The sequence below is a fragment of the Devosia sediminis genome, from assembly GCF_016411825.1.
GTDB lineage: Bacteria > Pseudomonadota > Alphaproteobacteria > Rhizobiales > Devosiaceae > Devosia > Devosia sediminis.
Map to the genome: position 1 here is coordinate 1 of NZ_JAEKMH010000001.1, position 225072 is coordinate 225072.

Below are 225072 nucleotides of genomic sequence, written 5' to 3' on the forward strand. Positions count from 1 at the left end.
GAGGTGACTTGAGAAAGAAGTGCCCGGTGCAACCCATCGGGCGCTTTGCTGTTTGAATTTAGATTCACGCCAAAGCGGCCGTGTCGGAACTGGCAAGCGAAGCTCGCACTTGCCTCCGGCTTGGAAAGGGCGGCTATCGGCGGGAACATGTCCGCGCCTTCGCCCAACACGCCGAGTTCGCGGACGACGCGATCTACATCAAGGTCAGCAAAAAACACCCTATTGAGGACGTCGGTAGCCACCAAAGGAGGGAAGTCGGCTGGAATCGGCGTTCCCGGTTTTTACCAAAGTGGCGGACCGGGTGGGATTCGAACATACGCCGAAGTAATCGGCTTGCGCTTGGCTACGCCGTGAGCAATGTCGGCTTTCGGGACGCCGCAAGCGGAAGTCGAACGGTCAGAAAGGGGGCGCATTGCGGTCGAAGTACAGTAGCCTGCTGAACGGCCGCTTTCCCGGCTTGGGCGCCCAGAAGCGGTCGGGCAGCTTGCCACCCCCCCTTCGACATTGCGACGGCCAAAGCGGAACGGCAGGTTTTGGGAAATCAGAATCCGGGCCTAAATGGCAGAAATGGGGCGCAGTGAGGACGTGCAGGGCAGGGGCATGTAGCGGCTCTGTCGGACTGGGCAAAGCCGCGTTGCTTAGATCTCTGTTGCCTCCGATAGCGAGAGTGCATCGTCTACGTCGACACCCAGATACCGCACCGTGTTCTCGATCTTGCTATGCCCGAGCAGTATCTGAATAGCCCTCAGGTTGCCGGTGGCCTTGTAGATGATCGATGCCTTGGTTCGGCGCAGGGAATGGGTGCCATATTCGTGGGGTGTCAGACCTATTGCGGTGACCCACTCGTCGACCAGCCGCGCATACTGACGCGTGCTCAGGTGTCGATCAGCACTAACGCGGCTCGGAAAAGCGAAGTTATCTACCGTGCCGCCTCGTCGGCCAAGCCAGGCAAGCAGGCTAGCTCTTGTGTCTGAGGTGATCTCAAACTGAACGGGTCTGCCCGTCTTTTGCTGGATCACCATCGATCTGGAACGGATTGTTGGTCCAGCCACGAGTGTGCCGATCTTGATCTTCACCAGATCGCAGCCTCGCAGCTTGCTGTCGATCGCCAGATCAAAGAGCGCCCGATCTCTCATTCGTCCTTCCCGATCGAGGAAGAAGCGTATCGACCAGATCTGTTTTACCGTGAGCGCCCGCTTGGCACCAACTTGCCTGCCGGCATTCCAAGCAGGCCTTCCTGCAGCGGCAGGATCATACTGTGAGATACCCATTACATTTCTCCTGTGGCCGAAGCGGCCAGTGGAAGAACGATTATGGCATGGCCCCAGATGAAGACTGTTCGCTCCAATGTAACAGGGCAGGGGCAGCCCTCGACCCATTTCAGTCGTTCGCACGTGAAGCTCACGTTCCCGAAAGCTGCCATTCGTTTCGAACAAGCGGGTGGGCCACAGTCAACGGTCACGGAGATATCTACCGCGACTTGCCGGCGCAGCAGGTGGAGATCGCGGAGATGCAGGCCTGGCTGGCGAGGGAAGCAGCCGACCTTACAACCAATGACTGAGCGCCCTGCGAAAAGGAGCTCGAGATGTTTGCACACCTTCTGATTGCCTATGACGGATCCGAACTGGCTGAGAAAGCTCTAGATCTTAGTCTCCAGCTAGCCGGAAAACATGGTTCCGCGGTGACGATCCTCGCCTCGACCGAGCCAATCGAAACCGGTCTGGGCACAGGCAGCTTCGGAGCGTTCGAGACAAAGTCGATCAACGAAAAGTTGGAAATCGGCTATTCCGCCGCGGCAACCGGTACCCTTGAAGCCGCTGAAAACAAGGCTGCGACGACCGGCATTACCGCGGAGAGCCTATAAGTCGGCAACAAGCGCGCTTCAAATGCGATTTTCGATGCCATCGATAAGTTAGGTATCGACCTTGTAATTATGGGGTCTCATGGAAGACGCGGCTTGCAGCGGCTCCTGTTAGGTAGCCAAGCCTCGGCAGTGTTAGCGACTTCGAAAGTGCCCGTGCCAATCGTCAAGTAACGCGACAGGTAGATGCTCTGTCAAATAGAGAGTCCGGTCAACTGACGACCGGACTCAAGCTCGATGGCGATGATCAGACGGCCCTCTTTGCCACGATAGGTAGAATATTTTTCATAGTCTTGACTGGTTGCGACATCGAGGCTGAAGACGAGGCCGACATTTCGATTCCAAGCCTAGCAGAGGTTTAAACACCCAGCAGCATCGGCCCCAATGGTAGATTAGATTAATCAGATCGGCGCCTTTCTAGAGCGCCGATCTCTTTAGTAAAGCTAGATACGATTCCGCGTATGGTCGCTGCCAGCCGTGCGGTCATCCTCGATCTCCACCTCAGTCTTGCGCACTGTGTCGCTGACTGTTTCGGTGCGATCGGTCCCTTCCTTGCGCAAGGAGATCTCCTCCACGACGCGTGCTTCCTTACCGACGACCGCTTCCTCGGCATGCTCTTCGGCTTCGATCACACGATCAGTGAAGGCGATGTCGGCATCGCCCAAGGGGCGGTCAACCGAACGGCGCTCGATGGTAACATTCTCATTGTGCAGATTGATGTCGGCGCTGACGGGCTCTTCGCGGACATAGGAGCGTACTCGGACACGGCCAAGATTGACGTCCCGCTTTCCGACGACCAAGCGTTCATCTACCACGGGGATGCTTTCACTCGAGCCTTCTTCCAGGGTACGGGAGGTCGCCTCGCTGGACGTAGCCGATCCTGCCTGGCCCAGCGAGCTAGACCGAGTGCTTGAAGAGCCGTAGCCGGAAACGCTCTCGCTGGAATAGCCAGCCCAGCCCTCCGAACGCCAGCTTTCCTCGCGCTGATCGAGATCGATTGAACCCTCGTCATCGAGGATATCTACGGCGACATCGTGCTGACTGGCGGCCAGGTTGTCTACCACGACCAGGTAGCCGCCGCGGGAGAGACCTTCGGCATAGCTGTAGCGGTCTTCGTCTGGAAAGAAGAAGTCCGAAAGGGCAGCGAAGAAGCCCTGATGCTGCTCGGCACGGTTCTCCACTGCTGCGTCGCTCTCGTTTCCGGGTACGATGCGAACACTGTCCCGGTGAATTCCCGCATCGACCAACCGGTCGACGGCGCGATTGGCTTCTGACTGGCTGTCGAACAAGGCGGAAAGTGTCCGGGGGTCGGCACTCGAGATCTGGCTCATTTTTTCAGACTTCCTCTTCGGTTGCATGATCGAGATCGTCGACCCGGTGTATCGTGGCGCTTTGCTTCCGCAGCGGCACGGAGGTCTCAATGATCTCAGAAGAAACGGTCCGTCGTATGTGGAGCTCTTCCCGAACAATAAGACGCTTTTCGACGACGATTACCTCTTCCACTACCGGGACGATGGTGACATCGCCTTCCGTGCGTATTGTTGGCACAACATCGACTTCGCGATTCACTGACACCCTTTCGACAGTGACATTCTCGCTCCGGACCGCAGCACTGACGAATTCGTCGTGGATTTCGGTGCGGGTCTCAACCCGCACCTTTCCAGTGACGACGTCACGTGTGCTCACGGTCGCGGTCTCGGCAACCACCTGAAGGGTTTTTGGGTGAGCTTGCATGACCATTCCGTTTCGGGAAAGGTGAAACGGCGATGCAGGTTATAAGTTCCGGACCCAACTGCCGGCGATCACACTTAGTGGCCGGTACTCTAGTCCCGGAGCTACGAGGCTGTCCGGACTTTGGGGGTGTCAGTCAAGCCATCCGGGGATGCGTACTGTTCCGTCCGTTTGCCTTTGCAGTGTAGAGGGCACGGTCGGCCACAAGCAGCAGATCGGTAGCGTCACTCATGTCCGCCGACGACGCCGTATATGTAGCCACACCCACACTGGCCGTTACGATCCCGAAAGGACTCGACTCATGTGGAATGGCTATCGTTGAAATTTCATGCCGAATGCGGTCCGCTGTCTCCCGCGCGGCCCGAGCGGAAGTATTGGGCAAAATCACCGCAAATTCCTCGCCGCCATACCTAGCCACAAGATCACGCCCGCGGACCGCTCCGAGCAAACAGGCCGCGATCTGCTTAAGGCATTCGTCTCCTCGAATATGACCGTATGTGTCGTTGTAGAGCTTGAAGTTATCGACGTCGATCATGAGGAGGCTAAGTTCTGAACTGCCTTCACGGCTATCCTCGAATGCAAGTTCGAGTTGCGCGTCGAAACTACGACGGTTGAGCAGGCCCGTGAGACTATCGGTTGCGGCAAGCTTCTTAAGCTCGCCAGCCATCGAGATGGCCTGCTCCTCTGACCTTTTGATCTCGGTAAAGTCAGAAACAAGAACCATCGCGGCGCCGGATGGCGTTGCCCTTGTCCGTAGATGCAGCCATCTTCCGTCAAAGAGGCTGACCTGCTCATCGCCGCCCGTGGCAAGCGAGGACGCGACCAATTCGATCCATTCTTCCGCCGCCAACCCTGAGGCGTTTGCCTGTTCTCCAGTTCGAACGACCTCACGCATGATGTCGCGAATATGTACCCCGGGCTGTCGAAGGTGAGCAGTCCTCGGGAACAGGGTGCGGTACCGTTCGTTGCAAAAGGTAAGATTTCCGTGGCCGTCGAACATGGCGAGGCCATCTGCCATTTCGGACACCGCGAAGTTCAGCAGATCCCGGCTGTCCAGCAGATCCTGCTCCAACTTTCGGCGCTGGGTAATGTCACGAGTGACGCCTGCGATGCCGATCATCCGGCCATCCTCATTCCGGACTGGAACCTTCGAGGTGGAAAACCAGCGCTCCCCTGCGCGCTCGTTCAGTCGTTCCTCGAAATCTAGAAGAGCCTGACCCGTAGTAACAATGCGCTGCTCTGCCTCGAAGAGCTGCACTGCTCTATCGGCGGACGTGAGGTCGAAATCTGTCAGACCGATCATGTGCTCTGGTCGATCGAAGCCATTGTACGCTGCGACTTCCCGGTTCACGGCTACGAATTCACTGCGTTCGTTCTTGACGAACTGGAAGTCGGGAGTTTGGGCGATCGCGGCCCTCAGGAGCACACGCTCGTCCGCAGCCCTTTTGGTCTGCAGGACCGTAAGGCCAGCCATGATCGTAGCGATAACCGTCAACACGATCACAGGAACCACAAGCGGCACCAGGGAAGGGCTGAGGTAGGAAGACGGCAGTGCCACAAGGCTCAGGAACCATACGGCACCGGTGCCGATAGAAAGCATGACGATGTGACGTGCTCGAATGTTTTTTCCCACGGCTAAGTAGCCGAGTGTTCCCAGGCAGCCCGCAAGCACGATGTTGGAGAGGCCGACCAGCATTCCCGGTCCGCCGGCCCAGCCTCGGAATGCTGCGCTAATGACTGTCGCCAGAAGTCCGGAGGCAGGACCGCCGAAAAAACTGGCGATCGCTATAAGGGCAGCCCTCAGGTCGAACATGACACCCGGATAAAGCTGGATAGACAGCAACATCGAGGTGATAGCGCCTAGCCCCATAACCAGGCCGAAAAGCAAGTGACGAACAGGTCGGATTGCGGCGGCAAACCAGAACTGCAGATTAGCCCACAGAGATATGAAAAAGGCTACCGAAAGAAGGTTGATGGTCAGCTGCGCCCATAAGCTCCAAGGCTGGTCGGTCATGTAACCCTCCGGTCGGCTCGGAGTACACCAAAAATGTTAATCACCGATGCAATGTTTCCCGCTCACCCATGTCTGTGGCCGGACGCGATCCGTGAAGGCATGTGCGCCTGGTCAAATGCGCTGCGATCGGAAACTAGCCAAAGGAGTTCGACGGGAGCACGTAGCCTTCCCGACGTGAGAGGACGTTGCAACTTAAGTTAAACGCCGGCATTTAATGCCGAAAGGGAGTTCCGCAGATGCCTTCCTATGAGCGTTTTCGAAAGGGAATGCGCACGCCGTGGGACGCCGTCATCGTTACCGTTCGACAAGGTAGTGGACGAACCGTGGCTGACGTTGGGGCCGTTGACTACATCGCGGACTTCCCCGAACCGGTGCCATCGGCACTGCAGAGAGCCGAGGAGGTAAAGCGGCAGCTCAAGCTTAAGCGGGTAGTGGTTCTCCTCGAAGAGGACGTGATTTGGCGGGACGACTGGGGCCTGCTTTCGGACACGTGCGACGACGCGTAGGGGGTCCAAAGCTGCTTTTCATCCAGTGTAGAAATAACCTCAAACCGAAAGAGGCTGCGCATCGTTGATGGCCCGCCTGCCCACTGGACGAGTGTGCGGCTCCCAATATACCACTAATTTCAGGCGGCAGTTTTTACCGCTTCTGCGGGGCAAATCATGTCAGAAGTTACGCCGGTGCGCGACCCGACCTTCATGTTAGGGGGCGGGGAGATGGGCGAACGCATACGGCGTTTCGATTGGGCGAAGTCGCCGCTTGGCTTACCTGCACAGTGGCCGGGCAGCTTGCGAACTCTCATACAGGTTATGCTGAGTTCCACGCAGCCGATGTTCATCGCCTGGGGTCCCGAGCGGACGATGCTCTATAACGATGCGTACACGCCGATGCTGGCGCAGCGTCACCCTGAGGCACTGGGGAGCCGGTTCACCGAAGTCTGGGCAGATATCATCTTCGATATTGGTCCCATCATAAATGCGGCCTTTGCTGGCATCTCAACGCACATGGATGACATCCAACTCTCCATGGTGCGGGATGACCGTGTCGTGGAGACTCATTTCTCCTTTGGCTACACGCCCGTCCTGGATGCAAAGGACCGGGCAGTTGGTATGTTCTGCACCGCAGTGGAGATAACCGAGGAGGTGCGGCAATCAAGGATGAGAGGCGCCGAGTTGGACCGCCTGCGTGAGATGCTGGCGCAGGCACCTAGCTTCATGGCCATGCTGAACGGTCCGGACCACGTCTTCGAGATCACCAATGACGCCTACTTGCAATTGATCGGCCATCGGGATGTGCTGGGCATACCGGCTCGCGAAGCCCTTCCTGAAGTGGAAGGACAAGGGTTTTTCGAACTGCTCGACAGTGTCTTCACGACTGGGCAGCCATATGTCGGTCGGGGGCTGCCGATAATGCTGCAGAGACGACCAGGCGGAAAACCTGAACAGCGCTTTCTCGATTTTATCTATCAGCCAATTCGCTCGGCTGATGGTTCGATCACTGGCATCTTCGCGCAAGGGCATGACATAACCGACCAAAAACTGGCAGAGTTGGCTGCCGCAGCGAGCGAAGCAAAGTTTCGGCGACTGGCACAATTGCTCCCCAACCACGTCTGGACAGCGCAGCCGGATGGAAATCTCGACTGGTTTAACGATCAGGTTTACGCCTACAGCGGCGCCCATGCTGGGGAATTGGACGGAAACCAGTGGGTGCACATCGTTCATCCGGAGGATGTTCCCTCGGCTGCGGAGTCATGGGAGCGGTCCCTTTCTACGGGTGCTCCCTATTCCACTGAGTTCCGGCTGAGGCAACACGACGGCACTTATAGGTGGCACCTGGCTCGAGCCAATCCTGCAGTCGCAGCCGATCGGCACGTGGAGTATTGGGTCGGGACCAATACTGACATCGAAGACCAGAAGGAGGCGGCGCTCGCGCTCCGTGAAAGTGAGCTACGCGTAAAGCTTGCCTTGGCAGCTGCACAGATGGGCGTCTGGGAGTGCGACTTCATCGACGGGCGATTTGCTAATCTTCGCGGCGACGATCATGCCATCCACCTTTTCGGCGGGACAATAGACCAGCACGAGAGTTTCGACGACTTCGCAGCGCGGGTTCATCCCGAAGACCGAAGTCGGATGGCGCCAGCCGCGTTGGCAGCGCTCGATCCCAGCGGGGACGGTATTCTGGATATCGAATATCGTGTGATGCTTGACGACGGCAGCACGGCTCGATGGGTCCACGCCCGTGCTCAGGTTCTTGACGAGATTTTTGGCCAGCGGTTGGTGGGCACTGTCCGCGATATAACCCAGCGAAGAGACAACGAAGCCCGGCAGAATGTCCTTGGACGGGAGTTGGAGCACAGGATCAAGAACACGCTTGCGATGGTAAGTGCGATAGCCAGCCAAACGTTGAAAGGCGACGATATTGCCGAACGCCGTAAGACCTTCGACGCTCGTTTGAACGCGTTAGCCCACGCGCATGATCTCTTAACCGCCAAGACGTGGCAGAGTGCCCCGATACAGAGCGTCATTGAAAGTGCGCTGACCCCGCATATGTCGGCTCCCGACCGTTTCATTATTGAGGGAGAGCATATCTCTCTCTCAGCGAAGCAGTCCCTTTCCATGGCTTTGACTATTCATGAGCTTGCTACAAACGCAGCGAAGTATGGAGCACTCTCCACATCCGAAGGCTTGGTCCGCATTAGTTGGACACTCGACGGCTTAAACGAGACAGCAGAGCGGCAGTTTGTATTCAAGTGGCAAGAGTCGGGTGGTCCCAATGTGGTCGAGCCGGAACGGAAAGGCTTTGGTTCCAGGCTCATCACCCGGGTGCTGCTGCCGACTTCGATGGAGATGTCCGGATCGAATATCGTCCTGAAGGCGTTATGTGCATCTTAGCGTCGCCGGCGGCCATGGTTGAAAACGATGCTGAATAGTTCTGCTTCCGAGGTGATGTAGCGTGGCGCGTTCAAGGCTCGTTGTTCTGGTCGTCGAGGACGAAGCGATCGTCCGAATGGCTATCTCGGACCATCTCACTGATGAAGGTTTCGAAGTTCTCGAAGCTGCCGATGCCAAGCAGGCGATCAGCCTGTTGAGTCGCTATCGCGAGATCCGCCTCCTCTTTACCGATATCGACATGCCCGGTGGAATGGATGGACTGAAACTTGCCGCTGCCGTGCGGGAGCGCTGGCCCCCCATAAAGATCGTTGTGACGTCCGGCCACCGCCGTGTATCGGTTGAAGAATTGCCGGTCGATGCCCAATTCGTGCCCAAGCCTTACAGCCCCGATGCTGTTGCTGACGCTTTCAGGAAAGTGTTGCACTGATCGTTGTCCGCTCTACAGTCTGGTAAGACGCCGTTAGCAACGAAGAGGCCCCATCATCCGAGCGGCTGATCATGGAGCTCACCGGACCAGTTTTGCAAAGCCATAACCGACAGAACTACAGGTTACCGCCTGTGCAGCTCGCACGTTGCTTCGAAGGTTGTGCGACCCACAGATGTGTAGGGCCATGCCGAAAAACTGTAGGCGAAGGCACGTTGGTCACATAGACAGGGAGCAAGATCTGCTGGCTCTTCGTTTCCGACCCTGGAGCAACCGCTCGGCGACGACATCGTTGTTAGTTCAAAATGGGAGATTGGCCTGTGGCAGAGCAAGCACGAACTTCGGGCAGCGGTCGGGGCAGGGATGCTGATAGACCTCAAGAAATTCCGGTCGTTGGCTGGAAAGACGTGCTTATTCGCACATACCGAGAAATAAATGACGACCGCGTTACGCTGATCGCCGCAGCGGTCACCTACTATCTTCTTCTTTCCCTGTTTCCCACCATTACAGCTTTTGTTTCGATTTACGGACTGTTTGTTGATCCTGCGACCGTCGCTGAGCATATCAACTTGCTCGCCGCAATTGTGCCGGAAGGCGGCATGTCAATCGTCAATGAGCAACTTACCAAGTTGACCAGCACTGGGGGGACCACACTTGGCGTCGCTTTACTGACCTCCGTTGCCATTGCCCTGTGGAGTGCAAGCTCAGGCGTGAAGACCATGTTTGAGGCGATGAATGTGGCCTATGACGAACGGGAACAACGGAATTTCTTTGTCCTCAACGGCACCGCCCTGATGTTCACCTTTGCCGGGATCGTGGGTGCCATGTTGATGATCGTGGCTGCCGTTGTGGTACCCGCTGCGCTCGCCTTTATCGGCCTTGGCGAGGGCTTTGAGTGGTTGCTGCGCATTGGCTCTTATCTGCTGCTGGCCCTTGTGCTGATGCTGGGTCTTGCTGCGCTTTACCGCTTTGGTCCGAGCCGTCAGCAAGCCAAGTGGCGCTGGGTTTCGCCTGGTGCGGGACTCGCCACCGTGATTATCCTCGTGGTTTCGCTGCTGTTCTCCTGGTACGCCGCCAATTTTGGCAATTACGATGCCACCTATGGGTCGCTCGGGGGGCTGATTGCCCTGCTGACCTGGATGTGGATCAGCGTCACCGCAGTCATAATCGGGGCAGAACTTAATTCGGAAGCGGAGCGTCAGACAACGCGCGACTCCACTGCCGGTGCTGACTCGCCACTAGGTCACCGTGACGCGGTGGCAGCCGATACGGTGGGTGAGCCAGCTGGAGAAGCCCACGACAGAGACGAAGGTATGGTTGGCAGAAGCGCGGACTGGGTTGCTGGCTTCAACGCTGCCAAGACCAAGTTTAAATCGCAGCGCCGCCATTCCCTGGGTGCCATGACCGCGGCGCTTCCTCTTTCGCTGGCCCTTAGTGCTCTCAGGCGGGAGAAGCGCCGATAGTTTCCAGCCACTTCTTGGCACCAGCGCGCCTGGCGATGCTGGATCATCCGGTGTGTTTCGGCGTGCAAAATTGACCCCGTTATGGGGGTAATCGGCTTCTAATTTTGACCCCCTGGATTTGTTGATCAGACTGCCTGTTTTGGATTTGACGGGCGGTTAGGGGATGAAGGGCGTGGATACGATTGCACGGGTTCGTCGGGCATATTTCGTGCAAGGCAAGTCCATCAAGCAGATCGAGCGGGAGCTGCATGTTGCGCGCAACACGGTGCGCAAGATCACCCGGTCGGGCGAGACGCACTTTTCCTATGAACGAGAGAAGCAGCCGTTGCCGCGGATCGGTCCGTGGCCGGCTGAGTTGAACCGACTGCTGCTAGCCAACGAGGGGAAGGCCGCACGCGAGCGGCTTACGCTGATCCGGGTGTTCGAGGAACTGGCGGGCCTCGGCTACGAGGGTAGCTATGATGCGGTCCGGCGTTATGCCCGGAGCTGGAGCCAGGATCGCTCGGCCAATGTGGCTTCGGCGTTCGTGCCGCTGAGCTTTGCGCCGGGAGAAGCCTATCAGTTCGACTGGAGCCACGAGATCGTGCTGCTCAATGGCACGACGGTGACGATCAAGGTCGCCCATGTGCGGCTGTGCCATAGCCGGATGATGTTCGTTAGGGCCTATCCGCGCGAGACCCAGGAGATGGTGTTCGACGCTCATGATCGGGCGTTTGCCTTCTTCAAGGGTGCCTGCACGCGCGGCATCTACGACAACATGAAGACGGCGGTCGAGACCATCTTCGTGGGCAAGGAGCGGGCCTACAATCGGCGCTTCCTGCAGATGTGCGGCCATCATCTGGTTGACCCCGTCGCCTGCACGCCAGCCTCGGGTTGGGAGAAGGGTCAGGTCGAGAACCAGGTCGGCCTGGTGCGGGAGCGCTTCTTTACGCCGCGTCTTCGGTTCCGGAGCTATGACGAGCTCAATGCCTGGCTGCTGGACAAGACCATTGCCTATGCCCGGGCACACCGGCATCCCGAGTTCCGCGACCGAACCATCTGGGAGGTGTTCGAAGCCGAGCGGCCCAGCCTGGTGACCTATGCCGGTGCCTTCGACGGCTTCCATGCTGTGACTGCCTCGGTCAGCAAGACCTGCCTGGTGCGGTTCGACAACAACAGATACTCGGTGGCAGCTCATGCTGTTGGCCGGCCGGTCGAGATCCGGGCCTATGCCGACTGCATCGAGTTGCGCCAGGATGGCCTCGTGGTGGGCGAGCATGCTCGCTCCTTCGGGCGCGACCAGACCATCTACGATCCCTGGCATTACGTGCCGGTACTGGCGCGCAAGCCGGGTGCCTGGCGCAATGGCGCTCCCTTCAAGGACTGGGTGATGCCGGCCAGTATCGAGAAGATCCGGCGCCGGCTGCGCTCTGCAGACGATGGCGACCGGCAGATGGTGAGCATCCTCACCGCCGTGCTCAGCGATGGCCTGCCGGCGGTCGAGACCGCTTGTGCCGAAGCGGTGCGCGAGGGGGTCTGTTCCGCCGATATCGTGCTCAACATCCTGGCCCGGCAACGCGAACCCCGCAGCCCGGCCACCATCCTGAACACCCCACAGGCCCTTATGCGTCTTTGACTCACCTCAGCAAGTTCCCGGTCAGCTGGCTCAAGATAGATCAGTCGTTCATTCGTGAACTGGGGGACAGTCCGGACGCTACTGCGATCGTCAAGGCTGTGATCGGTCTGTCGCGTAGCCTTGGTATTCAGGTAGTCGCGGAGGGCGTTGAGACGCTCGACCAGTGGCGCGAGCTAAAGAGACGAGGTTGCGACCTCGCGCAAGGCTACCTCATCGCCAAGCCGATGAGCGCAGATCGCGTTCCGCATTTCATGAGGACCTGGCAGGGGGTAAATACGCGCTCCAAGGGAAAGCAAGCCGCTTGCTAGTGAATTCTTCCCTGCCGAAGAAATCCGACATGGAGTAACGGGCATGCATCAGTGGGTTTACGTCAGCAAGTGCATCGTTCCTGACGCTGACATCCAGAACGCGATCGACAGTATCATCAAAGTCAGCCAGTCCAGAAACATGGACCTTCAGGTAACGGGGGCATTGTTCTTCACCGGCACCCACTTCGCTCAACTACTTGAGGGACCGCCAGGCGGTATGATGACCCTGAGGTCATCCATCCTCGCTGACCCACGGCACAAGGACGCCCTTACTATGCTGGAAGGAAGAATCGAACAGCGCCGCTTCCATGGTTGGGCACTGGCCTATTCCGGACCTTCGCTGGTCCTCTCTTGAGCGGTGCATCGCTGCATTCGTGAAAGGGGCCCGGAAAAACATCGGAGCGCTGTAGCTCTTGTGGACCTTATGATAGAGATAGCCGCGTGAAGCGGAGGCGGGTAACTTGGTTCGCCGCGGAATGACTGCTTCGGCAGCCTCTTGTCTGAAAGCGGACTGACTGGTTTCCACCCCATTTCAGCCAGGAGCCACTTCCGATGCGGATGCCGAAATCTTAGTGTTCGCAGCCACACTTGGGATCAAGATTTCCCAATCATTACAGTGCCCATCTATATCGCAGCGGGTGCGCCATTCCATCTTATTGATGGAGTTTAGCAATCTGGGTTTGTTGGACTTTCGCCTGCCGCTGTTGATACACAGAGGTGGTCCACATGGTCCTTTCTATGCCGTCTCCTTTCAAGCACCCTGCCACTGGCGTCTACTGGTACCGCCAACGCGTTCCGGCGCGGTTGGCATCCTCTGCAAAGGGGAAAATGGTCACCGTGACCGTCGATGGTCACCCCGGCCACCGGACAGAACAGTGCGGTAAAGGTCTCGCGGATGGTCACCTCCATCGCGGCCCGTCGCGGCGGCGGCCATGCGGTGATGACGCAGAACGGCCTGGAACTGCTCGACATGGAGACCGGCGCGCTCACGCCCGTGGTCGACCCCGAAGAGAGCATCGAATCCAATCGCTTCAACGACGCCAAATGCGACCGTCGCGGTCGCTTCTGGGCGGGCAGCATGGCACTCGACGCCTCGGCGCCATCGGGCAGCCTCTATTGCATCGAACCCGACGGCACCTATCGCCGGGTGGATACCGGCTTCACCGTGTCGAACGGCATGGACTGGAGCCCCGACGACAAAAGCATGTATTTTGCCGACTCGGCTCAGGGCTGCGTCTTTGTTTATGATTTCGATCTCGAACGCGCCACGGTGAGCAATCGCCGCCCGCTCATCACCATACCGGCCGTGGAAGGCAAGCCAGACGGGCTGACTGTCGATGCCGAAGGCGTCATCTGGGTCGCGGTCTGGGATGGGTGGTCGGTGCGGCGCTACGCCCCCGACGGGCGGCTCGACCGAATTGTCGTTGTTCCCGTGCCCAGACCGTCGAGTTGCTGTTTCGGTGGCCCAATCTCGACCGGCTCTATATTACCTCGGGCCGAATTCGCCTTGCCGAGCGTATGCTGGTCGAAGCGCCGCTGTCGGGTGGGCTGTTTGTCTTTGAGCCGGGCGTGCGCGGCCAGCCGGGCGGGCAGTTTGCGGGATGAGTACCAACCTCTATCCGAGCCTGAAGGACAGGTCGGTTCTGGTGACGGGCGGGGCGTCCGGCATCGGCCGGGCCATGGCCTTCGCCTTTGCCCGGCAGGGTGCGCCTGTTGGGATTGTCGACCGTGATACCGAGGGTGCGGCGAAGACGGCCACAGCTATTAGTGCCGATGGGGGCAGGGCCTTTGCGGCCCCCGCCGACGTTACCGATATCCAGGCGCTGCGCGCGGCCATTGCCAGTGTCGCTGCGGCCATGGGGCCGATCCGCGTCCTCATCAACAATGCCGGCAACGACCAGCGCCACGACTTTGCGACCCTGACGTCCGACTATTGGGACGAACGCATGGCGGTCAATCTGCGTCACCTGGCCTTTGCGGCGCAGGCGGTGACGCCGGGCATGGAAGCGGCAGGCGGCGGCGTCATCATCAATCTCGGCTCGACATCCTGGATGCAAGGTGCTGCGGGCCTCATCGCTTATGGCACCGCCAAGGCCGCCATTGGCGGGTTCACGCAATGTTTCGCGCGCGATCTCGGTCCATCGGGCATTCGCGTCATGTGCATTGCGCCCGGCCGGACCATGACCGAGCGGGCGACAGCCGGCGGGCTGGATCCGGACTACGAGGCCCAGACATTGGCGCGGCAGGCGGTGAAAACCTTGGTCCTGCCGGAGGACATCGCCAATCTTGCCTTGTGGCTGGCCAGCGACGACGCCCGCATCATGTCGGGCCAGACCATCATCGCCGATGGCGGCCACATGATGCGCTAGGCGCTGCCCAGTCGCCTGATGCGCAAGAGCACGTCCGCGATGATCAGGGCGTGCACCACGACTGCAAGGCCCAGGGCGACGAGATGGAAGCCGGCGTCCACCGGTCCGATGGCAAGGATCGTCCAGAGACTGAGCGGCAGGAAGATCACCAGCGAGGTCATGAGGCCCGGATTGTAGCTGCGGAACCGTACTGCCGCGCCGATATGGGTGACCCCATTGAGGAGCATGGCATAGGGTGCCACGAGTCCGAAGCCGCCACCCCAGAGATAGGCCGCGTAAAGGGCCGCCAGATTCAGCCCCCAGACCACGGGAAGGTTGATGACGAGGACGGCCGTGGTGCTAAGGGCTTCCTTGCCCCCAAAGATCCGCTGGTTGACAAAGGTCCGGAACCGGTCGCCCGTATGCTCCTCGACCTGGTGCAGCATATAGCCGGGGCTGTGGAGGAAGAGCAGCACCAGGGGCAGGGCATAGGCGGCGTGCAGCAGGGGCACGATGGCTCGTGGTGATCTGGGTGCAGGACAGCACGGGCTCTGCATTGTCGCCAAGCGTCGTGTCGTGGAGGCTGCCGTCATTGCCGGTGCTCCACCACTGCCACTTGCCGGCCGCATGGCGCGTGCCGGAACCCGAGAGGATCGAGGCAAAGACCAGGTGCTGTGACACGCCGGTCACCGGCATGGTGGCGAGATAGTTGGGGTCGGCGTTGACATAGGTCACCTCAGGCGGACATTCAGCGCCGCAGTTGTAGGTCACGGTTCTGCGCTGGAACTCGCCATCGGTGGTCAGCTCCACCTGGCCCGTGGCCGCATTGGCAGCAGCGGGGATCGACAGTACGGCAAGCAAGGAAAACACGGCGACCAGGCGTTTCATGGGACAGGGCTCCATCTGGGGATGTCACCTCAATAGCCAGTGGTCCAGGGTGCCGGCATCCTCAGTTCTGAGGATAGTGGCGGCGCCCGTGCCAGCGTAGATCTGGGACAAGCCTCCACTCCCGAGCCCTGCAATGTCGAACCCAATTACCGCGGCCAAGTCAGCAACGCCCTTCGTCACGTCCGAGGCTATGGTACCGGTCGCGGCACTCTTCGTCGGAATTGCCCTGCCGCTCGGCCACGATCAGCTAGACCACTTGCCGGTCCCGTTCGAACTCGTCGCGTCGCTCGTCATCATCGGGTTTGTCTTCTGGACCGTATTCGTGGTGCTGCACCACGCCGAGGCGATTGCCCACCGCGTCGGCGAGCCGTTCGGCACCCTGGTCCTCACCACTGCAGTCACCGCCATCGAGGCCTCGGTCATTGTCTCGGTCATGCTGCATGGCACGCCAAACCCGACCATTGCGCGGGAATCGGTATTTTCCACTGTGATGATCGTCTGCGCCGGCGTCATAGGCCTCGCGCTGTTGCTGGGCGGATGGCGGCATCATCATCGGGAGCACAAGCGCCAGGGGACCAGTGCCCTTCTCGCTGTCATCATGGCCCTGTCGGTTCTGGTTCTGGTCCTGCCCAACTATACGCTGAGGACAGGGCCGGGCGAGTTTTCGCCTTTGCAACTGATGTTCATCAGCGGCCTTTGCCTCCTCCTCTATATCGGCTTCGTCATTGGCCAGACCCAGCGCTACCGGGAGGACTTCCTGGATGCAGAGGCCGGTTCAATAGGTCGCCACGAAGCGTCCGGCAGCCCGGTTCGCAGCTTCGTCCTCCTGGGCATTGGCCTCGTGGGCATTGTGCTGATGGCCGAGTATGTCGCTGCCACACTTGAGACGGCGCTCGAGGCGGCGCATGTGGAGCAGGTCGGCGCCATTGTCGGCGCGTTCGTCGCCACGCTGGTGCTCCTGCCCGAAACTGTCGCGGCAATCCGCGCAGCGATGCACAATCAGCTACAGCGCAGTCTCAACATCGCCTTGGGTTCAGCCTGCGCCACGATCGGCATGGCCGTTCCTATTGTGGCCCTGATCAGCCTTTTCACCGGCCATCCGCTTATCCTCGGCCTTGGACCGGGAGACACCGTGCTTTTGCTTCTGGCGCTGGGGGTCAGCATCGTCAGTTTCGGCAGCGGACGCACGACCGTGCTGACCGGCGTCGTCCACCTCGTGATCTTCGTGGCCTATGTCCTGCTCATCGCCGTGCCGTAGGCCTCCCACAACCAACTACCTGACACGTAGCTGTCACTGCTGCCCCGCCGCTCTACAACGGTGCCGCACATGATGGCAGCGTGATGGAGGGGCTGATGAAAGGGGTCGTGATCTTCGAGGTGCCGGGGGCAAGACCCGACCGAGATCGGATTTTGCGGAAGCGTCCTGAAGGCGATTGCCTGATTGTCGCCGTCGACAACGTGTCCGAAGTCTCGCCCATTGCCGTTTCGCTCGTCGAGGCGGGTTTCGAATTGGTGGAACTGTGCGGAGGCATCTCGCCGAAGGTGCGCCATGACGTGCGCGCCGCGACTGGCGATCGCGCCCGCGTCAGCTCGGTGACCTTCGGCATCGAATCCCTTGCTTCGGCGGCGCGCTTCAATGACGCTTTCAACCGAGGCGAGATTCCCAAACAGGCTTTCGTGGTTCTTGATACAGCGGCGCGCCCGGGCGAAACGCCCGAGGTGATGACGCCACACAGCATTCCGACGCCCATCCATTTCGTGAAGGACGCCGAAGCCGCAGCAGACGTCGTCCGGCGACTGGTCGCGGAGGATGTGTTATTGGTCGAACTTTATGGAGGGTTTTCAACCGGGGACATCGCCATGGTCATCAACGCGGCCGAGGGCAGGGCTGCCATCGGCAGCGGCGGCTTTGCCATCGACGCTCTGACTTCCTGAAAAAAAACGGCTCTGCGACGAAAATTTCTGCGTCGCTGTCACAAGTCTCATTCCGCCGGCGTCAAGGAGGCAGCGAGCCAATGATGGCACCGCAAACCAGGAGAGACCAGAATGACCCAGCGCATGCAGAACCCCGCCTTCGCCATTGCCAATGTCGGCCCCGCCTTGATCTCGTTGGGCCAGGCGCTCGGCGCCGCGCGCACCGGCAATATCCAGCCCAAGCTCGTGCTGCTCACCCATGTGCGCACCAGCCAGCTCAATGGTTGCAGCTACTGCGTCAGCTTCCATTCCCGTGAAGCGCGCAAGGCCGGAGAAACCGAAGACCGCCTCTATGCTGTCGCCGCCTTCCGCCATTCGAGCCTCTTTTCGCCGGCCGAGAAGGTGGCGCTCGAACTGACCGAGGCGGTGACCGTGGTCGGCAGTGGCGAGATGGTTTCCGACGCGCTCTGGGCCGAAGCAGGCCGCTATTTCACCCAGGAAGAGCTGGCGGCGCTGCTTCTCGAGATCGCGACGACCAATCTCTGGAACCGCCTCAATGCCGCTACCCGGCAGCAATTCCACCTCAAGGCGGCTGCCGCCGCTGCCTGAAGCCAAACCATGGGGGCCGGCGTCGCGGCCGGCCCCTGCGAAGGAGCAAGATGATCTCTGCCGCCATGCTCGGTGAATTTGAAACCAACCGTCCGCGCCTTCTCAGCATTGCTAGGCGCCTGCTCGGATCTTCCGGCGACGCCGAGGATGCCGTGCAGGATGCCTGGATGCGCTTTTCCGGCAATGACGGCGCCATCGACAATCCCGGCGCTTGGCTGACGACCGTGGTCAGCCGTCTTTGCCTGGACCGGCTGCGCAGCCGCAGGCGGCGTGGCGAGGAGGCGCTCGAACCCATCGAGGGAACCATCGTGTCCATCACCGATCTGCCTGATGCGGCGCGCGATCTCGCCGATGCCGTGGGCGATGCAATGGCGCAGGTGATCGACCGGCTGCATCCGGCGGAGCGCGTGGCCTTCATCCTCCATGATATGTTCGACGTGCCCTTCGATACCATCGGAACCATACTCGGTCACAGCTCCGCTTCGGCGCGACAACTGGCGAGCCGGGCCCGCCGCCGCGTCCAGTCGGGGCCGCTGGCGACGCCGGATCGCGACGCGCGCGCGGCTGTCGTCTCTGCCTTCCTGCGGGCGTCGCAAGAGGGGGATCTGCCCGGCCTCATTGCGCTTCTTGCGCCCGATGTGAGCTTCAACTTCGACGATGTCGCAGCGCGGCTCGGGGCCGAACAGGGACTTCACGGTGCCGAAGCCGTCGCTCACTTTTTCAGCGGTCGCGCCCGGACCGCGGAACTGGCCATGGTCGATGGGGATCCGGGGATCATCATCGCCCCGACCGGCACTGTGGCTCTGGCGCTCCGCGTCACCTTCTCGGGCGACCGTATCGCCGCCATCGAAGCCATTGCCGATCCCCAGTTCATCGCCGAAATGACCATTCGTGCGCTGCGCTGAGGTTTAGGCAATGGCTGCGGCATCTGCTGGTCTGGGGGAAAACCCCCAGAGACATGCCATGGCCAGCCCGGTTCTGCGCTCCGGCGGGATGATCCATCCTGCCGGTGCCTGAAACGAGGTTTTGCCATGCGACAACCCTTTGCGATCGCCGCCATGTTGGTAGTTCTGCCCGGCCCTGAAGAGGTCCGTTTCCACGGTCAGCCCCTTGCGATCAACGTTCGCCCGAGCCGCGTCCTGATAGTGGTTGTGCTCCGGCTCTGTGAGCTGCGCAGGGTAGACGGGACCTATACTGTCCACACAAGCTGGCAGGGATGGTGTGCTTGTCCGGTATTCTGGCCGACAAAACAGGCCGCCAGCGGCTTTGCCGCGTGTTGCGTCGCATTGCTGCCCCGCTGGCAGCGTGCATGGTCGCAGCGTTGAGGAAAGTGTGATGGACTCGAAGTATCATAGCACTCACTCTTCGCCTCAGGGACCCGCTGTGCCGGCCAATCCGCTGTTCAATCGCCAACGCTGGCTCATGGTGCCGCGGCAAAGCCTTTTCCTCCTGGCTGCGCTGCCCTTGGCGGTGACCGTGCCGACCCTTGTCATCACCCTGATCTCGCTGGGCGCGGGCCTTCTCGTCCTGGGCATCGGCTTTGTCATTCTTGTCGTCGCCGCAACCCTGTCACGCTGGTTCGGCCTGCTCGAACTGGAACGCCTGGCGTGGACTGGGGCCGTGCCGATCGAGCCACCCGATTGGCCCCGGTCGGCAAAACCCGGGCTCATCGCCAGTATCATGGCGGTGCTGACCGATCGCCATCAGTGGAGCTACATCGCCTATTCGGTGCTCTATCTCTTTCTCGGCACGATCACCGGCAGCCTGGCACTCACCTGGCTTTCGGCAATTGCCGTCGGTGCCACCCGCTGGCTCTGGGTTCAGTGGGTGCCGACGACGATAGCCGATATCTCGCTCCTGGCACTGGTTTTTCCGGCCGTCCGCACGCTGCCGACCTTCCTGCACGAAGTGGTCGTCAACACCTACTATGCCCTGATCTGCGCTGGGGCTCTCGTCACCCTGCCATGGGTCGTGGATGCCTTGGTCTCGGTACACGATCGTCTGGCCCGTCTGTTCCTGGCCCGCTACAGCCCCGAGGAAATCGACGAGCAGATGGCCGGGCTCCGCCGGTCCCGGCAGGCAAGTGTCGCCGCCGAAGGCCGCGCCCTGCGCAGGCTGGAGCGCGACCTGCATGACGGACCCCAGCAGCAATTGCTGCGCCTGCAGCTCGACCTGGCCTCGGCCCGCCGCAGGATCGCCAGCGACCCGGAGGCAGCGACACGCCTGATCGACGACGCTGCGCGCCGCTCGGCAGAAACACTGACCGAGCTGCGCCATCTGGTGCGGGGCATCGCACCGCCGATTTTGCAGGACCGCGGCCTGGCCGCTGCCTTGCAGGCGCTGGCGGAGCGCAATCCCATTCCCGCGACGGTGACAACGGCAATCGACCCCGCAGCACAGATCGAGCCAGCCGTGCAGCAGGGGGTCTATTTCGTCGTGGCTGAACTCATGGCCAATGCCGTCAAGCACAGCAAGGCAAAGCGGGTTACCATCGATTGCCGAACCGACACGTCAACCAGGAGCCTGGCATTGACCATCCTCGATGATGGCAAGGGCGGGGCAAAGCAGGTGCCGGGGCATGGACTGGCCGGTATTGCCGAGCGTATCGAGGGTCTCGGGGGAGCCTGGTCGCTCGATAGCCCGGTGGGCGGACCGACCCGCGTCACTGTCCAGGTGCCGATCTGAAGGAGAACCGCGTGCCCGCGCCCATGCATCGCATCGCCATTGTCGACGATTCCGTTTTGCTGCGCGAAGGGCTGGGCCGGCTCATCGAGGAGGCCGGCTTCACCCTTGCCGCCGCCTTCGGCAGTGGAGCGGAGCTTCTGGCGGCCATGCCGGGGCTCGAGGTCGACCTCCTCATCATGGATGTCCGCATGCCGCCCACTTTCACGGATGAAGGGCTGCGCCTTGCTATCCAGTTGCGCAGCAATACCCCGCGCTTGCCCGTGCTCATCCTCAGCCAGTTCGTCGAAAGCCTCTACGCCCAGGAGCTGTTTGCCAATGGCCAGGGCTTTGTCGGCTACCTGCTCAAGGACCGGCTGGTTTCCATCGATGCCCTCTACGATGCCATCGAGCGCATCATCGCCGGTGGAACCGTGCTCGATCCCGAAGTGGTCAGCACGCTGATCAACGCAAGACAGGACCCGCTGGTCTGGCTGACCTCCCGCGAAAAGGACGTTTTGGGCGCCATGGCGGAGGGCCTCACAAACCAGGGCATCGCCAACCGCCTCAACATCGGCCTGGGTACCGTCGAAAAGCATGCGACGGAAATTTTCTCCAAACTCGAACTGAACAGCGACACACACGACCACCGCCGCGTCCTCGCCGTGCTGACATGGCTGAGAAAGTCTGCCCATGTTGACCGCTTCGGTCAGCCCGGCTGAGGAATTGATCGGCAGAAGATAGCTGCAATTTCATCGGGAAGATTTAGGCCGGCAGACGCTCGTCCGCGTTCCAGGCCAGGTCGCTGCCGCCTTGCTTCAGCCGCTCCTGCAATTCGCTGGTCCTGGCTTTCGAGGCCCAGACATCCCGCGCCGCCAATCCCATGTCGAGGCAGTAGCTTGCCAGCGTTCCTGCGGCCTCGCCGATCGACCATTCGGAGGGATGGACGCGATAGCATCCATTGGTAATGTGGGTGGTGCCGATGGTCTTGCCGGCTGCGACGACATTGGTCACATCCTCGGGAATCAGCGCGCCCAGCGGGATTTCAAACGGGAGCGCCGCCACATCGAGATAGTTGGCGCCGCCCGTCGTTGGATGCAGGTCAATGCGATAGGCGCCGGTGCCGACACTGTTGTCGTAGTGCAGGGCGCCGCCGGTGCGCTGCGCCACGGCAATGTCCTGCTCGCGAATGGTGGTGAGGGCCCGGATGCGGCGGCCTTCGCGGATATAGGGCGCCTGGGCGAGCCCGGTCGAGGTACCGGTTATGTCCGGCCGGAGGCGAAGCCCGGGATAACCCTTGCCGCCATCGGGACGCGGCGCTTCGGTCTGGAGCCAGTAAAGCAGGCTGAGGCTGAGCTGGCCGGCGCGGCGGATATGCTCATCGGCGTCAGGCACGCCGTAGACCGGGCCTTCGAGATAGTCGTTCATCGGCCAGTTCACCAGCGTCACGTCGCTGGCGAGAAAGCCGGGCTCGAACGTGTCGCGCGCCAGAATGCGGCGATAGCTCCAGAGGTCAGGCACGCGCAGCGCGTCCTCGTGGCTTTCGTGATGGGCGGCGAAGTTCGGCCGGAAGCGGGGCGTGACCGGCGCCAGCGTGCGCGGATTGGGATAGCGCCAGTCGAGCAGCGGATTGGGCCAGGAGGGAGGCCGGACGCTGCGCCAGTGATCGTAATCCGCAGGCCGGTCGATGGTGTGGTCGCCTTCGACGTGGTCGAGCGCCATGACCATGGTCGCGGCCTGCATGTCGGTGGGGTCGCCGATTTCCGGGGCACTCGGCTCGCCGGTTTCCGAGCGCGATTCCGTGCCGCTGCGATGGGCAATGCCGGCGAGGTCGATGAGGTCGCCGGTTTCGCTGGCCTCGAGGAAAACGGGCGCGGACAGCGACCACGTTTCGCCGGATTTGGACGTGAGCGTCACCGCCACGACGCGGCGATTTTCGACCACGGCGGCGGTAGCGCGCGTCTCGCGCAGCATGACGAGGCGCTGTTGGGCCACAAAAGGTTCGAGCATGGCGGTGAGCACGTCATGGGCCACGCGGGGCTCATGACAGAGCGGGGAAACCCAGCCACCGCCGGGGTTGAGGTAGGTCTCGGCGCGTGCGGATACGCTCAGGGGGTAGAACTGGCGATAGTGGGCGCGGACCAGTTCGCGATAACGGCGATAGCGGCGAGTCGAGCCATGAGTCTCGATCCAGGGGTGCTCGTCCGGCGGGACGGCCTGCGAAGTCAACTGCCCGCCGATCCAGGCATAGGGGTCGGTCATGACCACGCGCTTGCCCGCCTCGCAGGCCGCCAGCGCCGCGGCCACGCCGCCGACGCCACCGCCAATGATGGCGATGTCCGCATTCAACTCGCGCATGGGGATGTCTCAGTTCTGATGGTTGGTATTGAAGGTGAAGTCGTAGCGGTCGCCACGATAGATACTAACGCCACGCTCGATCGGGCGATGGCGCGCGTCGAAGTTAATGCGCGTAACCTCAAGCAGCGCTGCCGTTCGCGGCGTGCCCAGCAATCGCCGCTGCTCGGCGCTGGCGACGATGGCGCGGATGGTCTGGCGCGTGAAGGCGATCTCGATGCCGTAGCGGCTCTGCAGGATATTGTAGAGCGAGGTATCGAGGTCCTCCCGAAGCAGATCGGGAAACAGCTCGGCCGGAAGCTGGACATTTTCGATGCACATCGGCTCGCTATCCGCCAGGCGCAGGCGCTGGAGGCTGTAGATCAGCGTGCCATCGGGCACATCGAGGTCACGGGCCACGTCGCCTACCGCCAGCGCCTGGGCACGACTGAGCACGCGCGTCCCGGCAACCAGGCCGCGATCGATCATGTCGCGGGTAAAGCTGGTGATGAAGGTGTGCTTGGAGATCTGCTTGTCCGACACATAGGTGCCCTTGCCGCGAACACGGTAGATGACGCGCTCGTTTTCTAGCTCGCTCAGGGCCTGCCGGAGGCCCGAGCGGCTGATGTCCAGTTCGAGCGCCAGGTCGCGTTCGCGCGGCAGCAATTCGTTGGCCTTCATCGACTTGATCCGTTCGAGCAGGTGCTCGCGGGCCTTGCGGGTCTTGGTCATGCGGGAAGACTTTCTACCGGTTGCGGACAGGCCGCCACGAATCGTCTGGTAATCTGCAGGGGATCGGTGATCGCGCCACCTACAACGACACAGAATGCACCGGCCGCGAAAGCCCGTTCAACCTGTTCCGGGGTGCGATAACGGCCCTCGGCGAAAACCGGCACCGGCAGCGAGCGGGCAAGGGTGTTGACCAGGGCGATGTCAGGCTCGTCGGACTGGACGCGCCCGGTGTAGCCGGAGAGCGTGGAGGACACCATGTCGGCCCCTGCCGCCACGGCTTCTCCCGCTGCAGCGAGGCTATCGACGTCGGCCATGAACAGCGCGCCGCCCCGGTGAGCGGCCTCGACCAGGGCCAGGGTCGCCTCCCCGCTGCGACGCGGCCGCATTGTGACGTCTGCCGCAACGATGCTTGCGCCGGCGGCACAGAGGTCCCGCACATCGGCAACGCTGGGGGTGATGTAGACCGGGCTGCCATCCTCCTCGCGCTTGACGAGGCCGATCACGGGTCTGCCCAGCCGGGAGAGGGCGCGCACGTCGTCGAGCCCCTCGGCGCGGAGACCGGCGGCATTGCCCAGAAGGGCGGCGCGCGCCATGGCCATCATGTAGTCCGTGCCACGCAGGGGGCTCTCCGCCGGGGCCTGGCAGGAGACGACCAGCCGGTGGCGCAGCGTATCGAGGTTCAGCATGGTGTCAGTCTCCAAAAGTCTCGTAGAGCGGCTGCATCACCGGATCGGGCCTGATTTCGGCAAGGGTGATGCAGCCTGTGAGCGGATCGGCCTCCGGCGGCCGGTAGTGTGCAGCGGGCATGAGCGTCTGCATGGCCTCGACAAAGGGCGTGGTGATCGCGGCGCCGGCCGCGAAGATGCCGCCAAGGCCGGTGTAGGGAACCGCCCGCTCGGAAAGACCGGCGCGCTGAATGGTCATCGCCAGGCTCTCGGCGAGGTGCCGCGCCGCCCGCGAGGCTATGTCGGTGGCGGTGGCATTGCCCTCCCCGGCCAGGGTGATGACCGGACGGGCGAAAGCGGCGATCGCCTCGATATCGGGGCGATCGCGACGCCAGGTCGACGCGATGGTCGCGAGTGGGCCCCAATGATCGACGAGGCTGTCCACCAGCGCGTCTTCGAGGCCGGCGTCATGCAGGCGAAGCCCCTGGCGGATGGCTTCGCGGCCGATCCAGTAGCCGCTGCCGTGATCGCCCAGTTCGCTGCCCCAGCCATCGGCCCGGGCCATGGCATGGCCCGGATCGAGCGCCAGGGCGACACTGCCGGTGCCGGCAATCACCATGCCGCCGGGCTCGCAGTCGAGGGCACCGAGATATGCGGTGAGGCAGTCATCGGCGATGACCACGCTGGCGCGGAAGCCGGCTTCGGACAGGGCCTGGCCGATGGCGCTTGCCTGGTTCGATTGCGGTTCGTAGCCGGTGAGCCCCACGCCCAGGCGAAGGGGTTCATCGACGGGAGCAATGGCCTGCACAAGGTCGCGCACCAGTACGGGAATGGGGGCCGACCAATAGCCTGGGCCGGTCATGTCCTCGCTCGAGCCCGAACGGCGCGCACGGCTGCCGGACTGACCAATGTCGATGCCGATGACGGTCACGCGTCTGCTCCCGGGGCGCTGCGGGTCAACGCTTCCTCGGCGAAGTGACAGGCGACATTGCGCCCGGCCACCGGCCGCAGGCTGGGGCTTTCGGAGCGGCAAACGTCGCGGGCCATGAAGCAGCGGGTGTGGAAACGGCAGCCGCTGGGCGGGGCGAGGGGCGTGGGCACGTCCCCTTCGAGCACGATGCGGGGCGGGCGTTCCTCGGCCCAGGGCCGCGGCACCGGAATGGCCGAGAGCAGGGCGATCGAATAGGGATGCGCTGGCTGCTGGTAGATCGTCTCGACCGGTCCGGTTTCGACGATGCGGCCCAGATACATGACCGCCAGTTCGTCGCTGATGTGACGCACCACGGAAAGGTCATGGGCGATGAACAGGTAGGCGAGGCCAAATTCCTGCTGCAGCTCGGCGAGCAGATTGAGCGTCTGAGCCTGCACGGATACGTCGAGGGCGCTGACCGGTTCATCGCAGACGATGAGCCGAGGGCGCAGGGCGATGGCCCGGGCAATGCCAATGCGCTGGCGCTGGCCGCCGGAAAACTGATGCGGAAAGCGGCTCGCCATTTCCGGGCTGAGGCCAACACGCTCCATGAGGCGGATGATTTCGCGCTCACGGCCGTGTTCGGGGGTGAGGTCGGGATGGACATCCCAGACCTCGCCGATGATCTGAGCCACCGTCTTGCGCGGATTGAGCGACGCAAAAGGGTCCTGGAAGATCATCTGGATGTCGCGGGCGAGGCGCCGCCGGGCATTGGCATCGGCATCCTCGATGGCTTCTCCGGCAAAACGGATCGAGCCGCCCGTCGGCCGCTCCAGCCCGACGATGGCGCGGGCCATGGTGGATTTGCCGCAGCCGGACTCGCCGACCACGCCCATGGTCTTGCCGGGTGCGACGGCGAGGTCGACCCCGGCGACGGCGTCTACCTGCATCTTGATGCGCCGCAGGATGGGCGAGCGGATGGCAAAGCTGACGCGAAGATTATCGAGCGCCAGAAGCGGCGCGAGCGGATCAGGCGAAGAGGCGATCATCGGCTACCATTTCCCGGGCAAAGTGACAGGTGGCCCCATGGCCGTTTCCAAGATCGACCATGGGCGGGCGCTCCGTCCGGCAGATGTCCTGGGCAAAGGGGCAGCGCGGGTGGAACGTGCATCCCTGTGGCCGACGCTGCGGATTGGGCGGCAGGCCGCCAATAGTGGCGAGCGGCTGATGCTTGCCGCCGCCGGCTGTGGCCGGCACCGAAGCCAGCAAGCCCCTGGTGTAGGGATGGCCAGGACGGTCGTAGACGCGGCGGACATCGCCGGTCTCCACGATGCGGCCCGAATACATGACGGCCACCCGATCGGTGACGTCGGCGACGACCCCGAGATCGTGGGTGATCAGCAGCATGGCCATGTTGTGCTCGCGCTGAAGCCGCCCGAGCAAATCCATGATCTGGGCCTGCACGGTAACGTCGAGCGCGGTCGTCGGCTCATCGGCGATCAACAGGCGTGGCTTGAGAGCGATGGCCATGGCGATGACGAGCCGCTGGCGCATGCCGCCCGAAAACTGGTGGGGATAGTTGCCGAGGCGCCGGCGCGCGTCGGGAATGCCGACCGTATCGATCACGTCGGCCGCAGCTTCGCGCGCGGCGCGGCGGCCAAGGCCCTGGCGCACACGGAACAGTTCGGCGATCTGGTCGCCGACGGTGAAAACGGGGTTGAGGGCGGTCAGCGGATCCTGAAACACCATGCCCATTTCGGTGCCGCAGAGGCGACGGGTCTCGCGGCGCGGCAAGGCGAGAAGGTCCTTGCCATCGAACCGGACGGTGCCGCTGGAGACGACGGCCGTATCGGGCAGCAGCGCCATGATGGCCTGCGCGGAAACGGACTTGCCCGAACCCGATTCACCCAGCAGCGACAGTGTTTCGCCGGCATCGACGTGAAAGGAAATATCTTCGAGCGCCAGGATCGTGCCACCGCGGGCGGCAAAGCCGACGGCTAGGTCGCTGACCGTAAGGCATCTCTCTGATGGGGTGGCAGGGGGCACGGCGAACTCCGGGAATGTCGGCGCAGGCAGGAGGCCTGCGCCGGGTAGGCTTACTGCTTGCTGACGGTGTCGAAGCGCGGCATGCCGGTCGGGGTGGGGACGAAGCCGGTGACCTCGTTGCGGTAGACGGCGTGCATCATCATATCGAGCGGGAAGATGCCGACGGCGTCGTCCCAGATGATCTTGCCGGCCTCGGCATAAAGCTCGGCCCGCTTGTCCTGGTCGATCTCGGCGCGGGCGGCGAGCAGCAGCTCGTCGAGTTCGGGATTGGCGTAGCCCATGCGATTGGCCGTCGAGAGATAGAGCCGGGCCAGGGTGAAATCGGCGTCACCGGTAATGGTGTTGCCTTCGGCCAGGGTCGAGTCCCAATTGAGGGCCAGCAGATTTTCGAGCCAGGTGGCGCGTTCCAGTTCCTGCGGGGTGACCTGGATGCCGACGGCCGCCCAGTAGCTGATCAGTGTCTCGGCAAACTCGCGGATATTGGTGCAGCACATGCTGCTCCACATCATGGTCGTGGTGAAGCCGTTGGGATAGCCGGCCTCGGCAAGGAGCTGGCGCGCCTTTTCCGGGTCATAGGCATAGGGCGTCTGCTCCGCGGCGCCGAAAATGTCCTGCGGAATGGGACCCTTGGCGACTTCGGCCGTGCCGTCGAAGAGGAAGGTCTTGATCTCTTCCATGTCGATGGCGTGCCACATGGCCTGGCGAACGCGCACATCGGTAAACGGCTCGCGGGAGCTGTTATACCACATGTAGTAATTGCCGAAGGTAGGGAAGGATTCCACCGTCAGAGACTGGCTGTCGCGCACCTGTGCGACCTGGTCGGGCGGCAGGCCCCAGGTCACGTCGATCTCGTTGTTTTCGAGCGCGGTGATGCGGCCCGACACTTCCGGGATGTAGCGATATTCAAGGCGGGCTGTCGGTGCGGGCTCGCCGCGATATTCGGGATTGCGTTCGAGCGCCACGAACTGGCTGGGCGTGAATTCGGCGACGCGATAGGGGCCGGTGCCGAAGGGCGCGTTGAAGAAGTTCGGGTCTTCCAGCGCAGCAGCCGGCGCGATGCCGAGCATCGATAGGTTGCTGAGAACCGTGCCGAGGCGGGTATTGGTCTTGATGTCGACGGTCAGGTCGTCGGGAGTCTCGATGGCCTCGACGGCGCCCCACAGGCCGGACAGGGGGCCCTTGCCGTCGATCAGACGCTGCAGCGATGCCTTGACGTCGGCGCTGGTCAGCGGGCTGCCATCGGCAAAGGTGATGCCTTCGTTGAGGTGGAAGCGCCAGGTCAGCTCGTCCGGGTTCTCCCAGCTTGCGGCCAAGAGCGGCTGCAACTGTCCGTCCTTGCGGATGACCAGGGGCTCGAGCACCTGCTGCATCACCGAAATGGTGGGCTGATCGGCCGACTGGGCGCCAAAGCTGTCGAGCGAGGTCACGGCGACCGGATTGGCGATGCGCAGCACGTCGGCGGACTGGGCCAGCGCCACCGATGGCATGGCCAGCGCTGCCGCGAGGGCGAGCCCCCGGATCGTTCGTCTGAATATATCCCTGGACACATGGTTCATTGTTTTCTCCTTCTCCTTGGATTGCGGCAGGTCAGCGCGTCACAAGATTGGGGTCGAGGCGATCGCGGAGCGTGTCGCCCAGGATGCCGACGCAGATGACCAGAATGGAAAGCGCGATGCCTGGCATGGTGGAAATCCACCAGGCATTGGCCAGATAGCTGCGCCCTGCCGAAATGGTGCCGCCCCAGGTGGGAATACCCACCGGCAGGCCGAGGCCGAGAAAGCTCAGAGACGCCTCGGCGACGATGACGAGACCGAACTGGACGGTGGCCACGACCAGGATGGGTGCGACGAGAGCGGGCAGGATGCAGTTGATGATGATGTGGGCGTCGGTGGCGCCCAGGGTGCGGGAAGCATCGACGAACGTGCGCGACTTGATGGTCAGCGTCTGCGCGCGGGCGACGCGGGCGAACACCACCCAACGGGTGACGGCGAGCACCAGAATAACATTGGTCAGGCTCGGCCCGATTACCGCGGCGACCAGAACGGCCAGCAGGATAGAGGGAAAACCAAGCTGAATGTCGGCGATACGCATGACCACGGTATCGACCGCGCCGCCCCAATAGCCGGCGACGACGCCGAGGGCGACGCCGATCAGGCTGGCCAGAACCAGCGTGGCGGCGCCGACGGCGAGCGAAATGCGCGCGCCGGCCAACATCTGGGCGAGCAGGTCGCGTCCCACCGCATCGGTGCCCAGAAGGCTCAGCGAGCCATTGGCAAGGGCGGTCATGGGCGGCTTCAGGCGGTCTGCGAGACTGGTGGCGACCGGGTCGAAACCGAGGAGGATCGGGCCGATCACTGCGGCCAGGACATAGAAGCCGACCACAATGGCGGGCAGGACGATGCCGAGGGGCAGGGCGCGGCCAGACGCGAGGGTGGTGGTTGCGGAGAGGTCAGCCATCGACGCGTACCCTGGGGTCGAGGACGCCGTAGAGCAGGTCGACGACGATATTGATGGAAACAAAGAAGAGGACGAGCATGACCACACTGGCCTGGACGACGGCGTAGTCGCGAGCGGCGATGGAATCGATCAGCAGACGCCCGAGACCCGGCCAGGCGAAGACGGTTTCGACGATCACGGCGCCGCCCAGCAGCGTTCCGAGCTCAAGACCAACCACGGTCACCACGGGGATCAGCATGTTGCGCACGCCGTGGACACCGACCACGCGGGTCTCGCCCAGGCCCTTGGCGCGGGCGGTCTGGATATAGGGTTCGCCCATGGATTCGAGGAGGCCCGAGCGCACCAGGCGCACGATGACGCTGAGGAGGGGCAGGGCCAGGGTCACCGCAGGCAGCAGCACGGCTTCGGGCGAGCCGGCGCCACCGCTGGGCAGGATATGCAAGGTGCGCGACAGCAGCAGCACGAGCATGATGCCGACCCAGAAACTGGGCAGGGACTGGCCCGCCAGGGAAAAGAGCGAAATCAGTTTGTCGGCCGCCTTGCCCCGCTGGAGCGCCGAGAAAACTCCCAGCGGAAAGCCGACCAGCAGCGCCAGGGCAAAGGCGACCAGCGCCAGGTATATTGTGTATGGCAGGGTCTGCGATACGGCCTGCATGGCGGGCATGCCGAGCCGGATCGACTGGCCGAAGTCGAGCACCACCATGCGGGTCAGAAAATTCAGGTACTGCACCGGCAAGGGGGCATCGAGCCCCCAGTCGGCGCGCAGAGCAGCGACCTGCTCGGGCGTGGCACTGACGCCCAGCATCACCACGGCGGGATCGCCAGGTATGGCACGCATGGCGAGGAAGACGATGGTGGCGGCTCCAAGAACCACCAGCAGCGCGGATCCCAGCCGGCCGAGCAGGTAGGCTGGCATCAGGCCTTTCCTCCAGCGGCAAGTGCCTGCTCGATGGCTTCAACGATGGCGATGGCGGCCTTGCCCTCTTGTCCGGAAATCGGGGTCGGAGTCTTGGCCAGCGCGGCGCCCACAAAGGCGTCGAGTTCGGTGCGCAGGTTGTAGGCGCCCTGGCCGGTGCGGCTGGGCCAGAAATAGGTGTCCATGTTGACGGCGCTGCCGCCTTCGCGCGGCACCATCAGCAGGTCGTTGTGGCTGAGGCTGACTTCGATCGCGGCCTTGGAGCCGATCAGCCGGAAGCCGGCATCGGCGCGGGACGGCCGGCTATGCGGCAGCGTCCAGCCGTTTTCCATGGTGCCGACGGCGCCGCCATCGAGCCGGATCAGGGCGTGCACGATGTCGGCTTCCGCCGGCGACAGCACATTGCGCCCGATGGCGCCGACGACCTCCACTTCCTGCCCGGTGACGAAGCGGATGAGGTCGGCGTCGTGTACGCCCAGGAACCATGCCACCGAGGTGCGATCCCAGATGCCCACGCCGACGGCCTGGGAAGTGGAGCGCCAGACCTTGACGTGCCAAAGGTCGCCCAGTTCGCCGGCGGCCACGAGCTCGCGGGCACGGATGACGCGCGGGTCGAAGCGCAGGATATGGCCGATCATCAGCGCATCGGGGTCGGCGCAGCGGGCCATGATGGCATCGCAGCTGGCGGTCGAAATGGACATCGGTTTTTCGAGGAGGACGCGCTTGCCCGCTTCCAGGGCCTCGATGGCCGGCGCCTCATGCAGATGGTCGGGCATGCAGATGCTGACGGCGTCGACATGCGGCAGCATGGCGCTCAGCGTGTCGAAGCCGCGCACGCCGAATTCGCCGGCCACTTTCTCGCGGCGTTCGGCATTGGCCTCGGCCACCCCGACGAAGTCCACATTGGGCATTGTCGCCAGAGTGCGCGAATGCAGATGACCCTGCACACCAACTCCGAGAACACCGACACGCAACCGATCCATGTATGCACCATATCTAAGCTAGGTATATACCTACAACATCACAGGACCAGACCAGAGTCAAGGTGGCAGGGGAAGAAACGGCCGGCGCACGGGAGCGCCGGTCGGCGGCCGCTTGATGCCGGTGTCCTGAAGTGGGTGACCTGACTGTCCGTCAACCGCCGGATGGCGTGCGGCGCAGCGCCGAATTACTTAAAGGTTAAAGCAAACCGCACCGGTTATCTCAACGGCTCGGTCGGGTCCGGCTCGTATGACACCAGCGCAGCTCCCGCCCGAAATGGGAGCAATTGAATAAAATTGTACCGAATTTTCGAGTTCGGCGGCAATTTGTTGCGGGCATCTTGTTGTCATCAACCTCATCAGGGATGGCACAAATGAACACCAAATTCTCGCCCAAGGCCGCAGGTCTGGCTCTCGCAATCACCTTGGCTTCCATCGGCGGCGCTGCAGCGCACTCCAACCAGGCCGGTATCGAACGGTTCTCGACGGTCACTCAGGTGGCCGCGGTCACTCCGCTCTCCATGCAGTATTTCTGCGCCCAGAACCGCAACGAATGCCGCGGTGGCGGCGCCGGCAAGGTCACGATGACCCCGAATGTCATGGCCGTGCTCAAGCAGGTCAACGTCCACGTCAACAATTCCATCCGGCCGCAGGCCGACACGTCGGACTCCTGGGACCTCAACCCCACGGCCGGCGATTGCGAGGACTACGTGCTGAGCAAGCGCAGCATGCTGATCCGTCACGGCGTCTCTGCAGGATCGCTGCGCATCGCCTACACCCACACCCGTCGCGGCGAACCCCATGCGGTCCTCGTGGTGCGCACCTCGGAAGGCGACTACGTGCTCGACAACCTCAACAACTCGGTCAAGAGCCTGCGCGCCTCGGGCTATAATATCCGCTCGATGTCCTCGTCCGATCCCACCCGCTGGACCGCCGGCTAAGCGACACTGTCAGCGCAAAAAATGGAATGGGGCCGAAAGGCCCCATTTGCATTTCGAGTACTGCTACGCGTTTACTGCATAGGTGCCTTTCGATCACGATATGAGATCGTCTGGCGCAGACAACATACATTTGTCTAAATTCTTTTAGAATCAGGTAGTAGCTGCAGGGACCACTGCTGATCCTTGTCTCTACGCATTTACCATTGCGCGGTGTCCAGCATTGCGTGGTCGGTAAACAAAGTGTAAAGAAATCTCGACTTAAGAAGTAACTCGTCGTATGCTTCGGCGCGGCAAGAATGGTGAGGACGTTTGAATGAGTAAGTTTTTTGCCACTGTGGGCGCTGTAGCGACCTTCAGCCTGGCTGCCATTTCCATGCCCAACGCGGCTCCGGTACCGGGCTTCGAGGCCCTCTATGCCGCTGCATTCGCGGCTTGCACCCCGCCCGCCGGTACTCCGGAAGCCTGCGAAGCTGCGATCAATGATCTCTCCGCTGCGATGATCGCCGCTGGCATCCCGCAGGACGTCGCGCTGGCTTCGTTCACCGAACTGCGCGCTGAAGTCGTGGCCGAAGGCGGCTTCGAAGACATCTTCGAAGAACTGCTTCCGGATTCGGGCGCCATCTCCGGCACCCCGGCAGACGCCAGCCCGGTCTGATGGCTTAGTTACGGTTCATCCACTCGGGGCAGTGTCCCCGAGTCGGGTGGTCGTGCTCTGAACCCAGCCAGGCGTTCATACTGACTACGACAATGCTGGATCTGCACCCCTCTCTTGGTGCGGAGCCTATTGTTGCGTCTGTGTCGTACATGCCGTCCATGATGGCATGCACTGTACTCCTGGACTGCTGGAAATCCTGGTCACTGCCGGCTGAAGTTGGCTTGCGACCGTCCAGACGGGACCGGGATGTGAGGCGCGACACGAAGACAGGTGGTTTGAGACCTGTCTGATTTTGCCAGTTGTGTTGTCTCTGAATGTTTGTGACTGCGAGATCTTGCATGAACAACTTGATTGCAGTGAAAGACGGCAGTGTCGGGTTCGAGCACATCGTGGGCGATGACTCGCCGGCGGTCGTCTCCTGGCGTCCGGAATTTGGCTCAGGTTGGGTCGAAACGCAGAGTGGCCTGAAGTATTCCTGGAGCGACGGCGTGCCGGAACGCGCTGTGGACAGTGACGCCCGCCGCACCAAGCTGGCCGCCAAGCGTGCCTTTGATCTCGTCGTCGGCACATTGGCCATTCTTGGCCTGCTGCCGCTTCTGGTTCTTGTCGCTGTGGGCATCAAGCTCACGAGCAAGGGTCCGGTGTTTTTCCGGCAGGCGCGCGAAGGCATCAACGGTTCGACGTTCAATGCCCTCAAGTTTCGCAGCATGAGGATCGATGACTGCGACAACAGCGGCATCGCCCAGACCACCAAAGACGATCCTCGGGTCACCGCCATCGGGCGTTTCCTGCGTCGCACCAGCATTGACGAACTGCCGCAGCTCATCAATGTGCTGCGTGGCGAGATGTCGATTGTCGGCCCGCGTCCGCATGTGAGCGGGATGCGTGCCGGTGGCATGGCCTATCGCGACCTCGTTCCCTATTATGACCGCCGCCTGGACATGCTTCCGGGTATCACCGGTTGGGCGCAGGCCAACGGGCTCCGTGGCTCGACACACGATGCGACCGTTGCTCGTCGCCGCATCGACCACGATATCGCCTATATCCAGAACTTCAGCCTGCTGCTCGATCTCAAGATCATCTGGCTGACGCTGCGCAACGAATTCCTCAGCGGCAGCGGCCACTGATCAGCCGGTCGCCGGCTTGAGCGCATGCTCGCTGGCGATCCTGGCCGCCTCAGAGGCACGAGCGACTTCGCTTACCTCCTGAGATTTCTTCCCATAGCGCTTTTCGATCAGCCTGCCGGCCCATGCTGTCGGCGGGCCGCGAACGTTTGATAGGGATAAACTGCAAGCAGGCGCACGCATTGGCGATCAGGTCGGCGACGATGAAGGCACAGCAGCAAGTCTGCGCTAGACATTGTCCGCCTGTGCCTAGTTGCTGGGCCCTGGATCAAACGTCCCGCTATCGAGCTGAAGCATAAAGTGCCTCCCACCCATCCAGCGGCATGCCGTAAGTGGCCATGTGGGCAGTGTCGGTACCTGGCGCCGACCGGCATCGCGCAGAAGGCCAGCACAGAAAGCCAAGCCGAAAACAAGAACCCTCCGCGCGGCTGCGCGGAGGGTTTGTTCTGCTTCGTTGGTTGTCAGGGCCCGATACAGCTCGATCAGGAATAGTAGCTGCCGTATTTCCGCGAGTAGTGGCTACGGGTGCCATCCTGCTGATTGAGCACGGCAATGATGGGCGTGCCCTCGGTGGTCGCGGCGCTAAGGCTCGCAACGCTCTTGCGCACGTCGCTTTGCGAGGAACTTGCCCAGCGCACCACATACAGCACCGCGTCTGCGAAGGGAGCGATGTAGAGACCGTCCACCACCGGCCCGATGGGCGGCGTGTCGAGGACGATGACGTCAAAGCTCTTGAACGCTGCTTCGATGAGCCGACGGAAGGCCGGCCCCGAGAGCAACTGGTCGGTCGGCAGGTCGCTGCGGCGCGCGCCAACGACGATGGTCACGGGCGTGAGATGATCCTGCGACAGGATCGAGCCGATCATCACCGCGCTGTCACTGTCCGAGGACAGCAGATCGAGCAGGCCCTGCGACGGCTCGAGATTGAGGTGGCGATGCACGGAAGGCTTGCGCAGATCGCAGTCGATCAGCAGCGTCTTCTGTCCGGACAGGGCGTAGGAACGCGCCAGCGACAGCGCGACAGTGGTCTTGCCCTCATTGGGCGAAGACGAGGTTACCATGATGACCTTGCCATTCGGCCGGTTCGGGGCCGTGGTTCGCTTGCGCAGCGCCTGTTCGATCGCAGCCCGCGCCCTTCGGATGGATTCCGAATAGACCGAGAGGGGTTCCTCCACCATGAGGTTGGCGAGGCTCTCCCTCTCGTTCTTGATGCGCTGGCGCGGGACGGCTGTCGCCACCGGAATCCGCAACACCGATTCAACCTGGGCCTCGCTGGTGAAGCCGCCAATGAGGTTTTCATAGAGGAAAGCCAGCGCCACGCCAAGGCCGAGGGCAGCGACGACGGCAAGCCCCAGGATCAGCGTCTTGTTGGGGAATGATGGCGTGAGCGGCGCTAGGGCAGGGGAGACGATCCGGCTGTCCGCCTGTTGCAGGTTGGCCTGGGCTTCCAGGTCCTGCACGCGGGCCAGCAGCGTCTGGTATTGGCTGCGCGCCAATTCGGAGCCCTGCTGCAGTTCATAGAGCCGGGTCAGGACGTCGGCGGAGAGCGAGCTGTTGAGCACCTCGCTGCGCAGGGTCTGCCGCAGCTCGTCTTCCTGGGTCTGGGACTGCTGCACGCTGCTGCGCAAAGCATTCACCTCGGCATTGGCCGTCGTCAGCATGCGCTCCTCGAGCGCCGCGAGCTCGCTGCGGAGGTCGACCTCCCCGGCAGATCCGGCTGTGGTGCCCTCAAGGCGCGCGCGCAATTCGTCGCGCTGGCGGTCGAGTTCGCCGAGCGCTTCGGACTGCAGGGTAGTGACGATGGTTTCGAGGTCGTTCGCCCCCAGGGCGGTCTGCACGGCGGTGGCGATGCTGCTCGACTGCGCGCGCTGCGCTTCGAGTTGGGCAATCTGCTTCTGCATGGATGCAAGATCGGTCCGGCCGGCGTCCTGGGTGATGCGATTGATATTGGTGGAAATGAAGGTGTCGTAGGAGTTTTCAGAGCTGACGATGGCTTCGCGGGCCTGAGCAATCCGGGCCTGCAGGATATCGCGCGAGGACAGGGCGGCGTTGACCTTGGAGGCCAATTGGTCGGCGATATAGGCCTCGGCCACGGCATTGGCGAGGCGCGCCGCCATGGCTGGATCAACCGACGAGGCCTGCACGGAAATGAGATAGGTGAGGCCGCGCCGCTGCACGAGGATCGCCCTGCGAAGCTGGTTGAGGGCCTGGTTGAGGGCTTCGTCGGCCGTCGGCAATTGCGGTTCGGCCAAGCGGAGGAAGGCCAGGATGCGAGGGACCAGCCCGAGCGATACGCCAACTTCCCGATCGGCCAGCAGGCCTTCATCCTGGATCACCTTGAGCAGGATGTTGTCGGAGCGGACCAGCTCGACCTCTGAATCGATACGCGCGTTGTCTGCGCCGCCGATCACCTGGGCGTCGGGATCGAGCAGGTTCTTGCTGCTCGGATCCACCAGGATCAGAGCCGTCGATGTGTAGCTGGGCGTCAGCGTATAGGCGATGGTGGCGGCAATGGCCACGACGGCAATGACGGTGATGACGATGAGGCGAAACTGTCGGCGCAACAGGCCGAATATGCTGCGCAGGTCAATTTCAGTTTCGTCCATAAACTATTCCTTACTCGTCGCTACGACTGTGTCGCGCAGCCATCAATACGGTCAAACGGTGACAATCGGTACAATCATCGAAGAAAAACGTTACCGAGCGTTGTGCGTCTGCAAAAAAAGCGGTGCTTCGCCCGGGATTAACCGCAAGGCGGTCAGTATTCCAGTGGCGAATGCTCCGGTGTCGATGCAAATCCTCCCAGCGGCCACCACGGGCTCGGGCGCGGGGGTGTGCCCATGCACGACGGTCAGCCCGGGCTGCGGCGCCGCCTCGAAGAACTCGTCGCGGATCCAGAGGAGGTCGCTTTCGCGTTGCTGTTCGAGGCTTATTCCCGACCGCAGTCCGGCATGCACGAAGGTGTAACCCGGCACGGTGAGGCTCAGCGGCAGCGATTTGAGGAAGCTGATGTGTTCGGAGGGAATGTGGCTTTCGATGACGGCGAGGCGCGATCGCGCTGATCCGCCCACCAGCGCCGCAGTTGAGAGCTGGTAGGAGTGGAGAAATTCCAATCCACCGAACTTGAGCCAGTCGGCATCGGCCTGAGGATTGCGCAGAAAGGCCAGAGCCATAACCTCGTGATTGCCCACCAGGCAGATGCGTCGAAATCCGGCCGGCGGCGTCGACAGCAGTTTGTCGAGCACACCTGCTGAATCGGGGCCACGGTCGATATAGTCGCCCAAGTAGACCATCCACTTTTCGCCCGGGATGCTCTTGGCATCCTCGGCAATGAGGCGTTCCAACTCCCGCACCTGCGCGAGGCAGCCATGGACGTCGCCAATGGCGTAAATAGCCGCAGGCCAGGAGTCCGCGGCCATGTGGGAGCGGGCCTCCGTGCCGGCGCCAGGCCGCGGCGTGCCGAAAAGGCGGCGAAGCGCTTGCAGCATCAACGATCCCGGCGCTTTGTGCCAGTGGTCGTCGCGACCCCGGCAGCAACGATGGCGAGGAAGAGGATCACGTTGGCCTGGATCTCGAGGCTGAAATCGACCAGCGAATGCACGCCGGCGAGAATGATCACGCCGAGGGCGGCCGTTTGGGCTGTCCACGAGCCTTCCCCGCGCACCAGCGAGCGGACCAGGCGGAACGCCAGGTAGGCAATGGCCAGGATGGGGATCGAGCCGGCGATGAGGCCAAGCTCTGCCCACAATGTCAGATAGGTATTGTGACCCTTGGTAAAGGTCAGGTCGGGCGGCAGCGGTAGCCGGTGGACCAGCGGAAAGGCCAGCTCGAATGTGCCGCCGCCAAAGCCGGCCCAGGGCCGCATGGCGATGAGGTCGGCGATCTGCTGGTAGATCGTGCCGCGATCATCGGTGGCGAGGCGCATGTTCTCGATACGCTCGAGGAGACCGCCGCCGGCGAGATAGACCGCGCCGGCCAGCGCCGCGAGGCCCACTGGCGCCGCAAAAAGCAGCGCCCGCAAGCTGCGCATCGTGAGCAGGGCGATCAGCACGACGACACCGGACGCGACAAAGGTTGCAAAGAGCCCCATTCGCGATTGCGTCGCCACCAGCACAACCAGCAGGAAGGCATAGGCGATGCCGAAGAGTACGAGGCTGCTGGTGAAATTGACGATCTGCCCGTCATTGGCGTGGCGCTGCGACTGGCGGACGAGAACGGCGCAGCCCTGCGCAAGCGCCAGAACGGCGCCGAAACCGACAAAGGTGGCGAAGCTGTTACGGTTGACGAAGGTGCCGGTGGCCGAGCCGCGATAAGCCCATTTTTCAAGGCCGAGAATGGTGTCGGCGGTCTGCAGGTTGACCAGCGCGTAAAGGCCATAAGCCACGACCACGAGCAGCATGGCCCAAAGCGCCATGGCGCGCCGGCCGTCATGCACCATGACCTGCATGATCAGCAGGAAAAACAGCCCATAGGACAATTGCCGCACCAGCATGAGCACGGTGAGCGAAGGGGCGATGCTGATCTGGCCGGCGCCTATGCTCGTCGAGCCTGAGCTGATGATCGGCACATTGCCGAGCGGCAGAAGCTGGAAAACCAGGAAAGCGCAATAGGCCGCAAACAGCAGCAGCGTGACGCCGCCGACACTGACGCGCAGCCGCTCTCCGGTGGTTCCATAGGCGACGAAGTAGCAAAGGCCGACGACGCCGATATAGCAGGCCCAGACACCCCAGACGATGGCACGGTGGCTGCCAAAGGGCAGCGGCGCCAGCGCCAGCACGACGAACAGGGCCCAGAACAGAATGGTATTGAGGCGCGAGCGCTTCTCGCTCGCCCGCGACGAGGAGGCAGATTGCGTTGAGCGCTGCGCGTATAGGCCGGGCGTCGCCTGGGTCAGTTCAGTCATGACGTCGTCCGCTTCCGCACTTCATTGATGAAACGCCGCTGAATCTGCGCGGGCTGGGTCTCCACCTGCGCTTCGACGCGTGCACGGAAGTCCGGCTCGTCCACATAGCGCTGGGCGAGCGTGCCGATCCCCGATTCGCTGGCGAGCAGCAGGCGCAGATCCGCATCGGCCGCCTCCAGCGCCTCTGCCTCGAGCTGGGCGAAATTATCCTGCGCGACGGCGACGCGCAGTTCGGCAATCCAGCCCTCATGCGGTCCGGTCAGTTGCGAGCGAATGAGCGCGTCGTTCATGCCCGGCCAGTCCTGCATATGCGCGGCTGCCAGGGCGCTGACCGACCAGGCATAGGAATCGGTGGGGAAGCGCGCGGCTGCCGTCTCCGCCGTCTGGCGGCAATGCGGCACCAGGGCTTCCTGGGTCTGGGTGGGCAGGTAGCGCACTTCGAGCGACCTGGTCGCCAGCAGCGCCCGCTCGCAGTTCTTCAATACGCTCTGCTGGGTGCGCGTCCAGAGGCCGCCGACCTGGTCGTCGCCGATGGTCCGGACCACCTGGCCCACACTGGTCAGGCCGAAATCGAATACGGCTCCGGCATTTTCCTCGGCAACGGTCCAGGCGCCGAGCAGCGCCACGCCCAATGCAAGTGGCGCCAGAACCGCCGTTATTGCGTGCCCTTTAAATTCCATCGCTCAATTCAACCAAGACGTCCTGCCGACGGCGAAGGAAACCGGGGGCACCTTGATGGTGCCCAGCCGGTATGGTGCCGCAGGCAAATGCTTACTGCACGGCACGCAATGCGTCCATCAGCGCCATAAATCTTGATTAAGAGCACCAGATCGCGGGGGTTCGGAGCACTGCGCACTGCTTGTGGAGACTGCTGACCAAAGGGCAGTCGAAGGGACTTCATGCTGTCATGAACACTCTATTCTTTACAGCTTTGCTCTAGTAACGCTGCCCGAGCGAAAACAATAAAGGTGCGCGCCCTCGATGCGGAAACTGCAAAAGCTGCGCTGGATGGTCAATCGCCTGGGCTCGATGTCGGCCCCCGAGATCGTCCATCGGGTTCGGGAGCGCCGGCTGCGCAAGGCCGGCCGCGCGGCTGGCGGATGGTCGCGCTATGCCGTGGCCGAGTTCGAGCTTGTGTGCTTTCCGGTCGATGACGCGCAGTTGCGGGCGCTGGCCGCCGATTGCGCGCCCGATTGGCGAAGCATCGAGCAGCAGGCACGTACGGGCCGATGGCACTATCTCGGCATGCAATGGCCCGGCGCAGCAGCGGGTGCGGCCTGGCACCTCGATCCCGTTTCCGGGGCCGCATGGCCCTCCGACCGATATTGCTTCGACATCGACTTTCGCCATGGCGCCGGGCGCGGCGACATCAAATATGTCTGGGAAATCAACAGGTTGCAATTTCTCCCGCCCATTGCCGCCCGCGCACGCGCCGAAGGCGACGATGCTGCGGCGCGCTACTGCATCGACACCATCCTTGACTGGGCCGAGGCCAATCCACCGTTTCTGGGCGTGAACTGGGCCTCGGGCATCGAGCTGGCGCTGCGGGCCATCAGCATCCTTCTCACGCTCTCGCTTGTCGGACCCGATCGCCTCGCACCGGACGAACGGCTGCGCATCGGCGCGCTGCTCAATGCCCATGCCGTCTGGCTGATGCGCTATCCGTCGCTGTTTTCCTCGGCCAACAACCATCTCGTGGCCGAGGCCGCGGGGCTTTATATCCTGGGCGCGCTCGTACCCTCGCTGCCGGGTGCTGACCGCTATCGCGCCTATGGCCGTCAGGTGCTCGTCGAGGAGGCCGGCCGGCAGATCCTTGCCGATGGCGTCGGCGCCGAGCAGACGCCGACCTACACCGCCTTTACGCTCGAGCTCTATGCCTTCGCCCTCGTTGCTGCCCGGGCGGCGGGCGAGGATTTTCCCGATCAGGTCCGGACGCAGCTCGGCAAAGCCGTCGACTTCCTGCGCTGGGTGACCGACGGAAAAGGCAACCAGCCGCGCTTCGGCGACGATGACGAGGGCAGGGTGGCGATCTCGCTGGCCGGTCCTGAGCGCCACTATGTGGCTTCGGTGATGAGCGGCGTCGCGGCGCTTTCCGCCCGCCCGGACAGTGCTCCGCCCATGGCCCCGCCGCATCTGCGGGACCTCTTTCTCGGCAAGGCCACGGCCGGATCGCAGCCGCCGCAGGGACTCCGCTCCTTCGACGATGGCGGGTATTCGGTGTTTCGCGCCCAACTGGCCGGCCGCGAGACCATGCTCGCCTTCGACCACGGGCCGCTGGGCTATCTCTCCATCGCCGCGCACGGCCATGCCGACGCCCTGGCGATCTGGCTGCATGTCGATGGCCAGCCCGTCATCGTGGATGCCGGTACCTATCTATATCATTCCGGCGGCGCGGAGCGTGACCGCTTCCGCGGCACGGCGGCGCACAATACGCTCGAGATCAACGGCACCAACCAGAGCACCATCGTCGGCGCCTTCAACTGGTCCCACAAGGCCCGCGCCTGGCGCCTGCCGGAGGCCGGCGAAGAGCTTGCCGTCGCGGCCCGTCACGACGGCTACAGCAGGCCCTTCGGCGTCGTTCACGAACGCCGGGTGGCCCAGGCGCCCGGCGGCTTTACCGTGACGGACAGTCTTGCTGGACCGCTGACAGCGGTCGCCGATACAGTCCTCCGACTTTATCTCGACCCCTCCATCACGGCGCAGCGCGACGCCGAAGGCAGGGTAGCCCTCTCCCGCGACGGAAAAGCGCTGATGCACCTGACCTTCGAAACCTCAACCGGCAGCGCGCTCGCCGCCGAGCTCCTGCCCACGGAGGTATCCCCCAGCTTCGGTGCGAAAGAACCCAGCACGGTTATCACACTCGCTGTACCCAAGAGCGCATGGTCCGAGGGTGGCGGGGTGGTGACTGGGTTTCAGGTTTTTTCACCCGCCTTCAGGCTGTAATCAGAACGAAATTCTGGGCCCGTTGCCGTAATAGGATGCACTGGTTTGGTCCGCGCCCGCGTAAAAATGCCAGTCAAGAAGATGGTTGCGCAGACGAAACTCACACTCTCGGGTCGGAATGGCGCAACCTCCGTGATGGCGAAAATGCACCATGCAACAAGCACAGACATCATCGCTACCCGCTCTTTAGTCTGTAGGTGTCCTTGAACGGCTAGCCAGATTATTCGCCAAAGTATCGCCGCCACAGCGACAAATCCGAAGATGCCCAACCCCAAGGCTGCATCAAGATATCCGCTATGCGCATCCATGAAGGCGGCAGAAAAATGAGCGGTGAAACTGTCTGTGAGCAAGCTTTGGTTCCCAAAGCCAACCCCAAGAGGCCAATAAGCTTTCACCGCTTCTAACACAAAGTTCCATGCCTCTGTTCGTCCCGTGAGTGTTACATCTCGGCCCAAAGTACTTGCTACCATTTGAAGTGGATCGAATCCGGCAATCGCGGCGCTGATTGCAACAATAGCCGCACCTCCGATGAACGCTAACCTAGCCGGTCGCCGAAGTCTCATTCCTGCCGCTACTGCCAACCCCATTGCCACAGCGACCAGCGCAGATGCAGAGCCAGCCATTAGTAGTCCGAGGGAGGCAGAAGCAATCATCAGGAGGTAATAAATCCTCTTGAGGGCGAACATTTCTCGCATAGACAAAGTCATAATGAAGTGGATTGCGGCAAGTTGTCCAAAAGCATTTTTATGCGCGAACACGCCCCTCCATTTACCCGCATGAACCCACTGGATGGCGTCGCTACTTTGGTGCACTCCTATTCGCGGAATAACCAATGCGACTGCAATAGAGATAAACAGTGTGATAGTAAGAGCATTGTAGGTTATTTTCAGAATATCTTGTTCGTCAAGGCGCGCCCAGAGAGCCAGACTGAGTCCATATACGGCAATCAATGGAAGAAGCGACCTCATCGTCTGATAAACGTCAATTGCCCAGGCGGCTGATAAAATGCTTACTCCGCAAAATAGGGCAACTGGCCATCCTTTCAGGACCAGATGCCACGGTCGGCGCCCCGCGTCGAATCTATGGAAAAGAGTGGGTATCCAGAATATCGAGAGAAAAATCTGTAGCCAGACGTAATTGGATGTGAACGATGCGAAGGGTCTAAAATAAAAAAATACCAATATAGTGAAACCAATGAGAGTCCACTTTTTTACTTGGATGGTTTCTTTGTCAATTGCGGCTTTATTATTATAGATGTTATTGACTGTCATGGAGCTAATTCGATATCGATTGTTCTATTAGTCGATCAAAGCTATCATACTGATGTGCGAGCGACTTATCCACGACGGATTCCCTAGCCTTGTGCCGCATATTGGCCTGCGTACCGTCGACGATAGCTTTTGTAAGTATCTCACAGAGGGCATCGTCGTCGCCCGTGGGGAAGACGAAACCGTTGACTCCCTCTTCGACCAATTCCTTTGCCGCGCCTACGTCGGATAAAATCATAGGAACTCCACTGGCGAGGAACTCCAATGCGGCTAATGAAAGTGTTTCTGACGTTGAACACAGGATGCCGAAGTCCGATGCGTTCAAATACGGTCGAACGTCACTCTTGGCGCCAATAAAAAAGCAGTGTCGCTCAACGGTGAGATGTACGGCGAGATTCTGAACAGTCGAAAAGTCTGGCCCAGTTCCGACGAAAATGGCGGCAACGTCATAACCTTGGTCTCGTAGGCGGCTTACGACGCGAACGAGCTGAGCCTGGTTTTTTTCTGGCCGAAAAGCTCCTACCAGTGTGACAACTATCGTCTGAGGGCTAATTCCCAGTTCATTTCTCACCTTCCCACCAAGGTCAGGGGCGGGCGAGAAGTAGTTAATGTCAACACCGTTGCGAATGACCTTAGTTGGGGTAATGGTCAGTTTTCGCTTGGTCCATTCGGCCTTTTGTGTGTCGCTGACAAATACCAGAGTATCCGATAGCTTCAAAGAAATCCTATACGACCAGTATCTTAATAGGCTAATCGCAGACTTCTTAAAAGATGTATCGTTATGCGCGAAATATATGAGGCCCGGAGAGCTGTGAAGTATATTTATTAATGTTCCTCGCAGTGATCCTGCCAGTTTGGCGGCGGATGCCACTACGTTAGTAGTTTCATTTACCGTAAATACCACGTCCGGTTGGTTATCAACGAAGAACGTCCGCAACTCCTGAAACTCTTTCATCGTGGGAATGCCACGAAACCCAAGAAACACCAGTTTGAGGCGCTCAGCCTCCTTCTCAAGTCCCCCTCCCGCGTGGTTCGAGTAAACCAGGACAGTCAATCGATAACCCCGCTGCTGCAGGTGCTTGGCGAGGTTCAGCGCGTGACGCTCAGCTCCGCCATAGGCCATGGTAGACACAAATATTACAATGTGTTTTTGGGCGAAGGGAGGGGTCATGGGACTTGCCGGGCCGTTGCCCTGAACTTCCCCGTGCGCAGATTCCAATACCAGATGCGACACTGAGACCGTAATTTCGATCGTCCGCTCAGCGTGAGTACAGTTTTGGATATCTCGGATTTTCCAGCAAAGTGTAGTCTGCGGGCGATTTGAAGACCCATCGCCATCTTTGAAGATCTTACTACCTCCTTAGGCAGTGGTGGTACAAACGTCATCAGGTATCTGGAGAATGATTCCATGTACTGCTGGCCGTAAGAAGCGATTCTGTCTACATATCTATTTTGATCTATACTGTAAACCATCATAGGTTCGTTTATCGTCTTGACACGAGTTCTTGAAATAACTTTTGACCAATATATAGTGTCCTCTCCAATGCCTAAATTCGTTGGAAATTCTTCCGTCGCTAGATATTTGCTCCGGCCTATCGCACTCCCAGTTCGGATCAACGGCATGCTGAATGAGATGTACCGATCCCGGTTCTTCAACGGGCTGTCAGTATAGCTACCCGGAGAGTGAATGCTCTCAGTGTGTCCAGCCCTGTCGATGCATGCTCCGATCACAAGGTCAAAGTTCTCGTTCTTTAGCAGCTGTTGATGCGCAACTCGCCACCCCTCTTCGGATAGGAGATCGTCGGCGTCGAGGAAGTAGATAAAGTCTCCCGTGGCGTGGTGGAGTCCCGTATTTCGAGCGGACGAAACGCCAGTTCCCAAATTCTCCAAGACACACAATGGCAATGATAGACGCGTGGCGGTTTGCTTGGCGACATCATTGGTCAAATCGGTTGACCTATCATTCACCAGAATTACTTCTTTGACGAATTCGGCAACCGCGGAAATAGAGACGAGGGTGTCCCCTATCGTCGCTGCTGCATTTTTCGCTGGAATTAGGACTGTGACGTTCTTCTCGTTCAAGTGATTTTCCCTTGTCTCTTTAGCACCAATGGTCGTCCTAAAAGGATGACGACAAAGTAAATCGAGACGAAGGCTGTGCCGGCGATGCAGGTCCAAGCCAACGATGTCTGCGTCAACTCCCTGGTGACGAAAAAGATGGGAAGTCCCAAAGCTGCAGCAACAATCGGCGGCAGCAGCGCATATATCGGTACTGACGATATGCCAATCAGTCTTTTGACGGCTATCCCTCTCATGAAAAGGATAGAAAATGTGGTCGTCAAACTGCTTACAGCCGCGCCGCCAATTCCAAAATGTGGAACCAGCAGCAAGCTAGCGAAAATCTGGATAACCATACCAACCAATAGGATTCGCAGTTCCGGATTTTGATGACCGGTCATGGAGAGCGCGAGACCTCCGAAGCCGAAAATTACGTATGCGAACTGTGTGCTGCAAATCAACGTAAGGGCCACTGCGTCGATCTCAAAAGCGGCGCCCAGCACTAAGCTTGCTCGATTGCCCCAAAGGGCCACGCCGACGTAGACCGGGGCAGCGAAGACGGACGCCAACAGCGCAGTGTTTTTTAGAAGGGTTTCGACATCTGCTGGCTTGTTACTCTTGTAGGCGTTTGCCACTTGCCCAGGCAATGATTGCCCAAGTGCGGCGCCGGCTACAACAATGAGTTGGCCAATTAGTAGTGCAACATTGTAAATACCTACGTCTGTGGTCCCGCTAAAGACGCCAAGCGTTAAGGCGTCGGTCGATCGTGTAATGGTCGTGACAACCATGGAGATGGCGAGGATGGGGGAATATAGCAAAAGTTGTTTTATATCGGCATTGAGCGTGAATGTTTTTCTACCTACCGGAAACGCCCTCGCGGCTATGATCCATACTGTAGCTGCCGACAAAATTGCTGCCATTGAAGTCGCGTAAGCCACGTCCAACGCAGACGCGCCACCTTGGAACAAAATCAAGGCCAGGATAAAGCGTGCTGTTGGCTGAACAGCATAGCTGGCTATGAGGCTAGGAAGCGGGTTCATAATTCCGCGAAAAGCTCCGCCCAAAACAGCTTGATCAACTAGCGGCGGCAGGGCCAACATGGTTATGGTCAGAACTGCCGAGAACCCGGAATTTGGGAACCACGTTGCCTCAGCGTAGGATCCGAATCCAGCGGTGCACGCGAGAATGATCAAGACAGATAGCGGTAATACGGTTAGTCGCAGAAGATTGACTTGATACCTCTGAAGGCTATTTGGCGGTGCAAATGCAAGGTACCTTTGGAGTGAAAGGTCTAGACCTAGTGGAGCTATCGTAGCTAGTATTACTAGTGCAGTACGCGCTAAAGACACCACACCATACTCAGCTGGTCCTAAATGGGATGCAATATAAACTCCAGATAGTGCCGTTACTACTTGATTATATATCAGGCACATCGCCCCTAGGGATGTTGCCCGTTTGCCCGGTTTGACTACGTCAGATTTCAAAATACATCCTCAGCGGGGAGCTCGGCAAACTGTCACGATTTTGGTGTCCCGGGACAGTCAAAGCAGAGCTACGCTCGAGTCTAGAACATCAATGTGTCTTAAAGAACACTAAATAGGTGTGGTTGAGTGAGGCGAGCCGGCCAGAAGACCAGCCTCCTTATCCATCCGTTTAGGCATTCGCTTGTAGAGGCAGCTCCAACTAGAAAGGTTGTCGCCCCCGGTGCCGGGGTGCCGCTGGTGTCGATGCTTGAGCCGACTACGCCGCTTGCCAGGGAGCCGCTCCAGGCGACTTCCATGTTGTTGGGGGCGAGGGCGGCGGCGAGGCGGTGGATGCCTGATGGGGCCGGACCGCCGGGCGAACCGGCGTTGAAGATGAGGTTGGCCGAGGCGTCGTTGACCTGGGCGACGACGAAATTGCCGGAGCGCAGCCTGCCGAAGCTTGCATTCTGCCAGCGGACCAGGGTCTGTGCGCCGGTCGCCGGTGCCACCTGTTCCCACTCCACCAGCAACGTGCAGTTCTGCGGATCGAACCAGCTCACGCTGGAAAAGGTGATCCGGTCGATATCGCGCGTGGCAGCGGTTGCTCCCGTGGCGATGGGGCTGGTGGCAAAGGCGCCGTTTTCGAGCTGCATGAAGGTCACCCCCGCCGAGGGCGTGAGGGTGACGCTGCCGGGGGCGGCCAGCGTGAAACTCACGGAGGCGGCCGAGGTCGCCGTGCCGGTGGCGGCACCGGTGAGCGAGACGGTCCCGGTTCCGAGGCCGGAAACCGTATAGGTGCCGGCGGCGAGGGCCAGGTCGGTCGGCGCCGGAGTGAAGCTGTTGGGCACGAAATTGGTGCGCGTTTCTTCCACCAGCAGGCCGCGGGAGGTGCAGCGCAGGGTGTTGGCCGGAAAGCTGCGCAAGGCGCCGCCCGTGTCCGGGGCCAGCGCGGCGGCGTCTCGATTGCAGGTGAGACGCGCCGCGAGCGGCCCAAACGCACCATTCCAGATGGCGTGGCCGCGGGTAAAATCGAGCACGACACTGGCGCCGGAAAAGCTGCTGGCCAGGACGCGCTGCGCGGCAACCGCGTTGCTGAGGGCAATCTGCATCAGTAAAGGCCCACGAGATTCTGCGCCGTCGTCCCGGTGGCAGCCACGCGCACCGCGCGCAGCGGCAGCATGGTGCCGGCCATGACATTGGTGAGGGTGACGGCTTCGCCGCCCTGCATGATGAGCGCGACATCGCCCGAAAGGCCGACATAAAGCGCGCGGGTAATCGCGGGCAGGTCGGTGGCGTTATTGGGCGTAATGGCGAAGGCGTTGCTGGCCGGGGCTGTCAAGCCGGCAGTAAGTGACTGGAATTTGTCGATCATGCGCGAGGTCCTGTCTCAATAATGAAGGCGCAATCAATTATGGGTTAGCTCATCGCTGCGGGGATAAGTGGCCCGGATTTTGACTGCGGCTAAAGGTCAGCAGTGTTGAAAAGGAGCGTCGATGCGCAGGATTGAATTCATGGTGCCGGTCCCGCCCGTGCCGCTGGGCGCACCGCCGGCCGTCCCGCGCGTCCTCATTCTCGTTCCCGACCAGCAGGGCGGTATCGCCCGGCTCTTTGAGCAGATGCAGAACGGAACGCAGGGTCTGGTGCGGGCCGACCTGATGTTCTTCCCGTCCCATGACGGCCAGGCGCGCGCCATGCTGCGCTTTCCGCAGAAGCTGCTCGCCTTCTGGCGAGTGCTGAAAGCGAACAGGATTGATGCGTGCCACATCAACCTTTCGACAGGGGGGAGCACGATCCGCAAGCTTTGCTATGCGTTTATGTGCCGCGCCGCCCGGGTGCCCTATGTCATTCACCTCCATGGTGGCCGCTACCCGACCTTTCTCGAGCGCGCGCCGACCGTGCTCAAGCGGCTGATAAGGTCGTTCTTCCTCAAGGCCGATCGCGTCATCGTCCTGGGCAGCGTCTGGCGGGAATTCGTGGCGCGGGAACTCGCCGTGCCTCCAGGCAGGATCGTCGTGTTGCCAAACGCCGTTGCGGGTCCACGGACCCTGCCGGCCCGACGCGACGGGGCGCGGTTGTTGCTGCTGGGGCGGATCGGGCCGGACAAGGGTGTGCCTGAATTGCTCGAGGCACTGGCTTCCCCGGCTATGCAAGCCCTGGACTGGACCGCCACCATTGCCGGCGACGGCGAGGTGGAGACCTATCGGCAACGGGCCGCGGAACTGGGTCTGGCGTCACGGGTGACTTTCCCCGGCTGGGTTGATGGCGGAGAGGTGGCCGCGCTGCTCGAGGACTCCAGCATCATTGTGCTGCCCAGCCATGTCGAAAACCTGCCGCTTTCCATGCTCGAGGGCATGGGGTACGGGCTTTGCCCGGTGGTCACGCCGGTTGGCGCGGTGGAAGACGTGATCCGCGACGGGGTCAACGGTCTTCTGGTGCCGGTTGGCGATGCGAAGGCGCTCGCCGAAGGCCTGGCGCGCGTCTGCAGTGACGAGGTCCTGCGGCACCGGCTGGCTGGCCAGGCGCGCACCGACTTCCTCGCCCACTACGACATTCGCGATTATCGCGCGCGGCTCGAAGCTGTTTATCTCGACGTCATCCACGAAAGGTCGGGGCGCCGGTAGCGCCGCGACCTGCCGGCAAAAAGGTTCACGGCGCGCGTGCGGTTACCGCTTCCTTGAGCACCAGCCAGAGGTACTTGCTGTTGGTCACGAGGTAGCGCTTCCACATGCGCCCCGGTTCCTGCATCACCCGGTAAAGCCATTCGAGGCCGGTCTTCTGCATCCAGTCGGGGGCGCGTTTGGTGCTGCCGGACATGACGTCGATGGAGCCGCCGACGCCCATGAGGAAACTGACGCCAAGCTCCTCCTTGTACTGCTCGGTGATCCGCTCTTTGGCGGGGCTGGACATGGCGACGAACAGGCAATCCGCCTTGGACTGGGCGATGGCGTCGACGACCGATCGCTCTTCGTCACGGCCGAAATATCCGTCGCGATAGCCTGCGAAGACCAGGCCGGGATAGCGGGCCTTGATATTGGCCACCGCGCGTTCGAGAACGTCGCGCTTGGCGCCCAGGATATAGGGGCGGTAGCCCTTTTCATGGCAAAGTTTCAGCACGCGGTCCATGAGATCGATACCGGCCACCCGCTCGGGCACCTTATGCCCGGCCAACCTGGCGCCCCAGACGACGCCCATGCCATCGATATTGATGAGGTCGCTGCTCACCACGTCGGCATGCAGGGCGCGATCGGTCTGCATGTTGACCAGCTTGGCGACGTTGACGACGACATGCTTGAGGCGAATGCGTTCGGCCAGCGCTTCGTCGATCACCGCAATGGTCTGGTCCATCGTCAGCGGGTCCATGGGCGAACCCAAAAACTCGAACTGAAGCTTGTCGAGCCCGAGGCGGCGGCGCAGCACCTGCCCGTCGCCGCCGTGGAATTCTGCCGTCACTTGCATTTTCCGCCTCTCGTGCCCGCTCACCACATGCCGACGGTGTCGATGACGAACTTGCCTTTCAGCAGGTCGCGATCGACGTGACCGAAGCTCATGTGATCGACCAGCAGCACGACGACATTGGCCTCGGCCAGTGCTGCGTCGAAATCCATGAGTTCGAGATTGAGGTCGGACAGCGACGACGGCAGCTTCGAAATATGCGGCTCGACGACGAGGACACGCCCCACCTTGTCGCGTGCGAGCGTCTCGACGATCTGAACGGCGGGGCTTTCGCGCAGGTCGTCCACGTCCTTCTTGTAGGAGAGGCCAAGGCAAGCGATCACCGGCTCCTTGAGCTGGCTGGCGCGGTCGGCGACCTTGGCACAGACCACGTCCGGCATGCCGTCATTGACCTTGCGCGCGGCGCTGATCAGCGGGGTCACATCGGGCGCGCTGTCGACGATGAACCAGGGGTCGACGGCGATGCAATGGCCGCCCACGCCGGGGCCGGGGCGCAGAATGTTGACGCGCGGATGCAGGTTGGCGAGCTTGATCAGCTCCCAGATATTGATGTTGAGCGCATCGCAGACCAGCGACATTTCATTGGCGAAGGCGATGTTGACGTCGCGATAGGCGTTCTCGGTCAGCTTGGCCAATTCGGCGGTGCGGGCATTGGTGGCCCAGCAGTCGCCCTTGCAGATGATCTTGTAGACCTGCAGCGCAAGCTGGGCGCATTTCCGGGTGATGCCGCCCACGACGCGGGCATTGTTGACCACTTCCTCGAGGATCTTGCCGGGCAGCACGCGCTCGGGGCAGTGCGCGACGCGGATGTCGGACATTTCGCCGACCTGCGTGGGGAAGCTGAGATCCGGGCGCTCTTCGGCCATCCAGGTACACATGCGCTCCGTCGTGCCGACCGGCGACGTGGATTCGAGAATGACGAGGTCGTCCTTCTTGAGCACCCGTGCGACGGCGCGTGCGGCCTGTTCGACATAGGTTAGGTCGGGCTGGTGCTTGCCTTCGTTCTTGTGGAACGGCGTGGGTACGGCGAGGATGAACACATCGGCCGGCTGGACTTCGGTCGAAGCGCGCAGCTTTCCGGACTCGACCACCTGACGCAGCAGCACGCCAAGGTTCGGCTCGACGATATGAGGCTCACCGGCGTTGATCCGTTCCACGACGGATGCGTTCACGTCCGTGCCGCATACATCGATGCCGCGATCGGCAAACACGCAGGCGGTCGGAAGGCCGATATAGCCCATGCCGACAACGGAAATGCGTTCAATCGACTTCATTGCAGCAGCCTCGAAACAATGCGGTCGCTGGCACGACCGTCTCCATAGGGGTTAGTCGCCGTGCTCATGCGATCGTACGACGCGGGGTCATCGAGCAGCGTACTGGCCTGGGCGACGATTTCTTCCTCGTCACATCCGACGAGTTTGACGGTTCCGGCTTCGATCGCCTCGGGCCGTTCGGTTGTGTCCCTGGTGACGAGAACGGGTTTGCCCAGGGAGGGGGCCTCTTCCTGCACGCCACCGCTATCGGTGATGATGAGGTCGGATTGCGCCATGAGGTGGACGAAAGCGAGATAGTCCTGCGGCGCGATGAGGTGCACGCCGGCATTGTCGCCGAGGATGCTCTGAGCCTCGTTCCTGACGATCGGATTGAGGTGGACCGGCACGACCACGGTCACGTCCGGGCGTTCGGCGAGGCGAGCCAGTGCCGTGAACACTGCGGTCAGGCCACCGTCCAGGTTCTCGCGCCGGTGTCCGGTGGCGAGGACGATGCGCTGTCCGCGCTGTTTGGCGTCGGCAAGGAATGGCAGGGCGGCTGAAAGCCGGCTGCGTATGGCGGCGCTGTTTTCGATCTCGCCGGCGGCAAGAAGCAGAGCATCGATCACGGTATTGCCGGTGACTTCGATTGCCTCGGGCTTGACGCCTTCGCGCAGCAGATTGTCCCGCGAGACGGTGGTGGGCGCGAAGTGGAGGTCGGCGATCGTCCCGGTGATGCGGCGGTTCAACTCTTCCGGCCAGGGGGATTTGATATTGCCGGTCCGCAGGCCCGCCTCGACGTGACCGACAGGCACACCCGCATAGAAGGCGGCCAGCGACGCAGCCATCGTGGTCGTCGTGTCGCCGTGAACCAGGATGCGGTCCGGGCGAAGTTCCTGGATGACCTTGGTCAGTTCGCCGATGACGGTCGAGGTGATGTAGGGCAGGCCCTGACCGGCCTGCATGATGTTGAGGTCTATGTCGGGCTGGATGCCGAATATGTCGAGGACTTGGTCCAGCATCTCGCGATGCTGGGCAGTCACGCAGACCAGGGATTCGATACCGTCCTGCCGACCGAGGGCCTTGAGAAGCGGCGCCATCTTGATGGCTTCAGGCCTGGTCCCGAAGACGGTCAGAATTTTGGTGCTCAATTGGTGTTCCGATATGCTGGGACTATCGACTAGAGGCTCGACTGTGGGCCGCGGTCAGGACATACATGAGCAAGCGACTCTCGGGCGCATCGCCATGCTGCTTGCGTCTGGCGGCGGACCATCATTCCATCGCATTGTGAAATCCTGATATACAGTCGGCGGCAAAAGTAGTCGGCAAGCGTCTCGCGCGCGCCTCTATCTAGGTTGTACTAGTATTCCCACTTACCGCTTAGCACATCGTTCATATTGAACAATTTAGCCAGCGCCAATTCCGGGGATGGTAAACTTCGGCGCGAGATTTGCCCCCTCTGGATTTGCATTGCTGTCAGCCGGCGGACTGGGTTTTGGACGAAGAGGGAACTGGTGTACGTATCACGCTGATTCCTGCCGGGGATCCGGCAGAATGCGTCATTTTATCCGAAACTGTGACCCGGGCGTGGCACGGATCGGCGCCGTCACGTATCGGCCTTGAAGAATATTTCTAGGGGCGTGGTGCCGGCAGCAGGGTTCGAACCCGCGACCCCCTGATTACAAATCAGGTGCTCTACCAACTGAGCTATACCGGCGCGCAGCCGATCTATCATCGCGCGTCGGCTAGGACAACCCAGATTGACCTCCGGTTCGCAGCCGCAGTTCCGACCATCGTGGTGCGGTTTGTCAGGCCCGTCCGAACTCGTCCTCGACGCGCACGACGTCATCTTCGCCAAGATAAGAACCGGTCTGCACCTCGATCACCTCCAGTTCGATTCGGCCCGGATTGGACAGGCGATGCAGGCAGCCGAGCGGCAGGAAGATCGATTGATTCTCGGTCAGGACGGTCACCGCTCCATCTAAGGTAACTTCGGCCGTGCCATGCACCACGATCCAGTGCTCGGCCCGATGGTGATGCTTTTGCAGACTGAGTCTTCTGCCGGGTTTGACGAAGAGGCGCTTCACCTGGAACCGGTCCCCTTTCAGGACCGAGGCATAACCACCCCATGGGCGGTAGGTGGTTTGGTGGGTTTCGGTCAGGGCGGTGGTTTGCGCCTGGGCGCGCAGCTGGTCGACAATGTCGCCCACCCGCTGCGTCAGCGACAGACGTCCGACATAGACAGCGTCATTTGTGGCGATGACGGTCACGTCCTCCAGATCGGAAACAGCGACATGGGCGTGGTCGCTGATGACCAGCGAACTGGAGACGCCCGAAAGCGTCACCGGGCCCCGGGCGACATTGCTGGCCCCGTCATGCGTGCCGCTTTTCCAGACCGCGTCCCAACTGCCCAGATCCGACCAGGAAAAGTCTACCGCGACTACGGCCGCGCGGTCGGTCTTTTCGAAGATCGCGTAGTCGACCGATATGGATGGCGCTGCCATAAAGGCGTTTTCGCCGAGGCGAACGAAATCCACATCCTCGCTGGCGCTGGAGACCGCGCCCAGGGCGGCTTCATGGATGGCTGGTGCCAGCTTTTCGGCTTCGGCGAGGAAACAACCCGCGCCCATCATGAACATGCCGGAATTCCAGAAATATCCGCCGTCGGCGATCAATTTTGCTGCCCGGCTGGCCTCCGGCTTTTCAATGAACTGCGTCACCGCCCGCGCAGCGCCGCCAACCTGGGCGTCGGATTTTATATAGCCAAAGCCGGTTTCGGGGTGGGTAGGCTGAATGCCGAAGGTGACCAACTGCCCCATAGCGGCTGCCAGGATTGCCTCATCCACGGCGCGCCAGTAACTCTCGTCCGCCCTGATCTGATGATCGGATGGCAGCACGTGGAGCACGGCATCGTCGCCAAACCGTCGCGCGACATGGACCGCGGCCGCGGCGATGGCAGCCGCAGTATTGCGGGCGACCGGCTCGAGCAGCACGCTTTCCAGGCGGCAACCAATCTCGGCCGCCTGTTCTCCGGCGACAAAGCGATATTCACTGTTGGTGACGACCACGGGCGGGGTGTAGCGCGCGTCGTCGACCCGGGCGAGGGTGCTCTGAAACAGGCTCAAGGGGCCCGCGAACGTCAAAAACTGCTTTGGCCGTGAGGCGCGGGACAAGGGCCATAGCCGCGTGCCCAGCCCTCCGGCAAGAACGACCGGAACCACAGTGGCGCTCATGTGCCAGCTACCCCCCAGTACCCCAGACCCAGAAGTATACAATATGCCGTTTACAATGTCGCCGTCGCCGCATGTACCTGCGGGCAAGTCAGTGGCGGTACCTGCGGTCGAAGAGCGGCGCGTTGTCTTGCCGCTCTGATACGGAAATTACCGATATCTTGACCGCATTTGGCTGTCCTGCCCATTGGCAGAATTCACATGGACGGGGCCGATGGTTTCTGCTCAATCTGACCGGCGAAGCAATACGAGTATGCCAAGCCCATGAATTTCAAGGACACACCGGAGATCGGGCCGGTTATCCAGAGGGAGCGCAAGGCACGCCGCTTGACGCTCGAGCAGCTTGCCGCGCTCTCGGGCGTCTCCAAATCTATGCTGTCGCAGATCGAACGTCGGCAGGCCAATCCTACTTTCGCCGTTCTGTGGAGTCTGACCCAGGCGCTGCGGATCGACTTCAGCGATCTGGTTGCGGCGAGCACCGTTCCGCATCATCGCGATCCGATCGAAGTCACCCCGAGGGGGCACACGCCCGAAATCACCAGTCAGGATGGCCTGTGCAGGCTGCGGATCCTCAGCCCTCCCGGCATGGCCGGGCGATCGGAATGGTATGACATCGAAATCGCCCCCGGCGGCCGCCTTCAGAGTGCACCCCATGCGCGCGGTGCCGGCGAACATCTGACCGTGCTGGCCGGTCGCCTGGAGATCGCCAGCGCGGGTGCCAGCCGCAGCGTCGCTGAAGGCGAGACGGCCCGATATCGCGCCGATGTGGAGCATGAAATATCCAACACCTCTAGGTCAGCGGCGCGAGCGCTGCTGGTTCTGCTCTACGAATAGGTCAAGCATCAGCAATTCCACTGTTCGTTGACTGCAATTCCGATATGATGGATATTCCACTGAATTGGAATGGAGGATGCGATGGATTCCGGATTTTCCGCGCACGCAAGAACCTTGCTTGATGCGATCGAGGCGGATGGCCTGAGCAAGCGCGAGCAAGTGCTTCAAGGACCGCAAGGCGGCGTCGTCGCACTCTCGGGCCGAGACGCCGGCACTGTCGTCAACCTGTGCGCCAATAACTATCTCGGCCTCGCCAATCATCCCGACATCGTTGCCGCCGCACAGCAGGCGCTGGCGCGGGACGGCTTCGGCATGGCGTCAGTGCGCTTCATTTGCGGCACGCATAGTTTGCACCGGCAACTGGAACAGGCCATTGCCGGCTTCTTGGGCAAGGCCGACGCAATTCTCTTCGGCTCGTGCTTCGACGCCAATGGGGGGCTGTTTGAGACGATCCTGACCGATCAGGACGCGGTGATTTCCGATGCCCTCAACCACGCCTCGATCATCGATGGAGTCCGCCTCTCCAAGGCGCAGCGCTATCGCTATACCAATGGCGACATGGATGAGCTGGAGGCCCGGCTCAAGGCCGCCACCGACTCCGGACTGCGTTTCAAGCTGATCGTCACCGATGGCGTGTTTTCCATGGATGGGCATGTCGCCAAGCTCCCGGAAATCTGCGCCCTGGCCGAGCGCTACGGCGCCATGGTGATGATCGACGATTGCCACGCCACTGGCCATCTCGGCGCGGGTGGTCGCGGCACGCCTGAACTCACCGGCGTCGGCGATCGGATCGACATCATATCGGGCACCCTGGGCAAGACGCTGGGCGGCGCCATGGGCGGCTTCATCGCTGCCAGCCAGCCGATCATCGACCTGCTGCGCCAGCGCGCGCGGCCCTATCTCTTTTCCAATGTCTTGCCCCCGGCCATGGCGGCCGGTGCGCTGAAGGCCATTGAGCTCGCGGCAGCTGCAGATGACCGGCGCGCGCTGCTCCTCCAGCATGTCCAGCATTTCCGCGCGGCGATGAGCAGCGCCGGCTTCGAGCTGGTACCCGGCAATACGCCGATCATCCCAGTCATGGTGCATGATGCGGGCAAGGCGCAGGCCCTGGCGGCCGAGGTTGTCAGGCGCGGTGTGCTGGTCTCGGCGTTTTCCTTCCCGGTCGTGCCCAAGGGGCAAGCGCGCATTCGCACGCAGATGTCTGCCGCGCTGACCCCTGCCGATGTCGACACGGCGATCAGTGCCTTTGTCGACGCCGGCAAGGCCCTTGCCCTGATCTGATTGGAGACCCCGGATGAAAGCCTTGGTCAAAGCCGAAGCGCGGCCTGGTCTGTGGATGCAGGACGTTCCGGTGCCCGAAATCGGCCCGGACGATGTGCTGATCAAGGTCAGCAGGACCGGCATATGCGGCACCGATCTGCACATCTTCAAGTGGGATGAGTGGGCGCAGGGCGCGGTGCCGGTGCCGATCACCACGGGCCACGAATATTGCGGCACCATTGCCGAATTGGGCGCCAATGTCAGGGGGCTCAAGCCGGGACAGCGGGTGTCCGGCGAAGGCCATGTCATCGGCATGAAGAGCCGCGCCGCGCGCGCTGGCAAATTCCACCTCGATCCCGATACCAAGGGCGTGGGGGTCAACCTGCCGGGCGCCTTTGCCGAATATGTGCGCATTCCCGCCTTCAACGTCATCCCGCTGCCCGACACGATCGATGACGAGATCGGCGCCATCCTCGATCCGCTCGGCAATGCCGTCCACACGGCGCTCAGTTACGATCTTGTCGGCGAGGATGTGCTGATCACCGGCGCCGGACCGATCGGCATCATGGCGGCGGCCGTGGCCCGTCATATCGGAGCCCGCCATGTGGTCATCACCGACGTCAATGCCGACCGTCTGGCGCTGGCTCAGAAAGTGGCGGACATCACCACTGTCGATGTTTCGCGCGAGAGCCTCCGCGACACGAGCCGCCTTCGCATGCAGGAAGGCTTCGATGTCGGCCTCGAAATGAGCGGCGCCCCGGTGGCGCTCGAACAGATGATTGATCACATGGTCATGGGCGGCAAGATTGCCGTGCTCGGCCTGCCGTCAAAGCCATTCAATTTCGATCTCGCCAAGCTGGTGCTGCGCATGATCACGCTCAAGGGCATCTATGGGCGCGAGATGTTCGAGACCTGGCACAAGATGATGGCTATGCTCGAAAGCGGGCTGGACGTGCGCCCGGTCATCACCGACCGCTTTGCCGCCGCCGATTTCGAACAGGGTTTTGCGCGGGCCCTTGGCGGCGGAGCCGGCAAGGTCGTGCTGGACTGGTCCGGCGTGAAGGCGCGCTAGGGCTCCGTCGCGGCATCCACCGAGGCGGGCGCCCCGGGCAACACTTCGGCCTGCGCAAGAGCGGCAGGGCAGGCGCCGGGCATGGGGGCGATCATGGCGCCCGATTTCCCATCTGTCGGAGCTCGGTCGCGCCGCGCATGGCGTGTTCGGCAATGTCCTCGAACAGGTGCGCGAATTCCGCAAAGACTCCGCGATCGGTCTCCTGCCAACTGATGTCCTCGAGCTCGGTCAGGAGGTCGACCAGGGCGGCGATGGCGGCGCGGTGATGGCGCGAGGAGAGCAGGTGACGGCGCGTTTCGCGCTGTTGTTCCATCTCGACGAAGCGCCCGAGCGCATCGTTGACCCGCTGCCGGCAATCGCAATCGAGGGCAACCGTACCGATGATCGACCGGATGCGCTCCACCAGGATGTCGGGGTTGGACGTGTCGCGCATGGGCAAGTGCCGGTTCATGCCGCTACCCAGTCCATGCCGGCTACGCCATGGAGGAACCCGTTGGCAAAAGGCGCTGCCGGATAGATTGCCTTGAGCCTGGTGGTTCCCTCGTCGGGATTCATGCGCCCATCGCGGACATCGGCATAGATTGCGGCCACCGCAACCATGTCGCAGTCCTGCGGCGAGAGGCGCAGGTGGGTGACACCCATGTCTGCCAGTGGCGGCAGGTCGTTGAGCAGCACCTGGCAGTGGCGCGACATGGTCTGGACGCCGTTGACGGTGAGGAAAGGCTGGCCGTCGAGCGTGTCGACATCGAGGCCGTCGGGTTCATCGCCGCAGACGAACTGGCAATTGTCCTTGGTATGGCCCTTGGCTCGCGCATGGGCGCAGCGGGCGGAAATGGCGAGCGGCAGGCGGCCAAAGGCGATGATCTCGTAGTCGATGTCGGGCGCCCCGGCGACGATCGAGGCGATGGAGCTCGCCGGCAGTTCCGGCCCGAGACAAATGCGGGTGGCCCCGCGTCTCGCCAGCAACTTTGCCGTGGCGCCATTGTAGACATTGACGAAGGGGCCGACGAGATGCGGTTTGCCGGCAAGCAGGCGGAGCGCCGAAAGGTCATTGGCCTCCGCCAGCGGAGCCTCGGCGGCAAGGCGTCGCGTTTGCGCCACTTCGCGGTCGAGCGTCACGAGGGCGAGCGAAGCAAGGGCCACGGACTTGCCCGAGGCGGTGAGCCGCTCGACGACCTGGGGCAGAAAGGGCCGGGTGAAGTGGTCTCGCTTGGAACAGACCACCTCACCCAGCGTCACCGCATCGACATGCCCCGACTCAGCGATGCGGTAATAGAAGTCGCGCCATTTTTCGCCGGACCACAGATAGGGGATCGGGCCAATGGTAATCTTGAGGGCGGATAGGTCGGCCATCGTCACCGCCACTTCTTGTCGTAGGCGCCAGACGTGGTGCGCTGGCCCTCGCTCAGCCGGTGCAGGTGCGCCAGCTTCTGGGGCCGTTCATCTTTGGGTGCCAGGAGGGCAGCCCGTAAACTGGAGACGACCTGCGCGACATAAGCCTTGCCGCGCTGCCGGCCCTCGATCTTGAGGGCGGTCACGCCCGCGGCCCGCAGCGCATCCAGGTGTTCCATGACGTCAAGACTGACAGGATCTTCAAAGGCATAGCCGTCGTCGTCGGCAATGTGGAAGCGGCCTTTGCAGAGCGTCGGATAGCCCGCGGGTTCACCTTCACCGAAGCGATTGATGGTGAAGCCGCCGAGTTCCGAGACCATGTCCGGCCCATCCTCGCGATACCGCACATGGCTCGCCGGCGAACAAACTCCCTGCATATTCGGTGACTTACCCGTTACATAGGAGGAAAGCGAACACCGCCCCTCGGCCATCACGCAGAGGCCGCCAAAGGCAAAGACCTCCAGCTCGCAATCGACCTGGCGCGCAATGTTGGCGATTTCCGCCACGGTCAGCACGCGCGGCAGCACTAACCGCTTGGCACCAAAACTCTCGACCAGAAGACTCACCGCATCGACATTGGAGGCCGAGGCCTGCACCGAGACATGCAGGCGCTGTTCGGGATATCTGTCGGCGACATAGTCCATCAGCGCCATGTCGGCCAGGATCACCGCATCGGCGCCGGCCGCCACGGCGTCGTCGGTGGCGCGGTACCAGGTGTCTTCGCTGCCGGCGCGCATGAAGGTGTTGAGCGCGACATAGGTCTGGACGCCCCTCGAATGCGCATGCGCAACAGCCTCGCGCAGTTCGTCCCGCGTGAAATTGAGGCCGGGGAAGTTGCGGGCATTGGTCTCGTCACGAAAGCCGCAGTAGACCGCATCGGCGCCGGCCTCGACGGCTTCGCGATAGGCGGCGGGGGTGCCAGCGGGGCAGATCAGCTCCATGGACTAAACCAGTCCAGCAAGGGCGCGCTGCCGCACCAGCTCGGCAAGCTGCCGGAATGGGCCGGCCAAGGGACCGGCCATCCCAGCAAGGTCAGCCGGCAGGTCGAAGCTGCAATCGTCCAGGGCGTTGCGCAGGGCCAGCATGGCCTCCATGTCGCCCGACACAGCCAGGCTGCGCGAAAAGAACACGGCATCGCCATCGATGCGGCCTTCGAGCAATGCCAGCAAGGTCAGCATGGGGCCGGTGACGCCAGCATCGCAGCGCGGCGCTCTGGACTTGCGGGAAACGCGGATGGACCGGCTTACGGGATGGACGATGAAAGCGAGGTCGAGATCGCTCGGGGTGAAGCAGAAGCGCTTGTCCGCTTCGTGGCCAAGCCTGTCGAACAGGTCAGGGTGCTGCTGCAGCGCCCGGTTGAAGACCTGGGAAATGACGCGCTGCACCAAGGCGAGGGGCAAGCGGTCGATAACCAGGGTGAGCGGGCGCGGCAGCAGCATCTGGCGGCTCCTGTTGAGTGGACGCGACATCAGCCTTAGCGGGCGGCGGGCATCGCAACATTGATGCAGCGCAAGGAAAGCCGCGTATCGCTCCCGTAGGGCTAGGCCATGACCCAGCCCCTGCTTCCAAAACCCAGGCATCCCATTGCATCCAGCCTCGGCGACTTCGTCCGGCTGCTGGAGGCACGGAACCTCATCCGGCGCATCGACCGGCCGATCAGCATGGTGCACGAAGTCACCGAAATTCACCGCCGGGTGCTCGAAGCCGAGGGTCCGGCGCTGCTGTTGGAACAGCCGGTCATGGCCGATGGCGCACTGTCCCCGATGCCGGTGCTGGTCAACCTCTTCGGCACCAGCGAGCGGATTGCCCTGGGCATGGGGCTGGACGTTGCGGACCTTCCCGCACTCGGCGAAGGACTGGCACAGTTGCGCGCGCCCAAGCCCCCTCGGGACCTGCGCAGTGCCTGGGCTCAGCGCGACATGCTGCGCGCCGCGCTGAGCCTGCGCACCAGGCCGATCATGCGGCCGGCCTGCCAGCAAGTTGTCCTGCGGGGGGAGGATGTCGATCTCACACGCCTCCCCATCCAGACCTGCTGGCCGGGCGAGCCGGCGCCGCTCATCACCTGGCCGTTGGTGATCACGCGGGCGCCCGACGATCCAGGCGATATCAATGTCGGGGTCTATCGGATGCAGGTCCTGGGCAAGTACAGGGCGATCGTGCGCTGGCTGCCGAGCAGGGGCGGGGCGAGGCACCATCGTCTCTGGCGTGACAAGGGGCAGGACATGCCGATTGCCATCGCCATCGGCGCCGATCCGGCAACGCTCTTGGCTGCGGTCATGCCGCTGCCCGACGGGCTCAACGAGATGGCGTTTGCCGGTGTGCTGCGACGGCGGCAAAGCGGGGTGGCGCGCGCCGTGAGTGTCGGCCTGCCTGTGCCGGCCGAGGCGGAAATCGTGCTCGAAGGCATGGTTAGCGCCGCCGAGACCGCTGCCGAAGGTCCTTATGGCGACCATACCGGCTATTACAATTCGGTCGAACCATTCCCTGTGGTGAGGCTCCAGGCCATCACCATGCGGCACCAAGCCGTCTACCTCTCTACCTATACCGGCCGACCACCCGACGAGCCGTCGCGGCTGGGCGAGGCCATGACCCCGCTCTTCGTACCGCTGGCCCGCCAGCAGTTTCCCGAGATCGTGGACCTGTGGTTGCCGCCGGAGGCGTGCTCCTATCGCGCCATGGTCATGTCCATCGACAAGCGCTATCCGGGCCAGGCGCGGCGGGTGATGATGGGCCTCTGGTCCATGCTCCCGCAGTTCTCCATGACCAAGCTGATCATCGCGGTGGATCCCGATATCGATGTGCGCCAATGGGGCGATGTCATGTGGGCCGTTTCCACGCGTTTCGACGCCATGCGCGACCTGGTGATGATCCCCGATACGCCCATCGACTATCTCGATTTTGCGTCGCCAAAGCCTGGCCTTGGTGGAAAGCTGGGGCTGGACGCGACCAACAAGATCGGGGCCGAAACCGGCCGGGAATGGGGCCGGCCGCTGCTTATGTCCGAGGAGGTCAAGGAGCGGGTGGATGATCTGTGGCAGGAACTGGGATTAGCGCGATGAGCGGGACCTTGCAGGTGGTGCTCGCCCTCACGGGGGCTTCGGGAGCCGCCTTGGGACTGCGCATTGCCGAGCGTCTTGCGAGCCGTGGCGATGTGGCGACACACCTTGTTGTCTCGGATGCAGCGCACCGGACCTTGCGTTATGAAGTCGGTGACGACGCCCCTGATCGCCTACGAGCTGTGGTCCGGCAGGTGCACGAGGCGAGCGATATCGGTGCGACCATTGCCAGCGGCTCGTTCCGTACCGCGGGCATGATCGTCGCGCCCTGTTCGATGCGGACGCTGGCGGCCATTGCGACCGGTATCTCGGACACACTCGTGTCGCGGGCTGCCGACGTGCATCTCAAGGAACGCCGTCGGCTGGTGCTGCTGGCGCGGGAAACGCCGCTGCATCTTGGACATTTGCGGAATATGTCGGCCGTGACCGAAATGGGAGCGATCGTGATGCCGCCGGTGCCGGCCTTCTATCACCGGCCGCAGACGGTGGGCGATATCGTCGACCACCTGGCTGCCCGGGCCATCGACCTACTGGCACTGCCGGGCGAGCCGGAAGCGCTGGCCTGGGCGGGTGACGATTAGGACGCGGCCAGCGCCAGTGGATCGGCGCTGAAGAGAGCGGCATGTCCGCCCATCAGCAACCAGACCGTGATGATGAGGGCCAGGACGAGGCTCAGCAGCATGGTGCGGTCGACGCCAAGGCGCGCGCGACCAGTCGCTATGGCAACAAAGGGCAGGATGGACGTGCCTGCGACGGCTCTATCCCATTCCTCTCCGAGGCGTCTGCGGTTGCGTTTTTCAGTCATCATGATGCCAAGACCCGCGAAGAGGCCGAGCGTGCCGAAAAGCATGAGGCTCCGGAGGTCTCCATTGGCAATGACATGCCCGAAGGCCCAGAGGATGAAGCCCCACAATACGGGATGGCGCGTGATCGAAACTACTGCGCCTGGCGTTGCCTCGCCCCGTCGAAAGCTCACTGAGAGTGGATTGGGGCTCAGCAGCCCGGCAATCAGCAAAAACAAGGCGATAGGCACCAGCGCCAAGGTCAGCCATGCCTGCCACGGAGCCGGTGGCCAGAGCTCGACATAGTCCAGTGCGAAGGCGGCGTGAAAGACCCAGACGAGGCTCAGGATCGAGGCGAGGGAATAAAGTATCAGGTAGAGGCGCCGGCCGAGCCGTTCGACGAGTCGCTGGCGAATGGCGGGAATGGCCGGGACGGAATGGAGCGCCAGGAACAGCGCAACGGCGAGAAGGAACTGGATCAATGGTGGTGCCTTCCCGATGAATTTTCGTTTGATATGAGCAGGATAAGGTCCTGTTCTGCGTGAACATGGCGGCGCACGCTTTCGAAGAAACTGCGCAGCAGGTAGCCGATGGCATCGGCGGAAAGGCTGGGCCGACCGTCGGCCAGTGACCCCAGCGCGTCATCGATTTCCATGGCGGTCAGGCTATCGAATGCATGCTCCTGCCTAAGCCGTTCTGCCACAAGGCGCAATTCCTGCCGGGTCGATGCAGCGAGCGCCGGCAGCAGCACCTGTTCCTCGATTTTGTGGGTCTCGGCGACAATGCCGAGGGTGGCGCTGGCCAGCGCCCGGCAGTGATCGGCGGCAACGGGGCCGGGGAGTGCATCGGCGACCGCCTCAAGCGCATCGCAGGTCGAAAGCAGACGCAAGTAACAGTCGTTCAGCGCCTTGAACGTTGAATCTCCTATCATTTCCGGCAGCTCCGTGGTCTTGCACGATGGTTCTAGCGCACGGGGACGGACGGTACTTTGCGATCGATCAATGGGGGCGGTCGTTGCGGGGGACGTCCTCCTCGTAGAGCAGGCGTTCGGCAGCACCGTCGAGGTCGTCGTATTGGCCATTGCGCAGCGTCCAGAGGAAAACCAGCAGCCCCAGCAAACCCAAAACGATAGAGATTGGAATGAGATAGAAGAAGTCGGTCATGCTGTCCGATCTTTCAGTTGCGCGACAGGCGGACGGCGTAGCGGGTGCCAGCCGAGGCGGAGGGCGTTGACCACGACCACGACCGAAGAGGCGGACATGGCGACGGCGGCGACGAACGGGTTGACCAGCCCGGCAATGGCGACCGGAAGGGCTATCGCATTGTAAAGCATGGCTAAAACCAGGTTCTGGCGCACCAGGACATTGGCCTCGCGGGCGATGGCGATGGCGGCGGGGACGGCAGCTAAGTCGTTGCGGAGAAATACGAAATCGGCGGCGTTGCGACCGATATCGATGGCCGTGCCGGGGGCCATGGAGACATGGGCGCGGGCCATGGCCGGCGTGTCGTTCAGCCCGTCGCCAACCATCAAAACCCGGCGGCCAGATTGTTCCAAGCCATTAACGTGATTGAACTTATCCTGCGGCAGAAGACCGCCCTGGCCGGCAATGCCGAGGCGGGCGGCGAGCTTTTCCACCAGCTTCGGGCGATCACCCGACAGGATCTGCGCATCGAGCGAATTTGCTAGCAGACTGTCAACGCCAGCAGCAGCATTGGGACGCAGATGATCCTCGAAGGTGAAAGTCGCGAGTGGCTCGCCATCGCATGAAAGGGTCGTGCCGGCATTTTCGTCGTCCGGACCCGACCAGCCGCTGCGCCCGAGCCGGTAAAGGTGCCTGTCGAGGCGCGCCTCGATGCCAAGACCGGGATGCTCGATGACGTCGGTCCAGGCGAGATCGCGAGCAGACCGGAAAGCGCGGGCGATGGCGATGGAATAGGGGTGGCGCGAGCGGGCGGCGAGGCTCGACGCCAGCGCCAGGTCTTCGGGCGCACCGGAGAGGGCGATGGGCGTCGCGAGGCCCGAAGTCAGCGTGCCGGTCTTGTCGAAAATGACCATGTCGACCTCGGCCAGACGTTCGAGCGCGGCGCCATCGCGGACCATGATGCCGGCCTCGAACAGACGGCGGGCGGCCATGACCTGAACCATCGGCACGGCGAGGCCGAGGGCGCAGGGACAGGTGATGATGAGGACGGCGATGGCAATGGTCGTGGCATTGTGCAGGTCGCCATTGAACAGCATCCAGAGGACGAAGGCGAGGGCGGCGGCCAGATGCACGACCGGCGAGTACCAGGCGGCGGCGCGGTCGGCGATGCGGCGATAGCGGTTGCGGCTGGCCTCGGCATCCTCGAGCAGGGTGACGAGGCGGTTTAGGGTGGAGCCGCGCTCGTCGGCCGTGGTGCGGACGGTGAGGGGGCCCGACAGGTTGAGAGCGCCGGCGGGCACGGTCTCCCCTGGCCCCACAGGTTCGGCCAGGCTCTCGCCGGTGAGAAGGCTCTTGTCGAGGGTGCTGGCGCCGGTCAGGACCTCGCCATCGAGCGGAATGCGCTCGCCGGTGGCGACCGCGACGGTCGATCCCGGAGCAATGTCGGCGAGTGGCAGGAAGGCGGGACCGTCCTTGCCATCGAGGACCAGGGCCCCTGATGGGGCGAGCCGGGCCAGGCCCTTGACCGCGTTGCGGGCGCGCTCGCGCATGGCATGGTCGAGCGTGCGGCCGATGAGCAGGAAAAAGATCAGCGACGCGACGGCGTCGAAATAGACCTCATGACCCGAGGTCATGGTGTCGTAGAGGCTGAGACCGAAGGCCATGGCGATGCCGATGGTGATCGGCACATCCATATTGGTGCGGCCGGCACGCAGTGCCGTCCAGGCGGACTGGTAGAAGACGCGGCCGGAATAGACGAGCGCGGGGAGGGTGAGGGCGGCACAGATCCAGTGCAGCAGGTCGCGGGTCGGGCCGTCGGCGCCGGCCCAGACCGAGCCCGAAAACATCATGATGTTCATCGAACAAAAGGCGGCGACCGCAAGCGCGCGGATGAGCCCGGTAAAGCTCGCATCCTTGCCGGCCTGTTCGAGCGAGAAGATATTGGGCTCATAGCCCAATTCGACCATGCGGCGCACCATGGGCGGCATGATCTCGCTCTCGCGCCAGCGCACGGTGACCCGCTTGCCCGAGAGATTGACGCGGGTCGAGACAATGCCGGGCAGGGCGTCGAGCGCGGTCTCGATGGTCCGAATGCAGGCGCCGCAATGGACCGATGGCACCGAGAATTCGGACTGACGCAGGCCCTCGCCCAGGTCACGGCTGGCGAGGCGAACCTCGTTTTCCGAGGGGCCACGGTCCGGGCCGCCGGCCAGGGCTTCGGCAAAGACGGGGGTGGGGGCGCAGCAAGTCATGAAGACAGTCCAATCGCCTCGGAGAAAACCCCCACCCTTGATCCCTCGCCACGAGACGGAGGGAGACGATTAACACCGGCGGTGTGGCCTGGCGCCTCCTTCCCCCTTGTGGGGAGGAAATGAGGGTAGGGGTACTGGCGCCGGTTCATTTCACTGCAGTCCTACTCATCCCGCACGGCGAGGTAGGCGTGCCAGGTGGCGTGGCCGAGAAGGGGGAAGATGACGATCAGGGCGAGGAGGCCCGTGGCAAGGCTCACGAGCACCAGCGCCACGACCAGCGCGGCCCAGACCAGGGTCGCCGGCGTGTTGTTGGTGACGTAGGACAGTGAAAGGCCCATGGCCGAGAAAGCATCCCGGTGACGGTCAAGCACGAGCGGTATGGAAAAGGCGCCGATGGCGAAGGAGAAGGTCGCAAAGAGCCCGCCCACGGCCGTGCCGACCAGCAGCATCCAGAGGCCTTCGGGCGTGGTGAACAGCATCGCCGTCACCTGGTCGAAGCCCGGAAACGGCCGCCAGCCGAAAAACAGCGCATAGAGCAGCACCGCAGCCCGAACCCAGACCAGCATCAGCGTCATCAGCACGGCGCCGACGAAGAACAGATGCATGCCGCCGCGCGGGAACAGCATGGCACCGAAAGTGACCTTTTCGCCTGCGGCAAGCTTGCGGCTCTTGACGTAGAGGCCGGTGGCCAGCAGCGGACCGACCACCAGGAAGCCTGAAAGGGCCGGGAACAGGATCTGCGCCCAGCCGAAAGTGAACATGGCGTAGATGATGGCATAGGAGACCAGGGTCACGCCGAGGCCATAGGCCAGGCTCGGGACCGGGCGGGTCCACAGGTCTCGCCAGCCGGCGGAGAGCCAGGCCAGGGGGGCGGCCATGGGCAGGTGGCGGTTGTGATTGACGGCACGCGGCTTGGCCGGTTCGTACGGGGGGAGAATATCGGCAGAGCTGGACATAGAATTGATCTCCCAGGATCAGTTCACCGGGCGTCACCCTCGGGCTTGACCCGAGAGGTCTGCAATTGCGGCAGCGGGGTTAAGTACAGGGCCCTCGGGTCAAGCCCGAGGGTGACGAGCGGTGGCGTGGGGGTACGCGGACGACAAATCCAGCCAGTGAACACTCCCACCTAGCTCTGCTACGGCCCTTTGGGCCGAGCGGCGCTACCTCCCCCGTCAAGGGGGAGGTGAGGGCCGGTGTTGCCGGATAGGTCGTGACCCCCATCATTGATCAGCATCCCGATTTGGCGGCCCGGAAATGGTCCTGGCTGCCATCACTGACTTTCAGGTGGCTCACACAGGCGGGTTGCGAAGTGAAGGCGACGTAGACCAGGTGGGCATTGGCGCCGAGCAGAACGGCCACTAGGCCGAGGCCGATCATCCAGCCGAGGAGAAAGCGCCGCCGGGGCGCGCCGCCGTCGAGCGCGGTCATGGTGTGGCTCCCCGCAGGTCCATGACATAGAGGGCGAGAAGGCGGATCTGGGTGGGGCTGAGGCGCCCTTCCCAGGAGGGCATGGTGCCCTGGCGGCCGTTGTAGATGGAATGGCGGATGCTGGAGCGGTCGCCGCCATAGGTCCAGAAGGCATCGGTGAGATTGGGCGCGCCAGTCTCCACCATTCCAGCGGCGTCCTCGCCATGACAGGCGGCGCAATTGTCGGCGAAGAGCGTCTGGGCGGCAGCCGTCTCCTCCGGGGTCAGGGCCTTTTCGCCTTGCAGCGAAACCAGGTAATCGGCCAGCGCGCTGATCTCCTCGCTGCCCAGCATCTGGTCGCGTCCGAAGGCCAGCATCTGCCCGTAGCGGGTCTCGGGATGGGGGGCGTTGATGCCGACGCGGATGGTCTCGGCCACGGTGTCGACATCGCCGCCCCACATCATCGGGGCGTGGGCAATGTTGGGATAGCCGCTATTGCCGCCGGCATCATAACCATGGCATCCGGCGCAGTTGTCGCCGAAGAGAGCCGGGCCGGTCTGGCGCACCACTGCCATGATGTCTTCATCCTGGCTGAGGGCAGCAAGGTCCCCGGTGGCTAGGCGCTCAGTCCACCCGGCCTTGGCCAGTTCCGCTTCCTGCAGCGACTGGCGCACGGCCTGGTGCTGGTCGGAGCCCAGGAGGCCGCGAAAATAGCCGCTGACACCGGGCCAGGACGGCATGAGCACGGTCCAGCCGATGGCGAACAGGCCCATGGTGCCAAGAAAGGCCCAGAGCAGCTTCGGCACGGGAGTGTTGAGTTCCTTGATGCCGTTCCATTCGTGGCCAGTGGTCATCTGGCCCGAGAATTCGTCGCGTTCCTTCAGCGCCATGGCCGGTCGTCCTCTTCGAGCACAGGCATTTTCGCGGCTTCGTCGAAGCCTTTCTTGTTGGACGGCCAGTAAGTCCAGGCGAGGCAAATGACGCTCAGCACCACGAGGTAGATGAGGCCAAAGCTCTTGGAGAACCCGACGACAGTGTCATGGTCGAATGGCATTACTCGGCCTCCGCCGTTTCGGTTGTGAAGGCAGCGTCGGTGAGCGTCCCGAGCATCTGCAGGTAGGCGACGAGCGCATCCATGTCGGTGAGCGGACCCTGATTGCCGTCGAAGGCGCGGATATTGGTGGCTTCGCCATAGCGCTCGGCCACACCCGGGGCCTCGGCGCTGTCGGGGTTAGCCTGGCCATAGGCGTCCCGCGCGGCATTGGCGATCTGCTCGTCGGTGTAGGGCACGCCCACGGCGCGCAGGGCGGCGAGCTGGTTGCCCAGGTCATCGGTGCGCAATTGGTCGCGCAGCAGCCAGCGATAGGCGGGCATTTTCGACTGCGGCACGAGATCGCGCGGGTTGTAGAGGTGGGCGGTATGCCAGGAGTCGGAATACTTGTTGCCGAGGCGGGCGAGGTCGGGCCCGGTGCGCTTGGAGCCCCAGAGCTGGGGATGGTCGTACTGGCTTTCCACGGCCAGCGAGTAGGGACCGTAGCGATCGACCTCGTCGCGCAGGGTGCGGATCATCTGGCTGTGGCAGGCATAGCACCCTTCGCGGATGTAGATATTGCGGCCGGCCACTTCGAGCGGGGTGAAGACGCGCATGTCCTCCGCCTTCTCGACCGTCTCGTCGATGGTGAAGAGCGGAGCGATCTCGATGAAACCGCCGATCGAGGCCACCAGGATGATGAAGGCGACGAGGCCGATGGCCGAGCGTTCGAGGCGATAGTGGAACTTGAACATGGATCTATTCTCCGGCCTGCAGTGCAGGTTCGGCGGGCAGGTCTTGACCCCTGTCGGGCTCGACCTCAGCCGGCATGCGGATGGTCATGATGGTGTTGTAGAGGGCGGTGGCGGCGCCGAGCACGAAGAGCAGGCCGCCAAAGGCGCGCACGATATAGTAGGGGTGCATGGCCTCGAGGCTGTCGAGGAAGGAGTAGGTGAGGGTGCCGCTCTCGTCATAGGTGCGCCACATCAGGCCCTGGATGACGCCCGAATTCCACATGGCGAAGACGTAAATGACGGTGCCCGAGAGGGCGAGCCAGAAGTGGACTTCGACCAGCTTCTGCGAATAGAGCCGTTCCTTCTTGAACATGCCCGGAATGATGGAATAGAGCGAGCCGAAGGTGATCATGGCGACCCAGCCCAGGGCCCCGGCATGCACATGGCCGATGGTCCAATCGGTATAGTGGCTGAGCGAATTCACGGCGCGGATGGCCATGAACGAGCCTTCGAACGTGGTGATGCCGTAAAAGATCGCCGCCAGCGCCATGAAGCGCAGGACCGCATCGTCGCGCACCTTGTGCCAGGCACCGTTGAGGGTCAGCAGCGCATTGCCGGCAGAAGCCCAGCTCGGCACCAGCAGCACGACCGAGAAGGCCATGCCCAGGGTCTGCACCCAATGAGGCAAGGCGGTGTAATGCAGGTGGTGCGAGCCCGCCCACATATACATGAAGGTGATGCCCCAGAAGCTGATGATCGACATCCGGTAGGAGAAGATCGGCCGGTTGGCGCGCTTGGGCAGGTAGTAATACATCATGCCGAGGAAGCCGGCGGTGAGGAAGAAGGCCACGGCATTGTGGCCGTACCACCACTGGGTCATCGCATCCTGGACGCCGGCGAACAGCGAGAAGGACTTGGCCGAGCCGAGCGAGACCGGGACGGCGAGATTGTTGACGATGTGGAGGATGGCCACGACCAGGATGAAGGCCATGTAGTACCAGTTGGCCACGTAGATATGCGGTTCCTTGCGGCGGGCGAGGGTGCGCATGTAAATGGCGAAATAGGTCACCCAGACCACGACCAGCCAGATGTCGGCATACCATTCGGGCTCGGCATATTCCTTGGACTGGGTGACGCCTATGAGGTAGCCGCTGGCCGCGACGATGCAGAAGAGATTGTAGCCCAGGAGCACGAACCAGGGGCTCAGCGCATCGGGCAGGCGGGCGCGGGTGGTCCGCTGCAGCACATGCAGCGAGGTGGCGATCAGCGCGTTGCCGCCGAAACCGAAGATCACGCCCGATGTGTGGATGGGCCTGAGGCGGCCGAAGCTCAGCCAGGCGACATCGAAGGTGAGATCGGGCCAGGCGAGTAGCGCCGCGACCCAGAAGCCGGCGGCCATGCCGATGACGCCCCAGATGAGGGTCAGGATGATGCCGGCGCGCGTGGGCGCATCGTAATATTCGGAGAGACGGGCCGCCGAGGGTTCGGGCAGGTCGAACTGCCGGATCGCGCCGAAGAAGAAGGCCAGGGACAGGCCGGCGACGAGCCAGCCATGCACGCCCAGAATATCGCCGCGGCCGCCGATGGCCATGGCCAGACCGACCACGACGAGGCCGCCAAGTATGAGGAGCGCCCCGACCCGTTCGGCGCGCGTGAAGTCAGCCAGCATTGCCCTGTCCCCGGTATATTGGTCCCAAGCGGAAGACCCGCAGAAAACAGCCCTAGTCGAAAGCCGAAGGCGATCTTTGACTTGGATCAAAGATATGGCGGGTTGAGCCGGCGAGGCTGGCGGCGAGGCGGGAGTTTGCGCTGCGACAAAGTGTTGCTCGCCGCGCCCGGCTAGCGTGGCCAGCGTCGGAGCGACTGGCCGCCGCCCGGCGCCACATCTCAATCAGCGGCCTGGACAGGACAGATGGCAGAAGAGAAAGCCTTCATCGACGTGCGCACCATCCAGCCGCGGGAGCGGCACCCGAAAATCTTTGCAATGGCCAATGCGCTCGCGGTCGGCGACAGCTTCGTGATCATCAACGACCATGATCCGCGGCCGCTGCACTACCAGTTGCAGGCCGAATATCCCGGCCAGTTCTCCTGGAACTATCTCGAGGCCGGCCCGGCCGTGTGGCGGGTCGAACTGGGCCGCGCGCAAGCCGCCTGAATGCCCATGCGGGGGGGCGCATGCCGGCTCCCCTTGCCCCGGAGGACAGCGATGCAGATGGCGACGATATCGCGCTGGACGCTCACCTATTTCGGCGTCGCCCTGGCGGCGCTGGTGGTGGCGCTGGCCTTGATGGCCGCGGGCTTCGGCTATCCGCATGTGGCACTGTTCGCGCCGGAAACACTGATCGTCGTGCATCTGGTGGTCGTGGGCTGGCTCAGCCTCCTGATGCTCGGCGCGCTGATACAGTTCCTGCCGGTGCTGGTGGGGCGGGAACTGGCGCTGCCGCGCCTCGCGCCGGTGGCGCTGGGGTTGATCGTTGCGGGCCTCCTGCTGCTGCTCGCAGGCTTCGGGGCGTTGGCGGACTGGCCCTGGGTCAGCGCCGATCTCGCGCCGCTGGGTGGGCTCGTCATCATCGCCGGGTTCGCGGTGGCGGCGGTCATGCTGTTCGCGACGTTGCTGCGCGCAAGCTCGCTTGCGCTGCCGGCGGGATTCGTGGCGGTGGCGCTGATGAGTGCGCTGGTGGCGACGCTGCTGGGCGATAACTTGGCGGCGGCGCTGAGCGGGCTGATCGGCGGCGATTTCGCGGTGGCGCTGGTGACCCATGGGGTGGCGCTGCATGCCGGATTCGGCCTGGGCGGCTGGCTGACGCTCGCGGCAATGGGGGTCAGCTACCGCCTGGTATCGATGTTCCTGATTTCGCCCGAGCGGAAGGGTTTCGTGCCACGCCTGGCGTTCGTTGCAGCGGTGGCGGCGCTGGCGATGTTGTGCGCGGTGCTGGGCGTGCTGGTGGCGAGCAATGCCCCTTGGCCGCTGGGTCTAGGGCTTGCAGGGCTACTGGGCCTTGTTTCGCTGGCCGCCTATGCCGGCGATGTGGTGATCCTCTATCGCGGCCGCCGGCGCCCGGCGCTGGAATTGCACATGGCGGCAGCCGTCGGCGCCTTTGTCATGCTGGGTGTCGGGACTGTGGCGGTGGTTGTGGCCGGTTCGATGGGCTCGGAGGCGGGGTTGGCGGCGGCCGTGCAGGTGCTGGCGCTGGGCTGGCTGGGCGGGCTGGGGCTGGCCATGCTCTACAAGATCGTGCCGTTTCTGACCTGGCTCGAATGTTTTGCGCCGCAGATGGGACGCATGCAGACGCCGCGGGTCCAGGACCTCGTGCGTGAGCGCCGTGCCCGGCACTGGTACGCGCTTTATTTCGCCATGGTGGCAGTAGGTGGCTTGGGCATGGCCGCAGGCTGGACTGGCGTGGTGCAGGTGGCGGCGGGCGGACAATTAGCGGCCGTGTTGCTGATCATGCACCAGCTCTGGCGGGCCCGGACGCTGCGCGACCTGCCGGCGCAATGGCAGGACCAACCCGGGCCGCGACTGCTGCGGTCGGCGCTGAGACCAAGGAGCTTGATATGACAGAACCATTCGAACTCGATGTGCGGCCGATCCTGCGCGATGGCGGCGAGCCATTCGGCGCGATCATGGGGGCCGTGAGCGGTCTCGAAGCGGGGCAGGCGCTGATGCTGATCGCCCCGTTCCGACCGGAGCCGTTGTTCCGGGTGATGGAGTCCAAGGGTTTCGGCTTTACGGCGACGGCGCTCGATGGTGGCGACTGGCAGGTGCTGTTCACCCCTGAACCGGTGGGCAGCGACAGTGCGGCCGCGGTAGCGCGGGACAGCAATCCGGACAACTGGCCCGAACCGGTCCACTATCTCGATTGCTCGGAAATGGATCCGCCCGAACCCATGGTGCAGATCCTGGCGACGCTCGAAACCATGCAGGCGGGCGAGGTGCTGTTCGCGCTGCTGCATCGCGAGCCGGTCTTCCTGTTCCCCGAACTCGAGACGCGCGGCCATGCCTGGGCTGGCGACTTCGACGCCGAAGGCACGGCCTACCGGCTGATGGTCCGGGCCGGCGGGAGGGGCTGATGATCTCCCGCCGTATGGAAATCGAAGCCGATATCCGCGCGGCACTGCGGAAGGTGATCGACCCCGAGCTCGGGCACAACATCGTCGACCTGGGCATGATCTACGACGTGGATGTCGGCGAGAATGGGGTGGTCGTGGTGCTGATGACCACGACGGCCCGCTTCTGCCCGGCCAGCGCTTTCCTGCAGAACGCCGTGGCCGATGCGACGCTTGCGGTCGAAGGGGTCGAAAAGGTCAGCGTGGACCTGACCTATGATCCGCCCTGGAGCCCCGACATGATGGTGCCGGAGCTGGCGGTACGGTTCTGACCGGTCAATCCGGACGCGGCTTGCGGCGGATGACGAGGGCGGGTGCATATTCCCAAAGGTAGAGCACGAAGGCCAGCATCCAGCAGAGGCCGCTGAGCGATACCAGCGTCATGTAGTGGTCGGGCAGCAGCATGGCGGCGGGCCTGAAAATCGCGCCCACGACCAGGAAGCCATAGCTGATTGCCGTGAGCGGCGGAGCCGTCAGCGGCATGCCGGTATGCCCACGCGTCGCACGGCTCATGATCGCCAGAGTCATGAGGCCGATGGCGCCGACGGTGAACACATGCAGCGCCCCGGCCGGATCAAGAAGCCCGAAAGGCACCAGCGCCACGGCGACGAACCCCAGGGGCAGGGCGGCATAAGCGAGATGGAGAACGAGGACCAGCCGTTCTTCGCCGGTTTGCCAGCCCTTCCAGCGATGGAGGCGCGCGGCGTGGAGGCCGGCGGCGATGATACAGAAGAGGCTCGTTGCCCAATGTTCGGGGAGGGCGACCCAGAAGGCCAGCGCGACAAGGGCGACAAGGAGTGCGGCCGTATCGAGCCGGTCATAGGAGGCAGGTAGATTGGTGAGGTGGCGTTTGGCCAGCCAGTTGCGGGTGAAGCTCGGGACCACGCGGCCGCCGATGATGCCGATGAGCATGACATAGGCCGAGACGGCGAGGCGGCTGGCAAGGGCTGGATCGCCCTGGGTGAGGACCAAGGCGTGAAAGCCGCCGTTGGCAGCGCCGAGTGCGAGGACGCCGGCCAGGACCTTGAGATCGCGCCACTTCTTTCCGGCCACCACTTCGCGCAAGCAGATGGCGAAGAGCAGCGGCAGGAAGGCGGTGTCGAGGGCGATGGTCCAGACGAGGCCGATGGCGTCGGGCACGATCAGTGCCAGCCGGCCGGCGAGCCAGACGAGAACCAGTGCGGCGAGCGGCGCGCCGGAAACGGGGAGGCGCCCGGTCCAGTTGGGAATGGCGGTGAGGAGGAAACCGGCCAGGGCGGCCGAGGTGTAGCCGAACAGCATTTCATGGGCGTGCCAGGCGGGGCCGCCATAGGGGCCACCGATAGGAAGACCATGGACCAGGGCGCCGATCCAGAGCGCCATGGCGAGCACCGCCCAGATGCCGGCACCGAGAAAGAACGGGCGGAAGCCATAGGCGAGGATGACGGGGCCGGTATGGGCAATGCCGCGCGGCACCGGCTTGCGCTTGATGGGATGGGCATCTGTCTCGTTGGCCATGCGGGCACCTCGGGGTGGCGGGTGCCCTGGCACTAGCGGGTCAAGGCCGGCTTGTCCTTGCGGCAGCGCAAGTTGGGTGGGAGGAAGACCCCTCATCCGCCCCTCGGGCACCTTCTCCCACAAGGAGATAAGGCAAGCACGACGTAGGCCCTCGGGTCGGGCCCGAGGGTGGCACGGTGGGAGAAGGAAAAGGAGCGCGTCAGTCCTTGTCGGCGAGACCTTCCGCGAGAGACTCGAGCCGCTTGCGGTCGCGGACCAGAAGCTTCTGGCGGCCGCCCTTGACGATGCCCTGGCTTTCCCAGGCACTGAAAATGCGCGAGACCGTGTGCAGGGTGGTGGCCGTCATTTCCGCGACATCCTGGCGGCTGAGCGGGAAATCGATGCGCACGCCTTCGGCTTCTCTGCGGCCGGCCTGGTCCATCAGTCGAAGCACGGCATGGGCGACGCGGCGCTCGACCTCTTCGGTGGACATTTCGCGAATGCGGGTATGGGCCTCCTGCAGCCGCTGCCCGATGGTCTTCATGGCGTTGACCGCCAGTTGCGGGTTCTGCTCGACAATGCTGCCCCAGACCTCGTTGGGCCAGCACATGACGACGCTCTCGGCAGCCGCAGTCGGTGTCCCCGGATAGTCGTCGCGCTGCAGGGCGGGGGCAAAGCCGAAAAGGTCGCCGGGATTGACCACGCGGACGATGATCTGCTGGCCTTCCGATGTCACCTGGGTCACCTTGAGCCGGCCATGGAGCAGCAGAAAAAACTGCGTCGCCTTCTGGCCTTGCTCGAACACCGCCTCGCCGGCCGGGACGCGGCGCATGGTGGCGCGGGCAAGTAGCCGATCGAGGTCGGCATCGGCCATGTTGGCAAAAAGCGGCAGGCTGCGGACAAGGCTGCGGTCGATATCGGCCAAAGTGTCGTCCCCGACTTCGGATACATGTCCGATACAGCAAAAGTTTTGGGGACGATACACGCTGTTCGGTCGCAGGGGGCGGCACGTCTGTGCGCTTCGGAGCTGCGGCGGTGCCCTAAGCTCAGAGCCAGTCCATCCAGCCGGCTTTTTCGTCCGGCCGCCGGACCAGGCGGAAACCCAGATTGTCGGGCGGGATGCCGACCGAGCAGCCGCCGCTCTTGGCATCGCGGATAAAGAAGCTGGTGGCGGCGCGATGCTTGCCCTCGAGCACACGAATGGTGCAGGCGGGCTGCTCGCTGAGGATGTCGCCGACGGCGTTCACATGGACGCGGCGGTGGCAGGTATCGGTCCATTCCCAGACATTGCCCGCAATGTCCATGAGGCCGAAGCTGTTGGCGCCGAAGGTGCCAAGCGGCTTGGGATAGGGATCCGCAGTGCGGTTCCGGGCCGCTTCCTGGCGGTAATTGGCAATCCAGCGCAGCGCCGGGTTGCCGGCGTCGTCCGACGTGCCGAGGGCCTCATCGGTGTAGCGTTCGGCGGCGGCATAGGCCCATTCCGGGGCGGTCGGAAGCGTCCAGGTCTGACCGCTGGCGGCGCTGAGCCAGCCGGCATAGGCTGCTGCATCCTGATAGCTGACGCCGGTGACCGGCTGACCATCGAGACCGGCCTGGACGGTGGGGGCGCAGGCGCCATCGGCGACGCAGCGCGCGTAATCCTCGACGCTGACCTGGTACTGCATGATCTCGAGGGGGACTGCCTGCGTCACCGCGCCCACGGGTGGGTCCACCGGGACGTTGTCGCGCAGGAAATGGCCGTCGGCGCGGTAATTAAAGGTTCCCGGAGGCAGCGTGACCGTTGCCGGAAGGGCAACATCCGAAGGAGGCAACAGTGCCGGCAGCGGTGGTGCGAGCTGCACTGCCAGCGCTCCAAGCGCCACGGTCAGGAGAATCGCGGGCAGCAGGAGAAGCGTCACATCCTTGGTACGGACAGCCTGGGCCGCCATTTTCGCCTCCGGGATATGCCGGCGCCAAAGGGATGCGCCGGCAATGGGGTGCCGGGGCCCGGTATTGGGCCCCGGATCGTCGGTCCGGCGTCAGATCGGGCTGGGAGCGAGGACGCCTGTCATCAGGTCGTCGTTCCAATCGCCCTCGACCACGATGTGGCCGGCGGCGCCGAATTCGAAGGCCTCGATGAGGTTGTGGTTCACATAGGCGTAAACGCCTGGCTGGTGGAACGTGTAGATCGCCGCGCCTGCCGTACCGCCGGGGATGAACCAGGTTTCCTGGTCGACATCGGGCGGGGTGTGGAACTTGCCCGTCGGCCAGACGAAGTCACCATGGCCGCCGATGATGTGCGGGCGGGTGTCGCGATTGGCCTGCGAATGCAGGATCAGCACGGTTTCCCCGACATTGGCGGTGAGGGCATTGTCGCCGGTGAGGGCGCCGACCTTGCCGTTGAAGACGATGTGGCTGGGCAGCAGCGTGCGCATCACCTCGATCGTGTCGGCATAGCCATCGCCGATGCTCTCATAGGTCTTGTAGTTGCCGTCCTCGTCCCTGGGGACATAGAAATCCTGCTCACCGACATAGTAGACCTTGTCGTAGGTGATGAGATTGCCCTTGGGGTCCTTGAGGCCTTCGCGCGGCAAGACGGTGATGGCGCCATTCATGCCCGAGGTGACGTGCCAGGGGACCATGCCCTCTGGGGCGCAGTGATAGACGAAGACGCCGGCCTTGATGGCCTTGAAGCGCAGGATCGCCTTTTCGCCCGGATTGACATTGGTGAGCCCGGCGCCGCCCAGGGCACCCGTGGCTGCGTGGAAGTCGATATTGTGCGGCATCAAGTTGGTGTCGGGATTGATCAGCGTCAGCTCGACATAGTCGCCCTCATGCACGACCATCATCGGACCAGGCACCGAGCCGTTGAAGGTCATGGCCCAGATCTCGACGCCGTCTTCGACCTCGTGCAGCTTCTCCTCGATCGTCATGGTGAACTCGACGATCTTCGGTCCGCCCGTGGCCACCTGTTCGTGGGCGTGGACGAATGGTGGAGCAACCAGCTCGACCTTGACGCGCTCCAGCGTGTTGAGATCGACCGGGGCAGTTGCGGCCGCCACGGCTTCCTGCGCGGTGGTCGCCACCACGGTAGCGAGCTGCGTGGTAGCGCCGATGGCGGCGGCACCGGCAAGCAGGGCCCGGCGCGAAAGCCTCGTATTGATCGACATCTTCTTCTCCATGACTTGGAACTTTGGCTGGGGTACTTGCGTCCTCTGCCTTCGATGAAGACCTTATGGTGCCGTCGGCAAGTGTTCCTTGATCAGGCGCAAATATCGGGTCGAGCGTGCTGGACGTTTTGCCGCAGCGGTATTTGACTTGGGTCAAAGACCGGGCAGGCAGGATTTCCTAGGTCAGGGGCAACGGGTCAGCCGACCCAAGTCAAGGAGAACCCCGATGCGTATTTTCACCACGACAATGATCGCCCTGGTTGCCATGGGCGGCCTCGTTGCTCCGGCGCTGGCCGCGGACTACGAAATCCACATGCTCAACAAGGGCGAAGCGGGCACCATGGTGTTCGAGCCCAATTTCCTCGCCATCCAGCCGGGCGACACGGTGACATTCATTCCCACCGACAAGAGCCACAATGTCGAGACCATCAAGGACATGATCCCGGAAGGCGCCGAAGCCTTCAAGAGCAAGGTGAACGAAGAGTTCACGGTGACTTTCGATGTGCCCGGCCTCTACGGCATCAAGTGCACGCCGCACTTCGCCATGGGCATGGCCGGCGCCATCGCCGTGGGCGACGAGTTGCCCAATCTCGATGCCGCCAAGGCGGTCAATGTTCCCAACAAGGCCCAGGAACGCCTGGACGCCGCCTATGCCGGCCTCGGCATCTAAGCGCCCGATATCGAGACCGATGCACCCTCCTGCCATGGCGGGAGGGTTTTTTGTTGGACGAAAGCGGGTAGTCTCGGGGCAAAGACCCGTACGACCGAGCCGCAATTGACCCACTATTTTCCAGAACAGGCCGACCTCGTCGGCCAGGCCCGCAAGCTGCAGGCCATCCTCGAATCGGCGGTGGACGCCATCATCACCATCGATGGGCGCGGCACGATCACCACGGTCAATCCCGCGGCGGCGCGGCTGTTCGACTATCCGCAGGACGCGTTCATCGGCCAGAACGTGCATTTCCTCATGCCCGAACCCTATCACTCAGCCCATGACGGCTATATCGCCAACTATCGCCGGACGGGCGCGGCCAAGATCATCGGCATCGGCCGCGAGGTGACAGGGCGGCGGCGCGACGGATCGCTGTTTCCCATGCACCTGGCAGTGAGCGAATTCGAGATGGACGGGCGGGTGCATTTCACCGGCATCATCCACGACCTCTCGGCGCAGAAGGCCACCGAACAAGCGCTGCGGCAGGCGCAGAAAATGGAAGCGATGGGGCAGTTGACCGGGGGTATCGCCCACGACTTCAACAATCTCCTCACCGTCATCATCGGCAATCTCGAAATGCTGGAAGCCAAGCTGACGACATCCGGGCAGCGCGAGCTGGCCATCGAGGCGCTGGAAGCGGCGGATCTCGGCGCGCGGCTGACGGCGCGGCTGCTGGCCTTCGCGCGGCGTTCGCATCTCGAGCCGGAAGTGGTGAACCTCAACGACTTCGTGTTGGGCCTCACCGACATGCTGCACCGCACCATGGGCTCGACCATTTCGCTCTCCAATGCGCTGACGCCCAGGCTGTGGATGACGCGCATCGACCCCTCGCAGGTGGAAAGCGCTATCGTCAACCTGGCCGTCAATGCGCGCGATGCCATGCCCCAGGGCGGCCGGCTGATCATCGAGACGGGCAATGTGAGCGTCGATGCCGCCATGTCCGAGGATCTGGATGGGCTGGCGCCGGGGGACTATGTGCGCCTTTCCGTCGCCGATACCGGCGAGGGCATGCCTGCCGATGTGCGCGAACGGGCGTTCGAGCCATTTTTCACCACCAAGGAGAAGGGGCGCGGCACGGGGCTGGGGCTTTCCATGATCTATGGCTTTGCCAAGCAGTCGGGCGGCCATGCCACGATCTACAGCGAGATCGGGCGGGGGACGAGCGTCAACATCTACCTGCCGCGCCATGGCACAGCTTCGGCGGTGGAGGCAGAGCCCGAGGAAGCGGCCGTGCCGCCGGCCGGCAAGACGGTGCTGGTGGTGGAAGACGATCCACGGGTCCGCAAGCTGACGGTGACCCGGCTTGAAACGCTGGGCTATGCGACGCTGGTGGCGGCCGATGCGCATGAGGCACTGGCGATTCTCGGGCGCGGCGCCGAGGTGGACCTGGTGTTCACCGACCTCGTCATGCCGGGCGGCATTTCGGGCTATGAGCTGGCGCGGCGGGTGGCCGAGCAGTGGCCGGGCCTCAACGTGCTGTTGACGTCGGGCTATGCCGACGAGCTGGTGCGGCGGGACGAAGACGCGATTGCCCACCTCAAGGTGCTGAGCAAGCCCTATCGCATGGCCGATCTGGCGCAGGCGATCGCCGAGGCGCTGGAAGGCTGATCAGCCCAGATTGCGCGGGGTGAAGCTGTAGCCGGCGCCGCGCACGGTCTTGATGATCTGCGGATTGCGGGTGTCGGCCTCGATCAGCTTGCGCAGCCGCGCCACCTGATTGTCGATGCTGCGGTCATTGGGCGACCAGTCATGGCCCTTGAGCAGGTCCATGATGCGGTCGCGGTCGAGCACGGCATGGGCGTGGCGACAGAACAGAGCCAGCAGGTCGAATTCGCCCGAGGTAAGGGCGATGTCGGCGCCCTCCGGACCCGTAAGGCTGCGGCGGGCGGGATCGAGCACGAAGCCGTCGAAGCGGATGACCGAGTTGGCGGCGGCGGGCGACGCGCTGCCCGTACTGCGGCGCAAGACGCTGCGGATGCGAGCCAGCACCTCGCGCAGGTGGAAGGGCTTAGCGATATAGTCGTCGGCGCCGATTTCGAGCCCGACGATGCGATCGATCATGTCGCCCTTGCCGGTGATCATGATGATCGGGACATCCGACACCTGGCGGATGCGGCGGGCGACGGCCAGACCATCGGCGCGGCCGAGATTGAGGTCGAGGGTGACGAGGTCGGTGCCCGCGCGCAGCGTAGCCTCGATATTGTCGCCATCGCTCGATTCGCTGACCCGATAGCCCTCGTCCTCGAAACAGCGGCGCAACATGCGGCGGATCTGTGCGTCGTCGTCGACGACCAGGATGTGGTGGGTCTGCATGGAGCGGGGCCGCAGTCTCGCCGTTACAATTGGTTACAAGAACCGGATAGGACGATTACGTCCGCATGGTCAATTCCGTTCAGACACAGCCGAACGGAGCCCCCGATGTACCTCTTTCCCCATGCTGAACCGGACACGACCCGTAGCGAACGTCCCGTGGGCGATGGGCAGGGGCGTGTCGTCGGCGCGACCACGGTGCTCTTTCACGAAGGCGATCGCGCCGATGCGCTCTATGAAGTGGTCAGCGGCGTGTTCCGCGCCACCAAGATATTTCAGGACGGCCGCCGCCAGGTGGTGGCCTTCGCCTATCCTGGCGACATTGTCGGTTTCGGCCATGGCGAGGCCTATCGCTTCGATTGCGACGCGCTGACCCCGGCGAGGGTGCAGGTGACGGCGCGCGGCGATATCGGTCAGGCGATGCGGCAGCGTCCGGAGTTGGGCGAGAAGATTCTCGCCATGGCTGCGGGGGAAGTGGCCAGCATGCATGACCTGTCGGTGCTGCTCTGCCGCAAGTCGGCCATGGAGCGGATTGCCGGCTTCCTCGTGTCGCTGGCCGGCCGCACCCATAAGCTGGGCAATGACCAGCGCGTGAGCCTGCCCATGTGCCGCGCGGATATTGCCGATCACCTGGGTCTCACCATCGAGACGGTCAGCCGCAGCATGACCAAGCTCAAGGTGCGCGGTATTGTCGACCTGCCAGACCGCGGCAGCTTCGTCATCCGCGATCTCGAACGGCTGCAGGAACTCGCCGAATGCGAGACCGTGGTGCACTGAGCCCGACATGTCGCGCGCCCGTGTCGCCATAGCCCATTTTTCTGATACCGCCGCTGCCGAGCTGGCTCGCGCCGCCTTGCTGGCAAAGGGCGGCCTGCCGGCCGTTCTGACCGTGGATGCGGCGGCGGATTGTCATTTCGCGGTAGCGCTCAACGCGCCGCTCGAACGGATGCTGCTCGACGTGCTGCTGTCGAGCCAGGCCACGCGCGTCGATGTGCATGACGCCTAGCAGAGCGGCCTTCCCGCTATGGCCGGGAATGCTTTCTCAAACCGCCGCCGAGTGGCGTGCGGTGCCCTGGCCGAAATAGGCATCGAAGCGGGCGGCGATGGCGCGGACGAAGGGGCGACCGCGTACGGTGACGGTGAAGACGCCGTCGAGCATCGCGACCATGCCGTCCCGGTCGGTCAAGGCGATGGCTTCGGCCTCTCCCATCAGCGCCCGACCAGCTGCGCCGAAGCCGGCAAGGTCGCGCGGGGCAAGCTGGAAGGTGCAGAGCAGGGTGGAGATGGCGAGGGCGCGCAGCTTGTCGGCCGGAGCCAGGGCAAAACCGCGCGTCGTGGCGCCCGATCCGGCCAAGACGGTCTTGCTGTAATCGCCGGTAGGCGTGATGTTCTGCACATAGCCCTGCGGCAATTGCCCGATGGCCGACGCTCCGAGCCCGATCAGCGCGTCGGCGGCGTCGTCGGTATAGCCCTGAAAATTGCGCCGCAGCTTTCCTTGGCGTGTGGCCTGCGCCAGCCGATCATCGGGCAGCGCAAAATGGTCGAAACCGATGGGATCGAGACCGGCCCCGGTCAGCAGGCGTGCTGCCAGTTGCGCCTGGGCGAAGCGCATATGCCGGTCGGGCAGGGCGTCCTCGGGGATCATTTTCTGGTGTGGTTTCATCCATGGGACATGGGCATAGCCAAAGAGTGCCACACGGTCGGGCCTGAGGCTCAGCGCCGCTTCGATGGTGCGCGCAAGACCCTCCTCGCTCTGGAAGGGCAGGCCGTAAAGCAGATCGAGATTGACCGAGCGGACGCCGCGCGCCCGCATGGCGTCGACCACGGCGCGGGTTTGATCGAAGCTCTGTATGCGGTTGATGGCCTCTTGCACGCGTGGATCGAAATCCTGCACGCCGATGCTGGCGCGGGTGAGGCCAAATTCGGCCATGGCGTCATAGCGCCCGTCGTCGAGGTCGTTGGGGTCGATTTCGATGCTGATGTCGACCGATGGGTCGATTGTGAAGGCCGTGGCCAGCTTGGTCTTGAGCGCCAGGATATCCTCTGACGTCAGCAGGGTCGGCGAGCCGCCGCCGAGGTGGATGGCAGTGACGCGGCCGCGCCCGGCGAGTTTTGCGGAAACCCAGTCGATCTCGGCATAGAGCGCCTTGAGATAGGCGGCGACCGGCTCGTAGCGCAAAGTGTGCTTGGTGTGGCAACCGCAGAACCAGCACAGCCGATCGCAATAGGGAATGTGCAGATAGAGCGAGAGCGTCGCGTCCGCATGGAGCTCACCCAGCCAGCGCGCATAGGTCTTTGCGTCCACGCCGCCGTGGAAGTGTGGCGCAGTGGGGTAGCTGGTGTAGCGCGGCACCGGCAAGGAATAGCGCTCGACCAGATCGCGTGTGTCCGAACTCATGGCTGGGGGCTCGCCGTTGAGAAAATGTCGGCCGCTCTTAGCAAGCCTGCCGGACAGCCAACTTGTTCGACGTCAATTTGGCGGTGTTTTGCGCCGTCCCCACTGCGGAGCGAGGACGGATGTCAGCCCGGTCGGGAGAGCGACGGGCTGTGGACCAGTTCTTCATCGGCGCAGCCATCGGGCCGGAAGGCCTGGATACGGTGATCCTTGCCGCCGGCGGCTTTGACCTCTTCGGCCAGCATTTTGAGTTCCTCCAGACTGAGAAGGTCGGGATGGACGGTGGTGCGCAAATCGTAGGGGACGCCGCTATCCAGGAGGAGCTTGAGGCTCCGCATTGCCTTGTTGCCGCTGTGTCGGGCCCCAGTGATCCGATCGTAGCTGTTGCGTGGCGCCTTGATGTCGAAGCCCACCCAGTCGAGGAGCGGCAGCACTTCGGCCAGCCGCCCGGGATAGGGTCCGCCGGTATGAAGGCCGATGCGAAAGCCCATGGCTCTGACCGTTTCGATGGCCTGTCGCAGGCCCGGTTGCAGAGTGGGCTCGCCCCCGGAAAAGACCACGCCATCGAGCAGGCCTTTGCGAGAGCCGATAAAATCGAGCACGTCCCGCCACGCGATCTGGCCCTCGCCCTGGGCGGGAATGAGATGCGGGTTGTGGCAATAGCGGCAGGCCCAGGGGCAGCCCTGGCAGAAGATGGTGGCGACCAGTTCGCCCGGCCAGTCGCAGGACGACAGCCGGGCCAGTCCGCCGATGCGGATGTCAGTCAAGCTTGGCACTCGCTTCGCGGAAATAACGGCGCTCGTAGAATTCGCCCTTCTTGCCGCGATTGAACGAGGAAACCGGGCGGTGGTAGCCCATGACGCGGGTCCAGACCTCGCAGGGCTGGCGCTCGGTGTCGAGGAGGACGGGCTGGCTGGTCGTTGTGGCGATGAGGCCGGTGGGATGGATGCTCATGAAAGGTCCTTTCGTAGGGGTCAGTGGGTGAGCTGGTTGCGCTTTTTGGCGATGAGATCCTCATCGCATTTCGGGCAATAGTGGTGTTCGCCCGAGAGATAGCCGTGGGTCGGGCAGATCGAGAAGGTCGGGGTGATGGTGATGTAGGGCAGGCGGAAATTTTTCAGCGCCCGGCGCATCAGCTTGCGGCAGGCATCGCCGCTGGAGAGCGCCTCGGTCATGTAGAGGTGCAGAACCGTGCCGCCGGTATATTTGCACTGCAGCTCATCCTGCATGGTGAGCGCCTCGAAGGGGTCCTCGGTATAGCCGACGGGCAGTTGCGAGGAATTGGTGTAGTAGGGGTTTTCGGCGGTGCCGGCCTGGATGATGCCGGGGAAGCGCTTGCGGTCTTCCTTGGCGAAGCGATAGGTCGTGCCTTCGGCGGGGGTAGCCTCAAGATTGTAGAGGTGCCCCGTTTCTTCCTGGAACGCAGTGATCCGCGACCGGACGTGATCGAGCAGGCGGATGGCAAGGCCTCGCCCCGCCTCGGTGGTGATGTCATCCGCATCGCCCGAGAAATTGCGGATCATCTCGTTGAGGCCATTGACCCCGATGGTCGAGAAGTGGTTCCGCAGGCTCCCCAGATAGCGTTTGGTATAGGGATAAAGGCCGCCGTCGATGTGGCCCTGAATGACCCGGCGTTTGATCTCTAGGCTGTCGCGCGCCATCTCCATCAACGCATCGAGCCGGTTGAGCAGGCTCGCTTCGTCACCAGCAAAGAGGTGGCCCAGCCGGGCGCAGTTGATGGTGACGACGCCCAGCGAGCCGGTCTGCTCGGCGCTGCCGAACAATCCATTGCCGCGCTTGAGGAGTTCGGTGAGATCGAGCTGCAGGCGGCAGCACATCGAGCGGACCATATGCGGCTCGAGGTCGGAATTGACGAAATTCTGGAAGTAGGGGAGGCCGTATTTGGCGGTCATGGCAAAAAGCCGGTCGGCATTTTCGCTGTCCCAGATGAAGTCGGGCGTGATGTTATAGGTGGGAATGGGGAAGGTGAAGACGCGTCCCTTGGCGTCGCCCGTGGTCATGACGTCGATATAGGCCCGGTTGATCATGTCCATCTCGGGCTGGAGCTCACCATAGGTGAAGTCCATCTCTTCCCCGCCGATAGCAGGCACCTGTTCGCGCAGGTCCTCCGGGCATGTCCAGTCGAAGGTGAGATTGGTGAAGGGGGCCTGGGTGCCCCAGCGCGCCGGGACGTTGAGATTGTAGACCAGCTCCTGGATCGACTGGCGCACCTGGTCGTAGGAGAGCCCATCCTTGCGGATGAAGGGCGCCATGTAGGTATCGAAGGAGCTGAAAGCCTGGGCGCCGGCCCATTCGTTCTGCAGCGTGCCCAGAAAATTGACGATCTGCCCCACGGCGCTGGAGAGGTGCTTTGGTGGACCGGATTCCACCTTGCCGGGAATGCCGTTGAGTCCTTCCTCGAGCAACATGCGCAGCGACCAGCCGGCGCAATAGCCCGAGAGCATGTCGAGGTCGTGGATGTGGAGGTCCGCGTCGCGATGCGCCTGGCCGATGGTTTCGGGATAGACATGGGACAGCCAGTAATTGGCAACCACCTTGCCCGCCGTATTGAGGATCAGCCCGCCCAGCGAATAGCCCTGGTTGGCATTGGCGTTCACCCGCCAGTCGGATCGATCGAGATATTCGGCGATGCTGGCGCGAATATCGATCTGTGCGGGTGAGACGGCGGTGGAAGTGGCCATGGCGTGGTGTCCGGTAGACTCTTGAAAACCACATGATGATGTGTTTCGGCGTGCTGATCCGTCAACATATGGTGGGTCAATTGCCGGCCAATTCGGCGCGGTGTTTGCCTTGGCGCAAACAGTGTGGAGAGCTAGTCCGTCCTCACGGGATCGAAGCCGGCGCGTTCGGCCGGGCGATAGGGGAAGACAAGCGAAATGGTCGAGCCCTTGCCCTCGGCGCTGCTGACCTCGATGCGCCCGCCATGGAGGTCCATGATTTGCGAGACGAAATGGAGGCCGATGCCGGTACCGGCAATGCCCTGCGCAGTGCGGGCACGGAAGAAGCGCTCGGTGATGAAGGGAATTTCGTCGGCCGGGATGCCGACGCCATTGTCGACGACGCTGATGATCACGTCATTGGCCTCGCGGCGGCCGCGGACAAGGACCTGCGAATTGGGCGCGGAATATTTGAGCCCGTTGGAAATCAGGTTGTGGATGGCCTGTTCGAGCAGGGCCGTGTCGGCCATGACGAGGCGCGGCAGGTCCTCCAAGGCGAGCACGATGCGGCTTTGATCATCCTCGGGCTGCATGTCCACGACCGTGGCGACGACCTGCTGGAGGTCGCATGGGCGCGGATGAAAGGTGATCTCGCCCTGTTCAAGGCGCGCGGCATTGAGCGTGCTTTCCATGAGCCGCGTCAGCCGCTGGCAGGCCTTTCGGATCTTGGTGGCGCGACTGATGACCTCGTCCTGGGTCATGGCCGCGCCGCGCCGCAACATGCGCTGGGCGCTGGCATCAATGATGGTCAGCGGCGTGCGGAACTGATGCGAGACCACCGAGGTGAAGGCGCGGTGCAGCCGCGATATCTGGCGCTCGTGCTCAAGTGCTGCTTCGGCGCGCATGGTGGTGCGAAAGCCGCGCACAACGATAAAGGCGACCAGCACGCCGGCCGCCAGCGTCGCCAAGAGGTAGCTCAGGACTTCCACGAGGATCCGGCGTCTGGTGTCGCGCACCATGTCATCCTTGTTGCGGCTGTCGAGCATGCCGGCATTGGCGACGTCGCGCATGGTCTCACCCATGGCGCGGGCTGTGCCGTGGAGGCCCAAAAGGGCCTCCGGGTCGCCGTCGCGAACCAGCGGCAATTGCAGGCGCTGCGTCTCGAAGGTGTCGCGCAGCTCCTGGACTTCGTCGCGGTAGCCGAGATCCTCGACGAGGCGGGCGCCGACGCCCTGCTCGAAAAGGCTGAGGCGGCTGTCGAGGAGATCGAAGCGGAGGGCCAGTTCCTCGGGAGCAACGCGTCCGGCTTCAAACAGCAGCGTCGCGTCGGCCAGCCGCATGGCTTCGTACTGGCCCTGGCTCGCAAACCAGATGACGCTGTCGTCGCGCTCGCCGGAGATGCGGTTCTCGTTGACCGCGAGGCGGGTAACGGCGGCGAGCAGCAGGGTGAAGAGGACGGTGAGGGCGAGGACCGCCGCCAGAAAGGGCCGCGATATCCACGGCCGGCGGGTCATTGCACCTGCAGCTCCCGCAACTGCCACACCCAGCGCTCATGCAGCAGGGTGTTCTGCAGCGCCGGCACATCGTCCCGGGGGTAGATGATCCAGATCGGACCCTTGTCGCTGATCTGCATTTCTTCGCCATTCATCTCCATGGCCAGCAGCACGTCGTTGTTCAGAAAATCGGCCATGGGCACGCGCACGGTATAATCGTTGAGCGCTGTGGCCAGCACCGTGTCGCCTTCGGCACCAACATGCTTGAGCACATCGCGGGCCAAGACGCCGGAGAATTCCTGGATGCCATCGGTCCAGGGCGTGGTGGTGGAAATCTGCGTTTCGCCCAGGTCGAGCAGCATCTGCCGGTCAAACTGGGCGCCATCTGGCCCGTTCGTGCGCGCAATGGCGCCAGTCACCGTGAGGATGACGGCGCCTTGGGGCTGAGGCAGCGGGTCTGCGGCCTCAACGGTGGACAGTGGTGCCAACAGCGCGCCAAGCAAGACAGACCGCTGCACAAAGGCATGCAGCGCCGCCCTGCTGGACATCGACTTGTGCACTGACATGCCGTCCACCTCACCCGTGCCGCCCGGGAGCCGCCAATTGTACGATATATGGCAGTTAGTGCACGCAAAAATGTGCAACGCATGAATGCGCCCAGATCAATTGCGGGATTTGGTGGTGGCGTTGGCGACCCTGGCGGATCGACGCCTTCCCACCTGTTTGAGGGGCGATGCCGGCGCCAAAGAGCGGTAAAACACATTCGGTTCGCGGCACTCAGACTTACCTGATCGTCCGGATGGAGGGTCCTGCGATGCGCCGCGCCCTGCTGCTTTCAAGCCTTTACATGTTTGCCCTGACCCTGCTTGCCCTGCCCTATGCGGTGGCGGGTTGAACCTGGGAGTTGTCACCATGCGTCGCCTGCCCCGCGCCAAGGACATCGAGCACCAGAACTTTCCTGAACTTGCCGAGGTGTTTCAGATGATCGATGCCGAGATCGCGACAATTATCGCCGGCGATCCGGCCCTGCATCCCGTCGCTGAAGCCAGCCGCGCAAACCCATCGCGCAAGCCCATCAAACCGTCGCGGCATGGCGGCCGCACCCAGCGCCAGGCGGCCTGACGTCAGTCCTGGTCGAGGGCAACGGGGTTGGAAAGGAACAGACTGATGAGATCGGCCTGGCGGTCGGTCTCGGTCTTGCGGAACAGGTTCTTGAGCGTATAGCTCACCGTGTTGCGCGAGAGGCCGAATTCATCGGCAATCTCATCGATCCTCATGCCCTGAACCAAAGCCAGCGCCAGGCGCGTCTCGGCCGGAGACAGGCCATAGAGCTGGGCAACCGCTTCCGCCGCATCGCTCGGACGCCATTCTGGATCGGTGACGAACAGCCCGACCGCCGGTTCGCCGGCGACGGCAGGGCCACGGCCCAGCGGGCAGGCCACGGCGATCAAGGGTCGCTTGCCGCTGTCGCGGGGCAGGGCGACGGCATCGGTTCCGTGCCGGTTGCCACTGGCCATCCGCGCGATGGCCGTATCGACGATATCCTTGAGGGCCTGAGTCTGGGCCGGTTTTTCGCCGCGCAGCAGCCCCTCGCGCGAAACGCTGAGGCCTTCCGCCGCGGTCAGCAGTTCCTCGGCACGCCGGTTGCGGAACAGCACTTTGCGCTCACTGTCGATGAGAAAGACGCCGACGGCAATGCGATTGAGGGCTTCGTCCGCGCCCATGAGCGCTGCGCGCAGGCTGTGGCTGTCCGCGTCCGCCTGCGGTTTGGCGCCCTTGATGCGGGCGACCTGGTCGAGGCGCGCCGAAATGGTGATCAGCATGAGATCGAAGTCGATGGGCTTGGTGAGGTAGTCATCGACGCCGGCTTGCTTGCCGACAATGACATCCTGCCGGCTGGTCAGGGCGGTGAGGAAAATAAACGGCAGATCGGCTAGCCGCTCCTGACGGCGGACAGTGCGCAGCAACTCGATGCCTGACATGCCGGGCATGGTGATATCGCACAGCACGAGGTCATAGTGTTCGGAAAGCAGCAGATCGAGCGCTTCCCGGCCGTCGCCGGCCTCGTCGACATCGAACCCGGCGGCCGTGAGCTCCTCGCACATGTCGGCTCGCAGGTCGGTTTCGTCTTCGATGCACAGTAGCTTGAAACTCATGGAACTGATCGCACCCGGACACTCACGCCAGCACTTCCATATATTGCGTCCGCCAAGTGCCGAGGTCCAGCAAATGGCTCCGGGCAATCGCCAACTACCTTAACCGCCGGCAGGAAAATGGCTGTCGCCTGGAAAGGCTGCGGAGGGTTTCTCGATCTGCCGAAAACTGTGCGCGAGGTCGAGCAAGATTGTCCGCCGATATGAAAAAAATCCAGGAAAGAGGGCGGTTAGCAAGCTTGGCAGGGCCGTGCGGCGAGCGTCGCTCAACCTTTGCGGGACCACGCAAACGGGTGGGGCGAGCGCTGGCTCTAGTGGTTAATACTGGCCCATCAGCGTCGTCCCAACGGCTCCTGACCTCCTTCTGACCTCCAAGACGCCTGCCGCCCGCGCTTCCCCCAAGCCGGGCGGCCTTTTTTGTGCCATCGGTCGGCCCGCCTTGCCCAAATGCGTGGGGCGGTCTGTCCGGGAATGCGCTAGACCAGATCATCCCGGCCAGCGCGGTGGCCACGCCCAGGACGGAGCTCGCTCATGTATGTCCGGAAAGCCACGAGGCGCCGCCTCAGCCGCGCCAGCTTCATCATTCTCGCGCTCCTGGTGCTTGCGCCCAAAGTCGAGATGGCCGATGTGCCGCAACTGACGGGCTTACTTATTGCGGTTGGGCTGGAGGTGCCGCGCTCTGGATGATCCCTCAGCACATGAAAACGGGAGCGCCAAGGACCCTCCCGCCTGGTCTGCCGTCGACGGATGTCAGCGGGTCGAGGCGATGCCGTAGATGGCTTCCAGTTCGTCCAACATCAGGTGGGCTGCGTAGATGCCGCCTGCCGTATTCCAGATGATCTCGCTGACGCGCTGGGCCTTGCCGGCCTTGACGCCTTCCAGATTGAGCCAGAGTGGATCGTTCAGCCAGTCATTGAGATTGGCCGTAGCCTCCTCGCCATTGAGGTCGCTGGAGAAGTAGAAAATGCGGTCGCCTTCCATTTCGGGAATGCGTTCCTTGGTCACTTCCTCGGCGAAGGCTTCTTTCTGCTGCGCTTCCGGACGGGCAAAGCCGATCTGGCTGAGGGCGATGCCGGCAAAGGTGTCGGTGTAATAGATGCGGGTGCGGTTGGGCGAGAAGCGGACGAGGGAAATCTCGTCATTGACCGCGTCGCCCAGGGCGTCGTGGATCGCCTTGGTGCGGGCCACGAAGCCGTCGACGGCGGCGACACCCTTGTCGGAGATGCCCAGGGCATCGGCATAGACCTGCAGGTTGGTCTGCCAGGAGCCGCCCAGGTCCTCGGAGAAGACGGTGGGGGCAATGGCGGAGAGCTGGGGATAGATTGCTTCCTGGCGCACCTTGTTGCCCAGGATCAGGTCAGGCTCCAGCGTGGCGAGCACTTCGAGATTGACGGCGTTCTCGACGCCCAGCGGGACGGTTTCGGCCAGTGGCTCGGCAATGTGGGCGTACCATGGATCCCCGTCCCAGCTCTGCACGGCACCCACCGGAACCACGCCCAGATAGAGCAGGGCTTCGGTGCCCTCATTGGTGAGGATGACGACACGCTGGGGATTGTCCGGCACTTCGGTGACGCCCATGGCGTGGGTGACTTCTCGGGCGCTGAGCGGCGCAGCGAGGGAGAGGGCAGACACCAGGGCAAGTAAGCCGGCGGAGAAATGTCGCTTGTTCATATGGTCGTTCCAGATAGAGGGACTGGCCGGCCCTGCGGACCGGCCGGGTTCATCAGCGGGTGCTTTCGAGCCCGTAGATTTCTTCGATGTCGTCGAGCAGCAGATTGCCCGCGATGATGCCACCGGCCGTGTTCCAGATGGCGTCGGACACTTCATGCACCTTGCCAGCCTTGACGACTTCCAGGTTCTGCCAGAGCGGATCGGCCAGCCAGTCGGTCTCCTGGGTGTCGGCTTCGCCATTGCCGGTTTCGTAAGTGAAATAGATCAGGCGATCGCCCTCGAATTCTGGAATGCGCTCCTTGGTGATTTCTTCGGCGAACTCGTCCTTGTCCTGGGCAGCTGGACGGTGGAAGCCGAGCTGGGCGAGGATCAGGCCCGAAAAGCTGTCCTTGAACATGATGCGGGTCTGGGCCGCCATGAAGCGGGCGATGGAGATTTCCTCCTCGAGCGAGGCGCCGATGTCTTCGCTCAGCGCCGCGACGCGGGCGTCGAAAGCGTCCAGCGCCGCCAGGCCCTCGGCGCCCTTGCCGATGGCGTCGGTATAGAGCGCCATGTTGATCTTCCAGTCGCCGCGGAGGCGCTCGGAAATCACCGTCGGGGCGATGGCCGACAGCTGCTCATAGATGTCCTCGTGGCGCTGCTTGTTGCCGATGATGAGATCGGGTTCGAGCGAGACCAGGACTTCGAGGTTCACGGCCGATTCGTCGCCCAGCACCGTTACATCGGCCATGTCGGCGGCGATGTGATCGTACCACGGATCGCCCAGCCAGGATTTGACCGCGCCGACCGGGGTGACGCCGATGGCGAGCAGGGCCTCGGTGCCTTCATTGGTCAGCACCACGATGCGCTGCGGATTATCAGGGACATCGGTGACGCCCATGGCGTGGGTGATGTCGCGGGCCATGGCCGTGCTGGACAGCAGCATGGCGAGCGTGGAGGCGGCGATGATCGTGCGGATCATGGGCGTGTCCTTGTTGGATGTTAGCGGGTGGAGACGAGGCCGTAGGCGGCCTCGATATCGTCGAGCAGGGTGTTTGCGGCAAAGACGCCGCCCGCTGCGACCCAGATGGCGTCGTCGACGCGCTGGGCATTGCCAGCTTTGACCGCATCAAGGCCAAGCCAGAGCGGGTCCTGCAGCCATTCGCCCAGATTCGCTTCGGCCTCGGCATCATTGGGATCGGGCGAGAAGTAGAAGATGCGGTCGGCAGCCAGTTCTGGAATGCGTTCCTTGGTCAGGTCCTCGGCAAACTCGTCGCGATCCTGCGTTTCAGGTCGGGCGAGGCCGACGGCGTCGATGACGACACCCGGGAAGGAATCCTTGAAATACATGCGCGTGCGTGCCGGGGAGATGCGGACGAGCGAGATGGTGCCGCTGGCCTTGTCGCCCAAAGCCGCGCTGATGGCGGCGGCGCGCGCGTCGAAAGCGGCGATGGCGGCTTCGCCCTCATCGGCCTTGCCCACCGCATCGGCATAGACGATGAGGTTTTCCTGCCAGACGGCGCCAAGGGTCTCGGTCAGCACGGTGGGGGCGATGGCGGAAAGCTGCTCATAGATCTTTTCCTGGCGCACCTTGCTGCCCAGGATCAGGTCGGGTTCGAGCGTGGCGATCAGTTCGAGATTGGGCTCTCCCTCGGTGCCGAGCAGGGTGACTTCGCCCATCTGCGGCATCAGATAGTCATACCAGGGATTGCCCTTCCAGCTTTCGACGGCGCCGACGGGGGTCACGCCAACCGAGAGCAGAGCCTCGGTGCCTTCATTGGTCAGCACCACGATGCGCTGCGGATTGTCCGGCACATCGGTGACGCCCATAGCATGGGTAATCTCGCGGGCCGTGGCCTGGCCCAGCGAGAGGACAATGGCCGTGGTGGCGAGAAGAGTGCGGATGAGTGTCATTTTCGTCCCCCGAAAAACTTGACAAGCAAGCTCTTAAATCGGATGGCTTCACATCAGAAATTAACTTGACTGTCAATATCAGGAATTTGGGGGCGCCTTGACTGCGATAGCCGCAACATATGATCGCGGAGCCCGCGTAAGCCTCGCTAAGGGCTGGATCTATGCGGGCCTGGTCGTGGCAATGGGCATCACCATGCTGATGAGCCTGACGCTTGGCTACAAGGTTTATTCGCTGGGCGAAGTCTGGGCCGCGCTCACGGCCAATGACGGCTCGGAAACCGCCACTGTTATTGCCGGTCTGCGGCTGCCGCGCGCTCTGATCGCGCCGCTGGCCGGGGCGGCTTTGGGCATGGCGGGGGTGCTGGTGCAGACGCTGTCGCGCAATCGCATCGCCTCCCCCGACACGCTGGGACTCAATGCCGGCGCGTCACTGGCCGTGGTGCTGGCAACCGTCGTCTTCGGCGTGCAGTCGCTGGTCGGCCTGTCGCTCGCGGCAGCCACCGGGGCGCTTCTGACCAGTGTCGTGGTGTTCGGCGTGGCCGCGGGGGCGGGTGGTCTCTCGCCGCTCAAGATCGTGCTGGTCGGCGTCACCTTTGCCAGCCTCGCCCATGCGGTGGTGGAAATCATCCTCACCAGCAACGAGGCGCAGCTCCAGCAATTGTTGTTCTGGCTTTCGGGCGCCTTCGTCGACCGTCCGATCAGTCTCTTCTATAACGGCCTGCCCGTGGTGCTGGTGGGTGCGGCCCTGGCCTTCGTGCTCAGCGTCGCGCTCGACGCCATGCAGGCCGATGACTCGACCGCCGCCAGCCTCGGCGTGCCACTGGTGGCGGTGCGCGGCCTGGCCTTTCTCGCCGTGTCGCTGTTGACCGGCGCCGCCGTTTCCATGGCCGGACCGGTGGCTTTTGTGGGCCTTGTCGTGCCGCATATTGCGCGGCGGCTGGTGGGACTGCGGCATCGGCACCAACTGGCGGCGGCGGCACTGAGCGGGGCGATCTATGCCACGCTGGCCGATGTCGCGGCGCGCTTCGTTATCTATCCGGTGGAGGCCCCTGTCGGCGCCATCACCGCCGTGGTCGGCGCGGTGGCGCTGCTGGTGCTGTTGATGCGGAGGCTCGCATGACCGACATCGCTCTTTCCCCGCGCCGGAGCATCGCGCGGCCATCGGCAACAGTGCTGGCGGTGGCGGCGGTGTTCGTGCTGCTGTTCCTCGCCGGCATTGGTTTTGGTTCGACCTGGATCCCGCTCGAGACCGTGGCCAATGTGCTCTTGGGCGGCGGCGAGAAGACGGAAAAGCTCGTGGTGCTGCAACTGCGCCTGCCGCGCGTCCTGGCTGCGGCTTTGGCCGGAGGCGCCATCGCCTATGCCGGCTACCTCCTGCAGCGCATCACTCGCAATGAGCTGGCCTCGCCGGGCGTGCTGGGCGTGGTCGATGGCGCGGCGCTGGGTGTCGTATTGTTCCTGGCGATCTTTTCGGGCGCCTCCAACTCGCTGACTGTGTCGATCGCCTGGCAGCCGCTGGCCGCCGCCATCGGCGCCGTTGCGGCGATCAGCCTCGTTTTCATCCTCTCGGGGCGGCAGGCATCCTCGGCCATTCGCCTCTTGCTGTTCGGCATTGCCGTCGCCGCCGTGTGCAAGGCACTGACCACGATCTTCATGCTGATCGGGCCGATCTACCAGGCGTCGCAGGCGGCGCGCTGGCTGGCCGGCGCGGTCAATACGATCAACTGGACGGAGATCCAGTTGATGCTGGCCGTGCTGATCCCCGTCGGGATCATTGCCGGCTTTGCGGCGCGGCACCTGCCACCGGCCGATCTCGACGATATCTCGTCGCGCAGCATCGGGCTCAACCTGCCGGTCTATCGGATCTTCATCTTTTTCCTTGCGGCGCTGCTGACGGCGGGTGCGGTGGCTTTTGCAGGCGGGGTCAGCTTTATCGGCCTCATGGCGCCGCATCTGGCGCGGCTGCTTGTCGGGCGGGCGCGGGCGGCGGGGATCGTCGTCTCGATCCTCCTCGGCGCCATCATCCTCGTGGGCGCGGACCTCCTCATCCGCGTGGCCCTTGCGCCGCTCGAAGTGCCTGCGGGCACGGTGACCGCCGTGATCGGCGCCCCCTATTTCCTTTATCTCCTCGTGCGCAAGGACAAGACCAATGGATGACCAGCTTGCAAGCCGCATCGAGGTCAAGGCTCTCACCCTTTCCTATGGCAATGACGTCGTCCTCGACGCCCTCAGCCTGCCCATTCCCAAAGGCCAGATTACCGTGCTGGCCGGGCCCAATGGCTGCGGCAAGTCAACGCTGCTGCGGGCCATCCGGCGGTTGCATGCGCCGCAATCGGGGCAGGTGCTGCTCGATGCCGAGGACATTTCAAAGCTCAACGGCAAGGCCTTGGGCCGCAAGATCGGCCTTCTGGCGCAAAGCCCGAGCGCGCCGCAGGACATGACGGTGGAAGAGCTGGTGCGCCTTGGCCGCTATCCGCACCAGGCCATGCTGCAGCCCTGGAGCCCCGGCGACGATGCCGCCGTAGCGGCGGCCATGGCGGGCACCGGTGTGGACACCATGAAGCACCGCCGCATCGGCTCGCTCTCGGGTGGGCAGTTGCAGCGGGCCTGGATCGCCATGGTGCTGGCGCAGGAAACCGACACGATCTGCCTCGATGAGCCGGTCAACCACCTCGACATGGCCCACCAGCTCGATTGCCTCGAACTGGTGACCAAGCTCAACAAGGAGCAGGGCCGCACCATTGTCCTCGTGCTGCACGACCTCAACCTTGCGGCGCGCTATGCCGACCAACTGGTCTTCGTCGCCGGCGGCAAGGTGCGCGAGCGTGGCGCGCCCGAGGCGATGATGCGGGCTGACCTCATCGCCGAGGTGTTTTCCGTCAATGCCGAGATCATCACCGATCCGGTACACCAGCGGCCGATCTGCATTCCCCATCGCAGGGCTTAGCTACAGCCGGTAAATCCGTCTGGCATTGCCGTTGAGCAGTTTTGCCTGCTCATCTTCACTCGCACCCGAGACGATCTCGCGTGTCGCCCCCACCCAGTCTGTCAGGGTGCCGCCGAGGGTGACGACGGGATGGTCCGAACCCCAGACGACGCGGTCCCAGCCGAAGCAGTCGACGATGTGCTCGACAAAGGGGCGCAGCTTTTCCACCGTCCAGGTCGGGCCGGCATAGGCCATGATGCCCGAAACTTTGGCGTTGAGGTTGGGCAGCTTCGAGAGCGAGCGGATATTGTCGCGCCAGGGACCGGGATTATCGATGTCAATATCCTGGGCGCCGCAATGGTCGAGGATGAAGGTGACGTCGGGACAGCGCCGCACCAGCGCCTCGCCGATGGGCAACTGGTCGTGGCGGACGCAGAGGTCGAAGTTGAGGTGGTATCCCGGCAGGCGGCGGAGGTTCTCGGCAAAGAGTGCCGTCTGGCTCAGCGCGTCGGGAGCCTCGTGGAGAATGCGGCGAAGTCCGCGAACGCCGGGCATTGCGGCAAGCCGTTCGAGCTGAGCGGGGAAATCAGCATGTTCCGGGCGGCAGGCGGCGATGGCGCCGGCGACTCCATCGAGATGGAGCACATAGCGCGTCTCGTCCTCGATATCGCCCTCGGCCACGTCGACTTCCATGTGGAGCGACGCCTCAATGCCCAAGGGACGCGCTTCCCGCAGATAGCTCTCGATGGTCCAGTGGCCACTGAGGGGATGAGCGGCCGAGATCCAGGGATAGGAAAAGCGATCCGGGTAGATCAGGTGCAGGTGGGTATCGACAACGGGGATCATCTGTTGGTCCTTGGAAACGTGGTCAGCGCCGTACGCCGAGACGGGACATCTTCTCGCTGAGGGTGCGACGCGGCACCTGCAGGGCTTCGGCCGCAGCAGCGATAGAATCATCGTGGCGGTCGAGCTCGGCTTCTATCAGATGCCTTTCATAGGCGGCGAGGCGCTCGGCAAGGCTGACGCCCGAGGCGGCAGGCTGGCGCTGGCCGATGATGTCGCCAATCGACCTTCCGGTGGCGCCGAGGCCGAGGGCAAAGCGGTCAGCCGCGGCCTTCAACTCCCGTACATTGCCCGGCCAGCCATGGGAAACCAGGGCGCTGATATCGGCCGGATGGAGAGCCGGGGCAGGGCGGCCGAAGCGGCGCGCCGCGTCGCCGAGGAAATGGTGGAAGAGGATGACACAGTCGTCGCCGCGCTCGCGCAACGGCGGCAGGTCGAGCGTTGCCGTGTTGAGGCGATAGTAGAGATCGGCGCGGAAGCGGCCGGCCTGGCTTTCGGCGGCAAGATCGACCTTGGAAGCGGCGATGATGCGAATGTCGAGCGGTACCTGCCGGTTGGAGCCCAGGCGCTCGACCACGCGCTCCTGGATGACGCGCAGTACCTTGGCCTGGGCGAGCAGCGGCATGGATTCGATCTCGTCGAGCAGGAGGGTGCCGCCATTGGCAAATTCGAACTTGCCGACCCGCTGGCCGGAGGCGCCGGTGAATGAGCCGGCCTCGTGGCCGAAGAGTTCGCTTTCGATCAGTTCGGCGGGAATGGCGGCGCAGTTGACCGCTACGAAGGGGCCTTTGGCGCGCGGGGAGAAGTCGTGGAGGCAGCGTGCCACCACCTCCTTGCCGGTGCCGGTTTCGCCAAAGAGGATGATATCGGCCGGGATGGTCGCCAGCTCCAGCACGGAGCGCCGCAAATCTTCCATGACGCGCGAAGCGCCGACAAGGCGGGTGGAGAGCTCGCTCTCGCCGCCGTCGAGCTTGCGCCTGAGATCGGCCAGTTCGCGCTTCAGACGGGCCTGTTCGGCGGCGCGGGAAATGGAATGGACGAGCTGGTCGGGCACATAGGGCTTCTGCAGGAAATCGAATGCGCCGGCGCGCATGGCTTCCACGGCCATGGGCACGTCGCCATGGCCGGTGATGAGGATGACCTCGGTGGGCAAGCCGCGCTCGGCAATGGACCGGAGAAGGTCGAGCCCCGATAGACCCGGCATGCGGACATCGGTGAGGACGACATGCGGGCGGATCTCGTCGATGGCCGCCAGAGCTTCGCGCGCATCGGCAGCGGTAGCGGTCTCGAAGCCGGAGAGGCGCAGCCACTGCTCAAGCGCGGTGCGGACCATGTCTTCGTCGTCGACGATGAGGATGGTGGGGGTCATTTCAGCCACTTGCAGTTCACTCATGAGTTCGAGGCCTTGCGCCCCCTCCCCCTTGAGGGGAGGGCAGGGGTGGGGGTGGTCTTGTGGGACACTGACGGCCCCCCACCCTCAGTCCCTCTCCTCAAGGGGGAGGGAAGCGAAGGAGCCGCGGCGCCTGCGGTCCCCACGAGTGGCAGGCTCACCACGAACGTGCTGCCCTGGCCCTCTCGTGAGCGCACGGTGATGGTGCCGTCGCTGTCGCGGACCAGCCCATAGGAAATAGCGAGGCCGAGGCCAAGGCCCTTGCCCGAAGGCTTGGTGGTGAAGAAGGGGTCGAACAGGGTTGCCATATCGGTTTCGGCAATGCCGGTGCCGGTATCGGCGATGCTGATTGATACAGTTCCGCCCTCGCTCGTAACGCCGATGGAGAGGACGCGCATCGGCGTGTCCTGCATGGCGTCGGCAGCATTGGCGATGAGGTTGATCAGCACCTGTTCGCAATGGACCGGATTGGCGGCGACCTGGATTGGCGGGTGCGGACGGCGGTATTCGACATCGACGCCTACCTGTCTGAGGCGGTGGTCGGTGAGATCGAGGGCGTTCGATATCACCGTGCCGACATCTGCTTCCATGGCGACGCGGGTCTGCTTGCGCGAGAAAGTCTTCAAATGTCCCGTCAGCGCCGCCAGCCGCTCGACCACCTTATCCATGGCCGAGAGGATCGGGCCCATTTCGGTGCCGCCGCGGCGCTGCTCGATGAGGCGGGCGCTGGCCATGTGGGTGGCAAGCGCGGCGACGGGCTGGCTGACCTCGTGGGCCACGCCGGCCAGGGTCTGGCCCAGGGTCGCGAGCTTGGCAGCCTGCACCAGGCCCTGCTGCGCATCGGCTTCGGCCTTTTCGGCGCGGATGCGGTCGGCGATTTCGGCGCGCAACTGCTCGTTCATGGCGTGCAGGTCCTCGGTGCGCTCGGCCACGCGCAATTCGAGCTGGTCGTGATCGGCAAGACGCTGCGCGACGAGGCGGCGGCGCTGTTCGAAGAGGACAATGATGAGTAGGAGCGCCGCGCAGGCGAGGGCCGCCGCCGTCGCCATGGTCAAGGCGCCGCCATAGAGCGGGGCCAATGGGGAGAAGGATACGAGGCGCCAGCCATGCTTGGGCAGGCGCAGTTCGTTCAGCACGAAATAGCCAGTGGTTTCGGGGTCGGCCCCGGCCAGGAGCGCAAATTCGGCGCCACGTGAAAACCAGCGGTCGGTGATGATGCCGAAATTGTCGACGCCGTTTTCGCCATAGCGCTGCTGGCTGGCGATGGCGGCGAATTGCGAGCGCGGAATGGTCTGGAGCGGGCGGTAGCGCCAGTCGGGTCGCGTGGAGAGGATGACGACCTCGTTGAGATCGACAATGCCGATCAATTCGCCCGAGCGCCACCATGCCGCTTCGATCTCCCCGAGGTTGATCTTGGTGACGGCAACGCCCAGCGGCCCGTCCGGCCCCTCGACGCGCTGCGAGAGAAAAAGGCCAGGCACGCTGGTTGAAATGCCGAAGGCGTAATATTCGGCGCGGCCGCGCGCCATGGCATCCGCGAAATAGGGACGGAAGGAATAGTTGGTGCCCACAAGGCTCGTCAGCGTCCACCAGTTGCTGGCGGCGACAACGCTGCCGGTATCCTCCATGAGGAAGATTTCGCTCGCGCCCGCGGTTTCGTTGAGTTGGCTGAGGAAGCCATTGGCGGCTTCCACCGCGGCGGCATTGGCGGGCTGTTCGAGGGCGGCGCGGGTTTCGGGCGCTTGGGAAATGGCCACCGGCAGGTAGTGGTAGCGTTCGATGATCGCCTCGAGCGTGCGATCGAACAGAGCGAGCCGGCGCTGCGCCTGGGTTTCAACCTCGCGCACGGCGGCGCTCAGCGTCAGCTCGAAGGCCACCCAGAAAACGACGAGAACGAGCACGGCCGCCACTGCGGCACCGACAAGGTGCCGCGGCGCAAACAGCGCTCGCCAGTTGGTCGGCCTTTTCGCCAATGCAGCTCCACAGTTGGCAAGAATTTGCCTGGTATCGCCGGGGGTGTCGGCAAGTTCTTGCCAGATGAGTTAACATGCCCGCCGGCAATTGCATATCTGCCTTGCATTTTTGGCTTGGCACGCGGTTTGCAATGAGACTTGCGAGCCCCGGGGAGGAATTCGGGGACGTGCAATTGGGAGGACGACAAAGATGAAGACCGTATTCAGGACCCTGGCCCTTGGCCTTGCTGCCAGCACGGTACTGGGCACTGCCGTGATGGCGCAGGAATACCCCACCCAGCCGGTGACCATCGTCGTGCCGTTCGCGGCCGGCGGCCCGACCGATACGGTGACGCGCCTCGTCGCTGCGGCCATGAGCGAGGATCTCGGTCAGCAGGTCGTGGTGCAGAATGTGGGTGGCGCCGGCGGCACGCTGGGTGCGGGCCAGGTGGCCGCTGCTCCCAATGACGGATACACGCTTCTGCTGCACCATATCGGCATGTCGACCGCGCCGTCGCTCTATGCCAGCCTGCCGTTCGATCCGCTGACCGACTTTGCCACGATCGGCCTCGTCACCGAAGTGCCGATGACTGTGGTGGCGCGCAAGGATTTCGAGCCAGCAACGCTCGAAGACCTCGTCGCCTATATCAAGGAAAACGGCGAAAACATCACCTATGCCAATGCCGGCATCGGTGCGGCCAGCCAGCTCTGTGGCCTCTTGATCATGGATGCGCTCGAGACCAAGATGACCGAAGTGCCCTATCAGGGTACCGGTCCGGCCATGACCGACCTGCTCGGCGGGCAGATCGACATGATGTGCGACCAGACCACCAATACGACCAACCAGATCCAGGCCGGCGAGATCAAGGCCTATGCCGTGACGACTCCGGAACGCATCGCCGTGCTGCCCGATCTGCCGACCCTCAGCGAGGGTGGGCTCGAAAACTTCAACCTCGCCATCTGGCACGGTCTCTACGCTCCCGCCGGCACCGATCCGGCCATCATCGAGCGCCTGACCGCCTCGCTGCAGAAGGCGCTGGCCGACGAGAATGTGGGCAACAGCTTTGCCGAGCTGGGCACCTATCCCGTCGCCGCCGACCAGGCCACGCCGACGGCGCTGACCGAAAAGCTCGAAGGGCAGATTGCGCTCTGGAGTGAAGTCATCGCCGCTGCGGGCGTCGCCGCGCAGTAATCTGACACGGGCGCCGCGGCTTTGGCTGCGGCGCCTTACAATAAGCCTTCCACGCATGCGATGCGCACCCTCCCCTCGACGGGGAGGGTTGGGGAGGGGTGCAAACGGGGAGGCAGTCCTTGCGCGAGCACCCCCTCCCAACCTCCCCCGTCAAGGGGGAGGTTTCGCGACGGTGGGCGTGAATGGACCTGCGACAGTACGGGACAGGGGGAATCATGGCGCTGAATGTTTCGAAAAATGACCTGGCATCGGGGGCGATGTTCATCGCCTTTGGCGCCTATTTCGTGCTGGAGTCGACGCGCTACGAGTTCGGCACGCCCTTCCGCATGGGGCCGGGCTTCATGCCTGTGGTGCTCGGCGCGGTGCTGGTGGCGCTGGGCCTAGCCGTCGCGGCTAAGGGCTTCGGCAAGCCCGACGACGAGGCGCCGGCGCCCTGGCCCTGGCGCGGCATCGCGCTCGTCCTCGGCACGATCGTCTTCTTTGCCGCAACCATTCGCGGCCTCGGCTTCATCCCGGTCGTGCTGATTTCGGGCTTTGCCACCGCCATGTCGTCGACCCGCAATTCGATATTGCAGGCGCTGGTGATCGCCGTGGGCCTCTGTGTCCTCTGCTACGCCATCTTCGTCTTTGGCCTCGGAATGCTGGTGCCGATGTTCGGCCCCTGGCTCAACTTCGCGGGAGCGTAGAATGGACCTGCTGTCTTCGCTGTCGCTCGGTTTTTCCGTCGCGCTCGACCCATCCAATATCCTTTACTGCTTCCTCGGCGTGCTGCTGGGTACGCTGGTCGGCGTGCTGCCCGGCATCGGACCGACGGCGACCATTGCCATGCTGCTGCCCATCACCTTTTCGCTCAATGCGGAAACGGCGCTGATCATGCTGGCCGGCATTTATTATGGCGCCCAGTATGGCGGCTCGACCACGGCCATCCTGATCAATCTCCCGGGGGAAAGCTCGGCCGCGGTCACGGCCATCGACGGCTACCAAATGGCCCGCAAGGGCCGTGCGGGCCCGGCGCTGGCGGCGGCGGCGCTCGGCTCGTTCTTTGCCGGGACGGTGGCGACCTTCCTCCTCGCCGCCTTTGCCCCGCCGCTGGCGCGGGCGGCGCTCAATTTCGGTGCGCCCGAATACTTTTCGCTGATCGTGCTCGGCCTCCTGGTCTCCATCGCCCTGGCGCATGGTTCGATCTTGAAGGCGCTGGCCATGATCGTGCTGGGGCTGCTGCTGGGCATGGTGGGGCAGGACATCTATACCGGCACGCCGCGCTTCACCTTCGGGCTCAGGGAGCTTTTTGGCGGGCTCAACTTCGTGGCCGTGGCTGTCGGCATCTTCGGCATCGCCGAAATCCTCAGAAATCTCGAGAACGAGCGCGAGCGCGAGGTGGGCGTCAAGGAGGTGAAAAACCTCTGGCTGACGCGCGAGGATTTCCGCCGCATCATCGCGCCGGTGCTGCGCGGCACCGGCATCGGCTCGATCCTCGGCGTATTGCCGGGCGGGGGGCATATCCTCTCGTCCTTTGCCTCCTACTCGGCCGAAAAGCGCCTCTCCAAGCATCCCGAAGAATTCGGCAAGGGGGCCATCGAAGGCGTGGCCGGACCGGAATCGGCGAACAATGCTGCGGCGCAGACCTCGTTCATCCCGCTGATGACCCTGGGCATTCCGGCCCACCCGGTGATGGCGCTGATGATCGGCGCCTTCATCCTCCAGGGCATCACGCCCGGCCCCAATGTGATCAACGAGCAGCCGGCACTGTTCTGGGGCATCATCGCCTCGATGTGGATCGGCAACCTCTTGCTGGTCATCCTCAACCTGCCGCTGGTGGGGCTGTGGGTGAAGATGCTCTCCATCCCCTATCGGATGCTGTTCCCGGCCATCGTGCTGTTCGCCTGCATCGGCACGTTTTCGATCAACCAGAACATCTACGATATCTACGCGATCGCCTTCTTCGGCATCATGGGGTACCTGCTGATCCGCTTCGGCTGCGAGCCGGCGCCGCTGCTCCTGGGCTTCGTGCTCGGTCCGCTGCTCGAAGAGCATCTGCGGCGCGCCATGATCATCTCGCGCGGCGATCCGATGATCTTCATCGAGCGGCCGATCTCGGCAACGCTGCTGGCCCTGGCGCTGGCCGCAGTGATCCTCGCGGTGCTGCCCAGCATCCGCAAGAAACGCGACGAGGTGTTTGTGGAGGAGGATTGAGGTACCCCCACCTAACCTCCCCCTGAAGAAGGGGGAGGGACAGATCCAGTGCATGGATGGTCCGGTCCGAACCGGAGCGGCTCCTCCCCCTTCTCAAGGGGGAGGCTGGATTGGGGGTGAGCCCCTTACCGAAACGCCGGAATGACCTCGCGTCCGTATTTGGCGATGATTTCTTCCTCGTCGCCGCTGTCGAGATAGATATTGAACTGGGTGACGCCGGCGGTCTCGAGGTCGCGGATCTTGGCGATGTGTTCGTCGGCTTCGCCCAGCACACAGAAGCTTTCCACCACTTCGGGCGAGATGAATTCGAGGAAGGGGTTATCGGCCTGGCCGTGCTTGGAATAGTCGTAGCCGCGGCGCTTTTCGATATAGGAGGTGAGGGCGGCGGGGACCTTGTCGCTGTCGGAGCCGTACTTTTCGACGATGTCGGCAACGTGGTTGCCAACCATGGCGGGGAACCACTTCACCTTCTCGATGGCGCGCTTCTTGTCGCCGAAATAGGCGGGCGCCGCGGCCATGGAGCGGAAGCCCGACATGTCCTTGCCGGCGGCCTTGCCGGCATCGATGCACTGATCGGTGAACCACTTGCAAAGGCCCGGATCGGCAATCTGCAGCACAACGCCATCGGCATGTTCGCCGGCGGTTTTCAGGGCCAGCGGGCCATAGGCGGCGATCCAGCTCGGCATGTCGTGGCCGACGGCCCAGGGGAATTTCACGGGCGCGGGGATTTCCCCATAGGACACCTCTTCGCCGCGCACCATGGCCTTGGTCTTGTGGATGAAGTCGGCGACGCGGGCGAGGGTGGCCGGCTTCTTGCCCATGACGCGCATCGAGCTATCGCCACGGCCGACGGCCAGATCGAAGCGGCCGCCCGACTGTTTCGACAACGAGCCGAAAATCGAGGCGGCGACCGACCAGTCGCGCACGTCAGGATTGGTCACCAGGGGGCCGAAGCGCATGTCCGTCGTGTGTTCCATGCACATGGCGATGGCGGCGTAGCAGTCGCGCCAGAGAATGTGGCTGTCGTAGAACCAGCAATAGGAGAAGCCGGCATATTCGGCGGCGCGCACCAGATAGCGGGCCCGCTCATGCTCGATGAATCCCTTGAAGGTGATGCCGAATTCCATTGCCGTCCCCAATGCTCCCTGTGGGTCAATTTTTGACCAGTCGATCAAATTTTTGAGTGGCCGGGAGGCGATTGTCAATCGGGTATTTGCGGGGACGTTCGCGGCACGGCTTCATCGTAGACGATGAGCGGGCGACCAGCCTGCGGATCGGGCACCAGGCGCGCAGTGACGCCATAGACCGCCTGGAGCAAAGCCGGGGTCAGCACTTCGCCAGGCGGGCCCTCGGCGGCGCGTGTCCCGCCCGAAAGCAGCACCAGATGATCGCAGAAGCGGGCGGCGAGGTTAAGGTCATGCAGGGCAATGAGCACGGTCACCCCCGCTGCGGCCTTGGTGCGCAGCAGCGCCATCAGCTGGAGCTGGCCGGCAATGTCGAGATGGCTCGTCGGCTCGTCGAGCAGCAGCAGGCGCGGCTGCTGTGCCAACGCGCGCGCCAGGTGCACGCGCTGCTGCTCGCCGCCGGAGAGGGTGTCGAAGCGGCGGGTGGCGTAGGCGGTCATGCCGGTATCGGCCAGCGCTGCGTCGATGATGGCAGCGTCCGCGGACGAGGGTGCGGACTGCCAGGCGCTCTCGTGCGGAATGCGCCCCAGGGCGACCACGTCGCGAACCGAGAGCCGCTCCTCGGTCGAGGCGGATTGCTCGACCAAAGCCACCATGCGCGCCCGATCGCGCCGCGGCATGGCGGGCAGGTCGTGGCCTTGAAACGAGGCGGCGCCCGTGGCGGGGACGAGGCCGAGCAGTGCGGCGAGCAGGGTGGATTTGCCGGCGCCATTGGGGCCAATGAGACCCGTGACCGCGCCCGACGGCGCCGTAAAGCTGACATCGGCGAGGATGGGCTTTGCCGCTTTCCTAACCGAGATGGCTGAGACCACAAGGCTCATGTCACCCTCCGGTAGCGGAGGAGGATGATGAGGAAGATCGGCGCGCCGATAACGGCGGTGATGATACCCACCGGCAGTTCGCGCGGCTCGAACAGGGTGCGGGCTGCGGTATCGGTCCAGAGCATGAACAGCGCGCCGACCAGCATGGCGTGGGGCAGGAGGATACGGTGCCGGGAGCCAAGCGCCAGTCGTACCGCGTGGGGCACGACAAGGCCGACAAAGCCGATGGCGCCGCCAATGGCCACCATGATGCCGGTCAGCAGGGCCGTGGCACCGAGCAACGTCCAGCGCAGGCGGGGCACATCGATGCCAAGGGCAGCGGCAGCGGTGTCGCCGAAAGCGAAGGCATCGAGTGGTCGTCCGGCCAGGAGGATGATGGGACTGCAGAGGATCAGCGCCAGAGCAGCGAGGCCGGCATCGGCCCAGAGGGACCCGGAAAGCGAGCCCATCAGCCAGGAGAGGATTTCGCGATAACTGTCGCCGGTGGCGTACCAGAAGATGATGAGCGAAGTGAGCGCCGAGGCCAGCGCCGAAATGCAGATTCCGGCGAGGATGGCGCGGCTAGGTGTGGCGCCGCCGAGCAGGCGGGCGATGAGGAGCGCCAGCGCCAGCGCGCCGAGGCTGCCGAAAAAGGCGCCGACGGGCATGAGGAGGGTCAGGCCAATCAGGGCGAAGCTGACCGCGCCGAGGGCGGCGCCGGAGGAAAGGCCGAGGAGGTAGGGGTCGGCCAGGGGATTACGCGTCAGCGCTTGCATCACCGTGCCCGACAGCGCGAGGCCGGCGCCGACGCCGAGGGCGGTGAACACGCGCGGCAGCCGCAATTCCCAGACGATGGCATCGCGCAGGCGCGAGACCGGGCTTTCGGGCAGGAGGCCGAAATGATGCAGGATGACCGACCAGACTTCGCCCGGGGTGATGTCGGCCGGCCCCAAGGTGACGGCGATGACGGCGCTGAGGAAGACGAGGAGGGAGAGGGCGGGGAGGGTGAGGCGGGTCATGGGTGCCGCCGGTGGGCCGTTACCCCCACCCTTGATCCCTCCCCACAAGGGGGAGGGAGACGATGAACACTGGCGACTGATGCCTTCGCCTCCCTCCCCTTGATGGGGCGGGAATGAGGGTGGGGTGACCTGACGTTGAGGCTCACTCGCCGAAATCCAGACCCGCCAGCTGCTCCGCCATATCGGCCGTCGCCGGGACATTGCGCACGCCGGCTTCGGCGGCGGGGAAGGGGATGACGAGGTAGCGCTGCTTCTTCACCGCATCGAGTTCTCTGGTGATCGGGTTCTCTGCCAGCAGCTTTTTCTTCTGTTCGGCCGAATTCCAGGCGGCATCGACCAGCACGATGACATCGGGATTGGCGTCGACGATCGCCTCCCATGAAGCCGAGGTCCAGCCGTCGTCGACATCGGCAAAGATGTTGGAGAGGCCGAGCGCCTCCATGATCATGGCCGGAGCATTGCTGCCGGCGCCGACATAGGGGGTTTTGGTGCCCGAGGAATACCAGACGGCGGTGAGACCGCGCGTGTCGGGCACTATGGCGGCAAGTACCGCCTGCTGCTCGGCGACCACCGTAGCGGCGGCGTCCTCGACATCGAAGATCGTGCCCATTTCGGCGATCTCGGCGAAGAGCTGGTCGAAGCCGAGTTTTTCCGGTTGGATCGTGCGGCAGGCAGCCGGGGCGACATAGGTGGCGACGCCGAGCTGGGCCAAAGTCGGACGCTCGCCGGCACCGTCAGCGGCAAAATTGCTTTCCCACCCGCCATAGATGAAATCGGGCTCGGCCTCGAGCACCACTTCCGGGCTCGGCAGCTTGTCGGAGAGGACCGGAAGATCTGCCGCGAGATGATCGGGCAGGGGGCCATCCTGGAAACCGACGCCGACAATGCGGTCGGCAAGGCCGAGCGAGAGCAGGAGTTCGGTGGCTGTCGACTTGATGGTGACGACCCGCTCCGGCGCGGCGTCGAGGGTGACGGTGTGGCCGCAGTTTTCGAGGGTGAGTGGGTAGGTCGTGGCGGCGAGGGTGGGAGTGGCGAGAACAGTGAGGGCGATTGACGTGAGGACGAGCTGACGCATGCTGCGGTTCCTGCGGTGAGCTGAGGGCTAGCGCCCCCTCTCCCTGGGGGGAGAGGGTGGGGTGAGGGGGCCTTGTTCTGGTTCGGGTGATCCGTGGAAGGCCCCCTCACCTGGTCCTGCGGACCGACCTCTCCCCCCAGGAAGAGGTGAAGAATTGAGTTCCGCGAGGGCGGCTTCGTAGCCGAGGCGGTAGGCTTCGGCCGAGCCGAAGCGGAACATGTCGTCGTCGCCGGTGCGGCTCAAGGTGCGGGCACCGGGGGCGTCGAGGCCCAGCACGAAGCGATCGAGACCGCGCACCACGGCGACGGGAATGCCCGAGGTCTTGCCCTTGACGAGGTCGGCTGCGCCGGCGATTTCGTCGGCGACGACGGCTTGCGTCACATGCAGCGGCCGTCCGTTGGCGTCATTGCTGCCGCGCAGGTCGTCGCTCAATTGCACGCCGGCGGCGCCGATGGCCATGTCGGTCTGGCCGATACGCCAGGCACGGCCGATCGTGTCGGTGATGATGATGCCAATATCCACGCCGAAACGCTCCCGTAGCCCAAAGCAAAGGGCGCGTGCCGAGGCATCGGGATCGGCGGGCAGACGCAGAGCCGTGCCTTCGGGGACATTGGACATGTCGATGCCGGCAGCGGCCATGACCAGGCCCTGTCGTGTCTCGACGATGCGGAAAGTCCCCCCCGGATGCACGCGCTCGGCGACAACACGCACGGTATCGGCGGCAATGGCCTGCTCGCGCTCGGCAGCGGGCACCTGCATGCCTTCGGCCTTGGAGACGATTTTGGAGGTGACGACGAGGATGTCGCCGGGACGAAGCGCGGCACCGGGATCGGTGGCGGTCTGCGCCTCGATTGCGGTTGCGATCAGGGCGACGAGATCGTCACCCTTCTCCACTTCCGGAATGCCCGGAATGCCCCAGACGGAAAAGCGGGGGGTCATGGTTCGGTGTCCTCGACCAACCACGATGCGTCACCCTCGGGCTTGACCCGAGGGGACTGGACTTGCTGGTTTATTCCAAAGTGCAGAGCCCTCGGGTCAAGCCCGAGGGTGACGGCCGGTGGGTGAAAACACATCGGCGACGCGCATAGCTTCCAACCCCTCATCCGCCCTTTGGGCACCTTCTCCCTCAAGGGAAGATGGGAAGTCGTGCAGATGTTGGAAGCGAGGACGGACATCTTCACCCCACCAGCTTCCGTAACCTTGGCAAAATCTCTTTTGCATAAAGCCCGAGGAAGCGGCTCTGGTCGGTGCCCGGGGCGTGGAAGACCAAGTGGTCGAAGCCGTAGTCGATGTAGGTCTTGATCTGCGCGACGTGCTCGTCCGGGTCCGAGGAAACAATCCAGCGCTTGGCGACGCGCTCGATGGGCAGGGCATCGGCGAGGCGCTCCATTTCCTCGGGATCCTTGACCGAGTGCTTTTCCTCGGCGGAGAGCGAGAGCGCGGCCCAGTTGCGGGTGTCGTTGAGCGCCCGGTCGGGGTCGGTATCGAACGAGACCTTCACCTCGATCATGCGCTCGAACGGCTTGTCCTTGAGTGCGCTTTCGGCGCGGCCGATTTCGACATTGGGGAGCAGCTCGTCGACATAGAGCGAAGCGCCCTTGCCGGACGTGCAGATGAAACCGTCGCCGGCGCGGCCGGCATATTTGGCGTTCAAGGGACCACCGGCGGCGATGTAGATCGGCACGGGTTCCGCGGGCTTGTCATAAATGGTGGCGCTGACTGTTTTGTAGTATTCGCCTTCGAAGGTCACACGGTCCTCGCGCCAGAGCTGGCGGATGAGTTTCACCGCTTCGCGGAGGCGGGCAGAACGTTCCTTGAGTTCTGGCCATTCCATGCCGGTCGCCGGCACCTCATTGAGGCCCTCGCCGGTGCCGACGCCAAGGATGACGCGGCCGGGAAACATGGCGCCCATGGTGCCGAAGGCATGGGCAACGACGGTGGGGTGCAGGCGGAAGGTGGGGGTCAGCACCGAGGTGCCGAGGATGACCTTTTCGGTCCGCGCGAGGACAGCAGACATCCAGCCCGGCGCGAAGGGCGCGTGGCCACCGGTATGCTTCCAGGGCTGAAAATGGTCGGAGACGAAGACCGAGTCGAAGCCGGCCTGCTCGGCCTCGACGGCAAAGCGCAGCAGCTCGTTGGGGCCGAACTGTTCGGCGGATGCCTTGTAACCGAAGCGCATGATCCATCCCCTCCTGCGATATTTGATCGTTTGGTCAAAAATCGGATTTCGTCAAGGTCGTTTTCGCAGCTTCAGGCGACCTTAGCATCGTCTGTTGGCACAATATTGAAATTACTGCTGAACACATTGTGCTCGTCATAGCGGCGCTTGAGGCTGCGCAGGCGCGCCAGCGTGGCGGCAGGAAAGGCCTCGCGCAGCCGATCCGGATCCGGGTGGGTCTCGAAGTTGAAATACATGCCATTGAGATGCGGTCGGAGGCGGGCCCAGATGGCGTTGAGGCGCATTTCGGTATCCGGGGTGGCCGCTGCATTGAACGAGAAATTCTGCGTGCGATGAGCATAGGCCGTGGCATCGGCGGAGAGGTCGTTGACGGCGCCACCGACAGCGCGGAACTGCAGCATCGAGCTGGCGCGGGACGACAGCACCTCGGCCACGGCGGCGCCAATTTCGGGCGTGATGTGGTCGACCAGGCCCGATCGGCCGGACAATGAGCCACCACCGCCCTGGGGCCCGCCCTGCCACGGGATCAGCGCCGGATAGGGCGCGATATGGGCCTGCTGCTGCACCAGCGGACCGGCGCTGCCGAGCGGCGTCAGGGCCTCGGCTGCGGCATCGACATCGTCGCCGGCATAGACGGACACCGCCTGGGCCATGGGATTGCGCTGGCCGGGAAAGAGATAAAGGAAGCTGGTGATCTCGCGCGGCGCGGCTTCCACCAGCCGCCCCCAGTTCTGCACCAGGGCGCCGGCATCGCTGGCGTCGAAGACCTGGATGGCGCGGATGACATTGCCCAGTTCGGCGGCTTCGAACTCGAAGGCGGTGACCACGCCAAAGTTTGCTCCGGCGCCCCTGATGGCCCAGAACAGGTCCGGCTCATGCTCGGCGTCCGTGCGGACGATGCGACCATCGGCGAGGACGATCTCAGCCGCCACCAGGTGGTCGATGGTGAGGCCATGCTTGCGCGCTAGAAAGCCGAGGCCGCCCGAGGTGCCAAGGCCTCCCACGCCGACATCGCCATAATCGCCCGAGCTGATGGCGAGACCGTGCGGCGCCAGAGCCTCGGCCACCTGACCCCAGCGGGCACCCGGCCCGATGCGCACCCTCCGGCGGGCGCGGTCCAGCACGGTGATGGTGTCGAGCTTCCTGAGATCGATGACCACGCCGCCGTCATTGGTGGAGCGTCCGGAAATGCCGTGGCCGCCGCTGCGGATGGCCAGCGGCACATTCTGCCGGCGTGTAAAAAGCACGGCCTCCGCAACCTCTTCCGCTGAGCCGGGCCGCAGCACGATGCCGGGGCTGCCCGACCATAGATAGGTGTGGCGCACCGAGCCGTAGAGGCGGTCGCCCGGTTCGATGGCGTCCTTGGCGAGCGTCGCGGGCACGGCGTCATAGTCGATGCCGGGCGCCCGCTGCGCCCTGGCAGCGGCGCGCCGACCGAGCGGCGCCAGCAATGCCGGATTGGCGGCTCGGGCCTTGGCGACGGCAGCGCGGACGGCGGGAGCAATCTCCTGTCCCAGCGTCTTGAAGAGGTCCGGGTCCTCGCTGGCGACGATGAAGGTGGAAAATCCGTGCTCCAGCGCCAGGGCGGTCAGTTCCTCCACCCATTGGCTGGCCGGGCCGTTGAGAAAGCCCCCGTTGGTGGCGGCAAGGCTGACGCGACCGAGATTGAGCAGGCGGCGGATTTCGCGCGGATCACGACCGGCGGCGCGAGCAGCCTCGTCGATCAGCCGGTTGGACTCGGTGATGCCGGGCTCCTTGATATAGTCGTAGCTAGGGAGCCAGCCATCGGCCTTGGCGCCGGTCAAAGCCAGCATGCGCGGCTTGTAGGCGCCCAGCCAGATGCCGATGTCGTGTGTCGGCGCCGGACCGGCCCGGACGCCGGGGATGTCGTATTGCTTGCCCTTGTGCTTGAACATCTGGCCCGACCCGGTCCAGATGCCGCGCATGATGTCGATGGCTTCGCCGAGGGCCGTGACGCGCTCGCCGGTGGTGCGATCCGGTCCTCCCATGGATTTTATGGCATCGCCGAAGCCGCCGGCGCCGAGGCCCATCTCGAAGCGTCCGCCCGACAGGAGATCGATGCTGGCGCCCATCTTGGCGAGCACGGCAGGCGGGCGCAGCGGCAGGTTGGTGACATTGGCGGCGAGCCGGATGCGCTCGGTGCGCGCAGCCACAAAACTCATCAGCGCATAGACGTCGAGGAAGCCCGGATTATAGGGGTGATCCTGATAGGTCACGAGATCCAGCCCCGCCGCTTCGGCGGCTTGTGCCAGCGCCACGACCTGATCCGGGTCCTGGGCCGACGGCATGGCGAAGACGCCGAATTGCAGTTCGTGTCCATAGTCGGTCATTTTTCGTGCCTCTGGTTACAATTAGTAACTGGTATATGGGCGATGCCATATGCGGGCGCAAGCAGGCACCCGGCCTGCGCTGAGGCACATGGCCGTAACTGCGAGGCTTTGACCAAACGGTCAAAGATCGGTAATGCACGCGCAGATACGAGACGAGACCGAACAGAATGAAAGTCATCTTCGACACCGATCCGGGCATCGACGACGCCATGGCGCTGCTCTACCTGAGCAAGCTGCCGGAAATCGAACTGCTGGGCATCACGACAGTGGTTGGCAATGCCGACCTCGAGACGACTACCCGCAACGCCCTGTTCCTGCGCCAACAGTTCGGCATGACTGCGCCGGTGGTGCGTGGCGCGGGCAAGACGCTCGATGGGGTCGACAAGGCCGAGCCAGTGATCGTTCACGGGCTAAACGGTCTGGGTGAAATCGATATTCCCGCCGTGGACGAAACTGGTCTCCTCGCGGGGGAAGCCAGCCAGTTCATCATCGACACGCTCAAGGCCCATCCGGGCGAGGTGACCATTATCGCCGTAGGGCGCATGACCAACCTGGCTTTGGCCCTGCGTGCGGCGCCTGAGGTGGCCAAGCTTGCAAAGCAGGTCATCATCATGGGCGGCGCCTTCGGCTACCAGGGGCGCAGCGGCAACATGACCCCGGCCGCCGAGGCCAATATCCATGGCGACCCGGTTGCAGCGGACGAAATCTTCGCTGCCGAATGGTCGGTCGTGGTGGTGGGGCTGGACGTCACCCACGACATCATCCTCGACACAGACTACCTGGCGACGCTGTCGCGCGAAGTCGGAGAGAACGGCGAATTGCTGCGTCAGATGTGCGACCACTATGCCCGCTTCTACAAGGAAATCATGGGCCTTTCGGGCGTGGTCGGACATGACCTGCTGGCCGTGACCTACGCGCTTTATCCCGAATGGTTCGAGACCCGCCGCGGGCCGATCCTCGTGCAGCGAGACGGCATCGGCGTCGGCCAGACCATCCAGATGCCCGAAACCCGCAAGGGCGGTCACCCCGCATGGGCCGGCAGGCCGTCGCAGACCATCTGCATCGGCGTCGCTGCCGAAAAAGTGCTGGAGCATTTCCGGGCCACTGTCGCGCGCTAGCGCCTCGGTCAAATGTGATGACCGAGATTAACCCAGATCATTGCGTCCCCACGGAAACTACGTAGTGTCTTTTCCGGGAGTGGACGCCTTGATGATCAACCATGACGACAAACCCGGCTTTGGCGAAGCCGGCCAGCGCAGTTTTGCGCTTGATGACGCCATCGCCTTTCAGGATTTGATGCTTGGTATCTACGGGGCCAGTTGCGCCGTGACCGGCAAGAGTGAGCAGGGGGTGGAGCTGTTCCTCTTCCAGCCGCTCAGTCATGGCGGGCAGATGGTTGCCGGCAATGCCGTTGTGGTCGAGCCTGCGGTCGCGAGCCTGCTGAGCCAGGGGCTCTTGCTGATCAGCGACGATTTCAGCGCCTATACGCCGCATCCCGAGCTTGTTGGCGTGGCTATCACTACAGAGACGCAGCGAGGCCGCCATATCCGCCTGCCCGAAGCGACGTCGCACTGGCCGGACAAGGCGATGCTGGCCTATCACCGGAGCCTGTTCCGCGCGCAATAGAGCCGTGCGTAACCGCACCGACGGGATGGAAAATGGAGGCCGGCATGAGCAACAATGCCGCCGCTTCCATTCCAGCCGACGGACCCATAGATGCCCTTTCCCGATCTCGTTCATCCCGCTCTCGGCGCTTATGAAAGCGCCGTCACCATGCCTGCGGATTTTGCCCGCTTCTGGCAGGAGACGCTGAGCGAGGCGCGCGCCGTCGGCGGCGCGGCCAGCATCGTGCCGGTGGAAACGACGCTAAAGACTGTGGAAGCGTTCGATGTGACCTTTCCCGGCTTCGGCGGACATCCGATCAAGGGCTGGCTGGTGCTGCCGCGGATGCGCGAGGGGCGGCTGCCGCTCCTGGTACAATATGTCGGTTATGGCGGCGGGCGCGGCTTTCCGCACGAATTGCTGCATTGGGCTTCCTCGGGCTTTGCCTATTTCCGCATGGACACCCGCGGCCAGGGTTCGGGGTGGAGCACCGGCGCCACGCCCGACCCGGTGGGCTCGACCAGCCAGATTCCCGGCGTCATGACCAAGGGCATCCTCGATCGGAACGACTATTACTACCGGCGTCTGTTCACTGACGGCGTGCGCGCCATTGACGCGCTGATTGGAGAAGATTTCGTCGATGCCGGGCGCGTGGCCGTATGTGGCGGCTCGCAGGGCGGAGGCATTGCTCTGGCCGTTGCCGGCATCGATGCCCGGGTCAAGGCGGTGATGCCCGACGTGCCCTTCCTTTGCGATTTTCCGCGCGCCACTCGCACTGCGGGCCGCGACCCCTATCTCGAAATCGTACGTTTTCTGGCCCAGCACCGGGACAAGAAGAGCCAGGTGTTTGAAACCCTGAGCTATTTTGATGGCGTCAACTTTGCCCGCCAGAGCAAGGCGGCAGCCTTGTTCTCCGTCGCGCTGATGGACGATGTCTGTCCGCCGTCGACCGTTTACGGCGCCTTCCGGGCCTTCGCTGGCAGCGACAAGACCATCGTGGACTACGAGTACAACAACCACGAGGGTGGACAGGCTTTCCAGGACCGGCAGCAGATGGATTGGCTCACGCAGCAGTTCGGCGTGTGAGGGTGGAAAATTGATGGGTGGAGTCGGAACCGCTTTTCTGCCTCCACCGTTGCCCGGCCATCGTCAAAATCCATGACAGGAGCTGGAGACAAATGGCTGAAAAGCAACTGGACGACCTCTTCCTCGACACGCTCAAGGACATCTACTACGCCGAGCGTCAGATCCTGAAGGCCCTGCCCAAGATGGCCAAGGCCGCCACTTCACCCGACCTCAAGGCCGGCTTCGAGCAGCACCTGGCCGAAACCGAAGCGCAGGTCGAGCGCCTGCAGCAGATCTTTGAAATCCTCGGCAAGCCGGCCCGCGGCAAGACCTGCGACGCCATTCTCGGCATTCTCGAGGAAGGCAAGGAAATCATGGAAGAATACAAGGGCACCCAGGCCCTCGACGCAGGCCTCGTATCCGCGGCGCAGGCCGTCGAGCACTATGAGATCGCCCGCTACGGCACGCTGGCGACCTGGGCCAAGCAGCTCGGCCATACCGATGCGCTGAACCTGCTGCTCGAAACGCTCAAGGAAGAAGAAGCCACCGACCAGAAGCTCAGCCAGCTCGCCAAGGTCTCGGCCAATATCAAGGCCGCTGCCTGATCTGGTCGGGGTGCGGCGGTGTTGAAGAATACGGCGCTGGCGGAACGTATGCGCCAGACGGCCTACTTCATGTGGGAGCAGGATGGCCGCCCCGAGGGCACGGCTATGGCCTATTGGCTGCGCGCCAAGGAGGCGCTGCTGCGCGAAGTGGCTTATGACCGCTGGCTGGCCGAAGGCACGCCTGCGGGCCGCTCCGACCAGAACTGGCACGACGCCGAGCGCGAACTGGACGAGAAATGAAAACGGGCCCCATGGGGCCCGTTTTCGTCATTACCCGCAAAGTGCGAGGGATTGGCAGACGCGCTTACTTGGCGCGTTCGACGTAGGAATTGTCGTCGGTCAGGATGACGATGCGGGTGCCGGCGTCGATATGCGGGGGCACCATGACGCGCAGGCCATTGTTGAGCACGGCGGGCTTGTAGGACGAAGAGGCCGTCTGGCCCTTCACGACCGGCTCGGTCTCGACGATCTCGAAGGTCATGCGCTGGGGCAGTTCCATGGAGAGGGCGATGCCCTCATGGGTCATCAGGTGCACCTTCATGCCATCCGAGAGGTAGGCCTTCTGGTCGCCGATGACGTCGTCGGACACCACAAGCTGTTCGTAGGTCGAGGGCTCCATGAAGTGGTGGCCTTCGCCGTCCGAATAGAGATAGTCGTATTCGCGATCATCGACATCGGCCTTTTCGACCATTTCGACGGTGCGCCAGCGGCCGATGACCTTCACGCCATCGGAAATGCGGCGCATGGTGACGTTGGTCACCGAATTGCCCTTGCCGGGATGCACGTTCTCGGCCGTAAGCACGACGTGCAGGTTACCGTCCTGCTCGACCACATGGCCCTTGCGCAGGGACGAGGCGATGACCTTGACCATAATTCTTCCTTGTTCGTTTCGCTGGCGCGGTCTAGAGGCAGGGCCGTCCGGGCGCCGGTATTCGTATCTGTGGTGCGCCCGATACAATATTCCGCGCCCTTTCGCCAGACCGGACGGCAAGAAACCCGACAATGAGCGCTTCTAGCACATCGCCCTGGTGGCACCCCGAGCGGCATGCCGACCGCCGCACGCTGCTGCTGGCGCGGGCGCGCTTCGACGCGGCCGTGCGCCAGTGGCTGGGCGAGCGCGATTTTCTCGTCGTCGATCCCCCCGGCCTGCAGCGCTCGCCGGGCAACGAAACGCATCTGCATGCCTTTTCCGCCGAGATGATCGGCAATGACGGGGCGGGGCAGGCCATGTATCTGCACACCTCTCCCGAATTCACCATGAAGAAGCTGCTGGCCGCCGGAGAAAAGCGGATCGCCAGCCTCCAGCATGTGTGGCGCAACCGTGAGCGGTCGGCACTGCACCACCCTGAATTCACCATGCTCGAATGGTATCGAGCGGGTGAGCCCTATGAGGCGATCATCGCCGATACGCTCGCCATTATCGCGCTGGCCGCCGAGGTGACCGGCATAAAACGGTTCGAATTCCGCGGGCGCATCTGCGACCCACGGGCCGAGGCGGAGCGGCTCAGCGTCGCCGAGGCATTCCAGCGCTTTGCTGACATCGACTTGCTCGTCACCATGGACGCGGAAGGCGTGCCCGACGATGCGGCGCTGGCGGCGCAGATGGAGCGCATCGGCATGGCGTTGCCGGATGACCGGCGTTGGAGCTATCTCTTTACCCATGTCCTCGTCGAGAAGGTCGAGCCGGAACTGGGCAATGGCCGCGTCACCGTGCTCGACCGCTATCCTGCCTGCGAGGCGGCCCTGGCGCGGCGCGTTCCCGGCGATCCCCGGGTGTCCGAGCGCTTCGAGGTCTATGCCTGCGGCGTCGAACTTGCCAACGGCTTTGGCGAACTGACCGACGCGGCCGAGCAGCGGGTCCGCTTCGAGGCCGAGATGGACGAAAAGCACCGTCTCTATGGCGAGCGCTATCCCGTGGACGAGGATTTCCTCGCAGCGCTGGATTACATGCCTGAGGCCAGCGGCGTTGCCCTGGGTTTTGACCGGCTCGTCATGCTGGCGACCGGGGCGCAACGGATCGAAGCAGTGCTTTGGGCACCGGTGGCGGAATGACTCTTCCTCTCACAAAGAAAGCGGTTTCATCGCCTCCCTCCCCCGTGAGGGGAGGGACCGAGGCTGGGGGTGTCGACGCCTTCACAAACTCGGAGCGCTTGTCCACCCCGACACCCCCACCCCCAACCCCTCCCCTCAAGGGGGAGGGGGGCGGCCCCGCGTCCGGCACGCCAATCAAATCCATTGATGCCCTCGTCGCTGCCGGACTGGTCGAACCCGATCCGACATTGCGCGCCGTCGCGGAAAAATACGCCATCGGCATCACGCCGGCCGTGCTCGATCTCATCGATTCCAACGACCCGGCCGACCCCATGGCCCGCCAGTTCGTGCCGACCCTTGCCGAGCTCATCACCACACCGGAAGAGCGCGCCGATCCGATCGGCGATCTGGCGCATTCGCCGATAGAGGGTATCGTGCACCGCTATCCGGACCGGGTGCTGCTCAAGGCCGTACATGTCTGCCCGGTCTATTGCCGCTTCTGCTTCCGCCGCGAAATGGTGGGTCCGCAGGGATTGGGCACGCTGACCAGTGCCGAGCTCGACGCGGCCATCGCCTATATCGCCGAGCGTGAGGAAATCTGGGAGGTCATCCTCACCGGCGGCGACCCGCTGGTGCTGTCGCCGCGCCGGTTGCGCGACCTGATGGAGCGGCTGGCAGAGATCGATCATGTGAAGATCGTGCGCTTCCACACGCGGGTGCCGGTGGTGGAACCCGAACGCATCGACGACGCCATGGTGGCGGCCCTGACGGCCAGCGGCAAGACCACCTACCTCGCCGTCCACGCCAATCATCCGCGGGAATTTTCGCCGGCCGCGAGGGCTGCGTTCCGGCGTCTGTCCGAGGGCGGCATTGTACTCATCAGCCAGTCGGTTTTGCTGAAGGGCGTCAATGACGATGTCGATACCTTGGCGGCGCTGATGCGCGGTTTCGTCGAAAATCGCATCAAGCCATACTACCTGCACCACCCGGACCTGGCGCCGGGCACCGGGCATTTCCGGGTCAGCGTCGAAAGCGGGCAGGCGCTTGTCGCGGCCCTGCGCGGACGCATATCCGGGCTCTGCCAGCCCACCTATGTGCTCGATATACCTGGCGGCCATGGCAAGGCCGACATCGGGGCCGCCTCAATTGTCGGCCGCGATGGATGCTTTACCGTCCGCGACTGGCAGGGCGGCGAACACGCCTACCCGCCAGGTGACGCGTGACTGAGCGTATGCTGCTCGGCGCGGGCCGGATGGCCGAGGTCTTCGCCGATGGCGAGGCCGTGCTCAAACTCTACCTGCCGGGTGTAGGCCCGGACATGGCGCGGCACGAGGCCATGGTGCTCGAAACGCTTCGCCCGCTGCCCATTCATGCGCCCGAGTCGCTCGGCGTCGTCGAGGTGGATGGCCGCTGGGGCCTCCGGATGAGCCGCATGGCCGGACGGCCGCTCGGCAGCCCGGAGCCCGGTGACGACCTCCCGGAGTTGATCCGTCGGTTTGCTGCCCTGCATCGGGACATGCTGGGCTGTCCAGGGGCAGGGCTGCCGCCTCTCTTTCCGCGCCTCGTCGAACGCATCGAGGGCACGGCTCTTCTGACCCGGGACGAACGCGTCCGCATCATCGCGCGATTGCGGGGACTGGCGGTAGGTGATCGGCTTTGCCACGGCGATTTTCATCCGCTCAATGTCATTATCGACGGCGAACACCTGGCGGTCATCGACTGGCTCGATGCCACGAATGGCCCGCCTGAAGCCGACATCGCCCGGTCCTACCTGATGGCGCGGCAATATTTTGCCGACCTGGCCGAAGTCTATCTCGATGGCGTGCTGGAGCAGGGGAGCGTGACCCGGCAGACAGTGCTGGACTGGCTGCCGGTGGTCGCCGCGGCGCGGCTGGCGGAAAACATAGCCCAGGAGCTCGATATGCTCCTCGTGCTTTGCCGGTCCGTCTGAGACCCGCGTTGCGTCAGTCGACGACGCGCGGATCGACATCCTTTGAATAGTCGACGCCGCCGACCGCAAAGCCGAACAGCTTGAGGAACTCGATCCGGTACTTGGGCAGGTCGGCGAGCTCGGCAAGGTTCTCGGTATCGAGCTTTTCCCAGCGGCTCTTCAGTTCCGCCTGCATGGCTTCCGAGAGTTCCCAGTCGTCGACGCGGATGCGCTCGGCTTCGTCGAGCACGATGGTGCCCTGCAGCTTGTCGCGGAACAGGCGATCGATCTGCTGGATCGGGCCTTCGCCCAAGCCCATTTCGTCCTCGACCTTGATCAGCAGCGTGCCATAGAGCGGCACCACCGGAATGGCGGAACTGGCCTGGGTAACAACGGCCTTGAGGGCCACGACATGGGCGGCATTCTCGCCGTGCTGGGCGCGGATGGCGGCCGCGGCGCGGTCGAGATCGCCCTTGGCCTTGCCCAGGGTGCCCTTGTGGTAGATCGGCCAGGTCAGCTCGGACCCAAGATAGGTATAGTTGAGCGAAGCAAAATTCTTGGCCAGCACGCCCGCTTCCGAAAGCGCCGCGATCCAGAGTTCCCAATCCTCGCCGCCCATGACCTTGACGGTGGCGGCGGCCTCTTCTTCGGTGGCCGGCTCGACGGTGACTGTCGAAACCTCGCCCGTGCCGGTATTGAGGGTCTTGGAGGTGACCTGCGACCCATAGGGCTTGATGGCCGAGCGGTAGGTGACGCCGTCCCTGGGATCGGTGCGCACCGGGGAGGCCAGCGAATAGACGATGAGATCGACCTGGCCCAACGTTTCCTTGATGGCTTCGATCGTCTGCGCCTTCACCTCATCGGAAAACGCATCGCCCTCGATGGTCACGGCCTTCGAACCGGCGGCGCGGGCGCGGTTCTCGAAAGCGCGATTGTTGTACCAGCCGGCCGAGGCGGGCTTGGTCTCGCCCGGTTCGCGTTCAAAGGAGACGCCCACCGTATCGGCGCCGCTGCCGAAGGTGGTGACGATGCGCGAGGCCAGGCCATAACCGGTCGAGCAGCCGAGAACGAGGACGCGCTTGCGGTCGGACGGGATCGGCCCCTTGATCACCACATGGTCGATCTGTCGCTGCACATTGGTGGCGCAGCCCGTGGGATGGGCGGTGGTGCAGATAAAGCCGCGGATCTTGGGCTCGATGATCATGGGATTTTCTCCTCGTGTTCTCTGCCAATAGCCCGGATGCACATGCAATTCCAGACATCAGCCGATGTTTTGCCTGCACCCTTGACGGGAACCAATTCGCGCTTATATGGTTCATTAGTCAAGTGATGAACCAGTGAGGTAAACGTGTTCAGCGACCACGTTCCGATATACAGGCAGATCGGGGATCGCATCCGCGCCGATATCGTGACCGGCACGTTGGGTGCGGATCAACAGGTCATGTCCACCAATCAGTATGCAGCCTTCTACGGCATCAATCCGGCCACGGCGGCCAAGGCCTTCCAGGAACTGATCGACGAGGGCCTGCTCTACAAGCGCCGCGGGGTCGGCATGTTCGTCAGCCCCGAGGCACAGGCCAAGCTCCTGGGCGAACGGCGGGCGCAATTCTTCACTGAGCATGTCGCGCCGATGATCGCGGAAGCCAAGGCGCTGGGCATTTCACTCGACGAGGTGGCCGACCAGGTTCGCGCCGCCGCCGCTGAACCGACCAAGAAGGATCCCTCATGACCCTTTCCCTCGATATCCAGAACCTCACCATGCGCTTTGGCGACGTGGTTGCGGTGGACAAGCTCTCGCTGCGCCTCGAAGGCGCCGGTTTTGCGGCCTGCTCGGGCGCAATGGATCGGGCAAGACCACGCTGCTTTCGGCCGTGGCCGGCCTGCGCCGCCCCGATGGAGGAGAGGTGCTGGTCGATGGGGCGCCGGTCTTTGACAACGAGGCAGCCACGAGCCAGATCTGCCTTATCCGGGAGAGTGGCGACATGGTCGACAGCACGGAAACCGTCGGCTACGCGCTCGAATTTGCGGCCGACATGCGCCCGTACTGGTCCGAGGCTGTCGCCGGCAACATGCTGGAAAAGTTCCGGCTCGACCGCAAAAAGAGAGTCAGCGCCCTGTCGCGCGGGCAGCGTTCGGCCCTGGCCTCGACCTTGGGTCTGGCCGCACAGGCGCCGCTGACCATTTTCGACGAAGCCTATCTCGGCATGGATGCGCCTACCCGCTACGCCTTTTACGACGCGCTCCTGGCCGACTACATGGATAATCCGCGGCTCATTGTCCTTTCCACGCACCTCATCGAGGAAGTGGCGCGGCTGTTCTCAGACATCATCATCATCGATGCCGGGCGTCTGGTGCTGCGCGAGGATGCCGAGACCCTGCAGGGGCGCGGGGCTACGCTGGTAGGGCCGCGCGATGCGGTGGACCGTGCGACGGCGGGGCTGCGCGTGCTCTCGACGCGTGACCTGGGCCCGACGCGCTCTGTCGCCGTCTATGGCGAACTGGCTGATGTCGGCCAGCGTGCCCGCGCCGAAAACCTCGAAATGGGGACCATGCCCATCCAGGACATCTTCGTTCACCTCACCAGCGAGGGAGACCAGAAATGACGACCGCACAAAGACTGCCCAAGGGCTTTGCCCTATTTCCCAAACGCCTTCTCGTGGAGCAAGGCCTGTTTGCCGGCATGGTCTGGGCCGGCTTTTCGCTGGTCATGCTGATCATTCCGGTCGTGGTGTCGTTCTTCCGGCCCATCGAGGTCAGCGGCTGGGGGTTCGGTCTGGGCATAGCGCAATGGTATGTGCTGGCAATCGGCTGCTACGTGGGCTGGCAGATGTTCGAATTGCACGTCATGCACGGGCAGAGCCGGCGCGGGTTTCTGAAATCGGCCTTTATCTTCACGCTGCTGTTTTCGGCCCTGGTCGCGGCCCTCTGCGTCGTGACCTTCCTGCCCGAGGCGCTAATCTACGGCACGGCAGGCTGGCCGCAGGTTCTCGACGACAACCGGCTCTACGATGGCCCGTTCGATTTCCCGATGCTGTTCCTGCATGGCTGGCTGACCTTCGCGCTCTATGGCGCCGGCGGCCTGTTCTTCGGCGTGGCCTTTTATCGCAACTCGGCCCTGGCGACGCTCTGCGTTCCGGCTGTGCTGGCTGTGTCCTGGATCGCAGGCCTCGGCATGGCCAGCACCGATGGCCCATTGCAGTTCCTGGTTCGCGAAGGCGTGGTGCCGTCCGAGCCCAATGCCCTGCTCGCTACCGTATTACATGTGCTCTGCGTCGCCGTGCTCTTCGGCGGGGCCTGGATGTTCGGCCGCGATGCCGCGATCCGGAAGAAGGCGGCCTAGCCGCCTTCAATCCACCTTGGCGGGGCCAGCCGGGAATATCCCCGACATCACGGTAAAGCCCGGTATGCGGCGGACGCGGTCGGTCCAGCGGCGGAGGGCGGGATAGTCCTGGCGCGAAATGCCACCTTCCTCGCTCAGCATCACATAGGGGAAGCAGGCAATGTCGGCGGTGGTCGGGTGGGCCGGCGAGCAAAGCCAGTCGCGGCCGGCCTTTTCCCCGAACCACAGATGCTCGTCCATCAGCCGGAAGATGCGGTGGGCACCCCGCTGGCTTTTCTCGATATTGAAATTGTAGTCATAACCGAGGGCGAGACGGGCGGCGGAGCTGGTGGAGGTGATGTCGTCGGCCACGGCATGCCAACGCAACACCTCGGCGGTGATTGCCGGATCGTCCGGGAACCACAGGCCCGAGGTGTCATATTTTTTCGCGAGGTAAGCGAGGATGGCGCCAGAGTCCGAGAGGACCAGGTCGTCATCCTTCAGCACCGGCAATTGCCCGAACGGGTTCAGCCTGAGGAACCAGTCGGCCTTGTGCTGGCGGCCGGGAAAGAAATCCACCGGCACGATGTCATAGGGCAGGTTGAGGATGCTCATCAGCAGTCGCAGCTTGTAGCAATTGCCGGAGAGCTCGAAGTCGTAAAGGGTGATCATGGGGTCACCAGATTGCCGTTTGCCGTCATTGCCCGGCTCGACCGGGCAATCCATGCCGCAAACGCGGAATGCGAGGAGAGATGGATCACCCGGTCAAGCCGGGTGATGACGAAGGAGGGGATGGGAAGGGTGATTGCTCGAAGACCTAGGCTTCTGACCGGCACGGCGTCATCCCCGCGAAAGCGGGGACCTCTGTCTGCGGACCAACAGGGGTTCCCGCTTTCGCGGGAATGACCCGGTGGGTTTGAACGGTCCCGGATGACGGCTGCGCCAAAAATCTGCCGCACCATCATATATCCAGCACCAGTCGATCCGACTTCGCGCGGCTGACGCAGGTCATCATGCAGGTGTTGGAGGCCTTCTCGGTCTTGTTGAGATAGACGTCCTGGTGGTCGACCTCCCCTTCCATGACCGTAGTGAGACAAGTGCCGCAGGCGCCCTGTTCGCAGGATGAGGGGACGGTTAGGCCGGCCTCGCGCATGGTTTCGAGAATGGTCTTTCCGGCCGGCACATGCAGGGTCATGGCCGAGCGCGCCAGTTCCACGTCGAAGGCGCTCGATGAGTCGATGACCTTGTCGTTCTGGAAGTATTCGAAATGCACGGCCTCGTCGGGCCAGCCCAGGTCCGCGGCCACCTGCTGCACCATTTCGAGCATGGCGCCGGGGCCGCAGATATAGACGTGGTTGGCGAACTGATACGGCCCCATCACTGCGGCCACCTTGGCGCGGATGGCGTCGCGGGCTAGGCCGGCATGCCGCTCGACATGGCCATGGAGCACACCCAGTTCGCTCGAAAAGGCGGCGCTTTCATCGTTGCGGGTAAAGTAGTGCAGCTCGTAGGGAAGGCTAGACTTGTCTAGGAAACGCGCCATCGACAGTAGCGGGGTGATGCCGATGCCGCCGGCAATCAGCACGGTGCGGGTGGCGTCGCGCCTGAGCGGGAAATTGTTGCGCGGCTCGGAAATCTGCAGGAGGTCACCCTCCCGCACCGTCTCGACCAATACTTTCGATCCGCCCTTGGATGCGCTCTCGGCCTTGACGCCGATGACGTAGCGCGAGAGGTCGCCGGGGCCATTGGTCAGCGAATATTGCCGCACGAGGCCATTGGGCAGGTGCACGTCGATATGGGCGCCAGGCTGGAAAGTTGGCAGGTGCTTGCCGTCGCGATCGGCCAGTTCGAAGCCGATGACGCCATCTGCCGACTGCCATTTGCGCTTCACCACGACCGTCAGGGTATTGCCGCGCGGCACCGCAATGTCGGGCATGGTGGAAAGGTCCGCCGAGACCTTTTCGAATACCGGCTGCAGCGGTTCGGGCGCCGGCTTCCTGGCCGCGGCGCGTTCGAGCCGGTCCCGCAGCTTGGTCAGCAACTCGTTGTAGTGGCGAAGCGTCGCCAGCTCGTCGGCAGGCTTTTCGGGCAGGAGACCGCGGATGACCGCGCGACCCGCATCGACCGGCTGCACGAACCAGGTGACGCCACCGACGCGCACCACCAAGGCGGGCAGGAGGTCGGCCGGCTCGTCATCGGGCGCAAGCCGGGCGAGTCCGGCCACCACGTCCTCGGGTGTGGCATTGACCGGCATGGGCCGAAGCGCGAACCAGTCGTGTCCGTCCGAACCAGGGAAGGGTGCATAGGCCTGGTCGTCATTGGCGGCCGACCAGATGAGGCCAAAGGCCTCGCGAATGGGATATTTGCGGTTCTCAATACGGCGGGCCGGGGCATCCGCGGGGTGGGCGGGAATATAGGTGCAGCCTGCCGACTGGTTGGCATAGCGCCAGCCATGATACTGGCACTTGAGCTCCTGGCCCTCATTGATGCCTATGGAAAGCCGCACGCCACGGTGGAGGCACCGGTTCTCCCAGACGTTCACATTGCCATCGTCGGCGCGCCAGACGGCGAGCTCGCGGCCAAGAAGCTGGCCCTGGTAGACGTGGCGAAAGGGTAGGTCCTCGCTCGAGGCGATGGGATACCAATTGGGGTCGGAGAGACTGAGGGGCATGGTTCATCCGAGGTTTGATCGCGCCACGATCAGCTTCGGCTCAATCGCAGTCCTGGCGTACGGGACTGGATCTGACTCCCTCCCCTTGACGGGGAGGGTTGGGTGGGGTGTGCAACGGACTCAGTGCCCGCCAATCCCCCACCCAGCTTCGCTACGGCCTAGCGGGCCTAGCTCCGCTACCCTCCCCGCAAGGGGGAGGGAGGGCGCCGGTGGGCGCCAAACTAAGAGGCCTGCGGAATCACCCCATAGGTAATCCCCTTCTGGCTCAGCCAGCGGCGATAGGCGATGGCGCTCTTGTCGGCGCGGATCGGGGTTTCCGAGCGCGGGTCGAGCGGCAGTTTCTTGGGGTACTGGTTTTCGAGGATCGGCTTGTCCTGGCCGAAAATCGTCTGCTGAAAGCGCCGCAGATCGGTGATGGTGGATGTCGAGTCGATCATCGATTGCAGGAGATGGGCGCGGCAGCGTTCCTCGGTCATGGGCTGGAGGAAAATGCCGATGACGTCGCGGCGTGTCTCGTCCTCGGGGCAGGACTTGTAGAGCACCGAGCAGAACGGATGCGGTACGCGGTAGACATATTCCACTTCCATCGCGCCGACGGCCGACTTGGCGGCCATGGGCTGGATGAAGCGGCATTTTGTGGCCAGAACTTCGTCGCGCTCTTCCGAAACCTCGACGTCGTATTCCTTGACCTCGGTATGCGGCTCGGACCCCAGAATGTCAGTATGGACATAGGGGAAATGACCCATGTCGAGGAAGTTTTCCACCGCCCGGGGCGCCGAGACGTGGATGCCGATGGAGCCGCAACTCATGTTGACGCGGTCGGGCTCGGCGAATTCGGGGATCGGGAACAGCTCGGCATCGGGCGTGCCGAGGCAGGTCCAGGTATAGCCATAGGCGGTGCGCACCGGCAGGCGCTCGAGCACGGAATCGGCGTCGATCTCGTCCCCGTTTTCCTCGTCCGTGCGCAGCCACACGACGGGCTCGCCATCGCTGCCACGGGTCAGCGCCAGGCGTGTATCGAGCAGCAGCGTGGTTTCGACGAGGCCGATAGGCAATTCATCGGTGGCAGCGACCACGTGCCAGAGGTTGCGCGTGATCGGATCGGGAGCTTGGGGCATGGGGCAGTCTCAACTTTGTCACATGAGCATAAACCCATGGGCGAGGTGTGCCAGCATAAAGTTGCGGACGGGCCATGCGTTGGGGGCATGGGGCTGTTATACCCTCTGCAACGTCATCCCCGCGAAAGCGGGGACCTCCGTTTGCGGACCCTGCGGCAACAGGGGTTCCCGCTTTCGCGGGAATGACGCCGGGGAGGAAAGAGTTACAAATGGCTATCGATAACGCTGCACGCTTCGACGCAGACCTGTTGCGACAGCGCGTCGACGAGCGCCTCGCCGAGGCCGGCGCCAGTGCCGAGTCCCGGCAGGCGGCCGTCAAGGCGATGCTCCATGCCTCGCTGGTTGGCGTTGACAGCCATGGCGTGCGGCTGGTCGCGCATTATTGCCGCATGCTGGGTGGTGGCCGCCTCAACAAGAATCCGCAACTGACCGTGGAAAAACGCGGCGCCGGTAGCGCCACCGTCCATGGCGACGACGGGCTCGGCCACTATGCGGCCTACAAGGCGGTCGAAGTGGGCATGGAGCTGGCCCGCGAGGCCGGGGTCGGTGCGGTCGGAGTCAAGCATTCCTCGCATCTGGGTGCGGCCGGCGCCTATGCGCTGGCAGGGGCCGAAGAGGGGTTTGTCACCTTTGCCACCACCAATACCGATTCGGTCGTGGCGCTATTCGATGGCGCGCAAAAATTCCACGGCACCAATCCGCTGGCCTTTGCCGCGCCGGTGCCTGGGCAAAGACCGTGGCTGCTCGACATGGCGACGAGCTCCATACCGCTCAACCGGGTGATGCTTCATCGCTCGCTCGACAAAGCCCTGCCCGAAGGCGTGGCGGCGACATCGGCGGGCGAACCCACGACCGATCCGCATGAGGCCGAGATGCTGTTGCCCCTGGGCGGGGTCGACTATGGCTACAAGGGCGCCGCGCTGGCTGGCGTCGCGACGCTGTTTTCGGCGCTGCTCAACGGTACCACGCTGGATGCCGATTTCCTGCCCATGTATGGCGGCGACGATATTTCGACGCCCCGCAATATGGGCCATTTCGTGCTGGTCATCGATCCGGACAAGTTCGCCGGCCGCGCCCTGTTCGGGGCGGCAATGGCGCAGTATCTGGCGAGCCTGCGCGGCTCGGCGGTGCGCGAGGGCGGCACGGTGATGGCGCCGGGCGATCGCGAATGGGCGGAGATGGACGCCCGCCGGGCGCGGGGCATTCCCGTCGATCCGGATACGGTCAGGTTTCTGGGGCTTTGAGCGTGTTGCCGTCGGCGTCGATATCGGGGCCGACATAGGCAATGGTACTGGGGTAGATCGGCCCCTCGACATTGTCGGCACCGAAAACGGCGCGGAGCTCCGCGACGATCTCGTCGCCTTCGCGCCGGTGACGCGCCTCGTCCTCGCGATCCTCGAACACGGCCGTGAACGTGTCGCGCGTGCCGTCGAAGGTCATGGTCCACCAATGGATGCGGTTGGCCAGCTCGTCCGGCACATAAAGGTCGGGCTGGCAGTCCTCGTCGGTGTCGGCGTCGATCAGCCCATAGCAGCCCCAGCGCGGCTCGAGCCGCACACGCGTCACGACGGGGATGGGCCCGGGATCGGGATAGTAGATGTCGTCCTCTTCGTCGTCGGGCGGGAAGGCCATGCCCGGGGACTTTGCCTTCCAGAACAATTGCCGGCCGAAGGCGAAGAGCAGGAAGAGCCCGGCAGCCGGCGCTGCCAGAGCCCAGGGATCGAGCCAGGGCCGCAGGAGACCCGCCGAAGCCGCCGCAACCACACCCAAGGTCGCCACCGCATAGAGAAGCGCGGCATTGATGGTCTGCCGGCGTCCTTTTTCCTCATCCGCATTTTCGGGCGGATAGGCGGTTCGCGCCCAGACCAGGTAGAAGGCCTGGGTGCCGAGGCCCACAAGGAACAGCGGCACGGCCCAGAGGCTCAGCGCCATCAGCGCGCCGCCGCCCATGGCTATGGCCAGCGCCGAGACGGTCCACAGGGCGCGCCGTTGCCCTTCCCGCGCCGGCTGCGGTTCGAGGGTGAGCGCGCTCAGCATCAGGTCCATCATCCGGTCCGAGACGGCGCCATGCATGGCCAGGAACCCGGCCAGCACATAGAAGACGCCGACCATGCGGAGCCCGATTTCGAGCGCGGTGAGCATCATTCCTCGGCGGGCGGAGTGTATTCGGCTTCCTTGCCGACCAGCTTGTCGCCCTGGATTTCGAGGCTGATCACCGCCGAGCCACCGCTGGGGCAGCAATTGCCATCGTCACCCTGCCAGAGCGAAGTGCGGGCGACATAGCCGGACCATGGATTGGAAAAGTCGAACTGGACGCCTTTCCAGATTTCCTTGCCCTCGGGCAGCTCGACGCCGTCGAGCCAGGTGCCCATGTTGATGCTGGTCCAGGTCGTGCCGTCTTCCTCGAGCCGGTAGAGCCGGTCGGTGTTGAACACGCCGGTGCCCTGCGAATAGCCGGGCACATGCAGCACATTGTCCTCGTTGAAAACGGGCACTTGGTAAAAGCCCTCGAAGCCGCTGTCGAGGAGGGTCCAGCCCTCGCCATCGTGCCGGAACAGCACGAAGCCGCCGATGACGCCGTCATCAGGGGTCGAGCCGGCCTGGGTCTGCCAGGCGATCAGCGGCTGGCCCTCGGCATCGCTGTAGTCGGCGCGGTTGAAATAGCCGGCCGTCAGCACCTTGCATTCGTCGAGTGCGGTTTCGAGGCAGGTATCGCCGATGGATTTGAGCGAGACCTGGGCAAAGGCCGGTGTGGCGAAGAGGGCGGCGAGCGGGAGAAGTCGGGCGAGCGTGGGCAGCATGAAGTCCTCCTGATGGGGACGCATACTGCCCAAATGCCCGGCCGCTGTCAGCCCTCGCGATATATGTCGAATGGCCCGATAGCCTGGGTCGTCGCCATCATCTCGATCTTGTTGATGTTGACATGCGCAGGCAGGCTCGTGGCCCAGAAGATGCTCTCGGCAATGTCTTCGGCATTCATCGCCTCGGTCCGCGCATAGGGCGCGGATGCCTTGCCCTCGTCGCCCTTGAAGCGGACCAGCGAGAATTCGGTTTCGGTCAGGCCCGGCTCGATATTGGTGACGCGGACCTTCTTGCCCTGCAGATCCGAGCGCAGGTTGAGCGCGAACTGCTTCACGAAGGCCTTGGTGGCGCCATAGACCGAGCCGCCGGGATAGGCATATTCGCCGGCCACCGAGCCCAAAGTCACCACATGACCGCCGCCGCGGGCAATCAGGCCGGGCAGCAGCAGGCGCACGGTATAGACGAGACCCTTGATGTTGGTGTCGATCATCGTCTCCCAGTCGTTGAGATCGGTTTCGGCGGCGGGCTGCAGGCCGAGCGCCAGACCGGCATTGGCGAGCACCACGTTGATCTGGTCGAAGGGCGCTGGAATGGCGGCAATCGCCGCTTCCATGGCGGCGCGGTCGCGCACGTCGAGAGCGATGATGTGGCAGTGCTCGGCCCCCAGTTCATCGCGCAGGGCTTCGAGCCGGTCCTCGCGGCGGCCCGTCGCGATCACCTTGCCGCCGGCGGCGACATAGCGGCGGGCGGCGGCCTCGCCGAAGCCGGACGTGGCGCCGGTGATGAAGACGGTGAAGCGGCTGGGATCGAGCAGCGGATACATGGCAAATCCATCGGGGAAGGCAGGGACAGCCCGCAGGGTGGACCGGGCCTGCCGGGAGGTCAACCACTCCCAAGCCTTTGATTGGCCACATCAGGCAAAGCTTGCCAACCTTACAAAGTGCTAACGTGTGCCATGGGGCCTTTCGTACTATCCTCATGGCAAATCAGATTTCTTGCGGGACCTCATTGTTTTGAAGACGTTTGCGAAATGGCTGGTCACGCTGGTCGTGCTGGGCGGTGCCGGAGCGGCGGCCTGGTGGTACTTCCTGGCGCCGACCCAGGCCAGCACCGTACCCGATACGGTCAGTGTCGGACGCGGCGACATCGAGACCACCGTCCTTGCCTCGGGCGTGCTCGAAGCCAGCGCGCTGGTCAGCGTCGGCGCGGAAGTCTCGGGCAGCATCAAGGCCGTGCATGTGACCCTGGGCCAGGCAGTCAAGAGAGGCGACCTCATCGCCGAGATCGACAGTCTCAATCAGGAAAACGCGGTCAAATCGGCCGAAGCCGCCTTGGCCGGCATCGAGGCGCAGATCCGCAACCAGGAGGCAAACCTGGTTACCGCCGAAGCCAGTCTCGTGCGCCAGCAGCAATTGAGCGCCAACAGCCTCGTTTCGCAGACGGCGCTGGAAACCGCGCAGGCCGCCGTGGAGCAGGGGAAGGCGCAGATCGACCAGCTCAAGGCGCAATTGGCGCAGGCCGAACTGACGGTCGAGTCGGCGGAGCTCAATCTGTCGCGCACCCAGATCGTCGCGCCGGCGGATGGCACGGTCGTCGCCCTCCTGGTCGAAGCGGGCCAGACCCTCAATGCCAATTCTGCGACTCCCACCATCGCCAAGATCGCCAATCTCGACACCATGGTCATCAAGGCCGAGATTTCCGAAGCCGATGTGGTCAAGGTCCGGCCGGGCCAGAAAGTCTATTTCACCATCCTCGGCGAACCGGATGCACGGATCGAGGCGACCCTGCGGGAGATCGAGCCGGCGCCCACCTCGATTGCCGACGAGACCGCGACCGCGGGCGGCAGCGCCGTCTACTACAATGGCCTTTTCGACGTGCCCAACCCGGACCATCGCCTGCGTATCTCGATGACGGCCTCGGTCACCATCGTTCTCGACGAAGCGCGCGACGTGCTGACGCTGCCCTCGACGCTGGTGTCCCTGCGCGGGCCGGATGGCATCACGGTCATGGTCTACGATCCGGCCAGCGAAGAAACGCGTCCGGCGCAGGTCGAGGTGGGCCTCAACAACAATATCAGTGCCGAGATCGTTTCGGGCCTCAATGAGGGCGACCTCGTGGTCAATGCCACTGGTGCGCGGCTCGGCTCGGGTGCCGGTGGCCCCGGCGGCGGCATGCGCATGGGTGGTGGCGGCATGGGCATTGCCATGCCGCGTGGTGGCGGCTGATGAACCGACCCTTCAGCCCGAAGGAGCGCGCCGGCGCTGAGGCGCAGGTCGACCAGCCGATCATTTCCATTTCCGGACTGGTCCGCCGCTTCCAGGCGGGCGGGGAGGCGGTGGCGGTGCTGAAGGGTGTCGATCTCGATATCCATCGCGGCGAGATGGTCGCCATCATCGGACAGTCCGGCTCTGGCAAGTCGACGCTGATGAACATTCTCGGGTGCCTCGACCGCGCCAGCGAGGGCACCTATCGCTTTGCCGGCCGTGACGTCAGCAAGCTCGATGCGGATGAGCTGGCGGCTTTGCGGCGCGAACATTTCGGCTTCATCTTCCAGCGCTACCAGTTGCTGCCCGATCTCGATGCGGTCGAGAACGTGGAAGTGCCCGCGGTCTATGCCGGCGCCGATGCCAAGGCGCGGCGCGAACGCGCTATTGCGCTTCTCACCCGGCTGGGCTTGGGCGAGCGGCTCGATCACCGGCCCAATGCCCTTTCCGGCGGCCAGCAGCAGCGCGTCAGCGTGGCGCGGGCGCTGATGAATGGTGGCGAGGTGATCCTGGCCGACGAGCCCACCGGCGCGCTCGACTCGCGCTCGGGCAAGGAATTGATGGCGCTGCTGAAGGAGCTTCATGCCGACGGGCACACCATCATCCTTGTGACCCATGACCAGAATATAGCGGCTCAGGCCGAGCGGGTGATCGAGATCGCCGACGGGGAGATCGTCGCCGACCGGCTCAATGTCGAGCCGCGGCGCTTTCCCGCTGCGGAAACCGAGATCAAGCCGGCGGCAAGCTGGCGGCGCGGCCTCGACAGCATGGGCGAGGCGCTACGCATGGCGCTGCGGGCCATGGGCGCGCACAAGCTCAGGACCTTCCTCACCATGCTCGGCATCATCATCGGCATCGCCTCGGTGGTGTCGGTCGTGGCGCTGGGGCAGGGCAGCCAGCAGACGGTGCTCGAAAACATCTCGTCGATCGGCACCAATACGATCAATGTCTATCCCGGCTCCGGCTTCGGCGACATGCGCTCGGGCCGGGTGCGAACCCTGAGGCCATCAGACGCCGAGGCGCTTGCTGGCCAGCCCTTTGCCAATAGCGTCACGCCGCAGGTCAGCTCCAACGCCACGGCGCTCTATCGCAACACTGCCACCAGCGCTTCTGTGACGGGTGTCGGAGCAGACTATTTCCAGGTCAACGGCCGCACCTTCACCGCCGGCTCCGGTTTCGGCCAGGCGAGCATCGATGCCATGGCGCAGGAGGCGGTGATCGACCAGAATGCCGTCACCGCCATGTTCACCAATGGCGAGGACCCGGTCGGGCAGGTGATCATGCTCGGCAAGGTGCCGGTGCGGATCGTGGGCGTGGTGGCGACGGCGACCGGCTTCGGGGGCGGCCGCGACAATGCCAATGTCTACGTGCCCTATACTTCGGCCATGAGCCGCATCCTGGGCCAGAGCTGGCTCAATGCCATAGCCGTGCGGGTTTCGGACGATTACGACACGGCCGATGCCGAGGCCGAGATCACCGCGCTGCTCACGGGCCTCCATGGCGGCACGCAGGACTTCTTCCTCCAGAACACCGACACGATCCGCGAGACCATCCAGTCCACATCGGCGACCCTGACGGTGCTGATCTCGACCATCGCCATCATCTCGCTGGTGGTGGGCGGCATTGGGGTCATGAACATCATGCTGGTCTCGGTTTCCGAGCGCACCAAGGAGATCGGCATCCGCATGGCGGTCGGCGCGCGGCGCGGCGACATCCTGCGGCAGTTCCTGATCGAAGCCATTCTGGTCTGCTTTGCCGGAGGCGCGGCCGGCGTGGCGCTGAGCTTTGCCTTGGGGCAGGGGCTCACCACGATCGTCCAGGGTGCGCGGTTGGCCTATTCCACCGAGTCCATCGTGCTGGCCATTGTCTCTGCCAGCCTCATCGGCATCATCTTCGGCTTCATGCCCGCCCGCTCCGCCTCGCGGCTCGACCCGGTCGAGGCGCTGGCGCGGGAGTAGGGATCAACCGACAGCGTCACCCCACCCTCATTCCCTCCCCATCAAGGCGAGGGAGGCGCAAGACCGCTGCGCGGGTGTTCATCGCCTCCCCTCCCCCTTGTGGGGAGGGACCAAGGGTGGGGGTGTCGGCCAATCCAAGTGCTCAGTGCCCGACCGTGGCCCATTGGCCACGCCTCGCCTCCTAAAACCGAACTCCTTCAACAGAATGGGTGGCCCTTCACCGGGCCCCGCCCTAAACTCGCCACGAAATCTTCGCCCTTTGGGCGGGGGGTGCGAAGGATTAACGGAATCTTTCCGCCATTGCGGCAATATCGCAGGCAGCCCGGTTTGGTTGTCTGCGTAAAAGGGCGGGATAGAGCACTGAAAAGCGCGCGTCTTGGAACGAGTATTGGCGCCTTGTGCATCGGCCTGACCATGCTGGTCGGGGCGACGTCGCCCACTTATGCCTTCGAACTCTTCGGCATGAAATTCTTCGAAGATCAGGCCGAGGAAGACGCCGCGGCCGTGATCGTTGATCCGCAGCCCTATTTTGTGACGTTCACCTCCAGCGAAGGCGGCGCCGTCGAGAACGCGTTGCGCAATGCCTCCGCACTGATCGCCGAGGAGGCCGAACCCGCCTCCGGCGCGGCCGGGCTCATTGCCAGGGCCCGCGGCGATTATCGGCGCCTCCTGGCCGCCCTTTATGCCGAGGGCCATTATGGCGGCACCGTCAGCATCCGAATTGCCGGGGCGGAAGCGGCCACACTGGCGCCCGACACCAATCTGCCGGACCCGGTCGACGTCACCATTGCCGTCACGGCAGGTCCGCTGTTCCGCTTCAACTCCGTGTCCATCGCCAACCAGGCGCCGCTCACCGACGATCCGGATGACCAGGTCGAGCTGCCGGTGCTGCGCGGCTACGGCACAGGCGAAATCGCCAAATCCTCTGTCATCACCGCCGCTGAACTGCTGGCGGTGGAAGCCTGGCGCCAGCAGGGCTATGCCAAGGCCGAGGTGGTGTCGCGCGAAGTCATCGCCGACCATGCCACCAATACGGTCGATGCCGTCATCACGGTCAATCCCGGCCGACTGGCCGCCTTCGGCCCGGTGAGCGTGACCGGCACGGAGCGCATGAACCCCGAATTCGTGGCGCAGCAGACCGGTCTTGCCGTCGGCCAGGAATACGATCCCGACGACATCGATCGCGCTCACAAGCGCCTCGACCGGCTCGAAGTGTTCCGCGCGGCGCGCCTGGAAGCCGCCGAGGATATCGGCAGCGACGGGCTTCTGCCCTACAACCTGATCGTCGAGGAATTGCCAGGCCGCCGCTTCGGCTTTGGCGCCACCTATTCCACCGTCGATGGCCTCGGGGTGGAGGGCTACCATCTCTGGCGCAATCTCTTCGGCCAGGCCGAGCGGCTGCGGCTTGATGCGCGCATCGCCAGCATCGGCTATCCGATCGACACCACCCAGTTCGACTATTTCATCGGCGGAACGTTCACCAAGCCCGGCTTCTTCCACCCGGACGTCGACCTCGTCGCGACGGTTTCGGCCGAACGCACCATCTATCCCAAATATACCGAGACCTCGGCAGGCGGCCGCGTCGGCCTGAGCTGGTTCTTCTCTGACGAGCTGACCTTCGAAGGCGGCGCCAGCTTCGAGGTCGCGCGGTTCGACGACCATTTCGGCATTCGCGATTTCAACACCGCCGGGCTCTATGCCGGGGTGGTCTATGATGGCCGCGACAGCTCGGTGGATCCCACCGAGGGCTGGTATGCCGCGGCCAACCTCGCCCCTTATTTCGACCTCCGCGGCGGCACCCCCGGCGCCCAGTTCGTGGTCGAGGGACGCACCTATTTCGGCTTCGGCGAAGAAGATCCCTTCGTGCTGGCCGGACGCATCAAGGCGGGTGCCCTCTTGGGGCCCGACCTCGTCGACATTCCGCCCGACAAGCTGTTCTTCGCCGGTGGCGGTGGTTCGGTGCGAGGCTATGGCTACAAGTCCATCGGTGTCGACGATGGCGCCGGCAACGTGACCGGCGGGCGCTACCTGCTCGAAGCCTCGCTCGAGGCGCGCGCCAAGGTGACCAATGACATCGGCGTCGTCGCCTTCATCGATGGCGGTTATGTCGCGGCCGATACCTTCCCGGGACTCGAAGACCTTCGGCTCGGCGCAGGCCTGGGCGTGCGCTACTATACCGGCCTGGGGCCGCTGCGCCTCGACGTCGCCGTGCCGCTTAACCGCAAGTCGGACGATCCGCACTACGCCATCTATGCCGGCATCGGGCAGGCATTCTGATGGCCCTGTCGATCACAACCCGTCGCCGCCTCTTCATCGCTGCGCTGCTCCTGGCGCCGGCTGCCGTGCCCGTGGCGCTGGTGGCACAGGACATGAACAATGAAGAGCAGAAGGACTGGCTGACCAATTTCGTCCAGGATCGCCTTTCGACGCCCGAGCGGCAGATTCGCCTTTCCAATATCGAGGGTGTGCTGAGTTCGGACGTGTCGATCCGCGAGATCACCATTTCCGACGCCGAAGGCGTGTGGCTGCGCGTCAACAATGCCAGCCTCAACTGGAACCAGGCAGCGCTGTTCACCGGCCGGCTCGAAGTCAATTCGCTCACTGCCGACTCCATCGACTACCTGCGCAATCCCGTGCCGGTGGAAGGCGCCGTCGACCTGCCACCGCCCGAGGCTGGCGGCCTGGAGATCCCCGAATTCCCGGTCGCCATCCGGATCGGCGAATTGAACGTTCCCAGCGTTACGTTCGGCGAAGGCGTATTCGGCCTCGGCTCGCAAATCTCGCTTGCCGGCTCGATGGCCCTTGAGAGCGGCAATCTCGATACCGTGCTCGACATTGTCCGCCTCGACGGACCCGGTGGCACGCTTGATCTCGATGTCGCCTATCGCCGCGAGGGCAACACGATCGACCTGGGCCTGTCGCTGGTCGAGCCGCCGAACGGCGTCCTGGCGAACCTGCTCAATATCGAAGGGCGTCCGGCCATGGAGCTGACGCTTGAGGGTGCAGGGCCGGTGTCCGACCTGACCGCGCAGATGCAGTTGCTCGCCAACGAACAGGTGGCGCTCGCCGGCACGGCGACCATCGCCCAGTCCGATGCCGGCTTCGAGATCGACGCCAATCTGGGCGGGCCTCTCTCGACCCTCGTCGCTGAGCCCTATCGCGATTTCTTCGGCGCCGATACGCGGCTGACGCTCGATGCTCTGGTCAAGAGCGGCGGCGGGCTCGACATTGCCAATCTGACCCTCAGCGGCGGCCAGCTTGGGCTGACCACGCGAGCCCAGACCACGCCGGACAATTTCCTGTCGCTGCTCGATCTCACCGCCACCGTCGCCGATCCTGCGGGCGGCCAGGTGTTGTTGCCGGTGCCGGGCAACGCGACCCGCGTGCAGGGTGCGCAGGTGCGCATCGCCTATGGTGCCGGTGCCGGAGAAACCTGGCAGGCGCAGATGGATATCGAGGGTTTCGAGACCGACGGCTTCGCCGCCCGTACGCTCACCTTCGGCATGGATGGCGTGGCCCGCAACCTGTCCGATCCGTCCACACGCATGGTCACCTTCAATGGTGATGGGGCGCTTTCGGGCATCACCGCCGATCCGGCCGTCGAAGCGGCCCTGGGCGACAGCGTCGGCCTCGGCCTTGCCGGGCTCTGGAATGCCGGGCAGCCCATCGAGCTGGCCGAGCTGCGGATTGTCGGCGAGGCGCTGGTGGCCGAAGCGACCGGGCAGATCGACGGTACCGAGTTCAATGGGCGTATCGAGATCGATACCGACAGTATCGCGCCTTTCTCCGGCCTCGCCGATCGCGACCTGACCGGAGCGCTCAACCTCGTCGCCAACGGATCGATCATGCCGGTCACCGGCGGCTTCGACCTCACCTTCGACGGCACCGGCACCGACCTCGCGGTGGACGACCCGGCCCTTGATCGGCTGCTGGCCGGCACGGTCGACCTCTCCGGCCGCCTGGCCCGCACCACGGCTGGCATCACCGCCGACGATTTCCGCATTGCCAACCAGCAAGTGCAGTTCACCGCCGATGGTGCGTTTGCCAGCGATGTGTCCGATTTCAACATCGCGCTCGATCTCTCCGATCTGGCGCTGATCTCCGAACAGGCAAGCGGCGCTCTTTCCGTGCGCGGCTCGGCCCGCTCGACCACCCCGGAAGCGCCGCTGGTGCTGGTGCTCGATGGTCGGGTGGGGAGTGGTACACTGGGGCAATACCAGCTCGGCGACGCCCGTGTCGGCATTGCGGCGAGCCTCCTCAACGGCACTGTCACCGGCGATCTCACCGGCAGCGCAATGCTCGACGGGCACCGTGCCCAGCTTGCCGCGCATCTTGAAACCGATGCCGCGCAGCAGAGTATATCCGATATCGGCTTCGAGATTGCCGGCACCCGCATAACCGGCGCGCTGACCCGAATGGTGGAAACCGGTCTCATCGACGGGCGCCTCGATGTTGCCGCCAATGACATTTCGCTGGCCGCCGCGCTGCTCCTGATGGACGCCTCGGGTGCCATCAATGCCGCGGTCGAGCTGACGCCCATGGACGGCAAGCAGGGCGCCGGTATCACCGCCAACGTGTCGGATCTCACCATCAACGACATTTCTGTCGGCCGTGCCGAACTCTCCGCCGGCATTGCCGATCTCTTTGGCGTGCCCATGGTCAATGGCTCGGCCACGGCCAGCAACGTGGCTGCGGCCGGGGTCGAGGTGGAAACGCTCACGGCCCGCGCCAGCCAGAGCGGCGACACGACAAACTTCGATGCCCAGGCGGCGCTCGCCACCGGCACCGATATCGACGTTTCCGGCGCCCTGAGCCCGGTCGAAGGCGGCTATCGCCTGGCGCTTGATCGCGCCAATCTGGAACAGGGCGCGCTTTCCGCCCGTCTCGCCAATCCGGCCACGCTGATGGTGCGCGGCGACAGCGTCGCGCTCGACGCCATCCGCTTCAATGTCGGCTCGGGCAGCATCACTGCGTCGGGCACGGCCGGCACCGCTCTCGACATGGTGGTGGATATCACCGCCCTCCCGCTCTCCATTGCCAATGCGGTGGCTCCCGATCTCGGCCTATCCGGTACGGTCAATGGCCGCGCCACCGTTTCGGGCACCGGCTCCGACCCGCGCGTCAGTTTCGAAGCGCGCGCCAGTGGCGTCGGTGCCACGGCGATCGCACCCTTCGGCATCGCGCCGCTCACCCTTGCCGCCTCCGGCAGTTTCGCGAACCAGGTGGTGACGCTCACCAGTGTCACCGCCAATGGCAATGGCGGTCTCTCCGTTGCCGGTTCGGGTTCGGTGCCGTTGGCAGGCAATGGCCTTTCGCTGGCGCTGACCGGTTCGGCGCCACTGGCGCTGGCCAACCAGTTCCTCGCCGATCGCGGTGCGCGGGTCTCGGGCACGGCCAATATCGACGCGCGCGTGGCGGGAAGCCTCGCCAATCCGCAATTCTCCGGTGCCGTCACCACGGCCGGCGCCGGCTATGTCGATCCGGAGCTCAACCTGCGGCTCACCGACATTGCCGGCCGCGTCTCGCTCAACGGAACGACCGCCACTGTCGAACGCCTGACCGGCAATCTTGCCACTGGCGGCAGCCTCTCCGCTTCCGGTACCGTCGGTCTCTCGAACGGCTTTCCGGCCAATCTCAGCGCGACTATCAATTCGGCCCGCTATGCCGATGGCAATCTCTTCGTCGCGACGCTGTCGGGCGGGTTGACCCTCACCGGTCCCATCGCTGCCGGACCGCTGCTGGCGGGCAATATCCGCATCGAGGAAGCCAATATCACCGTGCCGGAAAACCTCGGCGGCGCGGCCGAGCTCATCGATGTCGAGCATGTCCATACTCCTGCCGATGTCGAGCGCACGCTGGACCGGGCCCGCATCGACGAACGCACCGGCATGGCGGCCGGCAGCAATTCGCAACTCCGGCTCGATATCGCGCTCGAGGCGCCCAACCAGGTCTATATCCGTGGCCGCGGGCTCGATGCGGAAGTCGGCGGCTCGGTGCGGCTGACCGGCCCGGTCAATGCCATCCAGCCGGTCGGTGCCTTCACCCTCATCCGCGGGCGCCTCGACATTCTCGGGCCGCGCCTCGTATTCGAGAGCGGCTCGGTGACGCTGCTTGGCGATCTCGATCCGCAGCTCAATTTCGTTGCGCGCGCCGAGGGCGACGGCATCACCGTTTTCGTGACCCTGACCGGCCGCGCTTCGGCGCCCGATATCGAGTTCAGCTCCAACCCGGTGCTGCCACAGGACGAGGTGCTGAGCCGCCTGGTCTTCAACCGTTCCATGGGCGAGCTTTCACCCATCCAGTTGGCACAGCTCGCGGCCGCTGCGGCTGAACTGGCGGGCGGTGGCGGCGGGAGCCTTGCCGAAAGCCTGCGCGGTCTGGCGGGTCTTGCCGATCTCGACGTGGTCACCGACGACCAGGGCAATGTCGGCGTGACCGCCGGCACCTATATCCAGGACAATGTCTATCTGGGGGTCACGGCCGGGGCCACTGGCCAGTCGAAGGTGACCATCAACCTCGACGTCACCAACGACCTCACTATCAAGGGCGCCGCCGGCCAGGACGGCAATACAAGCCTCGGTGTCTTCTACGAGCGGGACTACTGACCGCTCTACGCCTCACCCTTGATCCCTCCCCACGAGGGGGAGAGGACGGTGCCCGCTAATCTGGCCCAGACCCACAGTGTCATTCCCGCGAAAGCGGGAACCCCTGTTTGCTGCGACATCCCGAAACGGAGGTTCCCGCCTTCGCGGGAATGACACAGTGAAGGCTCTCCGACAGCGCCGTCCTCGGGCTTGACCCGAGGACCTGCTTCCACGTCTGCGCTGTTTTGAGTGGCCCTCGCGTCAGCCCCAGGGTGATGCGTGGGTGTGGCGAAGCCCCCACCCTTGATCCCTCCCCACAAGGGGGAGGGAGACGATGAACACTATCGTCGCAACCTGCGCCTCCCTCCCCTTGATGGGGAGGGAACGAGGGTGGGGTGGGTCGCGCTCTCGATGGTCGAGGCGGGGCCGGGCGCTACTGCACCGCCCCGCCGGTCTTTGCCGCCTTGGCCTCGTCCCACCACCAGAGGCTCGGGAAGCCGGAGGAAAACTCCGGCAATTCTTCGGGCCGACTGAAGCGGTCCCAGCGGGCCGAGCGCGTGGTGCGCAGGGTGTAGCTGGGGATGACGAAATGCTTGTTGAGCAGCACGCGGTCGAGCGCCTTGGTGATGGCTTCCTGGCTCTCGCGGTCATCGGCCACGATCAGCTGTTCGATCAGCGCGTCGACGGCCGGGTCGGCAACGCCGGCATAGTTCTGCGAGCCTTCTTCTTCGGCGGTCGAAGAGCCGAAGAAGAAGCGCTGCTCGTTGCCCGGCGAATAGGACTGGGTCCAACCCGCATAGATCACGTCATAATCGAAGCTGCGCGCGCGGTTGATGAATTGCGGGCTGTCGACGGTGCGGATGGTGGCGGTGACGCCGATTTGCGCCAGGTTGGTCACGAGGTTCTGCGCCACCGGCTCGATGGTGGGGCCATTGAGCAGGATTTCGAAGGTGAAGGGCTGCCCGTCGGGGCCCAGCATCTGGTTGCCTTCGAGCCGGTATCCCGCCTGGGTGAAAAGGTCGAGCGCAGTGCGGAGGTTGGCACGCAGCTTGGCCGGATCACCGCTGACCGGATTGGTGTAGGGCGTGTCGAAGACCTTGGCCGGGATCTGGTCGCGGACGCTTTCGAGCACTTCCAGTTCCTCGCCTTCGGGCAGGCCCGAGGACTTGAAGGGCAGGCCGAAGAAGAAACTGTCGATGCGCTCATATTGCCCATAGAACAGGGTATTGCTCAGCTCCTCGAAGTCGAAGGCATAGTTGAGCGCCTCGCGCACCAGCGGATCGGCGAACTTGTCGCGCCGCAGGTTCATGACGAAGCCCACCAGCACGCCCGAGCCGTTGTAGTCCTGCGGGAAAAGTTCCTGGACGACACGGCCTTCGGTGACAGCGGGGAAGTCGTAGGCGGTGGCCCAGCGGCGTGCCTGGTTCTCGGCCCACCAGTCGAACTGGTCGCCCTTGAAGGCCTCGAACTGCACGGTCAGGTCGAGGAAATATTCGATGTGATATTCGTCGAAATTGTTCTGCCCGACCTGGGTCGGGTGGTCCACGCCCCAATAATCCTCGACGCGCTCGAAAACCAGCGACTGGCCGGCTTCGAAGCTGGCGAGGCGATAGGGGCCGGAGCCCAGTGGCGGCTCCAGGGTCGACTCGCCTATATTGCGCTGGTTGCCTTCGGCATCGGTGCCTTCCCACCAGTGCTGCGGCAGCACCAGCAACTGTCCCAGGATCAGCGGCAGTTCGCGATTGTTGGTCTGGTCGAAGGTGAAGGTCACTTCGCCTGGCGCCGTCACCTCGGCCGAGGTGATGTTGGCATAGTATTGCGCCCGGTCGGGATTGACCTCGATGAGCTTTTCAAAGGTCCAGACCACGTCCTCGGCGGTGACGGGCTTGCCATCGTGCCACCTGGCATCGGGGTCCATGCGAAAGGTCACGGCGCCATAGTCTGGCGCGATCTTCAGCGCCTCCGCGAGGTGGACATAATAGGTATTGTCCTCGTCCAGGGACGGCGTCATCAGCGTCTCGAACAGCAGGCCGATACCGCCCGCCACTTCGCCCTTGGGCAGGATGGGGTTGAAGGTGTCGAAGCCGCCAAGATCACCCAGCCGAACCGTGCCGCCCTTGGGCGCGTCGACATTGACGTAGTCGAAATGTGTGTATTCGAGGCCATACTTGGCCTCGCCGTCGAGGGTGAAGGAATTGGTCCACACATCGGTCGGGGTCTGCGCCGTGGCGGGCAGGGCAAGGCCCAGCGCCATAAGGCCGGAGAGCAGAAGCGAAGTAGGCTTGAAAGCGAGCGTCATGATGCAGCTCCACAGCAGTGTTCGGATGGGAGGTTAGTCGGTTCGGGGGGCTGACGGCAATGCGTCTGCGGCTGGGGGGACGATGTCGAGCGCGGCGGCCAGTAGCTGGCGCGTGTAATCCTGGCGCGGTGCGGCGAAAACATCGGCGGCCAGCCCAGCCTCCACGACCTTGCCATTGCGCATGACGATGAGCCGGTGGGCGAGGGCGCGCACGACGCGCAGGTCGTGGCTGATGAAGAGATAGCTCAGTTGCCGCCGCGCCTGCACGTCGCGCAGCAGATCGATGACCTGCGCCTGGATCGAGACGTCGAGCGCCGAGGTGGGTTCGTCGAGGACCAGCAGTTCGGGCTCCAGCACCAGGGCCCGGGCGATGGCGATGCGCTGGCGCTGGCCGCCCGAGAATTCGTGCGGGTAGCGGTTGACCGTGGCCGGGTCGAGGCCGACTTCGCGCAAAGCTGCGGCAACCTTGTCGGCGCGCTCGGCGCGGGTCAGATGCGGGAAGTGGACGCCCAATCCTTCTTCCACGATCTGCCCGACGGACATGCGCGGGCTCAGCGAACCGAACGGGTCCTGGAAGACGATCTGCATATGCTTGCGCAGCGGCCGCAGGGCGCGCCAGGAGCGCGACTGCACGTCGTTGCCGAGCAGCACGATGCGACCCTGCGAGGGGATGAGTCGGAGCAGGGCATAGCCGAGCGAGCTCTTTCCCGAGCCGCTTTCGCCGACGACGCCCAGCGTCTCGCCCTTCTGGATGGCGAGGTCGACGCCGTCGACGGCCTTGATGTGCCCTACGGTCCGGCGGAAAAGGCCGCGACGGATCGGAAACCAGACCTTGAGTTCCGCCGCCTCGACCACCTTTCGCGCATCGGGCGCCGGCTCCAGCGGCACGCCGCGCGGCGCGGCGGCCAGGAGGTGCTTGGTATAGGCGTGCTGCGGATCGGCAAAGATCGTGCCGACAGGCCCGCTTTCCACGATCTCGCCCTTGGTCATGACGCAGACGCGGTCGGCAATACGCCGGACAATGGACAGATCATGGGTGATGAACAGCATGGCCATGCCGTTCTGCCGCTGCAACGTCTTGAGCAGGTCGAGGATTTGCGCCTGCACGGTGACGTCGAGGGCCGTGGTCGGCTCGTCGGCAATCAGCAGTTTGGGGTCATTGGCCAGCGCCATGGCGATCATCACGCGCTGGCGCTGCCCGCCCGAAAGCTGGTGCGGAAAATCGTCGAGCCGCGAAGCCGGATCGGGAATCCCGACAGCGTCGAGCAGTTCCAGCGTCCGGGCGCGGGCAGCATTGCGGCGCAGCCCCTGATGCACCGCCAGCACTTCGCCGATCTGCTTGCCGACGGTGTGGACCGGGTTGAGCGAGCTCATCGGCTCCTGGAAAATCATGCCGACACGATTGCCGCGCACGGCGCGCAGCGCCGCCTCGGTGGCGGTGGTGAGATTTTCGCCCTCGAAGCGGATGTCGCCATCGATCCGGGCTGTGGGCGGCAGGAGCTTCAGCACGGACAGCGCCGTCACCGATTTGCCCGAACCGCTCTCGCCGACCAGCGCCAGCGTTTCGCCCGGCGCAATGTCGAAGGAGACATTGCGGACGGCCTCGTGGGGGCCAAAGGAAACGGAGAGGTCGCGAACCGAGAGGAGAGGGGCGCTCATCTGAACGTCTTCCGCGGGTCGAACGCGTCGCGCACCGCTTCGCCGATGAAGACCAAGAGGGTCATCATGATGGCGATGGTGAAAAAGCCGGTGAGGCCGAGCCAGGGCGCCTGGAGGTTGTTCTTGCCCTGGGCCAGGAGTTCCCCAAGGGACGGCGAGCCAGGTGGCAGGCCGAAACCGAGAAAGTCGAGCGAGGTCAGCGTCGCCACCGAGCCCGAGAGAATGAAGGGCATGAAGGTCAGCGTCGCGACCATGGCGTTGGGCAAGAGGTGCCGCCACATGATCACGCGATTGGAGACGCCCAAGGCGCGCGCCGCGTTGACATATTCGAAGTTGCGGGCGCGCAGGAATTCGGCGCGCACGATGCCCACCAGGGTCACCCAGGAGAATAGCAGCAATATGCCCAGCAAGACCCAGAAGCTGGGGGCGATGACGCTGGAGATGATCAGCAGCAGGTAGAGCGCGGGGATCGAGGTCCAGATTTCGATGAGGCGCTGGGCGATGAGATCGACCCAGCCGCCGAAATAGCCCTGCATCGCGCCGGCGACGACGCCAATCACCGAGGAAACGACGGTGAGGACGAGACCGAACAGCACCGAGATGCGGAAGCCGTAGATGAGCCGTGCCAGCACGTCGCGACCGCGATCGTCGGTGCCGAGGAAATGGAAATTGCCCGGCACGCAATTGGGGTCCTCGACGCCCAGCGGATAGCGCTGGCACAATTGCTCGCGCGTCAGCAGCCAGCTCGGCGGATTGGCGCCCGAAAAAGCGACGTAGCTGTCCACGGTGTTGTAGCTGAAGCGAACGGGAGGCCAGAGCATCCAGCCATTGGCCGCGATCTCCTCGGCGATAAAGGGGTCGCGGAAATTGGTGGTGGCAAAAAAGCCGCCAAACTTGGATTCCGGGTAATCGACGAGCGCCGGCACCATCAGCTCGCCCTTGTAGGAGACGAGGATTGGCCGGTCATTGGCGATGAATTCGGCGCCAAGGGTGACGACGAAGATCACGAGGAAAATCCAGAGGCTCCACCAACCGCGGCGATTGGCGCGAAAGTTAGCCAGGCGTCGCTGGTTGAGCGGCGAGAGCAGCGCGGGCTTTTCCGGGGCCAGGTCGATCGCCGTGCTCATACGTCGCGGCTTTCGAAATCGAGGCGCGGATCGACCCACATATAGGCGAGGTCGGAGATGAGCCCGATGACAAGGCCGAGCAGCGAGAAGATGTAGAGCGTGGCAAAAACCACCGGATAATCGCGGTTGGCGATGGATTGGAAGCCGAGAAGCCCGAGGCCATCGAGCGAAAAGATGGTTTCGATGAGGATCGAGCCGCCGAAAAAGACGCCGATAAAGGCGCCGGGAAAACCGGCAATGATCAGCATCATGGCATTGCGGAAGACGTGGCCGTAAAGCACCTGATGCTCGGTCAGCCCCTTGGCCCGGGCCGTCACCACATACTGTTTGCCGATCTCGTCGAGGAACGAATTCTTGGTCAGCAGGGTCGCGGTGGCGAAGGCCCCGAGGCCCATGGCGATGATGGGCAGCACGAGGTGCCAGAAGTAATCAAGGATCTGCCGCCACCATGGAAAGGCCGCCCAACCGGGAGAGGTGAGCCCGCGGAGTGGAAAGATCGACCAGAAGCTGCCGCCGGCGAACAGCACCACCAGCGCTATGGCCACGAGAAAGCCGGGCACGGCATAGCCGATGATGACCACGGTCGAGGTCCAGACATCGAAGCGCGAGCCGTCACGCATGGCCTTGGCGATGCCGAGGGGGATGGAGACCGCATAGGCGATCAGCGTCATCCACAGCCCGAGCGAGATCGACACCGGCATCTTTTCGAGGATGAGGTCGATCACCGAGATGTCGCGATAATAGCTCTCGCCGAAATCGAAGCGCAGATAGTTGCCCATCATGGAAAAGAAGCGCTCGAGCGGCGGCTTGTCGAAGCCGAACTGCTTTTCGATCCGCTCCACCAGTTCGGGTGGCAGGCCCTGGCTGCCGCGATAGCCCGATCCATTGCCTTGCTGTCCGGGCTGGGCGGCAAAATCACCCGCCTCGCTGCCGGTGATGCGTTCGGTGAGGTTGACATTCTGGCCCGAGAGATTGGCCAGCGCCTGTTCGACCGGACCGCCGGGAGCGAATTGGGTAATGAGAAAACTCACCGCCATGATACCGAACACGGTCGGGATCATCAGCAAGAGACGGCGGAGAATATAGGCGCCCATCGCTGCTCCGGCGGGTATGTCGCTCTCACGGTGCGCAAATGCGTGCCGGGCGGATTTCTCACAATGCAACACTTCGGTGACGCCTTGGCAAGTTCACCAGGGACCTCCGTGCTGCACAAAGTTTTGCGAGCGTTTCACCTGACCCGCGCTTGCGCCCGTTAATGGTGTGGGTCACGATATCGGGAACATGGAGTTCTCGATGAAATTCGCGCCTATCGTCCAGGTCAGAAGTCGCTCCGCCGCGCAGGTGCTGATGGTGGCTCTGCGGGCTCACGGCTTTCACCCAATGGAGCCGCGCGAAGGCGGATTGCCCGGCGTGCCCAACATTTTCGGGCCGGATGGGTTTGTGGTGGAAGTGCCCGAGGATGAGGTGACGGATGCGACGCTGCTCGCCACGGACCTGCTCAAAGACATGGAAGCGTCGAAAACCTAAATCAGCCACATTGGTGTGAGAGCGGAAGTTATGCGGGACGGGCAATTGAACCACACGGCGGCTTTGGGTATAAGCCGCCACAAGTGTTAACATGCCTTAAGCCTATTTCGGCAGGAGTGATCAATGCAGGATTGGAAGCGCGGCGCTTCATCCATAGCCGGCCTGGTGGCCGTCGCCTTCGTGGTGGCAGCCTGTTCCCCGTCCAGCCGGACCAACACCGCCAATCTCAACGTCGTGGGGCAGTCGCCCCAGCAGTTGCAGCCGGTGCAGAATTCCACCGTGCAGCAGACCACGCTGCCGGCCATCGGCGCCACCGGCACGCCGGCTCCCGGTCTTGCCGGCCAGCCGGTTCTGGGTGGACAGACGACCAGCACCACCACCACTGTCGCCACGGCACCGACGCCGGGTGTTGGTACCAACAGCTCGATTACCTCGGTCGGCGCGCCGCTGACCACGGGTGTGTCGACGGGGCCGGAAGGCGCCTGGAATGTCGTGGCCGCAGGCCAGACCTGCCGCCTCAATCTGCCGCTGACGGCCAAGACCGGCACCAACTACTATCGCGCCTCCGCGCCGGGCTGCACTCTGCCGCAGATTGCTTCGGTGACGGGCTGGCAGCAGGTGGGCTCGCAGCTCCAGCTCTATGATGAAAACGGCAATATCGCCGCTTTCCTCGCTCCCTCAGGCGGCCGCTACATCGGCACCATGGGCGGCGGCCAGGCCGTCTCGATGGCCCGCTAGGGTTTTGGTGAAGCCGGCCTGCAAAGGCCGGCTTTCTGCGCTTCCGGTGCTCACGTACTGATGTACGCTCCGCTCCGGTTCTCGATAGCCAGCCTTTTCGGCTCTGCTTGACCAACCCCGTGCTCCCCACCACCACCGTGCCGCCCTCGGGCTTGACCCGGGGCCACTCTCGACGCATTGCTCACCCACGATGTCACCCCCGCGCAGGCGGGGGCCTCTGTTTGGAACGGCAGAAACAGGGGTTCCCGCTTTCGCGGGAATGACCCGGCAATGGATCACTGCCCGCGAAGATGCGATGGCCACCTCAACCTCTTCCCCCGTTCGCGCCGCCTATGACGAGCTCGTCGCCCGTGGCGCCCTGACGCCCGATCCGGCGCAGGTGGCAGCGACAGGCGAACTCGACCGGGTGCTGGCCGACCTTCTCGCCGCAAAGCCGAAGAAGCTCTTCGGCCTTTTTGAAAGGCCTGCCGAAGCTGTGCGCGGCCTGTACCTCCACGGCGAAGTCGGGCGCGGCAAGACCATGCTGATGGATTTGTTCTATGCGGCCGCGCCCTTCCCCGAGAAGCGCCGCGTGCATTTCCATGAATTCATGGACGAGGTTCATGCCGGCATCGCCGCCTTTCGCAAATCGGTACGGGGCAAGGATGAGGACGCCGATCCGGTCGAAGCGGTGACCAAGCCGATCCTCCGGTCCGGCCTGCGGGTCCTCTGCCTCGACGAATTCCACGTGCATGACATTGCCAATGCCATGCTGCTAGACCGGCTGTTCTCAAAGCTCTTTGCCGGCGGCGTAACGCTGGTGGCGACGTCCAATGTCGTTCCCGACGGGCTCTACAAGGACGGTCTCAACCGCCAGCTCTTCCTCCCCTTCATCGCGCTGCTCAAGGAAAAGACGGTCGTGGCCGACCTCCCCTCCAGCCAGGATTACCGCCGGCTGAAATTCGCGGGGCAGCACGTCTACGCCTTCGGGACCGGTCCGGATGTCAGGGCCGCCATGGACCAGATGTGGCTCAGGATTACCGGCGGCGAAAGGGGCGCGCCGGGTATCGTCGAAAGCATCGGCCGGCAGATTCCAGTGCCCTTGGTGGCCATGGGCGCGGCACGCTTCGGGTTTGCCGATCTCTGCGAGAAGCCGCTCGGCACGCGCGACTTCGTGCGCATCGCCCACCAGTTCGACAGCATTGTGCTCGACAATGTGCCCCAGATGGACCGCACCAAGTCGGATGCCGCCAAGCGCTTCATCCTCCTCATCGACTCGCTTTACGACCGCGGGGTGAAACTGGCCGCCAGCTTTGCCGTGCCGCTCGAGCAACTGGGCGCCGACGACAAAACGGCCTTCGAGTTTCAGCGTACCCTCTCGCGGCTGACCGAGATGCAGTCGGAGGAGTATCTGCAGAAGGGGCTCCGCGACTTCGAGCCATCCGTCGGCTGATCGCTCCAGTGAAGCGATCAGAGGCGAGGAGGCCATGAGCGCTACGCGCGAATGGCGCGCGGAAACGTCTTTGCCCTAGCCACCGGACCACCCCTCACCCCTTGCGGGATAGGGTAGTTTTTCGCGTTCAGCGAAAAACCGGGTGAGGGGTTCTCTCAGCGCACTCGGCGTGTGTTTGAGATCGCAAAACCCCTCATCCATCCTTCGGGCACCTTCTCCCGCAAGGGGAGAAGGGGGTGCCATGGATGTGGCACCATCTGAGATGGTCGAGTTCACCAATGCCCATCCGGCATACCCCCTTCGCTCATCGGCAAGGGCGTTTTGCCGGTTACGACGAAGGGTTCACTTGCCCCCCTGCGCTGCTAGGGTTAAGACGTGCGCCAATTCAACGCAGTCTGGGATGAGGACTTATGGCCCGCAAGAAGATCGCCCTTATCGGTGCTGGACAGATCGGCGGTACGCTGGCGCTGCTGTCGGCACAGAAGGAACTCGGTGACGTCGTGCTGTTCGACGTGGTCGACGGTGTGGGCCCGGGCAAGGCGCTCGACATTGCCCAGTCCGCTGTCACCCAGTCCTTCGACGTCAAGATGAAGGGCACGTCCGAATACAAGGACATTGAAGGCGCCGACGTCGTCATCGTCACCGCCGGCGTGCCGCGCAAGCCGGGCATGAGCCGCGACGACCTCCTCGAAATCAACCTCAAGGTGATGGAGCAGGTGGGCGCAGGCATCGCCAAGTATGCGCCCAAGGCCTTCGTCATCTGCATCACCAATCCGCTCGACGCCATGGTCTGGGCGCTGCAGAAGTTCTCCGGCCTTCCGGCCAAGCAGGTGATCGGCATGGCCGGTGTGCTCGACTCGTCGCGCTTCTGCCACTTCATCGCCGATGAACTCGGCGTCTCGATCGAAGACGTCAATGCCTTCGTGCTCGGCGGCCATGGCGACACCATGGTGCCGCTGGCCCGCTACTCCACCGTTGCCGGCATCCCGCTGACCGACGTGGTCAAGATGGGCTGGATGAGCAAGGAACGCCTCGACGAGATCATCCAGCGCACCCGTGACGGCGGCGCCGAGATCGTGTCGCTTCTGAAGACCGGTTCGGCTTTCTATGCCCCGGCCGCCTCCGCCATTGCCATGGCCGAGAGCTACCTCAAGGACAAGAAGCGCGTGCTGCCCTCCGCGGTGCAGCTCAATGGCGAATATGGCGTCAAGGGCACCTATGTCGGCGTGCCAGTTGTCATCGGCGCCGGTGGCGCGGAGAAGGTGGTCGAGATCGCGCTCAACTCCGCCGAGCAAAAAGCCTTCGACAAGTCGGTCGCGGCCGTTGAGGGCCTGATCGAGGCGTGTAAGAAGATCGCGCCGAAGCTGGCGTAAACACTCGAAGCCGCTGGCACTGCCCAGCGGCTTTTGGCTTTCCGGCTCCAGAAATGCCGGATTTCTGTCTGCCCATCCAAGGGGAATTGAATGAACATCCATGAACACCAGGCCAAGGCGCTGCTGAAAGAATATGGCGCGCCCGTCGCTTCCGGCGTTGCCATCTTCTCGGCTGACGAAGCCGAAGCTGCGGCAAAGTCGCTGCCGGGCCCGCTCTATGTGGTCAAGAGCCAGATCCATGCGGGCGGCCGCGGCAAGGGCAAGTTCAAGGAACTCGGTGCCGACGCCAAGGGCGGCGTGCGCCTCGCCAAGTCCGTCGAGGACGTGGTGAAGAACGCCAAGGAAATGCTGGGCAACACGCTCGTGACCAAGCAGACCGGCGACGCCGGCAAGCAGGTCAACCGCCTCTACATCGAAGACGGCGCCGACATTGCTCGCGAACTCTACTGCTCGCTGCTGGTTGATCGCGCCACCTCGCGCGTGTCCTTCGTGGTGTCCACCGAAGGCGGCATGGATATCGAGGCCGTGGCGGAGCATACGCCCGAGAAGATCATCACCGTCGCCATCGACCCGGTTGCCGGTGTCACTGAGGCCGACGTTGCCAAGATCAATTCGGCGCTGGCCCTCGACGGCGACGCTGCCAATGACGGCAAGATGCTGTTCCCAATCCTCTACAAGGCCTTCACCGAGAAGGACATGAGCCTCCTCGAAGTGAACCCGCTGATCGTCATGACGGACGGCAGGCTGCGCGTCCTCGACGCCAAGGTTTCGTTCGACAACAACGCATCCTTCCGCCACGAAGAGCTCAAGCCGCTGCGCGACCTCACCGAGGAAGACGCCAAGGAAATCGAAGCCTCCAAGTACGACCTCGCCTATGTGGCGCTGGACGGCAATATCGGCTGCATGGTCAATGGCGCGGGACTGGCCATGTCCACCATGGACATCATCAAGCTCTACGGCGCCGAGCCGGCCAACTTCCTCGACGTCGGCGGCGGCGCGAGCAAGGAAAAGGTCACTGCGGCCTTCAAGATCATCACCGCCGATCCGGCCGTGAAGGGCATTCTGGTAAATATCTTCGGCGGCATCATGCGCTGCGACGTCATTGCCGAGGGCGTGATCGCCGCGGTCAAGGAAGTCGGCCTCAAGGTGCCGCTGGTGGTTCGCCTCGAAGGTACCCGCGTCAAGGAAGGCAAGGAAATCCTCGACAATTCGGGCCTCGACGTGATCTCGGCCGATGACCTCGACGACGCGGCCCAGAAGATCGTCAAGGCAGTGCAGGGCTAAGGCGATGCGCTTGGGCCTCGCTCTCGTCACGGGTCTGGCGCTGCTGGCAACGCCGGCATTGGCCCAGACCAAGACCAAGGCTTCCGCGGCCAATGAGGCCGTGGCGGCGCTGGAAGTGTGCGAGACCTTCGCGCGCGGTGGCGAGGGCGCCCTGGATGCAGCCATCGCCGCCGGTTGGGACGCTTATGACGAGCAGGGCGAAAGCCCCTTCATTCGTCAGTTCAGCGCCAGCCGTGACATTCCGGTCATGGGTTGGGGCGACATCTTCGTGCTGGTGGAAAGCTATCCGGATGCGACGCTGGGCTATTGCCGGCTCGATCTGATGGAGCCCGCCGGCAATGGCAAGGCGGTGATCGAGGCGCTGGCCGCACTCGACCGTTACGAAGGTGAAGTCGTCACCGAGAGCGGCGCCCACTATGCTAGCCTCTCGGGCACCGGCGAGGATCAGTCCCTGCTCGCGACCCATTGGGACGGCGAGAGCTTCGTGCTCCAGCTCACCATCATCACGCCCAAATCCGCTTCGAGCGAACAGTAACACCACCCGCTGCGGCGGGCTTGAATACGGGCCTCAGCGCCCAGAGACGGAAGAGAAACACATGTCCATTCTCGTCAACAAAGACACCAAGGTTCTCGTGCAGGGCCTCACCGGCAAGACCGGTACCTTCCATACCGAACAGGCACTGGCCTATTTCGGCACCCAGATGGTGGGCGGCGTGAACCCCAAGAAGGCTGGCGAAGTCTGGACCTCGGGCCTCGACGCCTCGGCCACCCTGCCGGTTTTCGCCACCGTTGCCGAAGGCCGCGAAAAGACCGGCGCCAATGCCTCGGTCATCTATGTGCCGCCTCCGGGTGCCGCTGCCGCCATCGAGGAAGCCATCGACGCGGAAATCCCGCTGATCGTGTGCATCACCGAAGGCGTGCCGGTCATGGACATGGTCCGCGTCAAGGCCAAGCTGGAAAAATCGAAGTCCCGCCTGATCGGGCCGAACTGCCCCGGCGTCCTCACCCCGGAAGAATGCAAGATCGGCATCATGCCGGGCTCGATCTTCTCCAAGGGTTCGGTGGGCATTGTTTCGCGCTCGGGCACGCTTACCTATGAAGCAGTGTTCCAGACCACCAATGAAGGTCTCGGCCAGACCACCGCTGTCGGCATCGGCGGCGACCCGGTCAAGGGCACCGAATTCATCGACGTGCTCGAAATGTTCCTGGCCGATGAAGCCACCAAGTCTATCGTCATGATCGGCGAAATCGGCGGCTCGGCCGAAGAAGAAGCGGCGCAGTTCCTGATCGACGAGGCCAAGCGCGGCCGCAAGAAGCCGATGGCCGGTTTCATCGCCGGTCGTACCGCTCCGGCAGGCCGCACCATGGGCCATGCCGGTGCCGTGATTTCCGGTGGCAAGGGTGGCGCGGAAGAAAAGATCGCGGCCATGGAAGCGGCCGGCATCAAGGTCTCGTCCTCGCCGGCCCGCATCGGCAAGACCCTGGTGGAAGTGCTTAAAGGCTAACGAGAATACCCCCACCTAGCCTCCCCCTGATAGGGGGAGGGATACATCGTGGATGGGGCACTATCGAGCGTCATACGCCACACTGTCCCTTCCCCTCCTTCAGGGGGAGGCTAAGTGGGGGATCAGCCGACTGGCCCTCGGGTCGAGCCCGAGGGCGGCGCGGAGTTCGGGGTGAGATCATGCTCATCCGCACCCCTTTCACCCTCCCCCTCGAGGGGAGGTACCGAAGCTTGGCCGTGAGCCTGAGCGAAGGTAGGGAGGGGGTGTTCAAAAAGACAAGACGGACTGGACGCAAAGGGCCAGAATCGTCCATCTGCGACCAATGTCGGTCGCGCTTCGGTCACGGTTCGGTGTTAATCGGGACCGCGTCGGCCGGACAGGCTAGGCTGCCACGCCGAACGGGTCGGCAACGACTGGAAATCTATACGAGCCGCGGCCCTGCTCAGGGGTCGCTACACTTAACAGGATACTAAGGATAAGCGGTCAGTATCCGCACAAAATTCAGGGACCGCATGAAACCGGCTTGGCCGGTTCGTTGAGAAGGATGGCAGGGCGCAAGGTCCTGCGACACAAAGCGATGACACGACAGGAAAAGAACGACACGTTCTTGCTGACCTCGTTCCTCTATGGGGGGAACGCCGACTACATCGAGCAACTTTACTCCCAGTTCAAGACTGATCCTTCCAGCGTCGATCCGACCTGGTCGAGCTTCTTCTCCCGGCTCGACGACAGCCAGGCCGAGGCCCAGAAGAGCGCCGACGGCCCGAGCTGGGGCCGCAAGGACTGGCCGCGCGCCGAGGGTGGCGATCTGGTCAGCGCCATGGATGGCGACTGGGGCCAGGTGGCCCTGAAGGTCGAAAAGGCTGCGGGCAAGAAGGCCGCTGCCGAGGGCAAGCCGGCGCCCGCCGCTGCCGATGTGCTGCAGGCCACCCGCGATTCGATCCGCGCCATCATGATGATCCGTGCCTATCGCATGCGCGGGCACCTGCATGCCGATCTCGACCCGCTGCGCCTGAAGACCGACGATCCGGCGCCCGAACTCGATCCGGCAAGCTACGGCTTCACCGAGGCCGATTACGGCCGCAAGATCTTCATCGACAACGTGCTGGGCCTCGAATACGCCACCGTCCCCGAGATGCTGGCCATTCTCAAGCGCACCTATTGCGGCACTGTCGGCATCGAGTTCATGCATATCTCGGATCCCGAAGCCAAGCAGTGGATCCAGGAGCGCATCGAGGGGCCGGACAAGGAAATCACCTTCACTGCCGAAGGCAAGAAGGCCATTCTCTCCAAGCTGGTCGAGGCTGAAGGCTTCGAAAAATTCCTCGACGTCAAGTATACCGGCACCAAGCGTTTCGGCCTCGATGGCGGCGAAGCGACCATTCCGGCGCTCGAGCAGATCATCAAGCGCGGCGGCGCCCTGGGCATCAAGGATATCGTGCTGGGCATGGCCCATCGCGGCCGTCTCAACGTCCTGACCCAGGTCATGCAGAAGCCGCATCGGGCCCTGTTTCACGAATTCAAGGGCGGCGCTTTCTACCCCGACGACGTCGAGGGTTCGGGCGACGTGAAGTACCACCTGGGTGCTTCCTCAGACCGCGATTTTGACGGCAACAAGGTGCACCTGTCGCTGACCGCCAACCCGTCCCACCTCGAGATCGTCGATCCGGTGGTGCTGGGCAAGTCGCGCGCCAAGCAGGACCAGCATATTTCGCCCGAGCACAAGCTCATCGACATCGCCACCGAAGGCAAGCCGGACCGCTCCATGGTCCTGCCGCTCCTGATCCATGGCGATGCGGCCTTTGCCGGCCAGGGCGTCATCGCAGAGTGTCTGGGGCTTTCCGGCCTCAAGGGGCACCGCACCGGCGGGTCGATCCACTTCGTCATCAACAACCAGATCGGCTTCACCACGAGCCCGATGTTCTCGCGCTCGTCGCCGTACCCGACCGACGTTGCCAAGATGATCGAGGCACCGGTCTTCCACGTGAACGGCGATGATCCGGAAGCGGTGGTGTTTGCTGCCAAGGTGGCTGTCGAGTACCGCCAGAAGTTCGGCCGCCCCGTCGTCATCGACATGTTCTGCTATCGCCGCTTCGGCCACAATGAAGGCGATGAGCCCAGCTTCACCCAGCCGCTCATGTACTCCAAGATCCGGAGCCACAAGACCACGCTGGAACTCTATTCGGAAAAGCTGATCGGCGAGGGTCTGGTCAACCAGGCCGATGTCGACAAGCTCAAGGCCGATTGGAAGGCCAAGCTCGAGACCGAGTTCGAGGCCGGCCAGGACTATCGGCCGAACAAGGCCGACTGGCTCGACGGCCAGTGGAAGAGCTTCAAGCCGGCGCTGGACGAAGGTCCGCGTCGTGGCGAGACCGGCGTCGATCTCGACAAGCTCGTCGCCATCGGCACCCAGCTCACCAAGGTCCCGCCCGACTTCAACGTCCACAAGACGGTGAAGCGCTTCATGGACAATCGCCTCAACATCATCGAGAGCGGCGAGGGCGTCGATTGGGCGACCGCCGAGGCCCTGGCCTTCGGCACCCTGGTCATGGAAGGCCATCCGGTGCGTCTGTCCGGCCAGGATTGCGAACGCGGCACGTTCAGCCAGCGCCATTCGGTCCTCAATGACCAGCAGGTGGACGGCAAGACCTATACGCCGCTCAACAACCTCTCGCCCGACCAGTCGCGCTACGAGGTCATCAACTCCATGCTCTCGGAAGAGGCGGTGCTGGGCTTTGAATACGGCTACTCGCTGGCCGAGCCCAAGGCGCTGACCTTGTGGGAAGCGCAGTTCGGCGATTTCGTGAATGGTGCGCAGGTCGTCATCGACCAGTTCATCTCCTCGGGCGAGCGCAAGTGGTTCCGCATGTCGGGCCTCGTGATGCTGTTGCCGCATGGCTATGAAGGGCAGGGGCCGGAGCACTCTTCCGCGCGTCCGGAACGCTTCCTGCAGCTTTGCGCTGAAGACAATATGCAGGTCGCCAACTGCACGACGCCGGCCAACTACTTCCACATCCTGCGCCGTCAGTTGAAGCGCGACTTCCGCAAGCCGCTGATCCTGATGACCCCCAAGAGCCTGCTGCGCCACAAGCGTGCCGTCTCTGGCCTCGTGGAACTGGGTCCGGACAGCGTCTTCCATCGTCTCCTCTGGGACGATGCCGAGGCCCCGGGCCTGCCCAAGACCACGATCAAGCTGGCTTCCGACGAGAAGATCCGCCGCGTCGTGCTCTGCACCGGCAAGGTCTATTATGATCTGCTCGAAGACCGCGAGAAGAAGGGCATCGACGATGTCTATCTCCTGCGCATCGAACAGCTCTACCCGTTCCCGGCCAAGGCGCTGCTCGACGAACTCAGCCGCTTCCCCAATGCGGAAGTGGTCTGGTGCCAGGAAGAGCCGCGCAACATGGGTGCATGGGCCTTTATCCAGCCCTATGTTGAATGGGTGTTCGACCAGATGGGTCGTGGCAACCAGCGTGTCCGCTATGTCGGTCGCGCCGCTGCCGCCTCGCCGGCCACCGGCCGCATGAGCGTGCACCTGGAACAGCTCCAGGCGTTCCTCGACGACGCGTTCGCGCAGTAACCCGAACAAGAAGGACAATTTTCAATGTCGACAGAAATCCGCGTCCCGACCCTGGGTGAAAGCGTGACCGAGGCCACCATCGGCCAGTGGTTCAAGAAGGTGGGTGACAGCGTCGCCGCCGACGAGCCCATCGTTGAGCTCGAGACCGACAAGGTCACTATCGAAGTCCCGGCGCCCGCCGCCGGCGTGCTCGAAGCCATCGCTGCTCAGCCGGGCGAAACCGTCGATGTGGGCGCTCTCCTCGGCGCCATCGGCGTTGGCGCCGGCGCAACGGCCACGGCGCCTGCCGCTGCCCCGGCTCCGGCCAAGGCCGAAGTGCCTGCCGCCAATGCCGCCGGTCCCGAACCGGTCAAGCCGGCCGCCCCCACTTTTGGCACCGACCGCGCTCCCGCGCCCTCGGCCCAGAAGCTGATCAACGAGAACAATCTCGATGCCGGCAATATCGCGGGTTCGGGCAAGTCGGGCCAGGTGCTCAAGGAAGACGTGCTCGCCTCGCTGGCTCGGCCGGCCGCTGCCGCTTCGGCTCCTGCCGCTGCACCCGCTGCCGCTCCTGCACCAGCCCCGGCTGCTGCCAAGGCTCCGGCCGCGCCGCGCGCCCCGGTCTCGGCTGACGATGCTGCCCAGGAAGAACGGGTCAAGATGACCCGCCTGCGCCAGACCATTGCCCGCCGCCTCAAGGACGCGCAGAACACCGCCGCCATGCTCACCACCTTCAACGAGGTGGACATGAAGCCGGTGATGGACCTGCGCAACTCCTACAAGGAGCTCTTCGAGAAGAAGCATGGCGTCAAGCTGGGCTTCATGGGCTTCTTCACCAAGGCCGTGGTGCACGCACTCAAGGAAATCCCGGCCGTCAATGCCGAGATCGACGGCGATGACCTGATCTACAAGAAGTACGCCCATATCGGCGTGGCCGTCGGCACCGACAAGGGCCTCGTCGTTCCGGTCGTGCGCAATGCCGACCAGATGTCGATTGCCGAGATCGAAAAGGAAATCGGCAATCTCGGCAAGAAGGCCCGTGATGGTCAGCTTTCCATGGCCGACATGCAGGGCGGCACCTTCACCATCTCCAATGGTGGTGTCTATGGCTCGCTGATGTCGACACCGATCCTCAATGCCCCGCAGTCTGGCATCCTGGGCATGCACAAGATCCAGGAGCGTCCGGTCGTGGTCGGCGGCCAGATCGTCATCCGTCCGATGATGTACCTGGCGCTGAGCTACGATCACCGCATCGTCGATGGCAAGGAAGCCGTGACCTTCCTCGTGCGCGTCAAGGAATCGCTCGAGGCGCCCGAGCGCCTCGTGCTCGACCTCTAAAGTCGCCACAGTTTTGCTGTCTTGAGGGGCCCGCATCGCGGGCCTCTCTCGTATTTGACGTTAAGGTGACCGGCGCGATGGCTGGCGGTAACAATGTGTTAGCGAATTATGCCGCTATGCAGAGCCGAAGTTACGGAGTGATGCGTTGCGCGCACCTAGAATTCTGACCGTGCTGGTCCTCGCCCTGCCGCTCCCCGTCGCGGCACAGGACCAGGCCGACGTCGACCTCATAGGCGAACTCATGGCCTTCCATGGCTCCAAAGCCATTGTCGAGGTGATGAGCACCCATTGCTACGAAACCACGGGGCTCGACGGCGCCTATAAGGACGCGGCAGCCAACTGGTATCTCAGGAATATCGGCTATCTGGACCTGGCCGACCGGGTGATCGCCCGGCTGGGCGGCGGGGTCGAAGGCCAGCAAAAGGCTGCAGAGACCTATGGCGGCACGCAGATCATGACCGCCTATAACCAGGCGCCGGACAAGGACAGCTTCTGCCGCACCTTTCTCGAACAGGTCCAGAGCGAAAGCCTCGACATCGACCAGCAACTGCCCGACATCCTCAAGCGGGCACAGGATATTTCTGCATCCTGACCCGTCCGGGGACTGGTCAGACTTCCCGCAGCCGCGCTAATCTGCAGCGATCTTGGGGAGATTTACATGCGCCTGCCGCTGATTATTGCCCTGTCACTTGCCGTCGTCCTGCCTTCGACTGCCGGTGAGTGCACGCTCTACAATGCTCGCTACAAGCAACCCGATGCACCCTGGTGGCTGACATTCACGCAGGTGCCGCAATTCGGTGCGCCCAACCAGACGGCGGCCTTCTATATCGAACTGCCCAATTCCGGCGTGACCATTGACGGTGGCGTCAGCGTACCCAACGGCTTCGGCGCGCCGCTCTGGTCCATTTCCGGGCCGTGCAGCGGCGAAGAAGGCGCCGAGACCTGCACCTTCCTCACCGAAGACAGCAATCCCTCCATCTACGGCATCTATGACGGCAAGGTAACATTCCTCAGTTCCGAACGCGGCTCGGCAGCGCCCGAACAGGTGATCCTGCCGCAACTATCCGTCAGCCTTTGGTATTCCAGCTACCGCCAGGATGAGTGGGACGGCGACGTTTCGCCCGGCGATGCCTTCGAACTGGTCGGCTGCGACTAACCCTTCTCTTCCCAACACAGCGATTTTGACATGAGCATTGAACTCACGCTCCTCATCTGGAGCGCCGTCCTGGCCTTTGCCTATCTCGGCGTGCAGTCGACCCTCTACCGGATGGATTATGGCGTTGCCCATGCCAATAGCCAGCGCGACAATGAGCGCCCACCCAACAAGTGGACCGTGCGGGCGCAGCGGGCGCTGAGCAATTTTCTCGAGACCTATGCCATCTTCATCGCACTGGCGGTGGCGACCCAAATTTCGGGCCGCTCCGACGGCCTCACCCAATGGGGCGCGATCATCTGGTTCGCGGCGCGCTGGGCTTACCTCCCAGCCTATTTCATCGACATCAAGCAGTTGCGCTCAGGCATCTGGTCGATCTCGCTGATCGGTCTCCTGCTGCTGTTCGTCGGCGTGGCGTTTTAGGGCTGGTCCAAAGCTCGATTGTCACCCCGGCGCAAGAACGGGACGACACAAGGTATTTTGCCCTCCTCACACAGCGTTATTCCCGCGAAAGCGGGAACCCCTGTTTCCCTTGCAGCGTCGCGAACCGAGGTTCCCGCTTTCGCGGGAATGACCCGGCGTTTTTTGCGTTCGCTAGGGCCGGACCGCACCCGGCCATGCCTAACCGGCAGGGGTGCGCCGCCGACCCTGCGTTGCTCCGTGCACGGCTCTGGTGTAACCGTTACCGCGCTTTCTCGTGGTGGTGGCGGGCGATGAATTTTCCCTGGTTCGAGTTTCTGGGCCTGATGCTGGCCTTTGGCATCAACGCGGTCATCCCTGGCGCCGATTTTGCCATGGTGCTGCGGCAGGCGGTGGTGCATGGACGCCGCGAGGCGCTGCTGACCTCGGCCGGCATTGCCACCTCGATCCTCGTCCACGGCACCTATACCCTGCTCGGTGTCGGCGTCATCGTCGGGCAGTCGCTGCTCTTATTCAATATCCTCAAATGGGCCGGCGCGGCCTATCTCGTCTGGCTTGCCATCTCGGCCCTGCGCAGCCCACCGCCGCAGCCGCCCGTGGTGGGCGATGGCGCTCCGGCCCGTAAGGGCGACATGGCGGCCTTTGCGCTCGGCTTCCTCACCAATCTGCTCAATCCCAAGGCCGTGCTGTTCTTCCTCGCGCTGTTCACCTCGCTGGTGTCGGTTCGGACGGCGGGCGAAGTGAAGGTGATTTATGTGGGCAGCATGAGCCTCATGCTTTTTGCCTGGTTCGCATTGGTCTCGGTTTTCTTTACGACCCCTTCGGTGCGGCAGGGCTTTTTCCGTTTCGGCCGGTGGTTTAATCGGGTCACCGGCATTACATTCCTGGCGCTGGCTGTGCGTGTCGCACTCGCGCAGCAGCGCTGACAACTTCGCTGAGGCAAGACAATGGCTGACCAATTCGACCTTACCATCATCGGCTCGGGCCCGGGCGGCTATGTCTGCGCCATCCGCGCAGCGCAGCTTGGCATGAAGGTGGCCGTTGTGGAGAAGTGGCCGACCCTCGGTGGCACCTGCCTCAATATCGGCTGCATTCCCTCCAAGGCGCTGCTGCATGCTTCCGAACTGTTCGAGGAAGCGGGCCATGGCTTCAAGGCTATGGGCATCGACATTCCGGCCCCGGTGCTCAACCTCAAGCAGATGCAGAACCATCGCGCCGAGACCGTCGCCTCCAATGTCGGCGGCGTCGATTACCTGTTCAAGAAAAACAAGATCACCGTCTTCCGCGGCATCGGATCGATCCCGTCGGCCGGCAAGGTGCTGGTGACGCCGCAGAGCGGCGCGCAGCAGGAAATCGCCACCAAGAACATCGTCATCGCCACCGGTTCGGTTTCGGCCAACCTGCCGGGCATCGAGATCGACGAGAAGCAGATCGTCACCTCGACCGGCGGCCTCGTCCTCGACCAGGTCCCGAACAAGCTGGTCGTCATTGGCGCCGGCGTCATCGGCCTCGAGCTTGGCTCGGTCTGGATGCGCCTTGGCGCCCAGGTCACCGTGGTGGAATATCTCGACCGCATCCTGCCCGGTATGGACAGCGAAGTGGCTCGCCAGTTCCAGCGCATGCTGCAAAAGCAGGGAATGGAGTTCAAGCTCTCGAGCAAGGTCGCGGGCATCGACAAGCAGGAAGACGGCTCGCTCAAGCTGCGCGTCGAGCCCGCCAAGGGCGGCGAGGCCGAACTGCTCGACGCCGATGTGGCGCTGGTCGCCATCGGCCGCAAGCCGTTCACCGAGGGCCTTGGCCTCGACCTTGCCGGCGTGGCGCTGGACGAGCGTGGCCGCGTGCGCGTGGATGCGCACTACAAGAGTTCGGTCGATGGCATCTACGCCATTGGCGACGTCATCACCGGTCCGATGCTCGCCCACAAGGCCGAGGACGAAGGCATTGCCGTGGCCGAAATCCTGGCAGGGCAGGCGGGGCACGTGAATTATGCGGCCATCCCGGCGGTGGTCTACACCAATCCGGAAGTCGCTTCGGTCGGCAAGACCGAGGACGAATTGAAGGCCGAGGGCGTGAATTACAAAATCGGGAAATTCCCCTTTACGGCCAATGGTCGCGCCAAGGCGATGCTGGCGACGCAGGGCTTCGTGAAGATCCTCGCCGATGTCGATACCGACCGCGTTCTGGGCGCGCATATCGTGGGCAAGAATGCCGGCGAAATGATCCATGAGCTTGTAACGCTTATGGAATTTTCGGGCGCCTCGGAAGACCTCGCCCGCACGACCCATGCCCATCCGACGCTCAGCGAGGCCATCCGCGAGGCGGCGCTTTCGCTCGGCGATGGGGCCATCCACATCTAACCGGAGGGGGTCCTGGACCCCTTTGATGAACAGCAAAACCCCGGGGTCAGCCCCGGGGTTCTTCGTCAAAAGTCATCATACAACATACCATTTATTGTATGTTGACTTGTCACTTCTTCTTCCATACCAGTTTACGCAAGACCCGTGGATCGGCGAACGAAAACCGGGTCGGGCGGCAAGGGGGTGGGACCCCGGCGCCGCAAGGGACCTTTTGGGAGGACTACCATGTTTCATCTGCCTAAGATGGCGGCTGCCGCCGTCGTCGCAACCAGCCTTATGATGTCTGCCGCCAGCGCCCAGACGGTGCTGCGCTCCTCGGATACCCATCCCGATGGCTATCCGACCGTCGAAGCCGTCAAGAAGTTCGGCGAGCTTCTTTCGGAAAAGACCGATGGCCGCTATTCGGTCGAAGTGTTCCACTCGGCCCAGCTCGGCCAGGAAGCGGACACGATCGAGCAGACCCAGTTCGGCGTGATCGACCTCAATCGTATCTCGATCGGCGCCTTCGGCACCCAGGTTCCGGCCGCGACCGTGACCCAGCTGCCCTATATCTTCCGCTCGGCTGAGCACTTCCACAACGTGCTCGACGGTCCGATCGGCGAAGAAATCCTCGCCGCCTTCGACGCTGTCGATGTTGTTGCACTGGCCTTCTATGACGGCGGCGCCCGTTCGTTCTACAACAGCCAGAAGCCAATCACGTCGCTGGCCGACATGGAAGGCATGAAGTTCCGCGTCATGGGCTCGGACATTTTCGTGGACATGGTTGCGGCCCTTGGCGGCAATGCCACGCCGATGCCCTATGGTGAAGTCTATTCGGGTATCCAGACCGGCGTTATCGACGGCGCCGAGAACAACTATCCGAGCTATGACACTGCCGGCCACGCCGAAGTCGCCAAGTACTATTCGCTCGACGAACACCTGATGGTTCCGGAAGTCCTCGTGGTTTCCAAGGTCATCTGGGATGGCCTTACTCCGGAAGACCAGGCTGCCATGCGCGAAGCCGCCAAGGAGTCGGTGGCCTACCAGCGTGAGCTCTGGACCGCCAAGGAAGTGGAATCCAAGGCCAAGGTCGAAGCGCTCGGCGCCGAGATCAACGAAGTCGACAAGCAGCCCTTCATCGATGCGATGAAGCCGGTCTACGAGAAGTATGTCACCGATCCGGCCCTGCAGGACCTGGTTGCCCGTATCCAGGCGACCGAGGGCTAAGGCTCGCGACTGACCAGCGTCCGGGCCGGCTCGCAGCCGGCCCGGTTCGTCTTGAGGAGACTTCCTATGAGAAATGGCCTTCTGGCGTTCAGCCGTGCCTTGCACGCGCTTTCGACCGCTGCCCTTTGGGTCGCCGGTATCGGGCTGGTCTCCATGACCATCATCGTCGCCTATCAGGTCTTCATGCGCTACGTGGTCAATGCATCTCCGGCCTGGACCGAGTCCGGCTCGATCATGATCATGAGCTGGTTCATTTTCCTGGGCGCCGCAGTGGGCGTGCGTGAAAACTTCCATATGGGCTTTGACGTCCTCCTCTACGTGCTGCCGAGGGGCGGCAAGGCCTGGCTGCGCGCCATCAGCGACATCGCCATCTTCGCCTTCGCTTTCGGCATGGTCTATTACGGCGGCGAGCTCGCCCTGCGTGGCTGGAGCGTGCGCATCCCGGTTCTCGGCCTGCCGCAGACCTTCACCTATCTTCCCATCGTGTTGTCGGGCGTCTTGATGTGCCTGTTCTCGCTCGAGCGCCTGCTGAGACGGGCTGCCGGCGACAATGTCGACGACGTCGAAACCGACGCCACCGTGACGGCGGACTGAGGACGAAATGGAATACTGGATTCTCTTCGGCGTCTTCACGGCGCTCATGCTGGTGGGTACGCCCATCGCCTTCTGTCTCGGCATCGCGAGCTTTGCCACCGTCGTCTATCTGGGTCGCCCGGCCATCGTGGTGTTCCAGCAGCTCAATTCCGGCGTCAGCGCCTTTACGCTGATGGCTATCCCCTTCTTCATCTTCGCCGGCGACCTCATGATGCGCGGCGGCATTGCGGCCCGTATCATCCAGTTCGCGGGATCGCTGATCGGCCATGTGCGCGGCGGCCTTGGTCAGGTCAATGTCGCAGCCTCGACACTGTTCGGCGGCATTTCCGGTTCGGCCGTGGCGGAAGCGGCGGCGGTGGGCGGCATCATGATCCCGCAGATGAAGGCGCGCGGTTATGGCGCCGACTATGCCGTCAACGTCACCTCTATGGCGGCGCTGATCGCCCTCCTGCTGCCGCCCAGCCACAACATGATCATCTACTCGCTCTCGGGTGGTGGACGCATCTCCATCGCCGACCTCTTTACCGCCGGCATCATCCCAGGCCTGCTGCTGGCAGCGGCGCTGAGCGTCACCGCCTATATCGTGGCGGTGAAGCGCGGCTATCCGACCGAGCCTTTCCCCGGCTTCTCGCGCGCGTTCCAGTATTTCCTGATCTCGATCCCCGGCCTGCTGCTGATTGCCATCATCTTTGGCGGCGTGCGTTCGGGCATTTTCACGGCGACCGAGAGTTCGTGCATCGCCGTCATCTACGCCTTCCTCGTGACGCTGCTGGTCTATCGCAGCATGGGCTGGCGGGAATTCGTGCATTGCGTCACCGGCGCGGTGCGGACCACGGCCATGGTGCTGTTCATCATCGGCGCCGCCGCCTCGTTCGGCTGGCTGATGGCCTATATGCGGGTGGCGCCGATCCTGACGGAAGCGATCTCGCAACTCACCAGCGATCCGCTGATGGTGCTGCTGCTCATCAACGTGATGCTGCTTCTGCTCGGCACCTTCATGGACATGGGACCGCTGATCGTCATCACCACGCCGATCTTCCTGCCCATGGTTTCGGCCTTCGGTGTCGATCCGGTGCATTTCGGCGTGATCATGATTCTCAACCTGGGTATCGGCCTCAACACGCCGCCGCTGGGACCGGTGCAGTTCGTGGCCGCTGCCGTGGCCAAGATATCGGTGTGGGACGCCATGAAGAGCGTCTGGCCATTCTACCTGGCTGGGTTGATCGTCCTGGGTCTCGTCACCTACATCCCGGCGCTGTCGCTGTGGCTGCCGAGCCTGTTCAGGTAGTGCCATGTCCCTGATCGACATTTCGCCCCCGGCCCGAAAACCCAAACTCGCTGAAATGGTGGTCGATGCGCTGCGCAAGCGCATCGGTGCCGGCGAGTTCGGGCCGGGAGAGAAACTGCCGACCGAAAGTCAGTTGACCACCCATTTCGGGGTCAGCCGCACAGTGGTGCGCGAGGCCATAGCGGCCCTGGCCGCCGATGGCATGGTGCAGCCGCGCCAGGGGGCGGGCGTCTTCGTGATGGCGCAGGCCACCTCGGCCTTCAGCGCCATTGCCGGGGAGCGTTCCAACAAGATCTCCGTTGCCCTCAACGTGCTCGAAGTGCGCATGGGCATCGAGATCGAGTCGGCGGGCCTTGCCGCCCAGCGCCACAGCACCAGCCAGGTCGCGGCGATCCATGAATCATGGAACGAGTTCGGACGGCTCCTCAAAATCGGCAATCCGACCGGCAAGACCGACTTCTCGTTTCACCGCGCCATTGCGGCGGCCACCAACAATCCATTCTACCTCGAAGTGCTCGACGCGCTGGGGAGCCGCACCATTCCGTGCGACGTGGCTTCGCCCTGGGGCACGGAGAGCGTGCTCACCTACGAATATCAGGTGGGCCTCCACGACGAACATCGCCGCATTCTCAATGCCATATCCGCCCGCGACGCCGATGGCGCCCGCGAGGCGATGCGCGACCACCTGTCGCGCAGCCAGGATCGCTATCGCGCGCGCCTGGCCGAACAAAGTCAGACCAACTAGGACCTTTTCATGAGCACCGAATTCGACATTCGCTTCGCCATCGATCCCAGCACGGCCGCGGCCATGGGCACGGGCGAACTGCGCGAGAATTTCCTGATCGACGACCTGTTCGCCGCAGGTCAGGTGCGCTGGACCTATACCCATTACGACCGCATGGCCGTTGGTGGCGCCGTGCCCCATGGCGGCGCGCTGACCCTCGAGGTGATCAAGCCGACCGGCACGGCCAATTTCCTCGACCGTCGCGAGCTGATCGCCGTCAATATCGGCGAGGCCGGCACGATCTCGGTCGATGGCACCGACCATGCCGTCGGTCCCCGCGACATGCTTTATGTCGGCATGGGCAGCAAGGACGTGCGTTTTGCCGGCGAGGGTGCGAAATATTACCTGCTCAGCGCCCCGGCCCATGCCAGCCATCCGACGACGCTGCTGCAGCAGTCGGGTGCCAAGCGCCTCGACATGGGCAGCGCCGAAACGGCCAATGAGCGCTCGATCTATCAGTACACCAACAGCCTCAAGAGCTGCCAGCTCGTGGTCGGCCTCACCCAGTTCGCGCCCGGTTCGGTGTGGAACACCATGCCGGCCCATGTGCATGACCGCCGCATGGAGGCCTATCTCTATTTCGACCTCAAGCCCGATGCCTTTGTCGTGCACCTGATGGGCGAGCCCGATGAAACGCGGCACATGATCGTGCGCAACGAGCAGGCGATCCTCTCGCCGCCATGGTCGATCCATTGCGGCGCCGGCACCGGCTCCTACACCTTCATCTGGGCCATGGCCGGCGACAATATCGACTATACCGACGCCGAAAAGGTGCCGATGGAAGAGCTGCGCTGATGGACCTGTCTGCATTCGGCCTCAGCGGCAAGACGGTTCTGGTCACCGGGGCCAATACCGGCATCGGGCAGGGCATTGCCCTCTCGATCGGCAGGGCTGGCGGCAAGGTGATCGGCGTCGGACGCTCATCCATGGAAGAAACTGCCTCGCTGATGGCGGGGCAAGGCGCCGATTTCGTCGAAATGCGCGCCGACCTCGGCTCGACAAGCGCGGCGCAGGCCATGTTCGACGCGGCCTGGGAAAGCCACGGCCCCATCGATGGCCTCGTCAACAATGCCGGCATCATCAAACGCGTGGACGCGGTGGATTTCACCGAGGCCGACTGGGACCAGGTGATGGACATCAACCTGAAGTCGATGTTCTTTCTCTGCCAGTCCATCGGCCGCAAGGCCATTGCGGCCGGACGCCCGGCGCGGGTGGTCAACATCGCCTCGATGCTGAGCTTCCAGGGCGGCATTCGCGTCGCCAGCTATACGGCCTCGAAAAGCGGGGTGCTGGGGATCACGCGGCTGCTCGCCAATGAATGGGCGGCCAAGGGCATCAATGTGAATGCGGTGGCGCCCGGCTATATCGAAACCAACAATACCGAGGCGCTGCGCAACGATCCGGACCGTTCGGCCGCGATCCTGGGGCGTATTCCGGCGGGCCGCTGGGGCGTTCCGAGCGATATCGGGGATGCCGCGGTGTTCCTCCTGGCGCCCGCTTCCAACTACATGCACGGCGCCGTCATCCCGGTCGATGGCGGCTGGCTCGCGAGGTAAGACACATGACTGAACAGCAGCTTTTCGCGCAACCCAATGCCACCGAATGGACCACGCTCGGGCCCGGCAATACCCGCCGCGTGCTGATCCACACCCCTGAACTGATGCAGGTGGAATTCGGCTTCGACAAGGGCGCCGTGGGCGCGCCGCACAGCCACCCGCATATCCAGGTGAGCTATGTGGCCGAGGGCAGCTTCGAAGTGACCATCGACGGCAAGGTCGAAGTGGTCGGGCAGGGCGGCAGCTTCATCGTGCCATCCGGGCTCGTCCATAGCGTCGTGGCCTTGGAAAAGGGCCGGCTTGTCGACGTGTTCACGCCGCACCGGGCGGATTTTCTCTAGGAGCCAGACGTGACCACCGGGCCGTCATCCTCGCGAAAGCGGGGACCTCTGTTCACGGTCAAAACAGAGGTTCCCGCCTTCGCGGGAATGACCCTGTGGTCGTCTGCCGACATGTACTCAGCCCACCTCTCGAAGCAGGTCCTCGTAGCTCTCCGCGTGCCGTCCCGCCCAATTCTCCATGCCGGGCTTGGTCAGCCAGCCGCGACGGGGCGGGATCATGCTGTAGACCTGGCGGACCGAGTCCTCGCGCCATTGCAGATTGAAGGCGGCGAACTTGGGGAAGAACTCCATGTGGTGATAGGGCAGGTGATCGTGCACCCACCAGGCCATGGCTTCCCAATCCCCGGTCCGCTCGTAATAGGGAATGAAGCGGTTGATGATCACGCAGGCGGTTGCGCCCATGCGGCCGGATGCGTCGCGCCGGTCCCAGATGTGGTGGGCGAAATTCTTCTCGTTGGTGGCGCAGTTGAAGCCGTTGGCATTGCCGAAGCCATTAACCTCGGGCGAGCGATAGGACGAGCGCACCGAGATGCGGCCGAACTTTTCCTGCAGGGGTTCGAGCAGTTCCTCGCAGAGGCGCCCGCCGGCGGCGATGGCGAGGTCCGGATCGTCGGGCAGGTTGGTGAAGCCATTGATGACGGCGATTTCCGAATAGAGGAAATCGCGCATGAAGAAGCTCTCGGAGAGGCGCACGCGGCTGAGCGTTTCGAGCGCGCGGACGGAGCTGGGCTGGCGCATAGGACTTGCTTCCCTTTGGCACGACGGGCACATGCTGGTGGGACAAAGCCGTCGGGGCAACCCGGTTCCGACGGGGGACTGCAAGGACGCCGCCATGCTCACCATTGCCTTCTATATTGCCGTCACCGCCGAAGCGATGACCGCGGCCCTGGCCGCCGGGCGGCGCAACATGGACTGGTTCGGCGTGTGCCTTCTCGCCTGGGTGACGGCGCTGGGTGGCGGCACGATCCGCGATATCCTGCTCGATCACTATCCGCTGGTCTGGGTGGAAAACCCCTATCTCGTGCTCCTGGTCTGCGGGGCGGCGCTGGCGACGATCGCGCTGGCGCGAGTGGTGGACAAGCTCCGGTGGCCGTTCCTGCTGCTCGACGCGCTGGGGCTCGTGGTCTTCACCATTATCGGCTGCAATATCGGCATCGAGAGCGGCGCGCATCCGATCATCGTCATCGTGGCGGGGATGATCACCGGCGCGGCGGGTGGCATCCTGCGCGACGTGCTCTGCAACGACATTCCGCTGATCTTCAGGGGCGAGCTCTATGCCACGGTTTCGATCCTCACGGGCGTGATCTATTCGCTGGGGCTGATGGCCGGCCTGCCGGTGGACCTGATGGTCATCGTGTCGATCGTCATCGGCTTCACGCTGCGGGTGCTGGCCATCGCCTTCAAATGGGAAATGCCGAAGTTCGTCTACGATCGCGAGATGCGCAAATGAGGCCGGCGCGCATCGTGCTGTCGCGGCGCGCGGGTTTTGACCTGCAGGCGATCTCGCGGGCGCTCAATGGCCTGCCGGCGCAGTCGGTGGCGCGGCCGGGGCCTTGGGGCAATCCGTTTAGCATCGATGCGGTGATGGCCGAGACGGGCCTGGGCAAGGATGCGGCGCAGGCCGAGGCGGTGGCCCGGCATGGACGCTGGCTGCGCGGCGAGATCGAGGCCGAGAGGCCCCGTCCGTCACGGGACGATATTCGCGCGGCGCTCGGGGGTAAGAACCTTGCCTGCTGGTGCCGCGAAGGCACGCCCTGCCACGTGGATACCCTTATTGCCCTGGCCAATGACTGACGTGGCCGGCGCCTGGACTGATTTTTGATACGGAGACGGAAGTTGCGACAGACATGGCGATGGTTCGGCCCCAAGGACCTCACCACCATTGACGATATCACCCAGGCCGGAGCGGTCGGGGTGGTGAGCGCGCTGCATCATGTGCCCAATGGCCAGGTGTGGACGCCCGAGGAAATCGCCAAGCGGCACCGGGAAATCGCCACCCGCAAGGATGGCAGCGATTCTGGCCTCACCTGGGACGTGGTGGAGAGCTTGCCCGTCAGCGAGGACGTCAAGAAGCAGAAGGGTAACTGGCGCGAGCACATTGCCAATTACAAGATCTCGATGCGGCACCTGGCCGAGAGCGGCATCGAGACCATCTGCTATAATTTCATGCCGGTGCTGGACTGGACCCGCACGGACCTCAGGTGGACCGTGCCGCATGGCGGCTCGTGCATGCGATTCGACATCAACGACTTCGCCGCCTTCGACATCCATATCCTCAAGCGTCCCGGCGCGGCGGCGGACTTCACCAATGCCATTGCCGATGAGGCGGCTCGCCGCTTCGAGCAGATGAGCGACGACGACAAGAAGCAGCTCGCGCGCAACGTTACCATGGGTCTGCCGGGCTCGACCGAGTCGATGTCGCTCGAGGACGTGCAGGCGCATCTCGACGAATATGGCGCGATCAGCCGCGAGCAGTTGCGCGCCAATTTCGTCGCCTTCCTCGAAGAAGTCGTGCCGGTCGCCGAGGACCTCGGCATGCGCCTCTGCTGCCATCCCGACGATCCGCCGTTTGCCCTTCTCGGGCTGCCGCGCATCATGTCGACGGCCGAGGACTACCAGCACATCCTCGACGCAGTCGACAGCCCTGCCAACGGCATGACCTTCTGCACCGGCTCGCTCGGCGCCCGGCCGGATAATGACCTGCCGGCGATTTTCGAGCAGTTCGCGTCCAAGGTGCATTTCCTGCATCTGCGCAACGTCAAGCGCGACGGCGCGGAGATTGCCGGCTCCTTCTACGAGGCCGAGCATCTGGGTGGCGACACCGACATGGTGGCTGTCATCGCGGCCGTGCTCACCGAAGAGCGCCGCCGCAAGGCCGAGGGCCGCAAGGATTGGGAAATCCCGATGCGCCCGGACCACGGGCAGGACATCATGGACGATCTCGGGCGGCGCTCGCAGCCGGGCTATCCGACCATCGGGCGGATGAAGGGCCTCGCCGAACTGCGCGGGGTGATGACCGCCCTCGACCACGCCCAATGGGGTCTGCGTCAGGGCTGAGGCGCCAGAGCAATTGCCGGGACCGGATCGACTGGTCCCGGCGCAATCAATCGACATCGAAGCCCAATCGAAATGACCGAATTGACTGCAACCGCATCGGGCTCAATGCGGCATTTCAAAAATACGCAATTTTAAGGCGAATACCGGACAATGCACCTATGTCCGCGCCTGGAGCCATTTTTTCCCGGATCAATGGGTTTGTCGACCGTGCCATAGGCGCGGACGGCCTGTCGCCTGCTGTTCGCGAAAAGCTGCTCGGCCATCAACTGGCCTCGGTGGCGCTGATGGCGCCGGCCCTGATGGCCACCTCTCTGATCGTCTCCGTCGTCTTTATGGTCGTGACCTGGGGCCTGCCGGTCTTCGGCCTGCTGGCGGCGCTGTTGAGCATGATCAACGTCATCCACTTCTCCGCCACCATCGTGGCCTCGCGGATCGAGGCCGGGCGCGCCGACAGCGATGCCGCATCACGGGTCGTGCTAATGGCGCTGGCGACAGGGGTGTTGTGGGCGACTGTCCTCTCCATGCTGCCGGTCGACCAGGACATGGCCATCCGCACCGTCGCGCTGCTGGGGGCGGGAGGCCTGCTCTGCATTTCGCTCATCGCGCTGATCAATTTCCCGCAGGCGCTCGCCGCGCTGACCATTCCCATCGTCGTCGGGTCGCTGCGCGGGCTGACCGGTCTGGGGCAATCGGGCGACATTCTTGTTCAGGGCACGCTGATCGGCGGCTTCACCTTCATTCTCGTGACCGTGGTGTTCAATCACGCCTCGTCCTTCGTGGCGCTGCGGGCCTCGGAAATGCTGGTCGAGGAAAAGGGGCAGATCATCGGCCTCTTGCTGCGCGAATTCGAACAGGCTGCCTCGGACTGGATCTGGGGCATCGACCAGACCGGCGCCGTCAACCGGCTGTCGGGCGGCTTCACCCGGGCGACCGGGGCCACGGAGGCCGACCTGACAGGGGCCGATTTCCTCGATTTCATGCAGCAGGTCACGGCGCCGTCCGATCCGCTGCTGCGGGAGATCGAGCGTGCCATCGCCACGCGCGAAACCTTCCAGGACGTGGAAGTGCGGATCACAGCCGGCGCCCAGGAATGCTGGTGGCGGCTGACTGGCAAACCGATTTTCGACGAGGCGGGGCAGTATCTGGGCTATCTCGGGACCGGCTCCGACATCAGCGACCGCAAGATCGCCGAGCGCCGCATCACCATGCTGGCGCATCATGACTCACTGACCGGCCTGCTCAACCGCACCCGGTTCACCGAACAGCTTGCGCTCAACGTGGCGCGGCTCGAGCGCTATGGCACGCCCTTCGCCGCCATGTTCCTGGACCTCGATCAGTTCAAGGGTGTCAACGACACCAAGGGCCATATGATCGGCGACCGGCTGCTCGTGGAAGTGGCCGCGCGCATCCAGGCGCAATTGAAGGAAACCGATGTCGCGGCGCGCTTCGGCGGCGACGAATTCGCCATTCTCCTGCCCGATACCGGCGACAAGGCCGATGTCGATGCCGTGGCGGCGCGGCTTGTCGCCCGCATGCGCGAGCCGTTCTTCATCGAAGACGACATGTTCCTGATCGGCGCCAGCGTCGGCATTGCCATGGCGCCCGACGACGGCATCCGTCCGGATCACCTGTTACGCAATGCCGATCTGGCGCTTTACCGCGCCAAGGCGGACGGACGCTCGACCCACCGCTTCTTTGAAAGCCAGATGGATTCCGAGCAGCGCGAGCGCCGGTTGATCGAGGCCGACCTGCGCGGCGCCATTGCCCGCAACGAGCTGGTGCTGCACTACCAGCCGCTGGTCAGTGCCATCGACGGACTGCCGACGGGCTTTGAAGCGCTGATCCGCTGGAACCACCCCACGCGCGGCCTCGTGCCTCCGGCCGAATTCATCGCCATTGCCGAACAGTCCGACCTGATCGTCGATATCGGCGACTGGACCATCAACCAGGCCTGCATGGCCGCAGCCGAATGGCCGGATCACCTGACCGTGGCGGTCAACCTCTCGGCCCGGCATTTCCGGCGTTCCGATATCGGCCGGGTGGTGCAGCAGGCGCTGCGGCATTCAGGTCTTGCGTCCCACCGGCTCGAAATCGAGATCACCGAGGGCCTGCTGATCGAAAACCCGGAAGAAGTGATCGAAAAGCTCGGGGAAATCCGGGCGCTGGGCGTCACCATCGCCATGGACGATTTCGGCACCGGTTATTCGTCGCTGAGCTATCTGCTGAAGTTTCCCTTCGACAAGATCAAGATCGACCGGTCCTTTGTCGAGGCGTCCACCAATGACCCGATCGCGCGCGATATTCTGCGTGCCATCGCCACCATGGCCAAGACGCTCAAGCTGCGGATCACCGCCGAGGGGGTGGAAACCGCGGAGCAGGCGGCATTCCTGTCGGAAATCGCCTGCCACCAGTTGCAGGGCTTCTACTTCGCCCGACCCCTGGCGCGCGCGGATCTGCCCGCTTACCTGCTGACAACCTTTGTCGGACCAAAGCAGGCGCTGATCGAGCCTTCTCAGGCGCTGGCCAGCTAGTCTTCCAGGAGATAGCCGCCGGCGCGCGCCGGGAGAATTTCGCTGCCCACGATCTTGGCTACCGAAGCGTTGATTGCGACAAACTTGGCGCTGGCGCGCGAGAGAATGATGCCATCGGTACCGGCACGGAGCGGCGTGCGGGCAAGGAAGGCGTCCGGCCCGTCCATGGCGATGATGTCGGCGACGACGTCGCCTTTTTTGACCCTGTCCCCGAGCTCGACGCGATAGGCCAGGAGGCCCGGCCTATCGGCGCGCAGCACTTCGGTCGCCTCGAACGGCGTCGGCCCGGGAGCCGGTTGGGCCGGGGCGGGCGAGGCGGCGATAATGCCGCGACCGGCGAAGAAATCGAACAGTCCCTGTGCATCCTCGGCGCCGACGGCATCGTGCGTATCGGCCTGGCCGCGATATTCAAGCGTCGCCGTTTCCGCGCCCATTGGGATGGGGAAGCCCGGATGGGCACGCTGGGCCTTGCGATAGAGATTGGGCAGGACCTCGTCGAAGGAGCCGCCGCCGCTGTCTTCGGCGGTGAGGGTGGCCGCCACCTGCATGCGATCGGCCAGGTCCTGCAGGCCGGGCATAAGGTCCGGCGAGGTGAAGATGTGCTTGAGGCTCTCGTCGTCGCAATGGAGATCGAGCACGATATCGGCGTCATAGGCGGATTTGAGGATGTGGAGCCGCAGGCGCTGGGCCGCAGTCACCGGCCGTTGTTCGTCGAGCCAGGCGCCGACAGCCTCACGGATAAGGGCGAGGTTGGCGCCGGTGTCGCTAGTCAGCTTGCCCGCTATGGCTTGGGCAATTTGCGGATAGAGATCGGGCCAGCGGCGGTTGAAATTGACGCCGGTTTCGAGGTCGTAGCGGCCGATATGGCGGCGCTGCACGCGGGTGGCAAGCCCCAGCGGGTTGACCGAGGGATAGATGACGAAGCGGGCGTTGAGCTTGCCCGCCGCATCGGCATCGCGGAGCATGGGCAGGAGGTGATGGAGGGCCATGGTGCCCGGCTGCTCGTCGGCATGGAGCGCGGCCTGGAGGTGCACCTTGGTTGGCGCGTCGTCCGGGCCGACCGTGTACCAGTAAAGGGTGGTGGTCTGGCCAGGGGCGTCGCCTGCAAGGTCGAGATGATGCTGTCTGAAGGTCATGCTGTGTGAGGCCTTGGGCAATCGTCAGGCGAGGCGAGCAAGCTTGTCCGCCATGGCTTGCGGCTTGTCGATGCGAGTCGAGAAATGCATGGTGCAGAAGATGCGCTCCACGCCCAGTTCGTGCAAGCGCTGGCAGCAGGCTTCGACGGCGGCGCTGACGGCGCTCATCTCGCCCTCGATATTGGTGCCGTTGGCATGCATTTCATGGGTCAGCGCGGTGGTGGCGAGGACCTCGCGCACCTCCCGAATATAGGCCGAGACCGAGGGCCCGACGCCCATCGGGACGATGCAGAGATCGGCGATTACCTTCATGGCTGCTCCTTGATCAGCGCCACCAGCTCGGCACGTAGCGCAGCCGCGGCTGGGCCGGCAGATGGCGCATCAGGTGCTGATAGACGAGGCCGAACAGGAAAAAGACCACGAGCGAGACAGCCAGGAAGTAGAGCGCGGCGACCGAAAAATGCAGGAAGGCATTATAGTCGCGCTCGAACAGGGTCTTGGCGGTCATCATCAGGTCTGCCTGTGCGCCAACCACGGGCAGGGCGAAATAGACGATGGCCGTGGCGTGGAACAGGAACACCACCTCGTTGGTATAGGCGGGCCAGGCGAGGCGGATGAGATTGGGCCAGACGACGCGGCGGAACTGCTGGCTGCGGCTCATGCCGAAGGCACGGGCCGCCTCGACCGCACCGCGCGGCACGGCGCGGAGCGCGCCATAGAAAATCTCCGCCGTATAGGCGGCGGTGTTGAGCACCAGAACCAGCGGACCGATGAAGAGCGGGTGCAGCACGAAGCCAGAAATGCCCAGTGGCTTCCACACCGTCAGGTTGAGCGACAGGGCCAGCGAATAGAACATGAAGAACTGGATAAAGAGCGGCGAGCCCCGGAAGGCGTAGATATAGCCGCGCGACAATCGGGTGATGACCGGATTGCTCGACGCCTTGCCCAGCGCCAGGAACACCGCCATGACGAAGCCCAGCGGGATGGAGGCGGCGGCGAAGTAGATGTTGAACATCACCGCCGGCAGCATGATCTGGAGATCGTTGAAGATGGCCTCCATCAGGCGGGCACCTCGCTGAGGATGCCGCGGCCGGCCCGGCGCATAATGGCCTCGAAGGCGCGCTCGGAGAGCCAGGTGACGAGGATGTAGAAGAGGAACAGCACGAGGTAATAGCGCCAGCGCCAGTCGTCGTGGACGAGCCCCACGGTGGGCAGGAAATTGGGGGCACCGAGCCGGTCGGCCCAGAGCACGATATCGGCGATCTGCAGCAGCGAAAGCAGCGACGTCGCCTTGACGATCAGCATCCAGACATTGCTGAGGCCGGGCAGGGCATAGACCCACATCTGGCGGATATGGACGCGCCACAGCACCTGGCTGGCGCTCATGCCATAGGCGCGCGCCGCCTCGAGCTGTCCGGCGGGAACGGCGCGCATGGCGCCATGGATGACATTGGTGGCGAAGGCGCCATAGACCAGGCCGAGCGAGACGCTGGCCAGCAGCAGATATTCGGTGGTGCCCAGGAACCAGTTGGCTTCACGGCAGGGCGGCCAGGGCGAAGTCTGGGCGGCGATGCTCTCGGGCGTACAGACCTGGGTGGCAACGAACCACTCCACGGCCTGTTCGAAGGCCAGCGGGAAAAACAGGAAGAACAGCACATCGGGCACGCCGCGGACGATGGACGAATAGATTGTGCCGATGAGGCGGAGGACGGCGAAGCGAGAATTCTTGAGCGTGGCGCCGGTGAGACCGAAGATCACGGCGAGGGCGCCGCCCAGCAGCGCGGCATAGATCGTGAACTGGAAACTCGCGTACCAGGTCAGGTGCTTGCCATTGGTGATGTAGCTGACCCAGAAGGCGAGGTCTTCGAACATGCCGCAGTCTCGGTTGAGCCTCTCCCGCGAACGGGAGAGGCAGGATTGAGCCGGTAAGGCTTATTCGGCGAAGAACGGACCCATGCCGTCGAACCATTCGGCGATGAGCTTGTCGACGGTGCCGTCGGCCTTGAGCGTGGCCAGGGCTTCGTTGACCTTGGCCTTGAGCTCGGCATCTTCCTTGCGGATGCCGGCGCCCACGCCGTCGCCGATCATGACGTCTTCACCGACGAATTCGATGGCGCCGTTGGAGGCGGTCACGACCGGGTCGAGGTAGGCGCCGTCGGCCAGGATGGTGTCGAGATTGCCGGCGGCGAGGTCAGCCATGGCCTGGTCGGCGGTGGCGAAGGTCACGACGGTGTTGGCGCCGCCGAGATTTTCCTCGGCATAGGCAGCCTGGATGGTGCCGCCCTGAACGCCGACGCGGGCGCCCGAGAGGTTGGCGAAATCGAGGGTGGCGCCGGCTGCGGCGACATACTTGGACGGATCGGGCGGGAAATAGTTGTCCGAGAAGTCGATGGTTTCGAGGCGCTCGTCGGTGATCGACATGCCGGCCATGATCAGGTCGTAGTTGCCGGCCAGCAGGTTCGGGATGATCGAATCCCAGTCGTTGATGATCCACTCGCAGGTGAGGCCGGCGGTTTCGCAGATGGCGTTGCCGAGCGCGATTTCGTAGCCGGCCGGCTCGCCGGCATCGTTGAGGAAGTTCCAGGGGGCGTAGGCGCCTTCGGTGGCGATGCGCACGGTTTCCTGGGCGAAGGCAGGGGTGCCGAGAGCCAGGACCGCCGCGGCGGCCAGCATCGTCTTCTTCATGGTCGTTCTCCGGTTGTTTGGTTCATATGCGATTGCGCCCGGTTTTCCGGGTCGGTTCCCAATGTCGTCACGCATGGTTGGCAGCATTGAGGAATTGCTTGAGACGGGCGGATTTGGTCGCGCCGAACACTTCGTCGGGCGTGCCCTCCTCCTCGATCAGCCCCTGATGGAGGAAGATGACCCGGTCCGAGACCGAGCGGGCGAAATCCATGTCATGGGTCACGAGGATCATGGTGCGGCCCTCGTCGGCGAGCAGCTTAATGACGCGCAGCACCTCGACTTCGAGCTCGGGATCGAGCGCGGAGGTGGGTTCGTCGAACAGCATGACGCGCGGATTGATGCAGAGGGCGCGGGCAATGGCGGCGCGCTGCTGCTGGCCGCCCGAAAGCTGTGCCGGATAGGCGTCGGCCTTGGAGCCGATGCCGACCTTGTCGAGCATGGCGCGCGCTTCCGCCTCGACCTCGGCCCTGTCGCGCTTCTGCACGACCAGCGGCGCTTCCATGACATTGCCCAGGACGGTCATGTGGGCCCAGAGATTGAAGGACTGGAACACCATGCCCAGTTCCGAGCGGATGCGCCGGATCTGGTTTTCGTCGCCGATGCGGCGGGCCGGGCCATCGCCGGAAAGGGCAACGGCCTCGCCATCGATCAGCACGTCGCCCCGGTCCGGGACTTCGAGCATGTTGATGCAGCGCAGCAGGGTGGATTTGCCCGAGCCCGATGAGCCGATGAGGGAGACCACCTGTCCCTCGCGCGCCGTGAAGGAAATGCCCTTGAGCACTTCGAGCGCACCGAAGGATTTGTGAATATCGCGCAGTTCGACGACCGGCGATGCCCCCGCGGTGACGGGTTCAGCCTGCTTCATGCTCACCATTTGGCCCTTTTGGGCGCCTTCCTGACTCGGCGATCGCCTTATTGTGGCTGGCAATCTTGACCGTCTGGTAGAAAACCAGAAGCGAGTGAGATAGCAAGCGAAAAAGCGGGTTTTGCCCGCACCGACGGAGGTGAGCCGGTCCATGTTCTTTGCAGTCTCGAAAGTGTTCTGGCTCCTGGTGCAGCCGATCAGCCTGGTGCTGCTGCTGATCCTCGCGGCCATCGCGCTGGTGGCATTCCACCGCCGCCGGCTGGCGATCGGTGCTCTCAGCGTGGCCGCGCTGATCGTGGGCTTCGGCGCTTTTACCAGTCTTGGCTACGTGCTGATCCAGCCGCTGGAGGACAGGTTCGCGCTGCCGCAGGCGGAGCCTGCCTCCGTCCGGGCCATCGTCATGCTCGGTGGCGCGACCAAGGCGCGGCCCAGCACGGCGCGGCAGACGGTGGCGCTCAACGATGCCGGCGAGCGGCTGACGACCACGCTATGGCTGGCCCGGCGCTATCCGGAGGCGTCGATCGTGCTGTCGGGCGGTGGCGGGCTCCTGGCCGGCGACACCGAGAGCGAGGCCGAGACGGCGCGCCGGTTCTTTCTCTCCATGGGGATTGCGGACGAACGGCTGGTGCTCGAGGGCGAGTCGCGCAACACGATCGAGAATGCCGAGTTCACGCGCGCCCTGATCGGCTCCGGCACGGGCGAGACGGTCTTGGTCACCTCGGCTTTTCACATGCCGCGCTCGGTGGGGCTGTTTCGCGCGCAGGGCGTCGATGTCATCCCCTGGCCGACCGACTATCGCAGCACCGGAAGCCAGACCCTGTGGCTCGATGTTGCCGACCCTAACGGCAATTTCGATACGGCGGCCACGGCCATGCGCGAGTGGATCGGGCTTGCCGTCTACCGGCTGACCGGCCAGATCGAGGATTTATTTCCGGCCCCATAAGCGAAAACGGCGCCCGGGGGGGCGCCGTTTAGATGCTTCAGCTCTTATTCCTTCACGTCCTGCGGAACAGGCCCACGACGAGCGAGATGACCAGGAAGGCGAGGAACAGGAAGAACAGGACCTGCGCAATGCCGGCCGACGCACCGGCGATACCGCCAAAGCCGAGGATGCCAGCGATCAGCGCGATCACGAGAAAGACGAGCGCATAGTAGAGCATGGGAAACTCCATGATTAGAACTTGCAGGTATAACGAATGCGCAAGTTCAAGAGTTCCGTTCCAAAGCAAAAAGGCCAGCACGTGCTGGCCTTTTCTATTATGTCCCGGCAGATCAGGCCGCGGCGCGCGAGCCTTCGTCGAAGAACAGCGCCTGGCTGATGAGAGCCTTCACCATTTCCGGATTGAACGGCTTGGTGACGAGGAAGGTGGGTTCCGGGCGTTCGCCGGTCAGCAGCCGCTCGGGGAAGGCGGTGATGAAGATCACCGGCACCGAATGGGTGTTGAGGATGTCGTTGACCGCGTCGATGCCCGAGCTGCCGTCGGCGAGCTGGATATCGGCAAGGATCATGCGCGGCTGGGTCTGGTTGAACAGATTGACCGCTTCCTTGTGGGTGCGGGCAATGCTCACCACCTTGTGGCCGAGGCTTTCCACCATCTGCTCGATATCCATGGCGATCAGAGGTTCGTCCTCGATGATCATGATCTCGGTCGCAACCTGGCGGGAGATATCGTTGGAGGCTTCGTCCAGGAGCGCGGTGAATTCAGCGTCGGAGATGCCGAGGATTTCGGCCGCCTGCGCATGGTTGAAGCCTTCGACGGCGACCAGCAGGAAGGCCTGGCGGGCGCGGGGGGCAAGGTTGGCGAGGTTGGCTGCTGCGCGCTTTTCCCAGGCAAAGCTGGAGCTTGGCTGGGGGATGGAGACGGCCGAGGAGGTGAACAAAGCCGAGAAGAGCTTGTAGAGCGAGATTCGATCGCTCGAAGCCTCGGGGAACAGCGTGATGTCGGCGATCAGTGCTTCAAGCGTGGCGGCGACATACGCATCGCCCGAAGTCTGTGATCCCGTGACAGCGCGCGAAAACCGACGCAGGTACGGCAGATGCGGAGCGATCCGCGTGGACAATGACATTGAAGAAGACTCCCAGGTGACGCTTTATGGTTCTGAACCTCACGAAGGGCCACAACGCCGGGTTGCAATTAAAGTTCCCGTCGCTGGAACTTTTCCATTTTCGGCGCATTTCGCTGACTGGGCAAGCCGATACAGGCTGATCGGTCGGGATACAGGATGAAGAAGGATAATCTGGTGACGCAGCAACGTGTGCGTATGCAGGCGGGGCGGGCGGAAGATGGGCTCGGTCCGACATCGGACATCGGGTCGCGTCTGCGCGCGCTCTATGGTGCTGTGCAGGACGAGGGGGTTCCCAACCAACTCCTGGACCTGCTCGAAAAGCTCGACAATGCCGAACAGGCTCAATCCCAGGCCGCCAAGAGCGCGCCCCGGGACGGGGAGTGACGGCATGGCCGCCGAGGGAACCTCGTTCAAGCGAGAAATGCTCGCAACCCTGCCGAGCCTGCGCGCCTTTGCCGTCTCCCTGACGGGCAAGCACGACAAGGCTGACGACCTGGTGCAGGACACTGTCATGAAGGCCTGGGCCAAGCAGTCCAGCTTCGAAATGGGCACCAATATCAAGGCCTGGCTCTTCACCATCCTGCGCAACGAATTCTACAGCCAGATGCGCAAGCGCGGACGCGAAGTGCAGGACACCGACGGCGTCTTCACCGAAAGGCTTGCTGTGCACCCGTCCCAGTATGGCTCGATGGACCTTGAAGATTTCAAGGCCGCGCTGTCCAAGCTGCCGGACGACCAGCGCGAAGCCATCATTCTGATCGGCGCCTCGGGCTTTTCCTATGAGGAAGCCGCCTCGATCTGCGAATGTGCCGTGGGCACGATGAAGAGCCGCGTCAGCCGCGCACGCACCCGCCTCACTGAACTGCTCAAGATCAGCGGCGAGTCCGACTATGGTCCGGATGCGGTTTCCGCCCAGGTGACATCGGGCAACAGCTTCTAGCCGCCGATATCCCGGATGGCGGCCTCGATGGTGTCGTCCGGGACCGGCTTTATGAGTATGGGTGTGCCGGGCAATCCCGGCACGCCGGATGCCAACCTCGAATCGGCGCTGAGGCCGAGCACCCGGATGCCGCTCTGCGAAATCGAGCGCGCCAGTTCGATCAGATCCGGCCGGTTGGATTCCAGCTCGATCACGGCCAGCGACGCGCTGGACCACTCGGCCGCCCGGTCGAACGCCTCCGAAGCGCTGCGGCACACGACCGGATGCGCGGCAAAGCGCGTTTCCAGCACGGAAGAAATGCCCAGTCCGATGATGAATTCGGTCTCGACGATGAGAACCGTGCGGCCGGCATGCATGGGCGGACTTTCTACGCGTTGACCCGCTTGATGGCTGTGCTCGCGGAAACTGTCATTTAACTTTGACATGTGGAACGGGCGGCGCGGCTCCAGCGTTTGGAATGCGGTCTTTCCAAGCGTCAGGAAATCCAGTGAACTTCCTCCTTCCCATTTCAGGTCGCAGGGTAGCCTGCGAAAACTGTCCGTTGCGCCCGTTGTCGGCGTTCCGGGACTTTTCTCCCGCCGAACTCAGTTTCATTTCCGGTTTCAAAACCAGCGAGATAAGCGTCGATGCGGGCTCGGTCATTCTCGCCGAAGGCTCCAGCAGCGCGCATCTTTATACCCTGCTGTCGGGCTGGGCGTTCCGCTTCAAGGTGCTCGACGATGGCCGCCGGCAGATCCTCAATTATCTGTTGCCGGGCGACCTTGTGGGCCTCCAGGGATCGGTGATCGGAGAAATGGACCACTCGGTCGAAGCGCTTTCGCCGGCGGTGCTTTGTGTATTCCAGCGCGATCGGCTCGATGAATTGTTCTGCAATCATCCCGGCCTGGGTTTCGACGTCACCTGGCTCGCGTCCCGCGAGGAGCGGATGCTGGACGATCACTTGCTGAGTGTGGGGCGTCGCACTGCACTCGAGCGAGCCGCCTATCTCCTGGCATTCCTGCACGAACGCGCGGTGGCCGTGGGTCTCGGCCAGTTCAGCGGTTTTATCCCGCTGACCCAGCAGCACGTGGCCGACACGCTCGGCCTCTCGATCGTTCACACCAACAAGACATTGCGCAAGCTGGCAAATCGCGGTCTCATCGAATGGCTCGGGCGCAGTTGCCGGGTGCTCGATCCCGTCGAACTGGCCCGCGTCGCGGGTTGGGACGGGCCGGGCGAACGCCTGCGGCCGCTGATCTAGGGGGCCTCAATGCTGCCACGGGGGACAGGCAAAGCTGCGCTTCGTTCGAGGCCTGTCGTCATTGGGCGCTGGAGATGAGCGTCGTGACCGACCGGGCGCAGAGATCGGATGCAATCAAGCCGGGCCGGCGCGCGACGAGGCGCCTGGCCATCTGGGTTTCCCTGGGGCTGTTGTGCCTGGCTGCGGTGGCGGCGCTGATGCTCATGCAGGGCATCGACCGGCAGCTCAACGACATCACCAAGACCTATGCCGTGCGCAATGCCGCGCGCGAATTGACCCACGCCCTCAGCCAGGCCGAAGCGAGCCAGCGCGGCTACATGCTGACGGCCGATCCACAATTCCTGCAGCTTTATCGGGACGCCGTCTCCGGCCTCGACAGCCGGGTGGCGACGCTGCTCGACATGACCGCCGACGACCAGGGGCAAAGTGCCCGCGTCGCCAGCATTACCGGCGATATTTCCAGCAAGATGGCGGAGATGAACCGGACGGTCGAACTAGTGACCACCGAGCGGGGCGAGGAAGCACAGACGCTGACCGAGACCGGCATGGGCGCCCGCCTGATGGCGGAAGTCAGCGCGACGCTGGAAGACTTCATCGCCGAGGAAGACGCCAAGCTGGCGAGCCGCAACGCCGCCATCGACCAGACCCGCACCGGGCTGGTGGCCGCGCTGATCGCGGCTTTGGTGGCGGCCGCCATCCTCGCCTATGCGCTGTTGATGCGGTCGCAAAAGCAGGTGAGCACGCTGACCCAGCGCCAGCGCGGCCTGCTGACCCAGAACGAGGCGCTCGAGGCGGAAGTGGCGGAGCGTACCCGTGACATCGAGGAGGCCCGGGCCCGTGCCGAGCGCGAGCGGCAGCGGGTGGAGGCACTGTTGCAGGACACCAATCACCGCATCGGCAATTCTTTGGCCACGGTGTCGTCGCTCCTGGCGCTGCAGATGATGCGCAGCGGCTCGGAGGCGGTCCGTACGGCGCTGGAAGCCGCCCGCCTCCGCGTGCACGCGGTCGCCTCGGCCCATCGCCGCCTGCGCCTGGGCAGCGATCTCGAAACCGCGAGTGCCGACGAATTCCTCTCGGCCGTGCTGGAGGATCTCGCCGAGACCCAGACGGATGGCGGACGGGTCAAGCTGCGCCATGACCTGGCGCCGATCGAGGTGAGCGCGCGCGACGCGACGACCCTTGGCATCCTGGTCGGGGAACTGGTCACCAATGCGCTCAAATACGCCTTTCCGGACAATGGTCGCGGCGAGATTGCCGTCACGTTCGGGCGCAATGACGAAGGTATTCCGGTGCTTACGGTCAAAGACGACGGCGTCGGCATGCCACCAGCCGACGATGCGGGCGAGCCCGGGCTGGGCTCGGTCATCATTCGCCAGCTTTCCGAGCAGTTCGGCGGCAATCCCGGCTATCGGACGCCAGCAGAAGGCGGTACGGAAGTGGTTATCGTGTTGCCCGAACTCGGGCCGGCGCCTGCCCCGTCCCAGAAGGATGATCTGCTTTGAAGATCCGAGCCATTCTCAATCGCGACGGCGGCACGCTGAGGACGATGGACCTCGACGCGTTCTGCACCAGGGCCAAGGAAATATTCGCCGCCGAGGGCCACGAGCTCGATTGCCGTGTCGTCGCCGGCAAGTCGGTGGAGGCGGAATTGCGCAAGGCCGTCGGCGATCCCGCGGTCGAGGCGGTGCTGGCCGGCGGGGGCGACGGGACGATATCGGCCGCGGCTGCCATGGCCTTCAAGCACGGCAAGCCACTGGCTGTGCTGCCTGCGGGGACGATGAACCTTTTTGCGCGATCGCTCGGCATGCCGCTCGAGCTCGACAGGGCGCTCCTGGCCATTGCCCGAGGGACGGTAGGGCGTGTCGATATCGCGACCGCCAATGGACGGCCGTTCGTCCATCAATACGGGGTCGGCATCCATGCGCGGCTTGTGCGCATCCGCGACGGGATGGTCTATCGCAGCCGGGTCGGCAAGATGCTCGCGAGCCTGCGGGCCATCATGGCCTCAGCCCTCAATCCCCCGGAATTCGACGTGGACTTCCACACCGAAAAAGGCGATCGGACCATGACGGTGTCGGGGATCGCGGTGTCGAACAATCCGCTCGACGACAGCCCGGTTCCTGTCGCTGAAACGCTCGATGGCGGCCGTCTCGGGGTCTATGTCGCCCAGAAGGTCACGAGCCGCGAATTGCTCAGCCTTGCCTTCGACGTCATGACGGGACGCTGGCGCGCCAATCCGGCGGTCAGCGAGACCGAGGTGCGCGACCTGGTGCTACGCTTTCCCAAGCGTAAGCGCGGGACCCATGCGGTGGTGGATGGCGAGCTGATCGATCTCGAACAGGCGGTGACCCTGCAGATTCATCCGCAGGGCCTGCCCGTTATCCTTCCTGCAAAAGACCTGCCGCCGCGCGTGGGCTAGTCGCGGTCGCCATCCTGCGGCGTGTCCCGCAGAAAGGCGAAGGCCGCCACAGCGGCCAGCGGCAGCCCGACCTTGAGGAAAAGCGGCGACCTGGCCACGATGGGCAGGGCCGTGATCGCGGCTGTGGTGATGAGGGCGCTGGTTTCGCTTGCGCGCCGCTTCTGGGCGACTTCGCGCTGGCGCTTGCTGCGGCCAATCAGGGAACCCAGATAAACCGCCAGCGCCAGCAGAAGGAAAGTGCCGGCAAAAATCAGCGCCGAGTAGATCGGGCCCACTATATCGGCCAGCGCCATGTAGCCGGCCGCCAGCAGGAAGCCGACGGCCACGAGGCTGAAGAGACCGACCAGGCCATAGACCAGGATGGCCGATTTAGCGCGGGCCGTCAGCCCCTCGACTTCAAGGCCAAGGAGCGCGGCAAGCGGGGCAATGAGACCCATGTTCAGTGCCGGGTGAGAAGGGCCAGAACAAATCCGATGCCGGCCGCGGCGGCCACGGCGGTCAGCGGCTTTTCGCGAATGGTATCCTTGAGCTGCTTTTCTGCTTCACCGGCCTGGTCCTGCGCGTCGCTCAGGAGGCGTTCGCCCTGCACCTGCAGGTTGCCCACCTGAGCCTTGGCCAGGCTCTTGGCCTCGTTGACCTTCTCGCCGGTCAGCTTCGTCAGCGTGTCGCGGATGGCCTTGAGGTCGGACTGCAACTGGGCAACCTGCGCCTCGAGTTCGCGCTCGGAGAGGTTAGCCTCGGCGGAGGCGGCTGCCTTCTCGATGCGCGCCTCGGCGGCGCTGGCGCGGGCAGCGCGGGTGCCGTTGCTGGTCTTGGCGCGATTGGGTGCCATGTCGGGGGTAGATGCCATTGGACGCTCCTGTGTGGTTGTCCGCTAAACGCAGCCAGGCGGGGGAAGTTCCCGCAATTGCGGACCTCGAAAAAAGGCGGTCCCGGCAAGCGGGGGGGCGAGCCGGGACCACGAGCGCGGACGGAACGGGGGCGACCATCTGTCCGCTGAAGGGCACGTTCCTTGACGGAAGACCAGAGGGACCTGGCGTGCCCGATTGGATTTGCCGGCTAAATTCGGCCCATCAGCACGAGGATCAGCACGACGACGAGGACGACGCCGAGGATGCCGGACGGGAAATAGCCGAAGCCACGCGAATATCCCCAGGTCGGTAGCGCGCCGATCAGCAGGAGAATGAGAATGATGATGAGAATAGTGCTCAGTGTCATGAGCTAAGCCCTCCAGGATTGCTTTGTGCGCCGGTGTTTCGATGTGCCGCCCGACCCTGAGCTGCACATCCCGACGCGGGTCTCTTCTTAGATCAGGACCACCAGCAGTGCCGTGGCCGCCGCAAGGATGAGCGATGCGGGCAGCATGGCAACGGCGAGCTCGGCAAACCGGGGCTGATGACCGTACTCGCCATCCCACGTAGCGGTGGTGGCGCGAGCGCGTTTTTCATATGTCCTGGCTTGTGCGTAGTTCATCCTGACCTCCTGCGACCCGGACCACCGGGTCTTCGTGGCGGAGGCTCAACCCCCGCGTGCCAAGAGAACGGAAAGACGGCGATTTGGTTCCGTAAGGCCCTATTCGACCCGCAGCACGTCGACCGATTGGCTGGTCTCATGCGAGCCATGGGTGCGCAGCACCCCGACAATGGGGGAAATGTCGGCATAGTCCCGGCCGTGGCCGATGGAGATGTGATCCGGCCCCGCCACCATTGCATTGGTCGGGTCGAACTCGACCCAACCGACATGCTGGCCACACCATGCACGCACCCAGGCATGCATGGCATCGGCGCCTTCGAGGCGCGGCTTGCCGGGCGGCGGATTGGTGCGCAGGAATCCGGAAACATAGCCCGCCGGTATGCCCAGGCCACGCAGCCCGGCAATCATGACATGGGCGAAATCCTGGCACACGCCCTTGCGCAGGGCAAAAGCCTCGGCTGGCCGCGTTTCGACATCGGTGGCCTTGGGGTCGTATTTGAAATCGCGGTTGATGGCCATGCAGATCGCCGTGGCCACGGCCAGTGTGGTCGGCTCGCTTGCTGCCACTTGCATGGCATAATTGGTGATATCGGGCACGAGCTGGACACGTGGCGACGCGGCGAGAAAATGCTGTGGGCTGGCCGGCGCGATCGACCAATATTGCGCGACTTCCCGCGCCAGTTGCGGCAGCGGCGGGGAGAGATCGGCCGGCGGGGTCAGATCTTCCACCTGGACGCGGGCCGCCAGGCGAATGGTCAACTTGTCATGCGGCTCCACCATGGTGATGGCGGTGACCGTATTGCCGAAGAAATCGAGAAACCCGCTTTGCAGCGATGGGGCGGGATCGACGGTGAGCGAGGAGGCAATGACCCGCTGCACGCCCGGCACGTTGGCGGGGGAGACGCGAATATGGTGACGACCGCCATGGACCGGGGCGTCGTAATCATATTCGAGTGCGAGGCGGATGTCGTAGAGCATGGTCCTCAGGTGAAATAGGCCGCGGCGATCACGCCGGACAGCATGCCGATATCGGAAGCGAGGCGGTCGAGCCGTTCGGGCGTCAGTTCATGGGGTTCGATGATCACCAGTTCGGTGTGGATCTGCAGCGCCAGCTTGGCCGCCGGGGAAAGCTGGCCGTCATCGACGCCGCCGGGCAGGGTTTCGATCTGGCTGCGCAATTCGGCAAGCTGGAACAGCGCGGAACGCGGATTGAGCGGATCGAGCACCAGGAGGTCGACGACACTCTGGGTGCCGGCGCTGACCGAATAGCGGCGGCGATGCGACATGACGCTGTCGCCGATTTCGAGCAGCATTTCGAGCGACCCGTCAGGGGCGTCCTTGGCTGTCAGCCAGGCAGTGGCGCGGGCGATCTGGATGGCCCTTTCGAGCCGGCGGCCGAGTTCGAGGAAGCGCCAGCCGGCGAAGCGATACATGTTTTCGTGCACGAGGCCGGAGAAGCCTGCCAGCTTGCGCAACAGCACCGTCATGGCCCGGGTGGCGTCGTCGCCCGAGCTGATGCGCGTCGCGAAGCGCTGCGCGGTTTTTTGCAGGTCGTTGAGTGCCAGCCAGCCATCGGGCGAGAAGCGGTCGCGGATCTGTCCGGCGCTGTGCACAGCGCTGTCGATGGAGGCCAGCAGGCCCTGCGGCATGGCCTCGGTGGCATCGACATCGATGGTTTCGAGGAAAGCGGCCGCATGGGTCAGGATCGGCAGGTCGGGTTTGGAAAGCTCGGCCAGCCGGGCGTTGTAGGCGCGAAGGATACGGACGGTGGCTTCGCAGCGCTCGGCATAGCGACCAAGCCAGATGAGATTATCGGCGGCGCGGCTCGGCAGGCTGCCCGGCGAATTGCGGACCAGCTTCTGGCCCTCGACGGGCAAAAGCGAAACCTGCTCGACCGGCTTGGAGGACATGACCCACACGTCCGCCGCCTGGCCGCCGCGCTGCATGGCAATCGCTGTCGTGTCGGTGGTCGACCCGACCCGCGCAAAGCCGCCCGGCATGATGGTCCAGCCGTTCTCGGTGCGGGCGGCATAGACACGCAGCGTGATCGGACGGGGCTCGAGGCGGCCATCGACATAGACCGGGGCGGTGGAGAGGCGCACCGGCTCCTGCCCGACATAGTAGCCGCCTTGCGCCGCGATGCGCTGCTTGAGCTGGGTCTTCTGCTCGGCGGTCATGCTGGCCCCGAGGGCAGTGCCGCGCAGGTCGTCGAACGGCAACTGGTTCGAGAAAGCCGGCCCGATCATCAGGCTATCGAAATTGTCGAGCACATATTCCTGTTCGGCGCCCTGGCCGCACCACCAGGTGGCGATTTCGGGCAGTTCGAGCCCGGTGCCCAGGAGATGCTTGCAGATGCGCGGCATGAAGGCGGCCAGCGCGCGGGTTTCGAGAATGCCGGTGCCCAGGGCATTGATCATGGAGATCGAGCCCGAGCGTAGCGCCTCGACCATGCCGGGAGTGCCGATATGGCTGTCATAGCGCAGTTCGAGCGGATCGGCGAAGCTGGCATCGAGACGGCGCCACAGCACGCTGACGGGCTTGAGCCCGGCCACGGTGCGGACCATGACCTGACCACCCTCGACCACGAGGTCTTCGCCTTCGAGCAGCATCAGCCCCAGATAGCGCGCGATATAGGCGTGCTCGAAATAGGTCTCGTTGAGCTGGCCCGGCGTCAGGATGCCGACGCGGCCGCCATCCCGCCTGGCCTGGGCAAAGAGTGTGTCGCGGAAACCGCGGAAGAAGCCGGCGAGCCGGTTGATGTTGAGGCCGGAATAGATGTCGGAGAGCGCGCGCGTGGTGGCGACGCGGTTTTCGAGCGCAAAGCCGGCGCCCGAGGGCGCCTGGGTGCGGTCGCCCAGGACCCACCAGGCGCCATCCGGCCCGCGACCGAGCTCGAAGGCACAGAAGTGCAGGTAATGTCTGCTCACCGGCTCCACGCCGACCATGGGACGCAGGAATTCGCCATTCTGCGCCACCAGTTCGGGCGGCAGGAGCCCTTGCTGGACCAGGGTGTTGTTGCCGTAGATATCGGCGACGATGCGCTCGAGCAGCTCGGCGCGCTGGGTCAGGCCGCTCGAAATCTGCACCCAGTCGGCCTCGCCGATGAGGAGAGGAATGTGCGCCAGCGGCCAGGCGCGCTCCTTGCCCTCGGCGCCATCATACTTGCGGTAAAAGACGCCGGCATCGCGCAGATACTGGTCGGCTCTCTCGAACCGCGCTGCAAGTTCGGTCGGGCCCAGCGCGTCGAAGGCCGACATGAGCTTGTCCCAGCCCGGCCGGATGCGGCCGGACGGATCGATCATCTCGTCCGGCACGCCGGGCAAGAGATGATAGTCGGCTATGATGCCGGGCCCGGCCGGAGGCTTGCCGCGGGTCTGGTGGTTGCGCGAAGTCATGGCATCACGTGAACCGTGGCGGACGCCGCAGGTCAAGCGTCAGCGGGAACTCATCCGCAGGCTTTTCAGCGCCGAGCGTATAGGCGCCGGGCGTGTGATTGTGCGGCACGAAGCGCGCGAGCCGCCTTGCCTCGGCCTCGTTGCCATTGACCGGGAAGGTTTCGTAATTGCGCCCGCCCGGATGGGCAACATGGTAGGTGCAGCCGCCAATGGCGCGACCTGTCCAGGTGTCGAAGATGTCGAAGACCAGCGGCGCATGCACAGGCATGACCGGATGCATGCCGCTGGCTGGTTGCCAGGCCTTGAAGCGCACGCCGCCCACGACCTGCCCGGCCTTGCCGGATGGTTTCAGCGGCACCGGGCGCTGGTTGCAGGCGACGCGGTAACGGGAGGGATCGGCGGTTTCGAGCCGCACTTCGAGCCGTTCGACCGAAGAGTCGACATAGCGCACCGTGCCGCCGATGGCGCCCTGCTCACCCATGACGTGCCAGGGCTCGAGCGCCTGGTGCAGTTCCAGCCTGACGCCTTCGACGCTGACCTCGCCGCAAAATGGGAAGCGGAATTCGAGCTGGGCTGCGAACCATTCGGGTTCGAAGGCGAAGCCGTGCTGGCGGAGATCGTCGAGGACGGCAAGGAAATCCTGCCAGACAAAGGTCGACAGCATGAACCGGTCATGGAGGGCCGTGCCCCAGCGGGTGAAGTCGCCGCGCGCCGGTTCGGCCCAATAGCGGGCAATCAGCGCGCGGACCAGCAGTTGCTGGGCCAGGGACATGCGGGCATTGGGTGGCATTTCAAAGCCGCGGAATTCGACAAGCCCGAGCCGGCCGGTGGGGCCATCGGGTGAATAGAGCTTGTCGATGCAGATTTCCGCCCGGTGGGTATTGCCGGTGACATCGACCAGAAGGTTTCGGAACAGCCGGTCGATCAGCCAGGGCAGGGGCGGCGTGCCCTCGCCGGGCGCGGGGACCTGGGCGAGGGCGATTTCGAGTTCATAGAGACTGTCGTGGCGGGCCTCGTCGAGGCGCGGCGCCTGGCTGGTCGGGCCGATGAACATGCCCGAGAACAGATAACTCATCGACGGGTGCCGCTGCCAATGCAGCACCAGAGACTTCAGGAGGTCCGGGCGCCGAAGGAATGGGCTGTCATTGGGCGTGGCGCCACCAACCACCACGTGGTTGCCGCCGCCGGTGCCGACATGCTTGCCGTCGATCATGAACTTGTCGGCGCCGAGCCGCGACTGGCGCGCCTCCTCATAGATTGCGGTCGTGGTAGCGAAGCAATCATCCCAGCTCGCGGCCGGGTGGATGTTGACCTCGATGACGCCGGGATCGGGCGCAACGCGGATGACGTTGAGGCGCGGATCGTGGGGCGGGGCATAGCCTTCCACATGCACCGGCTTGCCAATCTGGCGGGCCGCGGCCTCGGTGGCTTCGATCAGTTCGAGATAATCTTCCAGCGCCGCGACGGGCGGCAGGAACACACAGAGCCGGCCGTCGCGCACCTCGACGGTCAGCGCGGTGCGAACGCTGGAATCGATCTCGTCGAGCACCTGCTCGTTGCGGTTCTGGGTCTCGGTCGCGGCGGTGAAGCTGGCCGCCGTCTGCGGGCGAATGTGCGCTTCCGGGCGACTGGCCGAGAGGATAGTGCCCGGTTCGGGCAAAGGCGGGCGCGGAACGCCGGGGTCATCAGGCACGATGTGGGGATAGGCGGTGGCGCCGAGATGCCGGAGGCTCGACAGGGGCAGGCGATAGCCGGCGGCGCTGTCGCCGGGGGCGAGATAGAGTTTGCCGCGCCGCGTCTTCCACTGCTCGGTGATCCAGCGGCGCCCGGTGGCTGCCGCGTTCCAGCGCTGGATGGGCAGCACATAGCCGGTGGGATTGGTGAGGCCGCGACCAAACACCGTAGCAATGCGGGCCCGTTCTTCCGGGTCCGAGAGTTGGGAATTGGTTGGATCGACATTGTCGGGAAGCTTCGCTTCCTTGAGGATCCACTCAGCCGGATCCTCATAGGCGGGGAGGACGGTATCGCCAGCCAGCCCAAGATTGGCGGCGATGGCGCGGTTCAGCGCCTCGGCATCGGCCACGGTGACGTCGTAGCGGACGCCTTCCCTCGCAATGAGGCTTTCGTCCTGCCAGACCGGCTTGCCGTCGAGCCGCCAGTAGAGCGAGAAGGTCCAGCGCGGCAGGGTTTCTCCCGGATACCACTTGCCCTGGCCGTGATGCAGCATGCCATTGGGCGCGAAGCGATTGCGCAGGCGCCGGACCAGATCATCGGCGAGTTTGCGCTTGGTCGGGCCGACGGCGCCGGCATTCCATTCGTCCGCCTCGAAATCATCGATGGAGACGAAGGTGGGTTCGCCGCCCATGGTGAGCCGAACGTCCTGTTCGGCCAGCACGGCGTCGACCTTGTGGCCGAGGTCGTTGAGGCGGTCCCAGCTTTCGTCGGAGAAAGGCTTGGTGATGCGCGGATGTTCGGCGACGCGGGTCACCTTCATGTCGAAGGCGAAATCGACTTCCGCATAGGATGCAAAGCCCGAGATCGGCGCGGCATTGCGATAATGCGGGGTGGCGGCGAGCGGCACATGACTTTCGCCGGTGAGGAGGCCCGAGGTGGGGTCGAGGCCGATCCAGCCGGCGCCGGGCAGATAGACCTCGCACCAGGCGTGAAGGTCGGTGAAATCGTGGTCGGTTCCGGCGGGTCCGTCGAGCGAGACGAGGTCGGGCTTTAATTGAATCAGGTAGCCCGAGACGAAGCGGGCGGCAAAGCCGAGATGCTGCAGGATATTGACCAGCAGCCAGCTTGAATCCCGGCACGAACCCTTGCCATTGCCGAGCGTCTCTTCGGGCGTCCAGACGCCCGGCTCCATGCGCACGATATAGCTGATGGCCTGCTGCAGGCGGGCATTGATTTCGGTGACGAAGGTCACGGTATTGCGCGGACCCTTGTCGAGCCCATCGAGGAAGTTCTGCAGCAGCGGTCCTGCCGGCTCGGGCTGGCGATAGATCGACAGGTCGGCGCGCAGGTCCTCTGGATAGTCGAAGGGCCAGGTTTCGGCGCTTTCCTCGACGAAGAAATCGAACGGGTTGTAGACCGTCATGTCGGCAACGAGATCGACTTCGATCTTGAGTTCGGTCACCGGCTCGGGGAAGACGAAGCGGGTCAGGAAATTGCCATAGGGATCCTGCTGCACGTTGACGAAATGCAGCTCGGGCGTGACCCGCAGGGAATGGCTCAGCACCTTGGTGCGCGAATGGGGCGCCGGTTGGAGACGGATGATCTGCGGCTGCAGGACGACCGGGCGATCATATTTGTAGTGGGTCAGGTGATAGATGGCGGCTTTGATCGACATGCAGCTTTGTCGCTCGCTTTCCAGGCCACAGAATTAGACTTCCCGGCTAAGAGCTTAGCCGGGAACCGGAGGCTTGAACAGGCGCTAGAGACGGTCGGCGAGATAGGCTTCGAGCGTCGCTTTGGTGCCTTGGGTCCAAAGAGACTGCAGAGCGCGGGTAAAGGCCGAGCGAAAAGCCTTGGACTGGGAGAGGGCGCCATAGATGTCGGTCATCTCGATCCAGGCAGCGGGATTGTCGCGGGCCTTGCGGGCCTGAACGGTAAGCCGGTCCCAATTGGGGTCATTCGGCTCAATCACCGCGCCGCTGTCCGAGGTGCCGAAGCAGTAGCGGCACCAGAGGGCCGACACGAGCGCCAGTCCGGTTAACCCTCCGTTAGCATTTTCCCGATCGAGGGCCGAGGGAATGATGAATTTGGGCTGGCGATTGGAGCCATCCAGGCACAGCCGCCGAATGGTGTCGCCGATCTTGGGATTGGCAAAACGACGTTCACATAGGGCCAGATAGCCGTTGAGATCGGTATCGGGGACCGGCGGCACCACCGGGATGATCTCCTCGGTCTCGACCTTGCGCAGGAAAGCCGCAATCAGGGGATGCTCCATCGCCTCATGGACGAAGTGGATGTCGAGGAGCCCGGCCGGATAGGCGATGGTCGCGTGGCCGCCATTGAGGATGCGGATTTTCATGTGCTCGTAGGGCGCGACGTCGGAGACGAACTGCACGCCGACCTTTTCGAGCGCCGGGCGACCAGCGGGAAAATTGTCTTCCAGCACCCATTGCCGGAAGCTCTCGCAAAAGACCGGCCAGGCGTCGTCGACGCCGAACTGCTCGGCGAGCAGGGATTTTTCCCGGTCGGAGGTGGCCGGGGTGATGCGGTCCACCATGCCATTGGGGAAGGCCACGGAAGCCTTGACCCAAGCGGCGAGATCCGGATCGAGGAGCGCAGCCAGGCCCGCGACGGCATTCTCGGTGACGTGGCCATTGCCGGGAATGTTGTCGCAACTCATGACGGTGAAGGGCACGATCCCCAGTTCGCGCCGACGCTGGAGACCGGCGAGGATAAGGCCGAACACGGTCTTGGGTGCATCGGGATGGGCGGCGTCGTGGGCGATGTCGGGATGCGATGGATCGAACCGTTGCGAGGCCGGGTCGATATAGTAGCCGCCTTCGGTGATGGTCAGCGAGACGATGCGGATGGCAGGGTCGGCGAGGCACGCAATGATGGCGGCGCTGTCGCCGGGCGGCAGGTAGTCTATCATAGAGCCGGTGACGCGGGCGGTGCTAGCATCGGCCTCCTGCTCGACGACCGTGGTGAGCCAGTCCTGCGCGCCGAGCTTTTGCCGCATGGCCTCGTCGGCCTCGCGCACGCCGGCGCCCACCAGCGCCCAGTCGTGCGCTTCGCCGAGGGCAAAGAGGTCATCGAGATAGACGGCCTGATGGGCACGATGAAAATTGCCGACGCCAAAATGCACGATACCGGCCGAAAGGCCGTCGCGAGCATAGCCGGGCACGGCAACGCCCGACAGCGAGGGCAGGGCGGAAAGAGACAGGCGTGTAGTCATCGAAAATCGGGCCCTTGTCGCAGCGAAACGTCAGAGGGATTATTCCGGCCGGACGCCTCGCCCGCAAGGGCGGATCAGCGGCTTTGCGCCCTCGAGGGGCGGTCCGCCATGCTGGATAGGGCATTGCGGATATCGCGCTCGGTGTCCTTGAGGTGCAGGCGCATGGCCTCGCCGGCGGCGCGGGCATTGCCGGCCCGGATGGACTCGAGGATGCGCTGGTGCCACTCGATGGTATCGAGCAGGGTATGGCCGCGATTGGCGTGGCCGCGCCGGCTGATCTGGATGCCCTGGCGCAACGGCACGGCCATGGCTTCGAACAGATAGCCCAGGATGCGGTTGCCGCTAGCGAGCGCCACGGCCTCGTGAAAGCCCACGTCGAAATCGTGAAAGCGGCGGTCGGCGTCGGGGTCGTCGGCCATGGCGGCCTCGACATTGTCGCGCATCCCCTGCAGGGCATTTTCGATGGCGGCGATGGCCGCGCGATTGGAGCGCTTGGCGGCCAGAGTAGCGCTCTGCACTTCGAGGGAGAGGCGCACCTCGACCAGGTCGAAGAGGCCCTTGGAATCATTGTGCAGGATGGCGGTGAGAAAATCGGCGAAGGCGGCGCCATCGGGCTCGCGGACCATGGCGCGCTTGCCCTTGGCGAGCTCGACCAGGCCGCGCCCGGCCAGCAGCTTGACCGCTTCACGGATGGTCAGCCGGCTGACGGCGAAGCGCTCAGCCAGCTCCGCCTCGCTCGGAAGGCTCGCGCCGGGTGTCAGTTCGGTGAGGATTTCATTGGCCAGGTCATCAGCGACGGCATTGGCAGCGCTGGCGTGATCGGACCGGGATTCTCCGGACAATATCGTTGTAACTCCTCAAAGGTATCAGATACCTTCGAGCCGCCACGACCTATTGGCTGGTCTTCTGCAGCGGCTCCTCCCTCAATTCGGCGCACCATATCCATGCGTGAATGGGCCAGCAAGTGGGACTATTATTTTATTGCAAGACTCGAAAAATATTCGGGCAACGCGAATCCAAGCTTTACAGGCCTGTCTGATTATCCTAGCGTCCCGGCTCATGGGCTTGGGAGAGTCCATGGCGACAAATGTCGTCCGTGCCCGGAGGACTTCATGCAGATCCGAGAGGCGATGCCCAAGGGCGTCGACCCGACCAGATGCGGCGCAAAGCGGCATCGATAGTCGTGCCCAAAGGCGTGACCGTGGATGACGAGCCGTTGAGGCTGCCTGATTTTTCCAGACCCAGAAGACTGAAAAACAACCAATCTCGAATATTTTAGGGAGTCGAGACGTGAAGGTTCTCAAGACAATCGCGACGCTGGTCGCCACCGGTGCGCTGCTCGCCACCGCTGCCACCAGCGCCTTTGCCCAGGACAAGGGCCTGATCGGCATCGCCATGCCGACCTCGTCGTCGCTGCGCTGGATCTCTGACGGCAACGAGCTCAAGGCTGCCCTCGAAGGCATGGGCTACAGCGTTGACCTGCAGTACGGCGAAGATGAAATCCCGAACCAGCTGGCTCAGGTCGAAAACATGGTCACCAAGGGCGCGAAGGCCCTGATCATCGGTTCGATCGACGGCACGACGCTCTCGGCCGTGCTGCAGCAGGCTGCCGACCAGGGCATCAAGGTCATCGCCTATGACCGCCTGATCCGCGACAGCGGCAATGTCGACTACTACACCACCTTCGACAACTTCCAGGTCGGCGTGCTCCAGGCCAACAGCCTCGTGAAGGGCCTCGAAGAGCGCTTCCCCGACGACAAGCCGTGGAACGTCGAACTGTTCGGCGGTTCGCCGGACGACAACAACGCCTTCTTCTTCTATGACGGCGCGATGGCCGTGCTTCAGCCGCTGATCGACTCGGGTGACGTGGTCATCAAGTCGGGCCAGCAGGGCATGGAGCAGGTCGGTACCCTTCGTTGGGACGGTGCTGTTGCCCAGGCTCGCATGGACAACATCCTCTCGGCCAACTATTCGGACGGCACCCGCGTTCACGGCGTGCTGGCTCCCTATGACGGCCTGTCGCGCGGCATCATCTCGTCGCTCCGCGGCGTCGGCTATGGCTCGGGCGACCTCTCCTGGCCGATCATCACCGGTCAGGACGCTGAAGTCCCGTCCGTGAAGGCGATCATCGCCGGCGAACAGTACTCGACCATCTTCAAGGACACCCGCGAACTGGCCCAGTACACCGCTCAGCTCGTCGACACCGTGCTCTCGGGCAACGAGCCGACCGGCCTCGACACCGAGACCTATGACAACGGCGTCAAGGTCGTTCCCTCGATCCTGCTGACCCCGTACGAAGTCGATGCGACCAACTACGAAGAACGCGTGATCGCTTCGGGCTACATCAAGGCCGAAGAACTGCAGTAAGCTGCAGACCGATCGAACATGGGGCTCCGCGGCAACGCGGGGCCCTTTCGAGATTTCTGGAGTGCCTGTGCGTCGGCGGCGCTCCCGATCAATCCCGGATGACAGTCAAGGGTGCGCGAGTCTGTCTCGCACTCGCCAAGAGCAGGGCCTAGTATGTCCAAGACCATTCTGGAGATGCGCAGCATCACCAAGACCTTTCCCGGCGTGAAAGCGCTGTCCGACGTCAACCTGGACGTGCGGGAAGGCGAAATCCATGCCATCTGCGGCGAGAACGGCGCTGGCAAATCCACCCTGATGAAGGTGCTGAGCGGGGTCTATCCCGCGGGCAGCTACGACGGCCAGATCGTCTACCAGGGTGAGGAACAGCACTTCAAATCGATCCGCGACAGCGAGCACAAGGGTATCGTCATCATCCACCAGGAGCTGGCGCTGGTGCCGCTGCTCTCGATTGCCGAAAACATCTTCCTCGGCAACGAGCAGGCCCGGAACGGTGTCATCGACTGGGACGAGACCCGCGACGGTGCGCGCAAGCTCCTGTCCATGGTGGGGCTCAATGAAGACCCCGACACGCTGGTGACCAATATCGGCGTGGGCAAGCAGCAGCTGGTGGAAATCGCCAAAGCGCTCAGCAAGCAGGTGAAGCTACTGATCCTCGACGAGCCGACCGCGTCGCTGTCGGAAAAGGACAGCCAGGCGCTGCTCGAACTGCTGCTCGAATTCAAGAAGCAGGGCATTACCTCGATCATCATCAGCCACAAGCTCAACGAGATCTCTCGCGTCGCCGACCGCGTCACCGTGATCCGCGACGGCCGGACCATCGAGACGATGGACACCAACCAGATCACCGAAGACCGGATCATCACCTCCATGGTGGGCCGGTCGCTGGAAGATCGCTATCCGTCGCGCGACGCCAATGTCGGCGAGGTGGTGTTCGAGGTCAGGAACTGGAACGTGTTCCACCCGCAGCACCGCGAGCGGCAGGTCATCCGGGATGTGAGCATCAACATCCGCAAGGGCGAAGTCGTCGGCATTGCCGGACTCATGGGCTCGGGCCGTACCGAATTCGCCATGAGCATCTTCGGCAAGGCCTATGGCCAGAAGATTTCGGGCGAAGTGCATCTCAATGGCCAGAAGGTGGATACGTCCACGGTCGACAAGGCCATCCGCAACGGCATTGCCTATGCCACCGAGGACCGCAAGACCTATGGTCTCAACCTCATCGACCACATCAAGCACAACATCACCCTGGCCAATCTCTTCGGTGTCTCCAAGGCCGGTGTGATCGACGACCTGGCCGAGCTCGATGCGGCCAACGACTATCGCAAGAAGACCAATATCCGCTCGTCCAGCGTCTACCAGGTGACGGGCAATCTGTCGGGCGGCAACCAGCAGAAGGTCGTGCTCTCGAAGTGGCTGTTCGCCAACCCCGACGTGCTGATCCTCGACGAGCCGACGCGCGGCATCGACGTCGGCGCCAAGTATGAAATCTACACGATCATCAACCAGCTCGCGGCGCAGGGCAAAGCGATCCTCGTCATCTCCTCGGAAATGCCGGAGCTGCTGGGCATCACCGACCGCCTTTATGTAATGAACGAAGGCCGCATCGTGGGCGAAATGCCCACCAGCGAGGCGAGCCAGGAAAAGATCATGCGCTCCATCGTGCGCGCTGAAGGAAAAGCATCATGACCACCGAAACTGCACCGACCGGCCCCTCCGCCAAGCCGGCCCAGTCCCATGAACTGACCTTTGCGGGCGCGTTGAAGGCCAATATGCGCGACTATGGCCTGCTGCTGGCCCTGGTCCTCATCATGCTGTTCTTCCAGTATTTCACCAATGGCGTGCTGTTCAAGCCGGTCAACCTGACCAACATCATCCTGCAGAACAGCTACATCATCGTGATGGCGCTGGGCATGCTGCTGGTGATCGTGGCCGGACATATCGACCTGTCGGTCGGTTCGGTCTCCGGCTTTATCGGGGCGCTCGCAGCCATGCTTATGGTGGGCTGGCGCTTCCCGCCGGAGCTGGCCTTCCTCGCCAATCCGATCATTGCCGGCGCCATCTGTCTCGTCGCCGGCGCGGCCATCGGCGCGGCGCAGGGCTATATCATCGCCTACCACAAGGTGCCGGCCTTCATCGTGACGCTGGCCGGCATGCTGATCTTCAAGGGCCTGTCGCTGGCCGTGCTCTCGGGCAAGTCGGTGGGTCCGTTCCCGGCCGAATTCCAGCTCCTGTCGGCAGGTTTCATCCCGGATGTCATCGGGCCGATCACGACGCCCTTCATCGCCGAGAACGGCAATCCGGTTGTGCTGCACACCACCACCATGGTGATCGCCATCCTCGCCATTGTCGGGATGGTGTTCTTCTCGATCCGGACCCGCGCCCGCCGCAAGGCCCGCGGCTACGACGTCGAGCCGTTCAGCCTGTTTGTGATCAAGAACGTGGTCATCACCGCGCTGGTGCTGTTCTTCGCCTACATGCTGGCCTCGTATCGCGGCCTGCCCAACGTGCTCGTTGTGATGGGCGTGCTGATTGCCGGCTTCGTCTTCCTCACCAAGCGCCTCACCTTCGGCCGCCGCATCTATGCACTGGGCGGCAATCTCAAGGCGGCGGCGCTGTCGGGCGTCAAGACCGAACGTACCACCTTCTACATCTTCGCCATCATGGGCGCGCTGGCGGCTCTCGCCGGCATGATCTATGCGGCCCGTCTCAATTCGGCGACGCCAAAGGCCGGCCAGGGTCTCGAGCTCGACGTGATCGCAGCTGTGTTCATCGGCGGCGCCTCGGCGCTGGGTGGCGTGGGCCAGGTGGCCGGCGCGGTCATCGGCGCCTTCATCATGGGCGTGATGAATAACGGCATGTCGATCATGGGCGTCAACATCGACTGGCAGCAGATGATCAAGGGCGTGGTGCTGCTCGCGGCCGTGTTCTTCGACCTCTACAACAAGAACCGCTCGGCCTGATTTTCCGGGCGCTGACGTTCGAGGCCGCCGGAGCGATCCGGCGGCCTTTTTGTTGGCCTTAGGCCGTGTAGGCTACCGCAACATCCAGCACCCAGGTGACGCCGAACCGGTCCTTGAGCATGCCGTAAAGCGGCGTCCAGCCAGAGGGACCAAGCGGCTGAATGACGGTGGCGTCGGCAGAAAGGCCGGTCCAGTAGCGGCTGATTTCGTCTGCATCGGTACCGCGGATGGAGACGAAGACCGGCGCGATGCCCGGATCATAGGGACGGGCGGCGGGCACGTCATAGGCCATGATGCGGAAGCCGTCGGGGCTTTCCACCTGCCCGAAGGCAACGAAGTCGGCTTCGTTTGCCGGCGCGTCGGGATAGGCCTGGGCATGAGTGGCGATCATCGTCTCGCCGCCAAAGACGGACTGGTAGAAGGCGAGGGCGTCGCGGGCCTCTCCGCGGAAGTTGAGGTGGGTCGTGGTGGTGATGGTCATCGGCTTTCCTTGCGCTTGCGATGGGCCTGTTGTAGCCCTCCACAACTGACAATTTCCGGCAGTTGGCATGGCGCGATCCGACCGTTTGTTGAGACTGCTCCAGGCGATGCGGCAGATGCTGCCGCCGATCACTGCGTCGCGGCTGGCCGACGAGACGGGCGTGTCGCTGCGTTCGCTCTATCGCGATATCGACAGCCTCCGTGCGGCGGGCGCCCGCATCGAAGGCGAGCGCGGCTATGGCTATCGGCTGGTGGAGGATTTCGCGCTGCCGCCGCAGACCTTCGACCGGCTCGAAATCGAGGCGCTGGTGCTGGGGCTCGGCGAGGTGCAGACGCTAGGCGATCCGGAACTGGCCGCCGCCGCCCGATCAACGCTGGCCAAGGTCGCGGCGACGCTGCCCGACGAGCGCGAGCAGCAGATGCTGCATGCCATTTCGCAGGTCTACCGGCCCGGGGCGCGCTATGCGCTTGATGTCGACATGGGGCTGATCCGCCAGTGCTGCTGGCGCGAGGAAACGCTCGCCATCGGCTATCGGGATGCCGACGGGGCCGTCACCGCGCGCGAGATCAAGCCGCTGGCGTTGGCTTATCACCAGAATGTCCTCGCCGTACTGGCCTGGTGCTGCCTGAGAGAGGATTTCCGGATTTTCCGCGCTGACCGCATCGCCGATCCGCGGCCCACCGGCAAGAGCTTCCGGCCGCAACGAGTGAGCCTGTTGCGGGACTATCTGGAAAAGCTGAATGCGAGGCGCTGACTAGGGCTTAGTCGGCGCCAGCGCCTCGAGGCGGGCGGCGATGGTGGCCAAGGTGGCGTCGAAACCGGCGATGGCGTCGGCCGGGAGGTCGGCGAAAAGCAGGTCGGCGAATTCGGCCATCTGCTGGCGAAGGATATCGAAAGTCTGTTGACCCTTGGGCGTCAGCGCCAGTTCCACGGCGCGGCGATCGGTCGGGTGCGGCTGGCGGACGACAAAGCCGGCCTGTTCGAGGGCGTCGATGAGCGTGGTCACATTGCGGGGCGTCACGTCGAGCTTTTCAGCCAACATGCGCTGGCTCATGCCGGGGCGCGATCCAAGTTCCCAAAGGGCCTGCGTGCGCGCTTCGGTCAGCCCCATGGTGGCAAAGCCGCGGGCCATGTCGTCCGACATCAGGCGCGTGACCAGTAGCAGGCGCGAAAGCGCATCCTGTCGTATTGATGTTTGTGTTTCATTGTGTATCATATTCACTAAATATCTGATCTGACGGCGGCTGCAAAGGACGATGACATGGACCGGGCCCAGGCGAATATCGATATCATGACAGCGGCCTTTGCCGCGCTCAACCGGCACGACCTCGATGCCTGTACGGCGATGATGACGCCGGATTTCGCCATCCACATTGCCGGAACGCCCATGGTGCAGACGGGTCCCGCGGCGTGGCGGCGCAATACCGAAACGCTGCTGAAGGCATTTCCCGATGCGAAGGTCGAAGTGCTCGACATGTTCGCCGATGCCGACAAGGTCGCGGTGCGGCTGCGCATGACAGGCACGCATAGGGGGGCTTTCCTGGGGCTCGAACCGAGCGACAAGGCGATCAACTATGACAGCAACGAACTCTACCAGATCACCGACGGCAAGATTGCCGCCGAGTGGATCTGTTCGGACATGCTGACGCTGATGAGCCAGATCGGCGGATACCCCGCTGGGCACCTGGCCGGGCTGTGGATTAGCAGCTTCAAGGTCTGGATCGCGGCAGGGCTTGGGCTCGTTCTGGGCGCAGGGATCATGGCGCTGCTCTAGCAGGTGCCGCCGGAGCGATCCGGCGGCCTTTATGTCAGCGCGGGAGACCAGTGGCTTCGTGCACCCTACCGCCATGGATGAAGATGGCGCGGCTGAAGAGGGCGAGGTCAAGCGGATTGGGCAGGCGGATGTCTGCCGGACCGGGGATTCCTGCGGCATCCGGATCGAAGCGACGGTCGATCTGGCAGACAAAGGCGATGATATGGCCGCGCTCACGGGCGAAGTCGCGCAGGGATTCGATCTGCTGCTGGAGGGGCGGATTGGTCCGCTTCTGGTCGAGCAGTTGCAGGTAGTCTACGGCCACGAAACTGCCACGCGGCGCACCGAAGAGGCGGGCTATGATGTGGTCGGCCGAGATGGCGTCGGAACAGTCGACATCGAGGCGGACCCCGTTGGGGTCGCTCAGGGTATCCAGACGCTCGGCGACGTCGCTCTCGGTGTAGTCGAGCGAGAAGAAATGCGCGGCTTTCCCTTCGCCAAGGGCCGATAGGGCCAGGCGCAGAGCGAACATGGTCTTGCCCTGCAGCGGGCGGGCGGCGACGAGGACGAGATCGCCCTGCGCGAAGGAGCGGTAGAGGCTGAGCGGATCGCTCGCCGCGTCGGCATGCTTCGATGCGAGCAGGCTCCAGCTCGCAAAACCCTCACCGGCAGCAACCTGGTCGAGGGCGGCATGGAGGGGAATGGCGCTGGCCCGGGCGTGATCGCGGGCAGTGCGTTTCAGGCGATGGATGGGCGCGGAAAGGCGCATGTCTTTAGCTCCAGTCGTTGCTGGCTCGGGCAATCCCTCCTTTTGCCGTCGCACGACGGGATGGCTGGCGTGTCGAATGATCCGGCAGGAAAGCTGCTGCCCCGATGGAGGGGGGAGGCGTGGATCGCGCCCGCCTGGATGGTAGCTGATTCCCGCCCTGGCGTACGAGCGGGTTGACGGTGGCCGTATATTGTAACTAATAGAGTTACAAATAGACCGGAGAGCGCCGTGGCCCTGCCCATAAATGCCATCAATTCCTATGCCGAGGGCGCGTTCAAGCAAGTGCCGGGACTGGCGGGCCTGCATCGGATGACCGAACTCTTGCTGGCAGAACATGTGCCCGAGACGGGGCGCGTGCTGGTGCTGGGCGCAGGCGGCGGCATCGAGCTTCGCAATCTTGCGGCAAGCCATGCCGGATGGCATCTCGACGGTGTGGATCCGTCCGAGAGCATGCTGGAGGTGGCACGCGTTGCAATGACTGAATTTGGAGACCGGGTGGCTCTCTATCGCGGCACGATCGGGGACGCGCCCGATGGTCCCTATGATGGCGCGACATCGCTGCTGGTCTTCCACTTCATTCCGCTGGCGGAGCGGCTGGAGACGCTGCGCGGGCTGCACCGGCGGTTGAAGCCGGGCGCGCCGCTGGTGCTGGCGCATATGAGTTTTGCGCAGGAAGAGGCCAGCCGCGAAATCTGGATGCGGCGGCATGCGGCTTTCGCCATGTCCAATGGTGTCGACCCTGCGCATGCTGAGAGTGGCCGGCAGGCCATGCTGGAGCGGCTGCATCTGCTCGCGCCCGAAGCCGAAGAGGCCATGCTGGTGGACGCGGGATTCAGCGATGTGAGTCTGTTTTTCGCCGGCTTCGATTTCCGAGGCTGGGTCGCCTATGCCTAAATTGGCTTGCCCTCGTCGTCGACAAGGCCATGCTGCCTGAAAAGGCCAAGTTCATCTCCAGCGATGAAGGCAAAAATCTTCGGGCCGGCATCGGTGCGCTGGGTGAGGTAAGTGACGTCGAAGTCGATGGTGATGTCCGAGCCGTCCTTGCGGCGATAGCCGGAGCTGTAGAATACGCGCACGCGGTCGTGGTTATCGGCAATCTCGGTCACCTCGACGCGCTGGACCTTCATGCTCCTCGTGCCGATGGCCTTGTAGAACTGGTAGCCCTGTTCGAGCGTCTCGGTGAAACTCTCGTCGTTCTTGCCAACATTGATGCCGCCGGCGGTCGCCAGTGCCATGAAGTCATCGGCGAAAAAGGACCGGATCAAGTCAGCTTCGACATGGTCCCCGAGCGACTGCTCATAGGCGTCGGCATAACGGCGGAAATGGGCGAGATAGTCGGATTGGGCTGGCATTGCGGGACCTTTCCTCTTTGATCGAAAAAGGAAGAAGCGCCACTTTCGTTCCGTCAGCTCTCGATCTCGGCGTCCTTGTGGGCGCCCCATTCGGCCCATGAGCCGTCATAGACGGCCACGTCTTTGGCGCCCGCCTGCTCGAGGGCGAGGGCCAGGGTGACCGCAGTGATGCCGGAGCCGCAGGAGGTGATGATGGGCTTGGCCAGGTCGATGCCGCGATCGGCGAAAATCTGCCGGAGCTCGTCGGGCGACTTCAGTTTGCCCCCCTCGCTCAGCAGGCCCACCGGCACGTTGAAGCTGTCGGGGATATGACCGGATTTGAGGCCTGGGCGCGGTTCGGGGACTTCGCCATGGAAGCGCGGCGCGGGCCGGGCGTCGACCACCTGAGCCGCATGGCTGCGCAGGTTGGCGAACACGGTGGCGAAGTCGACGGCGGCGGTGGGATCGAAACTGGTTTCAAAATGCACCCGGTCCCGGGTAACGAGGCCGGCTTCGACGGGGCGCTTTTCGGCCCGCCATTTCGGCCCGCCACCTTCGAGGATCACCACGCTTTCGGCCCCGAAGGTGCGAAAGGTCCACCAGGCGCGCGGCGCGCTGAAGAGGCCCACTTCGTCATAAACAACAATGGTCTTGTCCTCGGAAATGCCGAGGGCGCCGACCGCGCGGGCGAAGTCCGCCGGGCTCGGGAGCATGTGCGGCAGGTCGGTCGTCGTATCGGCGATGCCGTCGATGTCGAAGAAGACGGCGCCAGGAATGTGCCCCGCGAGGTATTCGGCCTGCGCATTGCGGGCGGCATTGGGCATGTGCCAACTGGCATCGACCACGACAACCTGCGGATCGCGGAGGTGAGCGGCCAGCCAGTCGGTGGAAACGAACGGATTTTCCATTGGCACGACTCCCAATTGACCGGCGCAGAATGATCGCGACGGGCGGCGGGGTCAAACGCCAAATGGTATTGGCCGATCCCGCCAATCAGGCGGCGCCAAGCACAAGCACATCGCGCGCGGCCAGATGCAGGGTCACCTGGTCTCCGCGCTGGGGTGGCGCTGCGTTGGCATTGAACGTGTCGATGCTGAGCGGGGTGCCCTCGACATCGACCTTGAGGCGCAGCACCGAGCCCATGAAGCCGATATCGGAAACGGTGCCGACGAGTGTGGTATCGGTATCGGGGCGAGGGCTCAGCGAAATGAGTTCGGGACGGATGGCGCGATCGGCGCCGAAGGTGGCGTGCGGCAGGGCGTTGAGATGGCCCACGAAGGTGGCGGCGAAGCGGGTCGCGGGGCGGTTGTAGATGTCGTGCGGCGTGCCGAGCTGCTCGATATTGCCGGCATTCATCACCACGACGCGGTCGGAGATGGACAGTGCCTCTTCCTGGTCGTGGGTGACGAAGACGGTGGTGATGCCCAATTCGCGCTGGATGGCGCGGATCTGTTCGCGGAGGGATACGCGGATCTTGGCGTCGAGGGCCGAAAGCGGTTCGTCGAGCAGGAGGAGACGCGGGCGCGGGGCGATGGCGCGAGCAAGGGCCACGCGCTGCTGCTGACCACCGGACATTTCGTAGGGGTAGCGCTTGTCGTAGCCGGGCAGGCCGATGAGCTTCAGCATCTCGTCCACCCGGGCGCGGCGCTGTTCGCGCGGCACGCCGGCAACCTTGAGGCCGAAGGCGATGTTGTCGCCGACGGTGAGGTTCGGGAAGAGCGCATAGGCCTGGAACACCATGCCGAGCTTGCGCTCATTGGGCCTCAGGCCAGTGATGTCCTTGCCATCGACATGGATCGCGCCACCGTTCGGGGTCTCGAAGCCGGCGATCATCCTGAGGATGGTGGTCTTGCCGCAGCCCGAGGGCCCGAGCAGGGAGATGAACTCGCCCTTGTCGAAGCCGAAGCTGACGCCTTTGACCACCTGGTTGGCGCCATAGGACTTGCTGAGATTGTCGACGCGGAGGAAGTGCTGGTCGCTCATAGGGATCAGTCCGTGCGGGCGGAGGTGCGCGGCGCGAAGCGCGCCAGGAGCTGGATCATGCCCATGGCCCCCCAGGTGATGATGAAGGAAAGGATGGCGAGGGCCGAGGGTTCGTAGGCGCGGTTGGCGCCCACGATCTGCAGATAGGGGCCAAAGCCCGGGCGGTTGAGGAGGCTGGTGATGGTGAACTCGCCAATGACGATGGCGAAGGTCAGGAAGGCGCCCGACAGCACGGCGACCAGGATATTGGGCAGGATGACCGTGGCGATGATGCGCGGCGTATCGGCGCCCATGATCTGCGCGGCCTCGGTCAGGGTCTTGATGTCGATGGCGCGCATCCCGGTATCGACGGCGCGATACATGTAAGGCAGGGCGAGGGTCACATAGGCGCAGGTTAGCAGGATATCGGTGCCAAGGGCCGAGCCGGTGAAGGGAATGACCGAGGATGAATTGTAGAGCCGGATGTATCCATAGACGAGCACGATGGCCGGGATGATGAGCGGCAGGAGGGTGATGAATTCCATGAGCGGCCGCAGATGGGGCAGGCGCAGGCGGACGAAATAGACCGCCGGGACCACGACCAGAACGCCCACCACGATGGCGAGCAAGCCGACCAGCGAAGAATAAAGGAAGGTCGCCTGGAAATCGGGGTCGGCAAAGACCGAAGCATAGGCGTCGAAGCTATAATAGCCGCGCCGCATCTTGAGCGAGAATTCGAACGTGGCGATCAGCGGCACGAGGAAATAGGCGGCGCCGAGACCAAAGACCAGCCAGGACCAGAACTTGTCGGCTTTCATCGCATCCACCTTTCGGCGCGGGCCGAGATGACGAGGTAGAGGATGTTGGCCGCGGCGGTGATGATGATCATGCCCAGGGCGAGGGCCGCGCCGAGGCCGGGATTTTGCAAGGCATCGCCGCGGATCTGCGCATAGAGCAGGATGGGCACGATGTTGAGCGAGGACCCGGTCAGCGCATAGGCTGTAGCGATGGCGCCGAAGGCATTGGCGAACAGGAGGCTGAGGGTGCCGAGGAAACTTGGCCAGAGGATGGGGAAGCCGACATAGAGCCAGAACTGCAGCGGCGTCGCGCCCAGCGTTTGCGAGGCCTCGCTCCACTCCCTTTTCAACCCATCGATGGCCGGGGCGATCATCAGGATCATCAGCGGAATCTGGAAATAGAGATAGGTGAGGGTCAGGCCCCAGAAGCTGAGGATGTTGAAGCCGGCGCGATAGATGTCGATGTCGAAGACGGTCTTCAGGATGATGGTGACGAGGCCCAGGCGGCCCAGCGTCGAGATGAAGGCGAAGGCGAGCGGCACGCCGGCAAAATTCGAGGCGACGCCGGAAAAGGTCATGACGGCGGAGCGCAGGCCATCGGGCAGGCGGCCGCGGATGATGGCGAGCGCGATGGCGAGGCCGGCCAAGGCGCCGAGAATGGCGGAGGCGCCGGAAATGCGGATGGAAATCCAGTAGGCGGCGAGGATCTGCTCGGTGAAGAGGCCGGCAATGTTGTCGAGGGTCAGTTGCCCATCGCGGCCAACAAAGGCGGCTCCCACGAGATAGAGCGTGGGCAGAATGAGGAACATCACCGCAAAGAGAATGAATGGCGCGACGCCCAGCCATTCGAAAGACAGGCGGCGGGGACGCGCGGTGGTGGCAGTCGGGATGACGGTGTCGGTCATGAGCGACTCGGGATGGACGAGGTATCTTCACCCACCGGCTGTCATCCCGGCCTTGTGCCGGGATCCATCCTGAGATCTCAAGATGGGCCCCGGCTTTCGCCGGGGTGACAATCGAGTTTTTTTAGGGTGAGACGCGCCCGAGGGCGCGTCTCAGGGTGCATCACTCAGAAACGTTGGCGCCGACGGTGGAGTCCCAGCCTGATGTGATCACTTCCTTGGCGGCGTTCTGCTGCTCGATGGTCGGGAACACGGCCTTGGCATAGGCTTCGGCAGGCGGCAGGGCGTCGAGCATGTCCTGCGGGATCTTGCCGGCCTCGGCCAGGGCGTTGAAGCGGATCGGGTGGCAGTAGCCCTCGAGCCAGCCGAGCTGACCTTCGTCGGAATAAAGGTATTCCATCCAGAGCTTGGCGGCGTTCGGATGCGGGGCGTGGGCCGAGATGGCCTGGACATAGACGCCGGCGACAACGCCGGTTTCCGGGACCACGATCTCGGCAGCCGGATTGCCTTCGAAGCTGTCGCGCCAAGCGAGCAGGTTATAGTCCCAGGCGATCAGGATCGGGGTCGTGCCCTGGGCAACCGAAGCGGCCTTGCCGATGACGGGCACGAAGTTGCCGGCGTCGTTCACGGCCTTGAAGAAGTCGACGCCGGCCTGGGCAGCGCCTTCGTCCGAACCGGTCTGGGCGAGGCCAGCGGCATAAACGGACTGAATGGCCTGGGCCGAAGCGCGCGGATCGCCGGCTAGGGCGACGGCATTGGCATATTCGGGATTGGTCAGGTCGGACCAGTCGGTGGGCAGGGTGGTGACCAGATCGGTGTTCACCAGCATGGCCATGGCGCCGTAGTAGTCGCCGTACCAATAGCCTTCCGCATCCTTGGCATCGTCAGGGATCTCGTCCCAGGTCGAAACCTTGTACGGCTGCAGCAGGCCTTCGTCCTTGGCCTGCGGGCCGAAGGCGAGGCCGATATCGAGCACGTCGGGCGCCTGCGGGCCGGTATTGCCGATATTGGCGCGGACGGCTTCGAGCTCGTCGGCAGAACCGGCATCCGGGTTCAGCTCGTTGACGGTGATGCCGGGATACTTGGCCTTGAAGCCTTCGATGACCTTGCCATAGCCGCACCAGTTGTGGGGGAGGGCGATGGTGGTCAGCGTGCCCTCGGCCTTGGCGGCTTCATAAAGGGCATCGAGATCGGTCTGGGCGAAGACCGGAGCGGCCAGGCTCAGCACGGTCAGCAGCGAAACCGAGGTGGTCAGTGCGGACTTGAAGGTCGTCATGTGGGAAATCCCTCTGATGTCGTTCGGGCGCCGGGAAAGCGCCAGACGGCAGCGGATTAGAGGGCGGTCATGTCACTCCGATAACGGAATCATGACACCGGGACGACAGTGCAGGGGAGCCGGTTCAGGCGCGTGGGGCGGGGCCGGAACTTTCGCGCAGCACAAGCTCGACGGGCCAGAGTTCGTGCACGTCAGCCTGCGGCTTGCCGGCGAGAATCTGGGTGATGAGTTCGGCGATACGGGTGCCGGCCTGGCGGATCGACGAGCGGGTCGTCGACATGGAGGGGTACATGTTATCGGCGTTGAGATAGGGGAAAACGTCATCATGAGCGATCATGGAGACATCGGTGCCCAGTTGCAGACCGGCCTGGCGGATGGCGCGGAAGACGCCAAGAGCGGTCATCATCGAGCCGGCGAGAAAGGCGGTGGGACGCGGCTTGAGCTCCAGCATGGCCTGGGCCAGGCGGAAGGCAATTTCATCGGTGAAGGCGGAATTGCTCAGCAGCGCCGGATCGACAGCCACGCCACGGGTGGTCAGCGCGGCGCGGTAGCCGATTTCGCGATGCTCGGCAAAGGTGCGGCCCTTGACGCCATTGAGCAGCGCGATGCGGCGATGGCCGAGATCGAGCAGGTGGCTGGTGGCGCGTTCGAGGGCGCTGGTATTGTCGATGTCGAGCCAGGCGACGGGCTGGCCGATATTGGTGCGGCCATGCAGCACGAAGGGGATCTTGAGCTCGGTCAGCAATTCGGCGCGCTCGTCGCTGACGGTTGGGGAGTGGAGGATGACGGCGTCGACCTTCTGGCTGGCGGCGAGACGGCGATAGGCGGCCAGTTCCTCCTGGTGGCTGCCGACGGTGGAAACCAGCATGTCGATCTCCTGCCCGGCCATGTAACTGCCCACGCCGGAAAGAAATTCGGACATGTGGGGGCCCAGTTCGTCGGCGCCGCGCAGCACGAGACCAATGGCACCGGCACGGCCGGTGGCGAGCCGCAGGGCGCTGGCATTGGGCCGGTAGCCAAGCTGGTCGGCGGCGTCGGCGACCCGGCGGCGCGTGGCCTCATTGACTTCCGGATAGCCGTTGAGCGCACGGCTGACCGTGGTTTGCGACAGGCCGAGATGCTCGGCGAGGTCTTTCAATCTCATAGCGGCGATGCGGCCCGGATGGTGTGAAGTGCCGGCGCGCCGCAGTCTCGAGGGCGCCAAAAACCGGTCGTATCAGCCATTAGGGCAGGCGGCGTCCTTTGAACAGGGCTTGCCGCCATTCTCCTCCCAAACGCATTCAAAGCGATTTCAAATTTTGATGCAAGAGGCTGAAATCGTTTGAAGGCGTTGAGGTGCGTACATCAGTCAGGTCAGCTTCAATTTTAACGATTCCGGATGCGGGTTCGTATTAAGTCACTGAAATATATTCTGAAAAATCCGACGAAGCGCGAAAGTCGTAAGAATCCTGCAGGCCGCCGCTTGACAGTTTTTCGGGCGTCTGGTTCCTTATCATCCAAAGCGCTTTAAAACGAAACTGAATACCGGTTCGCCAGAGCGCTTTTGAAGGGGGAGGAAAATCGGGTCCGGCGCTGCGGCGCGGAACCCCTTTTGCACGCCTCTCCCGCAACAGTTTCTTTCGGGAGGAATTTCCAATGAAGTTGAAGACGCTGCTCGTTTCGATGATGGCGAGCGTGACGCTGGTGGCCGGCGTGGCCCAGGCGGCCGAACTGTCCATCGTTTCCGGCGATACCGGTACGGGCCTCGAATTCCTGCGCGGCCAGCTCGACAAGTTCGAAGCCGATACCGGCCATACCGTGACCATCGTGCCGATGCCCTCGTCCACGACCGACCAGTTCGGCCAGTACAAGCTGTGGCTGGCTGCCGGCAATACCGACATCGACGTGTACCAGACCGACGTGATCTGGGCTCCGCAGCTCGCCGACCAGTTCCTCGACCTCACCGAAGCCGCTGCCGACATCGTGGGCGACCACTTCCCCTCGATCATCGAGTCGCAGACCGTGAACGGCAAGCTCGTCGCCCTGCCGGCCTTTACCGACGCTCCGGCGCTCTACTATCGCAAGGACCTGCTGGAAAAGCACGGCAAGGAAGTGCCGACCACCTGGGCCGAGCTTGAAGCGACCGCCAAGGAAATCATGGACGCCGAGCGCGCCGAAGGCAATGCCGAGATGTGGGGCTTCCTGTTCCAGGGCAATGCCTATGAAGGCCTGACCTGTAACGCCCTTGAATGGGTGAAGTCCTTCGGCGGCGGCCAGATCGTCGAGCCCGATGGGACGATCTCGATCAACAACGAACAGGCCGCTGCGGCCATCGACATGGTCGCCGGCTGGGTCGGCAATATCTCTCCGGAAGGCAACCTGGCCTATATGGAAGAAGAAAGCCGTGGCGTCTGGCAGCTCGGCAATGCCGTGTTCCACCGCAACTGGCCCTATGCCTACTCGCTCGGCAATGGCGCGGATTCGCCGATTGCCGGCAAGTTCGACGTCGCTCCGCTCCCGGCCGGCGACGGCCCGGATGCTCGTTCGGCTGCCACACTTGGCGGCTGGAACGTCGCCGTTTCCAAGTACTCGCCCGATCCGGAAGCCGCCACTGAACTGGCGCTCTACCTGGCTTCGGCTGAAGTGCAGAAGGAACGTGCACTGATGCAGTCCAACCTGCCCACGATCGAAGCGCTCTATGACGACGCCGACATCGCAGCCGGCCAGCCGATCATCCCGGCCTGGAAGGAAATCTTCCAGAACGCTGTGCCGCGTCCGTCCGCCCCGACCCAGGCCAAGTACAACGAGGTCTCCTCGCTGTTCTGGAGCGCCGTGCACGACACGCTGTCGGGCAACGGCTCGGCTGCCGAGAACCTCGAAGTGCTCGAAGCCGACCTGACCGATCTCAAGGGCGAAGCCTGGTAAGTCCTCCCAGGTAGCCCGAATACGAGGCGGACGGTGGGGTTCTCCCGCCGCCCGCCTCGCGCAATACTGGACCTAGCCGCGTCGGGGAGGAAACCGGATGGCGACGGAGACACTGGGTGCGACAGCCGTCGTGCCAAAACGCAAGATCGTATCGGAGCTGACGCAGCAACGCGCGCGGGCGGCCCGGTTGTTCCTCATCCCCATGCTGATTGCCCTGGCCATCGTGGCCGGCTGGCCGCTGCTGCGCTCGATCTACTTTTCCTTCACCGATGCCTCGCTGACCAACCTGGCGGGCGCCGAATGGATCGGCTTCGGCAATTACCTCAGGTGGCAGGTGCTCGACAGCGGCGCGGTGCGGTATCGCGGCCTGCTGGTCGACCCCAACTGGTGGAATGCCGTGTGGAACACGGTGCGCTTCGCCTTCACCTCGGTGGCCTTCGAAGCCGTGCTCGGCATGATCGTGGCGCTGGTGCTCAATGCCGAATTCAAGGGTCGCGGCATCGTCCGCGCCGCCATCCTCATCCCCTGGGCCATCCCGACCATCGTGTCGGCCCGCATGTGGAGCTGGATGCTGAACGACCAGTTCGGCATTCTCAATGACCTGGGCATGCGCCTGGGGCTCCTCAGCCAGAAAGTGGCCTGGACCGCCTCGGCCGACACGGCGATGACCGCGGTGCTGATCGTCGACATCTGGAAGACCACGCCCTTCATGGCGCTGCTGATCCTGGCAGGTCTGCAGATGATCCCCAAGGACATCTATGAAGCGGCCGAAATCGACGGCGTGCATCCAGTCAAGCAATTCTTCAAGATCACCCTGCCGCTGGTGCGGCCGGCGCTGATGGTGGCGATCATCTTCCGCCTGCTCGACGCCCTGCGCATCTTCGACCTCATCTATGTGCTGACGCCCAACAGCGCCGCGACCAAGACCATGAGCGTCTTGGCGCGCGAAAACCTCTTCGACTTCGACAAGTTCGCCTATGGCTCGGCCATGTCGACCTTGCTGTTCCTGATCATCGCGCTCCTGACCATTCTCTATATCTGGCTCGGGCGTGTCCGGTTCGACGGGGGAGACCGCTGATGACCGCTTCGTTCGATCTCTGGAAATTCACCAAGTGGGTGCTGTTCTACCTGCTGGTGGCGTTCATCGTCGTGGTCAGCGTCTTCCCGTTCTACTACGCGGTGCTGACCAGCTTCAAATCCGGTACGGCGCTGTTCCAGATCAATTACTGGCCGACCTCGTTCTCGCTCAACAACTACTGGAACGTTCTCAATACCGGCAGCTTCCCGCGCAACCTCCTGAACTCGATCTTCGTCTCGTCGGTCACGGTGTTGCTGGCGCTGTTCATCGCCATCACCGCAAGCTTTGCCCTCAGCCGCGTGCGGTTCCGTGGCAGGGGCCTCTTGCTGATGACGATCCTCGGGATTTCGATGTTCCCGCAGATGGCGGTGCTGGCGGGCCTGTTCGAGCTCATCCGCTTCATGGGCATCTACAACACGCCCTGGGCGCTGATCTTCTCCTACACGATCTTCACTCTGCCCTTCACCGTATGGGTGCTGACCACGTTCATGCGTGACCTGCCGGTGGAAATCGAGGAAGCGGCCATCGTCGACGGGGCGACGCCCTGGGTGATCATCACCCGCGTGTTCATGCCGCTTATGTGGCCGGCGCTGGTGACGACGGGGCTCCTCGCGTTTATCGGCGCCTGGAACGAGTTCCTTTTCGCGCTGACATTCACGTCGAGCAACGATACACGCACCGTGCCGGTGGCCATCGCGCTGCTCTCGGGCAGCACGCAATATGAAATCCCCTGGGGGAACATCATGGCCGCGTCGGTGATCGTCACCGTGCCGCTGGTGATCCTCGTGCTCGTTTTCCAACGCAAGATTGTATCTGGTCTGACCGCCGGCGGCGTCAAAGGCTAAGGAGAAACAAAATGGCTGCGATTGAACTTCGCAACGTCCGCAAGGCCTTCGGCATGGTCGAGGTCATCAAGGGTGTCGACCTCGAGGTCCGCAAGGGCGAATTCATGGTCTTCGTCGGCCCCTCGGGCTGCGGCAAGTCCACCCTGCTGCGGCTGATTTCCGGCCTCGAGGACATTACCTCGGGCGAGATGCTGTTCGACGGCAAGGTGGTCAATGCGCTGGCGCCCTCCAAGCGCGGCATCGCCATGGTGTTCCAGTCCTATGCGCTCTACCCGCATATGACGGTCTACGAGAACATGGCCTTCGGCCTCACCCTCGAAAAGGGCAAGGACAAGGAAGAGATCCGCCGCCGCGTCGAGAAGGCAGCCGACATGCTGCAGATCCGGCAGTATCTCGACCGCCTGCCCAAGCAGCTTTCGGGCGGCCAGCGGCAGCGCGTCGCCATCGGCCGGGCCATTACCCGCGACCCAAAGGTGTTCCTGTTCGACGAGCCGCTGTCGAACCTGGACGCGGCGCTGCGCGTCGCCACCCGCATCGAGATCGCCAAGCTCCATGAGGGCATGCACGACACGACCATGATCTATGTGACGCATGACCAGGTGGAGGCCATGACCCTGGCCGACCGCATCTGCGTGCTGCGCGATGGCCTGGTGGAGCAGGTGGGCACGCCCATGGAGCTCTATGAAAAGCCCGACAGCCTGTTCGTGGCCGGTTTCATCGGCTCACCGAAGATGAACTTCATTGCCGGCGACAAGGCCGCGGCCTTTTCCTGCGCCACGCTGGGCGTGCGCGGCGAGCATATGGAGATCAGGCCAGATGGCATCTGGGAGGGGACGGTGATCCACACCGAAAACCTCGGTGCCGACACCTATGTCTATCTCGAGATGGGCCAGGAAGAGCCAGTGGTGGTGCGCATCGAGGGTGCCGCGGAATATGCCAGCGGCACAGTGCTGCGCGTGTCCCCGATCGAGGCGAAGGTCCACCGCTTCAACGAGGCGGGCAAGCCGGTCCGCTAACGCATCACAACAAGGGCGGCGGCCATCGGGCTGCCCCTTTTCCATTCACTCTTGTGCTCCCAGCGGAACCTGTCGCGACGGCATGGGTTCGCGCTTTCGTGGGGCCGACGTGCAGTATAAACAGCGGCATCCTCCCCCTTGCCGCTCAAGCAGGAGACTACATATGCCTATCCGTACCCTGGTCTGGGGCGAGAACGTCCACGAACAGAAGAACAAGGTGGTTGCCGAAAACTACCCGAACGGGATGCACAATCAGATCGCCAAGCTGCTGTCGCAGGACAGCAATATCTCGGTGAAGACCACGACGCTGCAGGAGCCCGAGCACGGCTGCACCGAGGAAGCGCTGAGCCAGACAGACGTCCTGGTGTGGTGGGGCCATGCGGCACATGACAAGGTCGATGACGCAGTGGTCAAGCGCGTCATGGAGCATGTGTGGCAGGGCATGGGCCTGATCGTGCTGCATTCGGGCCACCATTCCAAGGTGTTCAAGGGCCTGATGGGCTCGCCGGCCAACCTGCACTGGCGCGAAGCCGGTGAACGCGAGCGCCTTTGGGTCGTCAATCCGGGCCATCCGATCGCGAGGGGTCTGCCGCCCTATTTCGAACTCGAATACGAAGAGATGTACGGCGAGCCCTTCACCGTGCCGGAGCCGCTCGAGACCGTGTTTGTCTCCTGGTTCCAGGGCGGCGAAGTGTTCCGCTCGGGCCTGACCTATCGTCGCGGCGCGGGCAATATCTTCTACTTCCGCCCCGGCCACGAAACCTATCCGACCTATCACGACGCCAATGTCGGCCAGGTCCTGCGCAATGCGATCAACTGGGCTTTCGACGGCACGCGCCATGCGCATCTGATGAAGGCGCCGAATACGCCCGTCGCAGAGGCGATCGAGAAGATCGAGGAGCGCGGCGCCAAGCTCAGCTCGTCCGAACATGCCGGGCAGGTGAAGAAGTAGAGGCGGCTTTAGCCCCGGAGTCATTCCCGCGAAAGCGGGAACCTCCGTCGTAATGAAAACAGGGGTTCCCGCTTTCGCGGGAATGACCCTGTATCTTGAAGCGGGCACTGGCCCAAGGAAATAGACAATGCGGATCCTCATTCTGGGAACCGGTGGCATGGCCAATACTCATGCCAAGCATTTTGCGGCCATCGATGGCGTGACCCTAGTGGGCGGCGTCGACGTCGATCCGGCGCGGGTCGAGGCGTTCTGCTCGGCGCACAATATCGAGCGTGGCTTCGGTTCGCTTGACGCGGCGCTGGCCTGGGGCGAATTCGACGCCGTGGCCAATGTGACGCCCGACAGCGTGCACTATCCCACGACCATGGCGGCCCTGGCTGCAGGCAAGCATGTTTTCTGCGAAAAGCCGCTGGCCACCGATCATGCGCGCGCCATGGAAATGACCGAGGCGGCCGAGCGGCTGGGCCTCGTCAACATGGTCAACCTCACCTATCGCAACGTCTCGCAGCTCCAGAAGGCACGGGAAATCGTGCAGTCGGGGCAGGTGGGCACGGTCAAGCATTTCGAGGCGAGCTATCTCCAGAGCTGGCTTGTGTCCAAGGCCTGGGGCGATTGGCGCACCGAGAGCCAGTGGCTGTGGCGCCTCAGCAAGAAGCATGGCTCGAACGGCGTGCTCGGCGATATCGGCGTGCATATCCTCGATTTCGCAGCCTACGGCGCTGGCAGCGATTTTTCGGACGTGTTCTGCCGCCTCCATACCTTCGACAAGGCCGAGAACAACAAAATCGGCGAATATGACCTGGATGCCAATGACAGCTTTGCCATGACGGCGCAGCTCGAGAACGGTGCGCTGGGCGTGATCCACGCGACGCGCTGGGCCACGGGACACTTCAACGAATTGCGCCTCAGGATCTATGGTGAAAAGGGCTCGGTGGAAGTGCAGCATCGGCACGACTGGTCGAAGCTCTTCACCTGCCTCGGCGACGATATCGAAACTGGCACATGGACCGAAGTGCCGGTGGATGCGGTGCCGACCAACTATCAGCGCTTCGTCGATGCCTGCCGCACCGGTCAGAATCTCGAACCGAGCTTCCGCCACGCGACCAATATCCAGAAGGTGCTGGACCTCGCCACCGTAACCGACCGGGAACGGGCAGAGCACCGGGTCTAGACCAAAAAAAGGCCCCGGCATTGCCGGGGCCCTTTACGCAGACAGGCGGTTAGTCCTGGCTGTTGGTATAGATGACCAGCGAACCGTCCTGGTCGTTGCTGAGAGCAACCACGTCCGAGACGTCGATGGCATTGCCGCTCAGGAAACCGGTCAAGGCCTCGTTGCCGTTGATGGCATCCTGAAGAGCGGTGATGTTGCTGGCATTGCCGTTCAGCGCGTCGTTGAGGGCATTGGCGTCGAAGTTGGCGACATCGGCTACGTCGACCACGCTCACATCGCTCACATCGGTGATATCGGAGACGTTAGCATTGCCGGCTTCGATCATCGAGAGAATCTCGGAGAGATCGGCCACGTCGCTGACATTGCCGGCTTCGCCAACCGAATTGCTCACGCCGCCGACGTCATTGGTGACATCGCCAACCGAGCCGGAGGCATCACCGCCGACATCGCCGGAATTGGTCACGCCGTCCACCGCGGCGTCAACGCCATCGACAGTCGAGTCGACAGTATCGTTGAGGCTGTCGACAGTGCTGTCGAGCGTATCGGTGACACCATTCACAGTATCATTGAGGATGTTGCTATCTTCACTGTCCTGAGCGAAGGCAACAGCCGAAGTCAAAGAAAGAGCAGCAACGGAAGTCAGAAGAATTTTATGGATGGAGCTCATCGTCTCATCCTCCAAGTTGATTATTATTATGTTAAACCTTGCGAGGTTCGATGGGATAATCCCCGAATTACTCGATCGTTCCCGCACATATAAAAGCGTGGTCGACCGCAATATTCGGAGGATTTTCCGGAAATCTTTGGGACTGACAGTGTTTTAGTCACGTAGGGCGAGATCGACGATCACGCTACCGTCATCCAATGTGATCGCAACCACCTGGTCCGGGGTCCGTCCGGCACGGGCCAGTTCGTTGACCAGGCGCGGCTCGGATGCAGCCAGCATGGCCGCACCGGAGCCGTCCGTGCCGCAGGTGGCTTCCCGCCAGACCAGCGTGGCGGCGTGATCGAACGCATTGGCGAGTTCTTCGGCACTTACCAAACCCAGCACGCAAACATCGGAGTTCGCGATGGTGCGACTCACGACAGGCTGGCCGGAGGTGGCGGGTGCTGTTGCCGACGGGACGGGCGATGCGGCCACGGTATCCCCGGTGGCCGTGCGGGCGCCCGAGGAGTTGTCCGGATTGCCTGCATCATCGGTGCCGCCCGTACCAAGCGTCACGTCATTGATGGTGATGCCGAGATCGCCGTCGATATGGTCATCACCTCGACCCAACGACATGGAGCCGGAGGACTCGACGCTGACAGAAACGGCGCCGTCGAGCAGTTCGACGCTTTGAACCTGCGAGCCTTCGCCTTCGAGGGCAGGAAGCCCCTGGGCAATGGCAGGTGTGGCGAGCGCCATCAGCGTCAGCGCAATCGGGGTGCATTTCATGGCGGGCTCTCCGGTTGAGCCAGCCCAACGGCTCCCCGGCAACCCCAGTTGCAGAGTGTTACCGAGTTGAACGCACATATTTGTGTGGGACGCTGCAACCGGCAGGGCCCCAGCGAACTTGTTCAGCGACAACAAAGGAGCGTCGGAATGAGCATTCTCTGGGCCATCATTATCGGTTTTCTTGCAGGCGTCGTCGCCAAGTGGATCACCCCGGGCGACAACAAGCCCTCGGGCTTTATCCTCACCACCGTGCTCGGCATCGTCGGCTCGGTGCTGGCGACCTGGTTGGGTCAGGCCATTGGCTGGTATGGGCCGGGCGACGGCGCCGGCTTTATCGCGTCGATCGTCGGCGCGGTGATCATCCTCTTGATCTGGGGCCAGTTGGCCCGGCGCCGCTAGGCCACCACAGGCTGACTGGAATGGGGCGTCCTGCGGGGCGCCCTTTTTATTTCGCGAGGGTGCGGCAAGGGCAGGAACCGAGCCGGGCCGTCATCTGTTTGTCAGACTATGGATACCTCTCGTCACGCCGCTCCACAGTCCTTCCTCGTCGTCGATGACGAAGCGTTCGTCCGGGCCGATCTCGCGGAGCTGATCCGCGATCTGGGTCACGAGGCCTGGGAGGCCGCCAGCACCGCAGAAGCGCTCGCCATGCTGAACCAGTCGGCGCATGCCTTCACGGGGCTGGTGACCGACGTCAACATGCCCGGAAGCCGCAACGGTATCGTCCTCGCCCATCACGTACGGTTCGTCTGGCCGCATATCCGCGTCATCGTGGTTTCGGCCGGTCGAAAGCCGCTTGCCGGCGCATTGCCCGCCGACACGCCCTTCTTCGCCAAGCCCTGGGACCCTGAGCGGCTGGCTTCGGCGCTGTCCGCCACGCACTGACGAAAAGGGCGCCCGGTGGGCGCCCTTCGTGTCTCAAGTGATCGGCCGACCTATTCGACGATGGTGATGCGACCATCGGTATAGGGCGTGTATTCGCCGCCCTGGGCAGCGATGTAGTCCGCCAGGACCTGCTCCAGCGGCGGGCCGAAGTCGTAGGGGTTGTCGCCCTCGGCAAAGGTGCCGTAGCCGTCGCCGCCGCCACGCATGTAATTATTGGTGACGACCTTGTAGGTGGCTTCCTCGTCGATCGGGGCCCAGGCATCGCCGCCGACCAGGACCTGGACGTCGCTGATGCGTTCGCCGGCCGGGTTGGCGAGAGTGTAGCTGTATTTCAGGCCCGAAACCTGCGGGAAGCGACCGGCACCATTTTCGATGTCCGACACGCCGTTTTCAAGCGCGTCGATGACATCGGCACCGGAGATTTCGACGGTGGCAAGAGTGTTGGAGAAGGGCAGGACGGTCAGCACTTCACCCATGGTGATTTCGCCGGCGTCGATGGAGGCACGCAGGCCGCCGCCGTTCTGGATGGCGATGGTCGCGCCCTGGTCGGCCACGCGGTCGAGCATGGCATCGGCCACAAGATTGCCCATGGAGCATTCCTCGACGCGGCAGACTTCGCGGCTGCCTTCGATGGCATCGGTGGAGGTGCCGATGACTTCGGCCATCAGTTCCTGCAGCGGGGCTTCGCGCTCGGCCAGAAGCGCAGCGAATTCCTCATTGGGCTCGACCGAAGCGTCGATCAGGATCGGCGCACCTTCCGCGGAGATGACATTGCCTTCGTCGTCCCAGGTGACGGTGAGGTCGCCCAGGTACTTGGCATAGGCGCTGGCGGTGACGACCGGGACTTCCTTGCCATCGGGATTGTTGACCATGGTCGGGTAAGGGCCGGCCGCGGCTTCGTCGGTGCTGGACAGCAGCGTATGCGAGTGGCCGCCCACGATGACGTCGATGCCCGGAACGTTGGCAGCAATCTCGAGGTCGACCGTATAGCCCACATGGGTGAGGGCAATGATCTTGTTGACGCCGGCGGCGGTCAGCGCATCGACCTGGGTGCGAAGACTGGTGATGGTGTCTTCGAACTCGACATTGTCGCCGGGCGAGGAGGTCTCGTCGGTATCTTCGGCGAGGGCCGAGACGAAGCCGATCTTTTCGCCGCCGATTTCGAGCACGTGGGTGCCTTCGAACTTGCCAGCGAGAAGCGGCTCGTTTTCGACATTGGTGTTGCCCGAGATGATCGGGAATTCGATGGCGTCGATGAACTTGGCCAGCTCTTCTGGGCCATCGTCGAATTCGTGGTTGCCGACGGCCATCAGCTCGATGCCGAGCTTGTTGGCAAACTCGGAAATGATCTCGCTGCGGTATTCGGTGTAGAACAGGGAGCCCTGGAACTGGTCGCCGGCATCCACGAGCACCACATTGCCGTCGCCGGCAGCGGCGCGGGCAGCGTCGATCGCGGTCTTGAGGCGGGCGATGCCGCCAAAGCACTCACCGGCAGCGTCGGTTTCCGCATCGCAATTGGAGTCGGAGCTGGTGATCGGTCCGAAGCGGGAATGGAAGTCGTTGATGTGCAGGATGTTCAGCGTGTAGTCGGCCTGGGCCGCAGTCGAAAATCCGGCGCAGAGCGTGAGCGCGGTGGCGCCCAGAAGAAGTTTCTTCATCCCTGTTGTCCCTTTTCAAGTTTGCCTTCGACGTTCTCTCCATCGCGCCGGCGCACGCGTCTCGTGGCCAGCCGACAGCGTCAACGGTCAGTTAAGCAGGGAATTGTGACAGTGAAAAGTGGACCGGTTGGTCAAATATGACAGTTCGGTGATGTTCAATCGTCGCTTCATCCGGGCACGTAAACAGGACTGCAACAGTTGCGTGCTAGAGAGGGGGCAGTGTGTTGTCCGGATTGTGCCGATGAGTACCGCCCTTGAGAGCCTGATGCGCGATCCGCCCCCCTCCGATGCCGGGAGGCGGCAGGGCGGCGGCATTGCGTCCTTCGTGTTGATCGGCGGTGGCGCTGCGGTCGGCTTCGTCGTGCTTTCCAGCGTCCTGATCGGCATGCTTTCGGACACGGAAGCCTGGATCGTGAGCGCCATCTGCTATGCGAGCTTTATCCTGCCCGTCTACCTGCTGCACCGGCGCTTCACCTTTGCCTCCGAGGCAGCCCATTGGCAGGCGCTGCCGCGCTATGTTGTGGTGCAGGTGATGGCGCTGCTGCTGGCCTCGATCTTCGGCTTTGTCTTCCACGGCACGCTGGCGCTGCCCAGCCTGCCGGCCGCGGTGCTTGTGACGGCCCTGACGTCGGGCGTCAATTTCCTCGTGCTCAAGAGCTGGGCCTTTGCCTTCGAGCGCCCATACGAGGCTGCCACCGCATGAGCATTGCCAGTCCGGCCAAGCAGGCCCTCAATGCCATGCATGGCGCGCTGATCTTCGGGCGGCGCGTCGAAGCCCTGGCCGATGCGCTGGCTGCCTCTATTCTCCCCGGCCCCGGGCGGGTACTGGACCTTGGCTGCGGCGACGGGCAGGTGGCGGTGGCGCTGATGGCGCGACGCCCGGAACTCCGGATCGAAGGCGTGGACGTTTTGGTGCGGCCGGTGAGGCATATTCCGGTAACGCCATATGACGGCGCGACGCTGCCGTTTGCAGATGGCAGTTTCGACCATGTGACCATCGTCGACGTGCTCCACCATACCGACGACCCGGCTGCGGTGTTGCGAGAGGCCGCGCGGGTGGCGGGCCAGAGCGTCGTCGTCAAGGACCACCTGCGCGAAGGCATGCTGGCGGGACCGGCGTTGCGGGTGATGGACTGGGTGGGCAATCGGGGCCACGACGTGCGCCTGCCCTATAATTATCTCGATGCGGGGCAATGGCGGGATGCCTTTGCCGCGGCCGGCGTCAGGGAAGAGGCGCGCGACGAAAAGCTGGGGCTTTATCCCGCGCCGCTGAGCTGGCTGTTCGAGCGGCGGCTGCACTTTGTGAGCAGATTGCGACCCACCGCGCGCATGTGACGGCTTTCAATACCGGCTCACTCCGGTATTCTCCGCGCCGTTTGATTTGCGGGGTAACGCTTATGCGCAGTGCTTTGATCGTCTATGGCGGCTGGGAAGGTCACGACCCGGAGGAATGCGCCACCATCTATCGCCGGTGGCTGCATGAGGATGGCTATTCGGTCCGCACCGCTACCGAGACCAGCGCCTTTGCCGACCCTTCTATCGCCGACCTGTCGCTGATCGTGCCGATCTTCACGATGAGCAAGATCGCCAAGGAAGAGGTGGAAAACCTGACCAAGGCGGTCCAGAGCGGCGTGGGCCTGGCAGGCCATCACGGCGGCATGAGCGACGCGTTCCGCGACGCCGTGGATTACCAGTTCATGGTGGGCGGGCAGTGGGTGGCCCATCCGGGCAATATCATCGACTATACGGTGGATATCACAAAGCCGGATGACCCGATCATGGCGGGCTTGCCGGCCAATTTTCCCTATAAGTCCGAGCAGTATTATATGCATGTCGACCCCTCCAACGAGGTGCTGGCGACGACAACCTTTACCGGCGAGCATGCCTCTTGGATCGACGGCGTGGTGATGCCAGTGGTGTGGAAGCGCCGCCACGGCCAGGGCAAGGTGTTCCACATGACGCTGGGCCACCAGGCCAAGGAATTCGAGAATTCCAACATGGCGACGATCATGCGCCGGGGCATGGACTGGGCGGCGCGGGACGAGTAGGTCGGCCCGTCGCTGTCGACTACCCAACCACCGCGCCGCCCTCGGGCTCGACCCGAGGACCAGCTGAGGCAATCGCGATGTGGCGAGTGGCCCTCGGGTCAAGCCCGAGGGCGGTACCGCGGGTGTGACGGATATAGGGTCACCACCTGAGCAGCACCCGCCCCAGTACTGCGCCAAGCGCTGCTGTCAGAGCAATGCCCAGTGAATACCAGACGGCCATGAACATCATGCCGTCTTCCCCGCAGAAGAAGGCATAGGTCCAAGCGCCGAAGCCGCCGGCAAGGAGACCCGCAGCAAGGCCGGCCATGGTGGCTGAACGCGGCGCCAGCGGGCGCATGGCCCAGAGAAGCGCCGCGAGCACGGGCAGGCCTGTAAGCGGGATCAACCAGGGGCAGACCATGGCAGTCTGGCCCATCAGTTCGGGCATGATCCAGTCGCTCTCCATCCATCGCATGGTCCCAAAGCCGAGAGCGACAAGCAGGCCCAGGCCGGACAGGATGAACGGCCAGCGGATGCGGCCATCGGGGCGGCTCAGTGCCGGGACGGCGGCGAAGCCGATCAGGGCGAAGGCCAGCGTATAGACGAACTTGACCCAGAACATGCGCTCACCCATGAGGGGCACGAAGGGGCGGCCGAGCCAGAGATCGAGCACGATATAGGCATAGGGCAGCGTCACCAGTGCGCCGAGGGCCAGCGCCGTCCAGATGCGCCTTTCGAGGGCACGCGGAGGCACGGGCTCAAGATCGGCACTGAGGCGATTGATGAGCTCGTCGGTCATTTTCCGCCTCCGGCAAAGCGGCCCATCAGCGACTTGAGGCCGCGATGGATGGAGACCTTTGCGGCAGTCTCGGTCATGCCGTGCCGCGCGGCCGCCTCGGCAACGGAGGCGCCCTCGAGCTTGGTCTGGCGGATGAGATCGGCAGTGCGGTCGGGGACGGTGGCGAGAACGGCCTCGACATCGCGGCGGTCGGCGGCATGGGCGCTGTCGTCGCTGGCAAAGATCGGGGCGTCATCGTCGAGCGGCACAGTGGGACGAATGGCATGGCGGCGGACGTGGTCCACGAATTTGTGGTGGGCAATGGCGTGCAGCCAGGCCGTGAAGGGTCGGGAGCGATCATA

At 63.6% G+C, this 225072-nt stretch carries 221 protein-coding genes, 1 tRNA gene and 2 pseudogenes (1 of these 224 only partly in view); 107 read left to right on the plus strand and 117 right to left on the minus strand.

Going from position 1 to position 225072, the window contains the following annotated elements:
• Together JEQ47_RS20490 and JEQ47_RS00005 are read right to left on the minus strand one after the other, a co-directional pair.
• Window positions 1-242 (minus strand): hypothetical protein (locus JEQ47_RS20490; protein WP_210337923.1); only part of this gene is annotated, 242 nt, incomplete at its 3' end.
• 396 nt (window positions 243-638) lie between these two features.
• Window positions 639-1271, minus strand: coding sequence for a tyrosine-type recombinase/integrase (locus tag JEQ47_RS00005; RefSeq protein ID WP_198874344.1), 633 nt, complete (start codon window positions 1269-1271; stop codon window positions 639-641).
• A 314-nt stretch (window positions 1272-1585) separates the two neighbouring features.
• Here JEQ47_RS00005 and JEQ47_RS20525 point away from each other — a divergent pair.
• Window positions 1586-2035, plus strand: a pseudogene (locus JEQ47_RS20525) (universal stress protein).
• A gap of 269 nt (window positions 2036-2304) precedes the next feature.
• Here JEQ47_RS20525 and JEQ47_RS00020 read toward each other — a convergent pair.
• The 3 genes from JEQ47_RS00020 to JEQ47_RS00030 all read right to left on the minus strand — a co-directional run bounded on the left by JEQ47_RS00020 (window position 2305) and on the right by JEQ47_RS00030 (window position 5606).
• Window positions 2305-3192, minus strand: a complete 888-nt coding sequence (locus JEQ47_RS00020; RefSeq protein WP_198874346.1) for a YsnF/AvaK domain-containing protein — start codon at window positions 3190-3192, stop codon at window positions 2305-2307.
• A gap of 4 nt (window positions 3193-3196) precedes the next feature.
• Window positions 3197-3601 carry a DUF2382 domain-containing protein gene (locus JEQ47_RS00025; RefSeq protein ID WP_236020604.1) on the minus strand — a complete coding sequence of 135 codons (405 nt, stop codon included), beginning with the start codon at window positions 3599-3601 and terminating at the stop codon, window positions 3197-3199.
• Between the two features lie 127 nt (window positions 3602-3728).
• On the minus strand, window positions 3729-5606 hold the full coding sequence (locus JEQ47_RS00030) for a diguanylate cyclase (protein WP_198874347.1): 1878 nt from the start codon (window positions 5604-5606) through the stop codon (window positions 3729-3731).
• Between the two features lie 236 nt (window positions 5607-5842).
• Between JEQ47_RS00030 and JEQ47_RS00035 the strand changes: the two genes are divergently transcribed.
• From JEQ47_RS00035 to JEQ47_RS00070, 9 genes are all read left to right on the plus strand, one after another.
• Entirely contained in the window at window positions 5843-6112 is a 270-nt protein-coding gene (locus JEQ47_RS00035) for a hypothetical protein (RefSeq protein ID WP_198874348.1), read from the plus strand.
• 156 nt (window positions 6113-6268) lie between these two features.
• Window positions 6269-8497 (plus strand): PAS domain-containing sensor histidine kinase, encoded by a 2229-nt coding sequence (locus JEQ47_RS00040; RefSeq protein WP_198874349.1) that lies wholly within the window; start codon window positions 6269-6271, stop codon window positions 8495-8497.
• 61 nt (window positions 8498-8558) lie between these two features.
• Window positions 8559-8924, plus strand: coding sequence for a response regulator (locus JEQ47_RS00045; RefSeq protein ID WP_198874350.1), 366 nt, complete (start codon window positions 8559-8561; stop codon window positions 8922-8924).
• A gap of 317 nt (window positions 8925-9241) precedes the next feature.
• Window positions 9242-10384 carry a YihY/virulence factor BrkB family protein gene (locus tag JEQ47_RS00050; RefSeq protein ID WP_328767712.1) on the plus strand — a complete coding sequence of 381 codons (1143 nt, stop codon included), beginning with the start codon at window positions 9242-9244 and terminating at the stop codon, window positions 10382-10384.
• 163 nt (window positions 10385-10547) lie between these two features.
• Window positions 10548-11999: an IS21 family transposase gene (gene istA / locus JEQ47_RS00055; protein WP_198874352.1), complete on the plus strand. Its 1452-nt coding sequence runs from the start codon at window positions 10548-10550 to the stop codon at window positions 11997-11999.
• Window positions 11996-12307: an EAL domain-containing protein gene (locus tag JEQ47_RS00060; RefSeq protein ID WP_236020605.1), complete on the plus strand. Its 312-nt coding sequence runs from the start codon at window positions 11996-11998 to the stop codon at window positions 12305-12307. Before istA ends, JEQ47_RS00060 begins: the two co-directional genes overlap by 4 nt.
• 43 nt (window positions 12308-12350) lie before the next feature.
• Window positions 12351-12662, plus strand: a complete 312-nt coding sequence (locus JEQ47_RS00065; protein ID WP_198874353.1) for a BLUF domain-containing protein — start codon at window positions 12351-12353, stop codon at window positions 12660-12662.
• Window positions 12663-13154: 492 nt separating this feature from the next.
• Window positions 13155-14039 (plus strand): SMP-30/gluconolactonase/LRE family protein, encoded by an 885-nt coding sequence (locus JEQ47_RS20530; RefSeq protein ID WP_236020606.1) that lies wholly within the window; start codon window positions 13155-13157, stop codon window positions 14037-14039.
• Entirely contained in the window at window positions 13954-14676 is a 723-nt protein-coding gene (locus tag JEQ47_RS00070; RefSeq protein WP_328767717.1) for an SDR family NAD(P)-dependent oxidoreductase, read from the plus strand. The genes JEQ47_RS20530 and JEQ47_RS00070 overlap by 86 nt, the downstream gene beginning before the upstream one ends.
• Here the strand turns inward: JEQ47_RS00070 and JEQ47_RS00075 are convergent.
• Complete coding sequence (locus JEQ47_RS00075; protein ID WP_328767719.1) at window positions 14673-15167, minus strand: HXXEE domain-containing protein; 495 nt, start codon at window positions 15165-15167, stop codon at window positions 14673-14675. The two genes, JEQ47_RS00070 and JEQ47_RS00075, sit on opposite strands and share 4 nt — an antisense overlap.
• Window position 15168: 1 nt before the next feature.
• On the opposite strand from JEQ47_RS00075, the gene JEQ47_RS00080 reads away from it, so the two are divergent.
• Window positions 15169-15333 carry a hypothetical protein gene (locus JEQ47_RS00080; protein WP_198875763.1) on the plus strand — a complete coding sequence of 55 codons (165 nt, stop codon included), beginning with the start codon at window positions 15169-15171 and terminating at the stop codon, window positions 15331-15333.
• On the opposite strand, the pseudogene JEQ47_RS21150 reads toward JEQ47_RS00080, so the two are convergent.
• A pseudogene (locus JEQ47_RS21150) lies at window positions 15289-15558 on the minus strand (hypothetical protein); the annotation flags it as partial. The gene JEQ47_RS00080 and the pseudogene JEQ47_RS21150 sit on opposite strands and share 45 nt — an antisense overlap.
• Window positions 15559-15676: 118 nt before the next feature.
• Here JEQ47_RS21150 and JEQ47_RS00085 point away from each other — a divergent pair.
• The 6 genes from JEQ47_RS00085 (at window position 15677) to JEQ47_RS00110 (ending at window position 21449) form a co-directional block, all read left to right on the plus strand.
• Window positions 15677-16801, plus strand: coding sequence for a calcium:cation antiporter (locus JEQ47_RS00085; RefSeq protein ID WP_236020607.1), 1125 nt, complete (start codon window positions 15677-15679; stop codon window positions 16799-16801).
• A 95-nt stretch (window positions 16802-16896) separates the two neighbouring features.
• Window positions 16897-17478, plus strand: coding sequence for a DUF6506 family protein (locus tag JEQ47_RS00090; RefSeq protein WP_198874356.1), 582 nt, complete (start codon window positions 16897-16899; stop codon window positions 17476-17478).
• 111 nt (window positions 17479-17589) lie between these two features.
• Window positions 17590-18066, plus strand: a complete 477-nt coding sequence (locus JEQ47_RS00095) for a carboxymuconolactone decarboxylase family protein (protein WP_198874357.1) — start codon at window positions 17590-17592, stop codon at window positions 18064-18066.
• A gap of 50 nt (window positions 18067-18116) precedes the next feature.
• The gene (locus JEQ47_RS00100; RefSeq protein WP_198874358.1) at window positions 18117-18971 is read left to right on the plus strand and encodes a sigma-70 family RNA polymerase sigma factor; all 855 of its coding nucleotides are present in this window, start codon (window positions 18117-18119) and stop codon (window positions 18969-18971) included.
• Window positions 18972-19449: 478 nt separating this feature from the next.
• Window positions 19450-20751, plus strand: coding sequence for a sensor histidine kinase (locus tag JEQ47_RS00105; protein WP_198874359.1), 1302 nt, complete (start codon window positions 19450-19452; stop codon window positions 20749-20751).
• A gap of 11 nt (window positions 20752-20762) precedes the next feature.
• Complete coding sequence (locus JEQ47_RS00110; protein WP_211201579.1) at window positions 20763-21449, plus strand: response regulator; 687 nt, start codon at window positions 20763-20765, stop codon at window positions 21447-21449.
• A 43-nt stretch (window positions 21450-21492) separates the two neighbouring features.
• Here the strand turns inward: JEQ47_RS00110 and JEQ47_RS00115 are convergent, their stop codons facing one another.
• Genes JEQ47_RS00115 through JEQ47_RS00160 form a run of 10 tightly spaced genes read right to left on the minus strand, consistent with a single transcriptional unit; the run spans window position 21493 to window position 31770 of the window.
• Entirely contained in the window at window positions 21493-23085 is a 1593-nt protein-coding gene (locus tag JEQ47_RS00115) for an FAD-dependent oxidoreductase (RefSeq protein WP_198874360.1), read from the minus strand.
• A gap of 9 nt (window positions 23086-23094) precedes the next feature.
• Window positions 23095-23793, minus strand: coding sequence for a GntR family transcriptional regulator (locus JEQ47_RS00120; RefSeq protein ID WP_198874361.1), 699 nt, complete (start codon window positions 23791-23793; stop codon window positions 23095-23097).
• Window positions 23790-24479 (minus strand): N-acetylmannosamine-6-phosphate 2-epimerase, encoded by a 690-nt coding sequence (locus JEQ47_RS00125; RefSeq protein WP_198874362.1) that lies wholly within the window; start codon window positions 24477-24479, stop codon window positions 23790-23792. The genes JEQ47_RS00120 and JEQ47_RS00125 overlap by 4 nt, the downstream gene beginning before the upstream one ends.
• Before the next feature lie 4 nt (window positions 24480-24483).
• The gene (locus tag JEQ47_RS00130; RefSeq protein WP_198874363.1) at window positions 24484-25389 is read right to left on the minus strand and encodes an N-acetylglucosamine kinase; all 906 of its coding nucleotides are present in this window, start codon (window positions 25387-25389) and stop codon (window positions 24484-24486) included.
• Window positions 25386-26417 (minus strand): ABC transporter ATP-binding protein, encoded by a 1032-nt coding sequence (locus JEQ47_RS00135; protein ID WP_198874364.1) that lies wholly within the window; start codon window positions 26415-26417, stop codon window positions 25386-25388. Before JEQ47_RS00135 ends, JEQ47_RS00130 begins: the two co-directional genes overlap by 4 nt.
• Window positions 26398-27414, minus strand: coding sequence for an ABC transporter ATP-binding protein (locus tag JEQ47_RS00140; protein WP_198874365.1), 1017 nt, complete (start codon window positions 27412-27414; stop codon window positions 26398-26400). The genes JEQ47_RS00135 and JEQ47_RS00140 overlap by 20 nt, the downstream gene beginning before the upstream one ends.
• Before the next feature lie 50 nt (window positions 27415-27464).
• Entirely contained in the window at window positions 27465-28970 is a 1506-nt protein-coding gene (locus JEQ47_RS00145; RefSeq protein WP_198874366.1) for an ABC transporter substrate-binding protein, read from the minus strand.
• Window positions 28971-29001: 31 nt separating this feature from the next.
• Window positions 29002-29871: an ABC transporter permease gene (locus JEQ47_RS00150; protein WP_198874367.1), complete on the minus strand. Its 870-nt coding sequence runs from the start codon at window positions 29869-29871 to the stop codon at window positions 29002-29004.
• Window positions 29864-30787, minus strand: a complete 924-nt coding sequence (locus JEQ47_RS00155) for an ABC transporter permease (RefSeq protein WP_198874368.1) — start codon at window positions 30785-30787, stop codon at window positions 29864-29866. Before JEQ47_RS00155 ends, JEQ47_RS00150 begins: the two co-directional genes overlap by 8 nt.
• Entirely contained in the window at window positions 30787-31770 is a 984-nt protein-coding gene (locus tag JEQ47_RS00160) for a Gfo/Idh/MocA family protein (RefSeq protein ID WP_236020608.1), read from the minus strand. Before JEQ47_RS00160 ends, JEQ47_RS00155 begins: the two co-directional genes overlap by 1 nt.
• A 371-nt stretch (window positions 31771-32141) precedes the next feature.
• Here JEQ47_RS00160 and JEQ47_RS00165 point away from each other — a divergent pair, with 371 nt between their 5' ends.
• From JEQ47_RS00165 to JEQ47_RS00175, 3 genes are all read left to right on the plus strand, one after another.
• A complete protein-coding gene (locus JEQ47_RS00165; protein ID WP_198874370.1) occupies window positions 32142-32708 on the plus strand; it encodes a transglutaminase-like cysteine peptidase in 567 nt (188 codons plus the stop codon).
• A 313-nt stretch (window positions 32709-33021) separates the two neighbouring features.
• Window positions 33022-33363 carry a hypothetical protein gene (locus JEQ47_RS00170; protein ID WP_198874371.1) on the plus strand — a complete coding sequence of 114 codons (342 nt, stop codon included), beginning with the start codon at window positions 33022-33024 and terminating at the stop codon, window positions 33361-33363.
• Between the two features lie 338 nt (window positions 33364-33701).
• Window positions 33702-34490, plus strand: a complete 789-nt coding sequence (locus JEQ47_RS00175; protein ID WP_198874372.1) for a sugar transferase — start codon at window positions 33702-33704, stop codon at window positions 34488-34490.
• 479 nt (window positions 34491-34969) lie between these two features.
• Here the strand turns inward: JEQ47_RS00175 and JEQ47_RS00180 are convergent, their stop codons facing one another.
• From JEQ47_RS00180 to JEQ47_RS00195, 4 genes are all read right to left on the minus strand, one after another.
• Window positions 34970-37093, minus strand: coding sequence for a GumC family protein (locus JEQ47_RS00180; protein ID WP_198874373.1), 2124 nt, complete (start codon window positions 37091-37093; stop codon window positions 34970-34972).
• A gap of 90 nt (window positions 37094-37183) precedes the next feature.
• On the minus strand, window positions 37184-37906 hold the full coding sequence (locus JEQ47_RS00185; RefSeq protein WP_198874374.1) for a metallophosphoesterase family protein: 723 nt from the start codon (window positions 37904-37906) through the stop codon (window positions 37184-37186).
• A gap of 68 nt (window positions 37907-37974) precedes the next feature.
• Window positions 37975-39390: an O-antigen ligase family protein gene (locus JEQ47_RS00190; RefSeq protein WP_198874375.1), complete on the minus strand. Its 1416-nt coding sequence runs from the start codon at window positions 39388-39390 to the stop codon at window positions 37975-37977.
• Window positions 39387-40070 carry a hypothetical protein gene (locus tag JEQ47_RS00195; RefSeq protein WP_198874376.1) on the minus strand — a complete coding sequence of 228 codons (684 nt, stop codon included), beginning with the start codon at window positions 40068-40070 and terminating at the stop codon, window positions 39387-39389. The genes JEQ47_RS00190 and JEQ47_RS00195 overlap by 4 nt, the downstream gene beginning before the upstream one ends.
• Before the next feature lie 301 nt (window positions 40071-40371).
• Between JEQ47_RS00195 and JEQ47_RS00200 the strand changes: the two genes are divergently transcribed.
• Entirely contained in the window at window positions 40372-42333 is a 1962-nt protein-coding gene (locus JEQ47_RS00200) for a heparinase II/III family protein (protein ID WP_198874377.1), read from the plus strand.
• On the opposite strand, the gene JEQ47_RS00205 is transcribed toward JEQ47_RS00200, so the two are convergent.
• From JEQ47_RS00205 to JEQ47_RS00230, 6 genes are all read right to left on the minus strand, one after another.
• A complete protein-coding gene (locus tag JEQ47_RS00205) occupies window positions 42303-43604 on the minus strand; it encodes an O-antigen ligase family protein (protein ID WP_198874378.1) in 1302 nt (433 codons plus the stop codon). The genes JEQ47_RS00200 and JEQ47_RS00205 overlap by 31 nt on opposite strands.
• Before the next feature lie 4 nt (window positions 43605-43608).
• Window positions 43609-44772, minus strand: a complete 1164-nt coding sequence (locus JEQ47_RS00210) for a glycosyltransferase family 4 protein (protein WP_198874379.1) — start codon at window positions 44770-44772, stop codon at window positions 43609-43611.
• The gene (locus JEQ47_RS00215) at window positions 44769-45683 is read right to left on the minus strand and encodes a glycosyltransferase family A protein (RefSeq protein ID WP_198874380.1); all 915 of its coding nucleotides are present in this window, start codon (window positions 45681-45683) and stop codon (window positions 44769-44771) included. Before JEQ47_RS00215 ends, JEQ47_RS00210 begins: the two co-directional genes overlap by 4 nt.
• On the minus strand, window positions 45680-47092 hold the full coding sequence (locus tag JEQ47_RS00220; RefSeq protein ID WP_236020672.1) for an oligosaccharide flippase family protein: 1413 nt from the start codon (window positions 47090-47092) through the stop codon (window positions 45680-45682). The genes JEQ47_RS00215 and JEQ47_RS00220 overlap by 4 nt, the downstream gene beginning before the upstream one ends.
• Before the next feature lie 149 nt (window positions 47093-47241).
• Window positions 47242-48231, minus strand: a complete 990-nt coding sequence (locus JEQ47_RS00225) for a hypothetical protein (RefSeq protein ID WP_198874382.1) — start codon at window positions 48229-48231, stop codon at window positions 47242-47244.
• Window positions 48231-48494, minus strand: a complete 264-nt coding sequence (locus JEQ47_RS00230; protein ID WP_198874383.1) for a spike base protein, RCAP_Rcc01079 family — start codon at window positions 48492-48494, stop codon at window positions 48231-48233. Before JEQ47_RS00230 ends, JEQ47_RS00225 begins: the two co-directional genes overlap by 1 nt.
• Window positions 48495-48615: 121 nt before the next feature.
• Here JEQ47_RS00230 and JEQ47_RS00235 point away from each other — a divergent pair, with 121 nt between their 5' ends.
• On the plus strand, window positions 48616-49743 hold the full coding sequence (locus JEQ47_RS00235; protein ID WP_198874384.1) for a glycosyltransferase family 4 protein: 1128 nt from the start codon (window positions 48616-48618) through the stop codon (window positions 49741-49743).
• A gap of 25 nt (window positions 49744-49768) precedes the next feature.
• Here the strand turns inward: JEQ47_RS00235 and JEQ47_RS00240 are convergent, their stop codons facing one another.
• The 5 genes from JEQ47_RS00240 to JEQ47_RS00260 form a co-directional block, all read right to left on the minus strand.
• A complete protein-coding gene (locus tag JEQ47_RS00240) occupies window positions 49769-50578 on the minus strand; it encodes a WecB/TagA/CpsF family glycosyltransferase (RefSeq protein WP_198874385.1) in 810 nt (269 codons plus the stop codon).
• A 20-nt stretch (window positions 50579-50598) separates the two neighbouring features.
• Entirely contained in the window at window positions 50599-51849 is a 1251-nt protein-coding gene (wecC, locus tag JEQ47_RS00245; protein ID WP_198874386.1) for a UDP-N-acetyl-D-mannosamine dehydrogenase, read from the minus strand.
• A complete protein-coding gene (gene wecB / locus JEQ47_RS00250) occupies window positions 51846-52976 on the minus strand; it encodes a non-hydrolyzing UDP-N-acetylglucosamine 2-epimerase (RefSeq protein WP_198874387.1) in 1131 nt (376 codons plus the stop codon). The genes wecC and wecB overlap by 4 nt, the downstream gene beginning before the upstream one ends.
• Before the next feature lie 490 nt (window positions 52977-53466).
• Window positions 53467-53542 (minus strand) — tRNA-Thr (locus JEQ47_RS00255).
• A gap of 91 nt (window positions 53543-53633) precedes the next feature.
• The gene (locus JEQ47_RS00260; RefSeq protein WP_198874388.1) at window positions 53634-55058 is read right to left on the minus strand and encodes a mannose-1-phosphate guanylyltransferase/mannose-6-phosphate isomerase; all 1425 of its coding nucleotides are present in this window, start codon (window positions 55056-55058) and stop codon (window positions 53634-53636) included.
• 261 nt (window positions 55059-55319) lie between these two features.
• Here JEQ47_RS00260 and JEQ47_RS00265 point away from each other — a divergent pair, with 261 nt between their 5' ends.
• The 3 genes from JEQ47_RS00265 (at window position 55320) to tdh (ending at window position 58221) form a co-directional block, all read left to right on the plus strand.
• Window positions 55320-55889, plus strand: a complete 570-nt coding sequence (locus JEQ47_RS00265; RefSeq protein WP_198874389.1) for a helix-turn-helix domain-containing protein — start codon at window positions 55320-55322, stop codon at window positions 55887-55889.
• 81 nt (window positions 55890-55970) lie between these two features.
• The gene (locus JEQ47_RS00270) at window positions 55971-57170 is read left to right on the plus strand and encodes a glycine C-acetyltransferase (RefSeq protein WP_198874390.1); all 1200 of its coding nucleotides are present in this window, start codon (window positions 55971-55973) and stop codon (window positions 57168-57170) included.
• 13 nt (window positions 57171-57183) lie between these two features.
• Complete coding sequence (tdh, locus tag JEQ47_RS00275) at window positions 57184-58221, plus strand: L-threonine 3-dehydrogenase (protein ID WP_198874391.1); 1038 nt, start codon at window positions 57184-57186, stop codon at window positions 58219-58221.
• A 91-nt stretch (window positions 58222-58312) separates the two neighbouring features.
• Here tdh and JEQ47_RS00280 read toward each other — a convergent pair whose 3' ends face one another.
• From JEQ47_RS00280 to ubiT, 4 genes are read right to left on the minus strand one after another with little or no spacing between them, the layout of a single operon-like run.
• Window positions 58313-58672, minus strand: coding sequence for a hypothetical protein (locus JEQ47_RS00280; protein ID WP_198874392.1), 360 nt, complete (start codon window positions 58670-58672; stop codon window positions 58313-58315).
• Entirely contained in the window at window positions 58669-59574 is a 906-nt protein-coding gene (gene ubiV, locus JEQ47_RS00285; protein WP_198874393.1) for a ubiquinone anaerobic biosynthesis protein UbiV, read from the minus strand. Before ubiV ends, JEQ47_RS00280 begins: the two co-directional genes overlap by 4 nt.
• Before the next feature lie 2 nt (window positions 59575-59576).
• Entirely contained in the window at window positions 59577-60554 is a 978-nt protein-coding gene (ubiU, locus tag JEQ47_RS00290; RefSeq protein WP_198874394.1) for a ubiquinone anaerobic biosynthesis protein UbiU, read from the minus strand.
• Between the two features lie 3 nt (window positions 60555-60557).
• Complete coding sequence (gene ubiT, locus JEQ47_RS00295; RefSeq protein ID WP_198874395.1) at window positions 60558-61052, minus strand: ubiquinone anaerobic biosynthesis accessory factor UbiT; 495 nt, start codon at window positions 61050-61052, stop codon at window positions 60558-60560.
• 108 nt (window positions 61053-61160) lie between these two features.
• Here ubiT and JEQ47_RS00300 point away from each other — a divergent pair, with 108 nt between their 5' ends.
• Window positions 61161-62672: a UbiD family decarboxylase gene (locus JEQ47_RS00300; protein WP_198874396.1), complete on the plus strand. Its 1512-nt coding sequence runs from the start codon at window positions 61161-61163 to the stop codon at window positions 62670-62672.
• Entirely contained in the window at window positions 62669-63250 is a 582-nt protein-coding gene (locus tag JEQ47_RS00305) for a UbiX family flavin prenyltransferase (protein WP_198874397.1), read from the plus strand. Before JEQ47_RS00300 ends, JEQ47_RS00305 begins: the two co-directional genes overlap by 4 nt.
• Here the strand turns inward: JEQ47_RS00305 and JEQ47_RS00310 are convergent.
• From JEQ47_RS00310 to ccoN, 10 genes are all read right to left on the minus strand, one after another.
• Entirely contained in the window at window positions 63247-63933 is a 687-nt protein-coding gene (locus tag JEQ47_RS00310; protein WP_198874398.1) for an NnrU family protein, read from the minus strand. The two genes, JEQ47_RS00305 and JEQ47_RS00310, sit on opposite strands and share 4 nt — an antisense overlap.
• Window positions 63930-64382: a hemerythrin domain-containing protein gene (locus tag JEQ47_RS00315; protein ID WP_198874399.1), complete on the minus strand. Its 453-nt coding sequence runs from the start codon at window positions 64380-64382 to the stop codon at window positions 63930-63932. The genes JEQ47_RS00310 and JEQ47_RS00315 overlap by 4 nt, the downstream gene beginning before the upstream one ends.
• 67 nt (window positions 64383-64449) lie before the next feature.
• The gene (gene ccoS / locus JEQ47_RS00320) at window positions 64450-64614 is read right to left on the minus strand and encodes a cbb3-type cytochrome oxidase assembly protein CcoS (protein WP_198874400.1); all 165 of its coding nucleotides are present in this window, start codon (window positions 64612-64614) and stop codon (window positions 64450-64452) included.
• Entirely contained in the window at window positions 64611-66845 is a 2235-nt protein-coding gene (locus JEQ47_RS00325; RefSeq protein WP_198874401.1) for a heavy metal translocating P-type ATPase, read from the minus strand. The genes ccoS and JEQ47_RS00325 overlap by 4 nt, the downstream gene beginning before the upstream one ends.
• Window positions 66846-67006: 161 nt before the next feature.
• Window positions 67007-67801 (minus strand): DUF2189 domain-containing protein, encoded by a 795-nt coding sequence (locus JEQ47_RS00330; protein WP_198874402.1) that lies wholly within the window; start codon window positions 67799-67801, stop codon window positions 67007-67009.
• A 271-nt stretch (window positions 67802-68072) separates the two neighbouring features.
• The gene (locus JEQ47_RS00335) at window positions 68073-68273 is read right to left on the minus strand and encodes a hypothetical protein (protein ID WP_198875764.1); all 201 of its coding nucleotides are present in this window, start codon (window positions 68271-68273) and stop codon (window positions 68073-68075) included.
• Complete coding sequence (gene ccoP / locus JEQ47_RS00340; protein WP_198874403.1) at window positions 68270-69142, minus strand: cytochrome-c oxidase, cbb3-type subunit III; 873 nt, start codon at window positions 69140-69142, stop codon at window positions 68270-68272. The genes JEQ47_RS00335 and ccoP overlap by 4 nt, the downstream gene beginning before the upstream one ends.
• A complete protein-coding gene (locus JEQ47_RS00345) occupies window positions 69133-69306 on the minus strand; it encodes a cbb3-type cytochrome oxidase subunit 3 (protein WP_198874404.1) in 174 nt (57 codons plus the stop codon). Before JEQ47_RS00345 ends, ccoP begins: the two co-directional genes overlap by 10 nt.
• A complete protein-coding gene (gene ccoO, locus JEQ47_RS00350; protein ID WP_198874405.1) occupies window positions 69306-70037 on the minus strand; it encodes a cytochrome-c oxidase, cbb3-type subunit II in 732 nt (243 codons plus the stop codon). Before ccoO ends, JEQ47_RS00345 begins: the two co-directional genes overlap by 1 nt.
• A gap of 4 nt (window positions 70038-70041) precedes the next feature.
• Window positions 70042-71685: a cytochrome-c oxidase, cbb3-type subunit I gene (gene ccoN, locus JEQ47_RS00355; RefSeq protein ID WP_198874406.1), complete on the minus strand. Its 1644-nt coding sequence runs from the start codon at window positions 71683-71685 to the stop codon at window positions 70042-70044.
• 243 nt (window positions 71686-71928) lie between these two features.
• Between ccoN and JEQ47_RS00360 the strand changes: the two genes are divergently transcribed.
• From JEQ47_RS00360 to JEQ47_RS00375, 4 genes are read left to right on the plus strand one after another with little or no spacing between them, the layout of a single operon-like run.
• Window positions 71929-72171 carry a DUF2249 domain-containing protein gene (locus tag JEQ47_RS00360; RefSeq protein ID WP_198874407.1) on the plus strand — a complete coding sequence of 81 codons (243 nt, stop codon included), beginning with the start codon at window positions 71929-71931 and terminating at the stop codon, window positions 72169-72171.
• 51 nt (window positions 72172-72222) lie between these two features.
• Window positions 72223-73575 (plus strand): hypothetical protein, encoded by a 1353-nt coding sequence (locus JEQ47_RS00365; protein WP_198874408.1) that lies wholly within the window; start codon window positions 72223-72225, stop codon window positions 73573-73575.
• Window positions 73572-74087 carry a DUF2249 domain-containing protein gene (locus tag JEQ47_RS00370; protein WP_198874409.1) on the plus strand — a complete coding sequence of 172 codons (516 nt, stop codon included), beginning with the start codon at window positions 73572-73574 and terminating at the stop codon, window positions 74085-74087. The genes JEQ47_RS00365 and JEQ47_RS00370 overlap by 4 nt, the downstream gene beginning before the upstream one ends.
• On the plus strand, window positions 74087-74395 hold the full coding sequence (locus tag JEQ47_RS00375) for a metal-sulfur cluster assembly factor (RefSeq protein WP_198874410.1): 309 nt from the start codon (window positions 74087-74089) through the stop codon (window positions 74393-74395). Before JEQ47_RS00370 ends, JEQ47_RS00375 begins: the two co-directional genes overlap by 1 nt.
• Window positions 74396-74399: 4 nt before the next feature.
• On the opposite strand, the gene JEQ47_RS00380 is transcribed toward JEQ47_RS00375, so the two are convergent.
• The 4 genes from JEQ47_RS00380 to nirK all read right to left on the minus strand — a co-directional run bounded on the left by JEQ47_RS00380 (window position 74400) and on the right by nirK (window position 78748).
• Complete coding sequence (locus JEQ47_RS00380) at window positions 74400-75620, minus strand: NnrS family protein (protein WP_198874411.1); 1221 nt, start codon at window positions 75618-75620, stop codon at window positions 74400-74402.
• A gap of 199 nt (window positions 75621-75819) precedes the next feature.
• A complete protein-coding gene (locus JEQ47_RS00385) occupies window positions 75820-76473 on the minus strand; it encodes a Crp/Fnr family transcriptional regulator (RefSeq protein ID WP_198875677.1) in 654 nt (217 codons plus the stop codon).
• Window positions 76474-76645: 172 nt separating this feature from the next.
• Window positions 76646-77527 (minus strand): SUMF1/EgtB/PvdO family nonheme iron enzyme, encoded by an 882-nt coding sequence (locus JEQ47_RS00390; protein ID WP_198874412.1) that lies wholly within the window; start codon window positions 77525-77527, stop codon window positions 76646-76648.
• A 90-nt stretch (window positions 77528-77617) separates the two neighbouring features.
• Window positions 77618-78748, minus strand: coding sequence for a copper-containing nitrite reductase (gene nirK, locus JEQ47_RS00395; protein ID WP_198874413.1), 1131 nt, complete (start codon window positions 78746-78748; stop codon window positions 77618-77620).
• A gap of 226 nt (window positions 78749-78974) precedes the next feature.
• Between nirK and JEQ47_RS00400 the strand changes: the two genes are divergently transcribed.
• Window positions 78975-79418: a pseudoazurin gene (locus JEQ47_RS00400; RefSeq protein WP_198874414.1), complete on the plus strand. Its 444-nt coding sequence runs from the start codon at window positions 78975-78977 to the stop codon at window positions 79416-79418.
• A 105-nt stretch (window positions 79419-79523) separates the two neighbouring features.
• Window positions 79524-81068, plus strand: coding sequence for a PAS domain S-box protein (locus JEQ47_RS00405; RefSeq protein ID WP_198874415.1), 1545 nt, complete (start codon window positions 79524-79526; stop codon window positions 81066-81068).
• On the opposite strand, the gene JEQ47_RS00410 is transcribed toward JEQ47_RS00405, so the two are convergent.
• Window positions 81069-81773, minus strand: a complete 705-nt coding sequence (locus JEQ47_RS00410; RefSeq protein ID WP_198874416.1) for a response regulator — start codon at window positions 81771-81773, stop codon at window positions 81069-81071. It lies immediately after the preceding gene.
• 105 nt (window positions 81774-81878) lie between these two features.
• On the opposite strand from JEQ47_RS00410, the gene JEQ47_RS00415 reads away from it, so the two are divergent.
• Both JEQ47_RS00415 and JEQ47_RS00420 read left to right on the plus strand, forming a co-directional pair.
• A complete protein-coding gene (locus tag JEQ47_RS00415) occupies window positions 81879-82547 on the plus strand; it encodes a helix-turn-helix domain-containing protein (RefSeq protein ID WP_198874417.1) in 669 nt (222 codons plus the stop codon).
• A gap of 7 nt (window positions 82548-82554) precedes the next feature.
• The gene (locus JEQ47_RS00420) at window positions 82555-82776 is read left to right on the plus strand and encodes a hypothetical protein (protein ID WP_198874418.1); all 222 of its coding nucleotides are present in this window, start codon (window positions 82555-82557) and stop codon (window positions 82774-82776) included.
• 36 nt (window positions 82777-82812) lie between these two features.
• Here the strand turns inward: JEQ47_RS00420 and hemN are convergent, their stop codons facing one another.
• From hemN to JEQ47_RS00450, 6 genes are all read right to left on the minus strand, one after another.
• Window positions 82813-84168 carry an oxygen-independent coproporphyrinogen III oxidase gene (hemN, locus tag JEQ47_RS00425; protein ID WP_198874419.1) on the minus strand — a complete coding sequence of 452 codons (1356 nt, stop codon included), beginning with the start codon at window positions 84166-84168 and terminating at the stop codon, window positions 82813-82815.
• 122 nt (window positions 84169-84290) lie between these two features.
• A complete protein-coding gene (locus tag JEQ47_RS00430) occupies window positions 84291-84941 on the minus strand; it encodes an anaerobic ribonucleoside-triphosphate reductase activating protein (protein ID WP_198874420.1) in 651 nt (216 codons plus the stop codon).
• Window positions 84925-85119 (minus strand): anaerobic ribonucleoside-triphosphate reductase, encoded by a 195-nt coding sequence (gene nrdD, locus JEQ47_RS20890; RefSeq protein ID WP_198874421.1) that lies wholly within the window; start codon window positions 85117-85119, stop codon window positions 84925-84927. The genes JEQ47_RS00430 and nrdD overlap by 17 nt, the downstream gene beginning before the upstream one ends.
• 20 nt (window positions 85120-85139) lie before the next feature.
• Window positions 85140-86867 carry a ribonucleoside triphosphate reductase gene (locus JEQ47_RS00440; protein WP_198874422.1) on the minus strand — a complete coding sequence of 576 codons (1728 nt, stop codon included), beginning with the start codon at window positions 86865-86867 and terminating at the stop codon, window positions 85140-85142.
• 131 nt (window positions 86868-86998) lie between these two features.
• On the minus strand, window positions 86999-88357 hold the full coding sequence (locus JEQ47_RS00445; protein ID WP_198874423.1) for a sensor histidine kinase: 1359 nt from the start codon (window positions 88355-88357) through the stop codon (window positions 86999-87001).
• A complete protein-coding gene (locus tag JEQ47_RS00450; protein WP_198874424.1) occupies window positions 88354-88902 on the minus strand; it encodes a putative pterin-binding protein in 549 nt (182 codons plus the stop codon). The genes JEQ47_RS00445 and JEQ47_RS00450 overlap by 4 nt, the downstream gene beginning before the upstream one ends.
• 346 nt (window positions 88903-89248) lie before the next feature.
• Between JEQ47_RS00450 and JEQ47_RS00455 the strand changes: the two genes are divergently transcribed.
• Complete coding sequence (locus JEQ47_RS00455; RefSeq protein WP_198874425.1) at window positions 89249-89458, plus strand: hypothetical protein; 210 nt, start codon at window positions 89249-89251, stop codon at window positions 89456-89458.
• A 2-nt stretch (window positions 89459-89460) separates the two neighbouring features.
• Here the strand turns inward: JEQ47_RS00455 and JEQ47_RS00460 are convergent, their stop codons facing one another.
• Complete coding sequence (locus JEQ47_RS00460) at window positions 89461-90492, minus strand: response regulator (RefSeq protein WP_198874426.1); 1032 nt, start codon at window positions 90490-90492, stop codon at window positions 89461-89463.
• Between the two features lie 528 nt (window positions 90493-91020).
• Between JEQ47_RS00460 and JEQ47_RS00465 the strand changes: the two genes are divergently transcribed.
• Window positions 91021-91176: a hypothetical protein gene (locus tag JEQ47_RS00465; RefSeq protein ID WP_198874427.1), complete on the plus strand. Its 156-nt coding sequence runs from the start codon at window positions 91021-91023 to the stop codon at window positions 91174-91176.
• A gap of 63 nt (window positions 91177-91239) precedes the next feature.
• Here JEQ47_RS00465 and JEQ47_RS00470 read toward each other — a convergent pair whose 3' ends face one another.
• From JEQ47_RS00470 to JEQ47_RS00480, 3 genes are read right to left on the minus strand one after another with little or no spacing between them, the layout of a single operon-like run.
• Window positions 91240-92160: an ABC transporter substrate-binding protein gene (locus JEQ47_RS00470; RefSeq protein ID WP_198874428.1), complete on the minus strand. Its 921-nt coding sequence runs from the start codon at window positions 92158-92160 to the stop codon at window positions 91240-91242.
• A gap of 52 nt (window positions 92161-92212) precedes the next feature.
• Window positions 92213-93121: an ABC transporter substrate-binding protein gene (locus tag JEQ47_RS00475; RefSeq protein WP_198874429.1), complete on the minus strand. Its 909-nt coding sequence runs from the start codon at window positions 93119-93121 to the stop codon at window positions 92213-92215.
• A gap of 20 nt (window positions 93122-93141) precedes the next feature.
• The gene (locus JEQ47_RS00480) at window positions 93142-94053 is read right to left on the minus strand and encodes an ABC transporter substrate-binding protein (protein ID WP_198874430.1); all 912 of its coding nucleotides are present in this window, start codon (window positions 94051-94053) and stop codon (window positions 93142-93144) included.
• Between the two features lie 97 nt (window positions 94054-94150).
• Here JEQ47_RS00480 and JEQ47_RS00485 point away from each other — a divergent pair, with 97 nt between their 5' ends.
• Genes JEQ47_RS00485 through JEQ47_RS00495 form a run of 3 tightly spaced genes read left to right on the plus strand, consistent with a single transcriptional unit; the run spans window position 94151 to window position 97000 of the window.
• Window positions 94151-95173, plus strand: a complete 1023-nt coding sequence (locus tag JEQ47_RS00485; RefSeq protein ID WP_236020609.1) for a FecCD family ABC transporter permease — start codon at window positions 94151-94153, stop codon at window positions 95171-95173.
• Window positions 95170-96210 carry a FecCD family ABC transporter permease gene (locus JEQ47_RS00490; RefSeq protein ID WP_198874431.1) on the plus strand — a complete coding sequence of 347 codons (1041 nt, stop codon included), beginning with the start codon at window positions 95170-95172 and terminating at the stop codon, window positions 96208-96210. The genes JEQ47_RS00485 and JEQ47_RS00490 overlap by 4 nt, the downstream gene beginning before the upstream one ends.
• Complete coding sequence (locus JEQ47_RS00495; protein ID WP_198874432.1) at window positions 96203-97000, plus strand: ABC transporter ATP-binding protein; 798 nt, start codon at window positions 96203-96205, stop codon at window positions 96998-97000. The genes JEQ47_RS00490 and JEQ47_RS00495 overlap by 8 nt, the downstream gene beginning before the upstream one ends.
• On the opposite strand, the gene JEQ47_RS00500 is transcribed toward JEQ47_RS00495, so the two are convergent.
• The 3 genes from JEQ47_RS00500 to JEQ47_RS00510 are packed head-to-tail and all read right to left on the minus strand — an operon-like array spanning window position 97001 to window position 101185.
• A complete protein-coding gene (locus JEQ47_RS00500; protein WP_198874433.1) occupies window positions 97001-97825 on the minus strand; it encodes an amidohydrolase family protein in 825 nt (274 codons plus the stop codon).
• A gap of 22 nt (window positions 97826-97847) precedes the next feature.
• Complete coding sequence (locus tag JEQ47_RS00505; protein ID WP_236020610.1) at window positions 97848-99215, minus strand: sigma-54-dependent transcriptional regulator; 1368 nt, start codon at window positions 99213-99215, stop codon at window positions 97848-97850.
• On the minus strand, window positions 99212-101185 hold the full coding sequence (locus JEQ47_RS00510) for a sensor histidine kinase (RefSeq protein ID WP_198874434.1): 1974 nt from the start codon (window positions 101183-101185) through the stop codon (window positions 99212-99214). Before JEQ47_RS00510 ends, JEQ47_RS00505 begins: the two co-directional genes overlap by 4 nt.
• A 190-nt stretch (window positions 101186-101375) precedes the next feature.
• Here JEQ47_RS00510 and JEQ47_RS00515 point away from each other — a divergent pair, with 190 nt between their 5' ends.
• The 3 genes from JEQ47_RS00515 to JEQ47_RS00525 all read left to right on the plus strand — a co-directional run bounded on the left by JEQ47_RS00515 (window position 101376) and on the right by JEQ47_RS00525 (window position 104549).
• Window positions 101376-102356, plus strand: coding sequence for a tripartite tricarboxylate transporter substrate-binding protein (locus tag JEQ47_RS00515; protein WP_198874435.1), 981 nt, complete (start codon window positions 101376-101378; stop codon window positions 102354-102356).
• 215 nt (window positions 102357-102571) lie between these two features.
• Entirely contained in the window at window positions 102572-103042 is a 471-nt protein-coding gene (locus tag JEQ47_RS00520; RefSeq protein ID WP_198874436.1) for a tripartite tricarboxylate transporter TctB family protein, read from the plus strand.
• 1 nt (window position 103043) lies between these two features.
• On the plus strand, window positions 103044-104549 hold the full coding sequence (locus JEQ47_RS00525; RefSeq protein WP_198874437.1) for a tripartite tricarboxylate transporter permease: 1506 nt from the start codon (window positions 103044-103046) through the stop codon (window positions 104547-104549).
• Between the two features lie 125 nt (window positions 104550-104674).
• Here the strand turns inward: JEQ47_RS00525 and JEQ47_RS00530 are convergent, their stop codons facing one another.
• From JEQ47_RS00530 to JEQ47_RS00560, 7 genes are all read right to left on the minus strand, one after another.
• Window positions 104675-105676 (minus strand): TIGR03842 family LLM class F420-dependent oxidoreductase, encoded by a 1002-nt coding sequence (locus JEQ47_RS00530; protein ID WP_198874438.1) that lies wholly within the window; start codon window positions 105674-105676, stop codon window positions 104675-104677.
• Between the two features lie 74 nt (window positions 105677-105750).
• Window positions 105751-106554, minus strand: coding sequence for an ABC transporter ATP-binding protein (locus JEQ47_RS00535; protein ID WP_198874439.1), 804 nt, complete (start codon window positions 106552-106554; stop codon window positions 105751-105753).
• Complete coding sequence (locus JEQ47_RS00540) at window positions 106551-107552, minus strand: iron chelate uptake ABC transporter family permease subunit (RefSeq protein WP_198874440.1); 1002 nt, start codon at window positions 107550-107552, stop codon at window positions 106551-106553. Before JEQ47_RS00540 ends, JEQ47_RS00535 begins: the two co-directional genes overlap by 4 nt.
• Before the next feature lie 142 nt (window positions 107553-107694).
• Entirely contained in the window at window positions 107695-108627 is a 933-nt protein-coding gene (locus JEQ47_RS00545) for a putative F420-0 ABC transporter substrate-binding protein (protein ID WP_198874441.1), read from the minus strand.
• 27 nt (window positions 108628-108654) lie between these two features.
• The gene (cofE, locus tag JEQ47_RS00550; RefSeq protein WP_198874442.1) at window positions 108655-109566 is read right to left on the minus strand and encodes a coenzyme F420-0:L-glutamate ligase; all 912 of its coding nucleotides are present in this window, start codon (window positions 109564-109566) and stop codon (window positions 108655-108657) included.
• Window positions 109567-109804: 238 nt separating this feature from the next.
• The gene (gene fgd, locus JEQ47_RS00555) at window positions 109805-110806 is read right to left on the minus strand and encodes a glucose-6-phosphate dehydrogenase (coenzyme-F420) (protein ID WP_210337925.1); all 1002 of its coding nucleotides are present in this window, start codon (window positions 110804-110806) and stop codon (window positions 109805-109807) included.
• 71 nt (window positions 110807-110877) lie between these two features.
• Window positions 110878-113157, minus strand: a complete 2280-nt coding sequence (locus JEQ47_RS00560; protein ID WP_198874443.1) for an LLM class flavin-dependent oxidoreductase — start codon at window positions 113155-113157, stop codon at window positions 110878-110880.
• Window positions 113158-113324: 167 nt separating this feature from the next.
• Between JEQ47_RS00560 and JEQ47_RS00565 the strand changes: the two genes are divergently transcribed.
• The 5 genes from JEQ47_RS00565 (at window position 113325) to JEQ47_RS00585 (ending at window position 116669) form a co-directional block, all read left to right on the plus strand.
• Window positions 113325-114275: a nucleoside hydrolase gene (locus JEQ47_RS00565; RefSeq protein WP_198874444.1), complete on the plus strand. Its 951-nt coding sequence runs from the start codon at window positions 113325-113327 to the stop codon at window positions 114273-114275.
• 91 nt (window positions 114276-114366) lie between these two features.
• Window positions 114367-114783, plus strand: a complete 417-nt coding sequence (locus JEQ47_RS00570; RefSeq protein ID WP_198874445.1) for a hypothetical protein — start codon at window positions 114367-114369, stop codon at window positions 114781-114783.
• Window positions 114784-114873: 90 nt separating this feature from the next.
• Entirely contained in the window at window positions 114874-115845 is a 972-nt protein-coding gene (locus tag JEQ47_RS00575; protein WP_198874446.1) for an acetylxylan esterase, read from the plus strand.
• Between the two features lie 92 nt (window positions 115846-115937).
• Window positions 115938-116429, plus strand: a complete 492-nt coding sequence (locus JEQ47_RS00580; protein ID WP_198874447.1) for a YciE/YciF ferroxidase family protein — start codon at window positions 115938-115940, stop codon at window positions 116427-116429.
• A gap of 18 nt (window positions 116430-116447) precedes the next feature.
• Entirely contained in the window at window positions 116448-116669 is a 222-nt protein-coding gene (locus JEQ47_RS00585) for a DUF2934 domain-containing protein (protein ID WP_198874448.1), read from the plus strand.
• A gap of 64 nt (window positions 116670-116733) precedes the next feature.
• Here JEQ47_RS00585 and efp read toward each other — a convergent pair whose 3' ends face one another.
• Entirely contained in the window at window positions 116734-117300 is a 567-nt protein-coding gene (gene efp / locus JEQ47_RS00590) for an elongation factor P (RefSeq protein ID WP_198874449.1), read from the minus strand.
• Window positions 117301-117431: 131 nt separating this feature from the next.
• Here efp and epmA point away from each other — a divergent pair, with 131 nt between their 5' ends.
• The 3 genes from epmA (at window position 117432) to JEQ47_RS00605 (ending at window position 120411) form a co-directional block, all read left to right on the plus strand.
• On the plus strand, window positions 117432-118481 hold the full coding sequence (gene epmA, locus JEQ47_RS00595; protein WP_198874450.1) for an EF-P lysine aminoacylase EpmA: 1050 nt from the start codon (window positions 117432-117434) through the stop codon (window positions 118479-118481).
• A gap of 173 nt (window positions 118482-118654) precedes the next feature.
• Window positions 118655-119683 carry a lysine-2,3-aminomutase-like protein gene (locus JEQ47_RS00600; RefSeq protein ID WP_328768430.1) on the plus strand — a complete coding sequence of 343 codons (1029 nt, stop codon included), beginning with the start codon at window positions 118655-118657 and terminating at the stop codon, window positions 119681-119683.
• Entirely contained in the window at window positions 119680-120411 is a 732-nt protein-coding gene (locus JEQ47_RS00605; RefSeq protein ID WP_198874452.1) for an aminoglycoside phosphotransferase family protein, read from the plus strand. Before JEQ47_RS00600 ends, JEQ47_RS00605 begins: the two co-directional genes overlap by 4 nt.
• A 13-nt stretch (window positions 120412-120424) precedes the next feature.
• Here the strand turns inward: JEQ47_RS00605 and fabV are convergent, their stop codons facing one another.
• A complete protein-coding gene (gene fabV, locus JEQ47_RS00610; protein WP_198874453.1) occupies window positions 120425-121594 on the minus strand; it encodes an enoyl-ACP reductase FabV in 1170 nt (389 codons plus the stop codon).
• A 144-nt stretch (window positions 121595-121738) separates the two neighbouring features.
• Here fabV and JEQ47_RS00615 point away from each other — a divergent pair, with 144 nt between their 5' ends.
• The 3 genes from JEQ47_RS00615 (at window position 121739) to JEQ47_RS00625 (ending at window position 123730) form a co-directional block, all read left to right on the plus strand.
• Window positions 121739-122119 (plus strand): GntR family transcriptional regulator, encoded by a 381-nt coding sequence (locus tag JEQ47_RS00615; protein ID WP_198874454.1) that lies wholly within the window; start codon window positions 121739-121741, stop codon window positions 122117-122119.
• A 142-nt stretch (window positions 122120-122261) separates the two neighbouring features.
• Complete coding sequence (locus JEQ47_RS00620; protein WP_328767780.1) at window positions 122262-122993, plus strand: ATP-binding cassette domain-containing protein; 732 nt, start codon at window positions 122262-122264, stop codon at window positions 122991-122993.
• Entirely contained in the window at window positions 122990-123730 is a 741-nt protein-coding gene (locus JEQ47_RS00625) for a hypothetical protein (RefSeq protein WP_198874455.1), read from the plus strand. The genes JEQ47_RS00620 and JEQ47_RS00625 overlap by 4 nt, the downstream gene beginning before the upstream one ends.
• A gap of 6 nt (window positions 123731-123736) precedes the next feature.
• On the opposite strand, the gene JEQ47_RS00630 is transcribed toward JEQ47_RS00625, so the two are convergent.
• The 3 genes from JEQ47_RS00630 to JEQ47_RS00640 all read right to left on the minus strand — a co-directional run bounded on the left by JEQ47_RS00630 (window position 123737) and on the right by JEQ47_RS00640 (window position 127498).
• The gene (locus tag JEQ47_RS00630; RefSeq protein ID WP_198874456.1) at window positions 123737-124381 is read right to left on the minus strand and encodes a glutathione S-transferase family protein; all 645 of its coding nucleotides are present in this window, start codon (window positions 124379-124381) and stop codon (window positions 123737-123739) included.
• Between the two features lie 289 nt (window positions 124382-124670).
• The gene (locus JEQ47_RS00635) at window positions 124671-126380 is read right to left on the minus strand and encodes a Rieske 2Fe-2S domain-containing protein (protein WP_198874457.1); all 1710 of its coding nucleotides are present in this window, start codon (window positions 126378-126380) and stop codon (window positions 124671-124673) included.
• Window positions 126381-126601: 221 nt separating this feature from the next.
• Window positions 126602-127498, minus strand: coding sequence for an aromatic ring-hydroxylating oxygenase subunit alpha (locus tag JEQ47_RS00640; protein ID WP_198874458.1), 897 nt, complete (start codon window positions 127496-127498; stop codon window positions 126602-126604).
• A 209-nt stretch (window positions 127499-127707) separates the two neighbouring features.
• Between JEQ47_RS00640 and JEQ47_RS00645 the strand changes: the two genes are divergently transcribed.
• Window positions 127708-128742, plus strand: a complete 1035-nt coding sequence (locus JEQ47_RS00645; RefSeq protein WP_198874459.1) for an Ldh family oxidoreductase — start codon at window positions 127708-127710, stop codon at window positions 128740-128742.
• Here JEQ47_RS00645 and JEQ47_RS00650 read toward each other — a convergent pair.
• The 3 genes from JEQ47_RS00650 to JEQ47_RS00660 are packed head-to-tail and all read right to left on the minus strand — an operon-like array spanning window position 128723 to window position 131123.
• The gene (locus JEQ47_RS00650) at window positions 128723-129640 is read right to left on the minus strand and encodes a carbon-nitrogen hydrolase family protein (protein WP_198874460.1); all 918 of its coding nucleotides are present in this window, start codon (window positions 129638-129640) and stop codon (window positions 128723-128725) included. The two genes, JEQ47_RS00645 and JEQ47_RS00650, sit on opposite strands and share 20 nt — an antisense overlap.
• Window positions 129640-130299, minus strand: coding sequence for a hypothetical protein (locus JEQ47_RS00655; protein WP_198874461.1), 660 nt, complete (start codon window positions 130297-130299; stop codon window positions 129640-129642). Before JEQ47_RS00655 ends, JEQ47_RS00650 begins: the two co-directional genes overlap by 1 nt.
• Window positions 130300-130346: 47 nt before the next feature.
• Window positions 130347-131123 (minus strand): SDR family NAD(P)-dependent oxidoreductase, encoded by a 777-nt coding sequence (locus tag JEQ47_RS00660; protein ID WP_198874462.1) that lies wholly within the window; start codon window positions 131121-131123, stop codon window positions 130347-130349.
• Between the two features lie 190 nt (window positions 131124-131313).
• Here JEQ47_RS00660 and JEQ47_RS00665 point away from each other — a divergent pair, with 190 nt between their 5' ends.
• The 4 genes from JEQ47_RS00665 (at window position 131314) to JEQ47_RS00680 (ending at window position 141127) form a co-directional block, all read left to right on the plus strand.
• Entirely contained in the window at window positions 131314-132525 is a 1212-nt protein-coding gene (locus tag JEQ47_RS00665; RefSeq protein WP_198874463.1) for an efflux RND transporter periplasmic adaptor subunit, read from the plus strand.
• Entirely contained in the window at window positions 132525-134522 is a 1998-nt protein-coding gene (locus JEQ47_RS00670) for a MacB family efflux pump subunit (RefSeq protein WP_210337926.1), read from the plus strand. The genes JEQ47_RS00665 and JEQ47_RS00670 overlap by 1 nt, the downstream gene beginning before the upstream one ends.
• A gap of 396 nt (window positions 134523-134918) precedes the next feature.
• Complete coding sequence (locus tag JEQ47_RS00675; RefSeq protein WP_442873515.1) at window positions 134919-136799, plus strand: autotransporter assembly complex protein TamA; 1881 nt, start codon at window positions 134919-134921, stop codon at window positions 136797-136799.
• On the plus strand, window positions 136799-141127 hold the full coding sequence (locus JEQ47_RS00680) for a translocation/assembly module TamB domain-containing protein (RefSeq protein WP_198874464.1): 4329 nt from the start codon (window positions 136799-136801) through the stop codon (window positions 141125-141127). Before JEQ47_RS00675 ends, JEQ47_RS00680 begins: the two co-directional genes overlap by 1 nt.
• 412 nt (window positions 141128-141539) lie before the next feature.
• On the opposite strand, the gene JEQ47_RS00685 is transcribed toward JEQ47_RS00680, so the two are convergent.
• The 4 genes from JEQ47_RS00685 to JEQ47_RS00700 are packed head-to-tail and all read right to left on the minus strand — an operon-like array spanning window position 141540 to window position 147285.
• Window positions 141540-143405: an extracellular solute-binding protein gene (locus tag JEQ47_RS00685; RefSeq protein WP_198874465.1), complete on the minus strand. Its 1866-nt coding sequence runs from the start codon at window positions 143403-143405 to the stop codon at window positions 141540-141542.
• Between the two features lie 33 nt (window positions 143406-143438).
• A complete protein-coding gene (locus JEQ47_RS00690) occupies window positions 143439-145064 on the minus strand; it encodes an ABC transporter ATP-binding protein (RefSeq protein WP_198874466.1) in 1626 nt (541 codons plus the stop codon).
• Entirely contained in the window at window positions 145061-146191 is a 1131-nt protein-coding gene (locus JEQ47_RS00695) for an ABC transporter permease (RefSeq protein ID WP_198874467.1), read from the minus strand. The genes JEQ47_RS00690 and JEQ47_RS00695 overlap by 4 nt, the downstream gene beginning before the upstream one ends.
• The gene (locus JEQ47_RS00700) at window positions 146188-147285 is read right to left on the minus strand and encodes a microcin C ABC transporter permease YejB (protein WP_198874468.1); all 1098 of its coding nucleotides are present in this window, start codon (window positions 147283-147285) and stop codon (window positions 146188-146190) included. The genes JEQ47_RS00695 and JEQ47_RS00700 overlap by 4 nt, the downstream gene beginning before the upstream one ends.
• A gap of 199 nt (window positions 147286-147484) precedes the next feature.
• Here JEQ47_RS00700 and JEQ47_RS00705 point away from each other — a divergent pair, with 199 nt between their 5' ends.
• The 21 genes from JEQ47_RS00705 to JEQ47_RS00805 all read left to right on the plus strand — a co-directional run bounded on the left by JEQ47_RS00705 (window position 147485) and on the right by JEQ47_RS00805 (window position 168646).
• Window positions 147485-147718 carry a hypothetical protein gene (locus JEQ47_RS00705; RefSeq protein ID WP_198874469.1) on the plus strand — a complete coding sequence of 78 codons (234 nt, stop codon included), beginning with the start codon at window positions 147485-147487 and terminating at the stop codon, window positions 147716-147718.
• A gap of 123 nt (window positions 147719-147841) precedes the next feature.
• Entirely contained in the window at window positions 147842-148456 is a 615-nt protein-coding gene (locus JEQ47_RS00710; protein WP_198874470.1) for an AprI/Inh family metalloprotease inhibitor, read from the plus strand.
• A 295-nt stretch (window positions 148457-148751) separates the two neighbouring features.
• A complete protein-coding gene (zapE, locus tag JEQ47_RS00715; protein ID WP_198874471.1) occupies window positions 148752-149888 on the plus strand; it encodes a cell division protein ZapE in 1137 nt (378 codons plus the stop codon).
• A 410-nt stretch (window positions 149889-150298) separates the two neighbouring features.
• On the plus strand, window positions 150299-151261 hold the full coding sequence (gene mdh / locus JEQ47_RS00720; protein WP_198874472.1) for a malate dehydrogenase: 963 nt from the start codon (window positions 150299-150301) through the stop codon (window positions 151259-151261).
• A gap of 90 nt (window positions 151262-151351) precedes the next feature.
• Window positions 151352-152545 carry an ADP-forming succinate--CoA ligase subunit beta gene (gene sucC / locus JEQ47_RS00725; RefSeq protein ID WP_198874473.1) on the plus strand — a complete coding sequence of 398 codons (1194 nt, stop codon included), beginning with the start codon at window positions 151352-151354 and terminating at the stop codon, window positions 152543-152545.
• A 4-nt stretch (window positions 152546-152549) separates the two neighbouring features.
• Window positions 152550-153080, plus strand: coding sequence for a hypothetical protein (locus JEQ47_RS00730; RefSeq protein WP_198874474.1), 531 nt, complete (start codon window positions 152550-152552; stop codon window positions 153078-153080).
• A gap of 61 nt (window positions 153081-153141) precedes the next feature.
• Window positions 153142-154050, plus strand: coding sequence for a succinate--CoA ligase subunit alpha (sucD, locus tag JEQ47_RS00735; protein ID WP_198874475.1), 909 nt, complete (start codon window positions 153142-153144; stop codon window positions 154048-154050).
• A gap of 577 nt (window positions 154051-154627) precedes the next feature.
• Window positions 154628-157630 (plus strand): 2-oxoglutarate dehydrogenase E1 component, encoded by a 3003-nt coding sequence (locus JEQ47_RS00740; RefSeq protein WP_198874476.1) that lies wholly within the window; start codon window positions 154628-154630, stop codon window positions 157628-157630.
• Between the two features lie 24 nt (window positions 157631-157654).
• On the plus strand, window positions 157655-158947 hold the full coding sequence (gene odhB, locus JEQ47_RS00745) for a 2-oxoglutarate dehydrogenase complex dihydrolipoyllysine-residue succinyltransferase (protein ID WP_198874477.1): 1293 nt from the start codon (window positions 157655-157657) through the stop codon (window positions 158945-158947).
• Between the two features lie 145 nt (window positions 158948-159092).
• The gene (locus JEQ47_RS00750) at window positions 159093-159539 is read left to right on the plus strand and encodes a hypothetical protein (RefSeq protein WP_198874478.1); all 447 of its coding nucleotides are present in this window, start codon (window positions 159093-159095) and stop codon (window positions 159537-159539) included.
• Window positions 159540-159605: 66 nt separating this feature from the next.
• Window positions 159606-160103: a hypothetical protein gene (locus tag JEQ47_RS00755; protein WP_198874479.1), complete on the plus strand. Its 498-nt coding sequence runs from the start codon at window positions 159606-159608 to the stop codon at window positions 160101-160103.
• Window positions 160104-160133: 30 nt separating this feature from the next.
• On the plus strand, window positions 160134-160523 hold the full coding sequence (locus JEQ47_RS00760; RefSeq protein ID WP_198874480.1) for an MAPEG family protein: 390 nt from the start codon (window positions 160134-160136) through the stop codon (window positions 160521-160523).
• A gap of 290 nt (window positions 160524-160813) precedes the next feature.
• Entirely contained in the window at window positions 160814-161446 is a 633-nt protein-coding gene (locus JEQ47_RS00765; protein ID WP_198874481.1) for a LysE family translocator, read from the plus strand.
• Between the two features lie 21 nt (window positions 161447-161467).
• A complete protein-coding gene (lpdA, locus tag JEQ47_RS00770; RefSeq protein WP_198874482.1) occupies window positions 161468-162877 on the plus strand; it encodes a dihydrolipoyl dehydrogenase in 1410 nt (469 codons plus the stop codon).
• Between the two features lie 225 nt (window positions 162878-163102).
• On the plus strand, window positions 163103-164083 hold the full coding sequence (locus tag JEQ47_RS00775) for a TRAP transporter substrate-binding protein (protein WP_198874483.1): 981 nt from the start codon (window positions 163103-163105) through the stop codon (window positions 164081-164083).
• Window positions 164084-164149: 66 nt separating this feature from the next.
• Window positions 164150-164677, plus strand: coding sequence for a TRAP transporter small permease (locus tag JEQ47_RS00780; RefSeq protein ID WP_198874484.1), 528 nt, complete (start codon window positions 164150-164152; stop codon window positions 164675-164677).
• A 7-nt stretch (window positions 164678-164684) separates the two neighbouring features.
• Window positions 164685-165965, plus strand: coding sequence for a TRAP transporter large permease (locus tag JEQ47_RS00785; RefSeq protein ID WP_198874485.1), 1281 nt, complete (start codon window positions 164685-164687; stop codon window positions 165963-165965).
• A 4-nt stretch (window positions 165966-165969) separates the two neighbouring features.
• Window positions 165970-166710, plus strand: coding sequence for a FadR/GntR family transcriptional regulator (locus JEQ47_RS00790; RefSeq protein WP_198874486.1), 741 nt, complete (start codon window positions 165970-165972; stop codon window positions 166708-166710).
• A 9-nt stretch (window positions 166711-166719) separates the two neighbouring features.
• Window positions 166720-167544, plus strand: coding sequence for a 5-dehydro-4-deoxy-D-glucuronate isomerase (kduI, locus tag JEQ47_RS00795; protein ID WP_198874487.1), 825 nt, complete (start codon window positions 166720-166722; stop codon window positions 167542-167544).
• A complete protein-coding gene (gene kduD, locus JEQ47_RS00800; RefSeq protein WP_198874488.1) occupies window positions 167544-168305 on the plus strand; it encodes a 2-dehydro-3-deoxy-D-gluconate 5-dehydrogenase KduD in 762 nt (253 codons plus the stop codon). Before kduI ends, kduD begins: the two co-directional genes overlap by 1 nt.
• 5 nt (window positions 168306-168310) lie before the next feature.
• On the plus strand, window positions 168311-168646 hold the full coding sequence (locus tag JEQ47_RS00805; protein ID WP_198874489.1) for a cupin domain-containing protein: 336 nt from the start codon (window positions 168311-168313) through the stop codon (window positions 168644-168646).
• Between the two features lie 117 nt (window positions 168647-168763).
• Here the strand turns inward: JEQ47_RS00805 and JEQ47_RS00810 are convergent, their stop codons facing one another.
• Window positions 168764-169384, minus strand: coding sequence for a hypothetical protein (locus tag JEQ47_RS00810; protein ID WP_198874490.1), 621 nt, complete (start codon window positions 169382-169384; stop codon window positions 168764-168766).
• Window positions 169385-169478: 94 nt separating this feature from the next.
• Here JEQ47_RS00810 and JEQ47_RS00815 point away from each other — a divergent pair, with 94 nt between their 5' ends.
• From JEQ47_RS00815 to JEQ47_RS00830, 4 genes are all read left to right on the plus strand, one after another.
• Complete coding sequence (locus JEQ47_RS00815; protein ID WP_198874491.1) at window positions 169479-170096, plus strand: trimeric intracellular cation channel family protein; 618 nt, start codon at window positions 169479-169481, stop codon at window positions 170094-170096.
• Complete coding sequence (locus tag JEQ47_RS00820) at window positions 170093-170440, plus strand: DUF4326 domain-containing protein (RefSeq protein ID WP_198874492.1); 348 nt, start codon at window positions 170093-170095, stop codon at window positions 170438-170440. Before JEQ47_RS00815 ends, JEQ47_RS00820 begins: the two co-directional genes overlap by 4 nt.
• A gap of 42 nt (window positions 170441-170482) precedes the next feature.
• On the plus strand, window positions 170483-171703 hold the full coding sequence (gene uxuA / locus JEQ47_RS00825; RefSeq protein WP_198874493.1) for a mannonate dehydratase: 1221 nt from the start codon (window positions 170483-170485) through the stop codon (window positions 171701-171703).
• Window positions 171704-171861: 158 nt separating this feature from the next.
• Window positions 171862-174234, plus strand: a complete 2373-nt coding sequence (locus JEQ47_RS00830; protein WP_198874494.1) for a putative bifunctional diguanylate cyclase/phosphodiesterase — start codon at window positions 171862-171864, stop codon at window positions 174232-174234.
• On the opposite strand, the gene JEQ47_RS00835 is transcribed toward JEQ47_RS00830, so the two are convergent.
• From JEQ47_RS00835 to JEQ47_RS00860, 6 genes are all read right to left on the minus strand, one after another.
• Window positions 174231-175370 (minus strand): succinylglutamate desuccinylase/aspartoacylase family protein, encoded by a 1140-nt coding sequence (locus JEQ47_RS00835; protein WP_198874495.1) that lies wholly within the window; start codon window positions 175368-175370, stop codon window positions 174231-174233. The two genes, JEQ47_RS00830 and JEQ47_RS00835, sit on opposite strands and share 4 nt — an antisense overlap.
• A gap of 24 nt (window positions 175371-175394) precedes the next feature.
• Window positions 175395-175682 (minus strand): MTH1187 family thiamine-binding protein, encoded by a 288-nt coding sequence (locus JEQ47_RS00840; protein WP_198874496.1) that lies wholly within the window; start codon window positions 175680-175682, stop codon window positions 175395-175397.
• A gap of 13 nt (window positions 175683-175695) precedes the next feature.
• A complete protein-coding gene (locus JEQ47_RS00845) occupies window positions 175696-176430 on the minus strand; it encodes an ABC transporter permease (protein ID WP_198874497.1) in 735 nt (244 codons plus the stop codon).
• Window positions 176430-177242: an ABC transporter permease subunit gene (locus tag JEQ47_RS00850; RefSeq protein ID WP_198874498.1), complete on the minus strand. Its 813-nt coding sequence runs from the start codon at window positions 177240-177242 to the stop codon at window positions 176430-176432. The genes JEQ47_RS00845 and JEQ47_RS00850 overlap by 1 nt, the downstream gene beginning before the upstream one ends.
• 60 nt (window positions 177243-177302) lie before the next feature.
• A complete protein-coding gene (locus JEQ47_RS00855) occupies window positions 177303-178055 on the minus strand; it encodes a transporter substrate-binding domain-containing protein (RefSeq protein WP_198874499.1) in 753 nt (250 codons plus the stop codon).
• A 67-nt stretch (window positions 178056-178122) separates the two neighbouring features.
• A complete protein-coding gene (locus JEQ47_RS00860; protein ID WP_198874500.1) occupies window positions 178123-178920 on the minus strand; it encodes an ABC transporter ATP-binding protein in 798 nt (265 codons plus the stop codon).
• Between the two features lie 151 nt (window positions 178921-179071).
• Between JEQ47_RS00860 and JEQ47_RS00865 the strand changes: the two genes are divergently transcribed.
• Window positions 179072-179863, plus strand: a complete 792-nt coding sequence (locus JEQ47_RS00865; protein ID WP_198874501.1) for a YdcF family protein — start codon at window positions 179072-179074, stop codon at window positions 179861-179863.
• A 52-nt stretch (window positions 179864-179915) separates the two neighbouring features.
• Here JEQ47_RS00865 and JEQ47_RS00870 read toward each other — a convergent pair whose 3' ends face one another.
• Both JEQ47_RS00870 and JEQ47_RS00875 read right to left on the minus strand, forming a co-directional pair.
• Complete coding sequence (locus JEQ47_RS00870; protein ID WP_198874502.1) at window positions 179916-180080, minus strand: DUF1328 domain-containing protein; 165 nt, start codon at window positions 180078-180080, stop codon at window positions 179916-179918.
• A 112-nt stretch (window positions 180081-180192) separates the two neighbouring features.
• Window positions 180193-180987 (minus strand): response regulator, encoded by a 795-nt coding sequence (locus JEQ47_RS00875; protein WP_198874503.1) that lies wholly within the window; start codon window positions 180985-180987, stop codon window positions 180193-180195.
• Window positions 180988-181161: 174 nt separating this feature from the next.
• Here JEQ47_RS00875 and JEQ47_RS00880 point away from each other — a divergent pair, with 174 nt between their 5' ends.
• Window positions 181162-181371: a NepR family anti-sigma factor gene (locus JEQ47_RS00880; protein ID WP_407931769.1), complete on the plus strand. Its 210-nt coding sequence runs from the start codon at window positions 181162-181164 to the stop codon at window positions 181369-181371.
• A gap of 4 nt (window positions 181372-181375) precedes the next feature.
• Complete coding sequence (locus tag JEQ47_RS00885) at window positions 181376-181927, plus strand: RNA polymerase sigma factor (RefSeq protein ID WP_198874505.1); 552 nt, start codon at window positions 181376-181378, stop codon at window positions 181925-181927.
• Here the strand turns inward: JEQ47_RS00885 and JEQ47_RS00890 are convergent.
• Window positions 181924-182283, minus strand: a complete 360-nt coding sequence (locus JEQ47_RS00890) for a response regulator (RefSeq protein WP_198874506.1) — start codon at window positions 182281-182283, stop codon at window positions 181924-181926. The two genes, JEQ47_RS00885 and JEQ47_RS00890, sit on opposite strands and share 4 nt — an antisense overlap.
• Window positions 182284-182384: 101 nt before the next feature.
• On the opposite strand from JEQ47_RS00890, the gene JEQ47_RS00895 reads away from it, so the two are divergent.
• The 3 genes from JEQ47_RS00895 (at window position 182385) to JEQ47_RS00905 (ending at window position 185586) form a co-directional block, all read left to right on the plus strand.
• Window positions 182385-183167: a Crp/Fnr family transcriptional regulator gene (locus JEQ47_RS00895; protein ID WP_198875684.1), complete on the plus strand. Its 783-nt coding sequence runs from the start codon at window positions 182385-182387 to the stop codon at window positions 183165-183167.
• A gap of 74 nt (window positions 183168-183241) precedes the next feature.
• On the plus strand, window positions 183242-184669 hold the full coding sequence (locus JEQ47_RS00900) for a sensor histidine kinase (protein WP_198874507.1): 1428 nt from the start codon (window positions 183242-183244) through the stop codon (window positions 184667-184669).
• Window positions 184666-185586, plus strand: coding sequence for a diacylglycerol/lipid kinase family protein (locus JEQ47_RS00905; protein WP_198874508.1), 921 nt, complete (start codon window positions 184666-184668; stop codon window positions 185584-185586). Before JEQ47_RS00900 ends, JEQ47_RS00905 begins: the two co-directional genes overlap by 4 nt.
• Here the strand turns inward: JEQ47_RS00905 and JEQ47_RS00910 are convergent.
• The 9 genes from JEQ47_RS00910 to JEQ47_RS00950 form a co-directional block, all read right to left on the minus strand.
• Window positions 185583-186023: a hypothetical protein gene (locus tag JEQ47_RS00910; protein ID WP_198874509.1), complete on the minus strand. Its 441-nt coding sequence runs from the start codon at window positions 186021-186023 to the stop codon at window positions 185583-185585. The genes JEQ47_RS00905 and JEQ47_RS00910 overlap by 4 nt on opposite strands.
• Before the next feature lie 2 nt (window positions 186024-186025).
• Window positions 186026-186436, minus strand: coding sequence for an ElaB/YgaM/YqjD family protein (locus JEQ47_RS00915; RefSeq protein ID WP_198874510.1), 411 nt, complete (start codon window positions 186434-186436; stop codon window positions 186026-186028).
• Between the two features lie 209 nt (window positions 186437-186645).
• Window positions 186646-186804, minus strand: a complete 159-nt coding sequence (locus JEQ47_RS00920; RefSeq protein ID WP_198874511.1) for a DUF3309 family protein — start codon at window positions 186802-186804, stop codon at window positions 186646-186648.
• A gap of 87 nt (window positions 186805-186891) precedes the next feature.
• Window positions 186892-187059: a hypothetical protein gene (locus JEQ47_RS00925; protein ID WP_198874512.1), complete on the minus strand. Its 168-nt coding sequence runs from the start codon at window positions 187057-187059 to the stop codon at window positions 186892-186894.
• Between the two features lie 99 nt (window positions 187060-187158).
• Entirely contained in the window at window positions 187159-188037 is an 879-nt protein-coding gene (locus JEQ47_RS00930; RefSeq protein WP_198874513.1) for a transglutaminase family protein, read from the minus strand.
• Window positions 188038-188042: 5 nt separating this feature from the next.
• The gene (locus JEQ47_RS00935) at window positions 188043-190454 is read right to left on the minus strand and encodes a circularly permuted type 2 ATP-grasp protein (RefSeq protein WP_198874514.1); all 2412 of its coding nucleotides are present in this window, start codon (window positions 190452-190454) and stop codon (window positions 188043-188045) included.
• Between the two features lie 4 nt (window positions 190455-190458).
• On the minus strand, window positions 190459-193803 hold the full coding sequence (locus JEQ47_RS00940; RefSeq protein WP_198874515.1) for a transglutaminase family protein: 3345 nt from the start codon (window positions 193801-193803) through the stop codon (window positions 190459-190461).
• A gap of 84 nt (window positions 193804-193887) precedes the next feature.
• Entirely contained in the window at window positions 193888-195363 is a 1476-nt protein-coding gene (locus JEQ47_RS00945) for a mannitol dehydrogenase family protein (protein ID WP_198874516.1), read from the minus strand.
• Window positions 195364-195437: 74 nt separating this feature from the next.
• A complete protein-coding gene (locus tag JEQ47_RS00950; protein ID WP_198874517.1) occupies window positions 195438-196205 on the minus strand; it encodes a FadR/GntR family transcriptional regulator in 768 nt (255 codons plus the stop codon).
• Window positions 196206-196653: 448 nt separating this feature from the next.
• On the opposite strand from JEQ47_RS00950, the gene chvE reads away from it, so the two are divergent.
• The 3 genes from chvE (at window position 196654) to mmsB (ending at window position 200690) form a co-directional block, all read left to right on the plus strand.
• Window positions 196654-197730, plus strand: a complete 1077-nt coding sequence (gene chvE, locus JEQ47_RS00955; protein ID WP_198874518.1) for a multiple monosaccharide ABC transporter substrate-binding protein — start codon at window positions 196654-196656, stop codon at window positions 197728-197730.
• 153 nt (window positions 197731-197883) lie between these two features.
• Window positions 197884-199416: a multiple monosaccharide ABC transporter ATP-binding protein gene (gene mmsA, locus JEQ47_RS00960; RefSeq protein WP_198874519.1), complete on the plus strand. Its 1533-nt coding sequence runs from the start codon at window positions 197884-197886 to the stop codon at window positions 199414-199416.
• The gene (gene mmsB, locus JEQ47_RS00965) at window positions 199413-200690 is read left to right on the plus strand and encodes a multiple monosaccharide ABC transporter permease (protein WP_198874520.1); all 1278 of its coding nucleotides are present in this window, start codon (window positions 199413-199415) and stop codon (window positions 200688-200690) included. Before mmsA ends, mmsB begins: the two co-directional genes overlap by 4 nt.
• A gap of 58 nt (window positions 200691-200748) precedes the next feature.
• Here mmsB and JEQ47_RS00970 read toward each other — a convergent pair whose 3' ends face one another.
• Complete coding sequence (locus JEQ47_RS00970) at window positions 200749-201171, minus strand: VOC family protein (RefSeq protein ID WP_198874521.1); 423 nt, start codon at window positions 201169-201171, stop codon at window positions 200749-200751.
• A 67-nt stretch (window positions 201172-201238) separates the two neighbouring features.
• On the opposite strand from JEQ47_RS00970, the gene JEQ47_RS00975 reads away from it, so the two are divergent.
• On the plus strand, window positions 201239-201925 hold the full coding sequence (locus tag JEQ47_RS00975; protein WP_198874522.1) for a helix-turn-helix transcriptional regulator: 687 nt from the start codon (window positions 201239-201241) through the stop codon (window positions 201923-201925).
• On the opposite strand, the gene JEQ47_RS00980 is transcribed toward JEQ47_RS00975, so the two are convergent.
• Complete coding sequence (locus tag JEQ47_RS00980; RefSeq protein ID WP_198874523.1) at window positions 201926-202315, minus strand: MarR family winged helix-turn-helix transcriptional regulator; 390 nt, start codon at window positions 202313-202315, stop codon at window positions 201926-201928.
• A 117-nt stretch (window positions 202316-202432) separates the two neighbouring features.
• On the opposite strand from JEQ47_RS00980, the gene JEQ47_RS00985 reads away from it, so the two are divergent.
• On the plus strand, window positions 202433-202945 hold the full coding sequence (locus tag JEQ47_RS00985) for an ester cyclase (protein WP_198874524.1): 513 nt from the start codon (window positions 202433-202435) through the stop codon (window positions 202943-202945).
• A gap of 34 nt (window positions 202946-202979) precedes the next feature.
• On the opposite strand, the gene JEQ47_RS00990 is transcribed toward JEQ47_RS00985, so the two are convergent.
• Window positions 202980-203693: a DNA helicase gene (locus tag JEQ47_RS00990; RefSeq protein ID WP_198874525.1), complete on the minus strand. Its 714-nt coding sequence runs from the start codon at window positions 203691-203693 to the stop codon at window positions 202980-202982.
• 228 nt (window positions 203694-203921) lie between these two features.
• Between JEQ47_RS00990 and JEQ47_RS00995 the strand changes: the two genes are divergently transcribed.
• Window positions 203922-204587 (plus strand): class I SAM-dependent methyltransferase, encoded by a 666-nt coding sequence (locus JEQ47_RS00995; RefSeq protein WP_328767823.1) that lies wholly within the window; start codon window positions 203922-203924, stop codon window positions 204585-204587.
• On the opposite strand, the gene JEQ47_RS01000 is transcribed toward JEQ47_RS00995, so the two are convergent.
• The 7 genes from JEQ47_RS01000 to JEQ47_RS01030 all read right to left on the minus strand — a co-directional run bounded on the left by JEQ47_RS01000 (window position 204584) and on the right by JEQ47_RS01030 (window position 211105).
• Complete coding sequence (locus JEQ47_RS01000; protein WP_198874526.1) at window positions 204584-205045, minus strand: DUF6841 family protein; 462 nt, start codon at window positions 205043-205045, stop codon at window positions 204584-204586. The two genes, JEQ47_RS00995 and JEQ47_RS01000, sit on opposite strands and share 4 nt — an antisense overlap.
• A 53-nt stretch (window positions 205046-205098) precedes the next feature.
• Window positions 205099-205932 carry a 3-mercaptopyruvate sulfurtransferase gene (gene sseA, locus JEQ47_RS01005; protein ID WP_198874527.1) on the minus strand — a complete coding sequence of 278 codons (834 nt, stop codon included), beginning with the start codon at window positions 205930-205932 and terminating at the stop codon, window positions 205099-205101.
• A gap of 85 nt (window positions 205933-206017) precedes the next feature.
• Complete coding sequence (locus JEQ47_RS01010) at window positions 206018-207007, minus strand: ABC transporter ATP-binding protein (protein WP_198874528.1); 990 nt, start codon at window positions 207005-207007, stop codon at window positions 206018-206020.
• Between the two features lie 5 nt (window positions 207008-207012).
• Window positions 207013-207804 carry an ABC transporter permease gene (locus JEQ47_RS01015; protein ID WP_198874529.1) on the minus strand — a complete coding sequence of 264 codons (792 nt, stop codon included), beginning with the start codon at window positions 207802-207804 and terminating at the stop codon, window positions 207013-207015.
• The gene (locus JEQ47_RS01020; protein ID WP_198874530.1) at window positions 207801-208688 is read right to left on the minus strand and encodes an ABC transporter permease; all 888 of its coding nucleotides are present in this window, start codon (window positions 208686-208688) and stop codon (window positions 207801-207803) included. Before JEQ47_RS01020 ends, JEQ47_RS01015 begins: the two co-directional genes overlap by 4 nt.
• Before the next feature lie 160 nt (window positions 208689-208848).
• On the minus strand, window positions 208849-209961 hold the full coding sequence (locus tag JEQ47_RS01025) for an ABC transporter substrate-binding protein (RefSeq protein ID WP_198874531.1): 1113 nt from the start codon (window positions 209959-209961) through the stop codon (window positions 208849-208851).
• Between the two features lie 124 nt (window positions 209962-210085).
• Window positions 210086-211105: a substrate-binding domain-containing protein gene (locus JEQ47_RS01030; RefSeq protein ID WP_198874532.1), complete on the minus strand. Its 1020-nt coding sequence runs from the start codon at window positions 211103-211105 to the stop codon at window positions 210086-210088.
• 491 nt (window positions 211106-211596) lie between these two features.
• On the opposite strand from JEQ47_RS01030, the gene JEQ47_RS01035 reads away from it, so the two are divergent.
• The 6 genes from JEQ47_RS01035 (at window position 211597) to JEQ47_RS01060 (ending at window position 217927) form a co-directional block, all read left to right on the plus strand.
• Complete coding sequence (locus tag JEQ47_RS01035) at window positions 211597-212865, plus strand: ABC transporter substrate-binding protein (protein ID WP_198874533.1); 1269 nt, start codon at window positions 211597-211599, stop codon at window positions 212863-212865.
• A gap of 97 nt (window positions 212866-212962) precedes the next feature.
• Complete coding sequence (locus JEQ47_RS01040; RefSeq protein ID WP_198874534.1) at window positions 212963-213943, plus strand: carbohydrate ABC transporter permease; 981 nt, start codon at window positions 212963-212965, stop codon at window positions 213941-213943.
• A complete protein-coding gene (locus JEQ47_RS01045; protein WP_198874535.1) occupies window positions 213943-214788 on the plus strand; it encodes a carbohydrate ABC transporter permease in 846 nt (281 codons plus the stop codon). Before JEQ47_RS01040 ends, JEQ47_RS01045 begins: the two co-directional genes overlap by 1 nt.
• An 11-nt stretch (window positions 214789-214799) precedes the next feature.
• Window positions 214800-215804 (plus strand): ABC transporter ATP-binding protein, encoded by a 1005-nt coding sequence (locus tag JEQ47_RS01050; RefSeq protein WP_198874536.1) that lies wholly within the window; start codon window positions 214800-214802, stop codon window positions 215802-215804.
• Window positions 215805-215967: 163 nt separating this feature from the next.
• Window positions 215968-216756, plus strand: a complete 789-nt coding sequence (locus JEQ47_RS01055; RefSeq protein WP_198874537.1) for a ThuA domain-containing protein — start codon at window positions 215968-215970, stop codon at window positions 216754-216756.
• A gap of 127 nt (window positions 216757-216883) precedes the next feature.
• Complete coding sequence (locus JEQ47_RS01060) at window positions 216884-217927, plus strand: Gfo/Idh/MocA family protein (RefSeq protein WP_198874538.1); 1044 nt, start codon at window positions 216884-216886, stop codon at window positions 217925-217927.
• 49 nt (window positions 217928-217976) lie between these two features.
• Here the strand turns inward: JEQ47_RS01060 and JEQ47_RS01065 are convergent, their stop codons facing one another.
• Both JEQ47_RS01065 and JEQ47_RS01070 read right to left on the minus strand, forming a co-directional pair.
• A complete protein-coding gene (locus JEQ47_RS01065) occupies window positions 217977-218594 on the minus strand; it encodes a hypothetical protein (RefSeq protein ID WP_198874539.1) in 618 nt (205 codons plus the stop codon).
• A 153-nt stretch (window positions 218595-218747) separates the two neighbouring features.
• Entirely contained in the window at window positions 218748-219362 is a 615-nt protein-coding gene (locus JEQ47_RS01070; RefSeq protein WP_198874540.1) for a hypothetical protein, read from the minus strand.
• Window positions 219363-219509: 147 nt separating this feature from the next.
• Here JEQ47_RS01070 and JEQ47_RS01075 point away from each other — a divergent pair, with 147 nt between their 5' ends.
• Together JEQ47_RS01075 and JEQ47_RS01080 are read left to right on the plus strand one after the other, a co-directional pair.
• The gene (locus JEQ47_RS01075; RefSeq protein WP_198874541.1) at window positions 219510-219761 is read left to right on the plus strand and encodes a GlsB/YeaQ/YmgE family stress response membrane protein; all 252 of its coding nucleotides are present in this window, start codon (window positions 219510-219512) and stop codon (window positions 219759-219761) included.
• Window positions 219762-219869: 108 nt separating this feature from the next.
• The gene (locus JEQ47_RS01080) at window positions 219870-220247 is read left to right on the plus strand and encodes a response regulator (RefSeq protein ID WP_198874542.1); all 378 of its coding nucleotides are present in this window, start codon (window positions 219870-219872) and stop codon (window positions 220245-220247) included.
• Window positions 220248-220297: 50 nt separating this feature from the next.
• Here JEQ47_RS01080 and JEQ47_RS01085 read toward each other — a convergent pair whose 3' ends face one another.
• Window positions 220298-221905 (minus strand): bifunctional metallophosphatase/5'-nucleotidase, encoded by a 1608-nt coding sequence (locus JEQ47_RS01085; protein WP_198874543.1) that lies wholly within the window; start codon window positions 221903-221905, stop codon window positions 220298-220300.
• A 241-nt stretch (window positions 221906-222146) separates the two neighbouring features.
• Here JEQ47_RS01085 and JEQ47_RS01090 point away from each other — a divergent pair, with 241 nt between their 5' ends.
• The 3 genes from JEQ47_RS01090 (at window position 222147) to JEQ47_RS01100 (ending at window position 223953) form a co-directional block, all read left to right on the plus strand.
• Window positions 222147-222608 carry a GtrA family protein gene (locus JEQ47_RS01090; protein WP_198874544.1) on the plus strand — a complete coding sequence of 154 codons (462 nt, stop codon included), beginning with the start codon at window positions 222147-222149 and terminating at the stop codon, window positions 222606-222608.
• Window positions 222605-223240 (plus strand): class I SAM-dependent methyltransferase, encoded by a 636-nt coding sequence (locus tag JEQ47_RS01095; RefSeq protein ID WP_198874545.1) that lies wholly within the window; start codon window positions 222605-222607, stop codon window positions 223238-223240. The genes JEQ47_RS01090 and JEQ47_RS01095 overlap by 4 nt, the downstream gene beginning before the upstream one ends.
• 62 nt (window positions 223241-223302) lie before the next feature.
• Window positions 223303-223953, plus strand: a complete 651-nt coding sequence (locus JEQ47_RS01100) for a ThuA domain-containing protein (protein WP_198874546.1) — start codon at window positions 223303-223305, stop codon at window positions 223951-223953.
• Between the two features lie 139 nt (window positions 223954-224092).
• Here JEQ47_RS01100 and JEQ47_RS01105 read toward each other — a convergent pair whose 3' ends face one another.
• Together JEQ47_RS01105 and JEQ47_RS01110 are read right to left on the minus strand one after the other, a co-directional pair.
• On the minus strand, window positions 224093-224731 hold the full coding sequence (locus JEQ47_RS01105) for an NrsF family protein (protein ID WP_198874547.1): 639 nt from the start codon (window positions 224729-224731) through the stop codon (window positions 224093-224095).
• Window positions 224728-225072, minus strand: partial view of a sigma-70 family RNA polymerase sigma factor gene (locus JEQ47_RS01110; RefSeq protein WP_198875686.1) — the 3' portion only. The gene runs 180 nt beyond the window's last position; 345 of the gene's 525 nt are visible here — the last part of the coding sequence; its start codon lies beyond the right edge, outside the window; the stop codon is at window positions 224728-224730. The genes JEQ47_RS01105 and JEQ47_RS01110 overlap by 4 nt, the downstream gene beginning before the upstream one ends.

Bases quoted from the DNA above. Each gene is read 5' to 3' on its own strand.
- JEQ47_RS00005 (WP_198874344.1), bottom strand. From the start codon at position 1,271: ATGGGTATCTCACAGTATGATCCTGCCGCTGCAGGAAGGCCTGCTTGG.
- JEQ47_RS00020 (WP_198874346.1), bottom strand. From the start codon at position 3,192: ATGAGCCAGATCTCGAGTGCCGACCCCCGGACACTTTCCGCCTTGTTC.
- JEQ47_RS00025 (WP_236020604.1), bottom strand. From the start codon at position 3,601: ATGGTCATGCAAGCTCACCCAAAAACCCTTCAGGTGGTTGCCGAGACC.
- JEQ47_RS00030 (WP_198874347.1), bottom strand. From the start codon at position 5,606: ATGACCGACCAGCCTTGGAGCTTATGGGCGCAGCTGACCATCAACCTT.
- JEQ47_RS00035 (WP_198874348.1), top strand. From the start codon at position 5,843: ATGCCTTCCTATGAGCGTTTTCGAAAGGGAATGCGCACGCCGTGGGAC.
- JEQ47_RS00040 (WP_198874349.1), top strand. From the start codon at position 6,269: ATGTCAGAAGTTACGCCGGTGCGCGACCCGACCTTCATGTTAGGGGGC.
- istA (WP_198874352.1), top strand. From the start codon at position 10,548: ATGAAGGGCGTGGATACGATTGCACGGGTTCGTCGGGCATATTTCGTG.
- JEQ47_RS00065 (WP_198874353.1), top strand. From the start codon at position 12,351: ATGCATCAGTGGGTTTACGTCAGCAAGTGCATCGTTCCTGACGCTGAC.
- JEQ47_RS20530 (WP_236020606.1), top strand. From the start codon at position 13,155: ATGGTCACCCCGGCCACCGGACAGAACAGTGCGGTAAAGGTCTCGCGG.
- JEQ47_RS00080 (WP_198875763.1), top strand. From the start codon at position 15,169: ATGGCTCGTGGTGATCTGGGTGCAGGACAGCACGGGCTCTGCATTGTC.
- JEQ47_RS00085 (WP_236020607.1), top strand. From the start codon at position 15,677: ATGTCGAACCCAATTACCGCGGCCAAGTCAGCAACGCCCTTCGTCACG.
- JEQ47_RS00090 (WP_198874356.1), top strand. From the start codon at position 16,897: ATGAAAGGGGTCGTGATCTTCGAGGTGCCGGGGGCAAGACCCGACCGA.
- JEQ47_RS00095 (WP_198874357.1), top strand. From the start codon at position 17,590: ATGACCCAGCGCATGCAGAACCCCGCCTTCGCCATTGCCAATGTCGGC.
- JEQ47_RS00100 (WP_198874358.1), top strand. From the start codon at position 18,117: ATGATCTCTGCCGCCATGCTCGGTGAATTTGAAACCAACCGTCCGCGC.
- JEQ47_RS00115 (WP_198874360.1), bottom strand. From the start codon at position 23,085: ATGCGCGAGTTGAATGCGGACATCGCCATCATTGGCGGTGGCGTCGGC.
- JEQ47_RS00120 (WP_198874361.1), bottom strand. From the start codon at position 23,793: ATGACCAAGACCCGCAAGGCCCGCGAGCACCTGCTCGAACGGATCAAG.
- JEQ47_RS00125 (WP_198874362.1), bottom strand. From the start codon at position 24,479: ATGCTGAACCTCGATACGCTGCGCCACCGGCTGGTCGTCTCCTGCCAG.
- JEQ47_RS00135 (WP_198874364.1), bottom strand. From the start codon at position 26,417: ATGATCGCCTCTTCGCCTGATCCGCTCGCGCCGCTTCTGGCGCTCGAT.
- JEQ47_RS00145 (WP_198874366.1), bottom strand. From the start codon at position 28,970: ATGAACCATGTGTCCAGGGATATATTCAGACGAACGATCCGGGGGCTC.
- JEQ47_RS00150 (WP_198874367.1), bottom strand. From the start codon at position 29,871: ATGGCTGACCTCTCCGCAACCACCACCCTCGCGTCTGGCCGCGCCCTG.
- JEQ47_RS00155 (WP_198874368.1), bottom strand. From the start codon at position 30,787: ATGCCAGCCTACCTGCTCGGCCGGCTGGGATCCGCGCTGCTGGTGGTT.
- JEQ47_RS00160 (WP_236020608.1), bottom strand. From the start codon at position 31,770: ATGGATCGGTTGCGTGTCGGTGTTCTCGGAGTTGGTGTGCAGGGTCAT.
- JEQ47_RS00165 (WP_198874370.1), top strand. From the start codon at position 32,142: ATGAACACCAAATTCTCGCCCAAGGCCGCAGGTCTGGCTCTCGCAATC.
- JEQ47_RS00170 (WP_198874371.1), top strand. From the start codon at position 33,022: ATGAGTAAGTTTTTTGCCACTGTGGGCGCTGTAGCGACCTTCAGCCTG.
- JEQ47_RS00175 (WP_198874372.1), top strand. From the start codon at position 33,702: ATGAACAACTTGATTGCAGTGAAAGACGGCAGTGTCGGGTTCGAGCAC.
- JEQ47_RS00180 (WP_198874373.1), bottom strand. From the start codon at position 37,093: ATGGACGAAACTGAAATTGACCTGCGCAGCATATTCGGCCTGTTGCGC.
- JEQ47_RS00185 (WP_198874374.1), bottom strand. From the start codon at position 37,906: ATGGCCGCGGACTCCTGGCCTGCGGCTATTTACGCCATTGGCGACGTC.
- JEQ47_RS00190 (WP_198874375.1), bottom strand. From the start codon at position 39,390: ATGACTGAACTGACCCAGGCGACGCCCGGCCTATACGCGCAGCGCTCA.
- JEQ47_RS00195 (WP_198874376.1), bottom strand. From the start codon at position 40,070: ATGGAATTTAAAGGGCACGCAATAACGGCGGTTCTGGCGCCACTTGCA.
- JEQ47_RS00200 (WP_198874377.1), top strand. From the start codon at position 40,372: ATGCGGAAACTGCAAAAGCTGCGCTGGATGGTCAATCGCCTGGGCTCG.
- JEQ47_RS00205 (WP_198874378.1), bottom strand. From the start codon at position 43,604: ATGACAGTCAATAACATCTATAATAATAAAGCCGCAATTGACAAAGAA.
- JEQ47_RS00210 (WP_198874379.1), bottom strand. From the start codon at position 44,772: ATGACCCCTCCCTTCGCCCAAAAACACATTGTAATATTTGTGTCTACC.
- JEQ47_RS00220 (WP_236020672.1), bottom strand. From the start codon at position 47,092: ATGTGCCTGATATATAATCAAGTAGTAACGGCACTATCTGGAGTTTAT.
- JEQ47_RS00225 (WP_198874382.1), bottom strand. From the start codon at position 48,231: ATGCAGATTGCCCTCAGCAACGCGGTTGCCGCGCAGCGCGTCCTGGCC.
- JEQ47_RS00230 (WP_198874383.1), bottom strand. From the start codon at position 48,494: ATGATCGACAAATTCCAGTCACTTACTGCCGGCTTGACAGCCCCGGCC.
- JEQ47_RS00235 (WP_198874384.1), top strand. From the start codon at position 48,616: ATGCGCAGGATTGAATTCATGGTGCCGGTCCCGCCCGTGCCGCTGGGC.
- JEQ47_RS00240 (WP_198874385.1), bottom strand. From the start codon at position 50,578: ATGCAAGTGACGGCAGAATTCCACGGCGGCGACGGGCAGGTGCTGCGC.
- wecC (WP_198874386.1), bottom strand. From the start codon at position 51,849: ATGAAGTCGATTGAACGCATTTCCGTTGTCGGCATGGGCTATATCGGC.
- JEQ47_RS00260 (WP_198874388.1), bottom strand. From the start codon at position 55,058: ATGAGCGCCACTGTGGTTCCGGTCGTTCTTGCCGGAGGGCTGGGCACG.
- JEQ47_RS00265 (WP_198874389.1), top strand. From the start codon at position 55,320: ATGAATTTCAAGGACACACCGGAGATCGGGCCGGTTATCCAGAGGGAG.
- JEQ47_RS00270 (WP_198874390.1), top strand. From the start codon at position 55,971: ATGGATTCCGGATTTTCCGCGCACGCAAGAACCTTGCTTGATGCGATC.
- tdh (WP_198874391.1), top strand. From the start codon at position 57,184: ATGAAAGCCTTGGTCAAAGCCGAAGCGCGGCCTGGTCTGTGGATGCAG.
- JEQ47_RS00280 (WP_198874392.1), bottom strand. From the start codon at position 58,672: ATGAACCGGCACTTGCCCATGCGCGACACGTCCAACCCCGACATCCTG.
- ubiV (WP_198874393.1), bottom strand. From the start codon at position 59,574: ATGGCCGACCTATCCGCCCTCAAGATTACCATTGGCCCGATCCCCTAT.
- ubiU (WP_198874394.1), bottom strand. From the start codon at position 60,554: ATGGAGCTGATCTGCCCCGCTGGCACCCCCGCCGCCTATCGCGAAGCC.
- ubiT (WP_198874395.1), bottom strand. From the start codon at position 61,052: ATGCTGCTGCCGCGCCCGCTCACCCTGGTTATCGACCGCTTGCCCCTC.
- JEQ47_RS00300 (WP_198874396.1), top strand. From the start codon at position 61,161: ATGACCCAGCCCCTGCTTCCAAAACCCAGGCATCCCATTGCATCCAGC.
- JEQ47_RS00305 (WP_198874397.1), top strand. From the start codon at position 62,669: ATGAGCGGGACCTTGCAGGTGGTGCTCGCCCTCACGGGGGCTTCGGGA.
- JEQ47_RS00315 (WP_198874399.1), bottom strand. From the start codon at position 64,382: ATGATAGGAGATTCAACGTTCAAGGCGCTGAACGACTGTTACTTGCGT.
- ccoS (WP_198874400.1), bottom strand. From the start codon at position 64,614: ATGACCGACTTCTTCTATCTCATTCCAATCTCTATCGTTTTGGGTTTG.
- JEQ47_RS00325 (WP_198874401.1), bottom strand. From the start codon at position 66,845: ATGACTTGCTGCGCCCCCACCCCCGTCTTTGCCGAAGCCCTGGCCGGC.
- JEQ47_RS00330 (WP_198874402.1), bottom strand. From the start codon at position 67,801: ATGTCCAGCTCTGCCGATATTCTCCCCCCGTACGAACCGGCCAAGCCG.
- JEQ47_RS00335 (WP_198875764.1), bottom strand. From the start codon at position 68,273: ATGACCGCGCTCGACGGCGGCGCGCCCCGGCGGCGCTTTCTCCTCGGC.
- ccoP (WP_198874403.1), bottom strand. From the start codon at position 69,142: ATGGCGCTGAAGGAACGCGACGAATTCTCGGGCCAGATGACCACTGGC.
- JEQ47_RS00345 (WP_198874404.1), bottom strand. From the start codon at position 69,306: ATGCCATTCGACCATGACACTGTCGTCGGGTTCTCCAAGAGCTTTGGC.
- ccoO (WP_198874405.1), bottom strand. From the start codon at position 70,037: ATGTTCAAGTTCCACTATCGCCTCGAACGCTCGGCCATCGGCCTCGTC.
- ccoN (WP_198874406.1), bottom strand. From the start codon at position 71,685: ATGCTGGCTGACTTCACGCGCGCCGAACGGGTCGGGGCGCTCCTCATA.
- JEQ47_RS00360 (WP_198874407.1), top strand. From the start codon at position 71,929: ATGGCAGAAGAGAAAGCCTTCATCGACGTGCGCACCATCCAGCCGCGG.
- JEQ47_RS00365 (WP_198874408.1), top strand. From the start codon at position 72,223: ATGCAGATGGCGACGATATCGCGCTGGACGCTCACCTATTTCGGCGTC.
- JEQ47_RS00370 (WP_198874409.1), top strand. From the start codon at position 73,572: ATGACAGAACCATTCGAACTCGATGTGCGGCCGATCCTGCGCGATGGC.
- JEQ47_RS00375 (WP_198874410.1), top strand. From the start codon at position 74,087: ATGATCTCCCGCCGTATGGAAATCGAAGCCGATATCCGCGCGGCACTG.
- JEQ47_RS00380 (WP_198874411.1), bottom strand. From the start codon at position 75,620: ATGGCCAACGAGACAGATGCCCATCCCATCAAGCGCAAGCCGGTGCCG.
- JEQ47_RS00385 (WP_198875677.1), bottom strand. From the start codon at position 76,473: ATGGCCGATGCCGACCTCGATCGGCTACTTGCCCGCGCCACCATGCGC.
- JEQ47_RS00390 (WP_198874412.1), bottom strand. From the start codon at position 77,527: ATGGCGGCCCAGGCTGTCCGTACCAAGGATGTGACGCTTCTCCTGCTG.
- nirK (WP_198874413.1), bottom strand. From the start codon at position 78,748: ATGTCGATCAATACGAGGCTTTCGCGCCGGGCCCTGCTTGCCGGTGCC.
- JEQ47_RS00400 (WP_198874414.1), top strand. From the start codon at position 78,975: ATGCGTATTTTCACCACGACAATGATCGCCCTGGTTGCCATGGGCGGC.
- JEQ47_RS00410 (WP_198874416.1), bottom strand. From the start codon at position 81,773: ATGCAGACCCACCACATCCTGGTCGTCGACGACGACGCACAGATCCGC.
- JEQ47_RS00415 (WP_198874417.1), top strand. From the start codon at position 81,879: ATGTACCTCTTTCCCCATGCTGAACCGGACACGACCCGTAGCGAACGT.
- JEQ47_RS00420 (WP_198874418.1), top strand. From the start codon at position 82,555: ATGTCGCGCGCCCGTGTCGCCATAGCCCATTTTTCTGATACCGCCGCT.
- hemN (WP_198874419.1), bottom strand. From the start codon at position 84,168: ATGAGTTCGGACACACGCGATCTGGTCGAGCGCTATTCCTTGCCGGTG.
- nrdD (WP_198874421.1), bottom strand. From the start codon at position 85,119: ATGAGCATCCATCCCACCGGCCTCATCGCCACAACGACCAGCCAGCCC.
- JEQ47_RS00440 (WP_198874422.1), bottom strand. From the start codon at position 86,867: ATGGCCACTTCCACCGCCGTCTCACCCGCACAGATCGATATTCGCGCC.
- JEQ47_RS00445 (WP_198874423.1), bottom strand. From the start codon at position 88,357: ATGACCCGCCGGCCGTGGATATCGCGGCCCTTTCTGGCGGCGGTCCTC.
- JEQ47_RS00450 (WP_198874424.1), bottom strand. From the start codon at position 88,902: ATGTCAGTGCACAAGTCGATGTCCAGCAGGGCGGCGCTGCATGCCTTT.
- JEQ47_RS00455 (WP_198874425.1), top strand. From the start codon at position 89,249: ATGCGTCGCCTGCCCCGCGCCAAGGACATCGAGCACCAGAACTTTCCT.
- JEQ47_RS00460 (WP_198874426.1), bottom strand. From the start codon at position 90,492: ATGAGTTTCAAGCTACTGTGCATCGAAGACGAAACCGACCTGCGAGCC.
- JEQ47_RS00465 (WP_198874427.1), top strand. From the start codon at position 91,021: ATGTATGTCCGGAAAGCCACGAGGCGCCGCCTCAGCCGCGCCAGCTTC.
- JEQ47_RS00470 (WP_198874428.1), bottom strand. From the start codon at position 92,160: ATGAACAAGCGACATTTCTCCGCCGGCTTACTTGCCCTGGTGTCTGCC.
- JEQ47_RS00475 (WP_198874429.1), bottom strand. From the start codon at position 93,121: ATGATCCGCACGATCATCGCCGCCTCCACGCTCGCCATGCTGCTGTCC.
- JEQ47_RS00480 (WP_198874430.1), bottom strand. From the start codon at position 94,053: ATGACACTCATCCGCACTCTTCTCGCCACCACGGCCATTGTCCTCTCG.
- JEQ47_RS00490 (WP_198874431.1), top strand. From the start codon at position 95,170: ATGACCGACATCGCTCTTTCCCCGCGCCGGAGCATCGCGCGGCCATCG.
- JEQ47_RS00495 (WP_198874432.1), top strand. From the start codon at position 96,203: ATGGATGACCAGCTTGCAAGCCGCATCGAGGTCAAGGCTCTCACCCTT.
- JEQ47_RS00500 (WP_198874433.1), bottom strand. From the start codon at position 97,825: ATGATCCCCGTTGTCGATACCCACCTGCACCTGATCTACCCGGATCGC.
- JEQ47_RS00505 (WP_236020610.1), bottom strand. From the start codon at position 99,215: ATGAGTGAACTGCAAGTGGCTGAAATGACCCCCACCATCCTCATCGTC.
- JEQ47_RS00515 (WP_198874435.1), top strand. From the start codon at position 101,376: ATGAAGACCGTATTCAGGACCCTGGCCCTTGGCCTTGCTGCCAGCACG.
- JEQ47_RS00520 (WP_198874436.1), top strand. From the start codon at position 102,572: ATGGCGCTGAATGTTTCGAAAAATGACCTGGCATCGGGGGCGATGTTC.
- JEQ47_RS00525 (WP_198874437.1), top strand. From the start codon at position 103,044: ATGGACCTGCTGTCTTCGCTGTCGCTCGGTTTTTCCGTCGCGCTCGAC.
- JEQ47_RS00530 (WP_198874438.1), bottom strand. From the start codon at position 105,676: ATGGAATTCGGCATCACCTTCAAGGGATTCATCGAGCATGAGCGGGCC.
- JEQ47_RS00535 (WP_198874439.1), bottom strand. From the start codon at position 106,554: ATGAGCCTTGTGGTCTCAGCCATCTCGGTTAGGAAAGCGGCAAAGCCC.
- JEQ47_RS00540 (WP_198874440.1), bottom strand. From the start codon at position 107,552: ATGACCCGCCTCACCCTCCCCGCCCTCTCCCTCCTCGTCTTCCTCAGC.
- JEQ47_RS00545 (WP_198874441.1), bottom strand. From the start codon at position 108,627: ATGCGTCAGCTCGTCCTCACGTCAATCGCCCTCACTGTTCTCGCCACT.
- cofE (WP_198874442.1), bottom strand. From the start codon at position 109,566: ATGACCCCCCGCTTTTCCGTCTGGGGCATTCCGGGCATTCCGGAAGTG.
- fgd (WP_210337925.1), bottom strand. From the start codon at position 110,806: ATGCGCTTCGGTTACAAGGCATCCGCCGAACAGTTCGGCCCCAACGAG.
- JEQ47_RS00560 (WP_198874443.1), bottom strand. From the start codon at position 113,157: ATGACCGACTATGGACACGAACTGCAATTCGGCGTCTTCGCCATGCCG.
- JEQ47_RS00565 (WP_198874444.1), top strand. From the start codon at position 113,325: ATGAAAGTCATCTTCGACACCGATCCGGGCATCGACGACGCCATGGCG.
- JEQ47_RS00570 (WP_198874445.1), top strand. From the start codon at position 114,367: ATGATCAACCATGACGACAAACCCGGCTTTGGCGAAGCCGGCCAGCGC.
- JEQ47_RS00575 (WP_198874446.1), top strand. From the start codon at position 114,874: ATGCCCTTTCCCGATCTCGTTCATCCCGCTCTCGGCGCTTATGAAAGC.
- JEQ47_RS00580 (WP_198874447.1), top strand. From the start codon at position 115,938: ATGGCTGAAAAGCAACTGGACGACCTCTTCCTCGACACGCTCAAGGAC.
- efp (WP_198874449.1), bottom strand. From the start codon at position 117,300: ATGGTCAAGGTCATCGCCTCGTCCCTGCGCAAGGGCCATGTGGTCGAG.
- epmA (WP_198874450.1), top strand. From the start codon at position 117,432: ATGAGCGCTTCTAGCACATCGCCCTGGTGGCACCCCGAGCGGCATGCC.
- fabV (WP_198874453.1), bottom strand. From the start codon at position 121,594: ATGATCATCGAGCCCAAGATCCGCGGCTTTATCTGCACCACCGCCCAT.
- JEQ47_RS00625 (WP_198874455.1), top strand. From the start codon at position 122,990: ATGACGACCGCACAAAGACTGCCCAAGGGCTTTGCCCTATTTCCCAAA.
- JEQ47_RS00630 (WP_198874456.1), bottom strand. From the start codon at position 124,381: ATGATCACCCTTTACGACTTCGAGCTCTCCGGCAATTGCTACAAGCTG.
- JEQ47_RS00635 (WP_198874457.1), bottom strand. From the start codon at position 126,380: ATGCCCCTCAGTCTCTCCGACCCCAATTGGTATCCCATCGCCTCGAGC.
- JEQ47_RS00640 (WP_198874458.1), bottom strand. From the start codon at position 127,498: ATGCCCCAAGCTCCCGATCCGATCACGCGCAACCTCTGGCACGTGGTC.
- JEQ47_RS00645 (WP_198874459.1), top strand. From the start codon at position 127,708: ATGGCTATCGATAACGCTGCACGCTTCGACGCAGACCTGTTGCGACAG.
- JEQ47_RS00650 (WP_198874460.1), bottom strand. From the start codon at position 129,640: ATGCTCACCGCGCTCGAAATCGGGCTCCGCATGGTCGGCGTCTTCTAT.
- JEQ47_RS00655 (WP_198874461.1), bottom strand. From the start codon at position 130,299: ATGCTGCCCACGCTCGCCCGACTTCTCCCGCTCGCCGCCCTCTTCGCC.
- JEQ47_RS00660 (WP_198874462.1), bottom strand. From the start codon at position 131,123: ATGTATCCGCTGCTCGATCCCAGCCGCTTCACCGTCTTCATCACCGGC.
- JEQ47_RS00670 (WP_210337926.1), top strand. From the start codon at position 132,525: ATGAACCGACCCTTCAGCCCGAAGGAGCGCGCCGGCGCTGAGGCGCAG.
- JEQ47_RS00680 (WP_198874464.1), top strand. From the start codon at position 136,799: ATGGCCCTGTCGATCACAACCCGTCGCCGCCTCTTCATCGCTGCGCTG.
- JEQ47_RS00685 (WP_198874465.1), bottom strand. From the start codon at position 143,405: ATGACGCTCGCTTTCAAGCCTACTTCGCTTCTGCTCTCCGGCCTTATG.
- JEQ47_RS00690 (WP_198874466.1), bottom strand. From the start codon at position 145,064: ATGAGCGCCCCTCTCCTCTCGGTTCGCGACCTCTCCGTTTCCTTTGGC.
- JEQ47_RS00695 (WP_198874467.1), bottom strand. From the start codon at position 146,191: ATGAGCACGGCGATCGACCTGGCCCCGGAAAAGCCCGCGCTGCTCTCG.
- JEQ47_RS00700 (WP_198874468.1), bottom strand. From the start codon at position 147,285: ATGGGCGCCTATATTCTCCGCCGTCTCTTGCTGATGATCCCGACCGTG.
- JEQ47_RS00705 (WP_198874469.1), top strand. From the start codon at position 147,485: ATGAAATTCGCGCCTATCGTCCAGGTCAGAAGTCGCTCCGCCGCGCAG.
- JEQ47_RS00710 (WP_198874470.1), top strand. From the start codon at position 147,842: ATGCAGGATTGGAAGCGCGGCGCTTCATCCATAGCCGGCCTGGTGGCC.
- zapE (WP_198874471.1), top strand. From the start codon at position 148,752: ATGGCCACCTCAACCTCTTCCCCCGTTCGCGCCGCCTATGACGAGCTC.
- mdh (WP_198874472.1), top strand. From the start codon at position 150,299: ATGGCCCGCAAGAAGATCGCCCTTATCGGTGCTGGACAGATCGGCGGT.
- sucC (WP_198874473.1), top strand. From the start codon at position 151,352: ATGAACATCCATGAACACCAGGCCAAGGCGCTGCTGAAAGAATATGGC.
- JEQ47_RS00730 (WP_198874474.1), top strand. From the start codon at position 152,550: ATGCGCTTGGGCCTCGCTCTCGTCACGGGTCTGGCGCTGCTGGCAACG.
- sucD (WP_198874475.1), top strand. From the start codon at position 153,142: ATGTCCATTCTCGTCAACAAAGACACCAAGGTTCTCGTGCAGGGCCTC.
- JEQ47_RS00740 (WP_198874476.1), top strand. From the start codon at position 154,628: ATGACACGACAGGAAAAGAACGACACGTTCTTGCTGACCTCGTTCCTC.
- odhB (WP_198874477.1), top strand. From the start codon at position 157,655: ATGTCGACAGAAATCCGCGTCCCGACCCTGGGTGAAAGCGTGACCGAG.
- JEQ47_RS00755 (WP_198874479.1), top strand. From the start codon at position 159,606: ATGCGCCTGCCGCTGATTATTGCCCTGTCACTTGCCGTCGTCCTGCCT.
- JEQ47_RS00760 (WP_198874480.1), top strand. From the start codon at position 160,134: ATGAGCATTGAACTCACGCTCCTCATCTGGAGCGCCGTCCTGGCCTTT.
- JEQ47_RS00765 (WP_198874481.1), top strand. From the start codon at position 160,814: ATGAATTTTCCCTGGTTCGAGTTTCTGGGCCTGATGCTGGCCTTTGGC.
- lpdA (WP_198874482.1), top strand. From the start codon at position 161,468: ATGGCTGACCAATTCGACCTTACCATCATCGGCTCGGGCCCGGGCGGC.
- JEQ47_RS00775 (WP_198874483.1), top strand. From the start codon at position 163,103: ATGTTTCATCTGCCTAAGATGGCGGCTGCCGCCGTCGTCGCAACCAGC.
- JEQ47_RS00780 (WP_198874484.1), top strand. From the start codon at position 164,150: ATGAGAAATGGCCTTCTGGCGTTCAGCCGTGCCTTGCACGCGCTTTCG.
- JEQ47_RS00785 (WP_198874485.1), top strand. From the start codon at position 164,685: ATGGAATACTGGATTCTCTTCGGCGTCTTCACGGCGCTCATGCTGGTG.
- JEQ47_RS00790 (WP_198874486.1), top strand. From the start codon at position 165,970: ATGTCCCTGATCGACATTTCGCCCCCGGCCCGAAAACCCAAACTCGCT.
- kduI (WP_198874487.1), top strand. From the start codon at position 166,720: ATGAGCACCGAATTCGACATTCGCTTCGCCATCGATCCCAGCACGGCC.
- kduD (WP_198874488.1), top strand. From the start codon at position 167,544: ATGGACCTGTCTGCATTCGGCCTCAGCGGCAAGACGGTTCTGGTCACC.
- JEQ47_RS00805 (WP_198874489.1), top strand. From the start codon at position 168,311: ATGACTGAACAGCAGCTTTTCGCGCAACCCAATGCCACCGAATGGACC.
- JEQ47_RS00810 (WP_198874490.1), bottom strand. From the start codon at position 169,384: ATGCGCCAGCCCAGCTCCGTCCGCGCGCTCGAAACGCTCAGCCGCGTG.
- JEQ47_RS00815 (WP_198874491.1), top strand. From the start codon at position 169,479: ATGCTCACCATTGCCTTCTATATTGCCGTCACCGCCGAAGCGATGACC.
- JEQ47_RS00820 (WP_198874492.1), top strand. From the start codon at position 170,093: ATGAGGCCGGCGCGCATCGTGCTGTCGCGGCGCGCGGGTTTTGACCTG.
- JEQ47_RS00830 (WP_198874494.1), top strand. From the start codon at position 171,862: ATGTCCGCGCCTGGAGCCATTTTTTCCCGGATCAATGGGTTTGTCGAC.
- JEQ47_RS00835 (WP_198874495.1), bottom strand. From the start codon at position 175,370: ATGACCTTCAGACAGCATCATCTCGACCTTGCAGGCGACGCCCCTGGC.
- JEQ47_RS00840 (WP_198874496.1), bottom strand. From the start codon at position 175,682: ATGAAGGTAATCGCCGATCTCTGCATCGTCCCGATGGGCGTCGGGCCC.
- JEQ47_RS00845 (WP_198874497.1), bottom strand. From the start codon at position 176,430: ATGGAGGCCATCTTCAACGATCTCCAGATCATGCTGCCGGCGGTGATG.
- JEQ47_RS00850 (WP_198874498.1), bottom strand. From the start codon at position 177,242: ATGTTCGAAGACCTCGCCTTCTGGGTCAGCTACATCACCAATGGCAAG.
- JEQ47_RS00855 (WP_198874499.1), bottom strand. From the start codon at position 178,055: ATGAAGAAGACGATGCTGGCCGCCGCGGCGGTCCTGGCTCTCGGCACC.
- JEQ47_RS00860 (WP_198874500.1), bottom strand. From the start codon at position 178,920: ATGAAGCAGGCTGAACCCGTCACCGCGGGGGCATCGCCGGTCGTCGAA.
- JEQ47_RS00865 (WP_198874501.1), top strand. From the start codon at position 179,072: ATGTTCTTTGCAGTCTCGAAAGTGTTCTGGCTCCTGGTGCAGCCGATC.
- JEQ47_RS00870 (WP_198874502.1), bottom strand. From the start codon at position 180,080: ATGCTCTACTATGCGCTCGTCTTTCTCGTGATCGCGCTGATCGCTGGC.
- JEQ47_RS00875 (WP_198874503.1), bottom strand. From the start codon at position 180,987: ATGTCATTGTCCACGCGGATCGCTCCGCATCTGCCGTACCTGCGTCGG.
- JEQ47_RS00885 (WP_198874505.1), top strand. From the start codon at position 181,376: ATGGCCGCCGAGGGAACCTCGTTCAAGCGAGAAATGCTCGCAACCCTG.
- JEQ47_RS00890 (WP_198874506.1), bottom strand. From the start codon at position 182,283: ATGCATGCCGGCCGCACGGTTCTCATCGTCGAGACCGAATTCATCATC.
- JEQ47_RS00895 (WP_198875684.1), top strand. From the start codon at position 182,385: ATGCGGTCTTTCCAAGCGTCAGGAAATCCAGTGAACTTCCTCCTTCCC.
- JEQ47_RS00900 (WP_198874507.1), top strand. From the start codon at position 183,242: ATGAGCGTCGTGACCGACCGGGCGCAGAGATCGGATGCAATCAAGCCG.
- JEQ47_RS00910 (WP_198874509.1), bottom strand. From the start codon at position 186,023: ATGGGTCTCATTGCCCCGCTTGCCGCGCTCCTTGGCCTTGAAGTCGAG.
- JEQ47_RS00915 (WP_198874510.1), bottom strand. From the start codon at position 186,436: ATGGCATCTACCCCCGACATGGCACCCAATCGCGCCAAGACCAGCAAC.
- JEQ47_RS00920 (WP_198874511.1), bottom strand. From the start codon at position 186,804: ATGACACTGAGCACTATTCTCATCATCATTCTCATTCTCCTGCTGATC.
- JEQ47_RS00925 (WP_198874512.1), bottom strand. From the start codon at position 187,059: ATGAACTACGCACAAGCCAGGACATATGAAAAACGCGCTCGCGCCACC.
- JEQ47_RS00930 (WP_198874513.1), bottom strand. From the start codon at position 188,037: ATGCTCTACGACATCCGCCTCGCACTCGAATATGATTACGACGCCCCG.
- JEQ47_RS00935 (WP_198874514.1), bottom strand. From the start codon at position 190,454: ATGACTTCGCGCAACCACCAGACCCGCGGCAAGCCTCCGGCCGGGCCC.
- JEQ47_RS00940 (WP_198874515.1), bottom strand. From the start codon at position 193,803: ATGTCGATCAAAGCCGCCATCTATCACCTGACCCACTACAAATATGAT.
- JEQ47_RS00945 (WP_198874516.1), bottom strand. From the start codon at position 195,363: ATGACTACACGCCTGTCTCTTTCCGCCCTGCCCTCGCTGTCGGGCGTT.
- mmsA (WP_198874519.1), top strand. From the start codon at position 197,884: ATGTCCAAGACCATTCTGGAGATGCGCAGCATCACCAAGACCTTTCCC.
- mmsB (WP_198874520.1), top strand. From the start codon at position 199,413: ATGACCACCGAAACTGCACCGACCGGCCCCTCCGCCAAGCCGGCCCAG.
- JEQ47_RS00970 (WP_198874521.1), bottom strand. From the start codon at position 201,171: ATGACCATCACCACCACGACCCACCTCAACTTCCGCGGAGAGGCCCGC.
- JEQ47_RS00975 (WP_198874522.1), top strand. From the start codon at position 201,239: ATGGCGCGATCCGACCGTTTGTTGAGACTGCTCCAGGCGATGCGGCAG.
- JEQ47_RS00980 (WP_198874523.1), bottom strand. From the start codon at position 202,315: ATGTCGGACGACATGGCCCGCGGCTTTGCCACCATGGGGCTGACCGAA.
- JEQ47_RS00985 (WP_198874524.1), top strand. From the start codon at position 202,433: ATGGACCGGGCCCAGGCGAATATCGATATCATGACAGCGGCCTTTGCC.
- JEQ47_RS00990 (WP_198874525.1), bottom strand. From the start codon at position 203,693: ATGCGCCTTTCCGCGCCCATCCATCGCCTGAAACGCACTGCCCGCGAT.
- JEQ47_RS01000 (WP_198874526.1), bottom strand. From the start codon at position 205,045: ATGCCAGCCCAATCCGACTATCTCGCCCATTTCCGCCGTTATGCCGAC.
- sseA (WP_198874527.1), bottom strand. From the start codon at position 205,932: ATGGAAAATCCGTTCGTTTCCACCGACTGGCTGGCCGCTCACCTCCGC.
- JEQ47_RS01010 (WP_198874528.1), bottom strand. From the start codon at position 207,007: ATGAGCGACCAGCACTTCCTCCGCGTCGACAATCTCAGCAAGTCCTAT.
- JEQ47_RS01015 (WP_198874529.1), bottom strand. From the start codon at position 207,804: ATGAAAGCCGACAAGTTCTGGTCCTGGCTGGTCTTTGGTCTCGGCGCC.
- JEQ47_RS01020 (WP_198874530.1), bottom strand. From the start codon at position 208,688: ATGACCGACACCGTCATCCCGACTGCCACCACCGCGCGTCCCCGCCGC.
- JEQ47_RS01025 (WP_198874531.1), bottom strand. From the start codon at position 209,961: ATGACGACCTTCAAGTCCGCACTGACCACCTCGGTTTCGCTGCTGACC.
- JEQ47_RS01030 (WP_198874532.1), bottom strand. From the start codon at position 211,105: ATGAGATTGAAAGACCTCGCCGAGCATCTCGGCCTGTCGCAAACCACG.
- JEQ47_RS01035 (WP_198874533.1), top strand. From the start codon at position 211,597: ATGAAGTTGAAGACGCTGCTCGTTTCGATGATGGCGAGCGTGACGCTG.
- JEQ47_RS01040 (WP_198874534.1), top strand. From the start codon at position 212,963: ATGGCGACGGAGACACTGGGTGCGACAGCCGTCGTGCCAAAACGCAAG.
- JEQ47_RS01045 (WP_198874535.1), top strand. From the start codon at position 213,943: ATGACCGCTTCGTTCGATCTCTGGAAATTCACCAAGTGGGTGCTGTTC.
- JEQ47_RS01050 (WP_198874536.1), top strand. From the start codon at position 214,800: ATGGCTGCGATTGAACTTCGCAACGTCCGCAAGGCCTTCGGCATGGTC.
- JEQ47_RS01055 (WP_198874537.1), top strand. From the start codon at position 215,968: ATGCCTATCCGTACCCTGGTCTGGGGCGAGAACGTCCACGAACAGAAG.
- JEQ47_RS01060 (WP_198874538.1), top strand. From the start codon at position 216,884: ATGCGGATCCTCATTCTGGGAACCGGTGGCATGGCCAATACTCATGCC.
- JEQ47_RS01065 (WP_198874539.1), bottom strand. From the start codon at position 218,594: ATGAGCTCCATCCATAAAATTCTTCTGACTTCCGTTGCTGCTCTTTCT.
- JEQ47_RS01070 (WP_198874540.1), bottom strand. From the start codon at position 219,362: ATGAAATGCACCCCGATTGCGCTGACGCTGATGGCGCTCGCCACACCT.
- JEQ47_RS01075 (WP_198874541.1), top strand. From the start codon at position 219,510: ATGAGCATTCTCTGGGCCATCATTATCGGTTTTCTTGCAGGCGTCGTC.
- JEQ47_RS01080 (WP_198874542.1), top strand. From the start codon at position 219,870: ATGGATACCTCTCGTCACGCCGCTCCACAGTCCTTCCTCGTCGTCGAT.
- JEQ47_RS01085 (WP_198874543.1), bottom strand. From the start codon at position 221,905: ATGAAGAAACTTCTTCTGGGCGCCACCGCGCTCACGCTCTGCGCCGGA.
- JEQ47_RS01090 (WP_198874544.1), top strand. From the start codon at position 222,147: ATGAGTACCGCCCTTGAGAGCCTGATGCGCGATCCGCCCCCCTCCGAT.
- JEQ47_RS01095 (WP_198874545.1), top strand. From the start codon at position 222,605: ATGAGCATTGCCAGTCCGGCCAAGCAGGCCCTCAATGCCATGCATGGC.
- JEQ47_RS01100 (WP_198874546.1), top strand. From the start codon at position 223,303: ATGCGCAGTGCTTTGATCGTCTATGGCGGCTGGGAAGGTCACGACCCG.
- JEQ47_RS01105 (WP_198874547.1), bottom strand. From the start codon at position 224,731: ATGACCGACGAGCTCATCAATCGCCTCAGTGCCGATCTTGAGCCCGTG.